Source organism: Fictibacillus enclensis, assembly GCF_001457035.1.
GTDB classification, from domain to species: domain Bacteria; phylum Bacillota; class Bacilli; order Bacillales; family Fictibacillaceae; genus Fictibacillus_C; species Fictibacillus_C enclensis.
Window position 1 is genome coordinate 801428 of sequence record NZ_KQ758618.1, and the last position, 179745, is coordinate 981172.

172 protein-coding genes, 2 tRNA genes, 1 other RNA gene, 5 pseudogenes, 1 riboswitch and 4 other annotated features (1 of these 185 running past the window's edge) are annotated in these 179745 nt (G+C 43.9%); of the genes and pseudogenes, 151 read left to right on the forward strand and 29 right to left on the reverse strand.

What is annotated here, in order from left to right; genetic code table 11:
• From sdhB to AS030_RS14470, 11 genes are all read left to right on the forward strand, one after another.
• Positions 1-385 carry the 3' portion of a succinate dehydrogenase iron-sulfur subunit gene (sdhB, locus tag AS030_RS14420; protein ID WP_129474692.1) on the forward strand. It extends 377 nt beyond the left edge of the window, so 385 of the gene's 762 nt are visible here — the last part of the coding sequence; its start codon lies beyond the left edge, outside the window; the stop codon is at positions 383-385.
• Between the two features lie 214 nt (positions 386-599).
• A complete protein-coding gene (locus AS030_RS14425) occupies positions 600-824 on the forward strand; it encodes a helix-turn-helix domain-containing protein (protein ID WP_007202417.1) in 225 nt (74 codons plus the stop codon).
• A 142-nt stretch (positions 825-966) separates the two neighbouring features.
• The gene (gene glcT, locus AS030_RS14430) at positions 967-1800 is read left to right on the forward strand and encodes a glucose PTS transporter transcription antiterminator GlcT (protein ID WP_061972567.1); all 834 of its coding nucleotides are present in this window, start codon (positions 967-969) and stop codon (positions 1798-1800) included.
• A gap of 197 nt (positions 1801-1997) precedes the next feature.
• Positions 1998-4034, forward strand: coding sequence for a glucose-specific PTS transporter subunit IIBC (ptsG, locus tag AS030_RS14435; protein ID WP_061972568.1), 2037 nt, complete (start codon positions 1998-2000; stop codon positions 4032-4034).
• 24 nt (positions 4035-4058) lie between these two features.
• Positions 4059-4325 (forward strand): phosphocarrier protein HPr, encoded by a 267-nt coding sequence (locus AS030_RS14440; protein ID WP_061972569.1) that lies wholly within the window; start codon positions 4059-4061, stop codon positions 4323-4325.
• Entirely contained in the window at positions 4325-6037 is a 1713-nt protein-coding gene (ptsP, locus tag AS030_RS14445) for a phosphoenolpyruvate--protein phosphotransferase (RefSeq protein ID WP_061972570.1), read from the forward strand. Before AS030_RS14440 ends, ptsP begins: the two co-directional genes overlap by 1 nt.
• Positions 6038-6245: 208 nt before the next feature.
• Positions 6246-7052, forward strand: coding sequence for a glutamate racemase (racE, locus tag AS030_RS14450; RefSeq protein ID WP_061973039.1), 807 nt, complete (start codon positions 6246-6248; stop codon positions 7050-7052).
• Between the two features lie 89 nt (positions 7053-7141).
• Positions 7142-8191: a GerMN domain-containing protein gene (locus AS030_RS14455; RefSeq protein ID WP_061972571.1), complete on the forward strand. Its 1050-nt coding sequence runs from the start codon at positions 7142-7144 to the stop codon at positions 8189-8191.
• Positions 8192-8313: 122 nt separating this feature from the next.
• Entirely contained in the window at positions 8314-9069 is a 756-nt protein-coding gene (rph, locus tag AS030_RS14460; protein ID WP_061972572.1) for a ribonuclease PH, read from the forward strand.
• The gene (locus tag AS030_RS14465; protein WP_061972573.1) at positions 9066-9656 is read left to right on the forward strand and encodes an XTP/dITP diphosphatase; all 591 of its coding nucleotides are present in this window, start codon (positions 9066-9068) and stop codon (positions 9654-9656) included. The genes rph and AS030_RS14465 overlap by 4 nt, the downstream gene beginning before the upstream one ends.
• A gap of 13 nt (positions 9657-9669) precedes the next feature.
• Positions 9670-10185 carry a metallophosphoesterase family protein gene (locus AS030_RS14470; protein ID WP_061972574.1) on the forward strand — a complete coding sequence of 172 codons (516 nt, stop codon included), beginning with the start codon at positions 9670-9672 and terminating at the stop codon, positions 10183-10185.
• A 159-nt stretch (positions 10186-10344) separates the two neighbouring features.
• Here the strand turns inward: AS030_RS14470 and AS030_RS24590 are convergent, their stop codons facing one another.
• Positions 10345-10476: a hypothetical protein gene (locus AS030_RS24590; RefSeq protein WP_276203860.1), complete on the reverse strand. Its 132-nt coding sequence runs from the start codon at positions 10474-10476 to the stop codon at positions 10345-10347.
• Positions 10477-10612: 136 nt separating this feature from the next.
• Between AS030_RS24590 and AS030_RS14475 the strand changes: the two genes are divergently transcribed.
• The 17 genes from AS030_RS14475 to yihA all read left to right on the forward strand — a co-directional run bounded on the left by AS030_RS14475 (position 10613) and on the right by yihA (position 31522).
• Positions 10613-10686 (forward strand) — tRNA-Gly (locus AS030_RS14475).
• A 178-nt stretch (positions 10687-10864) separates the two neighbouring features.
• Positions 10865-10941: transfer RNA gene (locus tag AS030_RS14480), tRNA-Arg, on the forward strand.
• A 297-nt stretch (positions 10942-11238) separates the two neighbouring features.
• Complete coding sequence (gene ilvE / locus AS030_RS14485) at positions 11239-12144, forward strand: branched-chain-amino-acid transaminase (protein WP_061972575.1); 906 nt, start codon at positions 11239-11241, stop codon at positions 12142-12144.
• A 26-nt stretch (positions 12145-12170) separates the two neighbouring features.
• Entirely contained in the window at positions 12171-13838 is a 1668-nt protein-coding gene (ilvD, locus tag AS030_RS14490) for a dihydroxy-acid dehydratase (protein WP_061972576.1), read from the forward strand.
• A 354-nt stretch (positions 13839-14192) separates the two neighbouring features.
• Positions 14193-15911 (forward strand): acetolactate synthase large subunit, encoded by a 1719-nt coding sequence (gene ilvB / locus AS030_RS14495; protein WP_061972577.1) that lies wholly within the window; start codon positions 14193-14195, stop codon positions 15909-15911.
• On the forward strand, positions 15908-16426 hold the full coding sequence (gene ilvN / locus AS030_RS14500) for an acetolactate synthase small subunit (protein WP_061972578.1): 519 nt from the start codon (positions 15908-15910) through the stop codon (positions 16424-16426). Before ilvB ends, ilvN begins: the two co-directional genes overlap by 4 nt.
• 62 nt (positions 16427-16488) lie before the next feature.
• Entirely contained in the window at positions 16489-17520 is a 1032-nt protein-coding gene (gene ilvC, locus AS030_RS14505; protein ID WP_061972579.1) for a ketol-acid reductoisomerase, read from the forward strand.
• Positions 17507-19048, forward strand: a complete 1542-nt coding sequence (locus AS030_RS14510; protein WP_061972580.1) for a 2-isopropylmalate synthase — start codon at positions 17507-17509, stop codon at positions 19046-19048. Before ilvC ends, AS030_RS14510 begins: the two co-directional genes overlap by 14 nt.
• A 21-nt stretch (positions 19049-19069) precedes the next feature.
• The gene (gene leuB, locus AS030_RS14515) at positions 19070-20167 is read left to right on the forward strand and encodes a 3-isopropylmalate dehydrogenase (RefSeq protein WP_061972581.1); all 1098 of its coding nucleotides are present in this window, start codon (positions 19070-19072) and stop codon (positions 20165-20167) included.
• Positions 20168-20180: 13 nt separating this feature from the next.
• Positions 20181-21614: a 3-isopropylmalate dehydratase large subunit gene (gene leuC, locus AS030_RS14520; protein ID WP_061972582.1), complete on the forward strand. Its 1434-nt coding sequence runs from the start codon at positions 20181-20183 to the stop codon at positions 21612-21614.
• Positions 21601-22206, forward strand: a complete 606-nt coding sequence (leuD, locus tag AS030_RS14525) for a 3-isopropylmalate dehydratase small subunit (RefSeq protein ID WP_061972583.1) — start codon at positions 21601-21603, stop codon at positions 22204-22206. The genes leuC and leuD overlap by 14 nt, the downstream gene beginning before the upstream one ends.
• Before the next feature lie 242 nt (positions 22207-22448).
• The gene (locus tag AS030_RS14530) at positions 22449-23492 is read left to right on the forward strand and encodes a tetratricopeptide repeat protein (protein WP_061972584.1); all 1044 of its coding nucleotides are present in this window, start codon (positions 22449-22451) and stop codon (positions 23490-23492) included.
• A 124-nt stretch (positions 23493-23616) separates the two neighbouring features.
• On the forward strand, positions 23617-24912 hold the full coding sequence (tig, locus tag AS030_RS14535) for a trigger factor (RefSeq protein WP_061972585.1): 1296 nt from the start codon (positions 23617-23619) through the stop codon (positions 24910-24912).
• 390 nt (positions 24913-25302) lie between these two features.
• Entirely contained in the window at positions 25303-26577 is a 1275-nt protein-coding gene (gene clpX / locus AS030_RS14540; protein ID WP_061972586.1) for an ATP-dependent protease ATP-binding subunit ClpX, read from the forward strand.
• A 164-nt stretch (positions 26578-26741) separates the two neighbouring features.
• Complete coding sequence (lonB, locus tag AS030_RS14545; protein WP_061972587.1) at positions 26742-28415, forward strand: ATP-dependent protease LonB; 1674 nt, start codon at positions 26742-26744, stop codon at positions 28413-28415.
• A 198-nt stretch (positions 28416-28613) separates the two neighbouring features.
• Positions 28614-30938, forward strand: a complete 2325-nt coding sequence (lon, locus tag AS030_RS14550) for an endopeptidase La (protein ID WP_061972588.1) — start codon at positions 28614-28616, stop codon at positions 30936-30938.
• Positions 30935-31522, forward strand: coding sequence for a ribosome biogenesis GTP-binding protein YihA/YsxC (gene yihA / locus AS030_RS14555; RefSeq protein WP_061972589.1), 588 nt, complete (start codon positions 30935-30937; stop codon positions 31520-31522). The genes lon and yihA overlap by 4 nt, the downstream gene beginning before the upstream one ends.
• 20 nt (positions 31523-31542) lie before the next feature.
• Here the strand turns inward: yihA and AS030_RS14560 are convergent, their stop codons facing one another.
• The gene (locus AS030_RS14560) at positions 31543-32022 is read right to left on the reverse strand and encodes a LiaF transmembrane domain-containing protein (protein WP_061972590.1); all 480 of its coding nucleotides are present in this window, start codon (positions 32020-32022) and stop codon (positions 31543-31545) included.
• A 304-nt stretch (positions 32023-32326) separates the two neighbouring features.
• Between AS030_RS14560 and hemA the strand changes: the two genes are divergently transcribed.
• The 10 genes from hemA (at position 32327) to AS030_RS14615 (ending at position 45686) form a co-directional block, all read left to right on the forward strand.
• Positions 32327-33667: a glutamyl-tRNA reductase gene (gene hemA / locus AS030_RS14565; protein WP_061972591.1), complete on the forward strand. Its 1341-nt coding sequence runs from the start codon at positions 32327-32329 to the stop codon at positions 33665-33667.
• A 38-nt stretch (positions 33668-33705) separates the two neighbouring features.
• Positions 33706-34533: a cytochrome c biogenesis protein gene (locus tag AS030_RS14570; RefSeq protein ID WP_061972592.1), complete on the forward strand. Its 828-nt coding sequence runs from the start codon at positions 33706-33708 to the stop codon at positions 34531-34533.
• Between the two features lie 32 nt (positions 34534-34565).
• A complete protein-coding gene (gene hemC / locus AS030_RS14575; protein WP_061972593.1) occupies positions 34566-35498 on the forward strand; it encodes a hydroxymethylbilane synthase in 933 nt (310 codons plus the stop codon).
• Positions 35495-36256 carry a uroporphyrinogen-III synthase gene (locus AS030_RS14580; protein WP_061972594.1) on the forward strand — a complete coding sequence of 254 codons (762 nt, stop codon included), beginning with the start codon at positions 35495-35497 and terminating at the stop codon, positions 36254-36256. Before hemC ends, AS030_RS14580 begins: the two co-directional genes overlap by 4 nt.
• A complete protein-coding gene (hemB, locus tag AS030_RS14585; RefSeq protein WP_061972595.1) occupies positions 36253-37224 on the forward strand; it encodes a porphobilinogen synthase in 972 nt (323 codons plus the stop codon). The genes AS030_RS14580 and hemB overlap by 4 nt, the downstream gene beginning before the upstream one ends.
• Before the next feature lie 18 nt (positions 37225-37242).
• Positions 37243-38532: a glutamate-1-semialdehyde 2,1-aminomutase gene (gene hemL / locus AS030_RS14590; RefSeq protein WP_061972596.1), complete on the forward strand. Its 1290-nt coding sequence runs from the start codon at positions 37243-37245 to the stop codon at positions 38530-38532.
• A 397-nt stretch (positions 38533-38929) separates the two neighbouring features.
• Entirely contained in the window at positions 38930-40351 is a 1422-nt protein-coding gene (locus AS030_RS14595) for a LysM peptidoglycan-binding domain-containing protein (RefSeq protein WP_061972597.1), read from the forward strand.
• Between the two features lie 14 nt (positions 40352-40365).
• Positions 40366-41286 carry a hypothetical protein gene (locus AS030_RS14600; protein ID WP_061972598.1) on the forward strand — a complete coding sequence of 307 codons (921 nt, stop codon included), beginning with the start codon at positions 40366-40368 and terminating at the stop codon, positions 41284-41286.
• On the forward strand, positions 41283-42326 hold the full coding sequence (ysxE, locus tag AS030_RS14605; protein ID WP_061972599.1) for a spore coat protein YsxE: 1044 nt from the start codon (positions 41283-41285) through the stop codon (positions 42324-42326). The genes AS030_RS14600 and ysxE overlap by 4 nt, the downstream gene beginning before the upstream one ends.
• 425 nt (positions 42327-42751) lie before the next feature.
• Positions 42752-42992 (forward strand) — a binding site (T-box leader).
• 45 nt (positions 42993-43037) lie between these two features.
• Positions 43038-45686: a valine--tRNA ligase gene (locus AS030_RS14615; protein ID WP_061972601.1), complete on the forward strand. Its 2649-nt coding sequence runs from the start codon at positions 43038-43040 to the stop codon at positions 45684-45686.
• A 19-nt stretch (positions 45687-45705) separates the two neighbouring features.
• Here the strand turns inward: AS030_RS14615 and AS030_RS14620 are convergent, their stop codons facing one another.
• Together AS030_RS14620 and AS030_RS14625 are read right to left on the reverse strand one after the other, a co-directional pair.
• Positions 45706-46578 carry an ATP-grasp domain-containing protein gene (locus AS030_RS14620; RefSeq protein WP_061972602.1) on the reverse strand — a complete coding sequence of 291 codons (873 nt, stop codon included), beginning with the start codon at positions 46576-46578 and terminating at the stop codon, positions 45706-45708.
• Positions 46575-47468, reverse strand: coding sequence for an ATP-grasp domain-containing protein (locus tag AS030_RS14625; protein WP_061972603.1), 894 nt, complete (start codon positions 47466-47468; stop codon positions 46575-46577). Before AS030_RS14625 ends, AS030_RS14620 begins: the two co-directional genes overlap by 4 nt.
• 101 nt (positions 47469-47569) lie before the next feature.
• On the opposite strand from AS030_RS14625, the gene AS030_RS14630 reads away from it, so the two are divergent.
• The 19 genes from AS030_RS14630 to AS030_RS14720 all read left to right on the forward strand — a co-directional run bounded on the left by AS030_RS14630 (position 47570) and on the right by AS030_RS14720 (position 63331).
• The gene (locus tag AS030_RS14630; RefSeq protein WP_082635826.1) at positions 47570-48865 is read left to right on the forward strand and encodes a bifunctional folylpolyglutamate synthase/dihydrofolate synthase; all 1296 of its coding nucleotides are present in this window, start codon (positions 47570-47572) and stop codon (positions 48863-48865) included.
• Between the two features lie 83 nt (positions 48866-48948).
• Entirely contained in the window at positions 48949-49695 is a 747-nt protein-coding gene (locus tag AS030_RS14635) for a prepilin peptidase (protein ID WP_061972604.1), read from the forward strand.
• 94 nt (positions 49696-49789) lie between these two features.
• Positions 49790-50809, forward strand: coding sequence for an SPOR domain-containing protein (locus AS030_RS14640; protein WP_061972605.1), 1020 nt, complete (start codon positions 49790-49792; stop codon positions 50807-50809).
• Positions 50810-51038: 229 nt separating this feature from the next.
• A complete protein-coding gene (locus AS030_RS14645; protein WP_061972606.1) occupies positions 51039-51626 on the forward strand; it encodes a Maf family protein in 588 nt (195 codons plus the stop codon).
• Between the two features lie 32 nt (positions 51627-51658).
• Positions 51659-52330 (forward strand): RadC family protein, encoded by a 672-nt coding sequence (gene radC, locus AS030_RS14650; RefSeq protein WP_074440576.1) that lies wholly within the window; start codon positions 51659-51661, stop codon positions 52328-52330.
• Between the two features lie 71 nt (positions 52331-52401).
• Positions 52402-53442 carry a rod shape-determining protein gene (locus tag AS030_RS14655; RefSeq protein WP_061972607.1) on the forward strand — a complete coding sequence of 347 codons (1041 nt, stop codon included), beginning with the start codon at positions 52402-52404 and terminating at the stop codon, positions 53440-53442.
• A gap of 15 nt (positions 53443-53457) precedes the next feature.
• The gene (mreC, locus tag AS030_RS14660) at positions 53458-54333 is read left to right on the forward strand and encodes a rod shape-determining protein MreC (protein WP_061972608.1); all 876 of its coding nucleotides are present in this window, start codon (positions 53458-53460) and stop codon (positions 54331-54333) included.
• Entirely contained in the window at positions 54333-54836 is a 504-nt protein-coding gene (gene mreD, locus AS030_RS14665) for a rod shape-determining protein MreD (protein ID WP_061972609.1), read from the forward strand. The genes mreC and mreD overlap by 1 nt, the downstream gene beginning before the upstream one ends.
• An 87-nt stretch (positions 54837-54923) precedes the next feature.
• The gene (gene minC, locus AS030_RS14670; protein WP_061972610.1) at positions 54924-55598 is read left to right on the forward strand and encodes a septum site-determining protein MinC; all 675 of its coding nucleotides are present in this window, start codon (positions 54924-54926) and stop codon (positions 55596-55598) included.
• Positions 55599-55617: 19 nt separating this feature from the next.
• Complete coding sequence (gene minD / locus AS030_RS14675; protein WP_061972611.1) at positions 55618-56412, forward strand: septum site-determining protein MinD; 795 nt, start codon at positions 55618-55620, stop codon at positions 56410-56412.
• Between the two features lie 141 nt (positions 56413-56553).
• Positions 56554-57303 (forward strand): M23 family metallopeptidase, encoded by a 750-nt coding sequence (locus AS030_RS14680; protein ID WP_061972612.1) that lies wholly within the window; start codon positions 56554-56556, stop codon positions 57301-57303.
• Positions 57296-58153, forward strand: coding sequence for a M50 family metallopeptidase (locus AS030_RS14685; protein ID WP_061972613.1), 858 nt, complete (start codon positions 57296-57298; stop codon positions 58151-58153). Before AS030_RS14680 ends, AS030_RS14685 begins: the two co-directional genes overlap by 8 nt.
• Before the next feature lie 38 nt (positions 58154-58191).
• Positions 58192-59682, forward strand: a complete 1491-nt coding sequence (locus AS030_RS14690; protein WP_061972614.1) for an Rne/Rng family ribonuclease — start codon at positions 58192-58194, stop codon at positions 59680-59682.
• 52 nt (positions 59683-59734) lie between these two features.
• Positions 59735-59810, forward strand: a sequence feature (ribosomal protein L21 leader region).
• A 13-nt stretch (positions 59811-59823) separates the two neighbouring features.
• Positions 59824-60132 carry a 50S ribosomal protein L21 gene (gene rplU, locus AS030_RS14695; RefSeq protein ID WP_061972615.1) on the forward strand — a complete coding sequence of 103 codons (309 nt, stop codon included), beginning with the start codon at positions 59824-59826 and terminating at the stop codon, positions 60130-60132.
• 5 nt (positions 60133-60137) lie between these two features.
• Positions 60138-60476, forward strand: a complete 339-nt coding sequence (locus tag AS030_RS14700; protein WP_061972616.1) for a ribosomal-processing cysteine protease Prp — start codon at positions 60138-60140, stop codon at positions 60474-60476.
• Between the two features lie 41 nt (positions 60477-60517).
• The gene (gene rpmA / locus AS030_RS14705) at positions 60518-60808 is read left to right on the forward strand and encodes a 50S ribosomal protein L27 (protein ID WP_061972617.1); all 291 of its coding nucleotides are present in this window, start codon (positions 60518-60520) and stop codon (positions 60806-60808) included.
• A 121-nt stretch (positions 60809-60929) separates the two neighbouring features.
• Positions 60930-61481: a Spo0B C-terminal domain-containing protein gene (locus AS030_RS14710; protein ID WP_061972618.1), complete on the forward strand. Its 552-nt coding sequence runs from the start codon at positions 60930-60932 to the stop codon at positions 61479-61481.
• A 19-nt stretch (positions 61482-61500) separates the two neighbouring features.
• Complete coding sequence (obgE, locus tag AS030_RS14715; protein ID WP_061972619.1) at positions 61501-62784, forward strand: GTPase ObgE; 1284 nt, start codon at positions 61501-61503, stop codon at positions 62782-62784.
• 103 nt (positions 62785-62887) lie between these two features.
• The gene (locus AS030_RS14720; protein ID WP_061972620.1) at positions 62888-63331 is read left to right on the forward strand and encodes an ACT domain-containing protein; all 444 of its coding nucleotides are present in this window, start codon (positions 62888-62890) and stop codon (positions 63329-63331) included.
• Between the two features lie 40 nt (positions 63332-63371).
• Here the strand turns inward: AS030_RS14720 and AS030_RS14725 are convergent, their stop codons facing one another.
• Together AS030_RS14725 and AS030_RS14730 are read right to left on the reverse strand one after the other, a co-directional pair.
• Positions 63372-63890 (reverse strand): transcription repressor NadR, encoded by a 519-nt coding sequence (locus AS030_RS14725; protein WP_061973047.1) that lies wholly within the window; start codon positions 63888-63890, stop codon positions 63372-63374.
• A 23-nt stretch (positions 63891-63913) separates the two neighbouring features.
• Positions 63914-65053: an IscS subfamily cysteine desulfurase gene (locus AS030_RS14730; protein WP_061972621.1), complete on the reverse strand. Its 1140-nt coding sequence runs from the start codon at positions 65051-65053 to the stop codon at positions 63914-63916.
• Positions 65054-65152: 99 nt separating this feature from the next.
• On the opposite strand from AS030_RS14730, the gene nadB reads away from it, so the two are divergent.
• The 12 genes from nadB (at position 65153) to yajC (ending at position 77114) form a co-directional block, all read left to right on the forward strand.
• A complete protein-coding gene (gene nadB, locus AS030_RS14735; protein WP_061972622.1) occupies positions 65153-66727 on the forward strand; it encodes an L-aspartate oxidase in 1575 nt (524 codons plus the stop codon).
• Positions 66681-67565 (forward strand): carboxylating nicotinate-nucleotide diphosphorylase, encoded by an 885-nt coding sequence (nadC, locus tag AS030_RS14740; protein ID WP_061972623.1) that lies wholly within the window; start codon positions 66681-66683, stop codon positions 67563-67565. The genes nadB and nadC overlap by 47 nt, the downstream gene beginning before the upstream one ends.
• Entirely contained in the window at positions 67522-68625 is a 1104-nt protein-coding gene (gene nadA / locus AS030_RS14745; protein ID WP_061972624.1) for a quinolinate synthase NadA, read from the forward strand. The genes nadC and nadA overlap by 44 nt, the downstream gene beginning before the upstream one ends.
• A gap of 143 nt (positions 68626-68768) precedes the next feature.
• A complete protein-coding gene (locus AS030_RS14750) occupies positions 68769-70946 on the forward strand; it encodes a LysM peptidoglycan-binding domain-containing protein (RefSeq protein ID WP_061972625.1) in 2178 nt (725 codons plus the stop codon).
• Positions 70947-70983: 37 nt separating this feature from the next.
• Positions 70984-71925: a phosphotransferase gene (locus AS030_RS14755; protein ID WP_162264553.1), complete on the forward strand. Its 942-nt coding sequence runs from the start codon at positions 70984-70986 to the stop codon at positions 71923-71925.
• An 87-nt stretch (positions 71926-72012) separates the two neighbouring features.
• The gene (locus AS030_RS14760) at positions 72013-72609 is read left to right on the forward strand and encodes a YhcN/YlaJ family sporulation lipoprotein (protein WP_061972627.1); all 597 of its coding nucleotides are present in this window, start codon (positions 72013-72015) and stop codon (positions 72607-72609) included.
• 187 nt (positions 72610-72796) lie between these two features.
• Positions 72797-73390, forward strand: a complete 594-nt coding sequence (ruvA, locus tag AS030_RS14765; protein WP_061972628.1) for a Holliday junction branch migration protein RuvA — start codon at positions 72797-72799, stop codon at positions 73388-73390.
• A 13-nt stretch (positions 73391-73403) separates the two neighbouring features.
• Entirely contained in the window at positions 73404-74402 is a 999-nt protein-coding gene (gene ruvB / locus AS030_RS14770) for a Holliday junction branch migration DNA helicase RuvB (protein ID WP_061972629.1), read from the forward strand.
• Positions 74402-74599: a DUF2905 domain-containing protein gene (locus tag AS030_RS14775; protein WP_061972630.1), complete on the forward strand. Its 198-nt coding sequence runs from the start codon at positions 74402-74404 to the stop codon at positions 74597-74599. Before ruvB ends, AS030_RS14775 begins: the two co-directional genes overlap by 1 nt.
• 43 nt (positions 74600-74642) lie before the next feature.
• Positions 74643-75704, forward strand: coding sequence for a tRNA preQ1(34) S-adenosylmethionine ribosyltransferase-isomerase QueA (gene queA / locus AS030_RS14780; protein ID WP_061972631.1), 1062 nt, complete (start codon positions 74643-74645; stop codon positions 75702-75704).
• A complete protein-coding gene (gene tgt, locus AS030_RS14785) occupies positions 75682-76824 on the forward strand; it encodes a tRNA guanosine(34) transglycosylase Tgt (RefSeq protein WP_061972632.1) in 1143 nt (380 codons plus the stop codon). Before queA ends, tgt begins: the two co-directional genes overlap by 23 nt.
• A 29-nt stretch (positions 76825-76853) precedes the next feature.
• Entirely contained in the window at positions 76854-77114 is a 261-nt protein-coding gene (gene yajC, locus AS030_RS14790) for a preprotein translocase subunit YajC (RefSeq protein ID WP_061972633.1), read from the forward strand.
• Between the two features lie 49 nt (positions 77115-77163).
• On the opposite strand, the gene AS030_RS14795 is transcribed toward yajC, so the two are convergent.
• Positions 77164-77541, reverse strand: a complete 378-nt coding sequence (locus AS030_RS14795; RefSeq protein WP_338082335.1) for a TIGR04086 family membrane protein — start codon at positions 77539-77541, stop codon at positions 77164-77166.
• Between the two features lie 170 nt (positions 77542-77711).
• Here AS030_RS14795 and AS030_RS14800 point away from each other — a divergent pair, with 170 nt between their 5' ends.
• Positions 77712-78386 (forward strand): DUF421 domain-containing protein, encoded by a 675-nt coding sequence (locus tag AS030_RS14800; protein WP_061972634.1) that lies wholly within the window; start codon positions 77712-77714, stop codon positions 78384-78386.
• A gap of 26 nt (positions 78387-78412) precedes the next feature.
• Here AS030_RS14800 and spoVB read toward each other — a convergent pair whose 3' ends face one another.
• A complete protein-coding gene (spoVB, locus tag AS030_RS14805) occupies positions 78413-79963 on the reverse strand; it encodes a stage V sporulation protein B (protein WP_061972635.1) in 1551 nt (516 codons plus the stop codon).
• Between the two features lie 133 nt (positions 79964-80096).
• On the opposite strand from spoVB, the gene AS030_RS14810 reads away from it, so the two are divergent.
• From AS030_RS14810 to AS030_RS14860, 11 genes and pseudogenes are all read left to right on the forward strand, one after another.
• Positions 80097-80348, forward strand: coding sequence for a post-transcriptional regulator (locus tag AS030_RS14810; RefSeq protein ID WP_061972636.1), 252 nt, complete (start codon positions 80097-80099; stop codon positions 80346-80348).
• 208 nt (positions 80349-80556) lie between these two features.
• Positions 80557-82753, forward strand: a pseudogene (secDF, locus tag AS030_RS14815) (protein translocase subunit SecDF).
• Positions 82754-82830: 77 nt separating this feature from the next.
• Positions 82831-85170 carry a single-stranded-DNA-specific exonuclease RecJ gene (gene recJ / locus AS030_RS14820; RefSeq protein WP_061972637.1) on the forward strand — a complete coding sequence of 780 codons (2340 nt, stop codon included), beginning with the start codon at positions 82831-82833 and terminating at the stop codon, positions 85168-85170.
• A gap of 20 nt (positions 85171-85190) precedes the next feature.
• A complete protein-coding gene (locus tag AS030_RS14825; protein WP_061972638.1) occupies positions 85191-85703 on the forward strand; it encodes an adenine phosphoribosyltransferase in 513 nt (170 codons plus the stop codon).
• 154 nt (positions 85704-85857) lie between these two features.
• Positions 85858-88038, forward strand: a complete 2181-nt coding sequence (locus AS030_RS14830; protein WP_061972641.1) for a RelA/SpoT family protein — start codon at positions 85858-85860, stop codon at positions 88036-88038.
• Positions 88039-88057: 19 nt separating this feature from the next.
• Complete coding sequence (dtd, locus tag AS030_RS14835) at positions 88058-88501, forward strand: D-aminoacyl-tRNA deacylase (protein WP_061972643.1); 444 nt, start codon at positions 88058-88060, stop codon at positions 88499-88501.
• Positions 88502-88559: 58 nt separating this feature from the next.
• The gene (locus tag AS030_RS14840; protein WP_061972646.1) at positions 88560-88733 is read left to right on the forward strand and encodes a hypothetical protein; all 174 of its coding nucleotides are present in this window, start codon (positions 88560-88562) and stop codon (positions 88731-88733) included.
• 75 nt (positions 88734-88808) lie between these two features.
• Positions 88809-89044 (forward strand) — a binding site (T-box leader).
• An 86-nt stretch (positions 89045-89130) separates the two neighbouring features.
• Positions 89131-90399 carry a histidine--tRNA ligase gene (gene hisS / locus AS030_RS14845; protein WP_061972648.1) on the forward strand — a complete coding sequence of 423 codons (1269 nt, stop codon included), beginning with the start codon at positions 89131-89133 and terminating at the stop codon, positions 90397-90399.
• Between the two features lie 14 nt (positions 90400-90413).
• On the forward strand, positions 90414-92201 hold the full coding sequence (aspS, locus tag AS030_RS14850; protein ID WP_061972651.1) for an aspartate--tRNA ligase: 1788 nt from the start codon (positions 90414-90416) through the stop codon (positions 92199-92201).
• Positions 92202-92290: 89 nt separating this feature from the next.
• Positions 92291-92468: non-coding RNA, 6S RNA (ssrS, locus tag AS030_RS14855), on the forward strand.
• A 203-nt stretch (positions 92469-92671) separates the two neighbouring features.
• A complete protein-coding gene (locus AS030_RS14860; protein WP_061972653.1) occupies positions 92672-93439 on the forward strand; it encodes a tRNA threonylcarbamoyladenosine dehydratase in 768 nt (255 codons plus the stop codon).
• Positions 93440-93468: 29 nt separating this feature from the next.
• On the opposite strand, the gene AS030_RS14865 is transcribed toward AS030_RS14860, so the two are convergent.
• Both AS030_RS14865 and AS030_RS14870 read right to left on the reverse strand, forming a co-directional pair.
• Positions 93469-94203: an RsfA family transcriptional regulator gene (locus tag AS030_RS14865; RefSeq protein ID WP_061972655.1), complete on the reverse strand. Its 735-nt coding sequence runs from the start codon at positions 94201-94203 to the stop codon at positions 93469-93471.
• A 116-nt stretch (positions 94204-94319) separates the two neighbouring features.
• A complete protein-coding gene (locus AS030_RS14870) occupies positions 94320-95654 on the reverse strand; it encodes an AAA family ATPase (RefSeq protein ID WP_061972658.1) in 1335 nt (444 codons plus the stop codon).
• A 147-nt stretch (positions 95655-95801) separates the two neighbouring features.
• On the opposite strand from AS030_RS14870, the gene AS030_RS14875 reads away from it, so the two are divergent.
• The 26 genes from AS030_RS14875 to AS030_RS14995 all read left to right on the forward strand — a co-directional run bounded on the left by AS030_RS14875 (position 95802) and on the right by AS030_RS14995 (position 118801).
• Positions 95802-96509, forward strand: coding sequence for a YczE/YyaS/YitT family protein (locus AS030_RS14875; RefSeq protein WP_061972661.1), 708 nt, complete (start codon positions 95802-95804; stop codon positions 96507-96509).
• Positions 96442-96861 carry a cysteine metabolism transcriptional regulator CymR gene (cymR, locus tag AS030_RS14880; protein WP_061972664.1) on the forward strand — a complete coding sequence of 140 codons (420 nt, stop codon included), beginning with the start codon at positions 96442-96444 and terminating at the stop codon, positions 96859-96861. The genes AS030_RS14875 and cymR overlap by 68 nt, the downstream gene beginning before the upstream one ends.
• A gap of 25 nt (positions 96862-96886) precedes the next feature.
• The gene (locus tag AS030_RS14885; RefSeq protein WP_061972667.1) at positions 96887-98026 is read left to right on the forward strand and encodes a cysteine desulfurase family protein; all 1140 of its coding nucleotides are present in this window, start codon (positions 96887-96889) and stop codon (positions 98024-98026) included.
• Positions 98027-98063: 37 nt separating this feature from the next.
• The gene (gene mnmA / locus AS030_RS14890; RefSeq protein ID WP_061972669.1) at positions 98064-99188 is read left to right on the forward strand and encodes a tRNA 2-thiouridine(34) synthase MnmA; all 1125 of its coding nucleotides are present in this window, start codon (positions 98064-98066) and stop codon (positions 99186-99188) included.
• A gap of 100 nt (positions 99189-99288) precedes the next feature.
• On the forward strand, positions 99289-99930 hold the full coding sequence (locus AS030_RS14895) for a tetratricopeptide repeat protein (RefSeq protein ID WP_061972672.1): 642 nt from the start codon (positions 99289-99291) through the stop codon (positions 99928-99930).
• A gap of 45 nt (positions 99931-99975) precedes the next feature.
• Positions 99976-102276 (forward strand): SF1B family DNA helicase RecD2, encoded by a 2301-nt coding sequence (gene recD2, locus AS030_RS14900; RefSeq protein ID WP_061972675.1) that lies wholly within the window; start codon positions 99976-99978, stop codon positions 102274-102276.
• Positions 102277-102319: 43 nt separating this feature from the next.
• Positions 102320-102790, forward strand: a complete 471-nt coding sequence (locus AS030_RS14905; RefSeq protein WP_162264554.1) for a PRC-barrel domain-containing protein — start codon at positions 102320-102322, stop codon at positions 102788-102790.
• Between the two features lie 23 nt (positions 102791-102813).
• The gene (locus tag AS030_RS14910; protein WP_061972679.1) at positions 102814-103011 is read left to right on the forward strand and encodes a hypothetical protein; all 198 of its coding nucleotides are present in this window, start codon (positions 102814-102816) and stop codon (positions 103009-103011) included.
• Between the two features lie 10 nt (positions 103012-103021).
• Positions 103022-103207 carry a hypothetical protein gene (locus tag AS030_RS23695; protein ID WP_141687091.1) on the forward strand — a complete coding sequence of 62 codons (186 nt, stop codon included), beginning with the start codon at positions 103022-103024 and terminating at the stop codon, positions 103205-103207.
• Between the two features lie 109 nt (positions 103208-103316).
• Positions 103317-104399, forward strand: a complete 1083-nt coding sequence (locus AS030_RS14915) for an AI-2E family transporter (protein WP_061972681.1) — start codon at positions 103317-103319, stop codon at positions 104397-104399.
• Between the two features lie 25 nt (positions 104400-104424).
• Positions 104425-104643: a binding site (T-box leader), on the forward strand.
• An 81-nt stretch (positions 104644-104724) separates the two neighbouring features.
• A complete protein-coding gene (gene alaS / locus AS030_RS14920) occupies positions 104725-107361 on the forward strand; it encodes an alanine--tRNA ligase (protein ID WP_061972684.1) in 2637 nt (878 codons plus the stop codon).
• Between the two features lie 61 nt (positions 107362-107422).
• Positions 107423-107695, forward strand: a complete 273-nt coding sequence (locus AS030_RS14925) for an IreB family regulatory phosphoprotein (protein ID WP_061972686.1) — start codon at positions 107423-107425, stop codon at positions 107693-107695.
• Positions 107695-108123: a Holliday junction resolvase RuvX gene (gene ruvX, locus AS030_RS14930; protein ID WP_061972688.1), complete on the forward strand. Its 429-nt coding sequence runs from the start codon at positions 107695-107697 to the stop codon at positions 108121-108123. The genes AS030_RS14925 and ruvX overlap by 1 nt, the downstream gene beginning before the upstream one ends.
• A gap of 9 nt (positions 108124-108132) precedes the next feature.
• Positions 108133-108429 (forward strand): DUF1292 domain-containing protein, encoded by a 297-nt coding sequence (locus tag AS030_RS14935; protein WP_061972691.1) that lies wholly within the window; start codon positions 108133-108135, stop codon positions 108427-108429.
• A 181-nt stretch (positions 108430-108610) separates the two neighbouring features.
• On the forward strand, positions 108611-109738 hold the full coding sequence (gene mltG, locus AS030_RS14940; RefSeq protein WP_061972693.1) for an endolytic transglycosylase MltG: 1128 nt from the start codon (positions 108611-108613) through the stop codon (positions 109736-109738).
• Positions 109739-109800: 62 nt separating this feature from the next.
• Positions 109801-110457: an O-methyltransferase gene (locus tag AS030_RS14945; protein ID WP_061972696.1), complete on the forward strand. Its 657-nt coding sequence runs from the start codon at positions 109801-109803 to the stop codon at positions 110455-110457.
• Between the two features lie 22 nt (positions 110458-110479).
• Positions 110480-111121: a uridine kinase gene (gene udk, locus AS030_RS14950; RefSeq protein ID WP_061972698.1), complete on the forward strand. Its 642-nt coding sequence runs from the start codon at positions 110480-110482 to the stop codon at positions 111119-111121.
• Positions 111122-111284: 163 nt separating this feature from the next.
• On the forward strand, positions 111285-111761 hold the full coding sequence (gene greA, locus AS030_RS14955) for a transcription elongation factor GreA (RefSeq protein ID WP_061972701.1): 477 nt from the start codon (positions 111285-111287) through the stop codon (positions 111759-111761).
• Positions 111762-111857: 96 nt separating this feature from the next.
• Positions 111858-113594, forward strand: coding sequence for a peptidoglycan D,D-transpeptidase FtsI family protein (locus tag AS030_RS14960; protein ID WP_061972703.1), 1737 nt, complete (start codon positions 111858-111860; stop codon positions 113592-113594).
• A gap of 86 nt (positions 113595-113680) precedes the next feature.
• Entirely contained in the window at positions 113681-114310 is a 630-nt protein-coding gene (locus tag AS030_RS14965; protein ID WP_061972706.1) for a YrrS family protein, read from the forward strand.
• Positions 114311-114508: 198 nt separating this feature from the next.
• Positions 114509-115156, forward strand: coding sequence for a class I SAM-dependent DNA methyltransferase (locus AS030_RS14970; protein ID WP_061972709.1), 648 nt, complete (start codon positions 114509-114511; stop codon positions 115154-115156).
• 24 nt (positions 115157-115180) lie between these two features.
• Positions 115181-115885 carry a 5'-methylthioadenosine/S-adenosylhomocysteine nucleosidase gene (gene mtnN / locus AS030_RS14975; RefSeq protein WP_061972711.1) on the forward strand — a complete coding sequence of 235 codons (705 nt, stop codon included), beginning with the start codon at positions 115181-115183 and terminating at the stop codon, positions 115883-115885.
• The gene (locus tag AS030_RS14980; protein ID WP_061972714.1) at positions 115878-116345 is read left to right on the forward strand and encodes an S-ribosylhomocysteine lyase; all 468 of its coding nucleotides are present in this window, start codon (positions 115878-115880) and stop codon (positions 116343-116345) included. Before mtnN ends, AS030_RS14980 begins: the two co-directional genes overlap by 8 nt.
• A gap of 14 nt (positions 116346-116359) precedes the next feature.
• The gene (locus tag AS030_RS14985) at positions 116360-117283 is read left to right on the forward strand and encodes a PLP-dependent cysteine synthase family protein (protein ID WP_061972716.1); all 924 of its coding nucleotides are present in this window, start codon (positions 116360-116362) and stop codon (positions 117281-117283) included.
• Positions 117284-118417, forward strand: a complete 1134-nt coding sequence (locus AS030_RS14990; RefSeq protein WP_061972719.1) for a bifunctional cystathionine gamma-lyase/homocysteine desulfhydrase — start codon at positions 117284-117286, stop codon at positions 118415-118417.
• Between the two features lie 144 nt (positions 118418-118561).
• Positions 118562-118801, forward strand: coding sequence for a YrhC family protein (locus AS030_RS14995; RefSeq protein WP_061972722.1), 240 nt, complete (start codon positions 118562-118564; stop codon positions 118799-118801).
• A 64-nt stretch (positions 118802-118865) separates the two neighbouring features.
• Here the strand turns inward: AS030_RS14995 and menA are convergent, their stop codons facing one another.
• On the reverse strand, positions 118866-119756 hold the full coding sequence (gene menA / locus AS030_RS15000; protein ID WP_061972724.1) for a 1,4-dihydroxy-2-naphthoate octaprenyltransferase: 891 nt from the start codon (positions 119754-119756) through the stop codon (positions 118866-118868).
• Between the two features lie 603 nt (positions 119757-120359).
• Between menA and AS030_RS23700 the strand changes: the two genes are divergently transcribed.
• From AS030_RS23700 to AS030_RS24030, 3 genes are all read left to right on the forward strand, one after another.
• Positions 120360-120509, forward strand: a complete 150-nt coding sequence (locus AS030_RS23700) for a YrzI family small protein (RefSeq protein ID WP_240482347.1) — start codon at positions 120360-120362, stop codon at positions 120507-120509.
• 134 nt (positions 120510-120643) lie between these two features.
• Positions 120644-120793: a YrzI family small protein gene (locus AS030_RS23705; RefSeq protein WP_139168389.1), complete on the forward strand. Its 150-nt coding sequence runs from the start codon at positions 120644-120646 to the stop codon at positions 120791-120793.
• Between the two features lie 97 nt (positions 120794-120890).
• Positions 120891-121058: a hypothetical protein gene (locus AS030_RS24030; RefSeq protein WP_164988830.1), complete on the forward strand. Its 168-nt coding sequence runs from the start codon at positions 120891-120893 to the stop codon at positions 121056-121058.
• On the opposite strand, the gene AS030_RS15005 is transcribed toward AS030_RS24030, so the two are convergent.
• Both AS030_RS15005 and AS030_RS15010 read right to left on the reverse strand, forming a co-directional pair.
• A complete protein-coding gene (locus tag AS030_RS15005; protein ID WP_061972727.1) occupies positions 121059-121793 on the reverse strand; it encodes a TPM domain-containing protein in 735 nt (244 codons plus the stop codon). It abuts the gene before it with no gap.
• Positions 121793-122359, reverse strand: coding sequence for a LemA family protein (locus AS030_RS15010; protein WP_061972730.1), 567 nt, complete (start codon positions 122357-122359; stop codon positions 121793-121795). Before AS030_RS15010 ends, AS030_RS15005 begins: the two co-directional genes overlap by 1 nt.
• A 152-nt stretch (positions 122360-122511) precedes the next feature.
• Here AS030_RS15010 and AS030_RS15015 point away from each other — a divergent pair, with 152 nt between their 5' ends.
• Together AS030_RS15015 and AS030_RS15020 are read left to right on the forward strand one after the other, a co-directional pair.
• Positions 122512-122712, forward strand: a complete 201-nt coding sequence (locus AS030_RS15015; RefSeq protein ID WP_061972732.1) for a CsbD family protein — start codon at positions 122512-122514, stop codon at positions 122710-122712.
• Between the two features lie 222 nt (positions 122713-122934).
• Positions 122935-124242 (forward strand): alpha/beta hydrolase, encoded by a 1308-nt coding sequence (locus AS030_RS15020; protein WP_061972735.1) that lies wholly within the window; start codon positions 122935-122937, stop codon positions 124240-124242.
• A gap of 48 nt (positions 124243-124290) precedes the next feature.
• Here the strand turns inward: AS030_RS15020 and AS030_RS15025 are convergent, their stop codons facing one another.
• On the reverse strand, positions 124291-125496 hold the full coding sequence (locus AS030_RS15025) for a nitrate/nitrite transporter (protein WP_061972737.1): 1206 nt from the start codon (positions 125494-125496) through the stop codon (positions 124291-124293).
• Positions 125497-125718: 222 nt separating this feature from the next.
• Between AS030_RS15025 and nirB the strand changes: the two genes are divergently transcribed.
• The 3 genes from nirB to nasC are packed head-to-tail and all read left to right on the forward strand — an operon-like array spanning position 125719 to position 130633.
• On the forward strand, positions 125719-128127 hold the full coding sequence (gene nirB / locus AS030_RS15030) for a nitrite reductase large subunit NirB (RefSeq protein WP_061972741.1): 2409 nt from the start codon (positions 125719-125721) through the stop codon (positions 128125-128127).
• Positions 128128-128150: 23 nt separating this feature from the next.
• Positions 128151-128456, forward strand: a complete 306-nt coding sequence (gene nirD, locus AS030_RS15035; RefSeq protein ID WP_061972743.1) for a nitrite reductase small subunit NirD — start codon at positions 128151-128153, stop codon at positions 128454-128456.
• Positions 128457-128491: 35 nt separating this feature from the next.
• Entirely contained in the window at positions 128492-130633 is a 2142-nt protein-coding gene (nasC, locus tag AS030_RS15040) for an assimilatory nitrate reductase catalytic subunit NasC (protein ID WP_061972746.1), read from the forward strand.
• A 50-nt stretch (positions 130634-130683) separates the two neighbouring features.
• Here nasC and AS030_RS15045 read toward each other — a convergent pair whose 3' ends face one another.
• On the reverse strand, positions 130684-132429 hold the full coding sequence (locus tag AS030_RS15045; RefSeq protein ID WP_061972749.1) for an ABC transporter ATP-binding protein: 1746 nt from the start codon (positions 132427-132429) through the stop codon (positions 130684-130686).
• A 305-nt stretch (positions 132430-132734) separates the two neighbouring features.
• Here AS030_RS15045 and AS030_RS15050 point away from each other — a divergent pair, with 305 nt between their 5' ends.
• The 8 genes from AS030_RS15050 (at position 132735) to AS030_RS15095 (ending at position 141395) form a co-directional block, all read left to right on the forward strand.
• Positions 132735-133751 carry a LacI family DNA-binding transcriptional regulator gene (locus AS030_RS15050; protein WP_061973053.1) on the forward strand — a complete coding sequence of 339 codons (1017 nt, stop codon included), beginning with the start codon at positions 132735-132737 and terminating at the stop codon, positions 133749-133751.
• Positions 133752-133837: 86 nt separating this feature from the next.
• Entirely contained in the window at positions 133838-134608 is a 771-nt protein-coding gene (locus AS030_RS15055) for a hypothetical protein (RefSeq protein WP_061972752.1), read from the forward strand.
• Positions 134609-134660: 52 nt separating this feature from the next.
• Entirely contained in the window at positions 134661-135941 is a 1281-nt protein-coding gene (locus AS030_RS15060) for an MFS transporter (protein ID WP_061973055.1), read from the forward strand.
• The gene (gene hxlA, locus AS030_RS15065) at positions 135938-136576 is read left to right on the forward strand and encodes a 3-hexulose-6-phosphate synthase (RefSeq protein WP_061972754.1); all 639 of its coding nucleotides are present in this window, start codon (positions 135938-135940) and stop codon (positions 136574-136576) included. Before AS030_RS15060 ends, hxlA begins: the two co-directional genes overlap by 4 nt.
• Entirely contained in the window at positions 136573-137121 is a 549-nt protein-coding gene (hxlB, locus tag AS030_RS15070; protein ID WP_061972757.1) for a 6-phospho-3-hexuloisomerase, read from the forward strand. Before hxlA ends, hxlB begins: the two co-directional genes overlap by 4 nt.
• A gap of 74 nt (positions 137122-137195) precedes the next feature.
• Positions 137196-137310, forward strand: a riboswitch (SAM riboswitch).
• Between the two features lie 79 nt (positions 137311-137389).
• Positions 137390-138508 (forward strand): methionine biosynthesis PLP-dependent protein, encoded by a 1119-nt coding sequence (locus AS030_RS15075; RefSeq protein WP_061972759.1) that lies wholly within the window; start codon positions 137390-137392, stop codon positions 138506-138508.
• Positions 138501-139679 (forward strand): cystathionine beta-lyase, encoded by a 1179-nt coding sequence (metC, locus tag AS030_RS15080; protein ID WP_061972762.1) that lies wholly within the window; start codon positions 138501-138503, stop codon positions 139677-139679. The genes AS030_RS15075 and metC overlap by 8 nt, the downstream gene beginning before the upstream one ends.
• 876 nt (positions 139680-140555) lie before the next feature.
• Positions 140556-141395: an aldo/keto reductase gene (locus AS030_RS15095; protein WP_061972771.1), complete on the forward strand. Its 840-nt coding sequence runs from the start codon at positions 140556-140558 to the stop codon at positions 141393-141395.
• Between the two features lie 190 nt (positions 141396-141585).
• Here AS030_RS15095 and AS030_RS15100 read toward each other — a convergent pair whose 3' ends face one another.
• Complete coding sequence (locus AS030_RS15100) at positions 141586-142506, reverse strand: cation diffusion facilitator family transporter (protein ID WP_061972774.1); 921 nt, start codon at positions 142504-142506, stop codon at positions 141586-141588.
• Between the two features lie 280 nt (positions 142507-142786).
• Here AS030_RS15100 and AS030_RS15105 point away from each other — a divergent pair, with 280 nt between their 5' ends.
• From AS030_RS15105 to AS030_RS15125, 6 genes are all read left to right on the forward strand, one after another.
• Complete coding sequence (locus tag AS030_RS15105; protein ID WP_061972775.1) at positions 142787-143110, forward strand: ArsR/SmtB family transcription factor; 324 nt, start codon at positions 142787-142789, stop codon at positions 143108-143110.
• A 121-nt stretch (positions 143111-143231) separates the two neighbouring features.
• Entirely contained in the window at positions 143232-145592 is a 2361-nt protein-coding gene (locus AS030_RS15110; RefSeq protein ID WP_240482348.1) for a heavy metal translocating P-type ATPase, read from the forward strand.
• 131 nt (positions 145593-145723) lie between these two features.
• Positions 145724-146350: a zinc dependent phospholipase C family protein gene (locus tag AS030_RS15115; RefSeq protein WP_240482349.1), complete on the forward strand. Its 627-nt coding sequence runs from the start codon at positions 145724-145726 to the stop codon at positions 146348-146350.
• A 156-nt stretch (positions 146351-146506) separates the two neighbouring features.
• Positions 146507-146776 (forward strand): virginiamycin B lyase family protein, encoded by a 270-nt coding sequence (locus tag AS030_RS24840; RefSeq protein WP_420889654.1) that lies wholly within the window; start codon positions 146507-146509, stop codon positions 146774-146776.
• 294 nt (positions 146777-147070) lie between these two features.
• Positions 147071-147301 carry a hypothetical protein gene (locus tag AS030_RS15120; protein ID WP_061972779.1) on the forward strand — a complete coding sequence of 77 codons (231 nt, stop codon included), beginning with the start codon at positions 147071-147073 and terminating at the stop codon, positions 147299-147301.
• Between the two features lie 601 nt (positions 147302-147902).
• Entirely contained in the window at positions 147903-148103 is a 201-nt protein-coding gene (locus AS030_RS15125; RefSeq protein WP_026694123.1) for a cold-shock protein, read from the forward strand.
• A 392-nt stretch (positions 148104-148495) separates the two neighbouring features.
• Here the strand turns inward: AS030_RS15125 and AS030_RS15130 are convergent, their stop codons facing one another.
• Positions 148496-148687, reverse strand: coding sequence for a hypothetical protein (locus AS030_RS15130; RefSeq protein ID WP_061972781.1), 192 nt, complete (start codon positions 148685-148687; stop codon positions 148496-148498).
• A gap of 175 nt (positions 148688-148862) precedes the next feature.
• Here AS030_RS15130 and AS030_RS15135 point away from each other — a divergent pair, with 175 nt between their 5' ends.
• The 3 genes from AS030_RS15135 to ppdK all read left to right on the forward strand — a co-directional run bounded on the left by AS030_RS15135 (position 148863) and on the right by ppdK (position 154447).
• Positions 148863-150695, forward strand: a complete 1833-nt coding sequence (locus AS030_RS15135) for a terpene cyclase/mutase family protein (protein WP_061972784.1) — start codon at positions 148863-148865, stop codon at positions 150693-150695.
• Positions 150696-150956: 261 nt separating this feature from the next.
• Positions 150957-151775: a pyruvate, water dikinase regulatory protein gene (locus AS030_RS15140; protein WP_061972787.1), complete on the forward strand. Its 819-nt coding sequence runs from the start codon at positions 150957-150959 to the stop codon at positions 151773-151775.
• Positions 151772-154447, forward strand: coding sequence for a pyruvate, phosphate dikinase (gene ppdK, locus AS030_RS15145; RefSeq protein ID WP_061972789.1), 2676 nt, complete (start codon positions 151772-151774; stop codon positions 154445-154447). The genes AS030_RS15140 and ppdK overlap by 4 nt, the downstream gene beginning before the upstream one ends.
• 67 nt (positions 154448-154514) lie before the next feature.
• Here ppdK and AS030_RS23710 read toward each other — a convergent pair whose 3' ends face one another.
• The gene (locus AS030_RS23710; protein WP_156412586.1) at positions 154515-154658 is read right to left on the reverse strand and encodes a hypothetical protein; all 144 of its coding nucleotides are present in this window, start codon (positions 154656-154658) and stop codon (positions 154515-154517) included.
• Positions 154659-154874: 216 nt separating this feature from the next.
• Here AS030_RS23710 and AS030_RS15150 point away from each other — a divergent pair, with 216 nt between their 5' ends.
• The 3 genes from AS030_RS15150 to AS030_RS15160 all read left to right on the forward strand — a co-directional run bounded on the left by AS030_RS15150 (position 154875) and on the right by AS030_RS15160 (position 159379).
• Entirely contained in the window at positions 154875-155759 is an 885-nt protein-coding gene (locus AS030_RS15150; protein WP_061972792.1) for an SDR family oxidoreductase, read from the forward strand.
• Positions 155760-156559: 800 nt separating this feature from the next.
• On the forward strand, positions 156560-157966 hold the full coding sequence (locus AS030_RS15155) for an MFS transporter (protein WP_061972795.1): 1407 nt from the start codon (positions 156560-156562) through the stop codon (positions 157964-157966).
• Between the two features lie 189 nt (positions 157967-158155).
• On the forward strand, positions 158156-159379 hold the full coding sequence (locus AS030_RS15160) for an ATP-binding protein (RefSeq protein ID WP_061972797.1): 1224 nt from the start codon (positions 158156-158158) through the stop codon (positions 159377-159379).
• A gap of 243 nt (positions 159380-159622) precedes the next feature.
• Here AS030_RS15160 and AS030_RS24340 read toward each other — a convergent pair.
• A pseudogene (locus AS030_RS24340) lies at positions 159623-160016 on the reverse strand (glyoxalase superfamily protein).
• Between the two features lie 235 nt (positions 160017-160251).
• Between AS030_RS24340 and AS030_RS15170 the strand changes: the two are divergent.
• The 3 genes from AS030_RS15170 to AS030_RS15180 all read left to right on the forward strand — a co-directional run bounded on the left by AS030_RS15170 (position 160252) and on the right by AS030_RS15180 (position 162664).
• Entirely contained in the window at positions 160252-160818 is a 567-nt protein-coding gene (locus AS030_RS15170; RefSeq protein WP_061972800.1) for a YdhK family protein, read from the forward strand.
• 81 nt (positions 160819-160899) lie between these two features.
• Positions 160900-161598, forward strand: a complete 699-nt coding sequence (locus AS030_RS15175) for a response regulator transcription factor (protein WP_061972803.1) — start codon at positions 160900-160902, stop codon at positions 161596-161598.
• Positions 161573-162664, forward strand: coding sequence for a sensor histidine kinase (locus AS030_RS15180; protein WP_082635831.1), 1092 nt, complete (start codon positions 161573-161575; stop codon positions 162662-162664). The genes AS030_RS15175 and AS030_RS15180 overlap by 26 nt, the downstream gene beginning before the upstream one ends.
• A gap of 28 nt (positions 162665-162692) precedes the next feature.
• Here the strand turns inward: AS030_RS15180 and AS030_RS15185 are convergent, their stop codons facing one another.
• Together AS030_RS15185 and AS030_RS15190 are read right to left on the reverse strand one after the other, a co-directional pair.
• A complete protein-coding gene (locus tag AS030_RS15185; RefSeq protein ID WP_061972806.1) occupies positions 162693-162914 on the reverse strand; it encodes a DUF3006 domain-containing protein in 222 nt (73 codons plus the stop codon).
• Positions 162914-163717, reverse strand: coding sequence for a ComEC/Rec2 family competence protein (locus AS030_RS15190; RefSeq protein ID WP_061973061.1), 804 nt, complete (start codon positions 163715-163717; stop codon positions 162914-162916). The genes AS030_RS15185 and AS030_RS15190 overlap by 1 nt, the downstream gene beginning before the upstream one ends.
• Before the next feature lie 282 nt (positions 163718-163999).
• Between AS030_RS15190 and AS030_RS24595 the strand changes: the two genes are divergently transcribed.
• The 4 genes from AS030_RS24595 (at position 164000) to AS030_RS15210 (ending at position 167963) form a co-directional block, all read left to right on the forward strand.
• Positions 164000-164842, forward strand: coding sequence for an STAS domain-containing protein (locus AS030_RS24595; RefSeq protein WP_061972808.1), 843 nt, complete (start codon positions 164000-164002; stop codon positions 164840-164842).
• A gap of 232 nt (positions 164843-165074) precedes the next feature.
• Positions 165075-166112: a Delta(5) desaturase DesA gene (gene desA, locus AS030_RS15200; RefSeq protein WP_141687093.1), complete on the forward strand. Its 1038-nt coding sequence runs from the start codon at positions 165075-165077 to the stop codon at positions 166110-166112.
• A gap of 127 nt (positions 166113-166239) precedes the next feature.
• On the forward strand, positions 166240-167367 hold the full coding sequence (locus tag AS030_RS15205; RefSeq protein WP_061972813.1) for a sensor histidine kinase: 1128 nt from the start codon (positions 166240-166242) through the stop codon (positions 167365-167367).
• Complete coding sequence (locus tag AS030_RS15210; RefSeq protein ID WP_061972816.1) at positions 167364-167963, forward strand: response regulator transcription factor; 600 nt, start codon at positions 167364-167366, stop codon at positions 167961-167963. Before AS030_RS15205 ends, AS030_RS15210 begins: the two co-directional genes overlap by 4 nt.
• A 99-nt stretch (positions 167964-168062) precedes the next feature.
• Here AS030_RS15210 and AS030_RS24350 read toward each other — a convergent pair.
• A pseudogene (locus AS030_RS24350) lies at positions 168063-168149 on the reverse strand (YitT family protein); the annotation flags it as partial.
• 113 nt (positions 168150-168262) lie between these two features.
• Here AS030_RS24350 and AS030_RS15215 point away from each other — a divergent pair.
• From AS030_RS15215 to AS030_RS15225, 3 genes are read left to right on the forward strand one after another with little or no spacing between them, the layout of a single operon-like run.
• Positions 168263-168715, forward strand: a complete 453-nt coding sequence (locus tag AS030_RS15215; protein WP_061972818.1) for a MarR family winged helix-turn-helix transcriptional regulator — start codon at positions 168263-168265, stop codon at positions 168713-168715.
• A 16-nt stretch (positions 168716-168731) separates the two neighbouring features.
• A complete protein-coding gene (paiA, locus tag AS030_RS15220; RefSeq protein WP_061972820.1) occupies positions 168732-169250 on the forward strand; it encodes a spermidine/spermine N(1)-acetyltransferase in 519 nt (172 codons plus the stop codon).
• A 23-nt stretch (positions 169251-169273) separates the two neighbouring features.
• A complete protein-coding gene (locus AS030_RS15225; RefSeq protein ID WP_061972824.1) occupies positions 169274-169879 on the forward strand; it encodes an FMN-binding negative transcriptional regulator in 606 nt (201 codons plus the stop codon).
• Between the two features lie 99 nt (positions 169880-169978).
• On the opposite strand, the gene AS030_RS15230 is transcribed toward AS030_RS15225, so the two are convergent.
• From AS030_RS15230 to AS030_RS24845, 3 genes are all read right to left on the reverse strand, one after another.
• Positions 169979-171406 (reverse strand): PQQ-dependent sugar dehydrogenase, encoded by a 1428-nt coding sequence (locus AS030_RS15230; RefSeq protein ID WP_061972826.1) that lies wholly within the window; start codon positions 171404-171406, stop codon positions 169979-169981.
• Between the two features lie 379 nt (positions 171407-171785).
• On the reverse strand, positions 171786-173135 hold the full coding sequence (locus AS030_RS15235; protein WP_061972829.1) for an amino acid permease: 1350 nt from the start codon (positions 173133-173135) through the stop codon (positions 171786-171788).
• Positions 173136-173300: 165 nt separating this feature from the next.
• The gene (locus AS030_RS24845; RefSeq protein WP_082635847.1) at positions 173301-173450 is read right to left on the reverse strand and encodes an Ada metal-binding domain-containing protein; all 150 of its coding nucleotides are present in this window, start codon (positions 173448-173450) and stop codon (positions 173301-173303) included.
• A 388-nt stretch (positions 173451-173838) separates the two neighbouring features.
• Here AS030_RS24845 and AS030_RS15240 point away from each other — a divergent pair, with 388 nt between their 5' ends.
• The 4 genes from AS030_RS15240 (at position 173839) to AS030_RS15255 (ending at position 176278) form a co-directional block, all read left to right on the forward strand.
• A complete protein-coding gene (locus tag AS030_RS15240; protein WP_129474871.1) occupies positions 173839-174027 on the forward strand; it encodes a hypothetical protein in 189 nt (62 codons plus the stop codon).
• Positions 174028-174112: 85 nt separating this feature from the next.
• Positions 174113-174343 (forward strand): peptidoglycan-binding domain-containing protein, encoded by a 231-nt coding sequence (locus AS030_RS15245; RefSeq protein ID WP_240482365.1) that lies wholly within the window; start codon positions 174113-174115, stop codon positions 174341-174343.
• Between the two features lie 343 nt (positions 174344-174686).
• A complete protein-coding gene (locus tag AS030_RS15250; RefSeq protein WP_061972836.1) occupies positions 174687-175526 on the forward strand; it encodes a DUF2935 domain-containing protein in 840 nt (279 codons plus the stop codon).
• A 560-nt stretch (positions 175527-176086) separates the two neighbouring features.
• Positions 176087-176278 (forward strand): YbxH family protein, encoded by a 192-nt coding sequence (locus AS030_RS15255; protein WP_061972838.1) that lies wholly within the window; start codon positions 176087-176089, stop codon positions 176276-176278.
• A gap of 584 nt (positions 176279-176862) precedes the next feature.
• On the opposite strand, the gene AS030_RS23715 is transcribed toward AS030_RS15255, so the two are convergent.
• Positions 176863-177012 carry a hypothetical protein gene (locus AS030_RS23715; RefSeq protein WP_156412587.1) on the reverse strand — a complete coding sequence of 50 codons (150 nt, stop codon included), beginning with the start codon at positions 177010-177012 and terminating at the stop codon, positions 176863-176865.
• Positions 177013-177137: 125 nt separating this feature from the next.
• Here AS030_RS23715 and AS030_RS15260 point away from each other — a divergent pair, with 125 nt between their 5' ends.
• On the forward strand, positions 177138-177356 hold the full coding sequence (locus AS030_RS15260) for a hypothetical protein (protein WP_061972841.1): 219 nt from the start codon (positions 177138-177140) through the stop codon (positions 177354-177356).
• 392 nt (positions 177357-177748) lie between these two features.
• Here the strand turns inward: AS030_RS15260 and AS030_RS23720 are convergent.
• A pseudogene (locus tag AS030_RS23720) lies at positions 177749-177948 on the reverse strand (hypothetical protein); the annotation flags it as partial.
• Positions 177949-177966: 18 nt separating this feature from the next.
• Entirely contained in the window at positions 177967-178137 is a 171-nt protein-coding gene (locus AS030_RS15265; protein ID WP_061972844.1) for a hypothetical protein, read from the reverse strand.
• A 119-nt stretch (positions 178138-178256) separates the two neighbouring features.
• Between AS030_RS15265 and AS030_RS15270 the strand changes: the two genes are divergently transcribed.
• Entirely contained in the window at positions 178257-178766 is a 510-nt protein-coding gene (locus AS030_RS15270) for a NucA/NucB deoxyribonuclease domain-containing protein (RefSeq protein ID WP_074440565.1), read from the forward strand.
• A gap of 254 nt (positions 178767-179020) precedes the next feature.
• Here AS030_RS15270 and AS030_RS15275 read toward each other — a convergent pair.
• Positions 179021-179341: pseudogene (locus AS030_RS15275) on the reverse strand (IS110 family transposase); the annotation flags it as partial.
• Positions 179342-179745 lie beyond the last annotated feature (404 nt).

Sequence of the window (179745 nt, forward strand, 5' to 3'; positions counted from 1 at the left end):
GATTCCAATCGATGGTACCTATGATTTAGGTCCTGGACCCCGCATGCCGGAAACAAAACGCCAGTGGGCATATGAGCTTTCTAAGTGCATGACATGCGGTGTGTGTCTGGAAGCATGCCCGAACGTAAACAGCAAATCTGATTTCATCGGTCCCGCGCCTTTGTCTCAGGTTCGATTGTTCAATGCGCATCCAACAGGAGAGATGAACAAGGAAGAACGTTTGAATGCATTGATGGAAGACGGTGGTCTTGCATCATGCGGTAATTCTCAAAACTGCGTGCAGTCTTGTCCAAAGGGTATCCCGTTGACAACTTCGATTGCTGCTCTGAATCGTGCCACTACATTCCAGGCGTTCAAAAACTTTTTTGGAAGCGACCGAGTATAATGGAAAAGCCCCTTCACAATCGGAGGGGCTTTCTTTATGTCTATTTTTATAAACGGGCGCATAGTAAGGAAAGGTCAGGAAGGAAATCTTAGACTTTTTCAATGAATCAAGTCACTCCTAAAAAGCTTCTGACATAGTATATGTTGACTAAATACTTCCAATTTGCAAATGTGCATTGGCAGTTCTTATACCCTAGCAAGGAGGGGTGAAATCATTGAAAGAGAAACACTACCGACCGAAGCCTCTACTTACAAAACGAGAAAGAGAAGTTTTTGAATTACTGGTCCAAGACAAGACAACCAAAGAAATCGCAGAACAGCTTTTTATTAGCGAGAAGACCGTTCGCAACCACATTTCCAACACAATGCAAAAGCTTGGGGTGAAAGGGCGCTCTCAAGCCGTTGTAGAATTATTGAGGCTTGGAGAACTAGAAATTTAGTCAGAAAACGGCTTTCGCTGAAAGCCGTTTTTCTTTTTCGAAAGGGTAACCTGATTTTGATAATTGCTAAACAACCTTTTTTGGGCTATGATGTAGGCATTGCGAAATTCTAGGCTTACTGCTCGAAAGGAATGGAAACAGGATGAATGCACCCTTCCACATTAAAAAAACACTCAACAATAATGCAGTGGTCGCGACAGATGCTTCAAGCATGGAATTGATCCTGATCGGAAAGGGTATCGGGTTTGGAAAGGTAAAGGGTGATGTCATAGAGGCGAATGTCATTGACAAACTCTATATTCTGACCAGCGAAAAAGAGCAGGAGCAGTATGTATCTATAGTCCGTTCCCTTGATGAATCATTTATCGAACTTCTCAACGATGTGATTACCCACATAGAGAAGCGGATGCAAACCACATTAAATGAACATATTCATGTGGCCCTTACCGACCATATGGCTTTTGCCGTTAAACGTCTGGAACAAGGAATGGATATTCGGAATCCGTTTCTTTTGGAAACCCAGACCCTCTATCCAAAGGAATTCACCGTAGCCGAAGAAGTAATCGAGGAGATCAATCAGGCTCTCGGCATTCATTTGCCTGATGGCGAGATCGGCTTTGTGGCGCTTCATATCCACAGTGCAGTGACCAATAGAAGTTTGAGTGATATCAATCAGCATTCGCGACTGATCAACCGGCTGGCGGAATTAATTGAAGAGTCTCTTGAGATTAAGCTTGACCGGAAAAGTATTAATTACCTGAGGCTTGTCAGGCATTTGCGGCATACAATCGAACGGGTGGAAGCCGGCGAAAAAGTGGACAAACAAGAAAAGTTAGCAAAGGTGTTGAAAGAAGAATATCCTTTGTGCTACAATCTTGCTTGGAAGTTAATTAAGGTAATGCAGAATACGTTGAACAAGCCCATTCCGGAAGCGGAAGCAGTGTATCTGACGATGCATTTGCAAAGGCTTACTTAAACTTAATAAATGTACTTTTGCTTTACGTGTTACTGATTCGATCAGGCATGAGTGAAGAAAAAAGTGTAGTAAGAGCTTAATTCGGATAATCTATATCTGACTGGCTTTTGTATGCGCTTTTTTTGCACTCATGCCTTTTTTATATTGATTCAACTTCCAATACAACTATATTTAAAAAAATAAGGAGGAACATACCCATGTGGAAACAAATTTTTGGGGTGCTTCAGCGGGTAGGTAAGGCGTTGATGCTTCCGGTTGCGATTTTGCCGGCGGCAGGTTTGCTTTTAGCCTTTGGTAACGCATTCAAAAACCCTGCATTGCTTGATAAGATCCCTGCATTAAAAGCTGGCTGGTTCCAGCTTGTGGCAAGTGTAATGGAAAACTCGGGGAACATTGTGTTTTCCAACCTGTCCCTGCTTTTTGCGGTAGGGGTAGCCGTCGGTCTGGCCGGCGGAGAAGGAGTGGCAGGACTTGCTGCCATCATTGGTTACTTGATCATGAACGTGACGATGGGCACATTAAAAGGCATCACGCCGGACATGATCAAAGACAGTCCGGAGTTTGCCAATGTGCTTGGGATTCCAACGTTGCAAACCGGTGTTTTCGGCGGTATTATCGTAGGTATTCTTGCTTCGTATCTATATAAGCGTTTTTACAAGATCGAACTGCCTCCATACTTAGGGTTCTTTGCTGGTAAACGGTTTGTGCCGATTATTACAGCGGTTTCATCCCTGGTACTTGGGATCATTATGATCGGTGTTTGGCCTTATGCACAGCACGGGCTAAATTCTTTCTCGCATTTTATGCTTGATTCCAACCGTACACTAGCAGCCTTCGTTTTCGGTGTGATTGAACGTTCGTTAATCCCTTTCGGACTTCACCACATTTTCTACTCTCCTTTCTGGTTTGAGTTTGGGCAATATACGGACAAAGCCGGCGACATCATACGCGGTGACCAAAAAATCTTTTTTGCTCAAATTAAAGATGGTGCGCCACTAACCGCCGGTACATTCATGACAGGTAAGTTTCCGTTCATGATGTTTGGTCTTCCGGCAGCAGCGCTTGCCATGTATCATGAAGCGCGCCCTGAACACAAAAAAGTCGTAGCGGGCATCATGGGCTCTGCAGCCCTGACTTCGTTCCTTACAGGGATTACTGAACCACTTGAATTTACATTCTTGTTCGTGGCTCCTGTACTTTTCGGAATTCATGCAATTTTTGCCGGGTTGTCATTTATGACAATGCAGCTGTTAAATGTTAAAATCGGTATGACTTTCTCAGGTGGGGTTATCGATTATCTGTTGTTTGGAGTTCTGCCGGGCCGTACCGCTTGGTGGCTTGTTATTCCGGTAGGCTTGGTTCTTGCCGTGATTTATTACTTCGGTTTCCGCTTTGCGATCAGAAAATGGGATCTTAAGACCCCGGGACGCGAAGTAGTGGATGATGAAGTAGAAACAAACGTGAGTGCGAGCAACGAAGGTTCTTTGGCGGCCAACATTCTTGAAGGACTTGGCGGAAAAGGAAACATTCGTGATCTTGATGCTTGTATTACACGTCTGCGTGTTGCGGTTAATGATGCGAAAAATGTTGATAAAGATCGTTTGAAAAAACTCGGAGCTTCCGGTGTACTGGAAATGGGCAACAACATTCAGGCCATTTTCGGAACACGCTCAGATACGCTTAAGAGTGAAATCAAAGATATTATGGACGGTAAAGTCGTAGCAGCACCGAAAGAACCATTAACCGAAAAGCAGGAAATGGAAGTACCTGCTCCAGCCGTAGCTGAACGTTTCGTTTCACCGCTGGAAGGGAAAATCATGCCTATAACAGAAGTGCCTGACCAAGTGTTTTCTGGTAAAATGATGGGTGATGGATTTGCTGTGGAACCTTCGGATGGAACAGTAGTATCACCAGTAAATGGTAAGATCATCAACGTATTCCCGACAAAGCACGCAATTGGAATTGAATCCGATGGCGGCCGCGAAATTCTGGTCCATTTTGGAATCGACACGGTCAAACTTAAAGGAGAAGGATTCGAATTGTTTGTGAATGAGGGTGACATCATAGAGCAAGGGCAAGAATTAATGAAAGTTAATCTTGATTTTGTAAAAGGAAACGCTCCATCAGTTATAACACCAATCGTGTTTACCAACCTTGCTGAAGGAGAAAGCATTCACCTCGAAAAAACAGGAAATGTGTCTAAAGGTGAAGAAAATATCATCGCAATCCACTAAAAAATATCAAAGGAGTTTTTAATCATGGCAGAAAAAACATTTAAAGTAACTAGCGATTCAGGAATCCACGCACGTCCGGCAACTGTTCTTGTTAACCAGGCAGGACAATTCAGCTCAGACATGACTCTTGGGTACAACGGGAAAAATGTTAACCTTAAGTCCATTATGGGCGTGATGAGCCTTGGAATCCAAAGCGGTTCTGAAATCACAATCAAAGCTGAAGGAAACGATGCTGAAGTAGCGTTAAAAGCGATTGAAGATGTAATGAAAAAGGAAGGACTTGGTGAGTAATGTCTGAAAACATTTCAGGTATTGCTGCATCAGCAGGCATAGCGATTGCCAAAGCATTCATCCTTGAGAATCCTGAATTGACAATCGAAAAGAAGCGGGTGGAAGATACTGCTTCCGAGATTAACCGTTTTTCCGCCGCTGTCGAAAAGGCGAAAGGCGAACTTCAGGTTATTAAAGAAAATGCACTAAGAGATTTAGGAGAAGATAAGGCAGCAATTTTTGCTGCCCATCTTCTTGTTCTTGAAGATCCAGAGCTTATTGATGCAGTAAAAACGAAAATTGAAAGCGAAAATGTAAATGCAGAAAGTGCCATGGATGAAATCTCCAGCATGTTCATTACCATGTTTGAACAAATGGACAATGAATATATGAAAGAGCGTGCGGCGGATATCCGAGACGTATCTAAACGTGTTCTTGCTCATTTGCTGGGGGTTCAATTCTCATCCCCTGCAAGTATTTCTGAAGAAGTTATTATTATTGCTGAAGATTTAACACCGTCAGATACCGCCCAGCTTAACCGTCAATTTGTTCTCGGTTTTGCAACAGATATTGGCGGAAGAACTTCTCATTCCGCTATCATGTCCCGTTCAATGGAAATTCCAGCAGTTGTTGGAACTAAAGTAGTGACCGAGAAAATTCAAAACGGCACGATTCTTGTGATTGACGGACTTGACGGTGAAGTTATTGTTGACCCAACCGAAGAGGAACTTGCACTTTATAGGAAGAAACAAGATCAATATAAAGAACAAAAAGCAGAGTGGGCGAAGCTTGTTAACGAGCCAACAACGACGACTGATGGCCAGCATGTAGAACTTGCTGCCAACATTGGAACACCTAAGGACGTTCAGGGTGTGCTTGAGAATGGTGCCGAAGGTGTTGGGCTTTACCGAACAGAGTTCTTGTATATGGGCCGTGACCAGCTTCCAACCGAGGAAGAACAGTTTAAGGCGTATAAAGAAGTTCTCGAAAAAATGGAAGGAAAGCCTGTTGTTATCCGTACGTTGGATATCGGCGGTGACAAAGAACTGCCTTATTTGGACCTTCCAAAAGAAATGAATCCGTTTCTTGGTTTCCGTGCCATCCGACTTTGCCTGGAACAGCAGGATATCTTCAGAACACAGCTGAGAGCGTTGCTTCGAGCAAGTGCATACGGTAATTTGAAGATCATGTTCCCGATGATTGCGACGCTGGTCGAATTCCGCGCAGCCAAGAATGTTCTTCTTGAAGAAAAAGAAAAGCTCGCAAAGGAAAATATTGATGTTTCTGAAAACATTGAACTTGGAATCATGGTTGAAATTCCATCGACTGCGGTGCTTTCAGACCGTTTTGCCAAAGAAGTAGATTTCTTCTCTATTGGTACAAACGATCTTATTCAGTACACGATGGCGGCAGACAGAATGAACGAGAGAGTTTCCTATTTGTATCAGCCATACAATCCGGCTATTCTCCGTTTGATTCAAATGGTCATCAATGCTGCCCACAAAGAAGGTAAATGGGTAGGAATGTGTGGAGAAATGGCAGGAGATCCAATCGCTATTCCGATTCTGCTCGGTCTTGGACTCGATGAATTCTCCATGAGCGCAACGTCTGTGCTTCCTGCCAGAAGCCAGCTTTCCAAACTTTCCAAATCAGAAGCTGCAAAACATGTAGATACAATTTTAAACATGGATACTGCTGAAGAAGTTGTAAAGTTTGTGAATGAAAATTTTTAATGGCAAGTGAATGATAAGAGCTGGTCCTTTTGTAAAGGATCGGCTTTTCTTTGTTGACAACGATGAATTTTTCTTTTATCCTTTTTAAGGATTTTGTGTTGAACTGGTGGATGTTTGGATGCAGCAGTGAAGATGGAAGAGATAACCATTTTTCGAAGCTGGAGCATACAACATGAATAGACACCGGAAGAAAGAAGAGGCGGAAAAAATGGATAAACCAATAGGTGTAATTGACTCGGGTGTCGGCGGATTGACTGTGGCAAGAGAGATCATGCGGCAGCTGCCAAAAGAAGAAATCTATTACGTGGGAGATACAGCCCGCTGCCCTTATGGCCCGCGGCCAATGGACGAAGTCAGAACCTATACATTGGAAATGATTGAATTCCTTCTGAGCAAGGAGATAAAAATGCTGGTTATTGCCTGCAATACGGCAACGGCAGCGATATTGGAAGAAGTGAAAGAAAAGCTGAGCATCCCTGTTATTGGGGTGATTAATCCCGGCGCACGCACGGCCCTTAAAGTGACAAAAAATGGTCAGGTGGGCGTTATTGGCACCTTAGGGACTATTAAAAGCCACGCCTATGAAAATGCGTTAAAAGGCATCAAAGGGGACATTACAGTCCACAGTCTGGCTTGCCCCCCATTTGTGCCATTGGTTGAAAAGGGAGAGCTTGACGGGGAAGAAACGGTACATGTCGTATCCGAAGTGCTTCAGGAATTAAAAGATAAACCGATCGACACCGTGATTCTCGGCTGCACGCACTACCCTTTGCTGCGCCCTGTCATTCAGCGTGTCATGGGAGATGGCATTAAACTCATCTGCTCCGGTGCTGAAACAGCAAGGGAAGTGTCAGCAATCCTCGATCACAGCGGTCTTTTGTACAAGGGGGACCGGATGCCTGAGCATGAATTTTTCTCCACTTCCGATAACGGTCATTTTCTTGAGATCGCCAACCATTGGATGGAACAAAAAATCGAACAAGTACACTTTATTACCCTTGGGCAAAACGGATAACCGTTTTGCTTTTTTTTTCTCAACATAGTGGTCTAAACAGGGGGACAGCCCGTATAAATAGTAGTACAACCACTTGGGGAGGGAAAAGTATGTACAAAAGGTTCAAAATAGGAGCGCCGCTTTTTCTGCTGTCAGCTTCCTTATTGATGGCGGGATGTGGAATGGGAGGAAATAAAGCAGATAATGAGGTCGATCCTCCGAAAGTGAATTATGTGAAAGAAGGAAAATCTCTTGATGCAGAGACAACGGCAAAGGCGAACAAAAACGCTGTAAAACGCCAGCTGTTTTTGCTCGACAGCAATGGTTTGGTGGTGCCTCAGATGCTGAATCTGCCAAAGACAGGAACCGCCGCGAAACAGGTGCTCGAATATCTGGTTAAGGACGGGCCGGTCTCCAATATACTGCCCAACGGTTTTCAAGCTGTTCTTCCCCCTGACACCCAGGTGCTCGATGTCGCTGTCAGCAAGGATGGCACGGCGACAGCCAATTTTTCGAAAGAGTTTATGGATTACAGAGGGCAGGATGAGCAAAAGCTTCTTCAAGCGATTACCTTTACTCTCACACAATTTGACAATATCAAAAACGTAAAAATACAAATAGACGGCAAGGATCAAAAAGTAATGCCGGTTAATCACACCCCCATCAATGATGGAATCAGCCGGGCGGATGGAATCAACATCGAAAACGGGGATGTTGTGGATATGACAGGCAGTGACACGGCAACACTCTACTTTGTTGCCCAAAATGATTCTCAAACCTACTATGTGCCGGTGACACGCCGGGTGGCCAAAAATGACTCAGACCCAATCAGTGCAGCAATCCATGAACTGGTTCAGGGGCCGGGTGAGCAGAGCAGACTGCTAACTGGTATGAGAAATGATGTAAAATTGCTGGATCCGCCAGTATTGAAACATGGAGTCGCCACCTTAAACTTCAATAAAGCCATTCTTGAAAACAAATCGGAACATACCATTGATGACACAGTGCTCCAATCCATCGTCTTATCATTGACCGAGCTGAATGGAGTGAAAAAAGTAGCGATACAGGTAGACGGCAAAGCAAAATTGAAAAATGAAGAGGGGAAATCCATTACTGCTCCTGTTTCCCGTCCTGAAATGGTGAACACCGGAGAATTTTAACGAAAGATAAACTTGTGGTAGGATAAAAGAGACGGCTTCTTGCCTTCTCTTTTTTGTTCACGAAATTTTCGGAAATCGTTTTAAGAGAGCAGGAAGCGAGCAGGAACATCGGGAGGATTATAATGAGAAATGACGGCAGGTCAAACGATGAACTCAGATTCGTCAGAATGGAAAAAGACTACATAAAGCATGCGGAAGGATCAGTTTTAGTTACCGTTGGGGATACAAAAGTCATTTGTACAGCAAGTATAGAAGACAGGGTCCCGCATTTTATGAGAAACCAGGGCAAAGGCTGGATAACGGCTGAATACTCCATGCTTCCAAGGGCAACAGAGCAACGGACAGTGCGGGAAGCAAGCAGGGGAAAGGTGACAGGCAGGACGATGGAAATCCAGCGTTTAATCGGCAGGGCACTTCGTTCGGTTGTGGATTTACCTAAAATGGGCGAGCGGACACTCTGGATCGATTGTGATGTCATTCAGGCAGACGGTGGCACACGTACGGCATCCATAACAGGAGCCTTTGTGGCCATGGTTCTGGCTTTCGTCGGGCTGATCGAAGCCAAGACGATCAAAAAGATGCCAGTGAAAGATTTTCTGGCTGCAACTTCTGTGGGTATTGACAACTCGGAGGGTCCTATTTTGGATTTAAATTATGCAGAAGACGCCAACGCAAATGTGGATATGAACATTGTGATGACAGGAAGCGGGGAGTTTGTGGAGCTTCAGGGAACCGGAGAAGAAGCGACATTCTCTTATGCAGAGCTTCAGTCTCTGCTGAAGCTTGGATCAAAAGGTGTTGGTGAGTTGATTGAATTACAGAAGGAAGTCCTCGGTGAATGGGCGAAACTTATAAATGAAGCGGAGGATGAAAAATGAAAGTTCTGATTGCTACAAAAAATGCTGGGAAAGTAAAAGAGTTTCAATTCATGTTTGCCGAAATGGGTGTTGAAGTTTCCTCTTTACTCGATGTGGAAAACGCGCCAGATGTAGAGGAAACAGGAACCACTTTTGCGGAAAACGCCCGGCTGAAGGCAGAAGAAATTGCAAATTTATATCATTTGCCGGTAATCTCGGATGATTCCGGTCTTGTTATTGATGCACTCGGTGGAAGACCTGGTGTTTTTTCAGCCCGGTATGCGGGAATAGAGAAAGACGATGAAAAAAATATGGACAAGGTACTGGATGAAATGCGCAGCGTTCCGGAAGAGGAGCGGACCGCTCGATTTGTTTGTACATTGGCCATCGCCAGGCCGGGTAAGGAAACCGTGATTGTTGAAGGTCATTGTGAAGGCAGCATTGCTTATAAAAAAACAGGAAGCCATGGGTTCGGCTATGATCCGATTTTTCTCGTTCAGGGAATATCGAAAACGATGGCCGAGCTTACAAAAGAGGAAAAAAATCAAATCAGCCATCGTGCGAAAGCATTGGCCGAACTGAAAGACCAGATGCATCTGCTGTTTTAGGAGGTAGCCAACCGTGAAAGTGTTAATTGTGAGTGACAGCCATGGATACAAAAAAGAACTCGAACTGATAAAGGAACGGCACCGTCATGAAGTCGAGGGTATGATACATTGCGGAGATTCGGAACTGACGTCTGATTCACCAGAATTGAAAGACTTTGTGGTTGTGAAGGGGAATATGGATTATGCTGCACCGGATCTTCCCACAGAAGTCATCGAATTGATCGGTGATACCGTATTTTATGTCACACATGGTCATTTAATGGATGTGAAAATGTCGCTGGTGTCCCTGACATACCGCACTGAAGAAACCGGTGCCAAAATCGCGTGTTTCGGGCATTCCCATACTGCTCATTGCTTTGAGCAAAACGGGCATGTTTATATCAACCCTGGCAGCATCAGAATGCCAAGGGAGCGTTTTGAGAAAACATATGCAATTTGCGAAGTACATGGAAGCTCAGTCACCGTCTCGTATCTGGATCTTGAAGGACAAGAAGTAAGAGACCTTAGAAGAGAATTTCAAATAAGCTGAGAATCTTTTCTGAAAAACTTGATTAGATAACGCCATTGCGAAGTTGATTGTAGTGAAAGGTACAAGATCCTCGAAAATGAAATACACATTTTCTTGTTGCGATGTAATGCTGAGGAAGCATTCCTTATCCTGCGGAAGTAGCGTGACAGGTGAGGCTAATTAGGCGTAAACGCCGGCAAAGTAGGCGTTTACGCCGGTAAAGTAGGCGTTTACACCGGCAAAGTAGGCGTTTACGCCGGTAAGGCTCACCGCACACCCCGCGGATAGCGGGCGTCCTGAACCGGAAATCAACTGCTTCCCGCTCCAGTGTTCGAAAATAGTATAATAAATGGATATAGCTTTTTTCTCCTGAAAACTTGTTGACATATTTAACAGGGTATAGTATATTTACTTATGTCGCTGATGCAGTGGCATCCTAATCAAACATGCGGGTGTAGTTTAGTGGTAAAACAAGAGCCTTCCAAGCTCTGGTCGTGAGTTCGATTCTCATCACCCGCTCCATTTGCTATTTCTCACGTTGCAATGGAAATGAAAAGGCAAGACTTTTTTTACGGAACAGGAAAAGTCAATTAGTGATTGATCATACGTTTTCCCCGAGGAAAACAAACCTGTGTGCCCGCAGCGCTTTGCAGTAGCATGAAGTTGCACTGCTAGGCGGAAAGGGCTCTAAAATACATATGTCCCAGTAGCTCAGCCGGATAGAGCATACGCCTTCTAAGCGTACGGTCGGGAGTTCGAATCTCTCCTGGGACGCCACTTTACTTACATATTCAAGACACCTTTTATTGAAAGGGTGTCTTTTTTTTGTGATTTTCTAATTAATCGGCTCAATTTGTAAGCGCTTCAAAAATGTTTACAAATGAGGCGTTTAAGACTCGATTTCTTGTACAGCAATAATGTAAGCGTATACATAAAATTAGAATAAACAGAAAAATTACATTTTTTTAAAAAATGTGGTTGACCTGCGTCCAAAAGGGGCGTAACATAATCAACAATTATCAGATTAAATTAAAAAATTCGAACAATTACTACTAAAGGAAAAGGAGGATCACGATGTTAGAGCAATGGGTTTATGTAGACGGTGAATTTGTCTTAAAAGAAGATGCCAAGATCTCTGTTTATGACCATGGTTTTTTATATGGAGATGGGGTGTTCGAAGGCATTCGCGTCTACAACGGAAATGTTTATCGGCTAGATGAACATCTGCAGCGTCTTTACGAATCGGCTCAGTCCATCATGTTAACTATTCCATACACGAAAGAGGAGCTGACCCAAATTATTGTTGAGACGCTCCAAAAAAACCAATATCGTGATGCCTACATTCGCTTAGTGATATCACGGGGAAGGGGAAACCTTGGACTTGACCCGTTTACTTGTGAAAAGCCGGGAGTTATTGTCATTGCAGAACAGCTAGCTCTTTTCCCAAAAAAACTTTATGAAACGGGAATTGAAATTGTGACAGTAGCGAGCCGGCGGAATAGAGCAGACGTGCTTAGCCCGAAAGTAAAATCACTGAACTATTTGAACAATATTCTCGTGAAAATTGAAGCCAATTTGGCCGGTGTAAGCGAAGCCTTGATGCTGAATGACCAAGGCTATGTGGCTGAAGGCTCTGCAGATAATGTTTTCATCGTTAAAGGAAACAGCATAAAAACACCTCCGGGTTATCTGGGGGCTCTCGAAGGTATCACAAGAAATGCCATCGTGGAAATTGCCGCCGAGCTCGGCTATAACGTCTCTGAAGAACCGTTTACACGGCACGATGTCTATGTGGCTGATGAAGTGTTCCTTACAGGGACGGCTGCTGAAGTCATTGCTGTCATTAAGGTGGACGGAAGAGTAATCGGAGAAGGCGTTCCAGGAAAACACACCAATATCCTTTTGGAAGCTTTCAGAAAAAGAGTGGTTGAAGAAGGAGTCAAGGTTTATTCCAAATCAACCAACGTACAGGCAGGATAATCAATTTGTAACAGGAGATGTCGTATATGCGTAGTAACATGATAAAAAACGGAATTGACCGAGCGCCACATCGAAGCTTGCTTCATGCGGCCGGTGTAAAAGCAGAAGATATGAACAAACCATTTATTGGGGTCTGTAATTCCTATGTAGATATCATTCCGGGCCACATGCACCTAAATAAAGTGGGTGAGAAAGTAAAACAGGCCATTCGCGAAGCAGGCGGTGTACCGTTCGAGTTCAACACAATCGGTGTTGACGACGGGATCGCCATGGGCCACATCGGAATGCGTTATTCCCTTCCAAGCCGGGAAATTATCGCTGACTCCGCCGAGACAGTAATCAATGCTCACTGGTTTGACGGAGTGTTTTATATCCCGAACTGTGACAAGATTACACCAGGGATGCTGATGGCCGCGGCCAGAACCAATGTACCTGCTGTATTTGTATCTGGTGGTCCGATGGAAGCCGGTAAGTCATCTTCCGGTAAATCCCTTTCTCTCGTTTCAGTTTTTGAAGGAGTCGGTTCCCACCTGTCAGGCAAAATGTCGCGTGAAGAGCTGCTTGAGCTTGAGACAAGTGCCTGTCCGACCTGCGGATCCTGTTCGGGAATGTTCACTGCAAACAGCATGAACTCCATCATGGAAATGCTCGGCATCACACTTCCGGGCAACGGCACACTCGTAGCAACCTCGGAGGAACGAGATAAGCTGTATAAAGATGCGGCTTTCCACCTGATGGACCTTGTTGAACGCGATATCCGGCCGAGAGACATTATCACGAAAGAAGCAATTGATGATGCATTTGCTCTTGACATGGCCATGGGAGGCTCGACGAACACAGTCCTTCACATGCTTGCCATCGCACATGAGGCGGGTGTTGAATATGACCTTAAACGAATTAATGAAGTAGCGGAAAGAGTGCCATACCTCTCAAAGATAAGCCCTGCATCAGACTATACCATGCAGGATGTTCATGAAGCCGGAGGGGTCAGCGCCATTATCAAACAACTTGGTCAAATGGACGGTGCCATTCACCGGGACAGGATCACTGTCACTGGCAAAACATTGTATGAAAATGTGGAAGAGGCTGAAATTTTAAACAGTGATGTTATCCGCTACCCTGACAACGCCTACAGTCCTGTAGGAGGCCTTTCCATTCTGTATGGAAACCTTGCACCTGACGGCTGTGTTATCAAAGTTGGCGGCGTGGATCCATCCATCAAATATTTTGAAGGAGAAGCGATTGTCTTTGAATCCCAGGACGAGGCGCTTGACGGAATAAAAACCGGTCAAGTCAAGGAAGGCCATGTAGTGGTAATCCGCTATGAAGGGCCAAAAGGCGGGCCGGGGATGCCGGAAATGCTGTCTCCAACTTCCGCTATTGCCGGAATGGGCTTAAGCACAAAGGTAGCTTTGATCACCGACGGAAGATTCTCAGGTGCTTCCAGAGGAATTTCCATCGGCCATATCTCGCCGGAAGCAGCAGAAGGCGGACCAATCGCTTTCCTTGAAAATGGCGACCAAATATTAATTGATCTCCCTAACCGAACAATCAATTTGATGGTCAGTGAAGAAGAATTGCATCAAAGAAAGGCGGATTGGCAGCAGCCAGAGCCTAAAATCAAACAAGGCTATCTCGCCCGTTATGCCAAACTTGTCACTTCGGCCAATACTGGCGGAGTCCTGAAAGTATAATACCTTTTAAAATTAAAAATCATTAAATCTGTGAAGGGGAAGAATGACAGAAGGTTATTTCCAGAGAGCCGGGTTGCTGTGAGCCGGTAATAACCCTGTCAGGATCTCACCCCTGAGTGTCTGTTCGAACGCACGGTTCAAGTGTCAGTAGGTCAGATCGAGTTAGCCAGTTTTTTTTCAATGGGTAACTTGTTATCAAACCGGATGAACTTTTCATCCATGAGGCGGCAATGCAAGAGCCGCGAAAAAGGGTGGTACCGTGAAAAGAAGCCTTTTCACCCCTTTGGCAGGATAAACACTGTCATTTTGGGTGAATAGGCTTTTTATTTTGAACAAATAAGGGAGGAATCAGAAATGAAAGCCAGCTGGGTGGCTGAGGAAGAGAAAAGCAAAGTCCTGAAGATGTCTGGGGCCGATATGCTGATGGAGGCACTGGAAAAAGAAGGGGTTGACGTATTATTCGGATATCCCGGGGGTGCCGTCCTTCCCATTTATGATGCGCTGTACAAAAGGAACATCAAACACATTTTAACAAGGCATGAACAAGGGGCTATTCACGCTGCTCAAGGGTTTGCAAGAGTGGCCGGAAAGCCCGGCGTTGTTATCGCCACCTCAGGGCCAGGCGCGACCAATCTGGTAACGGGAATAGCGGATGCCATGATCGATTCACTCCCGCTTGTTATTTTCACAGGCCAGGTTGCCACATCGGTTATCGGAACAGATGCCTTTCAGGAAGCCGATATCGTTGGAATCACGATGCCGATCACAAAGCACAATTATCAGGTGAGAAAAGTGGAAGAGCTGCCAAGAATCATTAAAGAAGCCTTCCACCTTGCACAGACCGGCCGTCCAGGCCCGGTACTGGTTGATATTCCTAAAGATATCTCTACATCGATTGGTTCGTATAAACCATCCAACGAAGTTGATCTTCCGGGATATCAGCCAACGACAATTCCGAACCTCCTGCAAGTCAAGCGTCTGGCAGATGCCATCGCACAAGCGAAGAAACCAGTCATTCTTGCTGGAGCCGGCGTCCTGTTTGCCAAAGCCGAGGAAGAGATCCTTGCACTGGCCGAGCAGCACAGGATTCCTGTCACGAATACGCTTCTCGGACTGGGAAGTTTTCCGTCGGAACATCCGCTCTTCCTGGGAATGGCCGGAATGCATGGTACGTATGCGGCGAATACCGCTCTTCATGAATGTGACCTTTTGATTGGAATCGGAGCCCGTTTTGATGACCGGCTTACAGGCAACCTTGCACACTTTGCCCAAAAAGCAACTGTTGCCCACATTGATATCGATCCGGCTGAAATCGGAAAAAACGTTGAAACGCTTATTCCGATTGTAGGCTGCGCAAAACATACAGCGGCAGCTTTGCTCCGCGAGAGCACAACGTCAGGAGACACGGAGGAATGGGTTTGCCAATTGGCGGAACTTAAGAACAGTTATCCGCTTTGGTACAAAAATGAAGGGGATGTACTGAAGCCGCAGCGACTGCTTGAAATCATTCATGAGGAAACCAAAGGTGAAGCCATTGTTACAACAGATGTAGGTCAGCACCAAATGTGGACGGCTCAATATTATGGATTTTCCAAACCGAACCGCTGGGTAACCTCAGGGGGACTGGGAACCATGGGATTTGGTTTTCCGGCAGCAATTGGAGCCAAAATTGGCAAACCAGAGCTTCCGGTTGTGGCAGTAACGGGGGATGCAGGGTTCCAAATGACCCTTCAGGAGCTTTCCGTTTTACAGGAAATGAAGCTTCCGGTGGTCATTGTCATCGTCAATAATCAATCGTTGGGCATGGTGAGGCAATGGCAGGAAATCTTCTATGAAGAACGGTATTCAGAATCCTTGCTTCCGGTCCAGCCGGACTTTGTAAAACTGGCTGCTGCTTACGGAATTGAAGCCGCATCGGTTACGACCGAAGAAGAAGCTCGGGCCAAATTTGCCGAAGCGCTTGATTCCAAAGGACCATTCTTGCTGGACTGTAGAGTCGCATCAGATGAAAATGTTTATCCGATGATTGCACCCGGCAAGGGAATCCATCAGATGATTGGGGTGAAACCATGAGGCGCATCATAACCGCCACAGTATTAAATCGAAGCGGGGTACTCAACCGGCTGACGGGATTAATGACCAAGCGGCAATTTAACATCGAAAGCATCACGGTCGGGCATTCAGATGATCCATCGATCTCGAAAATCACTATCGTTGTGCAGGTGGAGGATGACAGAAAGCTTGAACAGCTCCTGAAACAACTTCACAAGCAAATTGATGTGCTAAAGGTGAAGGATCTCACGGAAATGGCACTCGTCGCGAGGGAGCTGGCCTTGATCAAAGTGATGACCACTCCGGAAACCCGCAGTGAGATCAAAGTGATCATCGAGCCGTTCAGGGCAAGTATCATCGATGTCAGCCTGGAAAACGTGACCATTGAAGTGACAGGCGACAATGACAAGGTAGAAGCGATCATCGAGCTTCTGAGACCATATGGCATTAAAGAAATTTCAAGAACAGGCCTTACCGCCATGCCGAGGGGTACACAAAAAACGGTCTATAATCTGAATCAGTTTTCTATTATTTAAATCTATAAAAAATAAAACCAACAAAACCAACAAAACCAACTATTATTGAGGAGAGATGAAAAATGGCAAAAGTATTTTATGACAAAGAGATCGCGGATCAGTATCTAAACGGAAAAAAGGTAGCAGTTATTGGATATGGTTCACAGGGGCATGCACACGCGCTAAACCTGAAGGAAAGCGGTTATGACGTGGTGGTAGGAGTAAGACCAGGTAAATCATACGATCAGGCAGTCGAAGACGGAGTACGCGTGGCATCTGTTGAAGAAGCTTCCAATGAAGCGGATGTTATCATGATCCTTCTGCCGGATGAACTGCAGCCGCAGGTATACAAAAAGGAAATTGAGCCGGCATTGACACCAGGCAAATCACTTGTTTTTGCTCACGGATTCAATGTTCATTTCCATCAAATCGTTCCGCCGGACTTTGTGGATGTATTCCTTGTTGCGCCTAAAGGGCCAGGACATCTTGTACGCCGTACGTATGAAGCAGGAGCCGGGGTACCTGCATTGATCGCCGTTTATCAGGACGTTTCAGGAACTGCGAAGGAAACAGCGTTGGAATACGCAAAAGGAATTGGAGCGGCAAGAGCCGGCGTTCTTGAAACAAGCTTTAAAGAAGAAACAGAAACAGATTTGTTCGGTGAACAGGCAGTATTGTGCGGCGGATTGACTTCGCTTGTAAAAACAGGATTTGAAACGCTTGTTGAAGCAGGCTATCAGCCGGAAGTTGCTTACTTTGAATGTTTGCACGAACTCAAATTAATTGTAGATTTGATGTATGAAGGCGGATTGGAAGGCATGAGATACTCTATCTCTGATACAGCCCAATGGGGTGATTTCCAATCCGGTCCTAGAGTCGTAGATGAAGATACAAGAGAGAAAATGAGAGCGGTATTGAAAGATATCCAAACAGGTGAATTTGCAAAAGGATGGATTCTCGAAAACCAAGCGAACCGCCCGGTGTTCCATGCTGTGAATGAAAGCGAAAAGAATCACCCAATCGAGGTTGTTGGCCGCGAGTTGAGAGCAATGATGCCATTTGTGAAACAGCAGAAAAGTAAGAAAAAGGAGGCAGTAAGCAGTGCGAAAAATTGATATCTTTGACACAACATTACGGGATGGCGAGCAGACGGCTGGAGTAAATTTAAACGCCCATGAAAAACTGGAAATAGCCAGACAGCTTGAACGGCTCGGTGTTGATGTCATTGAGGCAGGATTTCCGGCAGCTTCACCTGGGGATCTTGCTGCGGTGAAACAGATTGCTGAAGAAATTAAAAACAGCACTGTCACCGGCCTTGCGCGTTCGACCCAAAAGGACATCGATGCCGCATGGGAAGCACTAAAAGACTCTGCCGAACCCCGTCTGCATGTGTTTCTGGCAACGTCTCCAATTCATATGACATACAAACTGAAAAAAACACCGGACGAAGTTATTGAAACGGCTGTCCAGTCGGTTAAATATGCTAAACAGAAGTTTCCGGTTGTACAATGGTCTGCCGAAGATGCATGCCGTTCAGATTTGCCATTCCTTGCAAAAATCATTGAACAAGTGATTGAGGCAGGTGCATCTATCATCAATCTGCCAGATACGGTAGGTTATCGCAGTCCTGCTGAATACGGGCAGCTCTTCCAATATGTAAGAGAGCATGTTCCAAATATCCACAGGGCGAAATTATCAGCACACTGCCATGACGATTTGGGCATGGCAGTAGCCAACTCGATGGCGGCTATTGAAAATGGAGCGGACCAGATAGAGTGCGCGATCAACGGCCTCGGAGAACGAGCAGGTAATGCATCGCTGGAAGAGATTGGGGTTGCTCTAGCCATCCGCAGCTCCTTTTATCAGGCGGAAAGCCGGTTGGAATTAAAGGAAATCAGCCGTACGAGCTCGCTTGTCAGCAGACTGACAGGAATCAGCGTTCCTCCGAATAAAGCAGTGGTAGGTAAGAATGCATTTGCGCATGAATCTGGCATTCATCAGGATGGCGTGCTGAAAGAGAAATCAACGTATGAAATCATTACACCTGAACTTGTCGGTGTATCTTCCAACTCGCTTGTTTTGGGAAAACACTCAGGACGTCATGCCTTCCGGTCACACATTCAGAAGCTTGGCTTTGAACCGGGGGAGGAACAACTTAATATCCTGTTCAAGGAATTTAAGGACCTTGCCGACAGAAAGAAGGAGCTTACCGAGGAAGACATTTTTGCGCTGCTTCTGGAGCACAAGATCCAGCCGCCGGTTCCGATGTATCAGCTTGGCGACCTTCAGGTGAATTATGGAACAAATAATATTCCGACGGCGACCATTACATTAAAAGCACCGGATGGAACAGAGATTCAGGAAGCGGGTACCGGATCAGGAAGTGTGGAAGCCATCTACAATACGCTGGATAAAATGCTTCCGCTGCCGGTTCATTTAAAAGATTACCGCATCCAGTCAGTCGGATCCGGCAGAGATGCGCTGGCACAGGTATACGTTCTTCTCGAATACGAGGATCAGGAGATCAATGGAAGCGGAACGGCGCAGGACGTACTGCAGGCTTCAGCCAAAGCGTATGTTCACGCCCTAAACAAAACGATCATGAACGTTCAAAAAGACGAATTGGTGAACGTGAGTCTATAAATCTAATGAGGAGGGGTCAAGATGGAAAAAACAATTACAGTCTTGCCGGGTGACGGAATCGGACCGGAAGTGATGAAAGGGGCTTTGCGTGTCCTCAAAGCAGTTGAAGCCCGCTATGGCCATCAGTTTAATGTGACAGAAATGCCGATCGGCGGTAAAGCCATTGATGAGACAGGATTTCCATTGCCCTCTGAAACGCTGGAACAATGCAAAAAAAGTGATGCTGTTTTGCTGGGAGCTGTTGGCGGCCCGAAATGGGACGGAATGGAAAAACGGCCGGAGCAGGGCCTGCTTCAAATTCGCAAGGAATTGAATGTTTTTGCCAACCTTAGGCCGGTAAAAGCATTCGCCCCTCTTGGTGATATTTCACCGCTCAAACCGGAGCTCATCGAAAATGTGGACTTGATATTTGTCCGGGAGCTCACAGGCGGGCTGTACTTTGCCCAGCCAAAAGGAAGAACTGGAAATGAAGAAGCGGTAGATACGCTGTATTATCACCGCAATGAAATCGAACGAGTGGTAAAAAAGGCATTTGAAATTGCCGCTTCGCGAAGCGGCAAACTGACTTCTGTAGATAAAGCCAATGTCCTTGAGTCAAGCAAGCTTTGGAGGGAAGTGGTCAACGAAATGGCCAAGAGCTTTCCGGAAGTGGAAGTAGAGCACATGCTTGTTGACAATGCTGCGATGCAGCTTGTCAGAAACCCCGTACAATTTGACGTCATTGTGACAGAGAATATGTTTGGTGACATTTTATCTGACGAAGCATCAATGATCACTGGCTCTTTGGGTATGCTGGCTTCCGCTTCGGTAAGTGAGGACGGTCAAGGGCTTTATGAGCCGGTCCATGGATCTGCGCCTGACATTGCCGGGAAGAATGCGGCCAATCCACTGGGGATGGTCCTGTCAACTGCCATGATGCTTCGTCATTCCTTCCATATGAATGACGAAGCGGATGCAATAGAAATGGCCGTTCAGGAAGTATTGAACGCCAATTACCGAACCAGAGATATTGAAAGCAAAAAAGGAAGAATATCCACAACAGATGAAATGGTGGACCAGCTGATCTATCGATTGGATGAAAATGCAGCAACCACCACACTGCTTGAAGTGTATGTGTAAGGAGGAAGATGAGATGACAAAAACCATTATTGATAAAGTTTGGGAAAAACATACCGTCATGCAAGAGGAAAATAAGCCCGGTCTTTTGTACATTGATTTGCATCTTCTTCATGAAGTAACATCTCCGCAGGCCTTTGCCGGCCTGCGGGAAAAAAACCGGAAAGTAAGAAGACCAGACCTTTGTTTTGCCACAATGGATCATAATATTCCGACAAAAAACCGGTTTGTGATCGATGACAGCATTGCCTTGAAACAGATCCAGACCCTTGAAGAAAATTGTAAGGAGTATGGCATCCATCTGGAAGGGCTTGAATCCGACCAACAAGGGATTGTCCATGTTATCGGACCGGAACTTGGGTTAACATTGCCTGGGAAAACCATAGTTTGCGGAGACAGCCATACATCCACTCATGGAGCTTTTGGTGCTCTTGCCTTTGGAATCGGAACAAGTGAAGTGGAGCATGTGTTGGCCACACAGACCCTCTGGCAGCAAAAACCAAAACAGTTGAAAGTAAATATAGAAGGAAAACGCGGTTTTGGAGTAACGGCCAAAGATATTATTCTTGCCTTAATTGCTCAATACGGTACCAATGTTGGCGCCGGACATGTCATTGAATTCACTGGTGAAACGGTGCGCAGCTTTACCATGGAAGAACGCATGACGTTATGCAACATGTCGATTGAAGCAGGAGCAAAAGCCGGATTGGTTGCACCTGACGAGAAGACCTATGAATATATTAAAGGCCGCAAATATGCTCCACAGGGTGAGCAGTTTGAGGAAAAAGTGAACGAGTGGAAGGCCCTTCGTTCCGATGCAGATGCGAAATATGACAAGGTCATTGAAATCAATGCGGCAGAAGTGGAGCCGATGGTAACCTGGGGAACCAATCCATCCATGGGTGTGGGGATCTCTGGCAATGTACCTTCCTATAGTGATGAACAAACACAGCAGGAAAGAGAATCCTTGCAAAAAGCCCTTCATTATATGGGATTAAATCCTGGGCAGTCATTGACTGAGGTACCTGTTCAGCATGTCTTCATCGGTTCATGCACCAACTCGAGGCTCAGTGATCTGCGGGCGGCTGCAAAAGTGGTTAAGGGAAGAAAAGTTCACGGTGGAGTTCAGGCCATTGTGGTTCCCGGCTCACAGCAAGTAAAGGCAAAAGCAGAGCAGGAAGGCTTACATCTTGTTTTTCAGGAAGCTGGTTTTGACTGGCGTGACTCAGGATGTTCCATGTGCCTTGGGATGAATCCGGATATCGTGCCTGAAGGAGAAAGGTGTGCTTCTACTTCCAACCGGAACTTTGAAGGCAGACAGGGCAAAGGGGCAAGAACGCATCTGGTCAGCCCGGAAATGGCGGCGGCAGCTGCCATCGAAGGGAAGTTTACAGACGTTCGCAAGTTTCAATCTGGTTTTAGGGAAGGTGAGCAGTATGCCAGGATTTAAAACATTTACCGGAACAGCAGCTGTACTGGACCGTGATAATGTGGATACGGATCAAATCATACCAAAACAGTTTTTAAAGCGTGTTGAACGAAGCGGGTTTGGAAAGTATTTATTTTTCGACTGGCGGTTTAACCGTGACGGCTCCCCGAATCCTGAGTTCGAATTGAACCGTCCTGAAGCTGAGGGAGCGGAGATCCTGCTTGCCGGAGATAATTTCGGATGCGGTTCTTCACGCGAACATGCTCCTTGGGCATTGAAGGATTATGGATTTAAAGTGATTGTGGCTCCGGATTATGCGGATATCTTCTATAATAATTCATTGAAAAATGGAATATTGGTGATCAAGCTTCCTGCCGAAACCATTAATAGCCTGAAAGACAGAGTGGCAGCTGGTGATCAAAGGCTTACGGTGAGCCTTAACAAACAGGAGATTTTATCCGGAGAGGAAGTCCTGGCTTCTTTCTCATTCGATCCATATTGGAAAGAGATGATTCAGAATGGCTGGGATGAAATATCCATTACCCTAAAATATGAGGATGAGATCAGCCGCTTTGAGAAGCAGCAGGAAGCCGTTAAGCAACCACAATTATAAAATGTGTTTTTAAAGTTTTTGGACAGATGAGGTTTGAAGTAAGTCAAAAAAGGAAAAAATAAGAGGAGACGTGGCAAAACAGAACGTGTTAGCAGGTTTCCTATTTAATCGTTCCATATCAGCAATCCTGCACAACCGTGTGCAGGATTTGTTGTTTCCTTCGGCCAACTGTGCCGCGTCTTGAGTTTATGTCTTTAAACTGTTAAACTGATGCAAATAGAAACTGGAAGTGAATAAACCTAATGGCTAATGACAAAAAAGGAAAAAAACCAAGCAACGTCGTCCCTTTACCTAATTTGCCTGCCCGTTTGCTTGAAAAGGGAATGGCTTCCCTGAAAGCAAAACATTATAAGGAATCTCTATCCTGCTTTCTTCAGCTGTTGGAATTGGATCCCGGCCATCCGCAGGGCCATCTTGGGGTGGTGCTCAGCCTGATCGAACTGGGCCAGCTTCAGGAGGCAAAGACCAGAGCAGAGAGAATGCTTAAGCAGGGTATAGGGGAATACTTTGACGTTTTGCAGATTTATCTTTCCATTCTTATTCAGCTTTCAGAATACGAAACAGTCGTTTCTGTCGTGGAAGCTGTGCTGGGGGAACACCAGCTGCCGGCTGCCCAGGCTGAATCTTTTTACCAGCTGCTTCATTTCAGCCGGAAGATGGCAGAAGACCCTGAACCTGGCGTTGATTTTACTCCGGAGCCGGCTGAAGACAGGAAACAAGAAATTGAGACGCTAAGAAGTATGTTGACAAGCAGCGAAATACATAACCAATGGATTGCCATGCAGCAGCTGAGCTACATGGATCCGGAAGAAACACTTTCTGTCTATCGTGAATTTTTGGCCAATGAAGAGGGCCATCCGGGCATAAAAACGATGGCACTTAATTATCTGAAATCAAAGAATGTGGAAGAAACCGTTACCTTACATAAGTTTGGACAAATGTATTCGATCTCCATACAAGAGCTCCATGATGTTTATGAAGAGCCGTTTAATCTGGAAGTAAAAAAGGAAGTAGAGGACAGGCTGGAACAGGAAAATCCAACCTTGTCCCAATTTGCTCTTACCATTTGGTGGGATTACATACTTGCGATCTATCCACAGGTGCCCGAGCCCGCTGACCAATTCTTCTGGTCTCAGGCCCTGCAATGCGCAGCCGGCAAATTAAGCGGTATGGACGCGTGTGAAGAGCTTCAATCAGACATTGAGATTCATCCGGAAACGTTAAAAAAAGCAGTGGATCAGCTGCTTGATATTGAACGGTTTACGTTTGGGCCAAATAAATTTTAGGACCACTCGTCCTAAACGGGAAATGGTCGTTGTTGAAATACAAGTCGGTTATGATATAATGGAATGGTTGCAATGAAAATGTTAGATTTTCAGGTGAAATACGTAATGTTGGAGGGAACTTTGAATGAGTGCAAAGTGGGAAAAGTTAGAAGGCAACCAAGGTGTCTTAACGATTGAAGTTGAGGCTTCTGAAGTAGATACAGCCCTTGACCAGGCGTTTAAAAAAGTGGTTAAACAGGTAAACGTACCAGGTTTCCGTAAAGGGAAAATTCCACGTAAAATGTTTGAACAGCGTTTTGGGGTTGAATCTTTATATCAAGATGCGCTTGATATCATCCTGCCACAAGCATACAGCAAGGCTGTAGAAGAAACAGGAATTGAGCCGGTTGATCGTCCTGAAGTGGACATCGAAACAATGGAAAAAGGCAGCAACCTTGTATTTACAGCAAAAGTTGTAGTGAAGCCGGAAGTGAAGCTTGGCGACTACAAAGGTCTTGAAGTAACTGAATTTGATACAACTGTAACTGACGAGGATGTTGACAATGAAGTCAAGCGTCTTCAAGAACAGCAGGCTGAGCTTGTTGTAAAAGAAGAAGGAACAGTAGAGAACGGAGATACTGTTGTTATTGATTTTGAAGGATTTGTCGACGGAGAGCCATTTGAAGGCGGTAAAGCTGAAAACTATCCATTGGAAATCGGATCAGGTTCTTTCATTCCTGGATTTGAAGAACAGCTGATCGGTGAAAAAGCGGGTACTGAAAAAGAAGTAGAAATTACTTTCCCAGAAGAGTACCATGCAGCCGAGCTTGCTGGTAAGCCTGCTGTTTTCAAAGTAACTATCCATGATATCAAAACAAAACAGCTACCTGAGCTAAATGATGAGTTTGCCAAAGAGGCTGATTCTGAGGTAGAAACAGTAGAAGACCTTAAAGCCAGCATCCGCAAAAAGCTGGAAGAGAGCAAAAATCATGAAGGCGAGCATCACACACGTGATTCCGTGGTTGACAAAGCCGTTGAAAATGCAGAAGTAGACGTACCGGAAGCAATGATCAACACTGAATTGGACCGCATGGTTCAGGAGTTTGGCCAGCGTCTTCAAATGCAAGGCATGAACCTTGACTTGTACTTCCAGTTCTCTGGCACTGACGAAGCAGCACTTCGTGAGCAAATGAAAGAAGATGCCGGAAAACGCGTGAAAACAAACCTGGTACTTGAAGCAATTTCTGAGGCAGAAAACATTGAAGCGACAGAAGAAGAAATCAATGAAGAGCTTAAGAAAATGGCTGAAATGTACAACATGGATGTTGAGAAAATCACTCAAATGCTTGCAATGCAAGGCGGAAATGACGCTGTAGCTGCTGACTTAAAAATCAGAAAAGCAATTGATTTATTAGTGGATAACAGCAAAACAGTTGCATAATATTAAGTAAGGTCTGACAAGGCACGAAATTTTCGTGCCTTGTTTTATATAATTATTTGCATGGGCGGCAGGAAATACGGCTTTTTTATGGAAACTTTTTTAAAGGCTTTATTTTCCTGAATCAGGTTTTAAAATAGGCCATAAGGTTAATACTTATAGAACACATCGAAAACAGTCCATTATGCCAATACATACTATTAAATGCCAATGAAGAGTTTTTATTTCCGTTTCAAAGGGGTAATATGATACAATCCAATACATAAACTTGCGGAAATGAAATCAACGTGCAGCACAAGTTCAAGCTCACACAGTAATGAAACAAGCATCCATACATCAGGATGATGAACAGGTAAATGGTTTCATTCAATTTAAGGTTTAGGGGTGATTTCATTGTTTAAATTCAATGACGAAAAAGGGCAGCTTAAATGTTCCTTTTGTGGAAAAACACAGGATCAGGTTCGTAAACTGGTAGCAGGACCAGGTGTATATATTTGTGACGAATGCATCGAGCTTTGTACCGAAATCGTGGAAGAAGAACTAGGTACTGAAGAGGATGTAGAACTTAAAGAAGTTCCAAAACCGATGGAGATCCGCAAGATACTCGATGAGTATGTCATTGGTCAGGAACAGGCGAAAAAGTCTCTTTCCGTTGCGGTGTATAACCATTATAAACGCATTAACTCTTCCCAAAAATCGGATGAAGTTGAATTGGCGAAAAGTAACATCGCCATGATCGGGCCGACAGGTAGCGGTAAAACATTATTGGCCCAAACACTGGCACGAATTCTCAATGTGCCGTTTGCCATTGCCGATGCTACATCTCTCACAGAAGCAGGGTATGTAGGGGAAGATGTAGAAAATATTTTGCTTAAATTGATTCAGGCTGCTGATTACGATGTGGAAAAAGCGGAAAAAGGCATTATCTACATCGATGAAATTGATAAGATTGCCAGAAAGTCTGAAAATCCGTCCATTACCCGAGATGTTTCCGGGGAAGGCGTTCAGCAGGCTCTTCTAAAAATTCTTGAAGGTACAGTAGCAAGTGTTCCTCCTCAGGGCGGAAGAAAACATCCGCATCAGGAGTTTATCCAAATCGACACTACCAATATTCTCTTTATTTGCGGTGGTGCGTTTGACGGAATTGAACAGATAATTAAACGCCGTCTGGGCAAAAAAGTAATTGGGTTCAGTTCCGAATCAAGACAGGCTGAATTGAAAGCTGGAGAATATCTTGCAAAAGTATTGCCGGAAGATTTGCTTCGTTTCGGATTGATTCCGGAATTTATCGGACGTCTTCCTGTAACAGCAAGTCTGACGCCGCTTGATGAGGATGCATTGGTTGAGATTCTTACCAAGCCGAAAAACGCACTGGTGAAACAATATCAAAAGCTTCTTGACCTTGATGGAGTGGAACTTGAATTCACGGATGAAGCACTCTCCGAAATTGCCAACCAGGCGATTGAGCGTAAAACCGGAGCTCGTGGGCTTCGTTCCATCATTGAAGGAATGATGCTCGATGTGATGTTTGAGCTTCCATCTCGGGAAGATGTGGCCAAGTGCATTATTACAAAAGAAACCGTTTCTGATAAAGTTCCACCGAAACTCGAGCTTGAGGATGGAACAATCGTTGAACCGAAAAAAGAAACACCAAAGGAAAGTGCATAATCATTTAAAAAACCAGCCTGAGGGCTGGTTTTTTTGTTTTTGTCTGAAAAATATGGCCTGTCTTTTTACTGTCTTGTTCAAGTTTTCCTCATTTCTATTTTTTCTGTTTAGTCCTCTTGCCACTCGGAGATACTAGGATCATAAAAAAATTTTGGGAGGAAGAAATGAACTGGACAGGAATCGCTTTACTCATTCAGCTTTTCTTTGGAATCGTGATTGGACTTTACTTTTGGAACTTGTTGAAAAATCAGCGTACACAAAAAGTGAGTATAGATAAAGAGTCAAGAAAAGAAATGGATCAATTGCGTAAAATGCGTTCTGTCTCATTGACGGAACCGCTTTCTGAGCGCGTGCGTCCAGGAACGTTTGCAGATATCGTCGGCCAGAAGGACGGAATCAAAGCGCTCCACGCAGCACTTTGCGGCCCTAATCCCCAGCATGTGATCGTCTATGGACCGCCGGGAGTCGGAAAAACCGCAGCAGCAAGACTCGTGCTTGAGGAAGCAAAACGAAACCGTAACTCACCGTTCCGACCATCCGCAGTTTTTGTGGAGCTGGATGCCACGACTGCCAGATTTGATGAACGAGGCATCGCCGATCCGTTAATTGGTTCTGTCCACGATCCTATTTATCAAGGAGCAGGAGCAATGGGACAGGCCGGCATTCCGCAGCCCAAGCAGGGAGCGGTCTCCAATGCGCATGGAGGGGTTCTTTTTATTGATGAAATAGGAGAACTGCATCCCATTCAAATGAACAAGCTTCTGAAAGTGCTGGAGGATCGTAAAGTATTTCTTGAGAGTGCTTATTATAACGAGGAAAATACAACGATCCCTACACACATTCATGATATTTTTCAAAATGGGCTTCCAGCAGATTTCAGGCTGATCGGAGCGACTACACGAACCCCGGATGAAATTCCTCCCGCCATCCGTTCCAGGTGCCTTGAAGTATTCTTTAGAGAACTGCAGTCACCCGAAATTCAGCAAATCGCAAAGAAGGCAGCCGATAAGGTCAGCGTGAAAGTTGATGATGAGACATTGCAGCTTCTTGCGCAATATGCAAAAAATGGCCGGGAAGCGGTTAATATGATGCAAATTTCAGCAGGGCTGGCTATCACGGAGGACAGGGATTATATTAAAAAATCGGATATGGAGTGGGTAATCCATTCCAGCCAGATGACACCCCGTCCGGAACACAAGATTCCAGAAACTCCAAAAGTCGGGCTTGTCAACGGACTGGCTGTTTATGGGCCAAACAGCGGAGCCCTTCTTGAAATTGAAGTTACTGTTTTACCTGCAAAAAAACAGGGTACGGTTACTATAACAGGTATTGTCGAAGAGGAATCGATTGGCAATAATGCAAAATCAATCAGAAGGAAAAGCCTGGCAAAAGGATCGGTTGAAAACGTTCTCACCGTTTTACGGAAAATGGATGTTGATGCCTCATTGTATGATATCCATGTGAATTTCCCGGGAGGCGGGCCAGTTGACGGCCCATCAGCCGGAATAGCCATTGCCACTTCCATTTATTCGGCCGTGCACGATATACCGATCGACAACGAATTGGCAATGACGGGTGAAATTAGCGTTCATGGAAAAGTGAAACCGGTTGGGGGAGTTATGGCGAAGGTTCTGGCGGCAAAGCTTGCCGGTGTAAAAAAAGTCATCATTCCAAAAGACAATGATCAGGCCATTCTAAGGGAAATTGACGGGATTGAGATCATTCCGGTCACAAAACTAACGCAAGTATTTCAGCATGCATTTCCTGAACTGGATAAAGATAATCAACAGGCGATTCCAGCGTCTGCGTATTTACAGTCCCCTCCAAAATCCGTTTAAAGAGGGGGCTTTACTTTCGATGGCCCCAAAACAACCTGTGATTAGACAAAACGGTTCTTTATGGGTAGAATTGTACAAAGGCTGTAGAAATTTCTTCGGCCGCTTTTGGCATTTGTCAAAAAAATTGCCATCATATAAAACTGGGCTGCACGATTTGAAATTATTCAAGACAGTAAGCAGTATTCGGAGGTGTGTTTAATGAACGAAAAAACTACCCGCATCCTTCCCCTCCTTCCTCTTCGCGGCCTGCTGGTGTATCCCACCATGGTGCTTCACCTTGATGTAGGAAGGGAAAAATCAGTACAGGCATTAGAGCAAGTGATGCTTGATGATCAGCATATCTTCCTATCCACACAAAAGGAAGTCGCTGTTGAAGACCCGAGCGGAGAACAAATATATGAAATTGGTACCCTTTCAAAAGTCAATCAGATGCTGAAATTGCCGAACGGGACCATTCGTGTACTCGTAGAAGGCATTCAGCGCGGTAAGATCACGCAATTCATCGACCGGGAAGAGTATTTGGAAGTTGAAGTAGAACTGATGGAAGATCAGGGCGAAAAGGATCTGGAAATACAAGCTCTTATGAGGACGGCTCTTCAGCAATTCGAGCAGTACATAAACTTATCCAAAAAAGTGACTCCGGAAACCCTTGCATCCGTTCAGGATATCGAGGAACCAGGCCGGCTGGCAGATGTCATCTCCTCCCATCTTTCATTGAAAATCAAAGAAAAGCAGCATATCCTTGAAATCACTGATGTGAAGGACCGGTTGAATCATCTCATCTCGATTCTGAATAATGAAAAAGAAGTGCTGGGCCTTGAGAAAAAAATCGGGCAGCGCGTCAAAAAAGCAATGGAAAAAACACAGAAGGAATATTACCTTCGTGAGCAGATGAAAGCGATCCAGAAGGAGCTTGGCGATAAAGAAGGAAAAACCGGAGAAATCTCAAGCCTGAGGGACCGTATTGAAGAATCGGATATGCCTGAAATTATCATGGAAATCGCTTTGAAAGAGCTGGACCGTTATGAGAAGATGCCGGGTTCATCAGCAGAAAGTGCTGTGATCCGGAACTATATTGACTGGCTGATCAATCTGCCATGGACCAAGGAGACAAAAGATCAGCTGGAAATTAAGCGAACCGAGAAAATTCTCAATGAAGATCATTACGGGCTTGAGAAAGTTAAGGAACGGGTTCTGGAGTACCTGGCTGTCCAGCAGCTGACCAATTCACTCAAAGGACCGATTCTTTGCCTGGTAGGCCCTCCGGGAGTAGGTAAAACATCTCTCGCCCGTTCCATCGCAAAGGCCATCGGAAGAAACTTTGTCCGCATTTCGCTCGGCGGTGTTCGTGACGAGGCTGAAATCCGCGGCCACCGCAGAACCTATGTGGGAGCGATGCCGGGCCGTCTCATACAGGGCATGAAAAAGGCTGGCACCATCAACCCGGTCTTCCTGCTGGATGAAATAGACAAGATGTCCAACGATTTCAGGGGAGATCCATCCTCTGCCTTGTTGGAAGTGCTTGATCCGGAACAGAACAATTCATTCTCCGATCATTTCATAGAAGAGCCGTATGATTTGTCAAAAGTGATGTTTATTACAACAGCTAACAGTCTGGCAACCATTCCTGGCCCGCTCTTGGATCGTATGGAGATTATTTCGATTGCGGGTTATACAGAAGTGGAAAAGGTGCATATCGCGAAGAATCACCTCATTCCAAAACAGTTAAAAGATCATGGTCTGGCAAAATCACAGTTCCAGTTGAAAGAGGACGCCATCCTTAAACTGGTCCGCAATTATACAAGGGAAGCCGGAGTAAGAAGTATGGAAAGACAAATTGCCGGTCTTTGCCGAAAAGCGGCCAAACAGCTGGTATCCGGTGAGAAAAAAAGAGTAACGATTACGGCGCGCAACCTGGAGGATTACATTGGGAAACCCCGGTTCCGCTATGGACAGGCAGAGATGGAGGACCAGGTGGGAGCAGCCACCGGGCTTGCCTACACCACAGCAGGCGGAGATACGCTTTCCATTGAAGTGGCCCTAACACCGGGGAAAGGAAAACTCATTTTGACAGGAAAGCTTGGAGATGTCATGAAGGAGTCTGCACAGGCGGCGCTCAGTTATGTCCGTTCCAGAGCAATAGAGTTTGATATCGATCCGGATTTTTATGAAAAAACCGATATTCATATCCATGTGCCAGAAGGAGCAACACCAAAGGACGGGCCTTCAGCTGGCATTACGATTGCCACAGCACTGGTTTCAGCTCTGTCAGGCAAACCGGTGCGCAAGGACGTGGGAATGACCGGTGAAATTACGTTACGGGGACGCGTCCTGCCAATAGGCGGCTTAAAGGAAAAATCCCTCAGTGCCCACAGGGCGGGGATCCAGACGGTCATCATGCCAAAAGAAAATGAAAAAGATATCGATGATATCCCGGAAAGTGTCCGCAGCAGCCTTGCCTTTATTCCGGTGTCCCATCTGGATGAAGTGCTAAAACATGCATTAGTAGGAGATAGTAAATGAAAGTAACAAAAGCAGACATTGTAATATCAGCGGTAAAACCAGAGCAATACCCAGAAGACCAGCTTCCGGAGATCGGTCTTGCTGGCCGTTCAAATGTCGGGAAATCCTCCTTCATTAACAAGATGATTGCCCGGAAGAACCTGGCACGCACCTCTTCGCGTCCCGGGAAAACCCAGACGCTCAACTTCTACATTATTAATGAGGAGCTATATTTTGTGGATGTGCCGGGGTATGGCTTTGCCAAGGTTTCAAAAACAGAACGGGAAGCATGGGGACGAATGATTGAACGATATATCATGGAGAGACCCCAGCTTAAGGCGGTCATTCAGCTGGTTGATTTGCGCCATGCTCCATCAAAGGATGACGTGATAATGTATGATTGGCTGAAGTATCATGATATCCCGGTCATTGTCGTCGCAACCAAATGTGACAAGATCCCAAAGGGGAAGTGGGAAAAGCATTTGAAGGTCGTGCGCGACACGTTAAAAAAGAAACCGGAAGATCCGTTGCTGCTGTTTTCATCGGAAACAGGATACGGAAAAGACGCGGCATGGAGCACCATACAGAACTATATACAAAAATAAACCAGAGCCAAGGCTCTGGTTTATTTTTTTTTGATAAAGACAAAATACGCACCCACAGCAATGAGTACAAAGGGCCAAAACCCTTCCACGGAAGAAAACCATTCCGTGATTGACGGTGTCTGTGATTTGTTGAAGAAATTCCACGCGGCGATAGCAATCAGCACGATCCCTGCAAGCAGACCTTCTTTCGTTTGCTTGTACATATATAGAAAAGCAAGACCAATAATCAGAATAATGGTTGCCGGCTGATTGGGCCAGCTGTCGATATGATGGATGGCGTGGAAATGAATTCCCAGACCAAGCAGGAGTATGGCAGAAAATGAACTTGCGCCATCTTTTCCTCCACCACTTTGAACAAGAAAAGCCAATCCGATAATAATCAGAAACGTTGGCCATGTTAAATAGGGTGCAACATATGTAACTTTCATTTGCTGAGCAAGGAAAAATAGTCCAATCCCGAGCAGCACAATACCTGAAAAACTACCTTTACTTTTCATCATTACCTCCAAACAAATTAAAAAACACAAATCAATCCTTTGCTAAAAAGGTCGAAATTTGTTATTTTTATATGGGTATCACAAATAAATTTTTTTGTGAACGCAAGAAACTTTATAGTTTGTTACAGGTTGGACAGAATAGGGAAGTACGTATGGTTAAGAACAAATCCAACCGTTTGCACTTTATTTATGATAGCATACGTTTCATAGTCTGTTCACATTTTTAGAATGATTACTTTCTTATACATGTTATAATGGTTTAGGATAATTACTGCAGTTTTATGATGAGAAAAAGGGGGTGAGTGGGATGCACATCCTTGTTGTCGGTTTAAATTACAAAACCGCACCTGTTGAAATTCGAGAGAAAGTTTCATTTCAACCAACTGAATTAGCGGAAGCACATAAGGCATTGCGGGCAAGAAAAAGTATTCTCGAATGCACGATTGTTTCCACATGCAACCGTACAGAAGTGTATGCGGTCGTCGACCAGTTACATACTGGCCGCTATTACATGAAATCTTTTCTTGCAGAATGGTTCTCCATTGAGACGAATGACTTGAATCCATTTCTATTTATTCGTGAGGAAGAGATTTCTGTAGAACATTTATTCAGAGTGGCTGCCGGGCTGGATTCAATGGTATTGGGGGAGACTCAAATTCTTGGACAGGTCCGTGACAGTTTTCTTCTTGCACAGCAGGAGGGAACAACAGGTACGATTTTTAACCATCTTTTCAAACAGGCAATAACACTCGCAAAGCGATCCCACTCCGAAACAGAAATCGGGGAAAACGCCGTGTCAGTAAGCTATGCCGCGGTTGAGCTGGCAAAGAAGATCTTTGGCGGCCTTGAAAAGAAGGATATTCTAATTGTTGGTGCCGGTAAAATGGGTGAATTAACGGCCAAGCATCTTCACAGCAATGGTGTCGCCAGTGTCCACGTAGTGAACAGGACGTACGAAAAAGCACTTGAGCTGGCTGGACGATTCAATGGAACCGCACACCCTATGGAAGAATTGGGCAGCGTCCTTAACATCGCCGACATTGTCATAACTTCAACCGGATCAGAGTCTTATGTCATCACAAAGGAAATGGTTCAATCCCTGCTTAAGCAAAGAAAAGGCCGTCCGCTGTTTATGGTGGATATCGCCGTTCCTCGGGACCTGGATCCAGGTTTAAATGAGTTGGAAAGTGTTTTCCTTTATGATATTGATGATCTCGAAGGTATTGTTGAAGCCAACCTCGCTGAACGTAAAAAAGAGGCGGAAAAGATCGAGATTATGATTGAAGGCGAAATTGTAGCCTTTCAATCGTGGGTCAATATGCTTGGGGTGGTGCCGGTGATTACAGCATTACGTGAAAAAGCACTCGCTGTACAGGCAGAAACGATGCAAAGCATTGAACGGAAAATGCCACATTTGAGTGATCGCGAGAAAAAGGTGCTGAGTAAGCATACGAAAAGCATTGTCAACCAGTTGCTCCGCGATCCGATCGTAAGAATTAAAGAGCAGGCTGGGGAACCTGGGGCAGATCAGGCGCTTGAATTTTTCACCAAAATTTTTGCGCTTGAAGAAGAGGTGAAACAGCAACAGCTGAAAACGGAAAAAGAAACATCAAAGTTACGTGAAGCATCTCCTTCCCTGCCTCTGTAAAGGAGATGTCACTGGGCTCCTAGAGGGGAGTTTCTGATATGCAAAACGCAAATTGGATATACGATACAACCATTATTTTATATGCGCTGAGCATTATAGGTTATTTTATCGACTTTTTACAAAACAACCGGAAGGCTAACCGAATCGCCTTCTGGTTGCTTTCTATTGTCTGGGTACTGCAGTCGGTTTTTTTCGTCCAGCGTATGGTGGAAATGGGGCGCCCGCCTATTTTGACGCCTTTTGAGGGCTTGTTTTTTTATGCCTGGATATTAGTCACCTTATCTTTGGTGTTAAACTGGTTTTTCAGAATCGACTTTTTGGTATTTTTTACCAATGTGCTCGGTTTTCTGATCATGTCTATTAATCTGTTTGCTCCGGGTGAACGGGTCAGTGACGAGATGTCGACCAGGCTCATTTCCGAGCTTTTGGTTATACACGTGACTATGGCATTTATCTCGTATGGTACGTTTACTCTTTCGTTTATTTTTTCAATCATGTACCTGCTGCAGCACAGGCTGCTGAAACAGAAGAAGTGGAACAAGCGACTTCAGCGTCTGGGCAGCCTTTCCACGCTGGAACGGCTGTCTTACGGCTTAAATATAACAGGAGTGCCCATTCTTTTATTGAGTTTAATATTGGGTGTCATCTGGGCATTCTTAAAAGTACAGGACTTTTCTCTGCTTGATGCGAAGGTGATTTCGTCCTTTGTGGTTATTGCAGTGTATAGTATCTTTTTGTATCAAAAAGTAGCCAGGGGACTGCAGGGAAAAACCCTTGCCATATGGAATACGGCGGCCTTTCTGATTGTCCTGATCAATTATTTTCTGGCATCGACACTGACCGAATTTCATTTTTGGTATCAGTAGGAAACGGCAATCTTGTAGGAGGTTTTAAATAGATGAGAAAAATTGTAGTAGGATCAAGACGAAGTAAATTGGCGCTAACCCAGACCAATTGGTTTATTGACCAGTTAAAAGCCCTCGGTTGCCCTTTTGAATTTGAGGTAAAAGAAATCGTTACCAAAGGGGATGTCATCCTTGACGTAACGCTGTCCAAAGTAGGGGGCAAAGGGCTGTTTGTAAAGGAGATCGAGCAGGCTCTTTTAAACAAAGAGATTGATATGGCTGTACATAGTATGAAAGATATGCCTTCAGTGCTGCCAGACGGCTTGATGATCGGGTGTACGCCTAAGCGTGTAGATCCTCGTGATGCGTTTATTTCAGAGAAATACAGTTCTCTGAAAGATCTTCCGTCCGGAGCAGTCGTCGGCACAAGCTCGCTGCGCCGCGCTGCGCAAATTTTGAACGCGAGGCCGGACCTTACCATCAAGTCCATCAGGGGTAACATCGATACACGGCTTGGAAAATTGCGCTCAGGAGAATTTGACGCAATCATACTCGCTGCGGCAGGCCTCGAGCGTATGGGCTGGTCCAGTGACACGGTAACAGAATACCTGTCTGTCACCACAAGCCTTCCGGCGGTGGGACAGGGGGCATTGTCCATCGAATGCAGAGAAGACGACCAAGAGCTCAATCATTATCTTCAGCAAATAAATGATAAAGAGACGTTTGAAACGGTAATGGCGGAGCGTGCTTTTCTTTACAGACTTGAAGGCGGCTGCCAGGTGCCGATTGCGGCTTATGCGAAAAAAACAAAAACAGGCGAAATTTCTTTAACCGGTCTTGTGGGAACTCCTGATGGAAAAACCATCATCAAGGAACATGCCGTTTCAAATGATGCACAAAAGCTTGGTGTTGAATTAGCAGGCACTCTGCAGGCTAAAGGAGCAACAGATATTCTAGAGAAGGTAAAGAAAGATTTGGGCATATGAATGCCAGTCTGTTAACGGGGAAAACAATTGTTGTTACGAGGGCAGTTGAACAATCCCGGAAGCTCTTATCCCGTTTAAGGGAGGAAGGGGCAGAAGCGGTCAGTTTTCCGGTGATGCACATTTCAAAAGCAAATCCTGGTGCTTCTGCAGAAGAGATAAGGCGGGAATTTGATGCCTATGAGTGGGTCGTCTTTACAAGCGTCAACGGCGTCCGCTATTTTCTTGAGTGGCTGCAAGCCGAGAAGTTGTCCCTAAATAACATGAAGATTGCAGCCGTTGGGCGAAAAACAGCAGAAAGCCTGAAGCGACAGGGGATTTATGTGGATTTAATCCCTGAACGATTTGAAGGATGGGAGCTCGCTGCTCTCTTAAAGCGCAAGGTTACACCAGGCAGCAGGGTGCTGGTTCCTAAAGGTAACCTGGCGAAGTCTACTATAAAATATACGCTCGCCGGTAAAGCGGACGTTACGGAAATGATTGTTTATGAGACAAAAAAGAACCCTGTGCTCGATACCCGGCAGCTTCCAGCCAAGGTGGACATGCTCCTCTTTATGAGCCCTTCGAGTATCTCATTTTTCAGTGAGACAATCGGCAGCCGGCTGGCTGATTATCAAGATGTTCCCGCTGCCTGTGTTGGACCGGTAACTGCTGCAAAAGCAAAAGCAACTGGCTTTCGTAAGCTGATTACTGCCAATGATTATACGGAAGAAGGTATAATAAAAGCGGTGAGGATTTTTTTCGGAAAGGGGAAACAATGATGAACTTTAAACGACATCGACGATTGCGCACAAGTGAAAGCATGCGCGCACTAGTCAGAGAAACACATTTGCACACAGATGATCTGATCTATCCGATCTTTTTTGTAGAAGGTGAAAAGGTGAAGCAGGAAGTGCCATCAATGCCAGGCGTTTACCACGTATCCCTTGACTTTCTTCATGAGGAAATGCAGGAGCTTGTGGACCTTAACATCCGTTCTGTTATGGTTTTTGGCGTGCCGGGTCATAAAGACGAAGTCGGCAGCTCGGCTTATGACCATAACGGAATTGTCCAAAGGGCGATCAAGATCATCAAGGAGAGCTTCCCGCAGCTTACCGTGATTGCTGATACGTGTTTGTGCCAGTACACAGATCACGGACACTGCGGCATCATCAGGGACGGAGAAGTGCTGAATGATGAATCGCTTGCGGCATTGGCGAACACAGCGGTCTCTCAGGCAAAAGCCGGGGCCGATGTTATTGCTCCATCCAACATGATGGATGGATTTGTAACGGCCATTAGAGCAGGGTTGGATGAAGCCGGATTTTTAAATGTGCCGATCATGTCCTATTCTGTTAAATATTCATCTGCTTATTACGGTCCGTTTCGTGAAGCGGCTCACAGCTCTCCGCAATTTGGTGATCGTAAGTCGTATCAAATGGATCCTGCCAACCGCATGGAGGCTCTTCGCGAAGCTGAATCCGACATTGAGGAGGGTGCAGACTTCCTTATGGTAAAACCGGCCTTGGCTTATCTTGATGTACTTCGTGAGCTGAAGGACCGCTATCCACTCCCTCTTGTTGCCTATAATGTAAGCGGGGAGTACTCCATGATCAAAGCGGCAGCCCAAAACGGCTGGATTGATGAAGAAAGCATTGTGATGGAGACGCTGACTGGAATGAAACGCGCAGGCGCTGATTTGATCATCACTTATCATGCAAAGGATGTATCACGCTGGTTAAACCGTTAAGGACAGGAGGATATAAACATGAGAAGCTTTGAAAAATCCAGTGCTGCTTTTCAGGAAGCCAAAAAGTATATGCCAGGCGGTGTAAACAGCCCGGTTCGTGCTTTTAAATCGGTGAATATGGAGCCGGTATATATGGAAAGAGGAAAAGGCTCGAAAATCTATGATATTGACGGGAATGAGTACATTGACTACGTATTGTCCTGGGGTCCGCTTATTTTGGGACATGCCGATGAAAAAGTCGTAGATTCCCTAAAGAAAACCGCTGAACTGGGCACCAGCTTTGGGGCGCCTACCGAGTGGGAAACAAAGCTTGCGGAGCTTGTGGTCGAAAGAGTCCCTTCCATTGAAATTGTCCGAATGGTCAACTCAGGAACAGAAGCGACAATGAGTGCGCTGCGCCTGGCCCGAGGCTATACCGGCAGAAACAAGATTTTGAAATTTGAAGGTTGCTACCACGGCCACGGGGATTCTCTTCTCATTAAAGCCGGCTCGGGTGTGGCCACACTGGGACTGCCTGACAGCCCGGGAGTTCCTGAGTCCATTGCCAAAAACACGATTACCGTTCCGTACAATGACCTTGAAAGTGTCCGTTATGCCTTTGAACAGTTTGGTGAAGACATCGCGTGTATCATTGTGGAGCCAGTCGCTGGAAATATGGGTGTTGTCCCTCCGCAAAAAGGGTTCCTTGAGGGTCTTCGAGAAGTAACGAAGCAATACGGTTCACTGCTGATTTTTGATGAGGTCATGACCGGCTTCCGCGTCGATTACAACTGTGCGCAAGGCTATTTTGGCGTAACACCTGACCTTACCTGTCTTGGCAAGGTAATCGGTGGCGGTCTTCCTGTCGGTGCTTATGGCGGGAAGAAGGAAATCATGGAGCAAGTAGCGCCGAGTGGACCGATTTATCAGGCAGGAACACTTTCTGGAAATCCTCTCGCCATGGCGGCAGGATATGAAACGCTGTCCCAGCTGACTCCTGAATCCTACAAGGAATTTGTGAGAAAAGGAGACCGTCTGGCCGAGGGAATTGCAGCGGCAGCTGAAAAATACGGAATCCCGCACAGTCTGAACCGTGCCGGCTCAATGATTGGTTTCTTCTTCACAGACCAGGATGTTATGAACTATGAAAGTGCCAAAACATCCAACTTGGATTATTTTGCATCTTATTTCAAGACGATGCTGGAAGAAGGCATCTCCCTTCCTCCATCCCAGTTCGAAGGATTATTCCTTTCTACCGCACATAGTGATGAGGATATCGAAAAAACAATAGCCGCTTGCGAAAAAGCATTTTCCAAGTTGAAAAAATAATTGTATTGCAAGATTCTGCGCAGCATCTTCGTTGTTAAGTTGATTGTAGTGAAAGGATGCGAGACTCCGGCAGGATATGCGGGCCAGGTGAGACCAGTGAGGTGCAAGCACCGGTTAAGAAGGCACGAGCGCCGGTTAAGAGGGCGCTTGCGCCGGTAAAAGCCAGCATTCGGCAACGGAAATCAACTACTTCATAGAGCAACAAAGGGTTACATCCCTTTAGTAAAAACTGCACCCGGTGTATCTGCCTGGTGCAGTTTTTTTCGTTTTGAAAACCTGGACGTAAGCGTACAGTTTTTCCTCGGTAAACGTCTTTCTTGCTTTTCCAATCATATTTTCCCTAACCTGTTCATAATCCTGTAATGTATGATATTTGGCTGAAAGGAGGAGAAAGGCGTTGAATCCATCAAACTTGCGTTTCTCCATAGAGGAGTCGGTCTGGTTAAAGAAAGGACAGGAAGTTGCGGAAGTTTTATCGATGGCCATGGAGCCGGAAATTCAGGTTACAGAAGAAAATGGCCAGGTTTGTGTTAAAGGAGCCCTGAAGCTGCATGGTGAGTACCGTCCATGTGTACTGGATGAAGGCGGTTCGCTTAATTTGGAAACCGGTTCTCTAAGAGAGCAGGTATCCTACCGTTCATTGACCCAATTGAAAATGAATGATGAAGGAATTGCAGAACTTGATCATCGGTTCCCGGTAGACATTACGATTCCTTCGTCGCGTGTGCCGCGGCTTGAAGAAGTTTTTGTACTGGTTGATGCCTTTGATTATGAGCTCCCTAATCCGACATGCCTGGAGCTGACGGCATCTGTTTCCATATCAGGGATTCTCGACAGCAATGAAGGAGAGCGTGAGGAAGAGGAGTATTCCGAACAACCGGTTGAAGAAGCTTTTGAATCATTCACAAGCAATAACGAAGAAGAAGCGTTTGAATCTTTCACAAGCAATGACCAGGAAGAAGCATTTGAATCTTTTACAAGCAATGACCAGGAAGAAGCATTTGAATCTTTTACAAGCAATGACGAAGAAGAGGCGGTTGAAGCCTTTGAAATTCCTGTTTTTGAGGCGAGGTATGAAAACGAGCAGCCAGAAGCACAGGAGGAAGAGAAACCAAGGGACGGGGAAGAGGAAATCTTTGCGCCTTTCTCTTTTGAATCCAAAAAGCATTTTGTAATGCCTGTCCCGGATCAAGCCGAAGAGGATGATTTTTCAGAGCCAGCCATCTATTACAACCGGCAAAATGATGAATATTCACCGCTTGAAGAAGAGCCGGCCATGAACACGGAAGAAGAACAAGGTGAAGAGGAAGAAGAAGAAACTGCGTTTCCTGCGCTTAAATCGATATCCTACTATACGCCTTCCTATATACCGCCTGTACCGCCAGTGCCTGCGTTTCAACAGGAAGAAATTGATCCTGTGGAGGACAGCTTTGCTGAAACCGACTCTCATGATCATGCGCAGATGGAAGAACACCGGCCGGACACCTATTCTCCGTTCGCGTATGCACAAACCGAAGATGTGGTTACCGGGGAAACTGCAGAGCAAGTTTATGAAGAAGAGCCAGAGCCAGAAGAAGTGGAGCATACTACCCCTTCAAGAAAAGAAGAGAACGCCCTGTATCTGACAAAAATGCTTTCCGGCAATGAAGAAAAGTTTTCAAAAGTAAAAATGTACATTATCCAGCGGGGAGAATCATTGGACAGTATTTGCGAGCGGTATGATGTGTCCATCCATTCATTACTCAGGGTAAACAGAATCAACCAGGAAGAAGTCAATGAAGGCCAGATTATTTACATTCCAGTCTCGCATAGCCGTTAGGGGCGGTGGTAGAGATGACCATACTATTTGAGATTAAGAAACATTATGAACTTCAAAAGGTAACCTGGAAAGAAAAAGATCATCTTGTGGATACCGATTGCGGGGTAAAACAAATCCGGGTGTGGAAGGATCGTGCGCTTCTTGACTGGCATGTCCGGTGGAGAGATGAAGTAGGCAAGAACAGTCTCGCTGTTGCTGACCGCATGATACGGACAGCAGAGGGCAAGCCGTGGGTGGTTATGGAAAACGAGTATTTAACGCTGCATGATTATGTCGAAGGAACACACGAACGGAGCGGCCATGAAAAAAGGTGGGGCTTATTGATCGGCAATATGCTGCAGGCAGGGCTTGAACTTCAGGGGGAGTTCAGCTCCGTCACCAAGGAAGATCATTATTCGTTTGATACATGCCTCGCTGCCATCCATAAGCTAAGTAAAGAATACAATGAACTGGTGAGTGTAAAAAACTCACTGCCGGAAGCAAATAAACGGCTTAATCTGGCAATGGAACTAAAAAAAGCTTCAAGCCATGTACCGCTGCCGCTGTTTGATTCGGACACCCACATGAACAATGGAGGACAGATTTTTAATATCCTGTTTTACCGGGGAAGTGATGACTATCCCGAGCACGGATACCGGCCGTTGCGCAGTCTGTTGACTGAGTGGCTGAAAGAGTGCGGTCCGTATTCGCTCAGAAAACTCTTAACCTGCATAAACGAACATTTTTCACTTGAGAGGGAACAGGGGTATTTGCTACTTGCAGAGATTTTAACGCCGTGGGAGCTTCAGGATTGCGTGGATCAGTTAAAAAATGAAGAGCTGGCTCACATCGTCAGTTATGTGGAATCTTTTGAACAAGATTGGGATTTTAACAGAATTCTTCTCCACTGTTTTACCGACTGGATGGACGATAAACGAAAGAGGGTAGCCCTGTGAGCTATTCAAGCGAAACGGTTAATTATGGCCCGATTCTGTTTCAATATGATCTCTATCCTGAAAAAATTGAGGAAGTAGGCAAAGTCAAAAAGGTGATTTCCAGAAGAGGGACCTTTGCTTTGAAAGAAACCTCATTAAATGAGGAAGAAGCGAGCTGGTTTACTCATGTGATCCACAGGTTGTCCGAAATCGGCTATCACCAGATTGTCCCGCTCTATCCTACAAAATACGGAGATTATACGGTTCAATATGGCAACAGAACCTATTACCTGATGCCCTGGTTTGCGGGAGGAGACCGGTTTGGATTAACAAGGGAAGAAGTGATCATTGAAGAGATCGGCAAGATCCATTTCTTGACGCTCAAAGAGCAGGACTTCTCTCCTGAAGTGGTGGATCATTCGTTTCAGTATTTGATGCAGCGCTGGGAGTCCCGGCAGCTTGAGATGGAACGGTTTGCGGAAGAATCCGAACGCATGCCGTACATGTCTCCTTTTGAACTGACCTATTTGAGCCATTTCCATCATATGATGAGAATGGCTGAAGACGCTAAACGGCGACTGAAGGACTGGTATGATGCGTGTCATTCCGAAAAACGGTACCGAAGTGTGCTGTGCCACGGCAAACTCTCGCGTAATCATTTGTTATATTCCCATCACGGAGAGCCGCATCTTTTAAATTTTGAGAAAGCTGTATTGGATACGCCTGTAAGAGATTTGGCGGTCTTTTTTAGAAAAGCAGTACACCTGTCAAACTGGACGAAGGAAGAGGGGGGACGGCTGTTGTCGCTTTATCAAAGGCATATCCCGCTCCTGGATGAGGAAAAAAGCCTGCTCGTCAGCTATATCAGCTATCCTGAACCCCTTTTTCACTCCGTTGATTTATATCGGCATCAAAGGGAGCGGTACAGCCAAATTGAGTTTGTCCACAGACTTGAAAAGCGGATTTCGGCGATGCGGCATATCCGTGACTTCTGTGACCTGATCCTGACACCGCCGCCTCCACAGCCTCTGGATACCAATACAAACACCGATCACATATAGGTTTCTATATGTGATCTATTTGATTTACAGGACTTCGTAGGAAAAACAAAAATGCAGAATGACCAAAATAAGAATAATCATAAAATCAATGCCAGAGGGAAAAAGGATAGTACGGATAATTTGGAATACAATAAGCGGTATGGTAAATTGGCTGACCACGTCCCGTGCGGCCCGCAGCCAATCAGGTACCTGGAATTGAAATGGCGGTCTTCGGTTTCTTTTAAAATAGCGTCTGGGCATCATAATCCTTCCTTCGTTCATCTGGGTTAATAACCAGGTTATTCATGAGGGAGCTCCAGTGTGAATAAAACCGTGCATGCACGATTTTGTTTTGGTTGAATAGAATAATTGTTACATCAAATGGGAAAGCTATTGACGTTTTCCCAATTCACTAGTTAAAATAGAATATGATCAATAAAATGATATGAATTGCGTTGAAAGGGAAGAGTACACCGACTGTCCTTAAAGAGAGGAAAATCAAAGCTGAGAGATTTTCTAAGGAAACAGCGCTGGAAGGTCGCCCTGGAGCAGCTTCTTTGAAAAAAGTTTGTTCTTTTTAGAAGAAGACGGCAAAAACCGTTATCCGTCAATGAGTGTGCAAAAAGCCATGCTTTTGCTTTTTGCAAACAAAGGTGGTACCGCGAACATGCTTCTTTCGTCCTTTGAGACGGAGGGGCTTTTTTTATTGGAAAGATAAAGGAGGAGACATTCATGTCGACTGAAAAACAAGAACTTTCTATGCCGACGAAATATGATCCGAAGGCAACCGAAGAAACCTGGTACAAGTACTGGGTGGACGGCAAATTTTTTGAAGCAACAGGCGATGAGGAGAAAACGCCATACTCCATCGTGATCCCGCCGCCAAACGTTACCGGCAAGCTGCACCTTGGGCATGCGTGGGACACTACCCTGCAGGATATCCTGAGCCGTGCCAAACGGATGCAGGGCTATGATGTATTATGGTTGCCGGGAATGGACCATGCAGGAATTGCGACTCAGGCGAAAGTCGAGGCAAAGCTTCGCGAACAGGGTACTTCCCGTTATGACTTGGGACGGGAAAAGTTCTTGGAGAAGGCGTGGGAGTGGAAGGGCGAGTACGCGGACTTTATCCGAAATCAATGGGCAAAGCTGGGTCTTGGCCTCGATTACTCCCGCGAGCGCTTTACACTTGACGAGGGATTGTCCGATGCTGTCCGTGAAGTATTTGTCACCCTTTACAAAAAAGGTTTAATTTATCGCGGGGAATATATCATTAACTGGGATCCAGAGACGAAAACAGCGCTCTCTGACATCGAAGTTATCTACAAGGATGTTCAAGGTGCGTTCTACCATATGAAATATCCTTTGGCGGATGGGTCCGGCCATATCGAAGTGGCAACCACACGCCCGGAAACCATGCTGGGAGATACAGCAATCGCCGTTCACCCGGAAGATGACCGTTACAAACACCTCATCGGCAAGAAAGCGATTTTGCCAATTGTAGGCCGCGAGATTGAGATTGTAGGCGACGATTATGTCGAGATGGAATTTGGCTCAGGTGCGGTGAAAATTACACCGGCTCATGATCCGAATGACTTTGAGATAGGAAACCGCCACAACCTTGAACGAGTTCTCGTTATGGATGAATCCGGAAAAATGAACGACAATGCAGGCGTATATCAAGGAATGGACCGGTTCGAATGCCGAAAACAAATCGTGAAAGATCTTCAGGATGCAGGTGTATTGTTCAAGATTGAAGAGCATTTGCATTCTGTCGGGCATTCCGAACGAAGCGGAGCCGTTGTTGAGCCTTACCTTTCCACACAATGGTTTGTAAAAATGAAACCTTTGGCGGAGAAAGCGATCGAGCTTCAAAAAACAGAAGAAAAAGTGAACTTCGTGCCGGAGCGTTTTGAAAAAACTTACCTGCATTGGATTGAGAATATCCGCGACTGGTGTATCTCAAGACAGCTGTGGTGGGGGCACCGAATTCCGGCCTGGTATCATAAGGAAACAGGTGAAGTGTACGTTGGTCATGAGGAACCCCAAGACGCGGAGAACTGGGAGCAGGATAACGATGTTCTTGATACCTGGTTTTCTTCCGCACTTTGGCCATTCTCCACAATGGGCTGGCCGGATGAGGATGCAATTGATTTCAAACGGTACTATCCGACCAATGCGCTTGTAACGGGCTATGATATCATCTATTTCTGGGTTGCCCGCATGATTTTCCAGGGTATGGAGTTCACTGGCAAACGTCCGTTTAATGATGTTCTTATCCACGGCCTGATCCGTGACTCAGAAGGACGCAAAATGAGTAAGTCACTCGGAAACGGTGTCGATCCGATGGATGTTATTGAAAAGTATGGTGCAGATGCACTTCGCTTCTTCCTTTCTACCGGAAGCTCACCGGGGAACGATCTTCGGTTCTATTGGGAAAAGGTTGAATCCACTTGGAACTTTGCCAATAAAATCTGGAACGCTTCCCGTTTTGCCCTCATGAATATGAACGGTTTAAAAGAAGAAGAAATTGATTTGACTGGTGACCTTAACCTGGCGGACAAATGGATTTTAACACGTTTCAATGAAACGGCAGAAAATGTGACAAGGCTGATTGATACGTACGAATTCGGAGAAGTTGGACGTCTCCTGTACAACTTTATCTGGGATGACTTGTGTGACTGGTACATCGAAATGGCGAAATTGCCGCTGTACGGCGAGGACGAGGCTGCTAAGCAGACGACCCGTTCAGTACTGGCGTATGTTCTGGATCGCACGCTGCGCCTCCTCCATCCGATTATGCCATTTATTACCGAGGAAATTTGGCAGCACCTTCCTCACAAAGGCGAGTCCATTACAGTTGCCCAATGGCCGAAGAAACGTGAAGATCTCCACTTCCCTGAAGCCGCTCAGGACATGAACCTGGTGACAGAGATGATCCGAACGGTACGCAACATTCGTTCTGAAATGAACGTCGCACCAAGCAAACCGATCGAACTTCAGATCAACGCGAAGAGTGAAGAGGTACTGCAAGCTTTAGAAGTCAACCGTGCGTACATTGAAAAGTTCTGTAACCCAAGTTCATTGAAGCTGGGAACTGGACTTTCAGCACCGGATAAATCCATGAGTGCGGTTCTTACCGGAGTAGAAATGTATCTTCCGCTTGAAGGACTGATCAATCTTGAAGAAGAGATTCAGCGCCTTGAAAAAGAAGTTGAAAAATACAACAAAGAAGTCGAGCGTGTTCAAAAGAAATTGGGCAACGAAGGCTTTATGAAAAAAGCGCCTGAGAAAGTGATTGAAGAAGAACGAGCGAAAGAAAAAGACTACAGCGAGAAACGCGAGAAAGTTCTTCAGCGTATTCAGGAATTAAAAGCGTAAGAAAAAAGCCTGAAGGTGGTTAGTCACTTTCAGGCTTTTTTAATTTCGCGGCGATATGCTCCATATAAAGTCTAGCGATATTAATGTCAGAGGTAGCACTGAGTGTCCTGCTCCCGACCACATCTTCCATCTCATTAAAGATAAAAGCTCCTTTTTCATTCAGAAGAAAATCGATGCCGGCCATTCCAATATCAAAATGAAAAATGATCCGTTCAACGAGGGCGGTTTGTTCGTGCTGCAGATGATAAAGTTCTGCATGGCCACCGAGCGAATAATTTGCCCTGAAATCATTGGATGAACTTCGAAGTACGGCACCTGCAATTTTGTTTCCGACGACGAATACCCTGACGTCCTTCCCAGCATCTGGCGCCATTTTTTGGAGGACCCAATCCTGCTCGGGATGTGTAGACAAGGCATTTTGAAGTTCTTTTTCTGTTTTCACAAGGTAAACCTGTTGGCCCCCTCTTCCAGATGCAAGCTTAGCCACCAGAGGAAAATCAAAAGGCATGGATTGCGTCTGAAAAAAAGAGGGACGTATGAAAAGGGTGTCCATCATCGGGATGCCCGCTTCAGCAAGGAGCTGGTGTGTCCGTGCTTTGTCATTGGCCACAGCAGAGACCGATGATGAATTAAAGAGCTTGAGTCCCATTTTTTCCAGCTGTCGGGAGAGAAGGGGCTGAATGGTACGGACGACGGCAAAGTGCGGCAATCTCATTTCTTTTAAGTCATAGTACAACGAGAGTTTGTTATCCGTAACTCCAAAGGCAAACCTCTCCGCAAACATCAATTCAAGCGAAAGACCGGCCAAGGCTGCTTCCGCTTTGAGCCAGTCGATGAAGGAAGCGTTTTTTACAGCGTCCGGTTCACTGTATATTAACCAGCCTGCTTTCATGATTGAATCGTCCTTAAAATGTGATCCATCATATGGTCGGCAACATCAATCCCAGTACAATCATAAATGCTTCGAATATGTGCGTTGGAATTGATTTCACAGACAATTGGGGTGCCGTCTTCACCAAAAAGAAGGTCCACTCCAGCGAATGCTGTGCCTGCAGCCTCGGCACAGGCGGCAGCCAGGTCTTCCTGCTCTTTCGTCGGAGTATAAGGCTCTGTTTTTCCGCCGAAACTGACATTGGCGCGAAAATCCGTTTCCGATTTTCTGAGCATGGAAGCCACCGCTTTACCGCCTACAATATTAATCCGGACATCGCGGCCGTAGCTCGAGGCAACCATTTCCTGAAAAACGTATTCTGTATTTTTTAATGTCTTCATCAAAGAAAGCAGTTCCGCTTCATTTTGGACAAGGTGAACCTGCATGCCAAATGATCCATATGCTTCCTTGACCACCATCGGAAATCCAATTTCTTTGATCACCATGTCGCAATGGCTGTCATCGTGAAGTTCACCGAATACTTTAGGTGCTATAATGGTTTTGGGAAACAGGATGCCTTGGTGGGCAAGCGTCTGATACATCCTAGACTTGTTGTCGCAGGTTTCAATCGCGTCTGCAGAGTTAAAGACTGGTATTCCCATGTTTTCGAGCTGTCTTGCAAGAAAAATATCTTTATCGCCAAAAAGAACAAAGTCCGGCCGTTCGTCTTTTAAACGCCCGGCAAGAAAAGATGTTCCGTTTTTAAACGAAACAAGCAAATCATTGTTTTTGATAATAGTAGGTTTGATTCCTTTCTTCTGGGCAGCAGATGCCGTCCATTGAGCAAAATCCATAAATTTCTTTTGCGGCAGGTTGCCGTTATAAATAATCCAGCAGGAAGTTTGTGACATGGTATTCCTCCGTATATACATAGCCATTCTAAAGCTAAGTAAAAGTCTATCTTATTTTATCCTTCTCGCAGAGATATCACAATAAAAAGGAGGAGTCAGATGTGTTTACATCCTATAAGGATATCAATGAATACCTGAAGCTCAAAAATGCCGGGGAAATGAAGATGGGTCTTGAACGAATGAGGTCCATCCTTCAAAAACTGGACCATCCGGAAAGGAAGTTTACCTGCATTCATGTTGCAGGTACAAACGGCAAGGGATCTACCATCCAAATGATGGCTTCCATCCTCAGAGAGCAGGGATACAGGGTCGGTACGTTTACTTCTCCGTTCCTTGTGAATGTCAGGGAACATGTTCAAATCAATGGAACTATGATTACAGACCGGGAACTGAAAGAAATCCTTGACCGTATGAAACCGTTGATTTCTGAACTTGAAAGGGGAGGTCTTGGCAGCCTGTCCGAGTTTGAAGCAGTAACAGTGGCGGCATTTATGTATTTTCATAAATGCTCCACCGATCTTTGTTTAATAGAGACGGGGCTCGGGGGAACAACGGATGCAACCAATGTTATCACGCCGATTCTTTCGGTGATCACCAGTATCGGTTATGATCATATGAATCTGCTCGGTTCGACCCTTTCAGAGATTGCGTCCCACAAGGCAGGGATCATTAAAACGCGCGTTCCTGTCATCACGGCCGTTGGACAGGCAGAGGCGGCAGCTGTCATTAAACGGCGTGCCACACAATGTTCCTCCCCATGCTTCCGGCTTGGCCATGAGTTCAGTGTTCATTCTGAAAGAAGTGGAGGTGGGAAAGAAGTTTTTTCATTCAGCTCTTTTTATTCCAAAAGAAGAGAAGTCAAAATAGGGATGGCGGGTGAGCATCAAGTAAGAAATGCCGGCCTTGCGTTAATGGCGGTTGATCTTTTAAAACATGAAATGAACTGGGTTATTGATGAGGATGCTGTCATTTCCGGAATTAAAAAGGCGAGATGGCCGGGAAGATTCGAGGTGATGGAGGGCGTGCCTACCATTATTCTCGATGGAGCACATAACCCTGAAGGCATTCGCGCGTTGGGTAAGACACTAAAAAGACACTTTGGCGTCAGAAGCGTTCATGTTCTTTTTGCAGCTTTAAAGGACAAAGATACTGGAGAGATGCTGAAGCCGTTGGAGAAAATCAGTTCTTCCATTACCTTTACAGGTTTTGAACACCCACGTGCAGACTGCGGAAAAGCACTCTTTGAGAAAAGTGCAATGGTTAAAAAAACATATACGGAAAATTGGCAGGAAGCATTGAAACACCTCCTGCAATCCACAAAGGAGGAAGAAGTGCTTCTCATTACCGGTTCACTGTATTTTATTGGAAAGGTGAAAGCTTTTTTTAATAGCCGTTAAAGGTGAATATAAACTCTCTCGACAATCATCCGATAGTAAAGTAAACATGGGTTGCAAATGATGATTGGAGATGGAGTGATCAATTGGAATATGCCTTTCTATTCTTTATTGGACTGGTTATCGGGTCGTTTTGTAATGTGGCGGGGCTCCGGGTTCCGCTAAAGAAATCGATCGTATATCCTGGTTCCAGCTGTTCCGCCTGTGACCGGAAGCTTGGCTGGTGTGAGCTGATTCCGGTTGTATCCTGGGTGATTCAACGGGGGAGGTGCAGAGGGTGCAAAGGGGAAATTATGATTCTTTACCCGGTAACGGAGCTGCTTACGGGTTTGCTTTTTATGCTTTCACCGCTATTGTTGGGCTGGTCTTTTGAATTGTGCATTTCATGGTCACTCATTGCCATGCTGGCCATCATCACGGTTTCCGACTTGGTGTATATGATTATCCCTGATCGTATTCTGTTGGTTTTCGGCAGTTTCTTTATCACTCTTCGTTTATGGGTGCAGATCGGCTCTGCATGGAACCCCGTTTTGGGTTTTTTGCTCGGATTCGGGCTCCTCTATTTCATTGCCGCCGCATCAGGAGGAGGCATGGGAGGAGGAGATGTAAAGCTGATGGGCGTTGCCGGTATTGTTCTCGGATGGAAGGCCGTCCTGCTTGCTTTTATGCTCGCTCTCTTTTTTGGTGCGGTCTTTGGTACTGCGGGTATAGCTTTAAAACGCCTGAACAGGAAACAGCGTATCCCGTTTGGTCCTTTTCTGGCAGCAGGTATCCTTTTTTCCTACTTTTTTTATGAAGAGATCGCAGGCTTTTATTTCAGTCAGATGCATTAAAGAAGATTATTCTATTAATCCTTCTTTTTGTTCTATGAAATCGGCACAGGGCATATCCTGTTTACTAGATGATAGAACAAAGGAGCGGATAGACATGAAGGAGCAAAAGCCGGTTACAGTACTGATCAACGGCAAAGCCACTTCCTGCAAAGAAGGGAAGAGTGAACAGGAAGCCACCACAAAGGAAATTGCAGCCGCTGTTTATACAGAGGAAAGGGCTGCCTGGGAGATCATTGAAGGTGAAGAGTCCGGAAAAGTACTGGATTTTAAAAAAGTATTAAAACCTGTGCCCCGTCCTTCTGCCCTGAAGAAGCTTGGAAATAAACGACGAATGTTTCTGCTCAGAAGAAAAAGAAACACAACCCCGTTTTCGAAACCCTGGATGACAGCCGCCATAGCGGCGATCATAACCGGCTGCACGTTCGGAGCGATCATTCTCATGCTTTTTACGGGAGAGTCGGCGTCCACTGAAGCTCAGATCGTGTCTGCCCGGCAGACCAAACTCAATTCCACAGGGAGCTCACCGGCGACCATTGCCAGCGTTCCTTTGGACTTTCATGCGGTTCAGAACGGACTGTTTTCCACTGAAAAAAAAGCCGAGGAGGTCAGTTCAAAGCTTAAAGAACAGGGATATGCTGCTGCTGTTTATAAACAAGGAGCAAATTATTCGGTTCTGATCGGGCTCGGCAATAAGAAGGAACAGGCAAAATCTCTTGCAGATGCGTATCAATTACTGGGTGTTGATGTGTGGCAGAAACAACTGGATGCCTCGTATTCCAACTTGAAAATCACGCAAAAAATGGATGAACCTTTTATCGTTAACGGCAAGATTCTGCTGCAAAATGTGATCACACTTTCCCAGGTGCCTGAACTGAGTAAAAAGGCAAAAGCATCCATTAAGCAGGATTATGAAGGTTGGAAGCAGTATGGTGATAAGCAGGATGAAAAATGGCCGTCGAAGCAGAGAAAAGCGGCAAAGGCTTATGAAATGCAAATCTCCACAGCTCTGGGTAAGCTGACCAGTACGCATTCAAAGGAAGTTGACTGGCCGCTTCAGCAAGCAGTGCTCGACAGTTTCATTTCCTATACGAAGCTCCTCGATACCCTTAAATAGAACACTGAAAAGCCAGAGATGATTTCTCGGGCTTTTTTTGTGAGGATAAATCCGACATTTTTTTAAAGATATTGTAAAATGAAGACATAAACAGGAAAGTATTGGCGAAAAACTAAAGGAACGAATATGAAACGGATTGGTTATTGTCTAACTGTGGAGATTTTGATATGCTTAATTCAATCTCCTGTCAACAGACGGTACATAGCCGTTCATGTAAAAGGGTGATTAAATGAAACGCCTCATATTAGCCTCTTCTTCACCTCGAAGAAAAGAACTTCTTTCAATGAACCTTCTCTCGTACGAAGTTATTCCAAGTACTATTCAAGAGGTCATGGATCCCTCATTTTCACCTGAAGAGCTTGTTTGTTCGCTTGCCAGGCAAAAAGCGGAAGATGTATTCAGGCTGTACCCGGATCATGTCGTGCTCGGCGCAGATACGATTGTCGTGAACAATGGTACCGTTTTGGGAAAACCAGCGGGAAGAAAAGAAGCCATTGATGTTCTTCGTTCGCTGTCGGGCCGTACACACACTGTCTATACTGGGGTTTCAATTCTTGCAAAAGAAAGGGAACAGATATTTTTTGTCTCTACTGACGTTACGTTTTGGGAGCTGTCAGATGCAGAGATTGAAAATTATGTGAACAGCGGTGAACCGTTTGATAAAGCCGGCAGCTATGGGATTCAGGGGCTGGGCGCAAGGCTCGTCCAGTCGATCGCCGGAGATTTTTACAGCGTGGTGGGATTGCCCGTATCCAGAGTGGTAAGAGAGCTTGAAAGCTTTGGAATCAGCGCAGTCAGTCAGGAAGACGAAAAATAAGGAGGAATACGTAAGTGGCAGAAATACCGCTTATGATTCGTGATTATCCTGTTGAAGAACGCCCGCGTGAGCGAATGCTGACCAGCGGGCCGGGAACCCTGGCGAACCATGAACTTTTGGCGATTTTACTGAGGACCGGATCCAGAAGGGAGTCCGTTCTTCAGCTGGCAAACCGCATCATTCAGCATTTTGAAGGACTGCGCTTGTTAAAAGATGCAACAATAAGTGAACTGAAAGAAATTCATGGCATTGGAGATGCGAAAGCCGTCGAGCTTCTCGCAGCCATCGAACTTGGAAGGCGTATCAGCAGACTGCCGTTTGATGAACGGTTTGCGATCCGTTCGCCTGACGATGGCGCACAATATTTGATGGATGAACTCCGCTTTTTGCAGCAGGAGCATTTTGTCTGTCTTTATTTAAATACGAAAAACCAAGTGATTTACAAAAAAACGATATTCATTGGAAGCCTGAATTCATCGATTGTCCATCCAAGGGAAGTATTTAAAGAAGGATTCAAACGTTCGGCGGCTTCCATTATTTGTTTTCACAATCATCCAAGTGGTGATCCTGCTCCAAGCAGGGAAGACATCGAAGTAACCAAAAGATTAGTAGAATGCGGCAAAATGCTTGGTATAGAGCTTTTGGACCATATTATTATTGGCGATTTAAAATACGTAAGTTTAAAAGAAAAAGGTTATGTTTAACATTGTCATTTGCGCTTTTGTTAGCGTATAATCATATTTATGAGTTTTGCTTGATGAAAGGAGTTACATAAATGTTTGGTGGATTTTCAAGAGATTTAGGGATTGATTTAGGGACTGCAAACACTCTTGTTTACGTGAAGGGTAAGGGTGTTGTTGTGCGTGAACCTTCCGTAGTAGCATTGAGAACAGATACAGGGTCAATTGAAGCGGTAGGTAACGCTGCAAAGAACATGATCGGCCGTACACCAGGAAATATTGTGGCGGTTCGTCCAATGAAGGATGGGGTTATCGCTGATTTTGAAACAACTGCAACCATGATGAAGTACTTTATCCAGCAGGCACAGAAAAACCGTTCTGTTTTTGCGAGAAAACCGAATGTCATGGTATGTGTTCCTTCGGGGATTACAGCCGTTGAAAAACGCGCAGTAGAAGATGCGACCAAGCAAGCAGGAGCCCGCGAAGCCTACACCATTGAAGAGCCTTTTGCGGCTGCAATTGGTGCCGATCTTCCGGTATGGGAACCAACAGGAAGCATGGTAGTGGATATTGGTGGAGGTACAACTGAAGTGGCGATCATTTCCCTTGGCGGAATTGTCACAAGCCAATCCATCCGAATTGCCGGAGATGAAATGGATGACGCGATCATTCAGTACATTAAGAAAACCTATAATCTTATGATTGGTGAGCGTACAGCTGAAACCCTTAAGCTTGAAATTGGCTCTGCAGGCACAGCTGATGGTATTGAAAACATGGATATCCGTGGCCGTGACCTTTTGACCGGTTTACCAAAAACCATCACGATTACTGCTGAAGAAGTTTCCAGCGCACTGAGAGATACGGTAAACAGCATCATGGAGGCTGTTAAAGTTACACTTGAAAAAACCCCTCCTGAACTGGCTGCCGATATTATGGACCGTGGAATCGTGTTGACTGGAGGAGGAGCGTTGCTTCGCAACCTGGACAAGGTGATCAGTGAAGAAACTAAGATGCCTGTAATCGTTGCTGAAAACGCTTTGGATTGTGTTGCTGTTGGAACCGGACGTGCACTTGAAAATCTGCACCTTTTCCGTTCAAAGGCAGGAATTACTTCCCGTTCGAAAACAAAGGTTTAAGAAGGTGTTTGGATCGTGCCACAATTTTTCTCGAACAAGCGGCTTATCATTCTTCTTGCGAGTATCATAGTTTTGGTGGCAATGATCGGCTTTTCTATGAAAGATCGCAAGGAATTAAGCTGGCCGGAACAATTTTTAAAAGATACGGTTGGCATAAGCCAGTCGCTGTTTTATAAACCCGCTAACTCTATAGCGGGTTTCTTTGAGAACTTATCTGAAATGAAAAATATGTATTCCGAAAATAAGAAGCTGAAATCAAAGCTCGACGAGTATGCGGAGCTTTCTGTCAGCGTTCAAGATTTAAAACAAAAGAATCGAAGCTTAAAAGGCCAGTTGGAAAAGGAAGCGGACCTTACTGAATATCAAGTGAAGGAAGCGACCGTGATTGGGAGATCCCCCGACCGCTGGAACAAATTTATTTTTGTGAATCAAGGCTATAAAGATGGGGTGAAAACGGATATGGCTGTCGTTTCACCGCAAGGCTTTATTGGAAAAGTGACCAGAGTCGCTGCCTTCCATTCTACGGTTCAGTTGATCAGCGACAATGATCAGAACAACCAAATATCTGCAATCGTAGAAGGAAACAAACGCATTTTTGGTACGATTGAGGGCTATGATTCCAAAAAACAATCCTTGTTGTTTAAAGAGATACCTATCAACGCGGCCATTAAAAAAGGGCAGAAGGTGATCTCATCCGGGCTGGGTGAAGCTTTTCCAAGAGGTTTGCTGATTGGAACGGTTACTGATATTAAGGCGGATGAAACCGATCATACGAAAATCGCCTATGTTAAACCCGCTGCCGATTTGTATGATCTCAGCCATGTGACAATTCTTGAACGATCCATGCAGCAGTTGGATAAAAACGAATTTAAAGCAAAGGAGGAAGAATAATGAGCAGAATTCTTCTTCCTTTTATCACCTATATTGCATTTTTAGCGGAAAGCACAGTGATGCAGGTGCTGGCGCCGGAACATTATGGCTGGGATTTTTTAATGATCCCCCATTTTGCGATGGTGCTGATCATTTTGATGTCCTGCTATTTGAAACCATCGTTTGGTATTGTGTATGGTTTGATTTTCGGGCTGTTCGCGGATTTGATTTATACCGACCTCATTGGGGTATACATGTTTTCAACCGCGTTGGTTGCCTATTTCATAGCTGTACTGTCCCGCTATCTTTTCAGTAACTTTTTTGTTACGATTTTATTGAGCGTTTTGGGAGTTGCCGGCTTGGAATTTCTGGTATACGGTTTAAACTCTCTGATCGGGATAGCCGATGTGAAAATGGCTGACTTTTTCTACGACCGGCTTTTGCCGACGTTGATATTAAATGCTGTATTTACGATTATCGTTTTTTATCCCTTTGCTAAGCTTCTTAGAAAGATAGAAGGATAAAAAAACGCTTTCTGAAAACTGATGGAATGAAAAAAAGGATTCCACAATAAGTTGTCGAATGAAAGTATGTTGAGGTGAACGATGGCAATGGCACAAAAACTCCAACATAATGTAACCATTAAAGGTACAAAAGACGGTCTCGTTCTGCTATTGGATGACTTGTGTTCTTTTGAGCACCTTCTCGAAGAGCTGAATGATAAATTATCCGACGATCATGGGCAGTTGCTGAATGGACCGCTTATTTCAGTCATTGTCAAAACAGGTAACAGATATCTGACCGATCAGCAATCAGGGCTCATCCGCGAAATTATCGGGCAAAAGAAAAATCTCGAAATCAAGCGGTTTGAAACCAATGTCATTACGGTTGCCGAAGCGGAAGAAATGAAAAAAGAAGCACAAATCATGCGTGTTTCAAAGGTGGTTCGCTCGGGTCAGGTCCTTAGTGTGCAGGGGGATCTTTTGCTGATTGGCGATGTAAATCCCGGAGGTACAATCGTGGCAACAGGCAACATTTTTGTATTGGGTTCCCTGAAGGGGATTGCCCACAGCGGTTCCTCTGGCAACAGGGAAGCCGTTATTGCCGCTTCTGTCATGAAGCCCACCCAGCTCCGAATTGCCGATATGATCAACCGGGCGCCGGATCATTACCCTGAACATGGGCATGAAATGGAGTGCGCCTTTATTTCCGATGAGGAAGGTCAGATCTTGATTGACCGGATCAGCATCGTACATAAAATCAGGCCAGAGCTGAATCGTTTATAGTAAGAAAGGGGAATGAATCATGGGAGAGGCAATAGTCATTACTTCTGGGAAAGGGGGAGTCGGGAAAACCACGACTTCTGCAAATATTGGTACATCCCTCGCCCTTTCTGGCAAAAAAGTGTGTCTAGTTGATACAGACATCGGTCTTCGCAATCTTGATGTTCTGATGGGACTTGAGAACCGGATCATCTATGATTTGGTCGACGTTGTGGAAGAACGCTGCAAGCTTCATCAGGCTCTCATCAAAGACAAGCGGTTTGAATGTTTATTCCTCCTTCCGGCTGCACAGACCAAAGATAAAAGCTCCGTTCAACCGGAACAAATGAAAAAGATTATCTCGGAATTGAAACAGGATTATGATTATGTCATCATTGACTGTCCGGCAGGAATAGAACAAGGATTCAAAAATGCGGTAGCGGGCGCCGACAAATCCATTGTGGTTACCAATCCTGAAATTTCATCGGTACGGGACGCAGACCGCATCATCGGTCTTCTCGAGCAAGAGGATGTGGAAGCACCGAAACTTATCGTCAACCGTGTACGGAATCACCTGGCCAAGAGCGGGGATATGCTGGATGTGGATGAGATTGTGTCCATTCTTGCCATCGAGCTCATCGGTGTTGTGGTGGATGACGAAAATGTAATTAAAGCAGCAAATAAGGGTGAGCCCATTGCGATGAGTCCGAGCAGCAAGGCTTCCATTGCCTATCGGAACATTGCAAGACGAATCCTTGGGGAATCCGTTCCCCTTTCCACCATAGAAGAGGAAAAAGGATTTTTTTCCAAAATCAAAACATTGCTTGGCATGAGATAGATGACAGCCTTCACACGTGTAAGAAATGGATGACGCGTATGAAGGCTTTTTCTGTGCATGTCTGATTTCATGGCGCACAAAAGTCATAAGCCCCCCGGACAAGTCATATGATGTGGTAAACAAGATACGGGGGAATCAGGAATGAGAAATAGCGCAGATGAAATCCGGCGGAGATATGCAGACAAGATTGCCGGGGAGGAACAGGAACCGTTCAAGACCAGCCTTTACACAGGGCCATCCACTCCGGTTCAGGAGAAAAAGAAAGGTCCCCGGTTTAACGGTTCATTTTTTTTGTTTCAGCTTATGGCAGGGGTGTGCCTGTTTTTGGGCGCCGGCATTTTGTTTAAAAACGATGGCCAGCAGGCCGTGAAGGGCCAGGAGATTGTCAAGAAAATGTATCATAATGAATTCCAGTTTGCTGCTGCCCAAAAGTGGTATGAAAATCAGTTTGGTAAACCACTCGCTTTGCTTCCGGACAAACAGGCTGCGCCGCAAAAAGAGCTTGCGGGCACTGAGAAAACGGACAATTATGCGGTTCCTGCTTCCGGAAAAGTCTACCAATCCTTTGAAGCCAATGGAAAAGGAATTATGGTAGAAACGGGAAAATCAATAAACGTGGATACCGTAAAAGAAGGATATGTCACATTTATCGGAAAAAAAGACAAACTTGGGAAGACGGTCATCATTCAGCATAGCAATGGTGAGGAATCCTGGTATGGCCACCTCGACAGCATTGATGCGAATGTGAAGCTGTACAGCTACATGGAACGAAAAAAACCGCTCGGAAAGGTGTCGCCTAGTGAAGACGGAAAAACAGGAAAGTTTTATTTTGCCATAAAGAAAGGAAACACCTTTGTTGATCCGAGCAAGGTGGGCATTCATTTTGAATAATGCATTTCTTCAGTTTTTGGCCAAAATACGGATCAATCCGCTCTTCTGGCTGACCATCGGACTTTCTATTATAACTGGTCACTTCAGGGAAATCCTGTTGCTGTTTTTCGCAGTGTTTATTCATGAGATGGGTCATTATGCGGCGGCCCATCTTTTTCAATGGCGTGTTAAAAAGATTGAACTATTCCCTTTTGGAGGGGTGGCGGAAGTGGAAGAGCATGGAAACCGACGGTTCTCCGAGGAGATTATTGTGACCATCTCTGGCCCCATCCAGCATCTGTGGCTGATGGCTGCTGCTTATCTTGCTTTGCAACTGGGGTGGTGGGATTCAACAAGCTGTGACTGGTTCATGAAGATGAACCTTACTCTTTTAGTATTTAATTTGCTGCCGATTTGGCCGCTTGATGGCGGGAAGCTCATTTTTATTGCAGCGACCAGCATTTTTCCATTTAAAAAAGCGCATACTGTATTTTTACTATGCTCCTTTTCCATGCTTCTCATCTTATTCCTTTCCTTCCTTCCAAGAGACCCATTTCATCTCAATTTGTGGATTATAGCGATCTTTTTGGGGGTATCCCATTATATTGAATGGAACCGGAGACCCTATGTTTTTCTACGATTCTTGATGACCCGGTCAGAGGGGAAGGGGGATAAAGCATTGACCACGCCCATTCATGTTTCGCCCGATGCCGAACTATATGATGTTATCAGCCTTTTTCGCAAAGGAGTCCGTCATTTTATCGTGATTCAAACAAACGAAAAGAACAGAGTGGTCGAAGAAAAGCTTGTGTTGAACACCTTTTTTTCCTCCAATCAGGTCAGATGTGCAATCGGCCATCTTTTTCGTTAAAATGAAAAGCATCAGTGATGTTAGTGAGGATAATGTATATGAAGAAAATTATCATAAATGCCGTCACCCAAATGAAACGGATAGCGGTCATTGAAAATGGGAAAGTCGCAGAATTGCAGATGGAAGCAGTAGCGGGTCTTCCTGTACCCGGCAGCATCTACAAAGGCAGAGTTAAGCGTGTTCTGCCTGGCATGCAGGCGGCCTTTGTGGATATCGGCTCAACCAAAAATGGATTCATTCATCGTGATGATCTTTTATCTTATCAGCAGTCCCGGCTGTCTCCTGAAGAAAAGAAGGGTATGACTATCAGCTCTTTTGTCCAGGAAGGAGAGGAACTGATCGTACAAATCGTGAAAGAAGAAACGGATTCCAAGGGAGCCAGGCTGACCGGAATGCTTTCCATTCCAGGATCGCGCCTGGTTTTCTTGCCGAATGCGTCACACATTGGCGTTTCGAAAAAAATGAGCCGCAATGAAAAGGAAAAGTGGCGCCTGTATGGCCAAACCCTGGTCAGGGGAGAAGATGGTCTCATTTTCCGTACATCATGCGCAGGCCAACCAGACGAAGAAATTGAGGCCGAGTTTAGGGGGCTCATTGAACGTCATCGCCAGGTTGAAAACTCGGCTGAACAAAAAGAAGCGCCGGCTCTCCTGCATGATGAAGCCGATTACCTGAATAAACTGATCCGTGATCACGGGTATGACGAAACGCTGGAAATTGTGATTGACGATGGTGCAGAGTTTAGAAGATTGCTGATGCTAGCCAAGCCATTTCCGTCTCTGCAAAAGAAAATCATCCTGTACAGCGGCAAAGAAAACATCTTTTCTTACTACGGTGCGGAAACCACTTGGGAAAAGGCCCTCCGGCCACATGTCTGGCTGAAAAATGGAGGTTCGTTACGGATCGATTACACGGAAGCGATGACAGTGATTGATGTTAACACCGATAAGTTCACCGGAAAGGCGAGCCGAAGGGAAACCGTCCTGCAAACCAATCATCAAGCGGCAGAAGAAATTGCCAAGCAATTAAGGCTGCGCAATATATCAGGCATGATTGTGATCGACTTTATAACAATGGCAGAAGCGGAAGACCAAAAAAGGGTGGAAGAATGGCTGAAAAGGGCGCTGCAGGCAGACAGGATAACCACCGTGATTCATGGCTTTACCCGTATGGGTGTATTTGAAATGACCCGAAAAAAAGAAAGACAGTCCCTTCACCATGCTTTAACGGAACCCTGCGGTGTCTGCCAGGAGTCCGGAAGAGTGCTTTCGGCCAAAACGGTCGCGAATCAGGCCGAGATTGCGTTAAGAGAGTACAGGTATATGGATGAGGAAGCGTTATGGATTGAAGCGACTGCTGATGTTTTGTATCACTTAAAGGGTCTGCATGATGAAAATTTGCACCAGCTTGAGTCCAAGCTTTCCTTTGTCATTTTTTTAACAGAGTTCCGTGAAAAACAAACCGCTCCGTCTTTTACGATTCGGCATATCGGTTCGGCGGAAGATATACAGCAAAGAATCAAAAGATAAATTGACACAGGTGTATCGCACATGGTATGATTCTTCTGTTAGTTTATTGGAGCACCCGCTCCAACCGCACAGGAACAGGTTTCCAAGCTTTACATAAAGCACCTGTGATGGCGAGTCTGAGTTTACAAGGAGGTGCACGTGATGTACGCAATTATTCAAACTGGTGGTAAACAAGTAAGAGTTGAAGAAGGTCAAGCGATCTATGTTGAAAAGCTTGATGTGGAAGCTGGCGATGTAGTAACATTTGAGGATGTTCTTATGGTTGGTGGAGACAGCCTGAAGGTAGGAGCTCCTTTGCTAGATGGAGTAACTGTAACAGGTAAAGTTGAAAAACATGGCCGCGGACAAAAAGTGATCGTTTACAAGTTTAAAGCAAAAAAGAACTACCGTCGTAAACAAGGTCACCGTCAGCCTTACACTAAAGTAGTTATCGACAAAATCAACGGTTAATTCCCATGATTAAGGTAACCATTTACCGGGATGAACGGAAAAGCATTACATCGTTTTCCATGAGTGGACATGCCGATTCAGGGCCGTACGGACAGGATCTTGTTTGTGCCGGCGCATCTGCAGTTTCATTTGGGGCGATCAATGCGGTGGAAGTTCTGTGCTCCGTTACACCTGATGTGGAAACACATGAGGATGGGGGCTATCTGATTTTTCGCACACCGGATCATCTTGAAGACCATATCCATGAAAAAGTACAGCTTCTTCTGGAAGGTATGGTTGTTTCCTTACAAACAATCGAAAACGACTATGGTCGATTTATTTCTTTGCAGGAAAAGCAGGCGTAATGCAGGCTTACTGTAAAACACCGAATGAGGAGGTGGGACGAATGCTAAAATTAAACCTTCAATACTTTGCTTCCAAAAAGGGAGTAGGTAGCACAAAGAACGGTCGTGATTCCATCTCTAAGCGCCTTGGTGCTAAGAGAGCGGATGGCCAATTGGTAACAGGAGGATCTATTCTTTACCGTCAGCGCGGTACGAAAATCTATCCTGGTACAAACGTAGGCCGCGGTGGAGATGACACTCTTTTTGCGAAAGTGGACGGAGTTGTTCGTTTTGAGCGTCTTGGACGTGACCGCAAACAAGTAAGTGTATACCCAGTCGCAAACGAAGCGTAAGAAGATAGCTCTAACCGGGTTGGTTAGAGCTTTTTCTTTTGTTTACAAGGTTGTGCAACCGGGAAATTTAGGTTAAACTGCCAGTGAAGCAGGGAAAGACACGTTAACAGGAGTGCAATGTATGAGTAGAGATTGGTCGACTTTAGAAGTATTGAGGCATGCCCGCCATGACTGGCTCAATCAGCTCCAGCTTATTAAAGCGAACTTGTCGCTCGGCCGGACTGAACGGGCAAACGAAATTATTGAAGAGATCATTCTTTTTTCTAGACATGAATCAAGCCTTATGAATTTAAAGGTTCCTGAATTGGCCGAATACCTGATCACGTTCAACTGGCTGAAACACCCCATTATTCTGGAAACCAGGGTATCCGGCGAGGCAAAGAATCTGTCTTTTGCAGAGAATGAGCTTCTTGATGTCTGCCGTTTCCTTTTTGATATGATAAGCCAAGCGGTCAGTCCGCTGGCTGAAAACCGGCTGGTCTTTACGATTGCGAACCAAAAAGACTTTTCCTCATTTATGTACCGGCTGACTGGCAGCATACATAACGAAGAAGCGGTTAAAAAAGGCTTTGAACATTTTCAGAAAACACATAAATTATTCGACGTTATCGAAAGCTATATTCATTCAGATGAAGTATTTCTTGTATTACAGCTAGAAAACGCAAAGAACTAGTAAAAGGAGGCGAGCAAACATGTTCGTGGATCGGGTCAAGGTCTATGTAAAGGCAGGAGACGGCGGAAACGGGATGGTTGCATTTCGCCGTGAAAAATACGTACCTAACGGCGGTCCAGCCGGAGGGGACGGCGGAAAAGGCGCTAATGTGATTTTTGAAGTCGAAGAAGGGCTGCGCACCCTCATGGACTTTCGATTCAACAAGCATTTTAAGGCAACACGAGGCGAGCACGGCATGTCCAAAGGCATGCATGGAAAAAACTCAGAAGATATGATTGTTAAAGTTCCACCGGGGACTGTTGTAACCGATGCAGAGACAGGACAAGTTCTGGCTGATCTCGTCCACCATGGACAGCGTGCGGTTGTTGCCAAAGGGGGACGTGGCGGAAGAGGAAATACCCGTTTTGCGACGCCCGCAAACCCGGCACCGGAACTTGCTGAAAATGGGGAACCGGGTGAGGAAAGAGACGTTATATTGGAATTGAAGGTCTTGGCCGATGTTGGCCTGGTCGGATTTCCGAGCGTTGGTAAATCAACTCTATTGTCGGTTGTTTCTGCAGCCAAGCCAAAGATTGCCGAGTACCACTTTACTACGATTACACCAAACCTTGGTGTGGTGGCTGTGGATGATGGCCGGAGCTTTGTGATGGCTGACCTTCCGGGATTAATTGAAGGTGCCCATGAGGGTGTCGGGCTCGGACATCAGTTCCTGCGCCATATCGAAAGAACAAGGGTTATTTTGCATGTCATTGATATGTCGGGCATGGAAGGCAGAGATCCATATGAGGACTTTGTCAAAATTAATGATGAACTGAAACAATACAATTTACGGCTTACCGAACGCCCACAGATCGTTGTGGCCAATAAAATGGATATTCCTGGAGCAGAAGAGAACCTTGAAGCATTTAAAGAAAAGCTTGAGGAGGACATCCCGGTTTATCCCATCTCTGCCGTTACACGCCAGGGATTGCGTGAGGTTTTGTATATAACCGCCAACCTTTTGGAAACGACACCCGAGTTTCCGATGATGCACGAAGAAAAAGAAGAAAGCCGTGTCCTTTACAAGCACGAAAAAGAAGAAGCCGGCTTTTATATCACGCGGGATTCCGCAGGGACATTTATTATCAATGGACCGAAGATTGAGCGTTTGTTCAAGATGACTGACTTTACACGTGATGAGACGGTTAAACGATTTGCCCGTCAAATGCGTTCTATGGGTGTGGACGAAGCATTGCGTGAAAAAGGTGCTCAGCATGGGGATACAATCCGTATCCTTAAATATGAATTTGAGTTTGTGGAATAGACTGCTGTACAAGCAGTCTGTTTTTTTGTCTTTATGACATAGACATTTTGCAGTACCTTTGGATATACTGAGGGAAAGACCTGTTTTGGAGGTTATCGTACATATGAAGGAAAGGCAGTATTACATGGTAAGGGAAGACGTTCTCTCAGAATCCATGCAAAAAACACTTGAAGCCAAGTCTCTTTTGGACCGGGGCAAAGTAAAAACGGTGGCAGAAGCAGCGGAAAAAGTAGGTTTAAGCCGGAGTGCGTTTTATAAGTACAGAGACGGAATTTTTCCGTTTCATACGATGATTAAGGAAAAGATTATAACCCTTTCTCTAAATCTCGAAGACCGGTCAGGAGCGCTTTCAAGCCTGTTGACCATTGTGGCATCGGTTGGCTGTAACGTTCTGACCATCAATCAGACCATTCCTCTTCAAGGAAGAGCCAATGTCACCTTAACGATTGAAACGAATGGGCTGCGCGGTGAGATCAACGAGCTGCTTGCCACGCTAAACCGGATGGAAGCTGTAGAAAGTGTGGAAGTGATTGGAACAGGTGCATAAAAAAAGAGAGTTGTTTAACAAAACAGCTCTCTTTTTTTGGTTAAGACAACAGATAACCTTTTTGTTTTAGCTCCCAGCAGGCGTTTTCGATCTGATCCTTCGATTGGGCTTCCAATGTATGAAGATGAATGCCTTCTGTCAAAGTACTGAGCAGTGCCGCATTAGTAGTCTCCAGTTTGTGTAAAAACTCCTCGACTTCTTTTCTTGTGCTAAGGAGCAGGGAGGCGGTCAGATCGCCATAAATCGGATGTTCGACAATGACATTTTTAACGGTTACGCCATGATCCACAATGGTGAATAACTCATCCATTGTGTCTTCCGGTGAATGATTGGAGACAATCAAATGAGTATGCGGAGCCTGTTTTTCCTCCGCCTTCAAATACATATATCCTTGTGAGGTGGCTATAATTGGTTCGTTCATGGCTTTTAGCAAGGATATATCACCGACGATTACTTGACGGCTGACGTTTGTTCTTCCCGCCAGATCACTGCCTTTGATCGGATGGCTGCTCTCCATCAGCCATTGCCTGATTAAATTTCTTCTTTCATCCCCAGGCATTTTTGGTGCCACTGTCACGTTCTTCAACTCCCTGTTTGTTCATAAAATCGTTCTGCAAGCTCTTGAAGGGCTTTGGCGAGAGTGGTTATCTCTTCGCGTGTGGTTTCCCTTCCTAGAGTAATTCTCACGAGTTCATGTGCCTGATCCGCGGTACGGCCGATCGCCATAAGTGCTTTGGACGGTTCCTGCTGCCCGGCTTTACAGGCTGAACCGGTGGAAACGGCAATTTTTCTTCGGTTCAATTCCAGCATGGCGTACTGTCCTTCCATTCCTTCCAACCGGATCGGAAGAAAATGAGGCAATGTGCTCGCCGTCCTTTCCACGACCATTTGAACTAAGCCGCTGGTTAGCGAAAGAAATTGTGATATCAAATCATCAATATGTGTATTCCATTCTATCATATGGTTCCATTGATTGCTTGCAGCCGCAAGAAAAGAGATAACTCCCGGCGTATTGACCGTGCCTTGCCGGAAGCCCCGTTCGTGGGTTACACCCGTTAACAGCGGTTTGATAGACAGTTGTGGGGAGATATACACTGCTCCCATTCCTTTCGGGCCGTGTATCTTATGAGCTGAAACCGTGAGTGCATCAAGATTCATTTCCTCTGCTTGGACCGGCAGTTTACCAAAGGTTTGAACACAATCGCTATGAAACATGATTCCATGTTCCTTTAGTATGTTTCCTATCATTTTCAAATTTTGAGTGATGCCAATCTCACTGTTTCCATGGGAGATCGTCGCCAAAATTGTATTGTCTTTTATGGATTGGCGAAGGGCCTCTTCGGTGATTTGACCGTATGAATCAACGGGAACTACTGTCACCTCAAAACCTTCATTCTCAAGAAAAGATAGGGTATTCATGACAGAGCTGTGCTCCATTGGGGAGGTCAGGATATGGTTTCCTTTTTCCCTGTTGCCCCGGGCCAGACTGGTCAGCGCCAAAAAGTTGCCATCAGAGCCCCCGCCCGTAAAATAGATACCGTCCTTTTGGCAGGAGAGCATCCGTGCGAGCTCAACACGGGCAAGATTGATCAAATCGGAAGCGTCCGTGCCCGGGTCATGGAGACTTGATGTATTTGCATAATACGAACCAGCGGTTTCCGCATAAACGTGTATTGCCTCAGGTGACATGGGTGTTGTTGCTGCATAGTCCAAATAAATCATATAGTATCCCGCCTCTAAAAAAACTCTTGATATCAGTGTAGTTGTATGTAAATATAAATGTCAAGACACCTGTAAAGAAAACGAACGGGGGCTTAAAACATGAACGTACAGTTTACAGACGTTCTGGTCATTGGAACCGGAATTGCCGGTTTAATGGCCGCGGAATGTTTGCGTTCGCATAAGAATGTGACAATTATCACAAAGTCTTCTTTCCGAAACAGTAATTCCTATCATGCCCAGGGCGGCATAGCTGCAGCGACACAACAAGATGACCATTGGGCAGAACATTTTCTTGATACGATAAAAGCAGGAAGCTTTCACAACGAGGAAGCGCTGACTGAAATACTGGTAAAGGAAGGGCCTGAACTTGTTTCCCAGCTTGAGAAATGGAACGTGCCGTTTGACAGGAATCCGGACGGAACAGTATCACTGGGCAGAGAAGGAGGGCACAGAAAATCAAGAATCCTTCATGCGGGTGGCGACAGAACCGGTTCGAAGATGATTAAAACGCTGTTTAGACGCATTGCTGGTCATGTGACGATCAAAGAAAATGAAATGGTTGGCGATTTAATTGTTGAGGGTGGCTGTTGCAGGGGTGCCTGGACCAAGCTGGAAAACGGAGAAGTAACGGTGTATAGAGCAGATGCAGTTATTCTTGCTTCTGGAGGAGCAGCCGGCCTGTACAGCGTTCATTCCAATGATGAAAGCATAACTGGCGACAGCATAGCCCTTGCTTATCGTGCAGGAGCTCTGTTATCCGATCTGGAATTTCTGCAGTTTCACCCAACCATGCTCTATACTCAGGGAAAATCGTTCGGACTCGTATCCGAAGCGGTCAGAGGAGAGGGAGGAATCTTGCTCACAGATCAGGGAGAACGGGTGATGAAAGGGATTCATGAGCTTGAGGATCTTGCACCGCGTGACATTGTGGCCCGGACGATCCATCAATCGAAAAACCAGGGAAGGAAGGTTTTTCTTGATGTTTCGAACGTGAATAATTTCACAAATAGGTTTCCGACCATCACCAAGCAATGTAATCGTGCCGGAATCTCCTTGAAGGACGGATGGATTCCTGTAGCGCCAGGTGCCCATTTCACAATGGGCGGAGCCGTAACCGATGAATGGGGACGAACGACAGTCCCCGGGCTGTATGCAGTGGGAGAAGCATCCCGTACAGGCGTTCATGGTGCCAACAGGCTAGCGAGCAATTCCTTGCTTGAAGGCGTTGTGTTTTCCAAACGGACGGCTTTGAACATTCTTGATGGACCTGGCGCAGCTTCAGTCTCAGCTCCCATCAGCTTTAATTTTATGCATACGAAATCTGCAGGATGGCTGCCTGAAAAAGAAGATATAAAGGAAATGATGACCAAGTACGCTGGCATTGTAAGGACTCCTGACGGTTTAAGCGAGGCAATAGCCTGGTTTGAGGAACATGAAAAAAGGACTCCGGACTTTGGATGTACCGTCCATGAGATGGAAGTGCTGAACATGCTGCAAACCGCGCAGCTTATCGTCACTTCTGCTTTTATACGGAAAGAAAGCCGGGGAGGACATTATCGTACCGACTTCCCCGTCAGCAATGACCGGGAATGGCTGAAAAAACAAATTTACAGAAGGAAGGATTATCATGAACAAGCTGAAGCTAAAAAAACAGCTGCAGGAATTTTTGCTTGAGGACCTTGGAGAAGGGGATGTAACGAGTGGGCTTTTGTTCCCTGAAGAAGAAATGACCGAAGCCAGGCTGGTTGCAAAAAAACCAGGTGTTTTTTCGGGAATGGATGTTGTAATCGAAGGTTATCGCCTGTTAAGTGAAAACTGTACTGTACTCCCAAAAGTCAAGGACGGAGATGTGATATCAGCCGGTCAAGTTTTGGTGGAAGTGAAGGGACCGGCCGCAGCGGTGTACAGTGGGGAACGGGTTATTCTAAACCTTGTGCAGCGGATGTCGGGAATATCCACGTTAACTCATAACGCGGTAACCGCTTTGGACAGTTCGACTACTAAAATTTGTGATACACGCAAAACCACGCCAGGTTTAAGGATGTTTGAGAAATATGCTGTACAGTGCGGGGGCGGATACAACCACAGGTTTGGGCTGTATGATGGTGTAATGATCAAAGATAATCATATCGAACGTGCAGGAGGAATTACTCAAGCAGTAAAAAAAGTTAAGAAACACCTCGGCCATATGGTGAAGATCGAAGTGGAGACGGAAACACTTGAACAGGTCAAAGAAGCGGTATGTGCAAAAGCGGATGTCATTATGTTCGATAACCGGACACCAGAAGAAATTGAGCGCTGGAAGGCCTTTATTCCGGACCATATCATTACAGAAGCTTCAGGTGGAATTTCACTGGAGGACCTCAGCTCCTACGGAAAAACAGGAGTGGATTTTATTTCTCTTGGGATGCTGACCCATTCAGCAATATCCCTTGATATTAGTTTAAACATCACAGGAGGGGTTAAGGATGAGCTTACTGGAAGCCTTCAAGCAGAAATCCAGCATTCCTGATCATTATTTTTCAATGACTGAAGAGGAAATGGCCGGAAGGGTACATGCAGTAAAAAAACAACTTGGCAATAGGCTGTTCATTCCTGGACACCATTATCAAAAGGACGAGGTCATACAGTTCGCGGACACAACCGGAGATTCGCTTCAGCTCGCCCAGCAATCCGCTCTGAACCGTGAAGCGGAATACATCGTATTTTGCGGGGTTCATTTTATGGCGGAAACAGCTGATATGCTGACAGAATCCCACCAAAAGGTGATCTTGCCCGACATGAGAGCCGGCTGTTCCATGGCGGACATGGCTGATATTCATCAGACGAAAACCGCGTGGGACCGCCTGCAGCATGTATTCGGAGATACCATTTTACCGCTTACCTATGTGAATTCCACTGCTGCCATCAAGGCGTTTTGCGGAAAGAATGGAGGCGCTACAGTTACCTCATCCAATGCGGAGAAAATGCTGGAATGGGCGTTTACGCAAAAGGAGCGCATCCTCTTTTTGCCTGACCAGCATTTGGGACGAAACACGGCCTATACGCTGGGTATCCCTTTAAGTCGGATGGCGGTTTGGGATCCGCAGAAGCAGCAGTTGGAATACGAGGGAGAATTGGATGATGTAAAGGTGATTTTGTGGAAAGGCCACTGCTCGGTACATGAAAAGTTTACGGTCGAAAATATTCAATTCCTCAGGCAGACCAATCCAGAGATGAACATCATCGTTCACCCGGAATGCACCCATGAAGTGGTACAGCTGTCGGACATGGCTGGCTCTACTCACTACATTATTCAGGCTATTCAAAAAGCACCTCCCGGCAGTTCATGGGCCATAGGAACAGAAATGAATCTGGTAAACCGTCTGAAAAACGATCATCCAGACAAAACAATCATTTCATTGAATCCAAACATGTGCCCGTGTCTGACCATGAACCGCATTGATCTCCCCCATCTTACCTATTCGCTTGAGCGGATTCTACAGGAAGAGCCGGGAAACATCATCACAGTGGATAATGAAACAACTGAATACGCTGTAAAAGCACTCCAGCGAATGCTGGTAAGAGCTTAACGCTAACCCCCTCCTGTCAAAGTCATACAGCTGATTTTCAGGGCATAAATTGGTAAAGGACCGACTACTGAAATAGGTAGTAGCACAATGCCCAGATTTTCATATACTGTAAAGAAATTTTGGCAGGAGGGAGTTTTGTTTACGTGAGAATTCATATCGTTCAAAAAGGTGATACTCTCGAAAAAATCGCCGATAAGTATAACATTCCATTAGAAGAACTACGACGGGTAAACGCCGGCACATCATATGGCGGAGTACTTGAAAGGGGATCAAAAGTTAAAATACCTTCTCCCGAAATACCGGCAGGCCGGGGAGAAAAAATGAAAATGCCGTTCAAGCTGCCATCCAAAAAAGAGATGCCCAAAAAGGAAATGCCGGTCGCCCCGGTTCAGGAAATCCCGGTTCCTGCTCCGCCACCGCCGCCGCCTAAACCAGCACCCATTCCCGCTCCTCCAAAAGCCGCTCCAATTATCCCGAAAGCAGAACCCAAATTCGTACCCAAGGCTGAACCAAAAATGGCGCCGAAAGCAGAACCGAAAATGGCACCAAAGGCAGAGCTGAAAATGCCTATGAAAGCAGGGCCGATTATGTCGTTGAAACCGGCACTCGCAAAAAAAGATATGCCTTTTAATCCATTGCTGCCAAAGAAAACGTACAAAGAATCTTCCATGAAATCTCCGAAACCGCTGGCGCCAATGAGCCATAAGGATTTTACCGCATACATGGAGTCTTCCTCTTCTTCGCATATGAAATGGGCCCACCATCAACCGATTCATCATCAGGCACCAAAGATGGATTTTGCACCGCCTGTCTATGTGTCTCCGCCAGCAGGACTTACTCATGGGAAAGACGGCTTTGGGATGGGAAAACAAATGCATCCTTTTCTGGCAGAAGAGTCTTCTTCTGCAATGAACCACATGTATTCTGGAGTCCCTCCTATGTTTGAGCAGCCGCAAGGATATACGGCGCCTGTGTACGGGGGTGCAGGAGCGGGCATGCCTCCTTTTAGTGCAATGCCGGGGCAGGGACAGCAGGTGTATCCGTCCTATCAAGGGGGAGGAACACTTTCCATGGGAAGTAGCCAAATGGGTTACGGCAGCATGCCACAGCACGGACAAATGGGTTCACAGCATGGAATGCCAGGTCAGCAGCATGGTGGCCAGCAGTACGGAAGCGGCCAACAAATGGGTCAGGGAATGCAAGGTCAACATTCCAGCAGCGGCCAACAAATGGACCCGGGAATGCCAGGTCAGCAGTATGGTGGCCAGCATTACGGAAGTGGCCAGCAGATGGGCCAAGGAATGATGCCAGGTCAGCAGTATGGAGGCCAGCATTACGGAAGTGGCCAACAGATGGGCCAGGGAATGATGCCAGGTCAGCAATATGGTGGCCAGCAGTACGGAAGCGGACAGCAGATGGGTCAAGGAATGCCAGGCCAGCAGTACGGAAGCGGTCAACAAACGGACCCGGGAATGTCAGGCCAGCAGATGGGTCAGGGAATGCAAGGTCAGCAATATGGAAGCCAGCAAATGGACAGTGGCCATCAGATGGGCCAGGGAATGATGCCAGGTCAGCAATATGGAGGCCAGCAGTACGGAAGCGGTCAGCAGACGGGTCAAGGAATGCAAGGCCAGCAGTACGGAAGCGGTCAACAGACGGACCCGGGAATGTCAGGCCAGCAGATGGGTCAGGGAATGCAAAGTCAGCAATATGGAAGCCAGCAAATGGACAGTGGCCAGCAGATGGGCCAGGGAATGATGCCAGGTCAGCAATATGGAGGCCAGCAGTACGGAAGCGGTCAGCAGACGGACCCGGGAATGTCAGGCCAGCAGATGGGTCAGGGAATGTCAGGCCAGCAGATGGGCCAGGGAATGCCAAGTCAGCAATATGGAAGCCAGCAAATGGGCAGTGGCCAGCAGATGGGCCAGGGAATGATGCCGGGTCAGCTGTCCGGAGGCCAGCAATACGGAAGCGGTCAGCAGATGGGTCAGGGAATCATGCCAAGTCAGCAAATGGGCCAGGGAATGATGCCGGGCCAGCAGTATGGCGGCCAGCAATATGGCATGAGTCCACAAATGAGCCAGGGAATGATACCCGGCCAGCAGTATGGCGGCCAATATGAAACCGGTCGTCCTGACATGTACGGAGAAGATTCTCAAGACCACAGTTTTGAAACCTATTATGGAGACATGACCGATCACGAGTCATTCGGGGGCTACGAACCAGAACACGGGGAAGGGATGCAGGAACTGCCAAATCCATACTCAGAAGCGGATTACCGCGATGGCTCAATAGACAGCCAGGATCAAGATGAAGAATAAAGAATACAGAGACGGTTTCAAAAGAAAGCGACTCTTCTTGAGCAGTCTAACTGGAAAAGGACTGGATGTGATCAGTCACTATTTCGTAAAATACAATGTTTGCATTGTTGAAACCAAAGCTGGCGTTTATGTGCTAAAAGGGTTTTCCCGAAAAGATGAGTGCATGGAGCAGTTAAAGCTTTCCCAATGGTATTCTCAATACGATCATCCCATGATGGGGGTTTATACCACGTATCCAACGGGTAAAAACGTTCATTACTTTGATCACATGTATTGGGGGATTATGCCGTTTTATAAAGGTGATGAACTCGATCTGAACGATGAAAAAGATGTCAGGGACGGAATACATGCCATCCGAAAATTTCACGCACAAAGCGTCTATACATCAGACAGTTATCTTTCACTTCTTTCGAGCTATTCACTTATTGAAAAGTGGACGAAGCGATTTAATGCTTTTAAGCGGAATAGTAAAAAACATTCCATTTCTGCCGAGATGGATGAAGCCTTTCAAGAGATGATAGCCTGGGGGAAATGGTCATTAAGCCAGTTAAACCGAAAAGAACTCGAACGGATGGAACAGGAGGCGCAGGAAAAGGGGGAAGTTTGCCATGGTGATGTGGCTCCTCACAATTTTATGCGCAGAAGTGAAGACGACGTTATCTTAATTGATTATGACTTATTCTCCGTGGTTCCTCACGATTATGACATTCTTCAGTATGTGAACAGGGTCATGCCGTATTGGGACTGGGCGCCTTCCATTTTACAAAAGTGTGAGGATCCGGAGCTTGTGGCCTTGCTTAAAAAGAAATGGTTTTTAACCGCATTGGTTTTTCCGACCGATTTATACAGAGAGTGGAACCGGGCGTTTGAAGCGGGGAAGGAACAAATCAAAGAGATGACCATTTTTACAGAAGATGATCTTTCTTACCGGCGAAAGTTCATCAGGCGTATTCAGGAAGTAATCTCCAAAAAATCGTGATGCCAAAAATTATATGTCTTACCTTTATGTAACAGAGTAAAAAAAGCCTCCGACAGCCATTATAGTGGTGAAAGGAGGTTTTTTGCATTGAAACCAATACTAAGTGGATTAACGGTTCTTACATTGGCAGCAGGACTTGTGGGATGTAATACCAATAAAGGTGCACTTGACCGCAATGATAACGACGTGCGGCCGATCGGTTATTACAACAAGCAGGGTGACCGCGATGGGATGGACCGCAGCAAAGGTCCTGTAACCGATATGATGGATAACAACCGTACGGACAATAACGCGCCAAGGAATGTTGGATACGATCAAAACTATGATGGTGCCCTTGCCGAAAAGATCCGTGACCGTGTCAACCGTATGAACAATGTAGACGATGCTCATGTTATTTTGAATGATAACAACGTCATTGTCGGGATAGATACCAGCGAAAACAACAAAAAGGCCGTGGATCACAGGGTCTATAGAGAAGTAAAGAAACTGGTTCCCAATCGGGATGTTCGTGTAACAACGGATGATAACATCGTCAATCGAATCAAAAATGTAGATAATAATCTCCAAAACGGCAAGACCACGCGCGAAGTCAGCTCCGACGTTAAAGGCATTATGTCTGACATCGGAAAAGCTGGTACCGACTTAGGGAATGCAGTGAAACGTCCTTTCCAAAATAACCGCTAGAGAACAGATTTTTCTGTTCTCTTTTTTTTGTGGCTGTTTAAATGTTACTTTTGAAGAAATGTTCACACCTCTCTTTGGTGTTATTATCCCCGTTTAGACGGACTCTGTGATACAATACGGAGAGGAAACGTATGGTCGCTTTATACAGCGGCACAGCGCTCGTGTTGTTTAGAAGGAGAGAACATGATTGATTGAACACATAAACGGTAAAATTGTACATGTTTCAGCCGAATACACTGTGCTTGAAGTGAATGGTATCGGGTACCAGATTCTCTGTCCCAATCCATTTATATACAGGGTGGGGCAAACAGAAACCATATACACGTTCCAATATGTAAGGGAAGATGTGCTTGCTTTGTACGGTTTTAAAGCGCGCAAGGAACGTGATCTGTTTTTGAAACTGCTGAACGTGTCAGGAATCGGTCCAAAAGGGGCGCTTGCCATTATGGCTTTTGGCCAGCCTGAACAAGTCATCCGTGCCATTGAGGCCGAAGATGAAGCGTTCCTGGTTAAATTCCCCGGTGTAGGGAAAAAAACCGCACGACAGATGATATTGGACTTGAAAGGGAAGCTGTCGATTTTTACAGACGAACCGGCTGAAGGATTATTTGCGACTCCGGCGCCTGACCATTCAGATCAGCTGGATGAAGCGGTGGAAGCATTAACCGCATTGGGATATGCCAAAAAGGAGATCAACAAAGTGCTGCCTTCGCTTAAAAAGGAAGATCTGACTACGGATCAATACATTAGGAAAGCGCTGCAAAAGCTAGTGAATCATTAGGGGCGTGATCGCTTTGGACGATAGAATTGTATCTGGAGAAAGCTCGAAGGATGATTTTTTTGAACTGAGTTTACGTCCGGAATACCTGCATCAATACATAGGTCAGGAAAAAGTAAAAGAAAATTTGAATATCTTTATCCAGGCTGCCAAAATGAGAAATGAGGCACTCGACCATGTGCTTTTGTACGGTCCTCCAGGGCTTGGTAAAACGACCCTTGCCTCTATCATCGCGAGGGAAATGAATGTCAATTTCCGGTCCACGAGCGGTCCGGCGATTGAACGGCCTGGTGACCTTGCCGCCATTCTTACTGCGCTGGAGCCGGGAGATGTTTTATTCATTGATGAAATCCACCGTTTATCAAGGGCCATAGAAGAGGTGCTGTATTCGGCAATGGAAGACTTTTGTTTGGATATTGTCATCGGTAAGGGAGAGACAGCCCGGTCAGTCCGTTTGGATTTGCCTCCCTTTACACTTGTAGGAGCCACTACCCGTGCAGGATCGCTGTCATCACCGCTCAGGGACAGGTTTGGCGTTTTGGCCCGGCTTGAATTTTATACGGTTGAAGAATTAACAGAAATTGTAACCCGAACAAGCGGTGTTTTTAATATGAAGATTGATCTGCAGTCTGCGTCAGAGATTGCACGGCGGTCAAGAGGAACGCCGAGAATAGCCAACCGGCTGTTCAAGCGTGTCCGTGATTTTGCCCAGGTGGACGGGACAGACACCATTACTTTGGGCCTGGCTGATAAATCGCTGGAGATGCTTCAGGTTGACCGTTTAGGATTGGACCATATTGACCATAAATTATTACAAGGGATCATCCATAAATATAAAGGCGGTCCTGTCGGTCTTGAAACCATATCTGCTACGATCGGGGAAGAATCGCATACGATTGAAGATGTGTATGAGCCCTATTTGCTGCAGATCGGTTTTATACAGCGTACGCCAAGAGGGAGAGTAGCCACAGCTCTTGCGTATGAGCATTTTAATTTGGAGGTGCCGCATCCTTAATGGGAATTTCCCGGTTGTTGATAATTATGGGAATCGTATTGATAGTGATTGGCAGCCTATGGACAATTGTCGGCAAACTGCCCGGCGATCTTGTATTTAAAAAAGGCAACACAACGTTTTATTTTCCGATTGTCACATCGATCATTGCCAGTATTGTTCTGTCTTTGATCATGTATGTGATCGGTCGTTTTAAATAAGGAGGTCCAAAAGACCTTCGAGTAATAGAAACAGGAGAAGAAAATGGATATTAATATGTTTGACTTTGACCTTCCGGAAGAGCTGATTGCGCAAACTCCGTTAAAGGACCGAACAGCATCCAGGCTGATGGTACTTGACCCGGCAACCGGGAAGGTAGAACACAATACATTTAAAAATATTATCGATTACTTAAACCCGGGCGACTGCCTGGTGTTGAACGACACAAAAGTTCTTCCGGCAAGGCTTTTGGGTGAAAAGGAAGATACAAAAGCCAAAATCGAGATCTTGCTGCTGAAAGAAACAGGAGATGACACGTGGGAGACACTCGTGAAGCCAGCCAAACGCGTAAAACCGGGAACGACGGTTGTCTTTGGGAATGGTCTGCTGAAAGCCGTATGCACCGGGGAGACAGACCAGGGTGGCCGAACCTTTAAATTTGAATACGAGGGTATTTTTTACGAAATTCTTGATGCGTTGGGTGAAATGCCTCTTCCACCTTACATTAAAGAACAGCTGGAAGAGCGAGACCGTTATCAGACCGTTTATGCCAAGCACCAGGGCTCTGCTGCGGCTCCGACCGCGGGATTACATTTTACGGAATCTCTTCTTGAAGATATTAAGAAAAAAGGTGTTCATGTCACTTTTATTACACTCCATGTGGGACTTGGGACATTCCGGCCGGTATCGGCAGAAAATATTGAAGAGCATGACATGCATGCCGAATTTTATCAGATCACAAAAGGTACAGCTGAACTGCTGAACCATGTGAAAAAGAACGGCGGACGGATTGTATCAGTTGGCACTACATCCACCCGGACACTTGAAACTGTTGCAGGTAAACATGATGAATTTTGTGAGGATTCCGGCTGGACCGATATTTTTATTTATCCCGGTTATACGTTTAAAGCGATTGACGGTATGATTACGAATTTTCATTTGCCAAAGTCCACGCTGATCATGCTGATTAGTGCGCTAGCCGGACGTGAACATGTCCTGAAAGCTTACAAGGAAGCCGTAAATGAACGATATCGATTCTTCAGCTTTGGGGATGCTATGCTGATTCTAGAAGGAGAGAACAAACATGACAGCAGCCGTCCGGTATGAATTAATCAAAACGTGCAAGCAATCGGGAGCGAGGCTCGGTAAAGTCCATACGCCACATGGTGTGTTTGAAACACCGGTATTTATGCCGGTAGGGACACTGGCCACTGTAAAAACAATGAGCCCGGAAGAGTTGAAAGACCTTGGGGCCAACATTATTTTGAGTAATACGTATCATCTGTGGCTTCGTCCGGGTCATGAAATCGTCCGAGAAGCAGGTGGTCTTCATAAATTTATGAATTGGGACCGTTCGATTTTGACCGATTCAGGCGGGTTTCAGGTCTTCAGTTTAAGTGATTTAAGAAAAATTACGGAAGAGGGCGTTCATTTCAGAAACCATTTGAACGGTGAAAAGCTGTTTTTAAGCCCGGAAGGTGCAATGGAGATTCAAAATGCTCTAGGTTCGGATATCATGATGGCATTTGATGAATGTCCACCATACCCGGCAGAGTACGAGTATATGAAGTCGTCCGTTGAGCGGACAAGCCGCTGGGCCGAACGGTGTCTGAACGCCCATGAAAGGCCGCATGATCAGGGGTTGTTCGGAATTGTACAGGGTGGTGAATATGAAGATTTACGCCGTCAAAGTGCAGAAGATCTGGTATCCCTTGACTTTCCAGGATATGCTGTCGGGGGACTTTCCGTGGGTGAACCGAAAGACGTCATGAACCGGGTGCTGGAATTCACCACACCTTATTTGCCAGGTAACAAACCAAGATATCTGATGGGTGTAGGTTCACCTGACTCCCTTATTGATGGTGCCATCCGCGGGATTGACATGTTTGACTGTGTACTGCCAACACGCATCGCGAGGAACGGTACACTGATGACCAGTGAAGGAAGGCTGGTTGTCCGAAATGCAAAGTATGCCAAAGACTTCAGACCGCTTGATGAAAATTGCGATTGCTATACATGCCGAAATTACTCGCGCGCGTACATCCGGCATCTGGTCAAAAGCAATGAAACGTTTGGTTTCCGCCTTACGAGTTACCATAACCTTTATTTTTTGGTAAACTTAATGGAGCAGGTCAAGCAAGCGATCCGGGAAGACAGGCTGCTTGACTTCCGTGAAGAATTTTTCGAACAATATGGCTTTAATAAACCGGATGCGAAAAACTTTTAAGGTTTAACTAATTGAAAGGGGTGAAATAAATGGGTAGCTTAGGTTCTTTATTACCAATCTTGCTAATGTTTGTCATCTTCTACTTTTTGTTGATCAGACCTCAGCAAAAAAGGCAAAAGGCTGTGCGAACTATGCAATCTGATCTGAAAAAAGGGGATCATGTTGTCACGATCGGCGGTCTTCACGGCACAATTGAAGTGCTGGAAGAAAACACGGTTGTCATCAAGTCCAAAGATGGTTCCGCATTGACGTTTGACCGCAATGCGATCCGTGAATCAAGAGAAGTATAATGAAAAGCAGAAGCGCTACCGCGTTTCTGCTTTTATTACGATTTGAACATTATTTATGACTGCCGACATTGACACCCATGATGGCTCCCAGCATACAAAGCAGCAAAAAGATACCGTGAAACAGGTATTGGGTGGAGGTGAACGTGGTTTGATAACCCAGATACTGAACCAAAAAAACGAATAAGGAAAAAAGAAGGGCGGTGCCTATACCGAGCATCATGCCTTTTTCTTTGCCTTTTTTTCCTGATAGAAAACCACCGATAAACAGGGATAAAAAAGAAAGACCGGTGGTTACCCATTTCAAAGATACCTCTGTTAGAGACGTGAAGCGCAATAGAAGAGAAAGGATCAGACTGCTTATAATAATGGCAACCAATATGGCGGCAACTCCTTTTATCATTGCCGAAAACATATGCCTTGCATTCACCTGGATTCGTCCCCCTTTACATACAAGCCTTCCTTATAACCATATTCACTGTCCCAAAAAACAGAACCGGAAAAAAGACCATTATTTATTTCAATTACCAAAACCTACGCCTCATGTTCGCTCCCTGCCATGGTCAAACTAAGGTTGACTGAAAGAAGGGAGGGACTGCAATGGAATATTATACAATTGTGTTAAGGACCATTTTCGTCTACTTTATTTTAATTGGTGTGTTCCGCCTGATGGGAAAACGTGAAATCGGAAAATTGTCAGTTCTCGATTTTGTCGTGTCCATCATGATCGCCGAGCTTGCCGTTATCTCGATCGAAGACCCCAAAGTACCGATGCTTAAACATTTGATCGGAATCTTCGTACTGTTTCTTATACAAATTTTCCTTGCGTTCCTTTCTTTGAAGAGCAAAAAAGTGAGAGAAATAGTGGACGGTAAGCCTTCAATCATTATTGAGAACGGACACATAAACGAATCTGAAATGAAAAAGCAACGGTATAATTTTGATGATTTGCTTACCCAACTGAGAGAAAACAATGTGAGAAACGTAACAGACGTGGAGTTCGGAATATTGGAATCTACAGGTAAACTTTCAGTGATTATAAAAGAGGACAGCGTGAAGACAGGTGATTCTGAAATTACTTACAGTAACCTTCCTTTGGTATTTCCAGTGATTCTGGATGGGAAAATTCAGGAAGATCACTTGAAAAAATTGGATAAAACCTCCCTCTGGCTGCGTCAGGAATTGCGAAAAATGGGGTTTAGGGACACAAAGAAAATTACGCTTTGCACAATCAATAAAAACGGAACCTTATATGTGGACCAAAAAGACGAGTAAGCAGTCTCCCTTTTGGGAAGCTGCTTTTATACCCATCGCTTAATAATGGGCAACTGCCTGAGATCGTCTCTTTTTATGAGCCGAAAGAAAAACAGGGTTGTGAGGTAGAGAATTCCGGTAAGTAACAAACTGAAAAGGATGCCAGGCACTTTTGAAAACTGTGGAAAGATATACGTATAAATAAAGTGGGAACCAAAACCAGTGATCAGGATCGACATTAAACCAAAGATAAAATCCTTTGCTTTTATAGAATAGCTGATGGCTTTTGCGACGCTTGCAAAATGAAGGAGCGTAACGACAACGATTCCTAGCACAATGGCCAGTGCGACTCCCATAATCCCAAACTCTGGCCGGGTGGCAAGTGCAAAGATGGCGGCAAGCTTGACGACAGAGCCAATGAGGCTGTTCATCATCGCCGCTCGGGCCAAATTCATGGCCTGCAGCACAGCCTGCAAGGGACCTTGAAAGTAAAGAAAGAAAAACAGTGGGGTCATCACCTTCAAATAGCTCGCCGAGGCCGGTGAATCATACATTAGATCCATAATGGGAACAGCATACACGTACATCACCACAGCAGCTATGCCCCCGGATAGCATGGAAAGTCGCAAAGCCTGATTCAGCCGATGTTCAATCAGGCCATACTTCTTATTGGCGTTGGCTTCGCTGATCGCAGGAACAAGTGAAACGGATAACGAAAATGTGATAAATGTAGGCAAGAATAACAAGGGAATAACGTAACCGGCCAGTTCCCCATACTGCCTGGTGGCTGCGATTGCACTGACTCCGGCGAAGGCGAGACTTTGTGCGACCACAATAGGTTCAAAAAAGTAAGAAACCGACCCGATCAGCTGGCTTCCGGTTGTAGGAAGGGCAATGCCAAGCAATTCTTTCAGCGTATCATGCCCGCTTTTCAACTGTTTGAAAAAGCCTTTTCGCACTTTCATGTTTTTTTTCAACTTAAACATGGAAAACATATAAAGGAGAGAAGCCAGTTCTCCGATAATTACGGAGATCATGGCTCCTGCCGCTGCAAATTCAACACCATAGGGTAGAAAAAAGCTGGTTAAAAGTGCAACAAGAGTAATCCGCACAATTTGTTCAATCACCTGTGAATAGGCGGAAGGACGCATGTTTTGCAGCCCCTGAAAATAGCCTCTCAGTACAGAAGATACGGCAATGATCGGAACCACGGGTGCAATTGCAATTAATGGATAAAAGGTTCTTTTGTCTGTAAAGAAATAGTGAGATAATATAGGAGCGGCTACCATCATGGCCGTTGTAAAGATAATGCTTAATACCCCTGTGATCGCAAGAGAGACGATCAGCACTTTTTTAATTTTCTTACGGTCTCCTTTTGCATCCGCTTCGGCAACCAGTTTGGAAATCGCAACCGGAAGGCCCATGCGTGTTAATGTAATGGCAAGCAGCATGGTCGGCACTGCCATCATATACAAACCAACGCCTTCCTGGCCCATGACCCGGGCCACCACAATGCGATTAATAAAACCAAGGATCCTTGTGATCAGTCCCGCCAGTATGAGAAGGAGAGTTCCCTGGATGAGTGTTTGTTTTGACATTTTTGGGCCCTACTTTCTTTTCAGAAATGAAATCGACCGTCTGGCATCTGTGTAACCCATTTATATGGAGAAAAGGGACAAAGCATGACAAGTAGTTTCGTTCAAAAAAGAGAAAAAACGAGGTGAAAAAACGGTGAATGCCACGTCGTTTGAAGAGTTACAAGATCAGGTAGAACCCGCGTTAAAAAGCAAAACCGAAGAATTTCACTTTCTTGGCTATGAGAGCGTCACAAGCGAAGAAATCTGGGATTGCGTCATACAAAAAGCGCAAAAGAAAAAAGTGGAAGTAAGGCTTCACGTTCTTGTAGGTTTGATTCTCAATTTATCGTTGACCGATTTTATGAATTGGCTGACGCTTGAAGCCTATAAAAGGGATGTAAAATAAGAGGCCATTGCATCGTGATGGTTTCTTTTTTTTCTGTGGGGCAGTTTTTCAGGAAAAACAGGGATTGTGTAAGTTTTTACAAAGTTCACCTTATGAAATTGACAGAAAAAAACATCAGTCGATATAATGGGGAAGGTTGGACTCATTTTACATAATGGCTTCATTTTGTTTGAAAAGCAGTGTAGCAGCATGAAGGAGGAAAGGGATAATGGTAAAAAAGAACAGGATTGCCACGTTTATATTAATCCTGGCCGCTTTTGCGGTATTAATCGGTTTCACCACACCGCAAATCGTGAAAAACATTAAACTGGGTCTTGATCTGCAAGGCGGGTTTGAGGTTCTTTATCAGGTAAAACCGGCAAAAAAAGGCCAAAAGATTGATAATGATGTGTTAAAAAGTGCTGTACAGGCATTGGATCGCAGGGTGAACGTACTCGGTGTATCAGAACCAAATATCACCATCGAGGGTAAGGACAGAATCCGTGTCCAGCTCGCAGGGGTGAAGGATCAAAACAATGCCCGTAAGCTCCTTTCCACGAAAGCACAGCTGACGTTCCGCGATGTAAACGATAAAGTTTTGCTCGACGGTTCCGACCTTAAAGGCGGCGGTTCAAAAGTTACATATAACCAGCAAAACCAGCCGATTGTCCAGCTTACGCTGAAAGACGGAGACAAGTTTGGTGAAGTAACAAAAAAAGTGATGAATATGGGGCCTGGGCAAAATCAGCTGGTCATCTGGCTCGATTATGAAAAAGGCGATTCCTATAAAGCGGAAGCCGGGAAAAAAGACCCGAAATTCATTTCTGCTCCTTCTGTAAACAGCGTTCTTGACCAAAAACAGGTTGTCATTGAAGGGCGCTTTACACAGGAAGAGGCGCAAAATTTAGCGGATATTTTAAATGCCGGAGCACTTCCGGTTAAATTGAAAGAAGTATATTCCACTTCTGTGGGGGCGAAGTTTGGGGAACAGGCGCTGCATGATACAATCTATGCGGGCTTTATTGGAGTAGCTATCATTTTCCTTTTCATGCTCCTTTATTACCGGATCCCTGGTCTTGTTGCCGTAATTACCTTAAGCATATACATTTACTTGATCCTGCTTATTTTTGACTGGATGAATGGCGTCCTGACCCTGCCGGGTATTGCAGCACTGATCCTCGGAGTTGGAATGGCTGTAGATGCCAACATTATCACGTATGAACGGATCAAGGAAGAACTAAGAAGCGGCAAGTCGGTGATGAGTGCGTTTAAAGCCGGAAACCGCAGATCATTTACCACAATCTTTGATGCGAACATCACAACAATCCTGGCCGCAGGAGTGTTATTTGCCTATGGTACAAGTTCAGTTAAAGGGTTTGCATTGGTACTTATCATTTCAGTGCTTGCCAGCTTTATCACAGCCGTGTACGGCTCCCGGGTGTTCCTTGGACTGCTGGTTAAAAGCAGATGGCTTGATAAAAAGCCAGGGTACTTCGGCGTGAAGGAGAGTGAAATCAGTGAGCTTTAATTACGACTTTGTCAAACACCGTAAGATATTCTTTATTTTCTCTTCAATTATTACCGTGCTGGGGATTGTATCTCTTTTGGTCTTTGGCTTAAACTTGGGCATTGATTATGAGAGCGGATCGAAGGCTGAAGTCCAGGCGAAGACGTCCATAAACGCAGAGGATCTTTCTGACACGCTGAACAGTGTGGGGCTGAAGCCTGAAGAGATTCCGGTGCTCGCAGGACAAAACAACCAGCGTGCGTCCGTTGCATACAACAAAGTTTTATCAAAGGATGAAATTGCAAAGTTTAAAACAACGATAAAAGACAAATATGGAACAGAACCGAGTGTGAGTACGGTATCTCCGGTGGTCGGCCGTGAATTGGCCAGAAATGCCTTGATTTCCGTGTTGATCGCTTCGGTGGGCATCATCATTTATGTCGGCCTCCGCTTTGAGTTCCTGATGGCCCTCGCTGCCATTATTGCGTTGCTGCATGATGCCTTCATGATTATTGCGGTATTCAGCTTCCTTCGTTTGGAAGTGGACCTTACGTTTATTGCGGCAGTACTGACCATTGTCGGTTATTCCATCAATGATACCATCGTTACGTTTGACCGAATCAGGGAGAACATGAAGAAGACGAGAATCAAGAACAAAGACGTTCTCGCCGGAGTGGTTCACGACAGCATCAAACAGACGCTTACCCGTTCTATCAACACAGTACTGACCGTATTGGTGGCAGCGGTGGCACTTTGGATCTTTGGAAGTGAATCCATCCGCAACTTCTCGATCGCTCTATTTATCGGTTTGATGTTCGGTATGTATTCTTCCATCTGTATCGCTTCACAGCTCTGGTTCGTTTGGAAGGCCAAACAATTAAAGAAACGAAACTTCAAGCCGGCAGACAGCCAGGCATAAAACAAACAATTTCATTATAGATTTCATTGTCACCTCTTAACCACTTTTGTATAATGAGTAGGTTAAGAGGTGATTTCATGTTACAGGCAAGAACGCGCTGGAACCTCCTGCCCGTTCCTGAAGAGCAGGCTTCTGCCTTATCTTCTGCATTAAAAATACCGGAACTGGTGGCAAAGCTGCTGGTTTCAAGAGGGATGGAGACCGTTGAAAGTGCAGAGCGCTTTTTATACAGCGGCCCGCAAGCATTTTATGACCCATTCATGCTGGATGGAATGAATGAAACAGTAAACAGGATTAAAACGGCCATAGAGCAAAATGAAAAGATTTTGATCTTTGGTGATTATGATGCGGATGGTGTCAGCAGCACATCTGTAATGGTATATACATTAAAGGCTTTGGGAGCCGATTTTGAATTTTACATACCCAACCGTTTTACAGAAGGATACGGACCGAATGAGCCTGCCCTCAGATGGGCGAGGGAGCAAGGTTTTAACCTTGTCATTACAGTGGATACAGGAATTTCGGCTGTTCACGAAGCGCAGGTCGCTAAAGAGATTGGTCTTGATTTTATCGTAACGGATCATCATGAACCGCCTCCTGTTCTTCCGGGTGCATACAGTATTGTTAATCCTAAAAAACCGGGCTGCCCATACCCGTTTAAAGGTTTGGCAGGCGTCGGCGTGGCATTTAAGGTTTCCCATGCACTTCTTGGAGAAGCACCGCTGCACCTGCTTGACATCGCCTGTATTGGCACAATTGCCGATCTGGTGCCATTAGTGGACGAGAACCGGATCATTGCCAGGGAAGGTATTAAAGCACTGGAGAGAACCACCAAAAAAGGATTAAGAGCGCTGCTTGAAGTGGCCGGATTAAAGGATACGGTTTTAAACGCAGAACATGTCGGTTTTGCGATCGGGCCCAGGGTAAATGCCGCCGGCCGGCTGGATTCCGCTGTTCCTGCAGTTGAGCTTTTTACAACAGAGGACGAAGAAGCGGCAAAGATGCTCGCATCAGAAATCGATCAATTAAACAAAACCCGCCAGTCGATCGTTTCCGAAATTACGAAAGAAGCTGTTGAGGAAGTGGAACAGAACTTCCCTCCGGAGGATAATGCGGTTCTTGTGATCGCTAAAGAAGGCTGGAACCCGGGAGTAATCGGCATCGTGGCTTCACGTTTAGTGGAGAAATTTTATCGTCCGACGATCGTGCTAAGCATTGATTCAGAAAAAGGCCTGGCCAAAGGATCAGCAAGGAGCATTGAGGGCTTTGATATGTTCGAGAATCTGTCACTGAGCCGGGATATCCTTCCTCATTTTGGAGGGCATCCAATGGCCGCTGGTATGACGCTTGCAGCAAGTGATCTGGACGAATTGAGAAGCCGACTGAACCGCCAGGGCCGGGAGCAGCTGACAGAAGAAGATTTTAAACCGGTGACGGCCATTGATCTTGAATGTTCTCTGGATGAAGTTACCATTGAAACGATCGAGCAGATGAACAAGCTTGCGCCGTTTGGGGTCAATAATCCGACACCGCGGGTCTTGATTCCCGATGTGAACATCAGTGAAATTAAAAAGATTGGCAGCCAGTCCAATCACCTGAAAATCCAATTCTCAGATGGGAAGCATAAGCTTGATGCCATCGGATTTCACAAAGGTGAATTGATGGATGAGCTGAGCTATCATTCTCCGGTATCAGCTGTCGGAGAACTGTCCATTAATGAGTGGAACGGTTACCGAAAGCCGCAGCTGATGCTCAGTGATCTTGCTGTGAGGGAATGGCAGCTGTTCGATCTCAGAGGATTAAGAGATGCACAAAAAAAATTGTTCTCTCTTCCTGAAAGCAAAGTGCTGATTATTGCGTTTGAAGAAGAGACAATGAAACACCCGGCTTTTTCGGAGCTTCAGGAGAGGATTTACCTTTATCCCCAACAAAAGGATCAAATGAATTTTGCCGGTAAATATGTTGTTTTTCTTGATGTGCCAAAAACAAGAGAAGAATTTTTTTATCTTCTTGAAAGCAATCCGGAGCCTGAACGAACCTATGTTATTTTTCATCAGGAAAATGACCAGTTCTTTTCATCTGTTCCGACGAGAGAGCAGTTCCGATGGTTTTATGCATTTTTAACTAAACGGAAGTTATTTGATGCCTCGCGACACGGGGAAGAGCTGGCCAGGCTCAAGGGATGGTCAAAAGAAGCCGTGCCTTTTATGTCAAAAGTGTTTTTTGAGCTGGACTTTGTTACAATAGAAAATGGTGTTATTACGATCAAGGATCGGCCTGAGAAAAAAGACTTGAAGCATTCAACTACATATAGGAATAAACTGGAGCAGGCTGCAATTGAAAACCAGCTCGTCTATTCTTCCTATCAGGAATTGAAAAACTGCTTCCATCAGTCAAGGAAAACCCATCAGGCATAGATACAGGAGGAAAAAAGAAAATGGACTACAAAAAATATATATCCGTGGTGGAAGATTTTCCGCTTGAAGGTATTCGATTCAAAGATATTACAACCCTGATGCAGGATGGCGAAGTGTATGCCAAAGCAGTGGATGATATCGCAGAATACGCAAAGGATCGAAATATTGATGTCATTGTGGGTCCTGAAGCAAGGGGCTTTATTGTTGGCTGCCCGGTTGCTTATAAATTGGGGCTTGGCTTTGTGCCGGTTCGAAAAGATGGAAAATTACCGCGTGAAGTGGTAAAAGTAAGTTATGGACTTGAATATGGCAAGGATGTGCTTACCATACACAAAGATGCCATTAAGCCCGGCCAAAGAGTATTGATTACGGACGACCTTCTGGCAACAGGTGGCACAATTGGTGCGACTATTGAATTGGTAGAGCAGCTTGGCGGTGTTGTTGCCGGCATTGCATTCATGATCGAACTTACGTATTTGGATGGACGCGAAAAGCTATCTGGCTATGATATCTTTACGTTAACGCAATATTAAGATAGAAAGGGTGCTCTCTGTAATGGAGTACTCTTTCTTTTTCATATAGAATTGTAAATAAAGGAAATTCGACATTTTTCGTTTTTTACTTTACAGCTTCACGTTTTTTCAAGATAATAGAAGCACTATACAATTTTGACGTTAGGTGATTTTCATGACGATAGAAGAAGTATTAAAAAATGCAGAAAGCTATCTTTCCCAGGAAGATATTGAATTCTTGCGAAAAGCTTACGAATATGCAAAGGATGCACACGAAGGCCAATTCCGCAAATCGGGAGAGCCGTACATTCAGCATCCAGTTGAAGTGGCTGGTATTCTGGTCGATCTTCAAATGGACCCAGTCACAGTGGCTGCGGGTTTTCTTCATGATGTGGTGGAAGATACACCTATAACGCTGAAGGATATCAGCGACCGGTTTAATGAAGAAGTAGCCATGCTTGTTGATGGAGTCACCAAGCTGAAGAAAATCAAGTTTAAGTCAAAAGAAGAACAGCAAGCCGAAAATCACCGAAAAATGTTCGTAGCAATGGCCCAGGATATTCGCTGTATTTTGATTAAACTAGCAGACCGCCTGCACAATATGCGCACATTGAAGCATATGCCAAAAGAGAAACAGATTCAAAAAGCAAATGAAACCCTTGAAATTTTTGCGCCCCTGGCCCACAGGCTTGGTATCTCTACCATTAAGTGGGAGCTTGAAGATGTTTCATTGCGGTATCTGAATCCACAGCAGTACTACAGGATTGTAAACCTGATGAAGCAAAAGAGAGCGGAACGTGAGCAATATGTCGAAGAAGTGATGAGTGAGATCAACAGCCGTTTGTCAGAAGTGCAGATCAAAGCTGACATTTCAGGACGGCCAAAGCACATCTACAGCATTTACAGAAAAATGGTCAAGCAGAACAAACAGTTTAATGAAATCTACGATCTGCTTGCGGTCAGGGTAATTGTACACAACATCAAAGACTGCTATGCAGCTTTGGGTATCATCCATACGGCATGGAAGCCTATGCCCGGGCGTTTCAAAGATTATATTGCGATGCCAAAAGCCAATATGTATCAATCTCTTCATACAACGGTTATCGGTCCAAAAGGCGATCCGCTTGAAGTGCAAATCCGTACCAGTGAAATGCATCGTGTGGCAGAATACGGGATTGCCGCCCACTGGGCATACAAGGAAGGCTCCAAGAAAGCCCCGGTTAACACGTTTGAAAATAAGTTAACCTGGTTCCGCGAAATTTTGGAGTGGCAGAATGATGTGGCAGATGCGGAAGAGTTCATGGAATCACTGAAAGTGGATCTTTTCTCGGATATGGTGTTTGTCTTTACTCCAAAAGGGGATGTAATTGAGCTTCCTGCAGGCTCCGTGCCGCTGGACTTTGCCTACCGGATCCATACAGAGATCGGAAACCGGTGTATAGGTGCGAAGGTCAACGGAAAAATGGTGACGCTTGATTACAAGCTGAAGACCGGCGACATTATTGAGATCATGACGAGTAAGCATTCCTACGGACCAAGTCAGGACTGGCTCAAGATTACGCAAAGCTCACACGCGAAAAATAAGATCCGGCAGTTTTTCAAACGGGAACGCCGGGAGGAGAACGTAGCCAAAGGCAAGGAATTGATAGAGAAGGAAGTTATTGGCCGCGGATTTGACCTTAAAGATGTTTTCACACAAGAAAACATTCAAACGGTTATCAGAAAGTACAATTTTTCGAACGAGGAAGATATGTATGCCGCTGTCGGATACAACGGCATAACTGGAGCCCAAATTGCAACAAGACTGACTGATAAGCTTCGCCGGAAAAAAGATCAGGAACAGGAAAACAAGCAGCTTCTTGATGTGATTTCGGAATCCAAAAGTCTGCCGGCACCCAAGAAAACCGACTCAGGCATTGTTGTCAAAGGCATTGACAACCTTCTGATCCGTCTTTCCAAATGCTGCAATCCTGTGCCGGGGGACGAAATTGTAGGCTATATTACAAAAGGCAGGGGTGTTTCCGTACATCGCATGGATTGTGTGAATGTAACGACCGGAGATGCTCAGGTCAGACTGCTGCCAGTAGAATGGGAAGGCAGCATTGAAAAACCGAAAAACTATAATGTGGATATTGAAATCAACGGGTTTGACCGCCGGGGTCTACTGAACGAGGTCCTTCATGCTGTAGGCGAAACAAAAACCAATATTACTGCTGTTTCGGGAAGATCCGACAGAAACAAGATGGCGACGATCAGTATGTCCATTTCCATACAGAATGTGAACCATCTGCAAAAGGTAGTCGAACGGATCAAACAAATTCCCGATATATACGCGGTACGCCGTGTCATGCAATAAAGAAACAAAGGAGAGCGACATGCGAATAGTTTTACAGCGGGTAACAGAGGCTTCTGTTACCGTAGACGAAAAAGTCGTGGGCCAAATTGGCCACGGCTTGTTGCTCCTTGTCGGAGTAACGCATGGAGACACAGAAAAGGATGCGGAATTTCTTGCTGAAAAAGCGGCCAATCTTCGGATTTTTGAAGATCAACAGAAAAAAATGAATCTCTCGTTGCTCGATGTCGGGGGATCTATTTTATCCGTTTCGCAATTTACCTTGTACGGTGACTGCAAAAAGGGAAGGCGGCCCAACTTTATGAATGCTGCCAAACCTGACCAGGCCAGAACGCTGTATGAGACGTTTAACGGAATGCTCAAGGAAAAAGGCATTACGGTTGAAACCGGCATTTTTGGGGCGATCATGGACGTGACGTTTACGAACAGCGGCCCTGTCACTCTGATCCTCGACAGCATGGAATAAAACTTATAAAACCTTCACCTTTTGGAAAAGCTAAAAAAAAGGTGAAAGGAAGATTTGGATGCGCAACGGAGAAAAAGGAGAACATGTACATGCCCCTGTGAATCAACTGATGGGCATTGAATTTCATGATTTTATCCAAAAGGAAGCTTCATCAAGCAATATGGAACTGGCCGAGGAATTTGGAGTTCCGCTTCGCAGCGTGATCAGCCTGCGCAAGAAGATGAGGCGATAGCCATTTTTGAAAAAATTTCGGAAAAAAATATTGACATTGTTCTTCAGGATGCGTAAGATAAATAACAATTCAATGAAATGACCAGTGACGGAGAAAAGTAGGTAAACCCCACATGGCCAGAGAGGAAGTGCCGCAGGCTGAGAGCACTTCTGCATGATGATTTAGTGAAAGACACTCCTGAGGTTTCAATTCGAACGGAAAATGAACCATACCCCAGTAGAGTTGGACGCATGCAGGCGTTACTTGCATTTGAGCGGAAGCGTATGCTTCAACCAGGGTGGCACCGCGGGTATGTAACTCCCGTCCCTATTATTATCACGATAATAATAGGGACGGGAGTTTTTTATTTTTCTAATCAAATGAAAATGAATGATGACTGATACAAGGAGGATGGGCGATGGGATATCAAATTCCAAGAGGAACACAGGATATTTTACCGGGAACCGTTGAGAAATGGCAGTATGTAGAGAACAAAGCAAGAGAGATTTGCAGCAGGTATAACTATAAGGAGATTCGGACACCAATCTTTGAACATACCGAACTCTTTTTGAGAAGTGTCGGGGACACAACGGATATTGTCCAAAAAGAGATGTATACCTTTACGGACAGAGGAGAAAGAAGCCTTACACTTCGGCCGGAGGGAACGGCAAGCGCAGTGAGATCCTATGTGGAAAACAAACTGTTTGGGCTCCCTCATCAGCCGACCAAGCTATATTATATCGGGCCGATGTTTCGCTACGAGCGGCCCCAGGCAGGTAGATACCGTCAGTTCGTTCAGTTTGGAATCGAAGCCATGGGAAGTGACGATCCATCCATCGATGCAGAAGTAATGGCGCTGGCCATGGATGTTTATAAAGAACTTGGGTTAAAACGTCTGCGTCTGGTTCTGAACACATTGGGTGATAAAGAGAGCAGGAAAGCGCACAGAGATGCGCTCGTCGCTCATTTTGAACCACGTATCGGCGAGTTTTGCCATGATTGCCAAAACCGTCTGCAAACCAATCCCCTCAGGATTCTGGACTGTAAGAAGGACCGTGATCACGAACTGATGAAGACGGCTCCTTCCATTCATGATTATCTGAATGAAGAATCAAGAAATTACTTTGAAACAGTAAAGTCGACGCTGACAGCGATGGGTATTGATTTTGTGATTGATCCGACACTTGTTCGAGGATTGGATTATTACAATCATACCGCTTTTGAGATTATGAGTGATGCAGAAGGCTTTGGTGCGATTACAACCTTAAGCGGCGGCGGCCGATACAACGGATTGGCTGAAGAAATTGGCGGACCGGCTACACCGGGAATCGGATTTGCGATGAGCCTTGAACGTTTGCTGCTGGCCCTTGATGCAGAAGGGGTTACACTTCCCATTGAAGATTCACTGGACTGCTATCTGGTCGCGATGGGAGAATCGGCAAAAGAGAAGGCACCATCCATTCTGTATCAACTCCGTAAAGCAGGCTTGAAAGCAGACAAAGACTATATGGATAAAAAAATGAAAGCCCAGTTTAAAGCCGCAGACCGGACAAACGCCAAGTTTGTTGCCGTGCTGGGTGACGATGAACTGGCCAATGGAGTCATCTCCGTGAAAGAGATGGAATCCGGTAATCAAACTGAAGTTGAGCTTGAAGAAGTAACACAATATATTTTGAAGCAAATTTGAGGAGGAGTTTCAGCATGGCAGAAAGAACGCATCATTGCGGAATATTGAATGAACAGCATGTCGGAGAGGAAGTCATCCTTAACGGATGGATGCAGAAGAGAAGAGATCTTGGAGGATTGATTTTCATTGATCTTCGCGACCGTTCGGGTCAGGTACAGGTAGTCTTCAGCCCGGAGGTGTCCAAGGAAGCGCTCGACATTGCTGAAAGAGTAAGAAGCGAATTTGTGTTGAGTGTAAAGGGGACTATTGTTTCCCGTTCGGAAGGAACCGTGAACGAGAATGTACCAACCGGCAAAATTGAAGTTTTGGGAAAAGAACTTCAAATCATTAACAGTGCCAAAACGCCTCCATTCTCCATTTCAGAGGACAATGACATCAATGAAGACGTTCGCCTGAAATACCGCTATCTTGATTTAAGAAGGCCGGCCATGCAGGATACGATGAAACTCCGCTATCGCATTACAAAAACGATTCGCGATTTTCTTGATGCTCAGGAGTTTATGGAAATTGAAACACCGATGCTGACAAAGAGTACACCTGAAGGAGCACGTGACTATCTTGTGCCAAGCCGTGTGCATCCGGGTCACTTTTATGCTCTTCCTCAGTCACCGCAACTGTTTAAACAGCTTTTGATGGTTTCTGGATTTGAACGTTACTTCCAGGTTGTCCGCTGTTTCCGTGACGAGGATTTGCGCGCAGACCGTCAGCCTGAATTTACTCAAATTGACATTGAAACATCTTTCCTCGGTCAGGAAAAACTTATGGCTATGATGGAAGAATTGATGGTACAGCTTGCTCAGGAAGTCCGCAGCTTTTCGGTTCAAACGCCGCTTCCTCGTTTAACTTATGCAGAAGCGATGGACCGCTATGGATCAGACAAACCTGACACTCGTTTTGGAATGGAGCTGCTTAACGTTTCCGAGCTCGTAAAATCATGCGGTTTTAAAGTTTTCGCTTCAACAGTGGAAGGCGGCGGAGAAGTTAAGGCGCTGAATGTAAAGGGCCAAGCAGCAAACTATTCTCGTAAGGATATTGATGTTCTCACCGATTTCGTCAAGCGGTATGGAGCCAAGGGCCTTGCGTGGCTGAAGCTGGAGGAAAACGAGCTGAAAGGCCCGATCGCCAAGTTCTTCAATGAAGAAGAACAGCAGGGATTGATTCAGGCTCTTGAAGGAGAAGCCGGGGACCTGTTCCTGTTTGTGGCTGACAGCAAGCAAGTAGTGGCCGATTCTCTTGGAGCACTTCGCTTAAAACTCGGTAAGGACTTGAACCTGATTGATGAAAGCCAGTTGAATTTCCTTTGGGTGGTAGACTTCCCGCTTGTTGAATTTGACGAAGATGCAGACCGCTATGTCGCTCTTCACCATCCATTTACGATGCCGAAGGATGAAGATCTAGAGCTCCTTGAAAGCAATCCTGGAGAGGTTCGTGCGAAGGCCTATGACTTGGTGCTGAACGGTTATGAACTTGGCGGAGGATCTCAACGTATCTATCAAAGAGACATTCAGGAGAAAATGTTCAAAACCCTCGGATTTACAGAAGAGGCTGCAAAAAAAGAGTTTGGCTTCCTCATGGATGCCTTTGAATATGGAACGCCTCCACATGGGGGAATAGCACTTGGATTGGACCGTCTCGTCATGATTCTGGCCGGTAGGAACAACCTGCGCGACACCATTGCTTTCCCGAAAACAGCAAGTGCCAGCGACCTTTTGACCAATGCTCCATCCACCGTCAGCGAGAAGCAATTAAACGAACTTCACCTGGCTGTAAAACTTGGTGAAGAAGCTGGACAAAAGGCATAGGAAAGAAGTTGACACTGTTAGAAAATTTAAATAATGAGGGTGTAGTCTCTTGTCTTACCCTATTGGATGTGATATGATTTATTCCAATAAGAGTCCTGATGTGTTCGTTAATACCGAATGTTTTGAGCCAACACTTTTTAATCGGGAGCTGGTGTTTTGACAAAGCGTGCACGCCTCCTTGCAGGGGACGCATTAATTGCCGAACAGGGCACCCACCTGCGAGAGCAGGTTCAAAACTTAGGAAGTGACGGCACAGTTGGGACTCTCATCAGCATTATTTAAAATGAATGTAAATAACAGCCCGGACGAATGTCCGGGTTTTTTGCTGTTTTTTGGCTTTGCTTATGAATAACAGTTGTACTCATTGTAAAAATGGGATATCCTTTTTAAGGACTAATGAAAGTGCGATTTTTGAACCTATAGGGGTTGTGCTGTGAAACAACTTCTTTTTATAGAAAGGAGAAAGTCAAATGTTACATCAATTTTCCAGAAATGAGCTGGCCATCGGAGAAGACGGGCTGGCTGCTTTAAAAGGAAGTGCCGTAGGGATTCTGGGCATAGGAGGGGTAGGATCATTTTCAGCCGAAGCGCTGGCAAGAGCAGGTATCGGCAAACTGATTCTCGTAGACAAAGATGTAGTGGATATCACTAATGTGAACCGGCAGATCCATGCGTTGCTCTCCACGGTGGGCCAATCGAAAGTAGAGCTTATGAAACAGAGGATTGCAGATATTAATCCGGAGTGCGAAGTTATCGCACTTGAAATGTTCTATACTGAAGAAACGTACGAACAATTTTTTGACCATGATTTGGATTTTGTTGTGGATGCTTCAGATACGATTACGTACAAAGTTCATCTCGCCAAAGAGTGCCTGAATCGAAAAATACCGATCATTGCGAGTATGGGTGTGGCCAACAAGCTGGATCCAACACGGCTTCGCATCACCGATATTTCCAAAACCAGCTATGATCCAATCGCCAGGGTGGTGCGTCAGCGCCTTCGAAAAGAAGGAATCCATAAGGGAGTCACTGTTGTGTTCTCGGATGAAATTCCTGTTCAGATCAGAGAAGAAATCCGGGAGAAAATTGTGCCGGAAAATGCGCCGGGAATCAGGAAGGCAAAAATGCCTCCATCCTCAAACTCCTTTGTTCCGTCGGTTTCCGGATTGTTTATGGCCGGACATGTTGTAAACACCTTACTTGAAAGCCATCAAATCAAGATTAACCGAATGCATTAAAAAAAGAAGGGCTCACATGAGTCCTTCTTTTATTTTGCAAGTTTTTCCAAGTTTCCGTTCTTATCCATGCGGAAGCTTTGGTTGTCGCCGGCATCATCCTGCAGGAGAACCATTCTTCGGGCACGATCCATGATTTCCAGGAGTGCCTGGTAGTCTTCTTTCATTCCAGCGAATTCTTTTTCAAGTGTGTTCAGCTGCGACGACAATTTTTGGTTTTGGTGAAAAAGGTCCTCATTCTGGCGCTTCAGGGCTGTATTTTCATCCTCTATACGCCCGCTGGCAAGACCGTTACGGTTAATATCAGAAAGATAACGAATAACTTCATCAAGCGTTAATGACTGTTCTTGAGATTGATAGGTTGTTTGAACCTCAGGAACAACCGGCTGATAGGATGGTTCCTGCAAGGAACTTTGTATAGCCGGAGCCGTATACGGCGTTTTAAAGAACTCTTCAGGATGATATACTTCATCATCCGCAGGCTTTGGCGGTTTAACGATGGTCTTCGGCTTGTTTTGCTGTCCCTTGGCAAGGGCTCTCTGTCGTTCCTTACGCTGTTTTTTTGCAATCTTTAACGCTTGTTCGTATTTTTTACGGACAATGGCATTCCAGCGAAAGCCGACAGCAGCGCTTGTGCGTTCAAGTTTATCGCCAACCTCTTCAAAGGCATGAAGCTGTGTGCTGCCTTCTCGGACATGGCGCAATACCGTCTCGGCAAGCAGAAGATCATCTTCCTCTGACCAGGCGTCCTGTCTTATTTTCATCATATATATCCTCTCCTTGAATCATAAAGTACGAGTTTATGTTTTCATTTTGAGCAAAAGAAGAGGATTCTATACGTCATTTCAAAAATTTGCTAGTTTGCCTTAACAGAGTGATAGATTTAGGTTTCTTTGCGCTTCCGGTCATTAAAATAATCAAGCCGCTTCTGAATATTTTTTTCAAACCCTCTTGGTGTGGGATCATAAAATTTCTTGTTCTTTAAATGGTCAGGCAAGTATTGCTGGACCACATATCCGTCCGGGTAGTTATGAGGGTATTTATATTCCTTGCCATGTCCAAGCTCGCTCGCACCCTTGTAATGGGCATCACGCAGGTGGATGGGAACCTGGCCGCTCTTTTCATTTTTAACAGCTTGCATGGCTTTATCGATCCCCATGATGACCGTATTGCTCTTGGGAGCTGTTGCAAGGTAAACAACGGCTTCCGCCAAAGGGATGCGTGCTTCGGGCATTCCGACAAAATCCACTGCGTAGGCTGCAGCCTGTGCAACGAGAAGAGCGTTTGGATCTGCGAGTCCGATATCTTCTGCTGCATGAACGTAGATTCTTCGGGCGATAAATCTTGGATCTTCGCCTGCATAGATCATTTTGGCCAGCCAATAAAGGGCGGCATCCGGGTCAGAACCCCGGATACTCTTGATGAATGCCGAAATCGTATCGTAATGATTATCGCCCTTCTTGTCATACTGCAGCACGCGCTGCTGAATGCTTTCTTCCGCGATCCCGAGGGTGATGCGGATTTTCCCTGATGAATCGGGTTTGGTGGTGAGTACGGCCAGTTCCAGTGCATTCAAGGCGGTCCTTGCATCACCATTTGCGACAGAGACAAGATGGGAGAGGGCGTCTTCCTCGAACTCAATGTTGTATTTTCCGTAGCCCCTCTCGGTATTTTCGAGTGTCCGGAGAAGAACGTTGCGGATATGGTCATCGGTCAGGTGTTCAAACCGGAACAGCCTTGACCTGGACAGCAGGGCGGGATTGATTTCGAACATGGGGCTCTCTGTGGTGGCGCCGATCAGAATGACAGTGCCATCTTCCACAAAGGGAAGCAGCGCATCCTGCTGGCTTTTATTGAACCGGTGAATTTCATCGATGAACAGAACTGTTTTCTTCTCGTCCATGACCAGCCGTTCTTTGGCTTCCCCGGTTACCCGTTTGATGTCTGCCACTCCTGATGTAACAGCATTCAACTGCTCGAAGAAGGCAGATGTGGAATTGGCAATGATTTTGGCCAGCGTGGTTTTGCCAGTGCCTGGTGGGCCAAAAAATATCATGGGTGTCAGCTGATCCGCTTCAATGGCCCGCCGCAGTAGTTTCCCTTCGCCAACAATATGGGATTGTCCGATAAATTCCTGTATGGATCGGGGGCGCATCCGGCTTGCAAGCGGCCCCATGGTTTTATTTTCATAAGATTGATGGTCACTGAATAAATCCATAATTTCCTCCTGTACTAATGAACCTTAACCCGTTATGACTGGTAACCAAAAGGTACTATACCGGTCATTTGAATGCAAGAATTAGCTTTTTCGTGCTATAATAGTTTGGGTTTATGTGCAAAAATGGACAAACGGAAGGAAATACTAATGAAAATAGTTAATCCCGATGCAAAGCCTTTCTTTGTCAAATGGTTCGTATTTTTTATGGGACTCGTTCTCTTGTCATTTGGCGTCTCGCTGATGATTAAAGCCAACCTCGGAAGCGCGCCCTGGGACGTTTTACATATTGGTTTGTATCATCAATTCGGATTGTCGATTGGCACCTGGTCCATCATAATGGGGTTCCTGATTCTTGGAGCTACTTCCTGGCTAACGAAAAAATGGCCGCAGGTGGGCGCTTTTCTTAACATGATTTTTGTTGGGATTTTTATTGATATCTTTATGGCTATTCCCTTCTTCAAAACACCCGAGTCGGTCATTGGCGCGATTGCCATGCTTGCGGCAGGCCTTGTTATCAATGGGTTTGGAATGGGATTTTACATCGCATGCGATTGTGGTGCCGGTCCCCGTGACAGCTTAATGCTGGCATTAACGGAGAAAACGGGAAAGAAAATTTCACATATCCGGCTGGCGATGGAACTATTTGTTTTAACCGGAGGTTGGCTGCTTAAAGGGCCGATTTCACTTGGAACCATACTGTTTTGTGTCACGATCGGGAGCATTGTAGGATTTACACTTCCGGTTTGCAGAAAAATCGTTAATTATTGGATAGAACGGAGCGTGTATTATGAAAATCTCAACAAAAGGACGATACGGGTTAACCATCATGATGGCTTTGGCAAAAAAGCAAGGTGAAGGGCCGATTGCTTTAAAATTGATCGCAAAAGAGCATAATTTGTCTGAGCATTATTTGGAACAGCTGATCTCTCCGCTTCGAAACGCGGGTTTAGTTAAAAGCATCAGGGGAGCTTACGGCGGCTACATTCTGGCTCAGGATGCCAAAGAAATTACGGCAGGTGACATTATCCGTGTGCTTGAAGGCCCGATTACCCCGGTGGAACTGATGGATGATGAAGAGCCGGCAAAGCGGGATCTCTGGATAAAAATCCGCGATGCCGTCAAGGATGTTCTTGATAATACAACCCTGGATGATTTGGCAAACTATGAGGGAGATGCCAGCCAGGATGCATACATGTTTTATATCTAGTCAACTAAGAAAGAAGGTGGTCTAAATGGACCTTATATATGTAGACCATGCCGCCACTTCTCCGATTCACCCCGAAGTGGTTCAGGAAATGATGCCTTATTTTACGGAGTACTTTGGAAATCCTTCAAGCATTCACCAGTTTGGCAGAAAAACACGCCAGCTTCTGGATGAAGCAAGAAGAACGGCTGCGAAAAGTATTGGTGCAGCATCCAATCAGATCATGTTTACAAGCGGCGGAACCGAGGCGGATAACGCGGCCATTTTCGGGGTTGCCTATGCCAACAAGGAACGCGGCAACCATATTATTACTACTCAAATTGAGCATCATGCCGTGCTTCATGCATGTGAGGAACTGGAGCGGCAGGGCTTTGAGGTAACGTACCTTCCCGTTGATGAAAAGGGAAGGATTTCATTTCAGGATGTGAAGGACGCACTGCGTGAGGATACCGTGCTCGTCACGATCATGTATGGCAATAACGAGGTAGGTACGGTTCAGGATATCCCGGCCATTGGGGAACTTCTTGAAGGCCATCAGGCCTATTTTCATACCGATGCGGTTCAGGCATATGGCGTTCTGCCACTGAATGTGGATGAGCTGAAGGTTGATCTGCTCAGCATATCAGGACATAAAATCAATGGCCCAAAGGGGACCGGTTTTCTTTATATCAGGGAAGGCGTCGCGATTGCACCTTCATCCTTCGGCGGAGAACAAGAGCGGAAACGCAGAGCAGGAACAGAAAACGTGGCAGGGATTGCCGGCCTGGCAAAGGCTATTTCTATTATGATGGAACAAGGTGCAGAGAAAGCTGCTGCATATCTGGCGTATAAGGAAGCAATGATTGCAATTTTAATAAAAGAAGACATTAATTTTCAGGTCAATGGCGATCCGGAGCATGGACTGCCTCATATTTTGAATGTCAGCTTTCCTGGCGTGAAAACAGAAGTGATGCTTGTTAATCTTGACCTCGCGGGAATTGCAGCATCGAGCGGTTCAGCCTGTACTGCAGGTTCGGTGGAGCCGTCCCATGTTCTTACGGCGATGTTTGGGAAGACAGAGCGGACAAAGAATTCGATCCGTTTCAGCTTTGGTTTAAACAATACGATGGAGCAAATTGAGAAAACAGCGTACGAGACAGCAAAAATAGTGAAACGCCTGCAAAAATGAGGTACACTCTCATTTATAAAGAAAGGGGGGTGATGAAATGTCAACAAGACACGAAAAATCACCTGCAGAAACAAGAGTCGTCATCGGGATGTCCGGTGGGGTCGACTCCTCTGTTGCGGCATTGATGCTTAAACAGCAAGGATATGATGTAATCGGCATCTTTATGAAAAACTGGGATGATACCGACGAGTTCGGGGTCTGCACCGCCACTGAAGATTACAATGATGTCATTGCTGTAGCCAACCAGATCGGCATACCTTATTATGCGGTCAATTTTGAAAAAGAATATTGGGACAAGGTATTTACCTATTTCCTTGAAGAATATAAAGCAGGAAGAACACCAAATCCTGACGTGATCTGCAACAAGGAGATCAAATTTAAAGCATTTCTGGATCATGCGATGAGTCTGGGGGCTGACTTTGTGGCAACCGGCCATTATGCGCGTGTAGCCGAACAAGACGGCGAAGTAAAAATGCTGCGCGGCGTGGACGAAAACAAAGACCAAACCTATTTTTTGAATCAGCTCTCCCAGGAACAGATTGAAAAAGTAATGTTTCCGATCGGAGAATTGAACAAGCCTCAAATCCGTCAAATGGCTGCAGAAGCAGGATTGGCAACAGCCAAGAAAAAGGATTCCACAGGAATTTGTTTTATTGGAGAACGTGATTTCAAAGATTTTCTAAGCAATTATCTTCCGGCAAAACCCGGTGAGATGCGAACCCTTGATGGTGACTTCAAAGGAAAGCATGATGGTCTGATGTACTATACCATTGGCCAGCGGCATGGCCTCGGGATCGGTGGAAGCGGCGAACCCTGGTTTGTTGTCGGCAAGGATTTGACCGAAAATGTTTTGTTTGTGGAGCAGGGCTTTGATCATGAATCGCTCTACAGTGAGAGCCTGACCGCTGTTCAGCCAAGCTGGATGAGCAATAAGCCAATGGAAAAAACATTCCATTGCACAGCAAAATTCAGATACCGGCAGCCGGATAAAGGAGTAACCGTTAACCTTCTTGATGACGGAAAGCTGCATGTGGTCTTTGATGATCCACAACGTGCGATTACACCCGGACAGGCGGTTGTATTCTATGATGGAGACATCTGCCTTGGCGGTGCCACCATCGATGAAGTAATCAAAAACGGCGAACCTATTTCTTATCTGTAAAAAGATAAAAACCAGTCCATGTATGATCGTGGACTGGTTTTTTCTTCAAGAACAAATTTTTGTTATACTTTAAACAGTATAAGGATTCAGGAGGAAACAAGTGGAACAGGATTATTTAAAAAAGGGAAAACTGGAAGAAACCGCACGAAAACTGGAACAGCAGATTGAACAGGAGCCGGATAATCCGGTCCTTTACATCAATTACGGAAACCTGATTTCCGCTGTTCATGAGTATGAAAAAGCTATTGCTTTTTTTGAAAAGGCGCTTCAGCTTGATCCCGAGGCAGGTACAGCATGGTACAGCATGGGGATCGCGCTCTATGAGCTTGAACGGTATCCGGAGGCAGCACACTGTTTTCAGCAGGCATTGCATAAAGGAATCCAGGAAGGCGATGTCTATTTTATGCTCGGCATGTGCTACGTTCAGAATAACGAACAAAGGCGCGCGCTTCCGCACTTTTTGCGTGCCACAGAACTGGACAGCAATGACGTGGAATCACTATTTCAGTATGGACTCTGTCTCGCTCAGATGGAACGGGTCAATGAGGCTGTAGACGTGTTTCAAAGGGTGACCGCAAAAAATCCAAAGCATGCGGATGCGTTTTATAACCTTGGAGTAGGCTACGTCTATTTTGACAAACCGCAGGAAGCACTCGAGGCTTTTAATCAGGCGCTGTCTATCCAGCCGGATCACTACCTTGCAGCGAATGGCAAAAAAAATGTGGAAAACTTACTGAACTAAGAGCTGGTTTAATGCCAGAATTATTATGAAGTCAGGAGACAAATGATGGATAAACAGTCTTCTTTCGATTTATTCGATGAACAAGCAAAATATGTAAAGGGAACGTTGATTACAACTATTTTTTTTAATAAGGAAAACCTGTACACCGTAGCCCGCATACGTGTTCATGAGACGAATGAGGCGTATGACGAAAAAGAAGCCGTCATTACCGGGATCCTCCCGCCGCTTTACCAGGATGACCGTTATATTTTCTTTGGGCATTTTAAAGAACATCCAAAGTACGGCAAGCAATACCATGTAACGCAATTTCGCAAAGACATACCACAGACGAAGGAAGGTATGGTTCAATATTTATCGGGCGATTTGTTTCATGGCATTGGCAAAAAGACGGCACAGGCCATTGTGGACCATCTGGGAGAAAATGCGCTATCTTCCATTCTGGAAAATCCCGATGTTCTCAATGGAATTCCGCAGTTGAATGAGGAAAAGGCGAAAAACCTGTACGATGCTCTCGTTGAACATCAGGGTCTCGAACAAGTGATGATCACTCTGAATCCCTTTGGTATAGGACCTCAGCTGTCCATGAAAATTTACCAAACCTATCAGGAAGAAGCCCTCCATAATATCCAAAACAATCCGTATCAGCTCATCTACGATATTGAAGGCATCGGTTTTCAGCGGGCAGACGAACTCGGAAGAGGGATCGGGCTGTCCTATAACCACCCTGAAAGAATCAGAGCGGGCTGTCTTTTTGTTCTTCAGGAAAGGGGAACCGATGCAGGGCATGTTTATCTGCCTGCAGACTTTGTGCTGGATGAAGTGAAAAAATTGCTGACAAATGGGGAAGCGCCTATTAGTGACAGCGATATTTTCCGTGAAATCGAAGCGCTTCGGGAAGACAAAAAAATGATGATGGAAGAAGACCGGCTGTATTTGCCGTCTCTTTACTTTTCCGAAAAAGGGCTGGCTGAATCGGTAACAGGAATTGCCGGACAGGAAGAATATAAAGAAGCGTTTCCGCAGGCGGAATTTTTAAAGGCGTTAGGTGAGCTTGAAGAGCGGCTCGGTATTCAATATGCCCCTTCGCAAAAACAAGCGATTGAAACGGCCATTTTTTCGCCGCTTATGGTTCTTACAGGAGGACCTGGAACCGGGAAAACAACGGTCATTAAAGGGATCGTGGAAGTCTATGCGGAGCTTCATGGCGTTTCGCTTGATCCAGCCTCATATAAAAAAGATGAGCCGTTTCCGGTGCTTCTTGTTGCCCCGACCGGGCGTGCCGCCAAACGGATGTCGGAATCAACAGGCATCCCGGCATTCACCATCCACAGGCTGCTCGGCTGGAAGGGCGGAGCGGGCTTTGAACATACCGATGAAAATCCGCTTGAAGGCAAACTCCTGATAGTGGATGAAATGTCCATGGTGGATATTTGGCTTGCGCATGCCCTTTTTAAAGCAGTGCCCGGAAATATTCAAGTGGTGATTGTGGGAGATGAAGATCAGCTGCCTTCTGTCGGTCCCGGCCAGGTATTACGCGATTTCATTTCTTCTAAAGTCATTCCGACGGTTGAATTGAAGGATATATACAGGCAGGCCGAAGGGTCTTCCATCATTGAACTCGCTCATCACATGAAAAACGGTGTTCTTCCAAACGACCTTGCAAAGAGAAAGTCGGACAGAAGCTTCTTTTCATGCCAGACCCATCAGGTGATGGAAGTGGTTAAGCAGGTGTGTCAAAACGCGCGTCAAAAGGGATATACGGCCCGGGATATTCAGGTACTAGCCCCCATGTATCGCGGGAACGCGGGCATCGATATCCTGAATCAAAAACTGCAGGAATTATTTAATCCGCCTTCACCGCAAAGGCGCGAACTAAACATCCAACAGGTGGTTTATCGGGTCGGGGATAAAGTGCTTCAGCTCGTTAACCAGCCGGAAGACCTTGTGTACAACGGGGATATGGGTGAAATAGTATCGCTCATTTATGCTAAAGAAACAACGGACAAAGAAGACCAGCTCGTTGTGGCGTTTGATGAAGTGGAAGTGGTTTATACACGCTCTGATTTTCATCACATTACTCACGCCTACTGCTGTTCCATCCATAAATCCCAGGGGAGCGAATTTCCCATTGTCATCATGCCTGTTGTAAAAAGTTATTTCCGTATGCTGAGACGGAATTTAATTTATACCGGCATTACAAGGAGTCGGGAGTTTTTAATCCTGTGCGGGGAAGAATCTGCTTTTGAACTGGCAGTCCAAAGAAATGATGAAGCGTCCAGATTTTCCCGTCTGAGAGACCGGCTGACTCAATATCAGATGGAAAACCTTTCAAGCATGAATCCCTGACAGAGGTGGGATGATAAGGATGTTCGGAAGGGTGGGGGTTACTTTGCGAACATTTTCATTTTTAAAAGGGAAAAAAGCTGTTCTTTCGGCTAACCGAAAAACCATCGGCAAAGTCGAAGATATACTGACAGATTCAAGGGGAAATGTGCTGGGCTTCATTTTATGCGGAAACAGCCTTTTCTTCCGGAAAGCGTATCTGCCGTATGAGTCAGCCAGGATTCAGGAGGAGGACTCCGTTCTGCTTTGCAGCTGCAGACCATCCAGGGTGCCTTCCTATTCTAAAGGAACATTCCGGATGGAAAAACATCCTTGCTGCCTGCTGAAGCAGGCTCTCTTATCCAAGGATGGAGAGACAGAAGCGGTGGTTGAGGATGTATACTTTTCAAAAGATTGGGGCAGGATTGTAGCCATTGAGGTATCAAAAGGATTGTTTTCGGACTGGACGGATGGACGATCGCTGATTTATTCGCATGAGCCGTTGCATATCGGGAAGCAGTCACTTTTTGTACGATAGTGCTATAAAGGAGGACCCCACATTTGAAATGCCCCAACTGCAGCCGTAAGGATATCGGCAAGATCGGCGTTAATCAGTATTATTGCTGGAACTGCTTTATTGAATTATCCATTGTAAATGGCATACTGTCCCTTCACCAGGTGGAAGAGGATGGCAGCTTGACCTCGCTGGATGATCTGTTTGAGGATCAAGATTTGTCCTACAAGGCGGATGTCCAATAAGCAGGCTAACTTGATAAAAGGGTTGGTGACTTCAATGAACAGCTATATAAAACCCGTACTTGCTCTCGGTCTTTGGGCAGCTATCTACGGAATGAAATCCCGGAAAAACGGGATGAGCTTTATGGGGATGGATGATATGCTGTCCTCAAAACGCGTACGACGACTGCGTAAAAGACTGGCAAAAGCCATTTATTAATGAAAAGAAAGTCCATGCTTAGAAGCATGGGCTTTTTTGATGGGTTGAGCTTTTCCTTTTCTTACATGAAAAATGGTCAGGAGGAAACAATAAGGGGGGAGGTGATACCATGCAGCGGGAGAATTACATAAAGTGGATCATCCGTTTATCTCTTCTCGTTTTGCTGTTTCTTTGCGGCTGGCTGCTGTTGAAACTGGCCCCTTTTTGGGTTCCTGTTCTTACGATTCTAAAAGCCGTGCTGTTTCCTTTTTTTATTGCCGTTTTCATCACCTATTTACTTCATCCGCTTGTGGAAATACTTCATCGGAAGGGCATGCCGCGCAGCTTATCCATTTTGTGCATTTACCTGCTTTTTTTCGGCGGAACTGGTTATGCCCTATACAAAGGAATACCCTATATGATCCTTCAGATCAGGGAATTGGCGTCCAATCTTCCCACCATATCAAAAACGTATCAAAGCTGGCTGCTTGAAGTGGATCATCATACATCAAGCCTTCCGAAATCCATTCACCTCAGAATTGAGGATTATATTCATTCAGGTGAACGTTATTTGCAGAAAAGCGCAGCCAATGTCATTGGCTCTATTAAAAAACTTGTGGATTATTTTTTTGTACTCATCATTATTCCGTTCCTTGTTTTTTACTTTTTAAAGGATATTGACGGCATTAAACGGGTATGCTGGTACTTGACGCCGCAGAAGTGGAGAAGAGAAGGAAGACAGGTTCTCAAGGAAATTGATGGTTCGCTGGGAGGTTACATCCGGGGGCAATTATTGGTGGGAACGCTTCTTGGGGCTGCTGCTATGCTTGCACTGTGGCTCGCTGGTATGCCGTATCCCATTATATTGGGGATTATTATTGCTATCACGGATATTATTCCGTATTTTGGGCCCATTCTTGGCGCTGTACCGGTCATCTTCATCGCGTTTACCATTTCTGTTAAAATGGTTCTCATTGTTGCCGGCATCATGCTGGTATTGCAGTTCATCGAAGGAAACATTTTGGGTCCGCTGATCGTGGGGAAAAGCCTTCACATCCATCCCGCATTGATCATTATGGCGCTGCTGGCTGGCGGTGAAATCGGAGGGGTGGCCGGGCTGATCCTGGCTGTGCCTGTGTTTTCAATCATGAAGGTTATTATTGTGCATATACGGAACCACCGGTTGCAAGCCAAGATTGACAAGATGCCCTAGAAGGAATTATACTACTGCTAGATAAAGCAAAACGATGATGGAGATAAGTATGTTTTGACCCTTTTCCAAGAGAGGAAACCCCCGGCTGTAAGGTTTCTAAAAGGAAAGAACAGAAAGCTACTCCCGAGTGCAGTTAATCCCTGCCGGTGAAACCCCGTTACGGTTTACATAAGGTGATGATTTCGGTGTTCGGCTTAAATCATAACCAGGGTGGTACCGCGTGATAACAACTCTCGTCCCTGATGCAGAATCAGGAACGGGAGTTTTTTATTTTGGCAGAACAGGGCGCTACCGCTTTTTCTAATAACGAAAGGAGAGTGGAAAGATGAAAACTTTAACGTCTGCTCAAGTAAGACAAATGTTTCTTGATTTTTTCCAGGAGAAGGGCCACAGTGTGGAGCCGAGCGCTTCCCTTGTGCCTTATGAAGACCCGTCACTTTTGTGGATCAACAGTGGGGTTGCTACCCTTAAAAAGTATTTTGACGGCCGGGTGATTCCGGAAAACCCGAGAATCGTTAACGCTCAGAAATCAATCCGTACGAATGACATTGAAAATGTGGGGGTTACCGCACGCCACCATACGTTCTTTGAAATGCTCGGAAATTTCTCCATCGGTGATTATTTCAAAGAAGAGGCGATCATCTGGGCCTGGGAATTCTTGACCAGTGAAAAATGGATCGGTTTTGATTCAGAGAAACTATCAGTCACTATCCATCCGGAAGATGATGAAGCCTATGAGCTTTGGAACAAAACCGTAGGGGTACCGCCAGAACGCATCATTCGTTTGGAAGGGAACTTCTGGGATATCGGAGAAGGGCCAAGCGGACCGAATACAGAAATTTTCTACGACCGAGGAGAAAAATACGGCAGTGATGCAAATGATCCTGAGTTATACCCGGGTGGGGAAAATGACCGTTACCTCGAAGTATGGAACCTGGTGTTTTCCGAGTTCAACCATAATCCAGACGGAACGTACACACCGCTTCCAAAGAAAAACATTGATACCGGAATGGGACTCGAACGGATGGTCTCTGTTATTGAGGACGTTCCAACGAACTATGACACGGACTTGTTTATTCCGATCATTCAGCAAACGGAAAAGCTTTCTGGCAGCAAGTATGGCCAATCAAAGGAAGCGGATACCGCGTTCAAAGTGATTGCTGACCATATCCGTACCGTTGCCTTTGCTGTATCTGACAATGCACTTCCATCAAATGAAGGCAGAGGGTATATTCTACGCCGCCTGATCAGAAGAGCCATTCGCTTTGCCAAGCAGATTGGACTTGACCGGCCGTTTATGTTCGAACTTGTTCCAACCGTAGCAGATATCATGGTGGACTATTATCCGGAAGTAAAAGAAAAAGTGCCGTTTATCCAGCGCGTCATTAAAAACGAAGAAGAGCGATTCCATGAAACCATCAATGAAGGACTTGCGATCCTTGAAGAAGTCATCAAAAAGGAAAAAGCAGCCGGAAGCAGCACAGTTTCAGGTAAAGATGCCTTCAAGCTTTATGATACGTTTGGCTTCCCGTTTGAACTGACTGAAGAATATGCTGCAGATCATAACATGGAAGTCGACCGTACAGGATTTGAAAAAGAAATGGAAGGCCAGCGTGAGAGAGCCCGTTCGGCACGTCAGGATGTGGATTCCATGCAGGTGCAATCCGGTGTGTTAAGCGACATCAAAGCACACAGCGATTTTGTGGGCTATGACGAAGAGCGGAGCACATCAAAAGTATTGGAAACCCTTCAAAACGGAGACCGCATCGATATCCTTGCCGAGGGAGAAGAAGGCCAGGTCATTCTTGACATTACTCCGTTTTATGCGGAAAGCGGAGGCCAGGTTGCTGACCAAGGCACGATTACGGGCGAAGGACTGGAGCTGTTTGTTAAGGATGTTCAAAAAGCACCGAATGGACAAAATCTCCATACCGTCGTTGTAAAACAAGGAAACCTTCGCAACGGAATAGAAGTTGTCGCTCAGGTTGATACTGAAAAACGTGCGGCTATTGTGAAAAACCATACGGCTACCCACCTGCTGCATCAAGCGCTGAAGGATGTTCTCGGTACTCATGTGAACCAGGCAGGTTCCCTAGTGGCACCTGGAAGGCTTCGATTCGACTTTTCCCATTTCGGCAGCATTTCACAGGAAGAAATCGAGAGCATTGAAGATATTGTCAACCAGAAGATCTGGAAGACCATTTCTGTGGATAAAATGCAAAAGCCGATTGAGGAAGCAAAAGCGATGGGAGCGATGGCCTTATTCGGTGAGAAATACGGAAAAGTGGTTCGAGTGGTTCAAATTGGCGATTACAGCCTGGAATTATGCGGCGGCTGCCATGTGCAGAATACCTCGGAGATCGGCCTCTTTAAAATTCTTTCAGAGACTGGCATTGGTGCCGGTACAAGAAGGATTGAGGCTGTAACCGGACAGGAAGCCTATCAGGTCATGAAGGGACAAGTCCAGACACTGCGTGACTCTGCAGCTTTGCTGAAGACCAATGCAAAAGAAGTTCCGAGCCGTATAGAAGCGCTGCAGCACCAGGTGCGGGAGCTCCAGCGGGAAAAAGAGGCATTATCCGCGAAGCTCGGCAATCTCGAAGCAGGAAGCCTGATCAACGAGAAAGTGGAAATCAATGGTGTTCCGGTGATCGTGAAAAAGGTTAATGCTGCGGACATGAATGGTCTGCGCTCCATTGTTGATGATTTGAAAAATAAACTTTCAAGTGGAATTGTCGTACTTGGTGCGGTAAATCATGATAAAGTGAATATTGTCGCGGGAGTAACCAAGGACTTGATCCCAAAAGGCTATCACGCAGGAAAACTTGTAAAAGAGGTGGCTTCACGCTGTGGCGGAGGGGGCGGTGGCCGTCCGGATATGGCGCAGGCAGGTGGAAAAGACCCTGAAAAACTTGATGCTGCCCTGGAATACGTAGCAGAAGCAGTGAAATCTGTTTCCTAATCCCCCTATTAAGGGTACAATGAGGATATAAAGGGAGAAGATAGAGAAAGAGGTGTTGGTCGTGAGTTCTATGGACAAAACAATGAAGTTTAACTTTCATGACGATTCAATGGATCCCAATGTCCAAAAAGTGCTGTTTTCAGTGTATGAGGCACTTCAGGAAAAAGGATACAATCCGATCAATCAGATTGTAGGCTACCTGTTATCAGGAGATCCAGCTTATATTCCCCGCCACAAGGATGCAAGAACCATGATTCGAAAGATTGAGCGGGATGAACTGATTGAGGAACTGGTTAAATCCTATCTTGACACAAAGAAAGAGGATTCTCTCTAATGACCCGGATTTTGGGACTGGATGTAGGATCCCATACGGTAGGAGTGGCTGTGAGCGATGAGATGGGCTGGACAGCTCAGGGAATCGAAACGGTCAGAAGGAAACCGCATCAGCCCGATGAAGTTTTTGAACGTATTGGCGATTGGATTAAACAGTATGATGTGAAAGAAATTGTGGTCGGCTTGCCCAAAAATATGAACGGATCCATTGGTCCGAGCGGGGAGGCGTGTCAGGAATTTGCCAATAAGGCAGAAGCCAGGTACGGGCTACCTGTTGTATTATGGGACGAGCGTCTGACGACGATGGCTGCTGAAAAAATGCTGATTTCTGCTGATGTCAGCCGGAAGAAGAGAAAACAGGTCATCGACAAAATGGCCGCGGTTTTAATCCTTCAAGGATATTTGGACAGCCGTCAATTAAAAAAATGAGGTGATCAAATGGCAAACGAAGAAAAAGAACATATTATTATCCCAGGTGAAAACGGAGAAGAGAATCTATTTGAAGTGCTGATGACGATTGATGGCAGCACAACGCCAACCGGACATTCATACATTCTTCTTGTACCGGCAGGCGAAGATCAGGAAGATGATAGCGACGAGCAGGAAGTTTTCCCTTTCCGCTTTGAGGACAAAGGAGAAGGCGAAGACGATATCGAGCTCTTCCCTCTGGAAACAGATGAAGAGTGGCAGATGATTGAAGAAACCTTAAACGCATTTCAGGATGAAGAAGAATAAAACGACTTCGCAGCTAAAGGTAAACTTTAGCTGCTTTTTTTATGCAAATTGAACATACTAAATGACTATACCAGTACACCAGAGATTTGAAGATTCATGCTGTTTTCTGTTTCTTTATTATGGAAACTAGACATGAAAATTACTTATCAGTATAATGAAGCAGATGAAAGGGGAGAAAAAGGTGTCACAATATAATGGTGTTCCCGGCGGTCCAACAGGTTTCGGTAAGAAAAAGAGAAAGAAAAAAGTACTTACAGTCCTGGCCGTCATTATAGTGCTGCTGGCAGCGGCTGCTATTTTTGGCTATACATATATTAAAGATGCGCTCGGCCCTGCCGATGCAGGAAATAAAAAGGATGTAACCGTTGATATACCCATCGGTTCTTCTGTCTCAACGATCGGAAAGATTTTGGAAAAAAACAACCTGATCACAAGCAGTCTGGTCTTTCAGGTGTATGCCAAGACCAAAGAAAATGGGAACTTACAAGCCGGAGTCTATGACCTTAATCCTTCCATGAACATGGACCAATTAATCGCTGCTCTTAAAAACGGAAAAGTATACCGCCATCCTGAAACATCGTTTACCATACCGGAAGGATTTATTGTTCCGCAGATAGCAGAAGTGATTGCGAAAAATACCGGCAAAAGCAAAGAAGAAGTTATGAAGACGATAAATGATCCGGCATTTGTCAAAGAACTCCAAAAGCAGTTTCCTGTGATCGACAATAAAGTATACAACAAAAAAATATACTATCCGCTCGAGGGCTACTTGTTTCCGGCCAAATACGAGTTTGATGAAAAGCAACCCGATGTTAAGGCCGTCATCACAAAAATGGTGCAGAAAACGCAAAGAGTAATGGACGGCCATCAGGAAGAAGTCAAAAAGAGCGGCAAGAAACCATACGAAATTCTCACGTTGTCGTCCATGATTGAAGAAGAAGCCCAGCGGCCTGAAGACCGTCCCAAAATATCAGGCGTATTTTATAACAGGCTTAAAAAAGGGATGAAGCTTGATTCCGACCCGACGGTTAAATATGCCCGCAAGAGCTTTAAAGTGCAGGTTCTCTACAACGAGCTGAAAGTGGATTCTCCTTATAATACTTACAAGTACAAGGGGCTGCCTATTGGTCCGGTTGCTTCCCCGGGCGAAGAAGCGATTATAGCGGCATTGAATCCTGAACAAACAACGTATTACTTTTTTTATGCACGTCCAAACGGACAAGTCATCTATACAAAAACATATAACGAGCATAAAAGAATCGTTCAGAAATACCGTCATGAATGGCAGGAACGTGCAGGGAAAAGCTAAAAAGAAAACATGACAGGTTGTTTTTATGATATAATGTTTCGGTTAAGTAAGGAGGCATAGCCTTGATATCACAGGAAGTCCAGAATTATATTGAACAATTAATACCCAGTCGGGATATTCGAATTCAAAAGATAGAGGAGTACGCCAAAGAACACGGTGTACCCATTATGGAGCTCGTGGGCATTGAAGTTCTGCTGCAGCAGCTTCGGATGATACAACCCCAAAAAATACTGGAAGTGGGAACGGCTATCGGATATTCAGCGATAAGAATGGCTGAAGCCTTGCCGGATGTGTCTATCGTTACGATTGAAAGAGACCCGGAACGCTATGAGCTGGCACTTCAAAATATAGAAGAATTTGGCCTTTCTGAACGAATTGAAGTATTGTTTGGCGATGCCAACGAATTGGTCGATGAAGCCGGAAAAAAGGCACCTTATGATGTGGTCTTTATTGATGCAGCTAAAGGCCAGTATCAGCGTTTTTTTGAAAGTTATGGAGAGTTTCTCCGGCCAAAAGGCATCATTTTTTCAGATAATATTCTGTTTAAGGGATATGTGACCGGCGATGTTCATCCAGGGACCAGGAGGCTGGCTTCCCTCGTCCGGAAAATACGTTCATACAATGAATTTCTTATGAATCACAATGGATATACAACTGCGATTTTGCCAGTAGGAGATGGCCTGGGCATCAGCATTAAAAAAGATAATGAGCAGCGTTAGAGATTTCGGAAGGAGAAAGAACATGGTACAAAAACCGATTGTCATTGGGGTAGCCGGAGGATCGGGCTCCGGAAAAACAACTGTAGCGAAAGAAATTTACCGCCAGTTTGCCGATCAGTCGATTCTCATCATTGAACAGGACTCCTATTACAGAGACCAATCCGATAAAACAATGGATGAGCGCTTGAAAACAAATTATGACCATCCTTTGGCATTTGATAATGACTTATTAATTTCACAATTAAATGCTCTTTTGGAATTTCAATCCATCGAAAAACCTGTTTATGACTATACAGCGCATACAAGAAGTGATAAAATTATCCCAGTTGAACCGAAAGATGTTATCATTCTTGAAGGAATTTTGATATTGGAAGATGAGCGTCTCAGAGATCTGATGGATATCAAGCTCTTTGTCGATACAGATGCCGATGTACGCATCATCCGACGAGTGGTCAGAGATACACGGGACAGGGGACGAACACTTGAATCAGTGATCGATCAATATACATCGGTTGTACGCCCGATGCACAATCAATTCATTGAGCCAACCAAACGATATGCGGATATCATCATCCCTGAAGGCGGACAAAACCGGGTAGCCATTGATTTGATGGTAACCAAAATTCAAACGATCCTTGAAGAAAAAGCAATATTAAAAAAATGAGGCCGAGCCCTCATTTTTTGCTCGTATACTGGATGTTGCGAAGTGAAAATTTGGCAAGCGCTTTATTTTTTAGTAAGGTGTAAGCATCCACTATACATATCCGATCTATTAGACAACATATATAGTTATCAGGGTACTGATTAATTGAAGGAGTGAATACAGTATGTCAGAAGAGAAAAAGCATTATATGACACTTGAGGGTAAGCAAAAGCTTGAAAACGAACTAGAGCAATTAAAAACTGAAAAAAGAAAAGAAGTTGTAGAACGTATCAAGATTGCCCGCAGTTTCGGTGACCTTTCTGAGAACTCGGAATACGATGCAGCCAAAGATGAACAAGCTTTCGTTGAAGCGCGGATTGTTCAGTTGGAAAAAATGATTCGTGATGCTGTAATCATCGAAGAAAACAAAGCTGCCGGAGATGTGGTTTCCATCGGAAAATCGGTCAAGTTCCTTGAGCTGCCCGATGGTGATGAAGAAACGTACAAGATTGTCGGAAGTGCCGAAGCGGATCCGTTTGAAGGCAAAATCTCCAATGATTCTCCAATGGCAAAAAGCTTGCTCGGCAAGAAAGTAGGAGAGCAGGTCTCAGTTCAGACTCCTGGCGGAGAAATTAGTGTCAGAATCATAGAAGTAAAATAAATGACTCAAGGCGCCAAAGCTCAAGCTTGGCGTCTTTTTATGTTGAACCGTTTAATAATTCCTTCGCGCGACCACACTGGGAGTGAGGTGGTCTCCATGAAAAGGATCCGTAAACGAATAGTTATTGCAGGCGCTTTGTTTCTTGCCTCATTGTTTTTGCTGGTGGGGCGGCTGATTCAAATCCAGCTCATTTCTACAGAATCTTTTTCAAAGCATAACATTAATTTAATCGATGAGAGTGTCAGACAGCGAACCCATTCTTTTATGATCAATGAAGGAAGAGGCTTGCTGCTCGACCGCAAAGGCCAAATGATTTCAGCTGAATTGAAACCGGCGATCATCTTATTTCCATTTATTCAGGACCAAAAAGGCACCATGGACAAGGTGGCAAACATACTGGGAAAGCCAACCGAAGAAATCAAAAGCGCACTGAAAGACCATGAGGAGCCCTTTGTCATCGCGGATGATCAGGATCAGATCACGCAGGAGGCGATGGAAGAAATTAATGGACTGCAGCTCCCCGGTGTTTATGCTCAATACATCTCCCGAACGAAGCACTCTCCCTTTGCCGGTGCGTTGCTGGGAGTCACCGGACAGGCACCGGAATTCATTAAGAAAAAATACCCCGACAAGCTGGAAAAGGGGACAATTACCATTAATACCAAAATAGGAAAAACAGGATTGCAGCAGGCGTTTGACCCTTTTTTGATTTCTGAGGGGGAGACGAAATTAATCTATCATGTGGACCGTTCAGGTTCCCCGTTATTCGGGCTGGACGTCAAGTATTTGTCTCCATCGAATCCTTTTTACCCGGTAAGTGTTAAGACGACAATCGACAGTACCCTCCAGGGGATAATGGAAAAGGCGGTAAAAGCGAGTGGTATCAAAAAGGGAGGGGCTGTGCTGCTCGATATCGGGAAGAATGAACTTCTCGGTATGGTAAGTGTCCCGTATACGTCCGGTTTAATGAAAAATCAAATGCTGAGCCGGCATTCTCCAGGCTCTGTATTTAAAATCGTAACGGCAGCTTCTGCTATCGAGCATCAAGATCTTGCAAGCGGGAAAACATTTGACTGTAACCTCGGGATTGATGGAAAAGAGGCAAAACACGCACTTGGAACGCTTGATTTTTCAGAGAGCTTTGCCCAAAGCTGCAATCGGACGTTTGGATTGCTGGCCAATGAAATAATGAAAGAAGATCCAAAAATGATCGATGAATATTCAGGAAAGCTTGGCTTGACCGGAACATCCGGATGGAGGGGACAAGTATACCATTATCCGGATTTTGCACAGTTTCCGGAAGAAGAAACAGGAAACATATGGGGTGCTTCTTCTGACAAAAAAGTCCCGCTGGCAGTCTCGCAAACGGCGATCGGGCAAAAAGATGTTCAAGTAACACCGCTCTCGGTTGCCAACATGGTTGCGGCCATTGCACGGGGCGGCATGGTAAAGGAAGTTAAAGCGGCAACAGAAATTGAGTATAAAAATGGAACAACGTTTCTTTCTTTTTCTGATCACAAAAAGGAAAACAAGATTGAGCCCTATACAGCAAAGAAGCTGCAAATGCTCATGCGCGGGGTGGTCACCAGCCCAAAAGGAACAGGACGTGCTTTAAATGGGCTGCCGTATAAGATTGCAGGAAAATCGGGTACAGCAGAAAAGGGTGACTCCAAAACATCCAATAAATGGTTTGCTGGCTACTTTCCCGCAGACCAGCCGAAATACGCACTGGTCATTGTCGATCTGGACTATAAAGGAGGAACCAATGGGGTTCTTTCCGCTTATTCAGACATCGTAAAACAAATTTACAAAAATGATAAAAAAAATAAATAAGGCACTCGACATACGCAAAATCTCAAACTTGTCGAATTCGTTTATCGTGGTAAAATTGATGTAGGCATAGTTTTGAGGAGGTAAGTATGGGAAGAAAAGAGTACCGTTCTCGTTTTGAGAAACGAAAACAAAATCGAGTGCTAAATATAGCAATTGGAGTCGTGCTATTATTAATCGTGGTAGTGGGAGCGAGCATTTTTATAAACGGAGGCAGCAGCCAGACAACATCATCAAATCATTCAGCCGACAAGAAAGATCAATCTTCTTCTGTAAATAAAGATTCAAATAAGAACGATGATTCGTCGATCGCTGTTGAAGATAAGAATGACAGTGAGGCTGCTGATGAGAATAAGGATGCTTCCAAAAAAGAAGATAGTGAAGACAAGGATAAAGAAGCCGCTGACAAAGAAAAATCGGAAGATAAGGCAAAAGGCGGTCCTGAAGGTCCTTGGGATCCGGTTGGCACATCTCAAACCGGTGAGCATACAAAATCGTATGACAAGGGATCCTCAGACTGGAGCGAACAGACAAAAGCTCTTTCCTATGCTTCAGGAATTCCTGAAGATCAAATGACCATCCTTTGGCTGGGTAACGGCGGAGGACCGGATAAATCGGTCGGACGAGTCCTTTCAAAAGCCGACGGATCCCGATATGAGGTTCAACTTCAATGGGAAGACGGAAAAGGTTGGAAGCCAACAAGCGTAAAAAAACAATAACTGGGAATTTAGTTAAAGCCGGTGGGGAGGCGCAATGCCTTCCTCCGGCTTTTCTTATGTGTTTTTAAAAGGGTAAGAATGGAAGCGCGGTTTCGTTGATTATTGCGGATTTCTATGATAAATTGTAACTTGTAACGATTTAATTCATAGTATAGTGATAGGAATTATATATATTGTGATAAACGGAGTGAAAATATTATGGGCAGAGAGTTTATTTCACTGTTTGATGAGTGGGCAGAATCCTATGATCAATCGGTTTCAGGAAAAGATGAAGAGTATAGGGAAGTGTTCGAGCAGTATGAACACATTCTCGAAACCGTCGCATCCAAAACGACAGGAACAGTTGTGGAATTTGGAGTAGGGACCGGAAATCTCACAGAAAAGCTGTTGAAAGCGAGAAGAACTGTATACGGTATAGAGCCTTCTTTAGGAATGCGAGAAAAGACAAAAGCCCGTTTTAATGACCTTGAATTGTTAGACGGTGACTTTTTAACGTTTCCACAGCTTCCAGGTGAAGTGGACGCGATCGTCAGCACTTACGCTTTCCACCATCTCACAGATGAGGAAAAGGACTCAGCCATCCAATTATATAGCCAGATTTTAAAAGAAAATGGTAAAATTGTTTTTGCGGATACAGCATTCACTAATGAAGCCGACCGGGAGGAAAGACACCGAATTGTAAAGGAAAAGGGATACCTGAACCTACTTCAGGACTTGCAGACGGAATATTATACGACCATTGACGTGCTGGATGATCTTTTCCGCAAGCACGGATTTGACGTTTCCTTTGAAAAACTGAACACCTACGTTTGGCTGATAGAAGCTGTTAAGACCAAAAAAATCTGAACAGAAGATACTGGAGTTGTCGCTATGAAAATTGGGATTATTGGGGCTATGGAAGAAGAAGTCATCATTCTCCGCAGCCAACTTGCCGAGAGAAAGGATACAAAGCTGGCCGGATGCGAATTCTATGCCGGCCGGATCGATGGACTTGATATCGTTCTTTTAAAATCGGGTATCGGTAAAGTAAATGCAGCCATTGGAACAACGCTAATGATTGAGATGTTTAACCCGGATTGCATTATCAACACAGGTTCGGCGGGTGGTTTCCACCAGGATTTAAACGTGGGGGATGTTGTTATCTCCACTGAGGTTCGTCACCATGATGTGGATGCCACCATTTTTGGTTATGAATACGGACAGGTGCCTCAAATGCCCGCCTATTATGTACCGGACCCAGAATTAGTGTCTGTTGCAGTAAAAAGTGCGGAAAAAGTCAGTGGTATTCAAGTCGCTAAAGGACTTATCGCTTCCGGCGACTCCTTTATGAGCGATCATGACCGTGTAGAATTTATCCGGACCAAACTTGCAGGTCTTTATGCCGCTGAAATGGAAGCAGCAGCCATTGCGCAAGTGGCTTACCAGTTTAATGTCCCGTTTGTTATTATTCGGTCACTGTCGGATATAGCTGGCAAGGACGCCCGTATATCCTATGACCAATTTTTGGAAACCGCATCGAAGCATTCTGCAGAATTGATTTTATTAATGATTGAGGAGTTGAAACAGAATGGTTAAAAAAATGAATGTAGAAAGTTTTAATTTGGATCATACTAAAGTAGCAGCGCCTTATGTGCGCCTGGCTGGAACAACACAAGGTAAAAACGGAGATGTGATTCATAAATACGATATCCGTTTCTGCCAGCCGAACAAGGATCATATGGATATGGCCGGACTTCACTCCATCGAGCATTTGATGGCAGAAAACATTAGAAATCATCATGATTCTGTAGTAGACATCAGTCCGATGGGATGCCAGACCGGTTTCTATCTTTCTGTGATTAATCACGATAACTATGAAGAGATTCTCGATGTCTTGGAAAAAACACTGCATGATGTTTTAAAAGCCGAAGAAGTGCCAGCCTGCAACGAAGTCCAATGCGGATGGGCTGCCAACCACAGTTTGGAAGGGGCCAAGCAAATTGCAGAGAAGATGCTTGAGAAAAAAGACGAATGGAATAAGGTATTTGCTGACTAAGAGGAGCCTGAGCAATGACGGTTTACAAAAACATACATGAATTGGTTGGAAATACACCACTGCTTCAGCTGACCCACTTTCCGCTGCCTAATAAGGTGAAACTCTTTGCGAAGCTGGAATACTTTAATCCGGGCGGAAGTGTGAAGGACCGGTTAGGAAGAGAATTATTGGATGAAGCCTTTCGTTCGGGGAAATTAGCTGAAGGAGGAACCATCATTGAACCTACGGCCGGGAATACGGGTATCGGGCTGGCTCTTGCTGCGCTTAATCGTGGAGTCCGTGTCATTTTCGTAATCCCAGAGAAGTTCAGTATAGAAAAACAGGAAATTATGAAGGCGCTGGGCGCAACCCTCATCCACACTCCAACAAATGATGGAATCAAGGGGGCTATCAAAAAAACGGAGCTGCTCCTGAATGAAATCCCAGGTTCGTTTACGCCTGCCCAATTTTCCAATCCTTCCAATCCGACGACGTACTATAAAACACTGGGGCCTGAGATATGGAACGATTTGAACGGTAAGGTAGATATCTTTGTTGCAGGAGCAGGAACGGGAGGCACCTTCATGGGTACTGCCCAATTTTTAAAAGAAAAGAATCCATCACTAAAAACGGTGATCGTCGAACCGGAGGGCTCCATCCTTAACGGAGGCCAGTCGGGTCCTCACAAAACGGAAGGAATAGGCATGGAGTTTCTGCCGGACTATATGGACCCTTCTTATTTCAATGCCATTCATACAGTAATGGATACAGACGCGTTTTCCAGGGTGAAGGAACTCGCGCAAAAAGAGGGGATTTTGGTAGGCAGTTCCTCGGGTGCTGCGCTTCACGCAGCCTTGCTGGAAGCAGAAACTGCAGCTGAAGGCTCATCGATTGTCACGATCTTCCCCGACGGAAGTGACCGATATTTAAGCAAGAAGATTTATGAAGGGGGAATTTAAATGAAACGTAAAACAAAATTAATTCACGGCGGGATTCCAAGTGATGCAGCAACAGGCGCTGTTTCTGTTCCCATTTATCAAGTGAGCACATATAAACAGGAAGAAGTCGGAGTCCATAAAGGGTATGAGTATTCCAGAACCGGAAATCCTACCCGTTTTGCACTCGAGGAGCTTGTAAAAGACCTTGAAGAAGGAAGAAGAGGATTTGCATTTGGTTCCGGCATGGCTGCCATCACTGCAGTCATGATGCTTTTCAGTTCAGGAGACCATGTCATCTTAACGGATGATGTGTATGGCGGTACGTACCGGGTGGTGTCCAAGGTGCTGAACCGTATCGGCATTGAGTCAACACTTGTTGATACAACTAATTTGGATGCCATTAAAGAAGCAATTCAGCCTAATACAAAAGCTCTTTATGTGGAAACACCAACAAACCCGCTGCTAAAAGTAACCGATCTTAAGGCGGTGTCCCAGCTGGCAAAAGAAAGCAGCCTTTTATTGATCGTGGACAATACGTTCAGCACGCCATATTGGCAAACTCCGATCAAATTCGGTGCCGATATCGTCCTGCATTCAGCAACGAAATACCTTGGCGGACACAGTGATGTGGTAGCCGGAGTTGTTGTAGTAAATGATGACAAACTTGGTGAGGACCTGCACTTTGTTCAAAACTCCACAGGCGGCATTTTGGGACCTCAAGATTCATGGCTTCTTATCAGGGGGATTAAAACACTTGGCTTGCGAATGGAAGCTACGGAAGCCAACACAAAAAAAATCGTGGATTTCCTTTCCGGTCATCCAACGGTTAAAAAAATCTACTATCCGGGTCTTGAGAGCCATCCGCAGCACGAGATTGCCAAAGCACAATCCGGCGGATTCGGAGGCATGATTTCATTCGATGTAGGAAGTGAAGAAAAAGCAACAGAGGTGCTCAGAAAGGTTCGTTACTTTACGCTGGCTGAAAGTCTTGGAGCAGTGGAAAGCCTGATTTCTGTTCCAGCAAAAATGACTCATGCTTCCATACCGGCTGAGCGCCGTGCTGAGCTCGGTATTACCGATGGACTGATCAGAATCTCTGTTGGTATTGAAGATGCTGAAGATTTGATCGAAGACTTAAAAGAAGCACTGGCATAAAACCATAGCTGATTGGTTTAAAAACTCCCGTTCCTCTTTGGAGGAAACGGGAGTTTTTTTTCATTTATTTGTCAAAAATTACGTGTGTCCTTGTACCTGTTCTATGTTATTGTAATACAAGAGGTTAGGAGGCTGGTTAAAAGTATGGAATCAAAAGGATTGCAAGACCTAAAGCAGAAGATCCAGGACTATCAGCACTACGGGATTGTCCTATTAGGGCTAAGTTCTTTTATGTATTTGGGAACCGTCATTCCGTTCGCAGGCAAAGACGTCACCGATGAAATCGTCTGCGGAACCACATCATTAACTGGACTAGGATTTACAGCACTTATGTACTTTCAGGCAAAGCGGCTGAAAAAACAGCTGCAGGATATAGAATCATAAAACAAAAAAATGACCGGCAGCTTGTGGGCTGCCGGGCATTTTTTTGTATGAAATAATAGTCATTCTATATTGATATACCGATTAAGGTGCCTATGCAAAGAAGAATTCCAAAGCCTAAATGAAGCATGGCCGTTAATCCAAGTGAAGTGTTCAATTCTTTGGGATCCCAAGTGCGGAGACTGATGGACAGAGCTTTAATCGCCACGGGAAGTGACAAGAAAGCGAGCAGGCTCCATATAGGAAGCATAGAGATTGCTACCAGGATCAGCAACAGTACATAGGCGCCAATCATTAAAATCAAATATTCAACGCGGGCGCCGGTTCTGCCGAGCAAGCCGGCGACGGTGATTTTGTTAATCAATTTATCGCTGTCAATGTCTCTTAAATTATTGGCCTGCAAAATTGCCATAATCAAAAAGGCATTCGGCAGTGCCATAAGAACAGTACCCCAATCGACGGCAAGTGTCTGGACATAAAACGAACCGATGACGGCAAGTACGCCGAGCGTGGTGCCGGAAGCGAACTCTCCAAACCCATTATAGGCCAAAGCGTAACGAGTGGCCGTATAGAAATAGCCAATCAATAGAGATGGAATACCGATATAAAGAATAAAGCGGCCTGTGAGACCTGCCAAAACCAAGCCGATGATACTGCCGAGAGCAAAAAAGATGAGACCGGTAATATGGACTTGTTTTGGGGTCATTTCTCCGCGGTCAATAACGCCTGAAGGGCTGAGTGATCCAGGCTGGTCAGCACCTTTTACATGGTCGTAATAATCGTTGACCAGATTTGTTCCGCACTGCATAAAGACGGCACCAAGGAGTGTTAAAACAAATAGTCCCCAATGAATGCTTGTGGATTGCAGAGCAAGTATGGTTCCAAAAATAACCGGTATGATGGAAGCCGTTAATGAAAATGGCCGTGTAGAAGCCAAAAAAACTTTAGGGCTTATCATAATGTTCCTCCTTACTAAAAAACAAATAATGTAGCATAACCATTATAATACAAATGTTTGTGAAAATGTACACAATATACCTGTTCCAACGAAATTGTAATGGCAGGAATGGAATCATTTTCTTTGAGCGGAAAAACGTTATAAAATGGGTGATCTTTTTCCCTTCTTCCGCATATAAATAAATTGTTTGAAAAAAGTGGTTTACAAGTTACCAAGTTATGGTTATACTTACCGTGTAAAGAATAATCAGAATTTATAAAGGAGGTCGAACACGATGATGAGATTACAACCGATTACAGCGTCACTGCAACCTTTTTCTGCACAACTACAACTTCATGCAACACTACGTTGTTCGGCCATTGGACACCAGCTTTTTTGATTTGCGATTTTTGATAAAAAAGCGCCGCAGGCCGAATGATGCCCTGTGGCTTTTTTGCGCCCTTTTTTAGGGAAGGCTGCAGGGATCTGACTCCCTGCGGCCTTTTTTTATACAACTAAACGTGAAGGAGATGACAGGAATGATGATTAGCATTGCTTTATTAACCTGGTTTTCACTGGAGAAGGATATGGACTGTTAAATGAATATGAAAGGGGGAATGCCCAATGATTACACTGAACTTGTTTTTTGGAACCATTACGCTATCGTTTCAGGGTAAAATGAACAGCCAAAATGAATTGATTCATCAGCAGCATGTAAAGAAGATGTACCAAGAAACTCAAGAGAAATTGATGAACAATGTTCACATGTATTAAAACCCAAACATGAAAAAATGAATGAAAAAGGAGAGGGTAGGAATGATGAAGCGAAAACTGGTATTTCTGAATTGGATGGTAACAGAGAAAGATACGACCTGAAAGGGTAAGAAAGCAGGAAAGGAGGAGTCTGTATGCTGACATTGAACCTTTTCTTTGCTACGTTGACCATTTCATTAAGGAAGAATGAAAGAACATACAAAGATTATGTGCATCAACAAAATGTGAACGAATTGTTCGAAGCGGCCCATACAAAGGCTGGCGAGGCGAACTATTTAAGATAAATGAACGGCAAAACCGCCCATGCAAAATGATTGCAGGGCGGTTTTTTTACGGTATGATGAAGATAACGACTTTGGTAAAGAAGGAGGAGAGTCAGCCATGAAAAAAGACATCCATTGCTGTGCAACGTGTGTAAACTTCAAGGCTTCACGGACGGATAACGGAATGAAATATGAATGTGTGAGACTGGGGTTTGATACGCAGCCTTCCTATAAATTTAATTGCTGGGATCCGAAGGAACATGTTAAAAAGTGGCTGGAAAAGTAGTTACCAGCCCCTTCCTGCGCCGCCTCCGCCGGATGATCCACCTCCGCCACCCCGGCGTCCCCCGCCTCCACCTCCACCTCTTGAAAGCATGGAAAGAATCATATAGGTGAGGAAACCATTAAAGAATTTGATGTCCAAAAAGATAATGGCCACGATAATGATGATGTAAAACCAGGAAAAAGGGTCCTTTTTCTTCTCCTCGGTCCTGGACGGGGGAGCATCCTGTCCTTTGTATTCTTTTTGTATTTCTTTGACCAGGGCCTGATACGTATGGGTAATGGCCTCATCGTTTTTTCCTTGCTTCAAATAAGGAACTGCATTTTCATCAAGAATTCTTCCAGCTTTGCCATCTGGAATCGCTCCTTCAAGGCCATACCCCACTTCGACCCGGATTTTTTTCTGCGAGAGGGCCAAAACAAGCAGAACACCGTTATCCGCTTCCTTTGTTCCAAGTCCAAATTTCCTGAAGGCATCATTGGCATACGTTTCAATCGGTGTATCACCAATGGATTTAACGGTAAGAACAGCAAGCTGTGCACTTGTCTGATCTTCCAGCTGTCTTCCCTGGGACAGGAGCTTCGACTTTTCCTGCGGGCTAAGCACGCCTGCATGATCCTGTACATAAATGTCTCCCTCTGGCTCCGGTATCGCATCAGCAGATACCGGAATGGCGGTTGTTAATAATGAAAAAACAACAAACAACCCTAGTAAGAGGGAGAATTTTTTGGGAATCATCAGCTGTTTCCTCCAAAATCAACTTTTGGAGGCTCCTGTGCATTGGCGCTGGCCTTAAAGTATTCTTTTTTATCAAATCCTCCAATCCCTGCAATTAAGGCTCCTGGAAACCTTTTAACTTTTTTGTTATAGGAAGCAACTTTTTCATTATAGTCCCTTCTTGCCACAGCAATTCGATTTTCTGTACCGGCAAGCTCATCCATCAGTTGGGTGAACTGCTTATCTGCTTTTAAGTTTGGATATCTTTCCTGAATCACAAGCAGGCGGCTAAGGGCACCGGTCAACTGGTCGTTCGCCTGGGCTTCATCCTGAGGGGATTTGGCCCCTGCAAGACGTGCACGGGAATCAGAGATATCTTTAAGAACCTCTTTTTCGTGGGAGGCGTAACCTTTAACCGTGCTGACGAGGTTGGGCACCAGATCAACACGCCGCTGAAGCTGGGTTTCAATCTGGGAATAGGACTGGTCCACATCTTCTTCGCTATTTACGAACCCGTTGTAGCTGGTGAAAAACAGAATCACAAGCACGGCAATAATAAGAACGGGCCATAGCCAACTTTTTTTCATTTGTACACTCCTCAATTCTATTTGGATATTTTTTATTTTTCCCCTATCCTATGATTTAAAAACGGAAAATATGGCGGGTGATTAACATTCCTTGGACATGGGTATATACCACTATAGACAATTATTGAATTTACTAAAGGAGGAACTAATCCATGAATGACGATCAGACACAAGGGAAATTAGACAAGCTGAAAGGCGAGGCGAAACGGGGACTCGGCAAACTGACAAATGATGAAACAACAGAGGCAGAAGGCAACAAGGACAAAATGAAAGGCGAAGCACGCGAGGGTGTCGGTGATCTGAAAGAGAAGGCAGCAGACAAAGTAAATAAAGTTTTTGATAACAGAAGATAATACTATAGAGTACGGATGAGGCAAAAGGGCGAAACGTCTTTTTGCCTCATTTTTTATGGGGATCCTCTTCTTTGAAGAGGATTTTTATATGAAGAAATGCCCAAGCTTGCTGGACATTCTTCCTACAAAAGATCTCTTTTTCTATATTTGCATTTACTTAAATTGACAAAATTATATAAATATTCAAAGATTAAGTATCTTTAATAATTGGGAGGTTGTTCCATGTATCGTCCGTGGTTTAAAAGGTTTGCTGCATTCTTCCTTGCCCTCTTAATCTTCCCAGCGCTGCACACACATGCAGAGGGACAGGAGCGTTTAAAAGTTGTTTCTGATATTGCCTTATCTGAAAGACTGCATGAAATTGTTCTGGACAGTCCGGCTCTGGGAAAACAGACTCCTCTGCGCGTGCTCCTGCCACAAGGTTACGATGAACATTCAAAGGAAAAGTACCCCGTGCTTTACATGCTTCACGGCTGCTGCGGTGATTATAAATCCTGGACCGTTGCAGGGGATATTGAAAATATGACAAAGGACTTGCCTCTCGTGATCGTGATGCCTGATGCGGGCAGAGGCGGAAGCTATTCCAACTGGTACAATAATGGAGCTTATGGAAAGCCGGAGTGGGAGACCTATCATATCAATGAACTCATTCCCTGGGTTGAGCACTCCTACCGGGTGAAACATACAAGAGAGGGACGAGCCATTGCTGGGTTGTCCATGGGAGGGTTCGGTTCCTTGTCATATGCAGCCAGACATCCGGATTTGTTTCTGGCTGCCGCTTCTTTTTCAGGCGTGGTGAATACAAATTTAGATCCCGACTTCCTGGACAAGACGATTTTTCAAAATCAGGAAAATGTGCCTCCGGGCACTGTCTGGGGAGATCGTGCGAACCATGAAATCATATGGAGAAGCCACAATCCGTGGGATCTTGCCGAAAATTTAGCAGGTATGGATTTATCGATTTATACAGGCACAGGTGAAGCGGGCGGTCCCTTGGACGGCGGTGTAGCCTCCCCGGTTGAAGAGATTTGCTACAGCATGTCCACGAGCATGCACAACCGGCTGGAAGAGCTCGGCATTCCGCATGATTGGAACAGCTACGGACCCGGTTCTCATACATGGGGATATTGGAAGCGGGATCTTGCGCAAACAATGCCCCGTTTTATGACGTTGTTTGAGCATCCTCCAAAGGCTCCGCGGCCCTTTTCATATAAATCGGCAGAATCCTCATTTTCCATTTATGGATGGAGAGTCAAAATGAACAGAAAAGCAGAAGAGTTTGCTGAAATCAACCAAGTAACAAAAGCAGGATTTTTAATAACTGGTTCAGGAACCGCGGAAATTAAGACAGCATCCTGGTATCATCCACAAAAACGATACCTCGTTAAAATGCATGGTAAAGGAAATCATAAGACAATGATCTTAAAGCCGGATCATAACGGAAAACTAAAGTTCAATGTAAAGCTTTCAGTTAATCCATTAAAGGAAGAACAAAACACAATTGCGGTCATGATTCGAAAGCTAGACTAAAAAAAAACCGCCCTCTTTTCAAAAGAAGAGGGCGGTTTGTATGTGCACTTATAATTTTATGGAGCTTTTCTGAAGAGCCCATGTCTTCTTCCAGGCGTTTTGTGCGACCATTAAAAGAACGAAGGCACAACCGCCAATCAATGAATATACAATGAAACCGGAAGCATAAGCGCCTGAAAGTTCCTTCAGTGAGCCAAGGATAATTGGAACAAAGAAACCGCCAACCCCGCCTGCAGCCCCTACAATTCCGGTAATCACTCCAATCTCGTTTTTAAACCGTTGAGGCACCAATTGAAAGACGGCACCATTACCCATGCCAAGGCAGGACATGCCGGCAAATAGCAAAAAGGTGGCTAATGAAAGGGAAGGAAGCTGGCTGACACCGAGCATACACAACGTCACGCCAATCAACAAATAACTCAAAAGCCGGACCCCTCCGATCCGGTCGGCGATCATGCCGCCAATCGGACGGACAATGCTGCCCGCTGCGACACACAATGTAACAAAATTACCGGCTGAAACGCTTGACAAGTGATATTGATCAACGAAAAAAATACTTAAAAAACTGGTCAAGCCTACAAATCCGCCAAAGGTAACACAATAAAGAAGGCAAAAATACCAGGTATCTTTTACTTTGAGCACGTTTAAATAATCTTTGACCGGCTTAGCAGCAGGCTGAGAGGGAGCATCTTTGGTTATGAAAAGATATAAAACCAGCGTGCACAGCAGTGGAATGAGTGCGATGCCCATGACTCCGTTCCAACCATAGTGTTCGGCAAGCCTTGGACCAAAAAGTGTGGCAAGCAGTGTTCCGCTGTTTCCGGCTCCTGCAATGCCCATTGCCACCCCTTGAAGGTGCGGAGGGTACCAGCGGCTTGCCATTGGCAAAGCGGCGGAAAAGCTCGCTCCCGCTACACCAAGCAAGAGGCCAATTCCATACAGTTCGGCAATATGTGTTCCCGATAACCAACCCCATAAAAGAGGAATGGTGGTTACCAGCATTCCTCCAACGGCGGTCTTCCTGGGGCCGATTCGATCGGTGAGTACACCAAACAGAAGTCTGAATAACGATCCGCTCAAAATAGGGATAGCGACAATCAGCCCTTTTTGCGAAGGGGAAAGCCCAAAATCCTTTGTAATATAGACGCCCAGAGCACCAAGGAGCACCCAGATCATAAAGCTTACATCAAAATACAAAAAGGAACCTAACAGTGATGGGGCATGTCCGTGACTTCTTAACTCTTTTAGTCTCATTCATCTCTCTCCATTCCTGATTTTTCTTTTTAGTCTACGGTTCTTTTTTCTGCTTTGCTTTGTTAATGGAAGAAAAGGTAACAAACTTTTTTAACTAATAAAATATTCCAGGCAGAGAAAAAAGTATGTCAGTTTTTCTTACATACAATGAGAAATGATTCCAGTGGTTGTGGTACCTTTTTAAAAAAGAGAGATAGGATATTGACTAAACAGGAGGCTACCATGGAAAAAAAGAAGCTTGTGCTTGTAGGCAATGGCATGGCCGGAGTTCGCTGCATCGAGGAAATCTTGAAAATGAACGCGGAAGCATTTGATATTACCATTTTTGGAAGTGAGCCGCATCCGAACTATAATCGAATCCTTTTATCTACTGTTCTTCAAGGTGATACTTCCATTCAGGATATTACCCTTAATGACCGGGCGTGGTATGAGAAGAATAACATCACGCTATATACAGGAGAAACGGTCACCAGCATTGATTCAGATCGGAAAAGCGTCCATACCGATCTTGGAAGGGAAGTCGAATATGACCGATTGATACTGGCAACGGGATCAGAACCATTTATGCTGCCGGTTCCTGGTGCTGATAAAGAGGGAGTCACGGCTTTCCGTGATATAAAAGACTGTGAAACCATGATCGATGCTGCACAGAATTACAAAAAAGCGGTAGTCATTGGCGGAGGGCTGTTAGGATTAGAGGCGGCACGGGGGCTGATCAATCTCGGAATGCAAGTGGATGTGGTCCATCTTGGCAACCAGTTGATGGACCGTCAGCTCGACGGAACAGCTGCTGCTCTTTTGAAAAAAGAGCTGGAGCAGCAAGGGATGACCTTTTTAATGGAAAAACAAACAACGGAAATTATAGGAGATATGCGGGCAGAAGGTGTCAGGTTCAGTGATGGGTCGGTGGCAAATGCTGATTTGGTGGTGATGGCTGTCGGCATCCGGCCGAATGTGCAGCTTGCCAAAAACAGTGGGATAGCCGTGAACAGAGGAATTCTCGTCAACGATTATCTGGAGACAGAAGTACCGGACATTTATGCAGTGGGAGAATGCGCGGAACACCGTGAAATGGTTTACGGACTTGTCGCACCGCTATACGCACAAGGGAAAATTTTAGCAGAACGTATTACAGAAACGGGATCAAACAAATATGAAGGATCTGTAATTTCCACACAATTAAAAGTATCGGGTGTTGATGTGTTTTCTGCCGGCCACTTTATGGAGGATGAACACACAAAATCAGTGAAAATTTTTGATGAAGTGGAGGGTGTATACAAAAAGATCGTCTTTCAGGATAACCGCGTGATTGGTGCGGTGATGTTCGGCGAAATTCAGGATGGCCAGCGGCTGTTTAAAATGATACTTGAAAAACAGGATGTTTCCGGTATTCCGAAAATTGCAGTACTGGCAACGCCTGAGGAAGAAGCTTCAGAAAGTGCTGTTGCCTCGATGCCTGAGAATGAAGTTGTCTGCGGATGCAACGGGGTAACCAAAGGGGCCATTTGCGATGCCATTGTGAATCAGGGACTAACCTCATTGGACGAAGTAAGAGATTGCACCAACGCTTCCCGTTCCTGCGGGGGATGCAAACCGGTCGTTTCGGAGCTGCTGGAATACACATTGGGAGATGATTTCAAGTATATCGAACAAAAAGAAGCGATCTGCAGCTGTACCAGTCTTAGCAGGGAAGAAGTGCTTGAAGAAATTAAAAGCAAAAATCTGAAGTTTGTGAAGGAAGTTATGCATGTTCTGGACTGGAAGGAAAAGGAGGGCTGTTCCAAATGCCGTCCTGCCCTTAACTATTATTTGGGGATGATGAATCCCCAGCATGAAGATGAAGCAGCTTCCAAATTTGTGAATGAGCGGATGCACGCAAATATTCAAAAAGACGGGACGTATTCCGTGGTGCCCAGAATGTATGGAGGTGTGACCACCGCAGAAGACCTGCGAAAGATCGCTAACGTCGCGGAAGCTTATAATGTTCCGATGATTAAATTGACCGGCGGCCAACGGATTGATCTCTTGGGCATTAAAAAGGAGGATCTGCCAAACGTCTGGGCAGAACTGGATATGCCGTCAGGCTATGCGTATGGAAAGACCCTTCGAACGGTGAAAACCTGTGTGGGAGAACAATTTTGCCGTTTTGGGACACAGGATTCCACCAGTTTGGGGATTGAACTGGAGAAAAAATTTGAACGGCTCAACACTCCGCACAAGGTGAAAATGAGTGTATCTGCATGTCCGCGGAATTGCGCCGAGTCGGGAATCAAGGATTTTGGAATCGTGGGAGTGGATGGCGGTTTCGAGCTGTATGTAGGAGGGAACGGAGGTACCCACCTGAGAGCCGGTGATTTGCTTTGCACCGTCCAAACGAAAGAAGAAGTCGTGATGATGGCCGCCGCCTTTATACAGTATTACAGAGAAACCGCCCATTATCTGGAGCGTACGTCAAAATGGATTGAACGAATGGGTCTTGAACATGTCAGGGAAGTCCTTTTTGACGAAGACAGCCGCTCCCAATTGGTCGGGCGGATTGAAGAAGCTCTTTCCTACACGAAGGAGCCGTGGAAAGAAATTATTAAAAATAAGGAAACCAAAGAGAAATTGTTTGAAAGCCTGAGTGTTTAATAGATCAAAGGGAGGACAAACAAATGAACCGGATTGAAGTGGCCAAGCTGAGCAAATTACCTGAAAAACTGGGGATGTCATTAAAAGTGGGAGAGCATGATATTGCTCTTTTCAAGCTTTCCAACGGAAAAATCAAAGCGGTGGAAAATCGCTGTCCGCATAAAGGGGGAGTACTTGCTCAGGGAATGGTAAGCGGAGAGTATGTATTCTGCCCGATGCATGACTGGAAGATTTGCACTAATAGTGGAGAGGCACAAGGGCCGGATACAGGCTGTGTGAAAACATATAAAGTGGAAGTGCAGGAAGAGAAAGTCTACCTTTGTTTATAAGCATGAGAGAATAGGAGGGAGGAAGGTGAGGACAGTTGACTGGTAGTTTTCTGGAACATTTTCGCCATCAGCAGCAGGATGCAGAAACAGAAACTGTGATGGATACACAGTGCCCCTTCTGCAGTGTTCAATGCACTATGCAACTGCTTGAACATCGTACGGGAGACCGGAAAAAATATAAAGTTCTTCCGCTGAAGGATACGGTTTCCGATGGAAGACTGTGCATAAAAGGCAGAAATGCTCATCAGCACGCCCTCCATAAAGAACGGATTCTGCATCCGATGAAAAAGGTGAATGGACAATTTGAGGAGATTACATGGGAAGAGGCATTGTCTTTTATCATGGAGCAGTTCAGCACGATTCAGGAGCAGGACGGCCTCGATGCTGTCGGAGTGTATGGAGGCGGCTCATTAACTAATGAAGAGGCCTACCTGCTTGGAAAGTTTGCCAGAGTGGGATTAAAGACAAAGCATATCGATTATAATGGCCGCTATTGCATGTCGGCGGCTGCCTCCGCGATGAATGAAGCATTTGGCCTGGACCGTGGGTTAACGAACGAAATGGAAGAGATTCCACTGGCAGAATGCATCATTCTTGCAGGAACCAACATTGCCGAATGCCAGCCGACCCTTCTTCCTTATTTTCGAAAAGCGAAGGACAATGGTGCATTTATCATCGCTATTGATCCAAGAGAAACCTTAACCACCAAATTGGCTGATCTCCATTTAAAAGTAAAACCGGGCATGGATGCTGCTCTGGTTAATGGCGTGTTAAAAGTAATCCTTGACCGCAATCTCCATGATGAGCGGTTTATACAGGAGCGAACGGAAGGTTTTGATGAAGTGTTAGAACACCTCTCTGGTGTTGACCTGGATGCTATCGCTGATTTAACAGGTCTTTCCCGTCAAATCATTGAGTACACGGCGGTAACATTCGCTTCCGTTTCCCGTGCTATGGTCTTTACAGCCAGAGGGGTCGAGCAGCAAACACACGGTCATGATACCGTCAGAAACTTTATTAATCTGGTTCTGGCCACCGGGAATATGGGTAAGCCTGGAGCAGGCTATGGAGCTGTCACCGGCCAAGGGAACGGACAAGGCGGCAGGGAGCATGGCCAAAAAGCAGACCAGCTGCCCGGATACCGGAGTATAGAAAACCCGGAACACAGGAACTATATTGCCGATCTGTGGGGTATTCCTGAAAAGGAGTTGCCAGGAAAGGGGGTTTCTGCCTATGAAATGATGGAAAAGATGGCGGATGGCGAAATTAAGGCATTATTCATCATGGGTTCCAACCCACTGATTTCCACCCCAAATGCCACACTTGCGGCTCAAGCGCTTAAGCGGCTTAAATGTCTGGTGGTGGTCGATATGTTTGTATCAGAAACAGGCATGCTCGCTGACCTGTTGCTTCCAAGTTCTTCGTATTTGGAAGATGAAGGGACATTAACCAATCTGGAAGGCAGGGTGACGTTAAGAAGAGCGGCCCGAAGCTGCCCGGGTGAGGTGAGACATGACTGGCAAATCCTGTGTGATGTGGCAAGGGTATTGGGGAAAGAAGCCTATTTTTCCTACACCAAAGCAGAAGATATCTTCAATGAACTGAGGCTGGCGAGCAAAGGAGGAAAAGCGGACTATTTCGGGATCACTTATTCACGGCTGAAGGAGGAACGAATTTACTGGCCATGCCCTAAAGAGGGACATAATGGAGAGGGAAGGCTGTTCAGTGAAACGTTTGCCCGGCCAAATGGCAAAGCGAAGATGCTTCCTGTCATCAACCATGTGCCAAAGGAGCGAACGTCAGAGAGTTATCCTCTTCATTTGACGACGGGAAGGGTGATGAGCCACTATCTGTCCGGCTCACAAACCAGAAGGAGCCCGGCTCTTTCTGCCCGCCAAATTGAAAGCTTTGTCAAAATCCATCCGAAAACAGCCAATGCATTTGGCATAAAAGATGGGACCATGGTCTACGTGGATTCTTCAAGAGGAAGAATGAAAGCCAGGGGCGCGTATGATGATTCGATACGGGAAGATACCTTGTTTATCCCGTTTCACTGGGGCGGAGAACAGAATGTGAACAACGTTACATACCAGGGGCTTGACCCTGTCTGCAAGATGCCCGGATTTAAAGTATGCGCCGTAAGGGTGTCGCCAGTCATTGATTTGACCAGAAATTGACCAAGGCAAAAAAGCAGTCTCTCCTTACACGGAGAGACTGCTTTTTTATATCAACCTGACTTGGAAGAAAACTCCCTGGAATACAAGCGGGAGTACTCTCCATTTTTTGCGAGTAATGACCGGTGTGTTCCCTGCTCCGAAATGCCTTTTTGATTCAGGACAATAATGCGTTCTGCGTTGCGGATTGACGAGAGGCGGTGGGCAATAACGATGGTGGTTCTTCCCTTCGCCAGCTGGTCAAGGGACGCTTTGACGATGCTTTCACTCTCATTATCCAGCGAACTGGTTGCTTCATCGAGAATTAAAATCGCCGGGTCTTTTAAAAATATACGGGCAATGCTTAACCGCTGCTTTTGACCGCCGGACAGCCTCACTCCACGTTGCCCGATTTCCGTATCATAGCCGTTTGGAAGGCTCAAGATAAAATCATGGGCATTGGCCTGTCGTGCTGCTTCTATAATTTGGGCATCGTTTGCCTCCGGATTTCCGTAGCGGATGTTTTCATGGACAGTACCGTCAAAAAGATAAACATCCTGCTGCACGATCCCAATATGCTTTCGCAGCCCCTTTTGTTCAAAATGGCGGACGTCGATTTCGTCGATGAGCAATTCTCCTGATGTCACCTCATAAAAGCGGGGAATGAGGGAGCACAATGTCGTCTTTCCGGCACCGGAGGGACCAACAAGTGCCACATACTCTCCCGGCTGAACAGTAAGGGACAGATTGGAGATGACCGGATCCGAATGTTTTTCATACTGAAAGCCGACCTGCTTGAATTCTATTTTTCCTTCAATTGATGAAAGAGTTACCGCATGACTGTCATCTTCAATCGCCGGCTTCGTATTCATAATCTCCATAAAACGCGCAAAGCCGGTAAGCCCTTCCTGAAGCTGTGTGCTCATGTGGGTCATCTGCTTTATCGGTTCAACCATGTAATTAACATAAAGAAGAAAAGTAATCAAATCAGCAAGGTCAAGCGTATGATGCATGATTTTTGAGCTTCCATAGATAATCACAGTTAGAGTGATCAATTGAATGAAACTTTCAACGCCGTTGAAAAAGAGGGCCTCTGTGCGATAAATGTTCTTTCGGCTGTCTAAAAATCGATTGTTTTCAACCTTGAATTTATGGATCTCAATGTTTTCATTGGCAAACGATTTAACGACGCGTATTCCCGCCAGGCTATCCTCAACCCGGGCATGTACGTCGCTGATCCGCTCTTTGTTTTTGGTTAAGGCACGGTTCAATATCTTATTGAAGAACAGTGAAAAGATGCCGAGCACAGGCAAGAAGCAAAAAACGGCGATCGTCAATGAAGGATTAATTACAAACAATATGACAAAGGCACCCACAAAGCGCACCAAGTATTTAATATAATCCTCCGGACCGTGATGATACAGTTCAGAAAGTAAAAGCAGATCATTCGTAATCCGTGACATCAGCTTTCCGGTTTTCTCATGATCAAAAAAACTAAAGGAAAGCTTTTGCATATGCGCAAATAGTTCACTTCGTAAATCACGTTCCATACGGGCGCCAACCTCATGGCCTTTGTAGTCCACAAAATAGTTCCCGATATTCTGAAGCACGGTCAAAACAAGCATCAGGCCACCGGTCCAATAAACGTTTTGGATGTCCAAAGCCCCTTGATCGGCCAGGACGTCTTTTGTAATGTACCGGACAAGAAGCGGATAGACGAGCGCAATGGTCGACGTGATCAGCGCGCAAAACAAAATGGAAAGAAACAAACGCAGGTAAGGTTTATAATAAGATAGAAATTTTTTCATTGGAAATCGCATGATTTACCCCTTTATGAGTGATTCAAAGACACACATATAAGGGGGGCACACTGTTCACTCACTGCTTAAGAATGTGTATCACCCTTATATGTTGGTTGGCGATGGACATTTCTTTCGTTTCTCATTTGAACAGCCTCCTTGTTAATCGTTGGTTTTATTGTAAACGATTTCTTTAAAGGAAAACATAAAGAAAAAGAAAATTTAAAAAATTCTTTTTGCTTGTTGACATCTTCACAGCGTATGGTAGACTTTTTAAAAATGGAACCGGTTCCAAAAAAGATTTGACCGAAAGTAAGGTGGGGAAAATGGCCCAAAAGATAACCATTTATGATGTAGCGAAACGGGCGGGAGTTTCAAAAACGTCGGTTTCACGGTATTTAGGCGGGCGGCTGGATGAACTTGCCGATAAAACAAAAAAGAAAATAGAATCTGCTGTTCAGGAATTGGGTTATCGGCCCAGTACGGCTGCAAGAGGGCTGAAAGGAAGAAAAAGCTACCTCATTGGCGTCATCATTGCAGATATCCGCAATCCATATAGTACAGCCATTTTAAGAGGCGCTGAAGAAATCTCTTCGAAAAATGGTTACAGTCTTATGATCTGCAATTCCGATAACAATCCAGAGAAGGAGAGAAACTTTATTCATATGCTGCAATCTCACCGGATCGACGGGCTTATTATTCATACAACGGGTGGGAATAACTCTTCCTTACTGGAAATGAAAGATGATTCCATTCCGGTCGTACTGCTGGATCGAAATATTCCTGAACTGGATATGGATTTTGTCGGCTTGGATAACCGGCAGGCAACAGAGGATTCTCTCGGATTTCTGCTACAGCGAAATTATGAACGTATCGCGTTTTTTAGTGAACCTTTTCAGGAAATCAGTACAAGGCATGAGAGGTATCAGTTTTTTCAAGACGTTTTGAAAAAGAACAATCACGAAAGCTCAGATGATATCTATATTGTTTCAACAGATGATGGCTGCCTGTTCAGAAATAAGCTGGTTTCATTTCTGGAAGATGCCCAGGGGCAATCCAAAGCCATTTTTACTGTAAATGCGCTTTTAATGCTAAAAGTTGCGAATGAACTAAATACCATGAACATTTCTGTGCCGGATGAACTCTCACTCCTCACATTTGATAATCCAGATTGGGCACCTGTTGTATTTGGAGGAATTACCTGCATTGAGCAGCCAACATTTGAAATTGGGGTAAGCGCGATGAAAATGGTCCTCGAACGAATCAGAGGAGAACGGACAACCTCGCAATCCTTCATGTATAAAGGGAAGTTGATTAAAAGGAATTCAACACCAGAGAAATAAAGAGGTCTTATCGCTGGACCCCTTTTTCAACAGTTAAATGGTACCGGTACCATTAATAAGTAAGCGCATTCAAAGGAGCGGGGGTAATGAATCACATTTATTGTACACAAAACGCATTCGGAAATACGGAGTTGAATGCGCGGGAGTTTGAAGAGATTGCACTGTGCTTGGCAGAGGTAAAGGCGGATGGCATAGAGGTTCGCAGGGAGTTGCTTTCTTCCGGGATCTCATTGAATGATGCAGGAGTAAGGTTAAAGGAACTGAATCTTGAAGTTGTTTTTTCCTCGCCCCAGCCTATGTTTGATGAAAACGGAAAGCTGAATTTCGATTCCCTATTCTGTCTTCTTCAGGAGGCGGAAGCCGTAGGGGCATGGCTGTTGAAAACACCTCTTGGCCACTATTGCGGAATGAAGGAGGAACTTTCTCATGTAAAGCGTCTTTTGCTGCAGTTTCCAAAAATGATTTTTACCATCGAAAATGATCAGACCAGTTGTGGCGGACGAACAGATCTTCTGGAGACTTTTTTTCTGGACTGCCGTGCACAAGAGATTCCTGCCGGATTTACCTTTGATGTGGGCAATCCAAAGTATGTGGGAGAGGATCCGTTGGCTATGTATGAACGGTTGAAAACATTTATTCGATACGTTCACATCAAACACGTGGTTGATGACAAAGGAAGTTGGAGAACAGTCCCGGTTTTCCCTGAGCTTCCTGATGAGATCGATGGGATCATTGGGCTGATTCCTGAAGAAGTTCCCTTGGCGATCGAGTATCCCGTGAAAGTCATAAATGCATCTCAGCATGTAGCAAATCTGCGAAAAGAGAGGGTGAAAAGCTGGCAGGAGCAAGTGAAATAGAATGTACATGAAGTTTTAAAAAGTTGATAGAAAAAGGAGCGGTTTAACGATGATGGATTCTATAGCTTCAAAAAAACGGTTTCGCCGTTTGATTCCTTTAGCTTTTATTACGTACAGTCTCGCCTATCTGGACCGGGCAAATTATGGGTTCGGTGTAGCAGGGGGCATGGGAGATGAACTGAACATTACAGCGGGAGTTTCTTCTTTTTTGGCATCTCTCTTTTTTCTCGGGTACTTTTTCTTCCAGGTTCCGGGTGCTCACTATGCAGAAAAGCATAGTGCCAAAAAACTGATCTTTTGGAGCCTGATTCTATGGGGCGGCCTTGCCGCAGCAACAGGCATGGCAACCAATGTGGCTTGGCTGTATCCTATCCGATTTCTTTTAGGAGTAGTTGAAAGCGCTGTTATGCCAGCCATGCTAGTATTTTTGAGTCATTGGTTTTTAAAGGAAGAACGGTCACGAGCAAATACATTCTTAATCCTCGGCAATCCAGCCACCGTATTATGGATGTCTGTTTTATCGGGTTATCTATTAAACTCGTTCAGTTGGAGATGGATGTTTATTATGGAAGGTGTTCCAGCGGTCTTATGGGCATTTATCTGGCTGAAGCTGGTCAAAGACCGTCCAAAAAATGCATCATGGCTTACCGATAAGGAAAAGCAGGGTATCGAGAATGAGTTTAACAAAGAACAATCTACATTGAAGCCAGTCAAGAATTATCGGGAAGCGTTTAAATCCAAAGCCGTGATTCTGCTGAGCCTTCAATATTTTGCCTGGAGCATAGGGGTATATGGATTTGTTATGTGGCTTCCGTCCATTATTAAAAAAGCGTCGAACCTGGACATTGTTTCAACAGGCTGGCTCTCTTCGGTTCCTTACGTTGTGGCTGTGGTCGGCATGCTTGTCCTATCCTATTACTCGGATAAAACACTGAACCGTAAAACATTTGTATGGATATCACTGCTGATTGGTTCCATTGCCTTTTTTGGCTCTTATTTGATCGGTTCCAGCAATTTCTGGCTTTCATATACACTTCTTGTCATAGCTGGCGGAGCCATGTACGCACCTTACGGACCGTTTTTTGCGATCATTCCTGAAATCCTTCCGCGAAACGTGGCTGGGGGAGCGATGGCGCTCATCAACAGCATGGGGGCGCTCGGTTCTTTTGTTGGATCCTACATTGTTGGATATTTAAACGGCGTTACCGGAGGGCCGTCAGCTTCCTTCGTATTCATGGCATCCGCGCTTTTTGTATCCGTATTACTTACAATGGCTGTTAAAGCTCCGGCTGCAAAAGAAGCGAAAAAGAGAATGGAGGTTGTTTCTCAATGAAGATTCAGCTGGCCCTGGACCGGATGACGATTTCTGAGGCAATTGAAACGGCAAAAGAGGCAGAGCAATATGTTGATCTTATCGAAGTCGGTACTTCATTAATTAAGGAATATGGTGTTGAGAGCATTTCTGAGATTAAAAAAGAGTTTCCGTTAAAACCAGTGCTGGCAGATATGAAGACCTTTGATAATGCAGCCTATGAATTTTCCATAGCCTTTGACGCAGGAGCAGACATGGCAACTGTCATGGGGGCGGCTCCCCTCGTAACGATTGAAACCTGTTTGAAGGTTGCCGAGGAAAATGGAAAAGAAGTCATGATTGATCTGCTAAATGTTTCATCTGAGCAAATGCAACGTCTGCTAAGCTATACATCTGCCGTATTTTGCGAACATGTAAGCAAAGATGAACAGGAGTCAGACAACAAAACGATGGAGAAACAGAACAAAGAAAGGCTTCCTGTTGACCGACTGGCCCTTGCAGGGGGAATTGCTCTATCCTCTCTCCCAATGGCTGCCGAAAAAAATCCGGAGATCATTGTTGTCGGGTCCGCCATTACGAAAGCTGCGAATATCCAGGAAGCAGCCAAACAGATGTATACAGCTTGGAAAACGATTCGGACAGGAGAAAATGTATGAACGAACTGAATGTGATTGTAAAAGAGATGCAGGGAGTTATTGAGAAAATTGGAGAAGAAGAGATTGAGCGTTTTGATTCAGAACTCCAAAATACAACGAGAATCTTTGTGGCTGGCGAGGGAAGGTCGGGGTTTATGGCAAAAGCATTTGCCATGCGCCTCATGCACCTGGGCTATAACGTCTTTGTCATTGGTGAGACGGTAACTCCCTCGGTAGCCGAGGGGGATTGTCTTATCGCCATTTCGGGTTCAGGATCCACACAATCCGTAATCCATCAGGCGGAACGGTCAAGGTCGGCAGGCTCCAAAGTAGTATGCATTACAGCAAATGGAGATTCTGCTCTGGCACAAGTGGCTGATACATGTTTTGTCCTTCCGGCAGCTACAAAGAAAAGGGGAGAGAATGAAGCCAAAAGCATACAGCCACTCAGCTCTCTTTTTGATCAGTGTCTTCATGTGTTTTGCGATGCGGTATGTCTGAGGAGCAGCACACAGAAAACGCTCAGCCATGAGGAAGTTCTGTCCAGGCACAGCAACACGGAATAAAATATAAAAAGAAAGCTTGAAACATTCAGATAATTGCGGTACACTAGGAACTACAATTAGATACGGATTAGATTTTCTTATCAAGAGAGGTAGAGGGAATGGCCCGATGAAACCTCAGCAACCTTCAGTGATTTCTGCTGAAAAGGTGCTAAGTCCAGCAAGTTCGATGACGAACTTGGGAGATAAGGAGAACGACAATTTGATGGTATTCAAAAGTCTTCTTCTTAAGAAGGCTTTTTTATTTTTTCTTTTGACTTAGGAGGCTGCCATGTATAAAACAGAAACAAAATTAGCTCAAATTGGAAACCGAAGTGAAGACCGCACGGGAACGGTTAATCCGCCCGTTTATTTTTCTACAGCATACCGCCATACCGGAATTGGAGAATCAAGTGGTTACGATTATATTCGAACAGGCAATCCGACACGTGAAGTGCTTGAAAAAGCGATCGCCGATCTGGAAGGAGCAGACGCCGGGTTTGCCTGTAGCTCGGGGATGGCGGCCATTGCGGCCATCCTCTCCCTCTTTCAATCAGGTGATGAATGGATTGTATCCAGTGATTTGTATGGCGGTACCTACCGCCTGCTCGAAGAAGGATACAAAAAATGGGGTTTGTCCAGTATCTATGTAAACACGGCAGACGTAGCCGAAATTGAACAGGCGATCACTGAAAAAACAAAAGCTATTTTTCTGGAAACGCCGACCAACCCGCTCATGGAGGTATGTGATATTGAAGCTGTTGCACGTCTCGCCAAGAAACATGGGTTGCTCGTTATCGTTGATAATACCTTTTATACCCCTTTGCTGCAAAGGCCGATCGAGCTCGGAGCGGATATTGTAATCCACAGTGCAACGAAATACCTCGGAGGACACAATGATGTGCTCGCAGGTCTGATTGCGGCCAAAGGCGAGGAATTGTGCCAGGAGCTCTCGTACCATCACAATGCCTCAGGTGCCGTGTTAAGCCCGTTTGATGCCTGGCTTTTGATGCGCGGAATGAAAACATTGGCCCTTCGAATGAAAAAACATGAAGAAAACGCTAAGGTGTTGATTCAATTCCTGCAGAATCATGATGGTGTAGATGACGTCCTTTATCCGGGAAGGGGAGGCATGATCTCTTTCCGGCTGAAAAAAGAAGAATGGGTCCCCCGTTTTTTGAAGTCCGTAAATCTGATAACCTTTGCCGAAAGCCTGGGCGGGGTTGAAAGTCTGGTAACGTATCCCGCGACCCAAACACATGCGGACATTCCTGAAGAAATACGTATAGCACGCGGAGTTTGCAACCGGCTTTTGCGTTTATCTGTTGGTATTGAAGACGAAAATGATTTGATTAACGACTTAAAACAAGCGCTGGACATTGTCCAGAAGGAGGCTGTAATTTATGAGTGACCATAACTGTCATACCTTTCAAACCAAATTGCTGCATCATAAACATAAAACCGATCCGGCTACCGGCGCGGTGAGTGTGCCCATGCATCTGTCCTCCACGTTCCATCAAGAGGATATTGATCAATTTGGAAAATATGATTATGCACGGTCTGCCAATCCGACAAGAGAAGCACTCGAACAGCAAATCGCTGAGCTCGAAGGCGGATGCAGAGGCTTTGCCTTTGCATCGGGCATGGCAGCGATCTCTACGTCATTTCTTCTTTTATCCCAAGGAGATCATATGATCATATCAGAGGATGTGTATGGCGGTACGTATCGAATGGTCACACAGGTGCTTTCACGACTGGGGATTACCCACACTTTTGTCGATATGACTGACCTTGATGCCGTAGAACAGGCAATCCAGCCCAATACAAAAGCCTTTTATATTGAAACGCCTTCCAATCCGCTTTTAAAAGTGACCGATATTCGGGCAGTGAGCGAGTTGGCGAAGGAGAAAGGTGCGCTAACCTTTGTAGACAATACCTTTTTAACACCGGCTCTTCAGCAGCCGTTGTCGCTTGGAGCGGATATTGTTCTTCACAGTGCAACCAAATTCCTTGCCGGGCATAGTGATGTGGTGGCAGGTCTGGCCGTGGTGAAAGATGAAGAGCTGGCTGATCGCCTTTACTTTTTGCAGAACTCGTTTGGTGCCGTGCTGGGTGTCCAGGATTGCTGGCTATTAATGAGGGGACTGAAAACATTATACGTACGCCTCCGTCATTCTGTAGAAGCGGCTGGGAAACTCGCAGACTATTTAAACGGACACCCGCTGATTAAAAAGGTACATTACCCTGGCTTAAAGGAGCATTCAGGATACTTTGTACATCGGAGCCAGGCGGAGGGGCCAGGTGCTGTCTTCTCATTTGAACTGGAAAGCGAACAGCTGGTCCGGCCGTTTACTTCCCATCTTCAGATCCCTGTTTTGGCGGTGAGCCTCGGAGCGGTGGAATCTATTTTATCCTATCCGGCAAAAATGTCACATGCCGCTATGCCGGAAGCCGAAAGAAAGAAGAGAGGAATCTCGAACACGCTTTTCCGGTTTTCAGCAGGCTTGGAGGACCCTGAAGATATAATTGCGGATTTTGAATTTGCCTTAGCACAAAGCACCATACACACACTGGCACGATAGAGCCAATGAAAAAAACGAGTCTTTAAGAAGGCTCGTTTTTCTGCTTGCGCCTTTTCTCTCGTTTGCTTTTCACTTTCGTGGATGGTTTCCATTCGGATCTATCAAAATAAGGACTTTTAGTCAGTAAGGGATCCCTAATCAGGAATTCCTCTTTTTTGTATGTGAGGTGTCTATACCATTTTAGTATTTGTACATAAAATAAACAGACACACATACAGAAAGGGAGAACAGCATGAAAGACTCATCCTACCTGCCTTTTTGTGCGGAGGATTTCCTGCAAAATGTTCAAGCCGGGGATACTCACTTTTTTGTCTTCCGGGGCTCAACCGTCCCGGTGAGGTTGTCATTTATTTCGTATAATTCAGTGACGAACTGCATGACGGCTTCCCTTGAAGAGGGTAGAAATCTTACATTTGATTGCAAGTATGTTGCTGCAGTCTTCTAAAAACCTCCCAGATTCCCAGAAAGATAGGACGCGGGAGGTTTTTCTAATTTAACAAATATCCTTATTTCATTCATTTTATTGAAAAAAAACCTGGAGATTCCGGAATGAAAGCGCTTATTGTTTGATAATCTTCAATACATAAATGAACCGTTTCATTAATTTCTTTACACAGCTTTGCCAGGTATGGTTGGGAGATTTGAATTCCTTCAGGATATTCGGCAAGTTTGTTTAATAGTGTGAGAGCTCGTACCAGTGATTGGACATTCGACATGTACTCTACCTCTTTTATGCTTTTGTCTAAATCATACGGCATGAAAATTATTTTATAAAATGCCCTTTCGTACAAAGAAGCAGGAGGATATGGGATTAAGACCAGAGAAATAGTGGTATGTACCTAGAGCAAGCAATTACGACAATAGGAGGAATAAAAGATGGCAACCAGTTTAAAAGATACAACAACACTACATAACGGCGTGAAAATGCCGCGCTTTGGGTTGGGTGTATTTAAAGTAAAAGAAGGAGAAGAAGTAATCGAGTCTGTAAAAGCTGCGATAAAAAACGGATACATCAGTATTGATACGGCAGCGATTTACGGGAACGAAGAGGGAGTGGGGCAGGCGATCAGAGAGTCCGGAGTTTCCCGTGAAGACCTATTCATCACAACAAAGCTTTGGAACAGTGAGCAAGGATACGAATCTACATTAAAGGCGTTCGAAACAAGCATGGAAAAACTTGGCCTGGAATATCTGGACCTCTATCTCATTCACTGGCCTGGAAAAGACAAATACAAAGAGACATGGAGAGCGTTTGAGAAGCTGTACAATGATGGCAAAATTCGAGCCATCGGCGTAAGTAACTTCCAGGTTCACCATTTGGAGGACTTGATGAGTTCCTGTGAAATTAAACCAATGGTCAACCAGGTGGAATACCATCCGCATCTTACCCAAAAAGAGCTGCATGCGTTCTGCAAAAATAATGAAATCCAATTGGAAGCCTGGTCACCGCTTAAGCAGGGGCAGCTGCTGGAAGATCCTACATTAAAAGAAATTGCCGATAAGCACAATAAAACGGTAGCACAGGTGATTTTGCGGTGGGATCTTCAAAATGAAGTGGTAACGATTCCAAAATCAACAAAAGAGCATCGTATTATTGAAAATGCTGATGTGTTCAATTTTGAATTAAGCAGTGAGGATATGGAGCGTATCGACGGATTGAACCAGGATAGCCGAGCCGGTTCTCATCCGGACAGCATGACAGTTGGTTTTGAATAAAACGTGTAAAGGATGACCGTTAAGTGGTCATCCTTTTTGGTGTTCATTTAGCTTAAAGTGCCTTTTTACACATTCGAGTGTTTGCTCGATTGTGAATGTCCATGATGGTAAACGTATTTAAATTCAGCAGAACCGCTTCTTTTTTCATCTCTTGAGAAACCGAAAATCCTTTTGCATTGAGCCCTCTCATTTACTCGCAGGTATGATTCATTGTGCAATCAGTATCCGAAAGATCAATCTGAATGGTTGTATGCTCAATATGAAATTGTTCCATAAGCAGCTGATTCGCCTTTTTAAGCAAGGTTTGCTGATGATCCTCTGCGTCGGCCACCAGGTGACAGCTTAAGGCAGGAAAATCCGAAGAGATTGACCATACATGAAGATCATGGACCTGTTTCACTTCAGGGATGGAAAGCAACGCCTGTTTGATCTCCTTAAAGTTCACATTTTGAGGAGTGCCTTCCATTAAAATATGAACAGATTCTTTGGTCACCCTCCAGCCGCTGATAAGAACCAGAATGGCTACAATAATACTTGCGATAGGATCTGCCAGATTCCAGTTGAAAAACATGATGACAAGGGCAGCGGCAATTGCGCCAACGGATCCAAGCATGTCCCCAAGGACGTGCAAAAAAGCACTTTTCACATTGAGATTTTCATCCTTGTCACCTTTCATTAAGATGTAGGCAGCGACAATGTTTACCATTAAACCAATAATCGAAATAATGAGCATCCCCTTACTAATGACTGAAGGGGGATTTAAGATGCGCTGATAGGATTCCCAAAAGATATAAAGGGCGATCGCTAACAGAGCAATGCCATTGATAAAGGCGGCTAAAATTTCAAAGCGGCGATAACCATAGGTTTTGGATTGGGAGGATGATTTTTGGCCATAAGTCAATGCCAGGTAACTTAATCCAAGAGCAGCCGCATCACTTAACATATGTCCTGCGTCAGATAATAAAGCCAAACTGTTGGTAGTAATGCCACCGGCAATTTCCACGAGCATGTAGGCTGCAATTAGAAAAAACGCCCATTTCAATGCTCTTTTATTGTTTGTACCATGATGATGATGCCCATGAGATTCACCGTGACCGTGAGAATGCGCCATAAATGCTCAACTCCTTTTTGAATATATATATGAATATATGCTCATATATATTGTATAAGAACATTCTCCGACGTGCAATAATTTTCCTTTATTTTGTATACTTTTCCCTGGCACTCTATTATTACCCGAAATTATTCTAATGAAATACGGAATAGAAGCGTAAATTATTCATTATAGTTAAAGAAAAGAGAATTCGATTCAGCATTTACAGAAGCATAACCGTCGTTTACAATATGAGTAATTATTCATATATGGTTTAGTGGTAAGGAGTTGATATTAAATGGATGAACACGAAAAAGCAATTATTGAAAGTGAACAATTAGATGAAGAAACTCTTTTTGTCGCATCTCAAACCTTCAAGGCGCTGTCAGATCCGACGCGAATCCGAATCCTTCATCTTTTATCTCATAAAGAATCATCTGTAAATGAAATTGCTGAAAAGCTCTCACTTTTACAATCTACGGTTTCTCATCAATTGCGTTTTTTAAAAAATCTTCGCCTTGTTAAATTCAGAAGAGCAGGAACGACCCTGTTTTATTCGATTGATGATAATCATGTGATTACGTTATTAAATCAAGCAATTCATCATGCATGCCATGATTGATTATGAATTTAACATGTTGCGTTGACACTTTTCGTGGTGCGAACATATAATGATTTATATATGAATTTCTGCTCATATAAGCATAGATGAAAAGATTCACGGCCAGAGAGGAGAGTACCTGGTGACTGATCAACAAAGAGAATTTTTATTGGATGGCTTGGATTGTGCAAATTGTGCCTCCAAGATCGAAGATGGTGTTCGGGAACTTGAAGGGGTATCATCCTGCAGCGTAAATTTTGTAACCAAAACATTAAGAATGGAAACCGAACAGGGGAGGGACATCCCCGTAATTGAAAATACAAGAGATTTGATTCAATCGATTGAGCCGCACATAAAAGTACTTGACCAGCCAAAAACAAGGCAAAATTCTTCCATGAGTTTCTATATGGAAGGCCTGGACTGTGCCAACTGTGCAGCAAAAATAGAGAAGGAAGCAGCCGGGCTGACAGGTGTAAGTCTTTCAAGTATGGATTTCGTTTCCAAAACCTTACGGATAAAAACGGATCCTTCCACTACGGAAAAAGATCTGTCAGCTAAAATTGTGGAAATCGTAAAGCGTCTTGAATCTGGAGTAAAGGTGACACAGCAACCCCGTCACATCAATAGCGAGCCATCACAAAATAATGGAAATAAAAACGCAGTGATGTTAACACGGATTGGTATGGGAGCCGTCTTAACGGCAGTTGCTGCGTTTGCGCCCCTAAACTATTGGTTGGAGTTTTCCCTTTTTCTTGTCGCCTACTTAATTGTAGGTGGGGAGATCCTGCTTAAAGCTGTCCGAAATATAGTTCGGGGGCAGTTGTTTGACGAGAACTTCCTAATGTCACTTGCGACAGTTGGTGCATTCGCAGTTGGACAGTTCCCCGAAGGAGTAGCTGTCATGCTGTTTTACCAAGTGGGTGAATGGTTTCAGAGCTTAGCGGTCAACCGTTCAAGGAAATCAATACGTGCCTTGATGGACATCCGGCCGGACTATGCCAATCGTAAAGTGGGGAGCAGGACAGAGCGTGTATCGCCTGATGACGTAAGAATAAGTGACATAATTATTATCAAACCGGGAGAAAAGGTTCCTTTGGACGGTAAAATCGTTGAAGGAGTATCCATGGTGGATACTTCGGCGTTAACCGGCGAATCCGTACCCAGGAAAGTGAAGCCTGGCAGTGACCTGTTAAGCGGTACGATCAATAAAAACGGAGTGCTTACTGTAGAAGTAACCAAGAAATTTGAAGACTCCACCGTATCCAAAATTTTGGACCTTGTTCAAAATGCAAGCAGCAAAAAGGCACCGACGGAAAATTTCATTACAAAATTTGCGAGGTATTACACTCCTGTTGTGGTCATTACAGCTGCGGTTTTGGCGTTTCTGCCGCCGCTACTTATTCAGAGTGCATCATTTTCAGAATGGATTTACAGGGCATTGGTCTTTTTGGTCATTTCCTGTCCTTGTGCGCTTGTTGTTTCCATTCCCCTCAGCTTTTTTGGCGGGGTGGGAGGAGCTTCAAAAACGGGCATCCTTATTAAAGGAAGCAATTATCTTGAAGCGTTGAATGATGTGAAATATGTCCTGTTTGATAAAACAGGTACGCTGACAAAAGGTGTCTTTGATGTAATACGTATTCACTCGGATAATGGGTTTTCATCGGATGAATTGCTTTATTATGCTGCCATGGCAGAAGCGCATTCCAATCATCCCATTGCCTTTTCCGTACGTTCCGCCTTTGGTAAAGAGATTCAGGCCGATCAAGTAGGAGAATATAACGAAATTTCCGGGCATGGCATTAGGGCAACAGTAGATGGAAAAGAAGTGCTCGCCGGAAATGAAAAATTAATGAATCAAGAAAAAATAGCTTATGAGAAACATGAGGCAGAAGGTACCGTCGTCCATGTGGCTGTGAATCGGACATATGCCGGGCACCTGGTTATTTCAGATGAAGTAAAAGAAGATGCAGCATCGGCTATTGCGCAGCTGAAAGAGCTTGGAATAAAAAAAACGGTAATGCTGACTGGAGACTCCAAAGCCGTTGGTGAACGTGTGGGGCATCAATTAGGGTTAGATGAGGTTCATGCAGAACTGCTTCCTCATGAAAAAGTGGAACAAGTTGAAAAATGGGATGGCAATAAGTCTAAAAATGAAAAGCTGATATTCGTGGGGGATGGCATTAATGATACTCCTGTATTAGCGAGAGCCGATATCGGAATGGCAATGGGTGGATTAGGGTCAGATGCGGCTATCGAAGCTGCTGACGTGGTCATAATGACGGATGAACCTTCCAAAATCCCTGAAGCCATAAAAATTGCAAAACGAACAAGAAAAATCGTTTGGCAAAATATTATTTTTGCCTTAGGGGTAAAAGCGGTCTTTCTCTCATTGGGGGCCTTTGGAATTGCCACCATGTGGGAAGCGGTTTTCTCGGATGTCGGTGTAACTCTGATTGCCGTTTTAAACGCCATGCGAGTATTGAATGTTAACACAAGAGCATAAAAGAAAACAGCCTGCCAAATTTTTGGCAGGTTGTTTATTATTACAGTTGCTTTTCATTAAGATGTGAATAGTATAGAGATATATTAAATTTCTTACACATTTATTGATTCGACAGGCTGGATGTAGTATTGTTGATTCAACCTATTTCTTCAATAAGAAAGGACTGTTCTGATCTGTTTGCTTATTCGCATAAAGTGATGGCGCACCACATTCAATCACATGTCAGAGAAAGCGTTCAGTATGATTTAAATAAGTCTACGTTTACCTGGGCCAACATGAAACCCGATTTCATTCCGGAACTGGCAAAACGAAAGCATTATATAGAAGAAAGCTTTGATTTTGTTGTTGATAAAATTGTGCGTCTGCTGGACATTCCCGCATCCGATCTGCTGGATAAACAAAAGCGGAGATGGCTTGAAATCGAAATGGGTGTAATTTGCCATTTCGTTACGGATTTCTTCTGTGTTCCACATAACCAGCGCTGGGAATTTAAGCATGCCATGATTCCCCATGTGAAGTATGAAAGAGCTTTGGATAAAAAGGCCAGGGTGCTCAACAGTATAAACTGCTTAACACTGCCCGAGATCAAAGAGCATTCCAAGGAAAGCGTTACGTTTTTCCTTGAAGAGCTGCTCTGTGAGTATGAACAAAAAAAGGATTATAAACGGGATATGGTTTATTCCATCAGTGTGTGCAGTGCGATCTGTACATTTATCCTGGAAAAGATTTATTTGAATGACTTTGGCAAAACGGCATAAGATAACCAAACTCCAAGCGGATTCGGCGGAATTCCCTTGGAGTTTTTTTTAGGTAAATGAAAGGGAGGATGGAGATGGTGAATATGAAAATAGATGAATCTCCTATACCGTTCCTGATTCGTGTCCATATGGAATGGCAAGTGGTAAAAAGGAGAAATATGGTTTACACAGCATAAAGCAAACTTTATCAGCAGTATAAACAAAGAAGGAACCATCACTTCCCACCCAGTTCCAACACTACAAGCGGGTGTGATGGGAATTACAACTGCATCGAATGGTTCAATCGGGTTTACCGAAAATCAGGCAAATAAAATCGCTGTATTCACTCCAGATCAAGGGTTAAGGGAATATAACGTGCCGACTCCGGAATCAGCGCCTTTTGGACACGATGTGGTGAAAAGCTTATGTGGGAGAGATTGCATATAACCGTAATTTTTTTACAAATTCCTAACTACAACTTTCTGGCTCTGGAGTGGTTAAACGTTCCCCATACGTGAGTGGAGGAAAACAAATATCGTCGCAAGCAAGTTTGGCAAACATAGGAGGTCGATGTCTCATCAAATTAACACAAAAATAGAGCATGAACAAAATGAGGAAAAAATTTAACTGCGTATGGTAACAATAATGATAGTGTCCTTGTTTTCCCTCATTTAAAAGATTATATTGTTTCACGTTGTAGGCTCATATTAAGATATAGAGAGTGAGAGGAAGGAGGATGTTATGAACAAGTGTAACATGGATCACTCAAAAGATGATGTCAAACGTAAATACGAGGCACGGAAGGAAGAACTTCCAGAAGATATTTGTGGGTTATTTGATGATTTTTTAAACAGGAATAACTCACAACCCACCTTAAATGAGATGTTTCATCTTCTCAAAAAATATGATTTAGTTGATGAATTGGAAAGATTAGAACGAAATAGAAAAATGAGATCGTTACTTCTTAAATAGGGATGTAATAAGACTTCCTAATACAGGTGTGCTGACAATTCAATAGGCATTTTAGAACTTTTGTCGATCTTTCGACATAAGTTCTTTTTAATGGTGACTTTTTATGATAGGAAGAATAGAAGAATCGGTCTAAACCGTTTTTCGGAATATGCCCCTTTAAATGATTATAATTTCACGTACTGTAATTTTATCAAAAACAGGTTAGTGGATGAATACGTATGTAAATTACTCTACCTTCATGTATAAAAAAGGAAAAAGAAGGGCAATATAATTTTTGCGTTGGATAGGAAGAACCCTCTCAGTTGTAAGGGAACAATTTTGTTATTTAAAACATCGAGAAAGCTCCATCTGTTTTAGATACCAGGACTCTTCTCTTCCCTCAATGAGAGAAGAGGTTAAACAAAGGTCGGACTTCAGGTTGTTTTTAAATATTATTTATTTTCTTAAAATTTTGCTTTCTCTTCTATTTTCTGTTAAAATAAAAAAGGATTATTTTTGTTCGGTGTAAAAGAAGTTTAAGAATTCGATTTTTCATCTTGATGATCACTTTGGGCAAGGATAGTAACATTTTGTGTGTTTAACGCACTAGGAGGAAATAATTATGGAACAAGGTACAGTTAAATGGTTTAATGCAGAAAAAGGTTTCGGATTTATCGAACGCGAAGGTGGAGAGGACGTATTTGTTCATTTCTCTGCTATCCAATCAGAAGGTTTCAAATCATTAGACGAAGGTCAAAAAGTTACTTTTGACGTTGAGCAAGGTGCTCGTGGACCTCAAGCAGCAAACGTTCAAAAAGCATAATAATTATTTATAATAAAACAGGTCCTTTTTAAAAGGGCCTGTTTTTTTGATTTCTAAAAAAAGCGCAATAAAAAACCCGCCAAGCACAGACAACAGGCATGCAATCCTTCTTTTTTTCGAAATTAATTTCATAACCCGGTGTCATTGTGTATCCCTCTTTCGGATGAAATTAACAATTCTTCTCACGAGAATGAAGGGGATAAGAAAAAAAGACGCGCTTCTCCTGAGGGGAAATACACGTCTTTTTTGAGTACAAGTACTTCATTCTTTCTGTTTTACTGTTCGATCTCAAGCTTCGCTTCTACCTGTTTGCAGACTTAATTTGCTGACATGCCATTTGCATCAATGACCGAAGCCGGAGTCACAAAATCTTGATTTTAACAATCGGTTCATTACTTCAAGGTATTTAGTATGTTTTCCGGATTGGTCAACTGAACGGTTTTCACACTTTCTACATTGTGCTTTTTAAACAGCTCTACATGAGTGGTATTTAAAATGGTGCCCTTTTTTAATAATAGAACCCCATTGGAAGTGTAAACGTCTTCCAAAAGAATAGAGCCGGTTTCAACCTGCAAGTCTGACATGTGCATCCTCCTTGGAATAAACAAGATTATAGTTCTATCGTAATGGATAATTATACCTGTATCAACTTTTATTTGTACTTTTCTGTATATTGCTTCTCATTGGAATCTTACTCTTTTCGTGAGCATACAATATAGCCAACACCACTGGCTGTAAGTCTGACCGGAGTGATGGACAATGAACAGACTGGCTAAAGTGATAACAGAAATTGACAGGCGCACCGACCGTCTTCTTGACCTGCAGCAGCCTGACGGCTCATGGCGTTTTTCTTTTGAAAATGCCCTGCTCACGGATGCCTATATGATCATTATGTTACGGACCCTGGAATGGGACGACGAGATGCTGATCCGGCAACTGACAAGGAGATTATTAGCCAAGCAAACAAAGAACGGAACATGGAAAGCCTATCCTGATGAAAGAATGGGCAATTTGTCTGCCACAGCGGAAGCGTATGCCGCCCTGCTTTATTCAGGGGTAATTTCCGGGGATGCCATCCCGATGAAAAAAGCTGCAAGGTTTATCAGAGAAAACGGCGGATTAAAAAAGACCAGTTTGTTAACGAAGGTATTCTTTGCATTTAACGGACTGTATCCATGGCCAGACCGTGAAGTGGATCCTTCGAGACTATTTCGAATCATGAAAAAAGTGAACATGAACTTTTACGATCTTGGAAGCTATGCAAGGGCCCACTTTGCTCCGGTTTTGTTGGGAATGGCAGAAAAGTTTCAGGTGCACAACAGCCGTAAACCTTGTCTGAAGCATTTGATTTCAGAAGAAGACCGCAGAAAGGCGAAGGGAAAAAAGAATTCTAAACGTCCGTTGTATTCCATCCAGAGCGCTTTTTTGGAAAATTACATACTAAAGAGGGTTGAGGAGGATGGAACTCTCCTAAGCTATGCCACTTCTACTTTTCTCATGATATACGGGCTTCTCGCGGTTGGTTACAAGCCCACCGATCCGGTCATTCATGGAGCGATTACCGGGCTGATTTGTCTGGTTCATCATACTGGGAAAACCTTTCATCTACAGAACTCACCGCCAACGGTGTGGGATACTTCTCTCGTAAGCTATACCCTTTTGTCCTCAGGGGCCCCTCCTTCATCTTCACAAATGAGAAAGAGTTTGAGTTTTGTGCAGAAGCATCAGCAAACCCGTCTCGGAGACTGGAAATTTCATAATCCGGATGTCATGCCAGGAGGCTGGGGATTCAGCAAAAGTAACACCATCCATCCGGACATCGATGATACCCAGGCTGCTCTGCGAACGATGTTTCATTATGCAAAAACCGATAGAACGATTCAACACGCCTACAAAAGAGGTGTCGGTTGGCTTCTCTCCATGCAAAACAAAGATGGGGGATGGCCGGCATTTGAAAAAGACACAAATAAAAGATGGATGGCGAAACTGCCCATTGAAAATGCCGGGGATGCGCTTACCGATCCTTCCACAGCTGATTTAACGGGCCGGACGCTTGAGTTTCTCGGAAACTATGAAGGGATACGGCTCTCATCTCCCCACATTCAATCTGCTGTTCAATGGCTGAAGCAACATCAGGAAAGCAATGGTTCCTGGTATGGGCGCTGGGGTATTTGCTATATTTACGGGACATGGGCGGGTATAACAGGACTCATGGCGGCTGGGATCACACATAAAGACTCTGCGGTACAAAAAGCGGTGGAGTGGCTGACTTCGATTCAGAAATGTGACGGAGGATGGGGAGAATCATGCAAAAGTGACATTAATAAGCATTATTGTGATCTTCCATACAGCACAATCACCCAGACAGCATGGGCAGTTGATGCACTAATCGCGGCATGTCCAAAACCAACCGATTCGATAAAACGAGGAATTGACTATCTATTACATCGCGGAAATTATAATGGCATACATGTTTCCTATCCAACAGGGGCAGGGCTGCCAGGAACATTTTATATGTACTACCACAGCTACAATTACATTTGGCCGCTGTTGGCATTATGTCATTACAAGGATAAATACGGAAATAATTAAGAAGAAGGCTGATATCCGTAATGGATTCAGCTTTTTGTGTGGCCGCGGTTAACCAGCATCTATTTGTTCATTTCTATTTTTTTGCTTAAAAATCCAAGAAATAGATTGTATCTCTGAATTATTGGTGTTATTATAGGATTTAAATTAAATTAGTATAACACAATTAAGGGAAATAAATTAAAAGTATGACACATTTGTTGGGAAGGGGAGTAAAGCTTAGAAATTTGGTACACTCAAAACTCATAGGATAGGAGATTCAAATTGGATACGAAGAAGATCGTCTATGTGGTTTCAGACTCAGTAGGGGAAACGGCAGAGCTGATGGTTAAAGCGGTCGCCGCTCAATTTAATGGGGGAGATATTGAAATTCAAAATGTCTCTTTTATTGAAGATATCCAGGATTTGAAAAATGTAATCTCTGTCGCCAAATATCGAAACTCAGTGATTGCCTATACGATTGTGGTTCCTTTTTTGAAACAGTATCTTGACCAGCGGGCGCAAGAAGAAGGTATTATTGCCATTGACCTCATGAAGCCGCTCATGCATGCCTTCACCGAAAAATTTCATAAAGAGCCGGTTTATCAGCCGGGGTTGCTCCGGAAAATGGACGAGAACTATTTTCGAAGAGTGGAAGCCATCGAATTTGCTGTTAAATATGATGACGGACAGGATACACGCGGCCTTTCCCGTGCGGATATCGTCTTGATTGGTGTTTCCAGAACATCGAAAACGCCGCTTTCGATGTATTTGGCCAATAAAAGATTCAAGGTGGCTAACGTTCCGTTAGTGCCTGAGGTGGAGCCGCCGGAAGAAGTCTTTCACTTCAAAAAGAAATGTATAGGTTTAATTATTACGCCGGATAAGCTGAATGAGATTCGGAAGGAACGTTTAAAGAATCTTGGGTTAACGGTAAGAGCCCATTACGCGAACTTTGAGAGGATCATGGAAGAATTGGATTATGCCGAAAAAATCATGAAGAGAATTGGCTGCCCGGTGATTGATGTTTCCAATAAGGCGGTTGAAGAGACGGCAGATTTAATTTTGGCTATGTTAAAAAAGGAGAGGAGCTGGATATCATGACGCAATTCGTATATCTGTTTGATGAGGATGGGAAAAAAGGTAAAGAACTTTTAGGCGGAAAAGGGGCCAACCTGGCAGAAATGACGCGTATTGGACTCCCGGTTCCTTACGGGTTCACCATATCAACGGAAGCGTGCAATACCTATTACCAGGCAGGGAAACGTCTGCCGTCCGAGATGAAAAAGCAAATCGAGACAGCCCTTCATCATCTTGAAGGAAGAACAGGAAAGAAATTAGGGGATACCAGAAATCCGCTTCTCGTTTCTGTGCGTTCTGGGGCGGTTCACTCGATGCCGGGGATGATGGATACCGTGCTGAATCTGGGCATGAACGATGAAACAGTAGAAGCAGTGGCGAGTCTCACTTACAATCCGCGATTCGCGTATGATACATACCGCCGGTTCATTCAAATGTTCAGTGATGTTGTGCTTCATGTGGACGGTTTTTACTTTGAACAGTTGCTCGAAGAAGTCCGCATAGCAAAAGGATATACTACAGATCCTGAAATGACCGCGGAAGACTGGAAAGAAGTGATAGAAGGCTATAAGGAACTGGTTCGAAAACACGCCAAAAAAGACTTTCCGCAAGATCCTAAGGAACAGCTTCAATTGTCCATATCTGCTGTTTTTGATTCATGGAATAACCAACGTGCTTTTGTGTACCGCCGGCTTCATAAGATCCCGGATGACTTGGGTACTGCTGTCAATATACAAAGCATGGTATTCGGAAATATGGGCAATGATTCTGGTACCGGCGTTGCTTTTACAAGAAATCCTTCCACAGGTGAAGCAAAGATTTATGGCGAATATCTGATCAATGCCCAAGGAGAAGATGTGGTGGCTGGGATTCGGACACCGCAGCCGATTGCAGCCATGGAAACGGCTATGCCTAAAGTGTATCAGCAGTTTGCAGAAACATGCCATTTGCTTGAGTCTCATTATAAGGATATGCAGGACATTGAGTTTACCGTCGAGCGGGGAAAGCTCTTCATCCTGCAAACACGGACAGGAAAGCGGACTGCACAGGCGGCCATTCGAATTGCGGCGGAACTGGTTAAAGAAAGCATCATAGATAAAAAAGAAGCGATTTTGCGCATTGAACCAGAACAGCTGAATCAGTTGCTGCACCGCCGTCTGGATGATGCCAAGGAAAGAAATGTCATGGCAAAAGGCCTTCCCGCATCTCCAGGTGCGGCTACGGGCCAAGTGGTATTTGATGCAGATGAAGCCGAAAGAATGGCGAAAGACGGTAAAAAGGTGATTCTTGTCCGTCCGGAAACGACACCGGATGATATTCATGGAATCGTGGCGGCAGAGGCAACGGTTACCAGCCGTGGCGGGATGACCAGTCATGCGGCAGTGGTGGCCAGGGGAATGGGAAAAGCCTGTATATGTGGATGTGAAGCCTTATCGATTAACCTGAAATTACAGCAGATTGCTGTAGCAGGAACGATAATTGAAAAAGGCGATGTAATTACCATTGACGGGTCAACAGGTGAGATTATGAATGGTGAAATTCCGATGATTGATCCGGAACTTTCGGAAGAATTTCAATTGCTTCTTACTTGGGCAGATGAGGAGAGAACATTGGGTGTACGAGCCAATGCGGATAATCCTGAAGATGCCCAAAAAGCATTGGAATTTGGCGCGGGAGGCATCGGGCTTTGCCGCACCGAGCATATGTTTATGGATAGTGCAAGAATACCGGTTGTTCAGGAAATGATACTCGCAGAAACCTTTGATGAGCGAATGGAAGCTCTTGATCAGCTGCTGGTTATGCAACAGGAAGATTTTGAACTCATTTTTGAAGCGATGAAGGGATTGCCGGTGACCATTCGGCTGCTTGATCCGCCGCTTCATGAATTTTTGCCAGACAAGGAAGAACTTCTTGTAGAGGTTACGAAGCTACAACTATCCAGTTCCTTTTCAGAAGAATTATTGGAAAAAGAACGATTGCTTCGAAATGTTCGTAAATTGGATGAATGCAATCCAATGCTTGGGCATCGAGGCTGCAGACTGGGCATGATTTTTCCCGAGATTTATGAAATGCAGGTTAAAGCGATTTTTTACGCGATATGCAACCTGAGGGATAAGGGGATGGATGCCGCCCCTGAGATCATGATCCCTTTGGTAGGCCATGTAAATGAATTAAAAGAGATGAGACAATTGGTGATCGGTACAGCTATGGAAATTGAGCAAGAAGCAGGGCAGGAATTTAATTATCAGATTGGGACAATGATTGAAGTGCCTCGGGCAGCGTTAACCGCAGATCAAATTGCCAAGGAAGCTGACTTTTTCTCCTTTGGTACCAATGACCTTACCCAAACAACCTTTGGCTACAGCCGGGATGATGCGGAAGGCAAGTTTCTTTCTACTTATATCGAAAATAAGGTACTGCCTGAAAATCCTTTTGCCACTCTCGATCAGGAAGGCGTTGGTAAACTTGTAGAACTGGGTGTCAGACTGGGACGGGAAACGAAGCCGGGGTTAAAAACAGGAATTTGCGGTGAGCATGGAGGGGAAAAAGAGTCCATTCGTTTTTGTCATGAGACAGGACTTGATTATGTCAGCTGTTCACCATACCGTGTGCCGCTGGCCCGTCTTGCAGCAGCTCATGCCGCAATAAAACAGGCACAAAAACAGGGGGAAAGCAGGGAACTTCAACTGCACTAATAAGAGAAGCTGTCCGATTCGGACAGCTTCTTACTTTTCATGTATCACGCAGCTGACTCTATAAAACTTACAATTTATAATAAACCTTAGCATCACTTTTACTGTTGTGCTGGACATGTTCATCATCTGATTGAATCCCAGCCCCGATCCAGACACCGATAATGACAAAAAAGGCAATGAGTGGTGAAAGAATGGGTTTTTTTCTATCCATCTTGCATCCTCCTTTTTTCCATTTTTGATAGGTTTCCCTGATGAACAGCTCTCGTAAACACGTTGAAGGATATTTTAATATTTCATATGTTGAAGGGTTTAAAGGACCATCGATTGGGGAAGTCCAAAAAGGTATATTTATACAGAATGATAATACTGACTTGTGTTGTTTTACTGTATAAATGCTAGTGACCTATCTACCTAAGGAGCGATGATGATGTCCAAACCAGTAAATCCTTTAACACAATATTTTAATGAAGATTATCCCAAACAATACCAGGATCCACCTGCGGTTCAGGGTCAAATGAGTCCGCTTCCTGACTGCGGAGAAAAAAGCTACAAAGGTTCAGGAAGGCTGTCAGGGAGGAAAGCGCTGGTTACCGGGGGAGATTCAGGGATTGGCCGAGCAGCAGCCATTGCTTATGCCCGGGAAGGGGCGGATGTTGCCGTCAATTATTTGCCTGAGGAACAATCTGATGCAGAGGAAGTCAAACAGCTCATTGAAGCAGAAGGCCGAAAAGCTGTGCTATTGCCTGGTGACTTGAGTGATGAAGCGTTTTGTGAGGAATTGATTAAGGAGTCTTACTCAGCTTTAGATGGATTGGATATTCTGGCGCTCGTTGCAGGAAAACAGCAGGCAGTTGAAAATATCCAAGACCTGTCCACTGAGCAACTTCGGAAAACCTTTGAAGTGAACGTATTCTCCTTGTACTGGACGGTGAAGGCGGCGTTGCCGTATCTTCCGGAGGGTGCGTCCATCATTACTACCACATCAGTACAGGGCTATAACCCAAGTCCAAACCTGCTGGATTATGCAGCTACCAAATTTGCGATTAATGGGTTCAGCCGGGGACTGGCCAAGCAGTTGGCCCCAAAGGGAATTCGCGTGAATTCAGTAGCGCCCGGCCCGATCTGGACGCCGCTTCAGATTTCCGGAGGACAGCCCGGAGAAGCTATCCCGACGTTCGGTCAGGATACGCCATTAAAGCGTGCCGGGCAACCGGTTGAACTGGCTGGTGTTTACGTGTTCCTGGCTTCCAATGAATCCAGTTACGTAACCGCTCAAACGTATGGAATTACAGGTGGTATTGAATTAGCCTAAGAATATAATCCTGGAGTGAGTAGGAGACTGCTATCTTTTTAGCAGTCTTTTTTCTTTTGTCTTTTCTAGGCAATTCGATAGAATGATTTGGAAAATTGAAAATATTGACCTATTTAGATTTGCTTCTTATTCGCTTATAGTATGAAACCGAAAACACCATGTCCTTAACAGAAGTAACTTCTATGGGAGTCGTTATGTTGAAAACCAAACTGGAACGTGTACGCTTAACACTGCGACATAAAATCGAGGCCATTGTTCATCGCATCATGAGTTGGATGCAGTTTCACCCTTAGATAAGGGCACTTTATTCTATCCTCTCTTGGATCTCACTCCTGCTCTTTATTTTAAGTTTATTTTTCATTAAAGATTCCCGCATCATGTTTGTTCAGTTTCTTTGGTCATTTTATCTTTTATTTACTAAATGGCGTGGTTTAACCTGAGCAAGGCACCTTTATTTCTTTAGATCCTGATCCTGGAGATGATTATATTTTCACGCAAAATGGATAATGTTTCTTCTAATAATTACCGAAAAATGAATAGTATTTTTTAAGTGTGTAAACCCTTAATAAAAGAGGTGTATCTAATTGGAAAGAACAGTTACCAATTTATCATTTGCAGATTATTCAAGTAGTATCATGAGGGATGGTAATGGTGTTTCAAATATTTACGAAATTACATGTATGTAATCATTTTTGTGAAAATGATACTTATGCTTTTGTATTACTTATGAAGCAAGCCTAAAGTTTGATTTTGTTTCTCATTTTTGTATAATCATATACTGCGGAGGTGACATACTACTAATGAAGTTTAACAAGAAAAAAATTAATGTTGTCGATATAAAAAAAGCGAGAAAAAGTGTGTTTGCCACTGGTGTAGGAAACGCAATGGAATGGTATGACTTTGGTTTATATTCCTATCTAGCGGTTATTATTAGTCAGAACTTTTTTAGTGCTGTTAAGAATGACGAGCTAAAATTAGTGTTTACATTTGCCACTTTTGCGATTGCATTTTTAATGCGCCCCTTAGGAGGTATTATATTCGGAAGGATCGGAGATAAGTTAGGGAGAAAAGTTGTTCTAACAACCACCATTATTTTGATGGCTTTATCCACATTATTAATCGGTTTATTACCTACATATGATCAAATTGGTATTTGGGCTCCGATTTTATTATTAATAGCAAGGATTATTCAAGGGTTTTCAACTGGCGGTGAATACGCTGGTGCAATGGTTTATATCGCTGAATCTTCTCCAGACAATAAGCGTAATGTGCTTGGAAGTGGATTGGAAATTGGTACTCTCACTGGATATATACTGGCTTCATTGCTGGCTAGTTTGCTGTTTCTACTTCTATCTGATGATCAGATGGCCTCTTGGGGTTGGAGAATCCCGTTTTTACTTGGTTTACCTTTAGGTCTAATCGGTTTTTATTTAAGAAGCAGTTTAGGGGAAACACCAATCTTTGAAAATGAACTTGCTGATTCTGATGAAGAGGCTGAAGAAGAAAGCTTCTTCACCATTTTAAAAAATCACAAAAGGGATGTTTTCGTATGTTTTGTAGCTGTGGCCTTCTTTAATATTACAAACTACATGCTATTATCGTACATGCCGTCTTATTTAAATGAAATAATAGGGTTGTCTAACACTGTAGGAACCGTATTAATTACAGTTATCATGATTCTTATGGTGCCGCTTGCTTTCATGTTTGGAAAGCTTAGTGATAAAATTGGAAACAAGGCTGTTTTCTTATTTGGTTTAGGAGGCTTAACCCTACTGTCTGTTTTTTGTTTTTATTTAATAAACTTGAATACTTTAGTCTTTATATCGATAGGTATACTGATCCTAGGTTTTCTACTCGCATCTTATGAAGGAACCATGCCTGGAACCTTACCGACAATGTTTTATACAGATATTCGCTATCGAACATTAGCTGTTACTTTTAATGTCTCTGTTTCACTATTTGGTGGAACGACTCCACTAGTTGCCACATGGCTAGTTCACGAAACAGGGAATAACTTAGCACCTGCATTCTATTTAACCATTGTAAGTATTATTGGATTTTTAGTTATTTTATTCTTTTTCACTAACACAGCAGGAAAATCTCTCAAGGGTTCTTACCCGACAGTTGCTTCTAAGTCTGAGTTCAATGAAGCTGTTGAAAATCCAAAAGATGCTTTATGGTGGCATACCGAACAAACCGAGAAATAAAAAGCATAATAGGAAGCAACTAAGTGTTGGTATAAGAAAATGGCTGTTCGCTCCTGAACAGTCTTTTTTTGTGTGCCCGGCATGAAGCCAGAGCTAGATAAATTACAATCAATTATTTTTCATTAATTGACTGAAAATTCAAACTGTATATGATATTATAAGATAAAAATATCTGTTGGAGAAGTATATATGAGGAAAGTTGGACAGCTTTCATTAATTTCACTTTCAATTGCTTTTACCACTTATCAAAAAATATGGAGCGGTCACCCTTTTTGGACCTTTGATTTTTTCCTTTTCACATTCATTGCCTGGCTCATTGGCTGGCATTATGACAAAATACGGGAATTTGCAAAACAATCAAAGGCTAATGAAGAAGGTTACAAACTTCTTATCGATACTTTGCCAGAATCTATTTTGATTCACCAAAATGGAAAAATACTGTACTTAAACCAGCCCTTTCTTCAACTAATAAATCTGAGTAGCATGGATGTAGCAATTGGTAATGAGTTGAATAATTTTGTGGGGCCCCCCCTAACCAAACAATTGTTGAACGCAATCCTACTAGAAGAAAGTAAATCTAAACCAGTTGATATAGAAATAAAGAGTAAAAATGGCATGGCTTGTTTTTACGAGGTAAGCTCATATGATATTAAGTATGGAAATAAAGACGTCAGTCTGACTGTTATTAAAGATATAACTTTAAAAAAAGAAGAGATACGAATTCTTTTACAAAGATCAGAAGCATTGGCGCTGTTGGGACAAATGGCTGCAGGCATTGCTCATGAAATACGAAATCCTTTAACTTCTATATCGGGATTCATTCAATTATTACAAGTGAACCAGCATGAGAACCAATATATAGCGATCGTGGAAAGTGAACTTGAACGAATAAATAATATAGTCGGCGATTTTTTACATCTATCAAAGCCAAAGGAAGTTGACTTAAAAGAACAAAATATAGAACATGTATTGAAAGAAGTTATTGCATTATTGAATTTAAAGACGGAAAATCACAACATTCAAATTACAGAAGAATATGAATCAGATTTGCCTGATTTTTATCTTGATAAGAATCAAATGAAGCAAGTTTTTCTTAATCTTTTAAAGAATTCAATGGAGGCAATGCCTAATGGTGGTCAGATAATGATTGTAGTTAGTAGAATGCATCCTGAACAAGTTTTGATAACTATCAAAGATGAGGGAGTCGGTATTCCAAAGGAACAACTCCCCATTTTGGGACAGCCTTTTATTACGACAAAAGAGAATGGTACCGGGTTAGGATTGCTGATATGTTACAAGATAATTGAATCACATAAAGGAACTCTTAAAGTAGACAGTAAGGTCAATCAAGGAACCACAGTAAGCATTAGTATGCCAATATCCATTATCAATGAAAGAAAACTAAATGTGTAATTTACAAACACAATTTTACTTCCGTAAACGAAAGCATAAATGAATGAAAAATGTTATTCGAATTATGAATTTATAAGGTAAGAGCACATTTATTATGCTCTTACCTTTTTTGTCAAGTTAATTTTTAATTATCCTTCTTTCCAAAAGAATCTATCTCTATTGGTAAAAAGAAGGAAGCTTCAGTGTTAAGTAAAGAAATCTCCCCTGTATCCGTGTGCAAGAGAGATTAATTGGAACTGCTTTTTATAAGTTAAAGATATTACTTCTGTTCAAATCCAGTCCTATGTTCTCGAAAAATACAAGTCTATTTCCGAAAGGATCGCCAATACGAATCTCCCGTGTATTCCATGGAGTGTTCTCAATGCCTGGGCGGGCATATTTGTATTTTTGTGATAACAGGTTGGTATGTAGCAGCTCCAAGTTTTCAACTTCAATTCTGAGGGCAGCCCCGGGGCAACAGGTCTCCATGATGCTCAGAAAGATGAATCACACAGTTGTTATATGCAATTTGCATATACAATGGCAAACCATCTTCGAAACGATGCTCCCAATCGACCTTAAAACCTAAAAAGGTTAGATAAAATTCCCTGGCTTTTTCCTCGACAAACATACGGAGAATGGGGATGGGGCTTTTCATGGTTAGGGGTGAATGGCTCAGTTGAAATAACTCCTCTTCTAAAATAAAAATATATTATGGATTAATTATACATGTTTTATAATGCTGGCAATCTGTAGCACTTTGATGAAACGAAGAATGGTCAAAAAAAGACACCTCATCAAATGTTTGGACATGTTCCTAATTGGTTCTTCACAAGTTCTTCATAACTGCTTTCTATTATGAAAGCAGCATGAATCATAAGGAGGAAGACAGCATGAAAAGAAAAAATATCTGGATTGTATCATTGCTTGCGGTGTCGTTGACTCTTGGAGCGTGTTCAAATGACACTGGCGATAAAAATTCGGAAAAACATGAAACAAAAGATAAAGGAATGAGTCATGAGGGAATGAATCATTCGGGCTCCGGGGAGGTACCAAAGGACCTGAAGAAAGCTATGGACCCAGAGTATGAAGTGGGCAGTCAGGCGGTGATTAACGCGGATCATATGGAGGGGATGAAGGGCGCAAAAGCAAAAATAGCCGGGGCCTATGATACAACAGCCTATGTGGTAACCTATACCCCAACAACAGGTGGAACACCCGTTAAACATCACAAATGGGTCATTCAAGAGGAAATCCAGGATGCAGGAAACAAAACACTGAAAAAAGGGCAAAAGGTCAAGCTGAAGGCGGATCATATGAAGGGCATGAAAGATGCTTCAGCCATAATCGAATCCTCTGAAAAAACAACCGTCTATATGGTGGACTATACCCCAACAACAGGTGGAAAAAGGGTTAAAAATCATAAATGGGTAACGGAAAACGAGCTGGAGGCTAAATAAAGATAACAAAGAGAATCCAAGTGTTTCATAAGGATTCTCTTTTTGTCTATAATTGAGGAAGAAGAAAGGGAGAGAAAATAGATGAAAACCATCCTGATTGTAGATGATGAAGAGAAAATACTCGAGGTTGTCTCTTCGTATTTGAGAAACGAAGGTTGTCAAACGATTGAAGCGGCTACTGGACAAGCGGCCCTTGAGTATATAAAGAGAGGGCACATTGATTTTGTTATTTTGGATTTAATGCTTCCAGATTACAGCGGCGAGGATATTTGCCAGAGCATTCGACAAGAAGCTTCCGTTCCCATCCTCATGTTAACGGCAAAAGCAAAGGAAACAGAACGGATAAAAGGTCTGTCGCTGGGAGCGGATGATTACATGGTTAAACCGTTCAGTCCGAGGGAGCTTGTAATGAGGGTGAAAACGATTCTGAGACGTTCCAATGAGAACGATCTACTGGCGGACCAAATTTCTTATAATCAAGGCGAGTTAACGATAAATGCAAAGTCAAAAGAAGTTTTTTTAAAGGGCAATTCTATCAGTCTGACTCCAATCGAATATAAAGCGTTACTTGTTTTTGCGCGACATCCTAAACGCACATTTACTAGAGACGAGCTTGTGGAAAAAGTGCTCGGATATGATTATGAAGGGGAAACCCGCACCATCGACCAGCATATCAAAAACCTTCGCTATAAAATAGAGAACAATCCTAAAGAGCCCCGGTACATACGGACCGTTTTTGGTATGGGGTATAAGTTTGAAGGAAACCGAAGTGAAGATTAAAGGACTGCATGCCCGGTTGACCCTTGTTTTTATACTTGCAGCAACGGTTATTTTAATGGTAGCAAGCCTGGTCATTTTGTTGGAAATTCATTATCATTTTACAATGTTTAAATTGGATGCGCCTGAATTTCGGGTGATTAAGCCTCTGGCCATTCATTTTGAGAGCGCGGTCATCGGTTCAATACTATGGACATTATTGGGGGTATTCATTCTGGTTTGTATGATTAGCTATTTCGTAGCCAGAAAACTATCAAAGCCCCTTGTGCAAATGAAATGGGCAGCAGAGAAAATGGCAAAAGGCGAACTCGATGTTAGAGTGAAGGTCCAGGGAAATGATGAATTGCAGGAGTTAGGGCAATCTTTAAACCAGTTAGCAGCACAGCTGCAAAAACAGGAGATTGCAAGAGAAAATATGACCAGTGATATCGCTCATGAATTACGGACGCCTCTGGCCACTCTGAAGAGTCATATGGAAGCCATTGAAGATGGAATCTTTGAGGCTACACCTGAGCGGCTGCATTCATTTGGAGAAGAAATTGATCGGCTCATCCTGCTGGTTTATGATCTCGAACAATTAACGACGTTTGAAGCACCCAACTTTGTACTTGAAAAGCGAAAAGAAAACTTGGGGGAAGTCCTTCAACAAAGTATGAGTACATTACGAGAGTCTTATCTGCAAAAAGGAATAGCCTTATCCTTTCATGAAAAAATGCAGATACAATTGCTTATTGATAAAAAAAGAATCATGCAAGTTATGATTAACCTGTTAACAAATGCCTTGAAATTTACCCCTGCAAGCGGGAGGGTCGACATTACAATAGAGATTAAAGAGAGGGATGCTGTTATCACAATAAAAGACACCGGGATAGGAATATCTAAAGAAGAAATTTCTAAGGTATTTGAACGATTCTATCGGACGGAGAAATCCAGAAACCGCCGATTTGGAGGGAGTGGCATAGGGCTAACCATCGCCAAACAATTAACTGAAGCTCATGGGGGAAGTATATGGATGGAAAGTGATCCGAATGAAGGGACTGCTGTAATGGTTACTCTGCCATTACAATAGAAAAAGCAGCCCAAATTGGCTGCTTTTTCTAATCCTCCCAAATTTCATCCATCAAATCTTCAATTTCTTTTCTCCGCTTTTCTGTCTGTTCTTTATCAACAAGGACTTCATCACCTTGAAAATAAACGACATCACCGGTTTGAACATTTTTAGGCAGAATGGATCGAAGGATGTCTCTGGTTTCATTTCCGATTTCAACGACAGCATACTCACCCTCGATGCGATCAATGATTCCTTTGATTTTTTTCATTACTTCTTCTCCGTTTTTACAGTCAACGTTGAGCCATTGGTTGTAAAGACGATAGCTCCTTTTTGATCCGTTCGATATACTTTCGTTTTCTTTAATCGGTTCAATACCTCTTTTGTAGGGTGACCGTAATGATTCTTTTTGCCGACAGAGATGACAGAATACTGCGGATTCACCGCTTTAATGAACGCACTACTCGATGATGTCTTCGCACCATGGTGACCTACTTTAAGAACGTTTGCTCTTAAGGTTTCCTTGGATTTTATCATATCTGCCTCTGATTTAGCCTCGGCATCTCCTGTGAACAGGAACGATTTCTTGCCATGCACCAGACGGAGAACGGCACTCCAGTCGTTTAGGTCACTTTTGCTGTACGTTTTAACCGGAGCAACAAACTTTGCTGACACACCCTTAAGCGGCACCTTTACGTCCTTTTTCGCCGTTTTGATGGTTAACCCCTCACGTTTTACGGCGAGCAGAAAATCTTTGTAGGCTTGACTTGTATGAGAAACCTTTGGTGCATAAACAGATTTCACTTTGAATGCCTTTAGCACCTCATCCAGTCCGCCAATGTGGTCCGCATCAGGATGTGTCGCGATCATAACTTCAATATCTTTCACTTTTTGCTTCTTCAAGTAAGCAACTACATCGCTGCCATCCTTGTTTCCTGCATCGATGATCATATCATCACCGCCAGCGGTTTTAATATACGTGCCATCTCCCTGGCCGACATCCATAAAATGGACAGTGGTCGTTTTGGTGGCCGCGGTTGTTGGCGTGCTTGAAAATATCAGACTACTACTTATTAATGCAGAGAATACCCATGTTGGTTTCTTCACTTGTTGCTTTTCCCCCTATGAATGTAAATAAATAACTATGTAATAATAAACCATTTCATGAAAAATTTCTATACTATAATAATAAACTATTTAATTTTTTTAGTGAGAGATCCAAAAACTTACGGTAGAATGATAACATTTATGAATGTATCTTATTCGCTCTTAATAATCGTCTTTCCCTTACCAAAAACTTAGGTTATGATGTGGGTATAAATAATACCATCAAAATAATCCGGAGGACTTGAACTAATGAAGCAAGACTTACAGCTGCTCGGAGAAGCACTTATCCATCGGAAACAAGCGATTGCCGAAATGATTCATTCAAACCGAATGGCTGGTGTGCAGATGACACCTGAACAAACCAATGATTTTCAAAGAGTATTGCCTAAAATTATGGAATTTCGGGAGCAATTGATTCAACTTTTTGGGGAATCACTGATCCAATTTGAAAATCTTGATCGCAGCATTGAGCAGTTTCGAGAATGGGGAAGAGAAGCGGGGGATTTTCTATTTAAAATCGGAGCCCCTCTTGACCAAGCCTTGTTTGATACGAGCTTTTATCGCACATACCTTTGGAAAGCGATTAAAGAAGAAACGATAAGTCACGGGTTGTCTGTAGAAACTATATTTGAGGTTATTGAAATAATCGACCCTCTTCTGGACCATGCTGTTTACTTTTTTAGCTTGAGTTATGTGGAGTCTTACCAAAAAGTTCTTGAACAGGCTAAATCGGCGTTTTTAGAGCTGTCAGTCCCGATCGTCCCTTTGGTCAAAGGAACAGGAGTCTTACCGTTAATTGGCAATATTGACACAGAAAGAGCTCAACTTATTTTGGAAGAAACCTTAAAACAATCATCCAAACTAAAACTGGAAAATCTTATTTTGGATCTATCAGGGGTACTCATTGTGGATACTATGGTGGCGGACCAATTGTATAAAGTGATGGATGCTTTATCGTTACTTGGGGTAACAACCGTACTCACTGGAATACGTCCGGAAGTAGCTCAAACGATGGTTTCATTAGGATTAAACATCGATAAGTTTAAAGTGAAGGGCAATTTGCACCAGGCCTTTTTGGAGGTGCAAAAGTAAAACAGCTGGAGAGCACATAGCTTTCCGGCTGTTTTTATTTTGGGGATTCAGTCCTTGTTTATCCTATTCCATGTTAATAAACGCTTTTAAACTAAATAGCCCTTTGTTTGTTAAATAAAAGGTCTAACGGTATACATGACATTTATCATACTTTAGGAATGACACATATGTCTTAAAAGCCAAGACTCCCATCTGTATACTTAAGTAGAACCAATGGGAGGGAAACATACTAATGTCAAAACACAAAAATGCTGTTAATTTACGAAAACAAGTTGCCCCATATGAAAAACCAAGTACAAAAAATAGTGTAACGCAGCTAATTAATACACTTGTACCTTTTATTCTTCTGTGGTACCTGGCTTACGAAAGCTTGTCCATTTCATATTTCCTTGCTTTGCCCTTAACGATAATTGGTGCCGGATTTTTGACTCGCATTTTTATTATTTTTCATGATTGCTGTCACCATTCATTCTTTCGAAACCGAAAAGCCAATAAAATTATCGGAACGATGACAGGAGTCCTTACTTTATTTCCGTATCATCAATGGCAGCATGAACATAACATTCATCATGCTACAAGTGGTAACTTAAATAAACGTGGAACAGGTGATATTTGGATCATGACGGTAGATGAGTATTTAGCGGCATCTTTTTGGAGGCGCATCGCTTATCGTTTATACCGAAATCCGATCATAATGTTTGGTCTTGGGCCAATATACGTATTCCTGATTACCAATCGCTTTAACCGCAAAGGAGCAAGATTCAAAGAACGTATAAATTTATATATAACAAACCTTTCTATCGCTGCGTTCGCTGCATTACTTTGTTGGACAGTCGGCTGGGAGGCATTCTTGCTTGTTCAAGGTCCCATTTTCTTTGTATCGGGTGTTGCCGGTATTTGGCTGTTTTATGTACAGCATCAATTTGAAGACTCTTATTTTGAACATGACGAAGAGTGGGATTATGTGAAAGCCGCTATAGATGGCAGTTCTTACTATAAGCTTCCGAAAGTTCTGCAATGGCTGACAGGCAATATTGGATTTCATCATATTCATCATTTAAGCCCAAGGGTGCCTAATTATAACTTGGAAGATGTTCATCGTATTGATTCAACATTCCAAAATGTACAAACGATCACTCTTACTTCAAGCCTTCGTTCCCTTGGATTCCGTCTTTGGGATGAGGAGAGCAGAACGTTTATTAGCTTTAAAGGCATTCAAAAGGTAAAATCAAAAAAGAATAAGGTAAACGCCTATTTGAAATCAGTTTAAGCGGCACATAACATACGTAGTCCTGAAAGCATGGGTCAACCCATTGTTTTCAGGACTCCATTCTTTCTTGAAAAGATATTGTGATAAAATTACAATAGGCATTTAACATCGCAAAAGAGGTTTCAATATGAAAAAGATATATCAACTGTTTCAAAGGAATACAGGGATTTCCCCGTATGTTTGGAGCGTTTTTAGTATTTTACCGTTTTACTTTATTTTTCAATCATCTTCCACGAAAGCCATTGTAGCGGGTATTATACTAACCATTTTCTTCTTTATTTCTTATCGTTTTGCTTTCATTTCAAAAGGGTGGCCTGTTTACGGTTGGGCTTGCATTCTTATTGCCATATCCATTACCATGACAAGCCTTTACAACTATATTTATTTTGCATTTTTTCTTGCTTATTTTATTGGTAATATAAAAGAACGGATCCCTTTTATTTCCTTATATATTCTACATCTCGTCAGTATGACCGTCTCTTTTAACTTCAACATCGTTTTTCAAGATGATCAGTTCCTAAAACAACTGCCTTTTATCATTATCATTTGGATCAGTATCATCCTGATGCCTTTCAGTTTATATAATCGAAAAAAGCGTGAGCATCTCGAAGAACAATTGCAAGATGCAAATGCGGTACTCGTAAAACAGCAGGAGCGACAGCGAATTGCCCGTGATCTGCACGATACGTTAGGACAAAAGCTTTCGCTGATTGGTCTGAAAAGTGATTTGGCCAAAAAATTAATTGAAAAAGATCCAGTGCAGGCCCGATCTCAGTTAAATGACGTCCAGCAGACGGCTAGAACAGCACTGAACGAAGTCCGGAAAATGGTGTCTCAAATGCGAGGCATTCGATTAGAAGAGGAACTCATCAATGTGAAACAAATACTTAAAGCAGCGCAAATTGAATATATAGGTGATCAAAAAATAAACCTAACAAATGTCTCCCTGTTGATTGAAAACATTCTGAGTATGTGTTTGAAAGAAGCGGTAACCAATGTTGTAAAACACAGTAACGCAACAACCTGCCATATCTCTATCGAACAATCATTAAACGAAGTTAATATTTCCATAAAGGATAACGGCGCAGGTTTAAAAGTAAATGAAGATATAACAAAAGGTCACGGATTACTGGGAATAAAAGAAAGACTTGAATTTGTTAACGGACGTCTTGAACTCTTTTCAGAGGAAGGGACTACGTTAATTATACGAGTGCCGAATGTCATAAAATCCGCGGAAAAGGAGGAAGGCAAATGATTCGGATCGTCATTGCGGAAGACCAGCAAATGATGTTGGGAGCACTGGGTCTGCTGCTTAATTTGGAAGAGGATATGGAAGTCGTGGGAAAGGCCGGCGACGGAGAAGAAGCGATTTCGCTTGTTCATCAGTATCAGCCTGACATTTGTATTATGGATATTGAAATGCCAGTAAAAACGGGACTTGAAGCAGCGGAAGAACTGAAAGAATCAGGTGCCAAAGTGATCATTTTAACTACATTCGCTCGTACAGGATATTTCCAGCGTGCGGTGAAGGCTGGGGTTCGAGGATATTTACTGAAAGATAGTCCAAGTGAAGAATTGGCAAGCTCCATCCGCAGTGTGATGGCAGGCAGGCGAATATATGCTCCAGAACTTGTGGACGATGCCTACAGTGAGGAGAACCCGCTGACTGACCGTGAAAAAGAGGTATTGACCCTCATTGCCGATGGAAAAAATACAAAGGAAATCGCCACTCAGCTTTCTATCAAAGCCGGAACGGTACGGAATTACATTTCAACCATATTAGAAAAACTCGAAGTCACCAATCGGATTGAGGCCATAACCCGGTTTCAGGAAAAAGGCTGGTTTAAGTAAGTGTTCAAGCAGGCTGGAAGAAGATAAATATACCAATTATAATAAGTACAGCAGTTAAAAAAGCATTCTAAATAGAATGCTTTTTTTCTGTATCATAATCGGTGATGTTCCGAGATTGAATTGTATTGTGAAAGAAATACCAAGGATTAAGATAAGGATACCTAAAACATAAATAAACAATTTCAATTTTACCGTTTCATTTTTGAATCTTTATTATTGCATATACAACAAATATAAGCTACATTTAATATAAGTAAATTTTATTGCATTTACAACAAAAAATGCTAAGGGAGTGAATTATGAAGGAAATTCTTCGTGAAATTGGAATGATCGCAAGGGCATTGGATTCAATCAGTAATATAGAATTTAAAGAATATGATCTTACAAAAGGACAGTATTTGTACCTTGTGCGAATTTGTGAAAACCCTGGAATGATTCAGGAGAAATTAGCTGAGATGATTAAAGTAGATCGAACAACGGCATCACGTGCTATAAAAAAACTTGAAATGAATGGCTTTGTTGAAAAAAAAGACGATCAATATAACAAAAAAATTAAAAAACTGTTTCCAACAGAGAAGGGGAAAAGTGTTTTTCCTTTTATTAAAAGAGAAAATGAGTATTCCAATAATGTTGCATTAGAGGGATTAACCGAAGAGGAAGCAGAAACCATTTTCAATCTTCTTGTAAGAGTAAGAAAAAATGTAGAAAAGGACTGGGAATTTGTAAAAAAAGGAAACAAGAGAAATTATTGAAGGAGGGGCAATAGGAATGACGATCAAAATAAAAAAGTGCACCCAAGAAGATTTACGCATACTTCAAGAGATTAGTTATGAAACATTTGACGAGACATTTAAACATGAAAATTCACCGGAAAATATGATAGCCTATTTGGAAAAAGCCTTTAACTTAAGACAATTAGAAAAAGAATTATCCAATCGTTCTTCGCAGTTCTTTTTTGTTTATTTTAAAAATGAAGTAGCAGGATATTTAAAGGTCAATACCAATGATGCCCAGTCTGAAAAAATGGGGGACGATTCATTTGAAATTGAAAGGATCTATGTAAAAAGCAAATTTCAAAAACAAGGACTTGGTAAATATCTGCTGAATAAAGCTATGGAAATTGCGACGGAATGTGGTAAAAAGAAAATTTGGCTAGGTGTTTGGGAAAAGAATGAAAACGCCATTTCTTTTTATAAGAAATTAGGCTTTGTCCAAACGGGAGCTCACTCATTTTATATGGGGGATGAAGAACAAACGGATTATATCATGATAAAAACACTCAACTAACTTTTTATGAAAGAATGGATGTTATGTATATCCCTAAACCTTTTAAGATTGAGGATGAAGCAGTAATTTATGATTTTATCGAAAAATACGGCTTTGCAGCGTTATTTTCTCAGCATAAAGGAGAACCGTACGCTACTCATCTTCCGCTGTTGTTAAATAAATCTGAACATTTGTTATATGGCCATTTTGCACGCCCAAACGCACAATGGAAGGATGCTGAAGGCCAGCAAGTGCTAGCGGTTTTCCAAGGCCCTCACTGTTATATTTCACCATCGTGGTATGAGACAAGTAAAGCAGTGCCAACATGGAATTATGTTTCTATCCATGTCTATGGAAAGATGGAGATTGTCGAAGACAGAAACGCAATCATTGATTCTTTAAATCATCTGGTAAATAAATATGAAATCTCTGATAGTCCATACAACTTAAATCACGTAGAACCTAGTTTTATAGAAGGAATGACGAAAGGAATTGTAGCGTTTAGAATAAAAATCACAAATACTGAAGCAAAAGCGAAATTAAGTCAGAATCATCCTGTGGAAAGGCAAGAATTGATTATTAAACATCTGGAAGAAACATCTCAAGAAGATAATATGCAAGTAGCAGCTTTAATGAAAAAAAATCTCTAATTAACCATATGCATTAATGTTTCGTTAATCTTTTACTGATTTGTCTATTATCCAACCGACCATTTTCACTCAAAAAATAATGTCTAACAATGAATATAGTTATGGAATAACCTCAAAAATAGTACCTTGGTTAAAATCGGTTACTTTCATTGAACCGTACGCCCCTAAATATAGTCTGGTTTTCTCCAGATTCGCTCCTAAGCTCATGTAAAGAGCCGATTGAGACCCGAAATTATAATCGGTCTCAATAACACCAAAATCGTTTAGCTTACCATCTGTTCTTGCCCTGGTGTATGCTAAAACACCTCTAACCGGTTGAGACTCTTGTCGGGCAGCATCGGTAAATACAACGCTTCCTGATAAATCAGGGATATTATCCCCTAGATATGGCTGGACACCTGTAAGAGCAGTGCCGCCGAACTTATCAGGGCGAAGATCTTTGTGATAATAACTCGTTATAGGTTCAAGGCGTTTTACTGACGTTTCTATTGCCTCATTGTAATAAGCAATTGTTTTCTCATCTAGAGCAGAGTTTGCAGAGCAGCCCCTTTTAATCATAGTAGGAAAAGTACCTTCCCAGCCACGCCAGCCAAAGTTAATAAATCCCTCTTGGTCTGTGACAGAATCCATTAAAGAAGCGTGCTGAACAAGCTGAGTAACGGGTATCGGTTTATAATGAACGAACGAAAAAATGGATTCTGCCAAGTCCTGTCCGACATTACCCGCATATTTAATGTACTGATTATAAAATCTTTGAAATGAAATACCTGGGATATTACGAACCCCTTTGGCAATTACCGTAAGTGTTTCCTGAATAGGAAGGGGAAGTTCATTAAAACGTGTAACTACTGGCGGGTTATTGATAAAGGTATTTTTAACGATATCAATCTCAATTATTTTACCGGCGATTTCCAAATCATTCTGACTTAAATTAAATGGATCAAAGCCCGCCCCGCCATCACCGGTCGTTAAAACAAGTTTGCCGGTTTCAGGTGAAAAGGTTAAGCTGTTGACCCCATTATGATTGAAAAAAGGTCTTCTTAGGTTAAGTAATGTCCGCCGTTTTTGAGGTTGACCATTTGATTGCAATATCCATTCTTCAACTGTATCGATATGATCATATTTAGTTTCTCTATTGACCCATTTCAGGTTTAACGTTTTAGGATCACATGGGTCAGGTTTAAAATGTTTAGAAAGAGCACCTGGACCTTGTGTTCCTGCCATTGAATAATGTAGGTAAAAAAGCCGGTTAAAATAAAAATTCGGATGAAACGCCAGCCCCAGTAACCCCCGTTCATCATACCCACCTCGAGAAACACCGGGTTCAGAAGTACCGAGTTTTATGATTCGTTGTCGAATATCCAAAAAAGTCTTGATTACTCCATTTCCTATGTAAAAGATTTCTCCCACCTGGGTTGCAATAAATAATCTTTCAATGGAGTCACCCGGAAGTATAGTTGTTTTTAAAACAGTTGGTAAATTAATATTACTTACAATGGGCCGTAACCGAACCTTCACTGATCTCAACTTACTTTACACTCCTTCTTATGCTTTTTGTAAAACATATGTCTAGAATTGTTCTATTAGTATCAATTTAGATCAGAAAAGCTGGCTCATTTACTAGGTTATTGGATTTTTACATGTGGGTAATAAAATGGCGTGGAATACACATTTAAAGTTTAAGAAATATGACCATACAAGACACCAAAAGAGCAGGAGGGGGACGCAATCAATAGCTTTATTGAGTTTGAGGGATTGATCATTAACCCATCTCATGTCTCATCACTTGAAAATATCGAAGAAGTTAAAGATGTAGGATATGACGGATAAAGATATTTCGGGAATCCTTATCCTATAATCAAAAAAAGAAAACCAGCCTGTTAAGTTGGTTTTCTTTAGGTGTCATTTACACAGGGGAGCCGTTTTGTTTTTTCCTCAATAGGGCAAGTATTGTAAGAACCACCAATATTAAGAGACAAACAGTGGAGCCAATCCAATTATTTTTATTGAATATGAAAAAGATAAAAATAACGGATAAGGCCATTACTCCCAGTATGGTTGTGTATGGAAACCCTCTTACTTGAAAGAATGGCTTGCTCGTATATTGACGGCGAAGCTTCAATTGGGAGAGACAGATTACTGTCCAAATTAAAAGAATCGTAAACCCTGGTATGGTCATCATATAGCCAATAATCTGTTCAGGCGTTAAATAAGCTAAAAATACCCCTATAAAAATAAAAATCGATGTAATGATGATCCCAATGATGGGTATCCCGTTTTTTGTTACTTTTAATAGCTTTTTCGGTGCTTCACCGTTTTGAGCCATGGAATAGAGTGTTCTCGATGTGGCATAAATGCCAGAGTTAGCTGCAGATAATACAGCTGTTAAAAGAACAAAATTCATAATATGTCCAGCTCCTGGCAATCCTGTAAGGCTGAAAACTTGTACGAAAGGACTTTCTGCACCCGTTACTTTATTCCAAGGCATTAAGCCGCAAATAATGAGGATAGGGAGAATGTAGAAAAGGATCACCCTTCCCACGGTACCTTTAATGACTTTTGGCAAAACCTTCTGAGCGTCCTTTGTTTCTGTAACCGCCACGCCAATCAGCTCTGCGCCTCCATAAGAGAACATGACGATTAAGAATGCGCTCAGCATACCCCCAATCCCATTTGGAAAGAAACCGCCATGCGCTGTGTAATTGTTCCAAGGGTTGTCAATGGGGCTTGGAATGAAACCAAACAAAATACAACTCCCCAAAATAATAAAAGCGGTTAAAGCGACGATTTTTATTCCCGCAAACCAAAATTCGATCTCTCCGTAATACTTTACTTGAAATAAGTTAATCCCAATAATAAAAATGGCACAAATCAAACTTGACAGCCAAAGCGGTACGGAGGAGAACCAAAATTGAAGAAAGCTTCCTGCGGCCAAAATCTCCACAATCGTTACGATCGCCCAGTTGATCCAATAAAGGTAGCCTACAATAAACGATACTCGATGCCCGAAGGCTTTATGGACCAAATTCTGAACATTTAAGTTTGGAAAAGCAATAGCCATTTCAGCAAGTGCAGTCATGACAATAAATAATAACAGCCCGCCTAACAAATAGGCTAAAGCAACGCTTGGCCCCGCCATACTTAATGTATCTGAACTCCCTTTAAATATCCCGGTTCCAATCATGCCCGCCAAGGCAATAAATTGAACATGCCGGGGTAATAAACCCTTCTTTAAATCTTGGTGACTTTTTCCCATGATGTCCCTGCCTCTCATGCTATGTTATACATAAACGCTTTAAACCCATAAAGTAATTATACATACTTATAAGAGATTAGCCAATTGTAGATTTATCCATGTCCAATCGTATAGTTAAGAAGTGTTTTAATGACACAAGCATTTACCCATTCTTCCTCAGGCAAGTTAAAGTGATCGAGACAGCATCTTGCAAGGATGAAATTGGCTGGAAAAGACTTCTACAATTCTCGAGAAGAATCGTACGTTATTTTTATTAGGATTCCTTAATTTACAAAAAGGCAGCAGAATATTTTTTGTTGTGAAGTTGTATAAAATTTGCTATCTATTATGAATCATTTATATGTACAGCCTGCCAGAATTCTTCAGACCTGAAAAATCTTAATATTACATATATCCCGAGAATTTTTTTATTGGCCATGTCCATGATTTAAGCTGATTGGTTAAAACCTAATCAGCTTTTTTAATTAAGCAAAGGCAACTCTTATTTTTGATAACATCGTGTACCTTTATTAAAGGATTTAAGAACCTTCTCGCGAATTATTTTTGTCGGAAGGAGAATTGTGAAAAAAAGAATTATTAAATGCTTGAATTGTAAAGTTGTGCTGCATCCTACAGACTGGAAGATCCTTAAGCAAGAAGGGAAATTGCACTACTGTGATGATTGTGAGCATATCACCTGTCACTTTGGTGAAGGGAGGTGAGAATGATGAGTCTGCAGCGTGGATTAGATAAAGAGATTGAGAGCATGTCGCCTGAAGAGGCGAGAAGAATTGTGACTGAAGCTTTTTTAGTTTTAGATCAAGTGAAAGAGCCGGCAGATGCGGGGATTAGTAAGGAAGAAGCATTCGATCAGATTAAAAAAATATTAAATTCAAATATCAAAGTTAAATAAAATTACATAAAGTCGCCTGTGAGTGGGTGGCTTTTTTAATTGCCTACATATAGAGAGGAAAACATTTTTGGTTACTTCGGTGTTTGTGCCTTCTATCACAGTTGGTAATGGTAAGAAGAATCCGAAGGCTGAGATCCTGAAGCTTCAAAAGGCGTTGAATGCTGTTAGATTTAAATGCGGGGCTGAGGATGGACTATGGGGACCAAAAACCCAGGATGCACTTGAAAGGTTCCAGAAGGTTTATCTTTCTATCTTCCATATGAAGTTGACAGAATCTTTGGCCATAACACACGAAAGAAACTGCAAGCCGTTCTGAAATCAAAAGGATATTAAGGAGAGGATAAAAGATGTTTGATTTTACTTCTGAATTTCTTCTGTATATTGAACTAGCTGTCATTTTGTTTGCGATCCGGGAAACGTGTGAATTGATACACGTCATTTTCCGTATTAATTAGGGTTTTTGAGTCCTTTTAAGAAGTTTTGACATAGAAATTCACAAGAATTTTATGCTGGACAATAAGTGTTGAACACATTATATAGGATAGTTATAGGTAGAACAAAAATATTCCTCTCTTTATTCCTCAATTTTCAAATAAGCATATTCAAACGGCCAAGTATATATAAATTGAATGAAGGAAGTATATAAGGGAGGTTATAGAATGAACGGGGAAGATTCACCTTTGCATGCTGATACCGGTGTTACCTCTGGATTGTTTGTTGAACGCTCTTTAAATGAAATTCGTTTTTGGTCTAGAATCATGAAAGAACATTCTTTATTTCTTCGATTGGGTTTTAGAGCAGAAGATACTCAACTAATTCAAGAGGCTAATCAATTTTATCGCATATTTGAACGCATCGAACAAACTGCACATTCCTTTAATAATCAAACAGACCCCGAACAAATAAGAAGGTTTAATTCCGAAGTTCAACAAGCGGCAACTAATATTTTCTTCTTTAAACGGAAAATATTAGGACTAATTCTCACATGCAAATTGCCTGGGCAAAATAATTTTCCACTATTAGTTGACCATACAAGTAGGGAAGCAAATTATTTTAGAAAACGATTATTAGAATTAAATGAAGGGAAATTACAAGCGCTTCCAGAAGCCATTATTAAAGAAAATGTCTTCTTCTTAAGGATTATGGCAGACCATGCCAAATTTATTGGTCATCTCCTTGATCCATCAGAAAGGAAACTAGTTGATTTAGCACGGAATTTCAGCAATGATTTTGATCAATTGTTGTATCAAGCAAGGGACCTAGAATCTATGAAGCCACAATCCCAAACAGTTCCTCTTTTAGATCAATTTCTTGATCAAAACCGGGTGTCTGTCGTATCTCTTAGGGACTTCAAGAAAACAGCCCGTGATTTAATTGAACAATGTAAAATAAAGAGCATTATTCATCCTCTATTAGCGGACCATGTTTTCAGGGAAGCGGATAGGTTCATTGAAATCATTGATATGTTTGACGCGCATCTCACAGGCGGTACCCGATAACTAGCAAAAGTTAAAGAATGTGCAACTTGGTTTAATAAAACATTGGAGCTGGCCGAGTTGTGGAGGCTGCTCTTTTTTTATTTTACTTAAAGATTGTGAACAGTAGAATTCAGGAGCATGGCAGCAGCCTAGGTGTTTTTTTCTGTCCCAATTAGCTAGGGTGAGGATCGGCACTTGCATATTTAAAGCGACACCTGTAGGCGTGCGGTAAAAGCCTACAACAGACGTAAGGATACGCCTTTCGTTGTGTTCAACAAAAGATGGAATTGACAACCAGACGAGAGCGGCTGATTTTCTTTGTATTTTTAGATGATAATTCAGTCACAAAGATATCGAGATGCTTTCAGTCCATGTAGTGGACAGATAGCCTCAAAATCAGCGGATGATACCTTTTATTCGAATGATAACTTAGGCCGGGCTATTTGTAGGTCTATAGCACGTTCTTGCATTTTTCTTACTAGATTGAAAAGAAAAATATGAATTATAAGATTGTTAACAGCAGATTTGTGAAATATTAATTGTAGTGTTTATATATTTGGTTAAGGAGTGTATTTGGGCCAATGGGTGCTGTGGAACGAAATGGTTTTCGGTTTGAACCAGAATATAGTGTAATCAACCAAAATGGCGCGATTCATGTATATAACAAAGGAGAGTTTTTGGAAGAAATAAAATTTTCTTTTTCAGGAAAATTTCCGGATCTTGATCAAATTGAAAAGTTAATTGACACCTACTGTAATCAGCGAGGCATTTGATTTTTTTGAGGGTAAATGGAAAAATGTTTCATTTTAATTTAATAAGGAGTAAGGCTTTTCAATTGAACTAACGGTGCGTTACTTGAAGATCCGGCTGCCAAACCTGGCAGCTTTTCCTATGGAACTATAGGGGCAGGTTAGTTTAAGAATGGTGTCTGTTTTTCTTCAACGGTAGGGTGCGTTTATTGATCATCAAAAATCTGTTTTTTCATTGATTCAAGAGATAAATAAGTGCATTCGAGACGTGACCAACGCCTATTACACCACGATGGACAATGTCAATCGGTACTGTCATTTAACCAAAAAATAATCCACCCTCGAGTTAACGGCTCCGGTGGATTATTTCTACCTTAACGTCGATCCCCTTTTAGGGAACCTCTATTGTATGGCCGTTGGTGTTCGCAGCACCAGCGGTCTTTTTTAATATATGTCATTATTTATTATTATTCCCGCGAACGTTAAAAGAGAACAAGCTATAGATCCTATAATTTTTTACATTCCTTCTTTGTAGCCCTTTGTGTAACCGTTTGCTCATTTAGTACTTTATTTTTGTAACCGCCAAATCTGAAACTATGGAGCGATTGTTATTCTTGATTGTCTGCTGTTTTTGATTCTCGGTTAGATCTGTCAATTGACTGAGTATATTTTTCTTTATTACCCGGTTGAGTTTCATCCGTTCGTGTATTCCATATACTATATTTGAGTGTATTTGGAACATCTTTGTTTTTTGCCATTATGAACACACCTCCGATTAATATAGTTTCAAAAAAAATAAAAACTATACTTCAATAAAGTTGTTTTATTTCTTACATACCGTACTAATTGTTGGTTACATTAACAACAAGCGGAGGTGAAGAAAATGGCAGACAAAAAAGATAAAATTCAGGAAAACGTACGAACACAGCTTGGTGGCATGGGCCTATATGGCACAACAAGCAATGAGGAAGTAGCAGGATACCGGGCATCGGGAGATATTGAAAATGCCGGTCAGCTGGATAAGGGGTTTCAAAAAGAACCGGGTAATGAGGGTGAAACTGCGTCTTTCTCTACTAAACAGCAAAGGGAAAATGAATTATAAGGTAACTCGCTTTCTTATTGCTATTCGGTGCGTTTCACTGCATGCATTAGGGTATATATAAATGTTCTTCTTTCTTGTATAGCATAAAAAAAGACCTGGCAGCAGTTAAATGCTCTAGGCTTTCTTTTTTATTTATACTCTCAAAAAGTTGTTAAATGAATTTATAAATCAGCTGTTGATTTAAACATTGCAGCTGAAACAGTTTACATTGTACCCTGTTTTCGCTTGAACGTTTGCAAATCCTTTGAACTTGAAATGCCTATGCTAAAGAGGAAAAGCGTTCCTTATTTGCTCTATAAATGCTTTTACTTCACGGGCTGAAGAAAGCTGAAATCTTTAATTCATCTAACTGCCAAAAAGTAATAACGCTTTCTACACCGAAATATGGATATTTACCTCTTAAAATAGCGGCTGTCATACAATTTGTTTTGCTTGATTATGTATCGTTGCTCCACTTCGCTCCAATTCACGATTTCCCACCAATTATCAATATATTTAGCTGGTCCCAAACATTTAGAACAAGCAACGGAATAACATCCCATTGAGTCAGATTCTGATGCTTTTCAGCAGTAGGCATAAAAAGTCGTGAGGCGTAAACCTCACGATTTTTTTATGCTCCGCTTTCCTTTGGATCATTCTTTGATTTACTACCCTTTTTAGAACGATATTCTTTTCCTTTGTTATCATCCCCACTCACAAACTCACTGCTAAATTCTTGATTGTTTTGTGCTTGGGGTGAACCTTGATTTTGGCTTCCTTTGCTGCCATTGCGACTTGTCATTACATTCCCTCCTTTATTCAAAAACTTCCTTCTTAGTATTGCTTATACGCTGCCTTTTACTCATTGCAGAAAATTATATTGCTTTTTATTGGAGCCAGGATGGCTGATACTCCTATCCCTTGAATGGCTTAAGCAAACAATGCGATGAATTTCCTTTCGCAGCGACATGGGAAGGATCAGCAATGAATGGACAGAAATGGTTCTCAATTCGCCTCATTCCATCTGAATCGAATCAGGCAGCAGGTAATTGGCTGGGAAAGTGGTATGCCTACGACCGAATTCTAGATAATGACCGATTCCACGTCCAAGTTGAAGCACCGACAGAAATTACATCGATTCGATCAGAAGGAACCCCTCAAGAGGGCCAAGACTATCGTTCAAGCGGCAATTTTAAAATCGACAACATTCCGCCATATGCGACTAAGCTGAAATGGACCATTACAGATGGACCAACTGATGCCCATTTTGATGTCATGCACGACGTCAGCTTCGGAATCGATGAAACCATCTTCTCAGACCTTCATAACGGATCAATTACCGATATTAAAAAGAGTGAGGATTTATACATCGCCAAACCATCTAATACAGGAGGAAAAAGCTTCACCGTACATGTTACTGCGGTACCATAAGAGAGTTAGGAGAGCATAAGGGGCTGTCCGGAAAGTAGTTTTTTAAGCTCAAATTGGTAAAAAGTAAAACCCAAGGATGCTGTTGTATCAACATTCTTGGGTTTTTAGTTTGGGCAAATTTCATCCTAAATTGGACTTTTTAGACAGCCCCTTTCTTACGATTAGTCAATAGTTTTTTAGGGAGTCATTAAGCCTTCGGTATTGTCACTTTATTTAAGGCATTCTAAATACCCCTAGTTGTAGCTGTTTTTTACATGGGCATCGCTTTTATCCGTCTTATGCATTCGCATAGAAGCCGTTTGAAGTTTAGATTCGAGAGGATTTAATAAGCAATAAGGAAAACCATGATCGTTCATAAATCGCTCTAATTGGCGGGAGTAAACCCCTGTGGCTTCAAAGACAATTTCCGGTGTATGTCCATCCTGCTGAACAAGTGCGACAATGCGCTGATACAGTTTCTCAAAATGAATCTTATTATGTAGTATTTCTCCTTCAAAAACACAACACCTCGAGGTGTTGTAAATCACCATATAACTTTTTCCCATACTTACGTCAAAAGCAATAATACTCATCATTACGTTCCTCCCTCAAAACGATTGCAGAAGTCCTCACCTATCCCTATCGATTCCATTTTCTTTTACACGATCTCAACGGATCCAACATACTGAAACTGATTCATATAAGGACGGTGAAGTTGGTCTGTTTTGCATGCGAACTTAAAGTTCCGGGGCTGCCTCGACCTATTCTTCACCTCTACAAAAATATAGTAGCACAAACCTGGCCGTGGTTTGTGCTACTAATCTTAGTATGTTTTGAAATAATAAATTACCAGCGATATTTCTTCTTCTTCTTTTTGCAAATTTTGCAATTACATTTTGGCAAGCCAGGGTCTATCATCTCATCTTGATATTTCTTTTTTTTCTTTTTCTTTGTGCTGGAGCTGGAGCTGGAGCTAGAGCTCGACTCAACGTTTTTTTTG

Excerpts from the sequence above, each read along its gene's own strand:
- glcT (WP_061972567.1), top strand. The coding sequence starts at position 967 with ATGAATGCACCCTTCCACATTAAAAAAACACTCAACAATAATGCAGTG.
- ptsG (WP_061972568.1), top strand. The coding sequence starts at position 1,998 with ATGTGGAAACAAATTTTTGGGGTGCTTCAGCGGGTAGGTAAGGCGTTG.
- AS030_RS14440 (WP_061972569.1), top strand. The coding sequence starts at position 4,059 with ATGGCAGAAAAAACATTTAAAGTAACTAGCGATTCAGGAATCCACGCA.
- ptsP (WP_061972570.1), top strand. The coding sequence starts at position 4,325 with ATGTCTGAAAACATTTCAGGTATTGCTGCATCAGCAGGCATAGCGATT.
- racE (WP_061973039.1), top strand. The coding sequence starts at position 6,246 with ATGGATAAACCAATAGGTGTAATTGACTCGGGTGTCGGCGGATTGACT.
- AS030_RS14455 (WP_061972571.1), top strand. The coding sequence starts at position 7,142 with ATGTACAAAAGGTTCAAAATAGGAGCGCCGCTTTTTCTGCTGTCAGCT.
- rph (WP_061972572.1), top strand. The coding sequence starts at position 8,314 with ATGAGAAATGACGGCAGGTCAAACGATGAACTCAGATTCGTCAGAATG.
- AS030_RS14465 (WP_061972573.1), top strand. The coding sequence starts at position 9,066 with ATGAAAGTTCTGATTGCTACAAAAAATGCTGGGAAAGTAAAAGAGTTT.
- ilvE (WP_061972575.1), top strand. The coding sequence starts at position 11,239 with ATGTTAGAGCAATGGGTTTATGTAGACGGTGAATTTGTCTTAAAAGAA.
- ilvD (WP_061972576.1), top strand. The coding sequence starts at position 12,171 with ATGCGTAGTAACATGATAAAAAACGGAATTGACCGAGCGCCACATCGA.
- ilvB (WP_061972577.1), top strand. The coding sequence starts at position 14,193 with ATGAAAGCCAGCTGGGTGGCTGAGGAAGAGAAAAGCAAAGTCCTGAAG.
- ilvN (WP_061972578.1), top strand. The coding sequence starts at position 15,908 with ATGAGGCGCATCATAACCGCCACAGTATTAAATCGAAGCGGGGTACTC.
- ilvC (WP_061972579.1), top strand. The coding sequence starts at position 16,489 with ATGGCAAAAGTATTTTATGACAAAGAGATCGCGGATCAGTATCTAAAC.
- leuB (WP_061972581.1), top strand. The coding sequence starts at position 19,070 with ATGGAAAAAACAATTACAGTCTTGCCGGGTGACGGAATCGGACCGGAA.
- leuC (WP_061972582.1), top strand. The coding sequence starts at position 20,181 with ATGACAAAAACCATTATTGATAAAGTTTGGGAAAAACATACCGTCATG.
- leuD (WP_061972583.1), top strand. The coding sequence starts at position 21,601 with ATGCCAGGATTTAAAACATTTACCGGAACAGCAGCTGTACTGGACCGT.
- AS030_RS14530 (WP_061972584.1), top strand. The coding sequence starts at position 22,449 with ATGGCTAATGACAAAAAAGGAAAAAAACCAAGCAACGTCGTCCCTTTA.
- tig (WP_061972585.1), top strand. The coding sequence starts at position 23,617 with ATGAGTGCAAAGTGGGAAAAGTTAGAAGGCAACCAAGGTGTCTTAACG.
- lonB (WP_061972587.1), top strand. The coding sequence starts at position 26,742 with ATGAACTGGACAGGAATCGCTTTACTCATTCAGCTTTTCTTTGGAATC.
- lon (WP_061972588.1), top strand. The coding sequence starts at position 28,614 with ATGAACGAAAAAACTACCCGCATCCTTCCCCTCCTTCCTCTTCGCGGC.
- yihA (WP_061972589.1), top strand. The coding sequence starts at position 30,935 with ATGAAAGTAACAAAAGCAGACATTGTAATATCAGCGGTAAAACCAGAG.
- AS030_RS14560 (WP_061972590.1), bottom strand. The coding sequence starts at position 32,022 with ATGATGAAAAGTAAAGGTAGTTTTTCAGGTATTGTGCTGCTCGGGATT.
- hemA (WP_061972591.1), top strand. The coding sequence starts at position 32,327 with ATGCACATCCTTGTTGTCGGTTTAAATTACAAAACCGCACCTGTTGAA.
- AS030_RS14570 (WP_061972592.1), top strand. The coding sequence starts at position 33,706 with ATGCAAAACGCAAATTGGATATACGATACAACCATTATTTTATATGCG.
- hemC (WP_061972593.1), top strand. The coding sequence starts at position 34,566 with ATGAGAAAAATTGTAGTAGGATCAAGACGAAGTAAATTGGCGCTAACC.
- AS030_RS14580 (WP_061972594.1), top strand. The coding sequence starts at position 35,495 with ATGAATGCCAGTCTGTTAACGGGGAAAACAATTGTTGTTACGAGGGCA.
- hemB (WP_061972595.1), top strand. The coding sequence starts at position 36,253 with ATGATGAACTTTAAACGACATCGACGATTGCGCACAAGTGAAAGCATG.
- hemL (WP_061972596.1), top strand. The coding sequence starts at position 37,243 with ATGAGAAGCTTTGAAAAATCCAGTGCTGCTTTTCAGGAAGCCAAAAAG.
- AS030_RS14600 (WP_061972598.1), top strand. The coding sequence starts at position 40,366 with ATGACCATACTATTTGAGATTAAGAAACATTATGAACTTCAAAAGGTA.
- AS030_RS14615 (WP_061972601.1), top strand. The coding sequence starts at position 43,038 with ATGTCGACTGAAAAACAAGAACTTTCTATGCCGACGAAATATGATCCG.
- AS030_RS14620 (WP_061972602.1), bottom strand. The coding sequence starts at position 46,578 with ATGAAAGCAGGCTGGTTAATATACAGTGAACCGGACGCTGTAAAAAAC.
- AS030_RS14625 (WP_061972603.1), bottom strand. The coding sequence starts at position 47,468 with ATGTCACAAACTTCCTGCTGGATTATTTATAACGGCAACCTGCCGCAA.
- AS030_RS14640 (WP_061972605.1), top strand. The coding sequence starts at position 49,790 with ATGAAGGAGCAAAAGCCGGTTACAGTACTGATCAACGGCAAAGCCACT.
- AS030_RS14645 (WP_061972606.1), top strand. The coding sequence starts at position 51,039 with ATGAAACGCCTCATATTAGCCTCTTCTTCACCTCGAAGAAAAGAACTT.
- radC (WP_074440576.1), top strand. The coding sequence starts at position 51,659 with ATGATTCGTGATTATCCTGTTGAAGAACGCCCGCGTGAGCGAATGCTG.
- AS030_RS14655 (WP_061972607.1), top strand. The coding sequence starts at position 52,402 with ATGTTTGGTGGATTTTCAAGAGATTTAGGGATTGATTTAGGGACTGCA.
- mreD (WP_061972609.1), top strand. The coding sequence starts at position 54,333 with ATGAGCAGAATTCTTCTTCCTTTTATCACCTATATTGCATTTTTAGCG.
- minC (WP_061972610.1), top strand. The coding sequence starts at position 54,924 with ATGGCACAAAAACTCCAACATAATGTAACCATTAAAGGTACAAAAGAC.
- minD (WP_061972611.1), top strand. The coding sequence starts at position 55,618 with ATGGGAGAGGCAATAGTCATTACTTCTGGGAAAGGGGGAGTCGGGAAA.
- AS030_RS14680 (WP_061972612.1), top strand. The coding sequence starts at position 56,554 with ATGAGAAATAGCGCAGATGAAATCCGGCGGAGATATGCAGACAAGATT.
- AS030_RS14690 (WP_061972614.1), top strand. The coding sequence starts at position 58,192 with ATGAAGAAAATTATCATAAATGCCGTCACCCAAATGAAACGGATAGCG.
- rplU (WP_061972615.1), top strand. The coding sequence starts at position 59,824 with ATGTACGCAATTATTCAAACTGGTGGTAAACAAGTAAGAGTTGAAGAA.
- AS030_RS14700 (WP_061972616.1), top strand. The coding sequence starts at position 60,138 with ATGATTAAGGTAACCATTTACCGGGATGAACGGAAAAGCATTACATCG.
- rpmA (WP_061972617.1), top strand. The coding sequence starts at position 60,518 with ATGCTAAAATTAAACCTTCAATACTTTGCTTCCAAAAAGGGAGTAGGT.
- AS030_RS14710 (WP_061972618.1), top strand. The coding sequence starts at position 60,930 with ATGAGTAGAGATTGGTCGACTTTAGAAGTATTGAGGCATGCCCGCCAT.
- obgE (WP_061972619.1), top strand. The coding sequence starts at position 61,501 with ATGTTCGTGGATCGGGTCAAGGTCTATGTAAAGGCAGGAGACGGCGGA.
- AS030_RS14720 (WP_061972620.1), top strand. The coding sequence starts at position 62,888 with ATGAAGGAAAGGCAGTATTACATGGTAAGGGAAGACGTTCTCTCAGAA.
- AS030_RS14725 (WP_061973047.1), bottom strand. The coding sequence starts at position 63,890 with ATGCCTGGGGATGAAAGAAGAAATTTAATCAGGCAATGGCTGATGGAG.
- AS030_RS14730 (WP_061972621.1), bottom strand. The coding sequence starts at position 65,053 with ATGATTTATTTGGACTATGCAGCAACAACACCCATGTCACCTGAGGCA.
- nadB (WP_061972622.1), top strand. The coding sequence starts at position 65,153 with ATGAACGTACAGTTTACAGACGTTCTGGTCATTGGAACCGGAATTGCC.
- nadC (WP_061972623.1), top strand. The coding sequence starts at position 66,681 with ATGAACAAGCTGAAGCTAAAAAAACAGCTGCAGGAATTTTTGCTTGAG.
- nadA (WP_061972624.1), top strand. The coding sequence starts at position 67,522 with ATGAGCTTACTGGAAGCCTTCAAGCAGAAATCCAGCATTCCTGATCAT.
- AS030_RS14775 (WP_061972630.1), top strand. The coding sequence starts at position 74,402 with ATGGGAATTTCCCGGTTGTTGATAATTATGGGAATCGTATTGATAGTG.
- queA (WP_061972631.1), top strand. The coding sequence starts at position 74,643 with ATGGATATTAATATGTTTGACTTTGACCTTCCGGAAGAGCTGATTGCG.
- tgt (WP_061972632.1), top strand. The coding sequence starts at position 75,682 with ATGACAGCAGCCGTCCGGTATGAATTAATCAAAACGTGCAAGCAATCG.
- yajC (WP_061972633.1), top strand. The coding sequence starts at position 76,854 with ATGGGTAGCTTAGGTTCTTTATTACCAATCTTGCTAATGTTTGTCATC.
- AS030_RS14800 (WP_061972634.1), top strand. The coding sequence starts at position 77,712 with ATGGAATATTATACAATTGTGTTAAGGACCATTTTCGTCTACTTTATT.
- spoVB (WP_061972635.1), bottom strand. The coding sequence starts at position 79,963 with ATGTCAAAACAAACACTCATCCAGGGAACTCTCCTTCTCATACTGGCG.
- recJ (WP_061972637.1), top strand. The coding sequence starts at position 82,831 with ATGTTACAGGCAAGAACGCGCTGGAACCTCCTGCCCGTTCCTGAAGAG.
- AS030_RS14825 (WP_061972638.1), top strand. The coding sequence starts at position 85,191 with ATGGACTACAAAAAATATATATCCGTGGTGGAAGATTTTCCGCTTGAA.
- AS030_RS14830 (WP_061972641.1), top strand. The coding sequence starts at position 85,858 with ATGACGATAGAAGAAGTATTAAAAAATGCAGAAAGCTATCTTTCCCAG.
- dtd (WP_061972643.1), top strand. The coding sequence starts at position 88,058 with ATGCGAATAGTTTTACAGCGGGTAACAGAGGCTTCTGTTACCGTAGAC.
- AS030_RS14840 (WP_061972646.1), top strand. The coding sequence starts at position 88,560 with ATGCGCAACGGAGAAAAAGGAGAACATGTACATGCCCCTGTGAATCAA.
- hisS (WP_061972648.1), top strand. The coding sequence starts at position 89,131 with ATGGGATATCAAATTCCAAGAGGAACACAGGATATTTTACCGGGAACC.
- aspS (WP_061972651.1), top strand. The coding sequence starts at position 90,414 with ATGGCAGAAAGAACGCATCATTGCGGAATATTGAATGAACAGCATGTC.
- AS030_RS14860 (WP_061972653.1), top strand. The coding sequence starts at position 92,672 with ATGTTACATCAATTTTCCAGAAATGAGCTGGCCATCGGAGAAGACGGG.
- AS030_RS14865 (WP_061972655.1), bottom strand. The coding sequence starts at position 94,203 with ATGATGAAAATAAGACAGGACGCCTGGTCAGAGGAAGATGATCTTCTG.
- AS030_RS14870 (WP_061972658.1), bottom strand. The coding sequence starts at position 95,654 with ATGGATTTATTCAGTGACCATCAATCTTATGAAAATAAAACCATGGGG.
- AS030_RS14875 (WP_061972661.1), top strand. The coding sequence starts at position 95,802 with ATGAAAATAGTTAATCCCGATGCAAAGCCTTTCTTTGTCAAATGGTTC.
- cymR (WP_061972664.1), top strand. The coding sequence starts at position 96,442 with ATGAAAATCTCAACAAAAGGACGATACGGGTTAACCATCATGATGGCT.
- AS030_RS14885 (WP_061972667.1), top strand. The coding sequence starts at position 96,887 with ATGGACCTTATATATGTAGACCATGCCGCCACTTCTCCGATTCACCCC.
- mnmA (WP_061972669.1), top strand. The coding sequence starts at position 98,064 with ATGTCAACAAGACACGAAAAATCACCTGCAGAAACAAGAGTCGTCATC.
- recD2 (WP_061972675.1), top strand. The coding sequence starts at position 99,976 with ATGGATAAACAGTCTTCTTTCGATTTATTCGATGAACAAGCAAAATAT.
- AS030_RS14915 (WP_061972681.1), top strand. The coding sequence starts at position 103,317 with ATGCAGCGGGAGAATTACATAAAGTGGATCATCCGTTTATCTCTTCTC.
- alaS (WP_061972684.1), top strand. The coding sequence starts at position 104,725 with ATGAAAACTTTAACGTCTGCTCAAGTAAGACAAATGTTTCTTGATTTT.
- ruvX (WP_061972688.1), top strand. The coding sequence starts at position 107,695 with ATGACCCGGATTTTGGGACTGGATGTAGGATCCCATACGGTAGGAGTG.
- AS030_RS14935 (WP_061972691.1), top strand. The coding sequence starts at position 108,133 with ATGGCAAACGAAGAAAAAGAACATATTATTATCCCAGGTGAAAACGGA.
- udk (WP_061972698.1), top strand. The coding sequence starts at position 110,480 with ATGGTACAAAAACCGATTGTCATTGGGGTAGCCGGAGGATCGGGCTCC.
- greA (WP_061972701.1), top strand. The coding sequence starts at position 111,285 with ATGTCAGAAGAGAAAAAGCATTATATGACACTTGAGGGTAAGCAAAAG.
- AS030_RS14960 (WP_061972703.1), top strand. The coding sequence starts at position 111,858 with ATGAAAAGGATCCGTAAACGAATAGTTATTGCAGGCGCTTTGTTTCTT.
- AS030_RS14965 (WP_061972706.1), top strand. The coding sequence starts at position 113,681 with ATGGGAAGAAAAGAGTACCGTTCTCGTTTTGAGAAACGAAAACAAAAT.
- AS030_RS14970 (WP_061972709.1), top strand. The coding sequence starts at position 114,509 with ATGGGCAGAGAGTTTATTTCACTGTTTGATGAGTGGGCAGAATCCTAT.
- mtnN (WP_061972711.1), top strand. The coding sequence starts at position 115,181 with ATGAAAATTGGGATTATTGGGGCTATGGAAGAAGAAGTCATCATTCTC.
- AS030_RS14980 (WP_061972714.1), top strand. The coding sequence starts at position 115,878 with ATGGTTAAAAAAATGAATGTAGAAAGTTTTAATTTGGATCATACTAAA.
- AS030_RS14985 (WP_061972716.1), top strand. The coding sequence starts at position 116,360 with ATGACGGTTTACAAAAACATACATGAATTGGTTGGAAATACACCACTG.
- AS030_RS14990 (WP_061972719.1), top strand. The coding sequence starts at position 117,284 with ATGAAACGTAAAACAAAATTAATTCACGGCGGGATTCCAAGTGATGCA.
- AS030_RS14995 (WP_061972722.1), top strand. The coding sequence starts at position 118,562 with ATGGAATCAAAAGGATTGCAAGACCTAAAGCAGAAGATCCAGGACTAT.
- menA (WP_061972724.1), bottom strand. The coding sequence starts at position 119,756 with ATGATAAGCCCTAAAGTTTTTTTGGCTTCTACACGGCCATTTTCATTA.
- AS030_RS23700 (WP_240482347.1), top strand. The coding sequence starts at position 120,360 with ATGATTACACTGAACTTGTTTTTTGGAACCATTACGCTATCGTTTCAG.
- AS030_RS23705 (WP_139168389.1), top strand. The coding sequence starts at position 120,644 with ATGCTGACATTGAACCTTTTCTTTGCTACGTTGACCATTTCATTAAGG.
- AS030_RS24030 (WP_164988830.1), top strand. The coding sequence starts at position 120,891 with ATGAAAAAAGACATCCATTGCTGTGCAACGTGTGTAAACTTCAAGGCT.
- AS030_RS15005 (WP_061972727.1), bottom strand. The coding sequence starts at position 121,793 with ATGATTCCCAAAAAATTCTCCCTCTTACTAGGGTTGTTTGTTGTTTTT.
- AS030_RS15010 (WP_061972730.1), bottom strand. The coding sequence starts at position 122,359 with ATGAAAAAAAGTTGGCTATGGCCCGTTCTTATTATTGCCGTGCTTGTG.
- AS030_RS15015 (WP_061972732.1), top strand. The coding sequence starts at position 122,512 with ATGAATGACGATCAGACACAAGGGAAATTAGACAAGCTGAAAGGCGAG.
- AS030_RS15020 (WP_061972735.1), top strand. The coding sequence starts at position 122,935 with ATGTATCGTCCGTGGTTTAAAAGGTTTGCTGCATTCTTCCTTGCCCTC.
- AS030_RS15025 (WP_061972737.1), bottom strand. The coding sequence starts at position 125,496 with ATGAGACTAAAAGAGTTAAGAAGTCACGGACATGCCCCATCACTGTTA.
- nirB (WP_061972741.1), top strand. The coding sequence starts at position 125,719 with ATGGAAAAAAAGAAGCTTGTGCTTGTAGGCAATGGCATGGCCGGAGTT.
- nirD (WP_061972743.1), top strand. The coding sequence starts at position 128,151 with ATGAACCGGATTGAAGTGGCCAAGCTGAGCAAATTACCTGAAAAACTG.
- AS030_RS15045 (WP_061972749.1), bottom strand. The coding sequence starts at position 132,429 with ATGCGATTTCCAATGAAAAAATTTCTATCTTATTATAAACCTTACCTG.
- AS030_RS15050 (WP_061973053.1), top strand. The coding sequence starts at position 132,735 with ATGGCCCAAAAGATAACCATTTATGATGTAGCGAAACGGGCGGGAGTT.
- AS030_RS15055 (WP_061972752.1), top strand. The coding sequence starts at position 133,838 with ATGAATCACATTTATTGTACACAAAACGCATTCGGAAATACGGAGTTG.
- AS030_RS15060 (WP_061973055.1), top strand. The coding sequence starts at position 134,661 with ATGGATTCTATAGCTTCAAAAAAACGGTTTCGCCGTTTGATTCCTTTA.
- hxlA (WP_061972754.1), top strand. The coding sequence starts at position 135,938 with ATGAAGATTCAGCTGGCCCTGGACCGGATGACGATTTCTGAGGCAATT.
- hxlB (WP_061972757.1), top strand. The coding sequence starts at position 136,573 with ATGAACGAACTGAATGTGATTGTAAAAGAGATGCAGGGAGTTATTGAG.
- AS030_RS15075 (WP_061972759.1), top strand. The coding sequence starts at position 137,390 with ATGTATAAAACAGAAACAAAATTAGCTCAAATTGGAAACCGAAGTGAA.
- metC (WP_061972762.1), top strand. The coding sequence starts at position 138,501 with ATGAGTGACCATAACTGTCATACCTTTCAAACCAAATTGCTGCATCAT.
- AS030_RS15095 (WP_061972771.1), top strand. The coding sequence starts at position 140,556 with ATGGCAACCAGTTTAAAAGATACAACAACACTACATAACGGCGTGAAA.
- AS030_RS15100 (WP_061972774.1), bottom strand. The coding sequence starts at position 142,506 with ATGGCGCATTCTCACGGTCACGGTGAATCTCATGGGCATCATCATCAT.
- AS030_RS15105 (WP_061972775.1), top strand. The coding sequence starts at position 142,787 with ATGGATGAACACGAAAAAGCAATTATTGAAAGTGAACAATTAGATGAA.
- AS030_RS15120 (WP_061972779.1), top strand. The coding sequence starts at position 147,071 with ATGAACAAGTGTAACATGGATCACTCAAAAGATGATGTCAAACGTAAA.
- AS030_RS15125 (WP_026694123.1), top strand. The coding sequence starts at position 147,903 with ATGGAACAAGGTACAGTTAAATGGTTTAATGCAGAAAAAGGTTTCGGA.
- AS030_RS15130 (WP_061972781.1), bottom strand. The coding sequence starts at position 148,687 with ATGTCAGACTTGCAGGTTGAAACCGGCTCTATTCTTTTGGAAGACGTT.
- AS030_RS15135 (WP_061972784.1), top strand. The coding sequence starts at position 148,863 with ATGAACAGACTGGCTAAAGTGATAACAGAAATTGACAGGCGCACCGAC.
- ppdK (WP_061972789.1), top strand. The coding sequence starts at position 151,772 with ATGACGCAATTCGTATATCTGTTTGATGAGGATGGGAAAAAAGGTAAA.
- AS030_RS23710 (WP_156412586.1), bottom strand. The coding sequence starts at position 154,658 with ATGGATAGAAAAAAACCCATTCTTTCACCACTCATTGCCTTTTTTGTC.
- AS030_RS15150 (WP_061972792.1), top strand. The coding sequence starts at position 154,875 with ATGTCCAAACCAGTAAATCCTTTAACACAATATTTTAATGAAGATTAT.
- AS030_RS15155 (WP_061972795.1), top strand. The coding sequence starts at position 156,560 with ATGAAGTTTAACAAGAAAAAAATTAATGTTGTCGATATAAAAAAAGCG.
- AS030_RS15160 (WP_061972797.1), top strand. The coding sequence starts at position 158,156 with ATGAGGAAAGTTGGACAGCTTTCATTAATTTCACTTTCAATTGCTTTT.
- AS030_RS15170 (WP_061972800.1), top strand. The coding sequence starts at position 160,252 with ATGAAAAGAAAAAATATCTGGATTGTATCATTGCTTGCGGTGTCGTTG.
- AS030_RS15175 (WP_061972803.1), top strand. The coding sequence starts at position 160,900 with ATGAAAACCATCCTGATTGTAGATGATGAAGAGAAAATACTCGAGGTT.
- AS030_RS15185 (WP_061972806.1), bottom strand. The coding sequence starts at position 162,914 with ATGAAAAAAATCAAAGGAATCATTGATCGCATCGAGGGTGAGTATGCT.
- AS030_RS24595 (WP_061972808.1), top strand. The coding sequence starts at position 164,000 with ATGAAGCAAGACTTACAGCTGCTCGGAGAAGCACTTATCCATCGGAAA.
- desA (WP_141687093.1), top strand. The coding sequence starts at position 165,075 with ATGTCAAAACACAAAAATGCTGTTAATTTACGAAAACAAGTTGCCCCA.
- AS030_RS15205 (WP_061972813.1), top strand. The coding sequence starts at position 166,240 with ATGAAAAAGATATATCAACTGTTTCAAAGGAATACAGGGATTTCCCCG.
- AS030_RS15210 (WP_061972816.1), top strand. The coding sequence starts at position 167,364 with ATGATTCGGATCGTCATTGCGGAAGACCAGCAAATGATGTTGGGAGCA.
- AS030_RS15215 (WP_061972818.1), top strand. The coding sequence starts at position 168,263 with ATGAAGGAAATTCTTCGTGAAATTGGAATGATCGCAAGGGCATTGGAT.
- paiA (WP_061972820.1), top strand. The coding sequence starts at position 168,732 with ATGACGATCAAAATAAAAAAGTGCACCCAAGAAGATTTACGCATACTT.
- AS030_RS15225 (WP_061972824.1), top strand. The coding sequence starts at position 169,274 with ATGTATATCCCTAAACCTTTTAAGATTGAGGATGAAGCAGTAATTTAT.
- AS030_RS15235 (WP_061972829.1), bottom strand. The coding sequence starts at position 173,135 with ATGGGAAAAAGTCACCAAGATTTAAAGAAGGGTTTATTACCCCGGCAT.
- AS030_RS15240 (WP_129474871.1), top strand. The coding sequence starts at position 173,839 with ATGATGAGTCTGCAGCGTGGATTAGATAAAGAGATTGAGAGCATGTCG.
- AS030_RS15250 (WP_061972836.1), top strand. The coding sequence starts at position 174,687 with ATGAACGGGGAAGATTCACCTTTGCATGCTGATACCGGTGTTACCTCT.
- AS030_RS15255 (WP_061972838.1), top strand. The coding sequence starts at position 176,087 with ATGGGTGCTGTGGAACGAAATGGTTTTCGGTTTGAACCAGAATATAGT.
- AS030_RS23715 (WP_156412587.1), bottom strand. The coding sequence starts at position 177,012 with ATGGCAAAAAACAAAGATGTTCCAAATACACTCAAATATAGTATATGG.
- AS030_RS15260 (WP_061972841.1), top strand. The coding sequence starts at position 177,138 with ATGGCAGACAAAAAAGATAAAATTCAGGAAAACGTACGAACACAGCTT.
- AS030_RS15265 (WP_061972844.1), bottom strand. The coding sequence starts at position 178,137 with ATGACAAGTCGCAATGGCAGCAAAGGAAGCCAAAATCAAGGTTCACCC.